Annotated in this window: 213 protein-coding genes, 6 tRNA genes, 3 rRNA genes, 1 other RNA gene and 5 pseudogenes; 149 read left to right on the plus strand and 79 right to left on the minus strand. The window is 58.1% G+C overall.

Features of this window, described 5'->3' with window-relative positions; all coding sequences use genetic code 11:
- Window positions 1-203 precede the first annotated feature (203 nt).
- From BLU11_RS00005 to BLU11_RS00015, 3 genes are all read left to right on the plus strand, one after another.
- On the plus strand, window positions 204-1,682 hold the full coding sequence (locus BLU11_RS00005; RefSeq protein ID WP_197674231.1) for an efflux RND transporter permease subunit: 1,479 nt from the start codon (window positions 204-206) through the stop codon (window positions 1,680-1,682).
- 14 nt (window positions 1,683-1,696) lie between these two features.
- A complete protein-coding gene (locus BLU11_RS00010; RefSeq protein WP_090271440.1) occupies window positions 1,697-2,038 on the plus strand; it encodes a P-II family nitrogen regulator in 342 nt (113 codons plus the stop codon).
- A 232-nt stretch (window positions 2,039-2,270) separates the two neighbouring features.
- Window positions 2,271-3,173, plus strand: coding sequence for a cation diffusion facilitator family transporter (locus tag BLU11_RS00015; RefSeq protein WP_197674232.1), 903 nt, complete (start codon window positions 2,271-2,273; stop codon window positions 3,171-3,173).
- Window positions 3,174-3,213: 40 nt separating this feature from the next.
- Here the strand turns inward: BLU11_RS00015 and BLU11_RS00020 are convergent, their stop codons facing one another.
- Window positions 3,214-4,542, minus strand: a complete 1,329-nt coding sequence (locus BLU11_RS00020) for an OprD family porin (RefSeq protein ID WP_090271446.1) — start codon at window positions 4,540-4,542, stop codon at window positions 3,214-3,216.
- A gap of 1,597 nt (window positions 4,543-6,139) precedes the next feature.
- On the opposite strand from BLU11_RS00020, the gene istA reads away from it, so the two are divergent.
- From istA to BLU11_RS00050, 4 genes and pseudogenes are all read left to right on the plus strand, one after another.
- A complete protein-coding gene (gene istA, locus BLU11_RS00035; protein WP_090271454.1) occupies window positions 6,140-7,660 on the plus strand; it encodes an IS21 family transposase in 1,521 nt (506 codons plus the stop codon).
- The gene (gene istB / locus BLU11_RS00040; protein ID WP_090271457.1) at window positions 7,657-8,397 is read left to right on the plus strand and encodes an IS21-like element helper ATPase IstB; all 741 of its coding nucleotides are present in this window, start codon (window positions 7,657-7,659) and stop codon (window positions 8,395-8,397) included. Before istA ends, istB begins: the two co-directional genes overlap by 4 nt.
- 306 nt (window positions 8,398-8,703) lie before the next feature.
- Window positions 8,704-10,464 carry a hypothetical protein gene (locus BLU11_RS00045; RefSeq protein WP_157718469.1) on the plus strand — a complete coding sequence of 587 codons (1,761 nt, stop codon included), beginning with the start codon at window positions 8,704-8,706 and terminating at the stop codon, window positions 10,462-10,464.
- A gap of 307 nt (window positions 10,465-10,771) precedes the next feature.
- Window positions 10,772-11,748 (plus strand): annotated as a pseudogene (locus tag BLU11_RS00050) (IS3 family transposase); the annotation flags it as partial.
- Window positions 11,749-11,770: 22 nt separating this feature from the next.
- Here BLU11_RS00050 and BLU11_RS00055 read toward each other — a convergent pair.
- From BLU11_RS00055 to BLU11_RS00075, 5 genes and pseudogenes are all read right to left on the minus strand, one after another.
- Window positions 11,771-12,918: pseudogene (locus BLU11_RS00055) on the minus strand (IS3 family transposase); the annotation flags it as partial.
- Window positions 12,919-12,996: 78 nt separating this feature from the next.
- Complete coding sequence (locus tag BLU11_RS00060) at window positions 12,997-13,959, minus strand: SdiA-regulated domain-containing protein (RefSeq protein ID WP_090271461.1); 963 nt, start codon at window positions 13,957-13,959, stop codon at window positions 12,997-12,999.
- Between the two features lie 45 nt (window positions 13,960-14,004).
- Entirely contained in the window at window positions 14,005-14,364 is a 360-nt protein-coding gene (locus BLU11_RS00065; RefSeq protein ID WP_090271463.1) for a TraR/DksA family transcriptional regulator, read from the minus strand.
- A complete protein-coding gene (locus tag BLU11_RS00070; RefSeq protein WP_090271465.1) occupies window positions 14,364-15,215 on the minus strand; it encodes a universal stress protein in 852 nt (283 codons plus the stop codon). Before BLU11_RS00070 ends, BLU11_RS00065 begins: the two co-directional genes overlap by 1 nt.
- A 14-nt stretch (window positions 15,216-15,229) precedes the next feature.
- The gene (locus BLU11_RS00075; protein ID WP_090271468.1) at window positions 15,230-16,717 is read right to left on the minus strand and encodes a SulP family inorganic anion transporter; all 1,488 of its coding nucleotides are present in this window, start codon (window positions 16,715-16,717) and stop codon (window positions 15,230-15,232) included.
- A 446-nt stretch (window positions 16,718-17,163) separates the two neighbouring features.
- On the opposite strand from BLU11_RS00075, the pseudogene BLU11_RS00080 reads away from it, so the two are divergent.
- From BLU11_RS00080 to BLU11_RS00090, 3 genes and pseudogenes are all read left to right on the plus strand, one after another.
- Window positions 17,164-18,327: pseudogene (locus BLU11_RS00080) on the plus strand (Y-family DNA polymerase); the annotation flags it as partial.
- Between the two features lie 343 nt (window positions 18,328-18,670).
- Window positions 18,671-19,183 carry a hypothetical protein gene (locus tag BLU11_RS00085; RefSeq protein WP_157718471.1) on the plus strand — a complete coding sequence of 171 codons (513 nt, stop codon included), beginning with the start codon at window positions 18,671-18,673 and terminating at the stop codon, window positions 19,181-19,183.
- A gap of 7 nt (window positions 19,184-19,190) precedes the next feature.
- A complete protein-coding gene (locus BLU11_RS00090; protein WP_090271474.1) occupies window positions 19,191-20,057 on the plus strand; it encodes a Kiwa anti-phage protein KwaB-like domain-containing protein in 867 nt (288 codons plus the stop codon).
- A 342-nt stretch (window positions 20,058-20,399) separates the two neighbouring features.
- Here BLU11_RS00090 and BLU11_RS00095 read toward each other — a convergent pair whose 3' ends face one another.
- The 3 genes from BLU11_RS00095 to smpB form a co-directional block, all read right to left on the minus strand.
- Window positions 20,400-21,656, minus strand: coding sequence for an integrase domain-containing protein (locus BLU11_RS00095; protein WP_090271475.1), 1,257 nt, complete (start codon window positions 21,654-21,656; stop codon window positions 20,400-20,402).
- Between the two features lie 185 nt (window positions 21,657-21,841).
- Window positions 21,842-22,229, minus strand: a transfer-messenger RNA (tmRNA) gene (gene ssrA / locus BLU11_RS00100).
- Window positions 22,230-22,318: 89 nt separating this feature from the next.
- On the minus strand, window positions 22,319-22,801 hold the full coding sequence (gene smpB / locus BLU11_RS00105) for an SsrA-binding protein SmpB (RefSeq protein ID WP_090271476.1): 483 nt from the start codon (window positions 22,799-22,801) through the stop codon (window positions 22,319-22,321).
- 118 nt (window positions 22,802-22,919) lie between these two features.
- Between smpB and BLU11_RS00110 the strand changes: the two genes are divergently transcribed.
- From BLU11_RS00110 to BLU11_RS00120, 3 genes are read left to right on the plus strand one after another with little or no spacing between them, the layout of a single operon-like run.
- Window positions 22,920-24,323 (plus strand): sodium-dependent transporter, encoded by a 1,404-nt coding sequence (locus tag BLU11_RS00110; protein ID WP_090271477.1) that lies wholly within the window; start codon window positions 22,920-22,922, stop codon window positions 24,321-24,323.
- 7 nt (window positions 24,324-24,330) lie between these two features.
- The gene (locus BLU11_RS00115; RefSeq protein WP_090271478.1) at window positions 24,331-24,765 is read left to right on the plus strand and encodes a type II toxin-antitoxin system RatA family toxin; all 435 of its coding nucleotides are present in this window, start codon (window positions 24,331-24,333) and stop codon (window positions 24,763-24,765) included.
- Complete coding sequence (locus tag BLU11_RS00120) at window positions 24,755-25,069, plus strand: RnfH family protein (protein WP_090271479.1); 315 nt, start codon at window positions 24,755-24,757, stop codon at window positions 25,067-25,069. The genes BLU11_RS00115 and BLU11_RS00120 overlap by 11 nt, the downstream gene beginning before the upstream one ends.
- Before the next feature lie 70 nt (window positions 25,070-25,139).
- Here the strand turns inward: BLU11_RS00120 and BLU11_RS00125 are convergent.
- Window positions 25,140-25,544 (minus strand): annotated as a pseudogene (locus BLU11_RS00125) (outer membrane protein assembly factor BamE); the annotation flags it as partial.
- Window positions 25,545-25,638: 94 nt separating this feature from the next.
- On the opposite strand from BLU11_RS00125, the gene fur reads away from it, so the two are divergent.
- Entirely contained in the window at window positions 25,639-26,043 is a 405-nt protein-coding gene (gene fur, locus BLU11_RS00130; RefSeq protein WP_090276088.1) for a ferric iron uptake transcriptional regulator, read from the plus strand.
- Between the two features lie 61 nt (window positions 26,044-26,104).
- On the opposite strand, the gene recN is transcribed toward fur, so the two are convergent.
- Window positions 26,105-27,781 carry a DNA repair protein RecN gene (recN, locus tag BLU11_RS00135; RefSeq protein WP_090271481.1) on the minus strand — a complete coding sequence of 559 codons (1,677 nt, stop codon included), beginning with the start codon at window positions 27,779-27,781 and terminating at the stop codon, window positions 26,105-26,107.
- 186 nt (window positions 27,782-27,967) lie between these two features.
- Here recN and grpE point away from each other — a divergent pair, with 186 nt between their 5' ends.
- The 10 genes and pseudogenes from grpE (at window position 27,968) to BLU11_RS00185 (ending at window position 38,253) form a co-directional block, all read left to right on the plus strand.
- Complete coding sequence (gene grpE, locus BLU11_RS00140) at window positions 27,968-28,549, plus strand: nucleotide exchange factor GrpE (RefSeq protein WP_090271482.1); 582 nt, start codon at window positions 27,968-27,970, stop codon at window positions 28,547-28,549.
- An 89-nt stretch (window positions 28,550-28,638) separates the two neighbouring features.
- Entirely contained in the window at window positions 28,639-30,564 is a 1,926-nt protein-coding gene (dnaK, locus tag BLU11_RS00145) for a molecular chaperone DnaK (RefSeq protein WP_090271483.1), read from the plus strand.
- Between the two features lie 121 nt (window positions 30,565-30,685).
- A complete protein-coding gene (gene dnaJ, locus BLU11_RS00150) occupies window positions 30,686-31,825 on the plus strand; it encodes a molecular chaperone DnaJ (protein WP_090271484.1) in 1,140 nt (379 codons plus the stop codon).
- Window positions 31,826-31,836: 11 nt separating this feature from the next.
- Window positions 31,837-32,643: a 4-hydroxy-tetrahydrodipicolinate reductase gene (dapB, locus tag BLU11_RS00155; protein ID WP_090271485.1), complete on the plus strand. Its 807-nt coding sequence runs from the start codon at window positions 31,837-31,839 to the stop codon at window positions 32,641-32,643.
- 267 nt (window positions 32,644-32,910) lie between these two features.
- Complete coding sequence (locus BLU11_RS00160) at window positions 32,911-34,023, plus strand: NADH:flavin oxidoreductase (protein WP_090271486.1); 1,113 nt, start codon at window positions 32,911-32,913, stop codon at window positions 34,021-34,023.
- Window positions 33,945-34,343: pseudogene (locus BLU11_RS00165) on the plus strand (Zn-ribbon domain-containing OB-fold protein); the annotation flags it as partial. The gene BLU11_RS00160 and the pseudogene BLU11_RS00165, both read left to right, overlap by 79 nt.
- A gap of 13 nt (window positions 34,344-34,356) precedes the next feature.
- Window positions 34,357-35,493 (plus strand): acyl-CoA dehydrogenase family protein, encoded by a 1,137-nt coding sequence (locus BLU11_RS00170; protein WP_090271487.1) that lies wholly within the window; start codon window positions 34,357-34,359, stop codon window positions 35,491-35,493.
- On the plus strand, window positions 35,462-35,884 hold the full coding sequence (locus BLU11_RS00175; protein ID WP_090271488.1) for a MaoC family dehydratase: 423 nt from the start codon (window positions 35,462-35,464) through the stop codon (window positions 35,882-35,884). The genes BLU11_RS00170 and BLU11_RS00175 overlap by 32 nt, the downstream gene beginning before the upstream one ends.
- A gap of 13 nt (window positions 35,885-35,897) precedes the next feature.
- Window positions 35,898-37,076 carry a lipid-transfer protein gene (locus BLU11_RS00180; RefSeq protein WP_090271489.1) on the plus strand — a complete coding sequence of 393 codons (1,179 nt, stop codon included), beginning with the start codon at window positions 35,898-35,900 and terminating at the stop codon, window positions 37,074-37,076.
- 10 nt (window positions 37,077-37,086) lie between these two features.
- Entirely contained in the window at window positions 37,087-38,253 is a 1,167-nt protein-coding gene (locus BLU11_RS00185) for an acyl-CoA dehydrogenase family protein (RefSeq protein WP_090271490.1), read from the plus strand.
- 62 nt (window positions 38,254-38,315) lie between these two features.
- On the opposite strand, the gene BLU11_RS00190 is transcribed toward BLU11_RS00185, so the two are convergent.
- Window positions 38,316-39,086, minus strand: a complete 771-nt coding sequence (locus BLU11_RS00190) for a hypothetical protein (RefSeq protein WP_090271491.1) — start codon at window positions 39,084-39,086, stop codon at window positions 38,316-38,318.
- Window positions 39,087-39,423: 337 nt separating this feature from the next.
- Between BLU11_RS00190 and carA the strand changes: the two genes are divergently transcribed.
- From carA to BLU11_RS00210, 4 genes are read left to right on the plus strand one after another with little or no spacing between them, the layout of a single operon-like run.
- A complete protein-coding gene (gene carA / locus BLU11_RS00195) occupies window positions 39,424-40,560 on the plus strand; it encodes a glutamine-hydrolyzing carbamoyl-phosphate synthase small subunit (RefSeq protein WP_090271492.1) in 1,137 nt (378 codons plus the stop codon).
- A gap of 31 nt (window positions 40,561-40,591) precedes the next feature.
- On the plus strand, window positions 40,592-43,807 hold the full coding sequence (gene carB / locus BLU11_RS00200) for a carbamoyl-phosphate synthase large subunit (RefSeq protein ID WP_090271493.1): 3,216 nt from the start codon (window positions 40,592-40,594) through the stop codon (window positions 43,805-43,807).
- 1 nt (window position 43,808) lies between these two features.
- Complete coding sequence (gene greA, locus BLU11_RS00205) at window positions 43,809-44,282, plus strand: transcription elongation factor GreA (protein ID WP_090271494.1); 474 nt, start codon at window positions 43,809-43,811, stop codon at window positions 44,280-44,282.
- 23 nt (window positions 44,283-44,305) lie between these two features.
- The gene (locus BLU11_RS00210) at window positions 44,306-44,704 is read left to right on the plus strand and encodes a DUF4149 domain-containing protein (RefSeq protein ID WP_090271495.1); all 399 of its coding nucleotides are present in this window, start codon (window positions 44,306-44,308) and stop codon (window positions 44,702-44,704) included.
- Window positions 44,705-44,788: 84 nt separating this feature from the next.
- On the opposite strand, the gene yhbY is transcribed toward BLU11_RS00210, so the two are convergent.
- A complete protein-coding gene (yhbY, locus tag BLU11_RS00215) occupies window positions 44,789-45,103 on the minus strand; it encodes a ribosome assembly RNA-binding protein YhbY (protein WP_090271496.1) in 315 nt (104 codons plus the stop codon).
- A gap of 93 nt (window positions 45,104-45,196) precedes the next feature.
- On the opposite strand from yhbY, the gene rlmE reads away from it, so the two are divergent.
- From rlmE to pnp, 15 genes are all read left to right on the plus strand, one after another.
- Window positions 45,197-45,823 carry a 23S rRNA (uridine(2552)-2'-O)-methyltransferase RlmE gene (gene rlmE / locus BLU11_RS00220; protein WP_090271497.1) on the plus strand — a complete coding sequence of 209 codons (627 nt, stop codon included), beginning with the start codon at window positions 45,197-45,199 and terminating at the stop codon, window positions 45,821-45,823.
- A gap of 148 nt (window positions 45,824-45,971) precedes the next feature.
- A complete protein-coding gene (gene ftsH / locus BLU11_RS00225; RefSeq protein ID WP_090276090.1) occupies window positions 45,972-47,909 on the plus strand; it encodes an ATP-dependent zinc metalloprotease FtsH in 1,938 nt (645 codons plus the stop codon).
- Window positions 47,910-47,917: 8 nt separating this feature from the next.
- Entirely contained in the window at window positions 47,918-48,781 is an 864-nt protein-coding gene (gene folP / locus BLU11_RS00230; protein ID WP_090271498.1) for a dihydropteroate synthase, read from the plus strand.
- A gap of 18 nt (window positions 48,782-48,799) precedes the next feature.
- Window positions 48,800-50,146: a phosphoglucosamine mutase gene (glmM, locus tag BLU11_RS00235; RefSeq protein WP_090271499.1), complete on the plus strand. Its 1,347-nt coding sequence runs from the start codon at window positions 48,800-48,802 to the stop codon at window positions 50,144-50,146.
- A 66-nt stretch (window positions 50,147-50,212) separates the two neighbouring features.
- Window positions 50,213-50,974 (plus strand): triose-phosphate isomerase, encoded by a 762-nt coding sequence (gene tpiA, locus BLU11_RS00240; protein WP_090271500.1) that lies wholly within the window; start codon window positions 50,213-50,215, stop codon window positions 50,972-50,974.
- Complete coding sequence (gene secG / locus BLU11_RS00245; protein WP_090271501.1) at window positions 50,971-51,345, plus strand: preprotein translocase subunit SecG; 375 nt, start codon at window positions 50,971-50,973, stop codon at window positions 51,343-51,345. Before tpiA ends, secG begins: the two co-directional genes overlap by 4 nt.
- A 12-nt stretch (window positions 51,346-51,357) precedes the next feature.
- Window positions 51,358-51,442 (plus strand) — tRNA-Leu (locus tag BLU11_RS00250).
- A gap of 102 nt (window positions 51,443-51,544) precedes the next feature.
- A tRNA-Met gene (locus BLU11_RS00255) sits at window positions 51,545-51,621 on the plus strand.
- Window positions 51,622-51,736: 115 nt separating this feature from the next.
- Window positions 51,737-52,192: a ribosome maturation factor RimP gene (gene rimP, locus BLU11_RS00260; RefSeq protein ID WP_090276092.1), complete on the plus strand. Its 456-nt coding sequence runs from the start codon at window positions 51,737-51,739 to the stop codon at window positions 52,190-52,192.
- Between the two features lie 52 nt (window positions 52,193-52,244).
- Window positions 52,245-53,726 (plus strand): transcription termination factor NusA, encoded by a 1,482-nt coding sequence (gene nusA, locus BLU11_RS00265; protein WP_090271502.1) that lies wholly within the window; start codon window positions 52,245-52,247, stop codon window positions 53,724-53,726.
- Between the two features lie 61 nt (window positions 53,727-53,787).
- Window positions 53,788-56,316: a translation initiation factor IF-2 gene (infB, locus tag BLU11_RS00270; RefSeq protein WP_090271503.1), complete on the plus strand. Its 2,529-nt coding sequence runs from the start codon at window positions 53,788-53,790 to the stop codon at window positions 56,314-56,316.
- Between the two features lie 95 nt (window positions 56,317-56,411).
- On the plus strand, window positions 56,412-56,798 hold the full coding sequence (gene rbfA, locus BLU11_RS00275) for a 30S ribosome-binding factor RbfA (protein WP_090271504.1): 387 nt from the start codon (window positions 56,412-56,414) through the stop codon (window positions 56,796-56,798).
- A gap of 2 nt (window positions 56,799-56,800) precedes the next feature.
- Window positions 56,801-57,721, plus strand: coding sequence for a tRNA pseudouridine(55) synthase TruB (gene truB, locus BLU11_RS00280; RefSeq protein WP_090271505.1), 921 nt, complete (start codon window positions 56,801-56,803; stop codon window positions 57,719-57,721).
- 123 nt (window positions 57,722-57,844) lie between these two features.
- Window positions 57,845-58,114 carry a 30S ribosomal protein S15 gene (gene rpsO / locus BLU11_RS00285; protein WP_090271506.1) on the plus strand — a complete coding sequence of 90 codons (270 nt, stop codon included), beginning with the start codon at window positions 57,845-57,847 and terminating at the stop codon, window positions 58,112-58,114.
- 86 nt (window positions 58,115-58,200) lie between these two features.
- Complete coding sequence (gene pnp / locus BLU11_RS00290) at window positions 58,201-60,306, plus strand: polyribonucleotide nucleotidyltransferase (RefSeq protein ID WP_090271507.1); 2,106 nt, start codon at window positions 58,201-58,203, stop codon at window positions 60,304-60,306.
- 81 nt (window positions 60,307-60,387) lie between these two features.
- Here the strand turns inward: pnp and BLU11_RS00295 are convergent, their stop codons facing one another.
- Window positions 60,388-60,864 (minus strand): serine kinase/phosphatase, encoded by a 477-nt coding sequence (locus tag BLU11_RS00295; RefSeq protein WP_172828650.1) that lies wholly within the window; start codon window positions 60,862-60,864, stop codon window positions 60,388-60,390.
- A gap of 164 nt (window positions 60,865-61,028) precedes the next feature.
- Here BLU11_RS00295 and BLU11_RS00300 point away from each other — a divergent pair, with 164 nt between their 5' ends.
- Complete coding sequence (locus tag BLU11_RS00300; protein WP_090271509.1) at window positions 61,029-61,406, plus strand: SpoIIAA family protein; 378 nt, start codon at window positions 61,029-61,031, stop codon at window positions 61,404-61,406.
- Window position 61,407: 1 nt separating this feature from the next.
- On the opposite strand, the gene BLU11_RS00305 is transcribed toward BLU11_RS00300, so the two are convergent.
- On the minus strand, window positions 61,408-61,980 hold the full coding sequence (locus BLU11_RS00305; protein ID WP_090271510.1) for a hypothetical protein: 573 nt from the start codon (window positions 61,978-61,980) through the stop codon (window positions 61,408-61,410).
- 78 nt (window positions 61,981-62,058) lie between these two features.
- Window positions 62,059-62,748, minus strand: coding sequence for a pseudouridine synthase (locus tag BLU11_RS00310; protein ID WP_090271511.1), 690 nt, complete (start codon window positions 62,746-62,748; stop codon window positions 62,059-62,061).
- A gap of 70 nt (window positions 62,749-62,818) precedes the next feature.
- On the opposite strand from BLU11_RS00310, the gene thpR reads away from it, so the two are divergent.
- Window positions 62,819-63,361 (plus strand): RNA 2',3'-cyclic phosphodiesterase, encoded by a 543-nt coding sequence (thpR, locus tag BLU11_RS00315; protein ID WP_157718473.1) that lies wholly within the window; start codon window positions 62,819-62,821, stop codon window positions 63,359-63,361.
- Window positions 63,362-63,370: 9 nt separating this feature from the next.
- Here thpR and acs read toward each other — a convergent pair whose 3' ends face one another.
- From acs to dksA, 10 genes are all read right to left on the minus strand, one after another.
- The gene (gene acs, locus BLU11_RS00320) at window positions 63,371-65,314 is read right to left on the minus strand and encodes an acetate--CoA ligase (protein WP_090271513.1); all 1,944 of its coding nucleotides are present in this window, start codon (window positions 65,312-65,314) and stop codon (window positions 63,371-63,373) included.
- A gap of 167 nt (window positions 65,315-65,481) precedes the next feature.
- A complete protein-coding gene (panC, locus tag BLU11_RS00325) occupies window positions 65,482-66,333 on the minus strand; it encodes a pantoate--beta-alanine ligase (RefSeq protein WP_090271514.1) in 852 nt (283 codons plus the stop codon).
- A gap of 4 nt (window positions 66,334-66,337) precedes the next feature.
- Window positions 66,338-67,132 carry a 3-methyl-2-oxobutanoate hydroxymethyltransferase gene (panB, locus tag BLU11_RS00330; protein ID WP_090271515.1) on the minus strand — a complete coding sequence of 265 codons (795 nt, stop codon included), beginning with the start codon at window positions 67,130-67,132 and terminating at the stop codon, window positions 66,338-66,340.
- A gap of 151 nt (window positions 67,133-67,283) precedes the next feature.
- Complete coding sequence (gene folK, locus BLU11_RS00335) at window positions 67,284-67,781, minus strand: 2-amino-4-hydroxy-6-hydroxymethyldihydropteridine diphosphokinase (RefSeq protein ID WP_172828651.1); 498 nt, start codon at window positions 67,779-67,781, stop codon at window positions 67,284-67,286.
- Window positions 67,781-69,154 carry a polynucleotide adenylyltransferase PcnB gene (locus tag BLU11_RS00340; RefSeq protein WP_090271517.1) on the minus strand — a complete coding sequence of 458 codons (1,374 nt, stop codon included), beginning with the start codon at window positions 69,152-69,154 and terminating at the stop codon, window positions 67,781-67,783. Before BLU11_RS00340 ends, folK begins: the two co-directional genes overlap by 1 nt.
- Before the next feature lie 837 nt (window positions 69,155-69,991).
- On the minus strand, window positions 69,992-71,401 hold the full coding sequence (locus tag BLU11_RS00350) for a sigma-54-dependent transcriptional regulator (RefSeq protein WP_090271519.1): 1,410 nt from the start codon (window positions 71,399-71,401) through the stop codon (window positions 69,992-69,994).
- 31 nt (window positions 71,402-71,432) lie between these two features.
- Window positions 71,433-74,372, minus strand: a complete 2,940-nt coding sequence (locus BLU11_RS00355) for a sensor histidine kinase (RefSeq protein ID WP_090271520.1) — start codon at window positions 74,370-74,372, stop codon at window positions 71,433-71,435.
- Window positions 74,362-74,538: a hypothetical protein gene (locus BLU11_RS00360; protein WP_090271521.1), complete on the minus strand. Its 177-nt coding sequence runs from the start codon at window positions 74,536-74,538 to the stop codon at window positions 74,362-74,364. Before BLU11_RS00360 ends, BLU11_RS00355 begins: the two co-directional genes overlap by 11 nt.
- A 51-nt stretch (window positions 74,539-74,589) precedes the next feature.
- On the minus strand, window positions 74,590-75,489 hold the full coding sequence (gene gluQRS / locus BLU11_RS00365; RefSeq protein WP_090271522.1) for a tRNA glutamyl-Q(34) synthetase GluQRS: 900 nt from the start codon (window positions 75,487-75,489) through the stop codon (window positions 74,590-74,592).
- An 80-nt stretch (window positions 75,490-75,569) separates the two neighbouring features.
- Window positions 75,570-76,013, minus strand: coding sequence for an RNA polymerase-binding protein DksA (gene dksA / locus BLU11_RS00370; protein WP_090271523.1), 444 nt, complete (start codon window positions 76,011-76,013; stop codon window positions 75,570-75,572).
- Here dksA and BLU11_RS19460 point away from each other — a divergent pair.
- The 3 genes from BLU11_RS19460 (at window position 75,909) to sfsA (ending at window position 78,201) form a co-directional block, all read left to right on the plus strand.
- On the plus strand, window positions 75,909-76,193 hold the full coding sequence (locus tag BLU11_RS19460; protein WP_231702353.1) for a hypothetical protein: 285 nt from the start codon (window positions 75,909-75,911) through the stop codon (window positions 76,191-76,193). The genes dksA and BLU11_RS19460 overlap by 105 nt on opposite strands.
- 125 nt (window positions 76,194-76,318) lie before the next feature.
- Window positions 76,319-77,497, plus strand: coding sequence for a pyridoxal phosphate-dependent aminotransferase (locus BLU11_RS00375; protein ID WP_407920220.1), 1,179 nt, complete (start codon window positions 76,319-76,321; stop codon window positions 77,495-77,497).
- Window positions 77,497-78,201, plus strand: a complete 705-nt coding sequence (sfsA, locus tag BLU11_RS00380; protein ID WP_407920236.1) for a DNA/RNA nuclease SfsA — start codon at window positions 77,497-77,499, stop codon at window positions 78,199-78,201. The genes BLU11_RS00375 and sfsA overlap by 1 nt, the downstream gene beginning before the upstream one ends.
- Before the next feature lie 3 nt (window positions 78,202-78,204).
- On the opposite strand, the gene BLU11_RS00385 is transcribed toward sfsA, so the two are convergent.
- Together BLU11_RS00385 and BLU11_RS00390 are read right to left on the minus strand one after the other, a co-directional pair.
- Window positions 78,205-78,543: a Rieske (2Fe-2S) protein gene (locus BLU11_RS00385; protein ID WP_090276096.1), complete on the minus strand. Its 339-nt coding sequence runs from the start codon at window positions 78,541-78,543 to the stop codon at window positions 78,205-78,207.
- Window positions 78,544-78,585: 42 nt separating this feature from the next.
- Window positions 78,586-79,221, minus strand: coding sequence for a TetR family transcriptional regulator (locus BLU11_RS00390; protein ID WP_090271525.1), 636 nt, complete (start codon window positions 79,219-79,221; stop codon window positions 78,586-78,588).
- Between the two features lie 201 nt (window positions 79,222-79,422).
- Here BLU11_RS00390 and BLU11_RS00395 point away from each other — a divergent pair, with 201 nt between their 5' ends.
- The 3 genes from BLU11_RS00395 to BLU11_RS00405 are packed head-to-tail and all read left to right on the plus strand — an operon-like array spanning window position 79,423 to window position 85,133.
- Window positions 79,423-80,565 (plus strand): efflux RND transporter periplasmic adaptor subunit, encoded by a 1,143-nt coding sequence (locus BLU11_RS00395; protein ID WP_090271526.1) that lies wholly within the window; start codon window positions 79,423-79,425, stop codon window positions 80,563-80,565.
- 6 nt (window positions 80,566-80,571) lie between these two features.
- Window positions 80,572-83,703, plus strand: coding sequence for an efflux RND transporter permease subunit (locus tag BLU11_RS00400; RefSeq protein WP_090271527.1), 3,132 nt, complete (start codon window positions 80,572-80,574; stop codon window positions 83,701-83,703).
- A complete protein-coding gene (locus BLU11_RS00405) occupies window positions 83,700-85,133 on the plus strand; it encodes an efflux transporter outer membrane subunit (RefSeq protein WP_090271528.1) in 1,434 nt (477 codons plus the stop codon). Before BLU11_RS00400 ends, BLU11_RS00405 begins: the two co-directional genes overlap by 4 nt.
- 226 nt (window positions 85,134-85,359) lie before the next feature.
- On the opposite strand, the gene BLU11_RS00410 is transcribed toward BLU11_RS00405, so the two are convergent.
- The 3 genes from BLU11_RS00410 to BLU11_RS00420 form a co-directional block, all read right to left on the minus strand.
- Window positions 85,360-86,157, minus strand: a complete 798-nt coding sequence (locus BLU11_RS00410; RefSeq protein WP_090276098.1) for a Crp/Fnr family transcriptional regulator — start codon at window positions 86,155-86,157, stop codon at window positions 85,360-85,362.
- A gap of 108 nt (window positions 86,158-86,265) precedes the next feature.
- Window positions 86,266-86,532 carry a TfoX/Sxy family protein gene (locus BLU11_RS00415; protein WP_090271529.1) on the minus strand — a complete coding sequence of 89 codons (267 nt, stop codon included), beginning with the start codon at window positions 86,530-86,532 and terminating at the stop codon, window positions 86,266-86,268.
- 172 nt (window positions 86,533-86,704) lie between these two features.
- Window positions 86,705-88,240 carry a bifunctional aminoglycoside phosphotransferase/ATP-binding protein gene (locus tag BLU11_RS00420; protein WP_090271530.1) on the minus strand — a complete coding sequence of 512 codons (1,536 nt, stop codon included), beginning with the start codon at window positions 88,238-88,240 and terminating at the stop codon, window positions 86,705-86,707.
- Window positions 88,241-88,362: 122 nt separating this feature from the next.
- Here BLU11_RS00420 and mrcB point away from each other — a divergent pair, with 122 nt between their 5' ends.
- Genes mrcB through BLU11_RS00435 form a run of 3 tightly spaced genes read left to right on the plus strand, consistent with a single transcriptional unit; the run spans window position 88,363 to window position 91,699 of the window.
- Window positions 88,363-90,687 carry a penicillin-binding protein 1B gene (gene mrcB, locus BLU11_RS00425; RefSeq protein WP_090276100.1) on the plus strand — a complete coding sequence of 775 codons (2,325 nt, stop codon included), beginning with the start codon at window positions 88,363-88,365 and terminating at the stop codon, window positions 90,685-90,687.
- A gap of 56 nt (window positions 90,688-90,743) precedes the next feature.
- Complete coding sequence (locus BLU11_RS00430) at window positions 90,744-91,364, plus strand: tetratricopeptide repeat protein (protein WP_090276102.1); 621 nt, start codon at window positions 90,744-90,746, stop codon at window positions 91,362-91,364.
- Entirely contained in the window at window positions 91,364-91,699 is a 336-nt protein-coding gene (locus BLU11_RS00435) for a YqcC family protein (protein ID WP_090271531.1), read from the plus strand. The genes BLU11_RS00430 and BLU11_RS00435 overlap by 1 nt, the downstream gene beginning before the upstream one ends.
- Here BLU11_RS00435 and BLU11_RS00440 read toward each other — a convergent pair.
- Entirely contained in the window at window positions 91,690-92,136 is a 447-nt protein-coding gene (locus BLU11_RS00440) for a DUF4124 domain-containing protein (protein WP_157718475.1), read from the minus strand. The genes BLU11_RS00435 and BLU11_RS00440 overlap by 10 nt on opposite strands.
- A 436-nt stretch (window positions 92,137-92,572) precedes the next feature.
- Between BLU11_RS00440 and BLU11_RS00445 the strand changes: the two genes are divergently transcribed.
- From BLU11_RS00445 to BLU11_RS19750, 16 genes are all read left to right on the plus strand, one after another.
- Window positions 92,573-94,297 (plus strand): acetolactate synthase 3 large subunit, encoded by a 1,725-nt coding sequence (locus tag BLU11_RS00445; protein WP_090271533.1) that lies wholly within the window; start codon window positions 92,573-92,575, stop codon window positions 94,295-94,297.
- A gap of 1 nt (window position 94,298) precedes the next feature.
- Window positions 94,299-94,790 carry an acetolactate synthase small subunit gene (gene ilvN, locus BLU11_RS00450; RefSeq protein WP_044501313.1) on the plus strand — a complete coding sequence of 164 codons (492 nt, stop codon included), beginning with the start codon at window positions 94,299-94,301 and terminating at the stop codon, window positions 94,788-94,790.
- Window positions 94,791-94,838: 48 nt separating this feature from the next.
- Window positions 94,839-95,849 (plus strand): ketol-acid reductoisomerase, encoded by a 1,011-nt coding sequence (ilvC, locus tag BLU11_RS00455; protein WP_090271534.1) that lies wholly within the window; start codon window positions 94,839-94,841, stop codon window positions 95,847-95,849.
- Between the two features lie 123 nt (window positions 95,850-95,972).
- On the plus strand, window positions 95,973-96,815 hold the full coding sequence (gene pssA / locus BLU11_RS00460; RefSeq protein WP_090271535.1) for a CDP-diacylglycerol--serine O-phosphatidyltransferase: 843 nt from the start codon (window positions 95,973-95,975) through the stop codon (window positions 96,813-96,815).
- A gap of 539 nt (window positions 96,816-97,354) precedes the next feature.
- Window positions 97,355-98,891: ribosomal RNA gene (locus tag BLU11_RS00465) — 16S ribosomal RNA — on the plus strand.
- A gap of 109 nt (window positions 98,892-99,000) precedes the next feature.
- Window positions 99,001-99,077 (plus strand) — tRNA-Ile (locus BLU11_RS00470).
- A gap of 33 nt (window positions 99,078-99,110) precedes the next feature.
- Window positions 99,111-99,186, plus strand: a tRNA-Ala gene (locus BLU11_RS00475).
- Between the two features lie 292 nt (window positions 99,187-99,478).
- Window positions 99,479-102,370, plus strand: a 23S ribosomal RNA gene (locus BLU11_RS00480).
- Between the two features lie 154 nt (window positions 102,371-102,524).
- A 5S ribosomal RNA gene (gene rrf, locus BLU11_RS00485) occupies window positions 102,525-102,640 on the plus strand.
- Together the 16S, 23S and 5S rRNA genes with 2 tRNA genes alongside form the textbook arrangement of a ribosomal RNA operon.
- A gap of 184 nt (window positions 102,641-102,824) precedes the next feature.
- Window positions 102,825-103,184 (plus strand): IS66 family insertion sequence element accessory protein TnpB, encoded by a 360-nt coding sequence (gene tnpB / locus BLU11_RS00490; protein WP_226944610.1) that lies wholly within the window; start codon window positions 102,825-102,827, stop codon window positions 103,182-103,184.
- Window positions 103,185-103,203: 19 nt separating this feature from the next.
- On the plus strand, window positions 103,204-104,721 hold the full coding sequence (gene tnpC / locus BLU11_RS00495) for an IS66 family transposase (RefSeq protein ID WP_090271536.1): 1,518 nt from the start codon (window positions 103,204-103,206) through the stop codon (window positions 104,719-104,721).
- A 100-nt stretch (window positions 104,722-104,821) separates the two neighbouring features.
- On the plus strand, window positions 104,822-106,366 hold the full coding sequence (locus BLU11_RS00500) for a 2-isopropylmalate synthase (RefSeq protein WP_090271537.1): 1,545 nt from the start codon (window positions 104,822-104,824) through the stop codon (window positions 106,364-106,366).
- Window positions 106,366-107,148 (plus strand): hypothetical protein, encoded by a 783-nt coding sequence (locus BLU11_RS00505; RefSeq protein ID WP_090271538.1) that lies wholly within the window; start codon window positions 106,366-106,368, stop codon window positions 107,146-107,148. Before BLU11_RS00500 ends, BLU11_RS00505 begins: the two co-directional genes overlap by 1 nt.
- On the plus strand, window positions 107,145-107,597 hold the full coding sequence (rimI, locus tag BLU11_RS00510; protein ID WP_090271539.1) for a ribosomal protein S18-alanine N-acetyltransferase: 453 nt from the start codon (window positions 107,145-107,147) through the stop codon (window positions 107,595-107,597). Before BLU11_RS00505 ends, rimI begins: the two co-directional genes overlap by 4 nt.
- 31 nt (window positions 107,598-107,628) lie before the next feature.
- Entirely contained in the window at window positions 107,629-107,859 is a 231-nt protein-coding gene (locus tag BLU11_RS19745; protein WP_331456688.1) for an EamA family transporter, read from the plus strand.
- Window positions 107,860-107,969: 110 nt separating this feature from the next.
- On the plus strand, window positions 107,970-108,449 hold the full coding sequence (locus BLU11_RS19750; protein ID WP_331456689.1) for a DMT family transporter: 480 nt from the start codon (window positions 107,970-107,972) through the stop codon (window positions 108,447-108,449).
- Between the two features lie 63 nt (window positions 108,450-108,512).
- Here BLU11_RS19750 and BLU11_RS19105 read toward each other — a convergent pair whose 3' ends face one another.
- From BLU11_RS19105 to BLU11_RS00520, 3 genes are all read right to left on the minus strand, one after another.
- On the minus strand, window positions 108,513-109,190 hold the full coding sequence (locus tag BLU11_RS19105; protein WP_157718477.1) for a hypothetical protein: 678 nt from the start codon (window positions 109,188-109,190) through the stop codon (window positions 108,513-108,515).
- Between the two features lie 292 nt (window positions 109,191-109,482).
- Entirely contained in the window at window positions 109,483-110,124 is a 642-nt protein-coding gene (locus tag BLU11_RS19110) for a hypothetical protein (protein ID WP_157718479.1), read from the minus strand.
- Window positions 110,125-110,182: 58 nt separating this feature from the next.
- Window positions 110,183-110,452, minus strand: coding sequence for a DNA-binding protein (locus BLU11_RS00520; RefSeq protein ID WP_090271540.1), 270 nt, complete (start codon window positions 110,450-110,452; stop codon window positions 110,183-110,185).
- 149 nt (window positions 110,453-110,601) lie between these two features.
- On the opposite strand from BLU11_RS00520, the gene BLU11_RS00525 reads away from it, so the two are divergent.
- The 12 genes from BLU11_RS00525 to BLU11_RS00590 all read left to right on the plus strand — a co-directional run bounded on the left by BLU11_RS00525 (window position 110,602) and on the right by BLU11_RS00590 (window position 118,488).
- Window positions 110,602-110,853, plus strand: coding sequence for a DNA-binding protein (locus BLU11_RS00525; protein ID WP_231702302.1), 252 nt, complete (start codon window positions 110,602-110,604; stop codon window positions 110,851-110,853).
- Window positions 110,846-111,067, plus strand: coding sequence for a hypothetical protein (locus tag BLU11_RS00530; protein ID WP_090271542.1), 222 nt, complete (start codon window positions 110,846-110,848; stop codon window positions 111,065-111,067). Before BLU11_RS00525 ends, BLU11_RS00530 begins: the two co-directional genes overlap by 8 nt.
- 645 nt (window positions 111,068-111,712) lie before the next feature.
- Complete coding sequence (locus BLU11_RS19115; RefSeq protein WP_157718481.1) at window positions 111,713-111,976, plus strand: hypothetical protein; 264 nt, start codon at window positions 111,713-111,715, stop codon at window positions 111,974-111,976.
- A 214-nt stretch (window positions 111,977-112,190) separates the two neighbouring features.
- Window positions 112,191-112,550: a hypothetical protein gene (locus BLU11_RS00550; RefSeq protein ID WP_090271546.1), complete on the plus strand. Its 360-nt coding sequence runs from the start codon at window positions 112,191-112,193 to the stop codon at window positions 112,548-112,550.
- A gap of 2 nt (window positions 112,551-112,552) precedes the next feature.
- Entirely contained in the window at window positions 112,553-112,690 is a 138-nt protein-coding gene (locus BLU11_RS19120; protein WP_157718483.1) for a hypothetical protein, read from the plus strand.
- Window positions 112,691-112,697: 7 nt separating this feature from the next.
- Window positions 112,698-112,907 (plus strand): hypothetical protein, encoded by a 210-nt coding sequence (locus BLU11_RS19125; RefSeq protein ID WP_157718485.1) that lies wholly within the window; start codon window positions 112,698-112,700, stop codon window positions 112,905-112,907.
- Between the two features lie 10 nt (window positions 112,908-112,917).
- Window positions 112,918-113,112 carry a major capsid protein gene (locus tag BLU11_RS00555; RefSeq protein ID WP_090271547.1) on the plus strand — a complete coding sequence of 65 codons (195 nt, stop codon included), beginning with the start codon at window positions 112,918-112,920 and terminating at the stop codon, window positions 113,110-113,112.
- Between the two features lie 131 nt (window positions 113,113-113,243).
- A complete protein-coding gene (locus tag BLU11_RS19430; RefSeq protein WP_157718487.1) occupies window positions 113,244-114,578 on the plus strand; it encodes a virulence factor TspB C-terminal domain-related protein in 1,335 nt (444 codons plus the stop codon).
- A complete protein-coding gene (locus tag BLU11_RS00575; protein WP_090271551.1) occupies window positions 114,578-114,877 on the plus strand; it encodes a DUF2523 domain-containing protein in 300 nt (99 codons plus the stop codon). Before BLU11_RS19430 ends, BLU11_RS00575 begins: the two co-directional genes overlap by 1 nt.
- A 10-nt stretch (window positions 114,878-114,887) precedes the next feature.
- Entirely contained in the window at window positions 114,888-116,099 is a 1,212-nt protein-coding gene (locus BLU11_RS00580; RefSeq protein ID WP_090271552.1) for a zonular occludens toxin domain-containing protein, read from the plus strand.
- Window positions 116,100-116,230: 131 nt separating this feature from the next.
- Window positions 116,231-117,517, plus strand: coding sequence for a hypothetical protein (locus BLU11_RS00585; protein WP_090271553.1), 1,287 nt, complete (start codon window positions 116,231-116,233; stop codon window positions 117,515-117,517).
- Entirely contained in the window at window positions 117,514-118,488 is a 975-nt protein-coding gene (locus BLU11_RS00590) for a phage integrase (RefSeq protein ID WP_090276105.1), read from the plus strand. Before BLU11_RS00585 ends, BLU11_RS00590 begins: the two co-directional genes overlap by 4 nt.
- 77 nt (window positions 118,489-118,565) lie before the next feature.
- Here the strand turns inward: BLU11_RS00590 and BLU11_RS00595 are convergent.
- The 11 genes from BLU11_RS00595 to BLU11_RS00645 all read right to left on the minus strand — a co-directional run bounded on the left by BLU11_RS00595 (window position 118,566) and on the right by BLU11_RS00645 (window position 128,291).
- Window positions 118,566-118,642: transfer RNA gene (locus BLU11_RS00595), tRNA-Met, on the minus strand.
- A 141-nt stretch (window positions 118,643-118,783) separates the two neighbouring features.
- Window positions 118,784-119,458 (minus strand): DUF748 domain-containing protein, encoded by a 675-nt coding sequence (locus BLU11_RS00600; RefSeq protein ID WP_090271554.1) that lies wholly within the window; start codon window positions 119,456-119,458, stop codon window positions 118,784-118,786.
- A 285-nt stretch (window positions 119,459-119,743) separates the two neighbouring features.
- Entirely contained in the window at window positions 119,744-121,306 is a 1,563-nt protein-coding gene (locus tag BLU11_RS00605) for a phospholipase D family protein (protein ID WP_090271555.1), read from the minus strand.
- A 121-nt stretch (window positions 121,307-121,427) separates the two neighbouring features.
- Entirely contained in the window at window positions 121,428-122,528 is a 1,101-nt protein-coding gene (gene ychF / locus BLU11_RS00610; protein ID WP_090271556.1) for a redox-regulated ATPase YchF, read from the minus strand.
- Between the two features lie 36 nt (window positions 122,529-122,564).
- Window positions 122,565-123,140: an aminoacyl-tRNA hydrolase gene (pth, locus tag BLU11_RS00615; RefSeq protein ID WP_407920237.1), complete on the minus strand. Its 576-nt coding sequence runs from the start codon at window positions 123,138-123,140 to the stop codon at window positions 122,565-122,567.
- 43 nt (window positions 123,141-123,183) lie between these two features.
- On the minus strand, window positions 123,184-123,813 hold the full coding sequence (locus tag BLU11_RS00620; RefSeq protein WP_090271558.1) for a 50S ribosomal protein L25/general stress protein Ctc: 630 nt from the start codon (window positions 123,811-123,813) through the stop codon (window positions 123,184-123,186).
- Between the two features lie 100 nt (window positions 123,814-123,913).
- Window positions 123,914-124,855, minus strand: coding sequence for a ribose-phosphate pyrophosphokinase (locus tag BLU11_RS00625; RefSeq protein WP_090271559.1), 942 nt, complete (start codon window positions 124,853-124,855; stop codon window positions 123,914-123,916).
- 124 nt (window positions 124,856-124,979) lie between these two features.
- Window positions 124,980-125,054 (minus strand) — tRNA-Gln (locus BLU11_RS00630).
- A gap of 32 nt (window positions 125,055-125,086) precedes the next feature.
- Window positions 125,087-125,938: a 4-(cytidine 5'-diphospho)-2-C-methyl-D-erythritol kinase gene (gene ispE / locus BLU11_RS00635; RefSeq protein WP_090271560.1), complete on the minus strand. Its 852-nt coding sequence runs from the start codon at window positions 125,936-125,938 to the stop codon at window positions 125,087-125,089.
- Window positions 125,935-126,552, minus strand: coding sequence for a lipoprotein insertase outer membrane protein LolB (gene lolB, locus BLU11_RS00640; RefSeq protein ID WP_090271561.1), 618 nt, complete (start codon window positions 126,550-126,552; stop codon window positions 125,935-125,937). Before lolB ends, ispE begins: the two co-directional genes overlap by 4 nt.
- A 2-nt stretch (window positions 126,553-126,554) precedes the next feature.
- Window positions 126,555-128,291 carry a tetratricopeptide repeat protein gene (locus BLU11_RS00645; protein WP_172828653.1) on the minus strand — a complete coding sequence of 579 codons (1,737 nt, stop codon included), beginning with the start codon at window positions 128,289-128,291 and terminating at the stop codon, window positions 126,555-126,557.
- A gap of 228 nt (window positions 128,292-128,519) precedes the next feature.
- Here BLU11_RS00645 and hemA point away from each other — a divergent pair, with 228 nt between their 5' ends.
- From hemA to BLU11_RS00675, 6 genes are read left to right on the plus strand one after another with little or no spacing between them, the layout of a single operon-like run.
- Entirely contained in the window at window positions 128,520-129,800 is a 1,281-nt protein-coding gene (gene hemA / locus BLU11_RS00650; RefSeq protein WP_090271563.1) for a glutamyl-tRNA reductase, read from the plus strand.
- A complete protein-coding gene (gene prfA / locus BLU11_RS00655) occupies window positions 129,797-130,882 on the plus strand; it encodes a peptide chain release factor 1 (RefSeq protein ID WP_090271564.1) in 1,086 nt (361 codons plus the stop codon). Before hemA ends, prfA begins: the two co-directional genes overlap by 4 nt.
- The gene (gene prmC / locus BLU11_RS00660) at window positions 130,879-131,712 is read left to right on the plus strand and encodes a peptide chain release factor N(5)-glutamine methyltransferase (RefSeq protein ID WP_090271565.1); all 834 of its coding nucleotides are present in this window, start codon (window positions 130,879-130,881) and stop codon (window positions 131,710-131,712) included. Before prfA ends, prmC begins: the two co-directional genes overlap by 4 nt.
- A complete protein-coding gene (locus tag BLU11_RS00665; protein ID WP_090276108.1) occupies window positions 131,705-132,463 on the plus strand; it encodes a HesA/MoeB/ThiF family protein in 759 nt (252 codons plus the stop codon). Before prmC ends, BLU11_RS00665 begins: the two co-directional genes overlap by 8 nt.
- Window positions 132,456-133,244, plus strand: coding sequence for a glutamate racemase (gene murI / locus BLU11_RS00670; RefSeq protein WP_090271566.1), 789 nt, complete (start codon window positions 132,456-132,458; stop codon window positions 133,242-133,244). Before BLU11_RS00665 ends, murI begins: the two co-directional genes overlap by 8 nt.
- Window positions 133,245-133,290: 46 nt before the next feature.
- Window positions 133,291-133,815, plus strand: coding sequence for an acyloxyacyl hydrolase (locus BLU11_RS00675; protein ID WP_090271567.1), 525 nt, complete (start codon window positions 133,291-133,293; stop codon window positions 133,813-133,815).
- A gap of 42 nt (window positions 133,816-133,857) precedes the next feature.
- Here BLU11_RS00675 and BLU11_RS00680 read toward each other — a convergent pair whose 3' ends face one another.
- A complete protein-coding gene (locus BLU11_RS00680; protein WP_090271568.1) occupies window positions 133,858-134,367 on the minus strand; it encodes a DUF2878 domain-containing protein in 510 nt (169 codons plus the stop codon).
- 201 nt (window positions 134,368-134,568) lie between these two features.
- On the opposite strand from BLU11_RS00680, the gene hemH reads away from it, so the two are divergent.
- Entirely contained in the window at window positions 134,569-135,588 is a 1,020-nt protein-coding gene (gene hemH, locus BLU11_RS00685; RefSeq protein WP_090276110.1) for a ferrochelatase, read from the plus strand.
- 21 nt (window positions 135,589-135,609) lie between these two features.
- On the opposite strand, the gene BLU11_RS00690 is transcribed toward hemH, so the two are convergent.
- Complete coding sequence (locus BLU11_RS00690) at window positions 135,610-136,248, minus strand: LysE family translocator (protein WP_090271569.1); 639 nt, start codon at window positions 136,246-136,248, stop codon at window positions 135,610-135,612.
- A 62-nt stretch (window positions 136,249-136,310) separates the two neighbouring features.
- Between BLU11_RS00690 and BLU11_RS00695 the strand changes: the two genes are divergently transcribed.
- The 6 genes from BLU11_RS00695 to BLU11_RS19650 all read left to right on the plus strand — a co-directional run bounded on the left by BLU11_RS00695 (window position 136,311) and on the right by BLU11_RS19650 (window position 142,497).
- The gene (locus BLU11_RS00695) at window positions 136,311-137,267 is read left to right on the plus strand and encodes a 2-hydroxyacid dehydrogenase (protein ID WP_090271570.1); all 957 of its coding nucleotides are present in this window, start codon (window positions 136,311-136,313) and stop codon (window positions 137,265-137,267) included.
- A gap of 154 nt (window positions 137,268-137,421) precedes the next feature.
- Window positions 137,422-137,913 (plus strand): type IV pilus modification protein PilV, encoded by a 492-nt coding sequence (gene pilV, locus BLU11_RS00700; protein WP_090271571.1) that lies wholly within the window; start codon window positions 137,422-137,424, stop codon window positions 137,911-137,913.
- The gene (locus tag BLU11_RS00705) at window positions 137,910-138,695 is read left to right on the plus strand and encodes a PilW family protein (RefSeq protein ID WP_090271572.1); all 786 of its coding nucleotides are present in this window, start codon (window positions 137,910-137,912) and stop codon (window positions 138,693-138,695) included. The genes pilV and BLU11_RS00705 overlap by 4 nt, the downstream gene beginning before the upstream one ends.
- 13 nt (window positions 138,696-138,708) lie before the next feature.
- Window positions 138,709-139,209, plus strand: a complete 501-nt coding sequence (locus tag BLU11_RS00710; RefSeq protein WP_090276112.1) for a pilus assembly PilX family protein — start codon at window positions 138,709-138,711, stop codon at window positions 139,207-139,209.
- Entirely contained in the window at window positions 139,190-142,081 is a 2,892-nt protein-coding gene (locus BLU11_RS00715) for a PilC/PilY family type IV pilus protein (protein WP_157718491.1), read from the plus strand. Before BLU11_RS00710 ends, BLU11_RS00715 begins: the two co-directional genes overlap by 20 nt.
- Window positions 142,082-142,092: 11 nt before the next feature.
- Window positions 142,093-142,497 (plus strand): type IV pilin protein, encoded by a 405-nt coding sequence (locus BLU11_RS19650; protein WP_090271574.1) that lies wholly within the window; start codon window positions 142,093-142,095, stop codon window positions 142,495-142,497.
- Between the two features lie 7 nt (window positions 142,498-142,504).
- Here the strand turns inward: BLU11_RS19650 and BLU11_RS00725 are convergent, their stop codons facing one another.
- Window positions 142,505-143,758: a uracil-xanthine permease family protein gene (locus BLU11_RS00725; RefSeq protein WP_090271575.1), complete on the minus strand. Its 1,254-nt coding sequence runs from the start codon at window positions 143,756-143,758 to the stop codon at window positions 142,505-142,507.
- Window positions 143,758-144,399, minus strand: a complete 642-nt coding sequence (gene upp / locus BLU11_RS00730; RefSeq protein WP_090271576.1) for a uracil phosphoribosyltransferase — start codon at window positions 144,397-144,399, stop codon at window positions 143,758-143,760. Before upp ends, BLU11_RS00725 begins: the two co-directional genes overlap by 1 nt.
- 202 nt (window positions 144,400-144,601) lie before the next feature.
- On the opposite strand from upp, the gene BLU11_RS00735 reads away from it, so the two are divergent.
- Window positions 144,602-145,159: a hypoxanthine-guanine phosphoribosyltransferase gene (locus BLU11_RS00735; protein ID WP_090271577.1), complete on the plus strand. Its 558-nt coding sequence runs from the start codon at window positions 144,602-144,604 to the stop codon at window positions 145,157-145,159.
- Here the strand turns inward: BLU11_RS00735 and dauA are convergent, their stop codons facing one another.
- Complete coding sequence (gene dauA, locus BLU11_RS00740; protein ID WP_090271578.1) at window positions 145,160-146,893, minus strand: C4-dicarboxylic acid transporter DauA; 1,734 nt, start codon at window positions 146,891-146,893, stop codon at window positions 145,160-145,162.
- A 245-nt stretch (window positions 146,894-147,138) separates the two neighbouring features.
- Here dauA and BLU11_RS00745 point away from each other — a divergent pair, with 245 nt between their 5' ends.
- Window positions 147,139-147,444, plus strand: coding sequence for a PA4642 family protein (locus BLU11_RS00745; RefSeq protein ID WP_197674233.1), 306 nt, complete (start codon window positions 147,139-147,141; stop codon window positions 147,442-147,444).
- 57 nt (window positions 147,445-147,501) lie between these two features.
- A complete protein-coding gene (locus BLU11_RS00750) occupies window positions 147,502-148,086 on the plus strand; it encodes a YajG family lipoprotein (RefSeq protein ID WP_090271579.1) in 585 nt (194 codons plus the stop codon).
- 45 nt (window positions 148,087-148,131) lie between these two features.
- On the opposite strand, the gene BLU11_RS00755 is transcribed toward BLU11_RS00750, so the two are convergent.
- The 5 genes from BLU11_RS00755 to gatC all read right to left on the minus strand — a co-directional run bounded on the left by BLU11_RS00755 (window position 148,132) and on the right by gatC (window position 153,980).
- Window positions 148,132-150,189, minus strand: a complete 2,058-nt coding sequence (locus BLU11_RS00755; RefSeq protein WP_090271580.1) for a BCCT family transporter — start codon at window positions 150,187-150,189, stop codon at window positions 148,132-148,134.
- Window positions 150,190-150,283: 94 nt separating this feature from the next.
- Window positions 150,284-150,679 carry a septal ring lytic transglycosylase RlpA family protein gene (locus BLU11_RS00760; RefSeq protein WP_407920238.1) on the minus strand — a complete coding sequence of 132 codons (396 nt, stop codon included), beginning with the start codon at window positions 150,677-150,679 and terminating at the stop codon, window positions 150,284-150,286.
- Window positions 150,680-150,740: 61 nt separating this feature from the next.
- Window positions 150,741-152,186 carry an Asp-tRNA(Asn)/Glu-tRNA(Gln) amidotransferase subunit GatB gene (gatB, locus tag BLU11_RS00765; protein ID WP_090271581.1) on the minus strand — a complete coding sequence of 482 codons (1,446 nt, stop codon included), beginning with the start codon at window positions 152,184-152,186 and terminating at the stop codon, window positions 150,741-150,743.
- A 12-nt stretch (window positions 152,187-152,198) separates the two neighbouring features.
- Entirely contained in the window at window positions 152,199-153,650 is a 1,452-nt protein-coding gene (gene gatA, locus BLU11_RS00770) for an Asp-tRNA(Asn)/Glu-tRNA(Gln) amidotransferase subunit GatA (RefSeq protein WP_090271582.1), read from the minus strand.
- A gap of 42 nt (window positions 153,651-153,692) precedes the next feature.
- A complete protein-coding gene (gatC, locus tag BLU11_RS00775; protein WP_090271583.1) occupies window positions 153,693-153,980 on the minus strand; it encodes an Asp-tRNA(Asn)/Glu-tRNA(Gln) amidotransferase subunit GatC in 288 nt (95 codons plus the stop codon).
- 257 nt (window positions 153,981-154,237) lie between these two features.
- On the opposite strand from gatC, the gene mreB reads away from it, so the two are divergent.
- The 8 genes from mreB (at window position 154,238) to tldD (ending at window position 165,098) form a co-directional block, all read left to right on the plus strand.
- Window positions 154,238-155,275, plus strand: a complete 1,038-nt coding sequence (gene mreB, locus BLU11_RS00780) for a rod shape-determining protein MreB (RefSeq protein ID WP_090271584.1) — start codon at window positions 154,238-154,240, stop codon at window positions 155,273-155,275.
- Window positions 155,276-155,387: 112 nt separating this feature from the next.
- Window positions 155,388-156,344: a rod shape-determining protein MreC gene (mreC, locus tag BLU11_RS00785; protein WP_407920239.1), complete on the plus strand. Its 957-nt coding sequence runs from the start codon at window positions 155,388-155,390 to the stop codon at window positions 156,342-156,344.
- Window positions 156,334-156,807, plus strand: a complete 474-nt coding sequence (mreD, locus tag BLU11_RS00790) for a rod shape-determining protein MreD (protein ID WP_090271586.1) — start codon at window positions 156,334-156,336, stop codon at window positions 156,805-156,807. The genes mreC and mreD overlap by 11 nt, the downstream gene beginning before the upstream one ends.
- Window positions 156,797-157,393, plus strand: a complete 597-nt coding sequence (locus BLU11_RS00795) for a Maf family protein (RefSeq protein ID WP_090271587.1) — start codon at window positions 156,797-156,799, stop codon at window positions 157,391-157,393. Before mreD ends, BLU11_RS00795 begins: the two co-directional genes overlap by 11 nt.
- Before the next feature lie 54 nt (window positions 157,394-157,447).
- Complete coding sequence (gene rng, locus BLU11_RS00800; RefSeq protein WP_090271588.1) at window positions 157,448-158,905, plus strand: ribonuclease G; 1,458 nt, start codon at window positions 157,448-157,450, stop codon at window positions 158,903-158,905.
- A gap of 29 nt (window positions 158,906-158,934) precedes the next feature.
- On the plus strand, window positions 158,935-162,801 hold the full coding sequence (locus tag BLU11_RS00805) for a YhdP family protein (RefSeq protein WP_090271589.1): 3,867 nt from the start codon (window positions 158,935-158,937) through the stop codon (window positions 162,799-162,801).
- Between the two features lies 1 nt (window position 162,802).
- Window positions 162,803-163,648, plus strand: coding sequence for a carbon-nitrogen hydrolase family protein (locus BLU11_RS00810; protein WP_090271590.1), 846 nt, complete (start codon window positions 162,803-162,805; stop codon window positions 163,646-163,648).
- 4 nt (window positions 163,649-163,652) lie between these two features.
- Window positions 163,653-165,098: a metalloprotease TldD gene (tldD, locus tag BLU11_RS00815; protein WP_090271591.1), complete on the plus strand. Its 1,446-nt coding sequence runs from the start codon at window positions 163,653-163,655 to the stop codon at window positions 165,096-165,098.
- A 327-nt stretch (window positions 165,099-165,425) separates the two neighbouring features.
- Here the strand turns inward: tldD and BLU11_RS00820 are convergent, their stop codons facing one another.
- Window positions 165,426-165,908 carry an asparaginase domain-containing protein gene (locus BLU11_RS00820; RefSeq protein WP_090271592.1) on the minus strand — a complete coding sequence of 161 codons (483 nt, stop codon included), beginning with the start codon at window positions 165,906-165,908 and terminating at the stop codon, window positions 165,426-165,428.
- A gap of 29 nt (window positions 165,909-165,937) precedes the next feature.
- Here BLU11_RS00820 and BLU11_RS00825 point away from each other — a divergent pair, with 29 nt between their 5' ends.
- From BLU11_RS00825 to BLU11_RS00845, 5 genes are all read left to right on the plus strand, one after another.
- The gene (locus tag BLU11_RS00825; RefSeq protein ID WP_090271593.1) at window positions 165,938-166,255 is read left to right on the plus strand and encodes a GIY-YIG nuclease family protein; all 318 of its coding nucleotides are present in this window, start codon (window positions 165,938-165,940) and stop codon (window positions 166,253-166,255) included.
- A gap of 84 nt (window positions 166,256-166,339) precedes the next feature.
- The gene (locus BLU11_RS00830) at window positions 166,340-167,275 is read left to right on the plus strand and encodes a glutathione S-transferase family protein (RefSeq protein WP_090271594.1); all 936 of its coding nucleotides are present in this window, start codon (window positions 166,340-166,342) and stop codon (window positions 167,273-167,275) included.
- Window positions 167,275-168,228, plus strand: coding sequence for an ABC transporter ATP-binding protein (locus tag BLU11_RS00835; protein ID WP_090271595.1), 954 nt, complete (start codon window positions 167,275-167,277; stop codon window positions 168,226-168,228). Before BLU11_RS00830 ends, BLU11_RS00835 begins: the two co-directional genes overlap by 1 nt.
- Complete coding sequence (locus BLU11_RS00840; RefSeq protein ID WP_090271596.1) at window positions 168,225-168,986, plus strand: ABC transporter permease; 762 nt, start codon at window positions 168,225-168,227, stop codon at window positions 168,984-168,986. The genes BLU11_RS00835 and BLU11_RS00840 overlap by 4 nt, the downstream gene beginning before the upstream one ends.
- An 85-nt stretch (window positions 168,987-169,071) precedes the next feature.
- Window positions 169,072-170,424: an erythromycin esterase family protein gene (locus BLU11_RS00845; RefSeq protein WP_090271597.1), complete on the plus strand. Its 1,353-nt coding sequence runs from the start codon at window positions 169,072-169,074 to the stop codon at window positions 170,422-170,424.
- Window positions 170,425-170,427: 3 nt separating this feature from the next.
- On the opposite strand, the gene BLU11_RS00850 is transcribed toward BLU11_RS00845, so the two are convergent.
- The 8 genes from BLU11_RS00850 to BLU11_RS00885 form a co-directional block, all read right to left on the minus strand.
- The gene (locus BLU11_RS00850) at window positions 170,428-172,311 is read right to left on the minus strand and encodes a glycoside hydrolase family 15 protein (protein WP_269433241.1); all 1,884 of its coding nucleotides are present in this window, start codon (window positions 172,309-172,311) and stop codon (window positions 170,428-170,430) included.
- Complete coding sequence (locus BLU11_RS00855; RefSeq protein ID WP_090271599.1) at window positions 172,256-173,254, minus strand: SDR family oxidoreductase; 999 nt, start codon at window positions 173,252-173,254, stop codon at window positions 172,256-172,258. The genes BLU11_RS00850 and BLU11_RS00855 overlap by 56 nt, the downstream gene beginning before the upstream one ends.
- 130 nt (window positions 173,255-173,384) lie before the next feature.
- Window positions 173,385-174,395: a nucleoid-associated protein YejK gene (gene yejK / locus BLU11_RS00860; protein ID WP_090271600.1), complete on the minus strand. Its 1,011-nt coding sequence runs from the start codon at window positions 174,393-174,395 to the stop codon at window positions 173,385-173,387.
- A gap of 107 nt (window positions 174,396-174,502) precedes the next feature.
- Window positions 174,503-176,329, minus strand: coding sequence for an SLC13 family permease (locus tag BLU11_RS00865; RefSeq protein ID WP_090271601.1), 1,827 nt, complete (start codon window positions 176,327-176,329; stop codon window positions 174,503-174,505).
- Window positions 176,330-176,519: 190 nt separating this feature from the next.
- Window positions 176,520-177,725, minus strand: coding sequence for a pyridoxal phosphate-dependent aminotransferase (locus tag BLU11_RS00870; RefSeq protein WP_090271602.1), 1,206 nt, complete (start codon window positions 177,723-177,725; stop codon window positions 176,520-176,522).
- Between the two features lie 4 nt (window positions 177,726-177,729).
- Window positions 177,730-179,154 carry an amidase gene (locus tag BLU11_RS00875; RefSeq protein ID WP_090271603.1) on the minus strand — a complete coding sequence of 475 codons (1,425 nt, stop codon included), beginning with the start codon at window positions 179,152-179,154 and terminating at the stop codon, window positions 177,730-177,732.
- 98 nt (window positions 179,155-179,252) lie between these two features.
- The gene (locus BLU11_RS00880) at window positions 179,253-180,197 is read right to left on the minus strand and encodes a D-2-hydroxyacid dehydrogenase (protein ID WP_090271604.1); all 945 of its coding nucleotides are present in this window, start codon (window positions 180,195-180,197) and stop codon (window positions 179,253-179,255) included.
- Window positions 180,194-181,447: an aspartate aminotransferase family protein gene (locus tag BLU11_RS00885; RefSeq protein WP_090271605.1), complete on the minus strand. Its 1,254-nt coding sequence runs from the start codon at window positions 181,445-181,447 to the stop codon at window positions 180,194-180,196. The genes BLU11_RS00880 and BLU11_RS00885 overlap by 4 nt, the downstream gene beginning before the upstream one ends.
- A 392-nt stretch (window positions 181,448-181,839) precedes the next feature.
- Here BLU11_RS00885 and BLU11_RS00890 point away from each other — a divergent pair, with 392 nt between their 5' ends.
- The 16 genes from BLU11_RS00890 to BLU11_RS00965 all read left to right on the plus strand — a co-directional run bounded on the left by BLU11_RS00890 (window position 181,840) and on the right by BLU11_RS00965 (window position 199,616).
- The gene (locus BLU11_RS00890) at window positions 181,840-184,041 is read left to right on the plus strand and encodes an OsmC domain/YcaO domain-containing protein (RefSeq protein ID WP_090271606.1); all 2,202 of its coding nucleotides are present in this window, start codon (window positions 181,840-181,842) and stop codon (window positions 184,039-184,041) included.
- Between the two features lie 96 nt (window positions 184,042-184,137).
- On the plus strand, window positions 184,138-185,616 hold the full coding sequence (locus tag BLU11_RS00895) for a cytochrome c (RefSeq protein ID WP_090271607.1): 1,479 nt from the start codon (window positions 184,138-184,140) through the stop codon (window positions 185,614-185,616).
- 9 nt (window positions 185,617-185,625) lie between these two features.
- Window positions 185,626-187,227 (plus strand): flavin monoamine oxidase family protein, encoded by a 1,602-nt coding sequence (locus tag BLU11_RS00900; protein ID WP_090271608.1) that lies wholly within the window; start codon window positions 185,626-185,628, stop codon window positions 187,225-187,227.
- Window positions 187,228-187,234: 7 nt separating this feature from the next.
- Window positions 187,235-187,795 carry a c-type cytochrome gene (locus BLU11_RS00905; protein WP_090271609.1) on the plus strand — a complete coding sequence of 187 codons (561 nt, stop codon included), beginning with the start codon at window positions 187,235-187,237 and terminating at the stop codon, window positions 187,793-187,795.
- 35 nt (window positions 187,796-187,830) lie between these two features.
- Window positions 187,831-188,490, plus strand: coding sequence for a cytochrome c3 family protein (locus BLU11_RS00910; RefSeq protein ID WP_090271610.1), 660 nt, complete (start codon window positions 187,831-187,833; stop codon window positions 188,488-188,490).
- Window positions 188,478-191,447, plus strand: a complete 2,970-nt coding sequence (locus BLU11_RS00915; protein WP_090271611.1) for a TAT-variant-translocated molybdopterin oxidoreductase — start codon at window positions 188,478-188,480, stop codon at window positions 191,445-191,447. Before BLU11_RS00910 ends, BLU11_RS00915 begins: the two co-directional genes overlap by 13 nt.
- Window position 191,448: 1 nt before the next feature.
- Complete coding sequence (gene nrfD / locus BLU11_RS00920) at window positions 191,449-192,789, plus strand: NrfD/PsrC family molybdoenzyme membrane anchor subunit (RefSeq protein ID WP_197674234.1); 1,341 nt, start codon at window positions 191,449-191,451, stop codon at window positions 192,787-192,789.
- Window positions 192,786-193,328: a DUF3341 domain-containing protein gene (locus BLU11_RS00925; protein WP_090271613.1), complete on the plus strand. Its 543-nt coding sequence runs from the start codon at window positions 192,786-192,788 to the stop codon at window positions 193,326-193,328. Before nrfD ends, BLU11_RS00925 begins: the two co-directional genes overlap by 4 nt.
- Window positions 193,280-193,894, plus strand: a complete 615-nt coding sequence (locus BLU11_RS00930; RefSeq protein ID WP_231702240.1) for a c-type cytochrome — start codon at window positions 193,280-193,282, stop codon at window positions 193,892-193,894. Before BLU11_RS00925 ends, BLU11_RS00930 begins: the two co-directional genes overlap by 49 nt.
- Window positions 193,891-194,985, plus strand: coding sequence for a hypothetical protein (locus BLU11_RS00935; protein WP_090271615.1), 1,095 nt, complete (start codon window positions 193,891-193,893; stop codon window positions 194,983-194,985). The genes BLU11_RS00930 and BLU11_RS00935 overlap by 4 nt, the downstream gene beginning before the upstream one ends.
- Entirely contained in the window at window positions 194,978-195,328 is a 351-nt protein-coding gene (locus tag BLU11_RS00940) for a hypothetical protein (RefSeq protein WP_090271616.1), read from the plus strand. Before BLU11_RS00935 ends, BLU11_RS00940 begins: the two co-directional genes overlap by 8 nt.
- Window positions 195,325-196,104 (plus strand): SCO family protein, encoded by a 780-nt coding sequence (locus BLU11_RS00945; RefSeq protein ID WP_090271617.1) that lies wholly within the window; start codon window positions 195,325-195,327, stop codon window positions 196,102-196,104. Before BLU11_RS00940 ends, BLU11_RS00945 begins: the two co-directional genes overlap by 4 nt.
- Window positions 196,091-197,095 (plus strand): cytochrome c oxidase subunit II, encoded by a 1,005-nt coding sequence (coxB, locus tag BLU11_RS00950; RefSeq protein WP_090271618.1) that lies wholly within the window; start codon window positions 196,091-196,093, stop codon window positions 197,093-197,095. Before BLU11_RS00945 ends, coxB begins: the two co-directional genes overlap by 14 nt.
- Entirely contained in the window at window positions 197,092-198,711 is a 1,620-nt protein-coding gene (locus tag BLU11_RS00955) for a cytochrome c oxidase subunit I (RefSeq protein ID WP_090271619.1), read from the plus strand. The genes coxB and BLU11_RS00955 overlap by 4 nt, the downstream gene beginning before the upstream one ends.
- Window positions 198,698-199,345 (plus strand): cytochrome c oxidase subunit 3, encoded by a 648-nt coding sequence (locus tag BLU11_RS00960; RefSeq protein WP_090271620.1) that lies wholly within the window; start codon window positions 198,698-198,700, stop codon window positions 199,343-199,345. Before BLU11_RS00955 ends, BLU11_RS00960 begins: the two co-directional genes overlap by 14 nt.
- 1 nt (window position 199,346) lies before the next feature.
- Window positions 199,347-199,616, plus strand: a complete 270-nt coding sequence (locus BLU11_RS00965) for a hypothetical protein (protein WP_090271621.1) — start codon at window positions 199,347-199,349, stop codon at window positions 199,614-199,616.
- Between the two features lie 68 nt (window positions 199,617-199,684).
- Here BLU11_RS00965 and nhaD read toward each other — a convergent pair whose 3' ends face one another.
- Complete coding sequence (gene nhaD, locus BLU11_RS00970) at window positions 199,685-201,058, minus strand: sodium:proton antiporter NhaD (protein ID WP_090271622.1); 1,374 nt, start codon at window positions 201,056-201,058, stop codon at window positions 199,685-199,687.
- A gap of 283 nt (window positions 201,059-201,341) precedes the next feature.
- Here nhaD and BLU11_RS00975 point away from each other — a divergent pair, with 283 nt between their 5' ends.
- On the plus strand, window positions 201,342-201,596 hold the full coding sequence (locus BLU11_RS00975) for a Rho-binding antiterminator (protein ID WP_090271623.1): 255 nt from the start codon (window positions 201,342-201,344) through the stop codon (window positions 201,594-201,596).
- 81 nt (window positions 201,597-201,677) lie between these two features.
- Here the strand turns inward: BLU11_RS00975 and BLU11_RS00980 are convergent, their stop codons facing one another.
- The 4 genes from BLU11_RS00980 to BLU11_RS00995 form a co-directional block, all read right to left on the minus strand.
- A complete protein-coding gene (locus tag BLU11_RS00980; RefSeq protein WP_090271624.1) occupies window positions 201,678-202,472 on the minus strand; it encodes an ABC transporter ATP-binding protein in 795 nt (264 codons plus the stop codon).
- On the minus strand, window positions 202,472-203,362 hold the full coding sequence (locus tag BLU11_RS00985) for an ABC transporter permease (RefSeq protein ID WP_090271625.1): 891 nt from the start codon (window positions 203,360-203,362) through the stop codon (window positions 202,472-202,474). Before BLU11_RS00985 ends, BLU11_RS00980 begins: the two co-directional genes overlap by 1 nt.
- A 59-nt stretch (window positions 203,363-203,421) precedes the next feature.
- Window positions 203,422-204,393, minus strand: coding sequence for an ABC transporter substrate-binding protein (locus BLU11_RS00990; protein ID WP_090271626.1), 972 nt, complete (start codon window positions 204,391-204,393; stop codon window positions 203,422-203,424).
- Window positions 204,394-204,479: 86 nt separating this feature from the next.
- Complete coding sequence (locus tag BLU11_RS00995; RefSeq protein ID WP_090271627.1) at window positions 204,480-207,329, minus strand: valine--tRNA ligase; 2,850 nt, start codon at window positions 207,327-207,329, stop codon at window positions 204,480-204,482.
- A 655-nt stretch (window positions 207,330-207,984) separates the two neighbouring features.
- On the opposite strand from BLU11_RS00995, the gene BLU11_RS01000 reads away from it, so the two are divergent.
- The 7 genes from BLU11_RS01000 to BLU11_RS01030 all read left to right on the plus strand — a co-directional run bounded on the left by BLU11_RS01000 (window position 207,985) and on the right by BLU11_RS01030 (window position 213,745).
- Window positions 207,985-208,704 carry a DUF4339 domain-containing protein gene (locus BLU11_RS01000; RefSeq protein ID WP_090271628.1) on the plus strand — a complete coding sequence of 240 codons (720 nt, stop codon included), beginning with the start codon at window positions 207,985-207,987 and terminating at the stop codon, window positions 208,702-208,704.
- A 565-nt stretch (window positions 208,705-209,269) separates the two neighbouring features.
- Window positions 209,270-209,851 (plus strand): hypothetical protein, encoded by a 582-nt coding sequence (locus BLU11_RS01005; protein ID WP_090271629.1) that lies wholly within the window; start codon window positions 209,270-209,272, stop codon window positions 209,849-209,851.
- A gap of 39 nt (window positions 209,852-209,890) precedes the next feature.
- Complete coding sequence (locus BLU11_RS01010; RefSeq protein WP_157718493.1) at window positions 209,891-210,931, plus strand: hypothetical protein; 1,041 nt, start codon at window positions 209,891-209,893, stop codon at window positions 210,929-210,931.
- Between the two features lie 26 nt (window positions 210,932-210,957).
- Window positions 210,958-211,626: a hypothetical protein gene (locus BLU11_RS01015; protein WP_090271631.1), complete on the plus strand. Its 669-nt coding sequence runs from the start codon at window positions 210,958-210,960 to the stop codon at window positions 211,624-211,626.
- Between the two features lie 164 nt (window positions 211,627-211,790).
- Window positions 211,791-212,390: a hypothetical protein gene (locus BLU11_RS01020; RefSeq protein WP_090271632.1), complete on the plus strand. Its 600-nt coding sequence runs from the start codon at window positions 211,791-211,793 to the stop codon at window positions 212,388-212,390.
- Between the two features lie 99 nt (window positions 212,391-212,489).
- Window positions 212,490-212,810 carry an HNH endonuclease gene (locus BLU11_RS01025; protein ID WP_090271633.1) on the plus strand — a complete coding sequence of 107 codons (321 nt, stop codon included), beginning with the start codon at window positions 212,490-212,492 and terminating at the stop codon, window positions 212,808-212,810.
- 296 nt (window positions 212,811-213,106) lie between these two features.
- A complete protein-coding gene (locus BLU11_RS01030) occupies window positions 213,107-213,745 on the plus strand; it encodes a DUF2959 domain-containing protein (protein WP_407920240.1) in 639 nt (212 codons plus the stop codon).
- 83 nt (window positions 213,746-213,828) lie between these two features.
- Here the strand turns inward: BLU11_RS01030 and BLU11_RS01035 are convergent, their stop codons facing one another.
- Entirely contained in the window at window positions 213,829-214,176 is a 348-nt protein-coding gene (locus BLU11_RS01035) for an MDR/zinc-dependent alcohol dehydrogenase-like family protein (protein ID WP_231702241.1), read from the minus strand.
- 87 nt (window positions 214,177-214,263) lie between these two features.
- Here BLU11_RS01035 and tnpA point away from each other — a divergent pair, with 87 nt between their 5' ends.
- The 3 genes from tnpA to tnpC (BLU11_RS01050) all read left to right on the plus strand — a co-directional run bounded on the left by tnpA (window position 214,264) and on the right by tnpC (BLU11_RS01050) (window position 216,584).
- A complete protein-coding gene (gene tnpA, locus BLU11_RS01040) occupies window positions 214,264-214,638 on the plus strand; it encodes an IS66-like element accessory protein TnpA (protein WP_090271635.1) in 375 nt (124 codons plus the stop codon).
- Window positions 214,635-214,970, plus strand: a complete 336-nt coding sequence (tnpB, locus tag BLU11_RS01045) for an IS66 family insertion sequence element accessory protein TnpB (RefSeq protein WP_157718495.1) — start codon at window positions 214,635-214,637, stop codon at window positions 214,968-214,970. Before tnpA ends, tnpB (BLU11_RS01045) begins: the two co-directional genes overlap by 4 nt.
- 75 nt (window positions 214,971-215,045) lie before the next feature.
- Entirely contained in the window at window positions 215,046-216,584 is a 1,539-nt protein-coding gene (gene tnpC / locus BLU11_RS01050) for an IS66 family transposase (RefSeq protein ID WP_090271637.1), read from the plus strand.
- On the opposite strand, the gene BLU11_RS01055 is transcribed toward tnpC (BLU11_RS01050), so the two are convergent.
- Window positions 216,546-217,382 carry an alcohol dehydrogenase catalytic domain-containing protein gene (locus BLU11_RS01055; RefSeq protein ID WP_231702242.1) on the minus strand — a complete coding sequence of 279 codons (837 nt, stop codon included), beginning with the start codon at window positions 217,380-217,382 and terminating at the stop codon, window positions 216,546-216,548. The genes tnpC (BLU11_RS01050) and BLU11_RS01055 overlap by 39 nt on opposite strands.
- Window positions 217,383-217,834: 452 nt before the next feature.
- On the opposite strand from BLU11_RS01055, the gene BLU11_RS01060 reads away from it, so the two are divergent.
- The 7 genes from BLU11_RS01060 (at window position 217,835) to BLU11_RS19475 (ending at window position 220,537) form a co-directional block, all read left to right on the plus strand.
- Window positions 217,835-218,305, plus strand: coding sequence for a DUF305 domain-containing protein (locus BLU11_RS01060; RefSeq protein ID WP_090271638.1), 471 nt, complete (start codon window positions 217,835-217,837; stop codon window positions 218,303-218,305).
- A 140-nt stretch (window positions 218,306-218,445) separates the two neighbouring features.
- Window positions 218,446-218,673 (plus strand): aspartate/glutamate racemase family protein, encoded by a 228-nt coding sequence (locus tag BLU11_RS01065; protein ID WP_231702305.1) that lies wholly within the window; start codon window positions 218,446-218,448, stop codon window positions 218,671-218,673.
- Window positions 218,627-219,253, plus strand: coding sequence for a class I SAM-dependent methyltransferase (locus tag BLU11_RS01070; protein WP_231702243.1), 627 nt, complete (start codon window positions 218,627-218,629; stop codon window positions 219,251-219,253). The genes BLU11_RS01065 and BLU11_RS01070 overlap by 47 nt, the downstream gene beginning before the upstream one ends.
- Before the next feature lie 28 nt (window positions 219,254-219,281).
- On the plus strand, window positions 219,282-219,719 hold the full coding sequence (locus tag BLU11_RS01075; protein WP_090271641.1) for a DUF1810 domain-containing protein: 438 nt from the start codon (window positions 219,282-219,284) through the stop codon (window positions 219,717-219,719).
- Between the two features lie 132 nt (window positions 219,720-219,851).
- Window positions 219,852-220,061, plus strand: coding sequence for a DUF4177 domain-containing protein (locus BLU11_RS01080; protein WP_197674235.1), 210 nt, complete (start codon window positions 219,852-219,854; stop codon window positions 220,059-220,061).
- A gap of 56 nt (window positions 220,062-220,117) precedes the next feature.
- Window positions 220,118-220,270, plus strand: a complete 153-nt coding sequence (locus BLU11_RS01085) for a hypothetical protein (RefSeq protein WP_197674236.1) — start codon at window positions 220,118-220,120, stop codon at window positions 220,268-220,270.
- A gap of 102 nt (window positions 220,271-220,372) precedes the next feature.
- Window positions 220,373-220,537, plus strand: coding sequence for a VOC family protein (locus BLU11_RS19475; protein ID WP_231702244.1), 165 nt, complete (start codon window positions 220,373-220,375; stop codon window positions 220,535-220,537).
- 60 nt (window positions 220,538-220,597) lie between these two features.
- On the opposite strand, the gene BLU11_RS01095 is transcribed toward BLU11_RS19475, so the two are convergent.
- The 3 genes from BLU11_RS01095 to BLU11_RS01105 form a co-directional block, all read right to left on the minus strand.
- Window positions 220,598-220,870, minus strand: a complete 273-nt coding sequence (locus tag BLU11_RS01095) for a Txe/YoeB family addiction module toxin (RefSeq protein ID WP_090271643.1) — start codon at window positions 220,868-220,870, stop codon at window positions 220,598-220,600.
- Entirely contained in the window at window positions 220,851-221,123 is a 273-nt protein-coding gene (locus BLU11_RS01100; protein WP_090271644.1) for a type II toxin-antitoxin system Phd/YefM family antitoxin, read from the minus strand. The genes BLU11_RS01095 and BLU11_RS01100 overlap by 20 nt, the downstream gene beginning before the upstream one ends.
- 216 nt (window positions 221,124-221,339) lie before the next feature.
- Window positions 221,340-221,711, minus strand: coding sequence for a hypothetical protein (locus BLU11_RS01105; protein ID WP_090271645.1), 372 nt, complete (start codon window positions 221,709-221,711; stop codon window positions 221,340-221,342).
- Between the two features lie 128 nt (window positions 221,712-221,839).
- Between BLU11_RS01105 and BLU11_RS19770 the strand changes: the two genes are divergently transcribed.
- The 3 genes from BLU11_RS19770 (at window position 221,840) to BLU11_RS01120 (ending at window position 222,980) form a co-directional block, all read left to right on the plus strand.
- Complete coding sequence (locus BLU11_RS19770) at window positions 221,840-222,121, plus strand: DUF503 domain-containing protein (RefSeq protein WP_090271646.1); 282 nt, start codon at window positions 221,840-221,842, stop codon at window positions 222,119-222,121.
- A gap of 69 nt (window positions 222,122-222,190) precedes the next feature.
- A complete protein-coding gene (locus tag BLU11_RS01115) occupies window positions 222,191-222,586 on the plus strand; it encodes a ribonuclease domain-containing protein (protein WP_197674237.1) in 396 nt (131 codons plus the stop codon).
- 1 nt (window position 222,587) lies between these two features.
- Window positions 222,588-222,980, plus strand: coding sequence for a barstar family protein (locus BLU11_RS01120; RefSeq protein WP_090271647.1), 393 nt, complete (start codon window positions 222,588-222,590; stop codon window positions 222,978-222,980).
- A 55-nt stretch (window positions 222,981-223,035) separates the two neighbouring features.
- Here the strand turns inward: BLU11_RS01120 and BLU11_RS01125 are convergent, their stop codons facing one another.
- Together BLU11_RS01125 and BLU11_RS19435 are read right to left on the minus strand one after the other, a co-directional pair.
- Window positions 223,036-223,365, minus strand: coding sequence for a YegP family protein (locus tag BLU11_RS01125; protein WP_090271648.1), 330 nt, complete (start codon window positions 223,363-223,365; stop codon window positions 223,036-223,038).
- A gap of 134 nt (window positions 223,366-223,499) precedes the next feature.
- Entirely contained in the window at window positions 223,500-223,679 is a 180-nt protein-coding gene (locus BLU11_RS19435) for a hypothetical protein (protein WP_090271649.1), read from the minus strand.
- A 67-nt stretch (window positions 223,680-223,746) separates the two neighbouring features.
- Here BLU11_RS19435 and BLU11_RS01135 point away from each other — a divergent pair, with 67 nt between their 5' ends.
- Window positions 223,747-224,406, plus strand: a complete 660-nt coding sequence (locus BLU11_RS01135) for a 5'-methylthioadenosine/S-adenosylhomocysteine nucleosidase (RefSeq protein WP_197674238.1) — start codon at window positions 223,747-223,749, stop codon at window positions 224,404-224,406.
- Between the two features lie 28 nt (window positions 224,407-224,434).
- On the opposite strand, the gene BLU11_RS01140 is transcribed toward BLU11_RS01135, so the two are convergent.
- Together BLU11_RS01140 and BLU11_RS01145 are read right to left on the minus strand one after the other, a co-directional pair.
- Entirely contained in the window at window positions 224,435-225,841 is a 1,407-nt protein-coding gene (locus BLU11_RS01140) for an efflux transporter outer membrane subunit (protein ID WP_090271650.1), read from the minus strand.
- Window positions 225,834-229,022 (minus strand): efflux RND transporter permease subunit, encoded by a 3,189-nt coding sequence (locus BLU11_RS01145; protein ID WP_090271651.1) that lies wholly within the window; start codon window positions 229,020-229,022, stop codon window positions 225,834-225,836. The genes BLU11_RS01140 and BLU11_RS01145 overlap by 8 nt, the downstream gene beginning before the upstream one ends.
- Window positions 229,023-229,094: the final 72 nt, after the last annotated feature.

The following is a 229,094-nucleotide window of genomic DNA, read 5'->3' on the forward strand; positions in this document are numbered from 1 at the left end:
GGCGGTGGCGATGTTTGGATCGCTGATCTTCGCGCTAGTGATCGCTCCAGTAGCCGCTTCGCTCCTGATGAGGAGTCCCAAGGTTCGTGAGGACAAGCCACGCAAGGACATCATCAGCTTTCTGCTCAAGGTTATAAACCACTGGTAGAGGCAATGGTTGCTCGCCGCTGGATCGCGTTGGCGCTGGCGGTCGTCGTTCTGGCGTGGGCGCTGCAGTAGCGCCGCGTCTGGGCTCGGAATTTGTGCCGCGTCTGAATGAGGGTGACCTGTTGATTCGCGCTACCATGGCGCCTTCTATCTCGCTGGAGAAAGCCAAAACCACTATCACTGTTTTTGAACGGCAATTGATGGAGGATTTTCCGGAGGTAACGCAGGTAGTCTCGCGTATTGGCCGGGGTGAAGTTGGCGCTCACGCCGATCCGGTAAACAACGCCGAGATATTCGTTGCTCTCAAGCCACAGGAGGAGTGGGTAAGCGCGGATACATTGGACGGTCTTTACGCCGCAATGAGCAAGAGATTTGAAGATTTCCCCGGTGCCAAGTTCAACTTCACACAACCTATCGCCGCAGCTGTGGATGAGTTGCTGACGGGGACCAAGGCCGAACTTGCAGCCAAGCTCTTTGGTGATGACCTTGATGTGCTTGTTGAAAAAGCACGAGAGATCGAACAGGTGATGGGCACAGTGCGTGGAGCTCAGGATGTTCAACGCGATCAGATCGGTGGCACACCGCAACTGCGCATTACGTTGGACCGGGCTGCGATCGCCCGCTACGGGCTCAATGTGAGTGATATTCACGATACGTTGAGCGTGGCGGTCGGTGGTAGCGAAGCGGGACAGGTGTTCGAGGGTATTCGTCGTTTCGATATATATGTGCGTCTGAAAAAGGAGGCGCGAAACGAGATGGAAGTCATTCGGCAGTTGATTCTCGAAAACGCCTCCGGCCAGCGGATCCCCCTGGAGGAGCTGGCAAGTATCGAAGAAGTTGTCGGGCCACGGCAAATCACCCGAGAAAACAATCAGCGTTTCATCACCATTCAAACCAACGTGCGTGATCGGGACATCGGCTCCTTTGTTGCCGAAGCCGATGCCGCTATTGCGGAACAGGTCGACTTGCCGCCGGGGTATTTTCTCAAGTGGGGTGGTCAGTTCGAGCTTCAGCAACAGGCCAACAAGCGCCTGATGATCGTGGTGCCGATTACTCTGGCGCTGGTGTTCATAATGCTTTACGCAAACTTTGGTTCGCTGCGTAACGCTTTACTGATCATGCTCAACATCCCGTTGGCTCTGGTGGGCGGTATCGTTGGCTTGTGGTTGACGGGGCAGAGCTTGTCAGTACCTGCGTCAATTGGTTTCATCGCGCTTTTTGGTATCGCATTGGAAAACGGTCTGGTGCTTGTCAGCTATCTCAATGAGTTGGTCAGAGATGGCGTTTCCGTTGCTGAAGCCAGTGTCCGGGCGGCGTGTGCACGTCTGCGAGCGGTGATCATGACTGCTGTGACAACGGCGCTTGGGCTGTTTCCGCTCTTGTTCGCCAGCGGCGCCGGCAGCGAAGTGCAACGGCCTCTGGCCACCGTCGTGGTCGGCGGACTGGTCACAGCTACGATTCTTACCCTGTTGGTTATTCCCGCTCTTTATCAATGGTTCGCTGATAAACCAGCTGATATCGGCGAAACCCGTTGAAAGGAGATAACTCCATGCAAGAGATCAAAGCCTATATCAAGAACCACAAGCTCGAAGCAGTGACCCTGGCGTTGCACCGGGTGAGCGGTATCAGCGGTATGAGTGTCTCCGAGGTGCGTGGTTTTGGGCGGAGCAAGGCCCATACCAGCGCGGCCAACCCGATTGACGGCACGGCGGATTTCGTCAAGCACGTAAAAATCGAGGTGGTGTGTCATAACCAGTACGTGGACGAGGTGGTTCAGGTACTGAAAGACGTGGCCCATACCGGGCTACGGGGTGATGGGCGCATTTTCGTCAGCGATGTCAGACGGGCAATTCGGATCGAGGATGGTGTCGAGGATAGCACTGTCGTCTGATAAACGAGCCGCGTTGATGAAGTTCGTGGCTTTTGGAGTAGCGCTCCCGGCTTCGTCGGGAGGCGCTTCTAACGTTGTTCGTTTTGCCCATGTTGTGTTCACTACTCAATCGAAACGATCGCAAGCACAAGGCAGTCGAAGGGGCTACGACATAACGTCGGGATCGCCACGGCAAAATGGCAGGGTGCATCACCCGATACAAACTGTGATTTCACTAGCGACAGGAGGCAACGTGGGACATCAACATCTACATAACGAACAGGCTGGTGATAAACGCGTTTGGTGGGCCGTAGCCGTCAATCTTATCCTAACCGTGGTGCAGATAGCGGGGGGAATATTGTCAGGGAGCCTCTCACTGGTTGCCGATGCGATACACAACCTGAGCGACGCGATCTCGATGGCTATCGCCTATATCGCCAGAAGGATAGCTCGGCGTCCAGCCAACGAAGAGTGGACGTTCGGATATGTTCGAGCAGAGTTGATTGCAGCGCTTATAAACTACACCACCTTGATCGTGATCGGCCTGTACCTGGTTTACGAAGCGATCTTTCGCTTTATCGAACCGCAGCCTGTTCAGGGGTGGACTGTTGTCATTGTCGCAGCTGTCGCTTTAATGGTTGACACGATAACGGCCATGCTGACCTATTCATTATCAAAGTCCAGTATTAATATTCGGGCGGCGTTTTTACACAACGTGTCAGATGCATTGGGGTCCGTTGGAGTCATCATCGCAGGTACTTTGATTATTCTGTACGACTGGGTATTTATAGATCCTCTGATAACGCTAATGATAGCTGGGTATATATTGTGGCAAGCATTTACAGAAATAGGCGGCGCCATACGCATACTCATGTCTGCCACACCAAAAGATATAGATCCCCAGGAGGTTATATCAAGGTCGTTGGCCGTTTCAGGGGTGTGTGGCGTTCATCACCTGCACATCTGGCTCATAGATGAACACCGGACATCACTCGAGGCCCACGTTGTGATTGAGGACCAGCTGATGAGCCGAAGTGAGGACATCAAGAATGATCTCAAGAAAATGCTCAAAGATACCTTTTCCATTCATCATGTTACGTTAGATGTGGAATCTTCATCGGGAGAATGTGGCGACGCGAAAACGATTGGCCATTGAAATGAAATGCGCCCCTTGGGCGCCCATATCAAGTTTCAGATCAGATAATATCAAGCGGGTATTCTATAATAATCCTGACTTCATCTAGATCCGATTCAAAAGCGGTTGCACGTGCAGTAGCCTGGCGCACCCTAAAAGACAGGCCATGGAGTTTTCCGGACTGCACTATGTACTTGGCTTCGATGTCTCTCTCCCAACGCTTCTGGTCAGTAAGCGGGTCCCCGCCCGCATCCCGTCTCATATAGACCGCGTTAGCATTTGAATAGTCGGCCTCGCTTCCTTTGGCATAACGGGTCATGAATGAAAGTCCCGGCACGCCATACTCAGTCATGTCCAGATCATAACGAAACATCCACGACTGCTCTTTTGGTGCGTTGAAATCATTATACTGAGATGCGTTATCGAGAAAGATTGCATCGGATTGCCGCAGATAATCGAAATCGTCATCTCCATGGTTGCGCTGGTGGGACACCGCGATGCTGTGGGCATCGGTCGCAATTCCGACTCTAGCACTCCATATCTGGTTGCTAAACTCTCCGAGTAGCTTCTTGCCCTCGTCGCGGGCATCGTAATAATTTATGCCACCAAACAGCGAAATTCGTTCGGACATTGGCAGCTCACCGGAAATACCAACATACGTTTGATCCCAGGCGTCTTTAAGGCGGCTTGTATATAGGCTGAACCCTAATTCGGGATTGAGGATATAATCCCCTCCGAAATAAGCCACCCATGGAGAGTCGACCGCGCCTGCATAAAATGTTGCGAAATCATCATGCATACTGCTGCTGGTTGGCTGGCTCATGCCAGTGAGTCGACCGCCTTGTACGGTCAATCCTTCAACATGTGTATTGGCCAGTGTAACGCCCCTGAAACTTTCAGGAAGTAGCCGTGAATCTCCGTAGTGGACAACAGGGTTAGCCGGAAAAACGTCACCTATCTTGATTACTGTGTCAAAGGCGCGCAGCTTAGCTACCGCCCCGATCTTTGTGTATTCGTCTTCGGCTTTGCCCTGGGAGTCGACAGGAAGTACGTCAAAGGTGCTGCGTCCGCCGTTTCGTCCGTCGCCAGTATCGAGTTTCAAACCCAACATCGCGAAAGCATCCAAACCAAAACCAACTGTCCCTTCGGTATAACCTGACTCGAAGTTAACCGTGATGCCGTGTGCCCATGCTTCAGAATATCCTGTCCCTTTCGGACTGAACTGACCATGACGGTCGTCTCGATTAAAATAGAAATTTCGGTTCAGTACCGATAGGTTGCTTCCATCTACGAAGCCAGATGCAATATGTTCTTGTGCTGATACAGCTCCGGAGTGAGCGGCAAACAGTATTGACGAGGCAATCAACGTGCGACTGATGTTTTTATTCATATGATTTTCTTCTTTTAGGAGGCTTTTTGGAACGAACGTTTTATCGTATTCCTCTCAAAATTGCGGGTAGATTGCACCAGCATTACAATTTTGTAATATGACGAGGCGTGGTAGGACTCTTTAACCTGACTGTGAGTTATGGATGCGCGGAGTGGCCGATGTTGATTCGCGTTTGAGCAGACAAAAGCTGATGATCAGTCGCTACGCCCGCCGAGCCAACGGATGGAGTCTTGTCTGGATGAAGAGGTGTTTTCATTCACTCCGCTTTCGCTAGGATTCTTCACAACCCTGCCGTACCGCTCCAGCGTCTGCCGTGGTCCGAGAATATCACGCCGGATTTCCTGATTTTCGCCTTCTTGTTATATAACGGCCTCTGCATTTCTATCGCAGCGGATGATCTCACCCCGTTCACGGTTTTATTACTGTCGCCCATGATTGCAGCGCTAGCGATGAGCTCGAGTTCGGCCCCGATCGCGTTCAAATGCGCTGCGCCTGCAGTGTGTACGGATTGACTGACGCGCGATGATGACAAGGGGTCGTTGGCTGGGTTTATTCGGTGTCCGAGCGAGCACAGCTGAAACTAGTCCAGGTGGGCGAATAAAACGGCTCGCTTCGCCTGGCTGTTAGTGATCTTCATTTTTTATCGGCGTGATGATGGATGTCGGAAATGGCCGGCGGATGTCCGCAGCGAAGTACTTCGTTGGTGGGTGTGATTGCGTACTGCGTTGGCACCAGAGCACGACTGTGACCGCCTACAACCTAACCATCGTGAGCTGGCAGCACTCACCGTTACCGCTGCTCTTCTCACAGTCGCTGCCGTCAAATAAGCGCTATCCGAGACTCATGAAAGTGGTGAGGACACGAAAATCCCGATCGTAGTTTTGCAGGAGAATTGGTCCTGTTCATTATGGTGTCAACGGGTCCGGAGGCTATTGCCGAAGAGCTGAGACTTCGTGCGGTTGACGCTGTATAAACGTACAGCTGTCTGCTAGGATTCTGCTATAGGGCAAGGCTGAGTGGCCAATTCACCCTTGCAATGGCCAACGGGTTGTGACATCCCAAGTCGGACGGTCGCCCCAGAATCACGCTGAGTGAGATCTTTTGATGAGTCAGGTTCCCCCAAGCAGCTTCCCTCAAGGAATCATCGGTAAGGGCCACAAAGAAAAGGATTTCAAGTTCCTGATTCTGTCGGGTAGCGCTCTGGCTCTGATTCAGTCTCAATTTGTCAGCTTGCCCCCGTCCCAACGGCGAAGCGCAAATCGGGCGTTATTTTACTTCGAATGCTTCTTGTGGCTAACCAATCACCCCCCTATCGCAAGCGCTCTGGATCTCCGTACCAACGCATTCCTGATCATTCAGCGCCTTTTTTATGGGGCTCTGCACTCTAAATGTTTCCTGGCCGCTGACATAAAGCACTCAGGCAGACGGAGGCTTGTCCTGTATTTCTTCAAACTTCTTGCAGAGTGTTAATGGCCAATTAAACTGACCCACCTCTGGCCAACAATTTTGACCCACCCATGGTGGCACTGGCCACCGATCCATGTAGCGTCACCCGCCTTATGCACAGGCCGGGGACAGATCATTGAAGGAGTGGGTTGTGATTCACAAGATCAAGGGGTTGTACGACCAGGGCCGGGGTTTGTCGGTCCGTGCCATCAGCCGTGAGCTGGGGATTTCCCGGAATACCGTACGCAAGTATCTTCACCTGGATGAAACGCAGATCAGCGTCGCCATTGCTGACCCTTCGCGGACCAAGCTGCTCGACGGGCACCGTGATTATCTGATCAATCAGCTGATCCAGTTTCCAGCACTCAGTGCGGTCAAGTTGGCCCGACGTCTGAGAGAGCGCAGCGTTGATCTGGCGGTATCTGACCGGAGCATCCGCCGGTATGTACAAACGCTCAAGCAGCAGGTTGCCTGCGGCCAGTTCCGCTATTACGAACCGGTCGTTGAGTCGGTGCCGGGCGTTCAGTGCCAGGTCGATCCCGGTGAGTTGCGTGGCGTCATGATCGGCGGCGTGGAGCGCGTGGTGCATTTTGTGGTTTTTGTGTTGTCCTGTTCCCGGCTAATGTATGTCGGCCTGAGCTTCCGTCCGTTGGATACCGAGCGTTTTATCCAGATGCATGACGAGGCATTCCGTTACTTCGGCGGCGTCACTGAGGAGTGCATTTACGACCAGACCAAGATGGTGGTGATCAGCGAGCAATATCGAGAGCTGACGCTCAACCAGCGCTTCCACCAGTATGCAACCACGGCTGGCTATCGTATCCATGCCTGTGAGGGCTATGACCCGGAGAGCAAGGGCAAGGTGGAGGCCGGCGTCAAGTACGTCAAGCGTGACTGTTTCTATGGCGAGCAATTTGCGGACGAGAACGCCGTTCACCAGCATCTGCATGACTGGCTTGAGACCGTAGCCAATGCGCGTGTGCACGGCACGACCGGACAGCATCCTCGGGAGCATTTCGAGGCGCTGGAGCGCAGCCAGCTCAAGCCCTATCTGGTCCCGCAGAGCCTGCTGCACTTGATGCCTGCAAGAGAAACGCGCAAGGTCGACAAGACCGGGCTGATCTCCTGGCAGGCTAACAAGTATTCGGTACCCATGGCTTGGCAGCAAGCCCGTGTCGGTGTCAGCGCACAGGACAACCAGCTGCTGATCCATGACCTGGAGAGCGGCGAGCTCATCGCCACCCATGACCTGTGCAAGGCCAAGGGCCGGATGATCAAGAACAACAACCACTACCGAGACCAGACCCAGCGCATTACCGATCTGGAACACAGCATTGATGCGATCCTCTCCGATGATCTGGGCTCTGCCCTGTGCCAATTGCTTAAGCGGACCTCACCGCGTATCTACAAGGACCAACTGGTCGCCGTGCGTGATCTGCTCATGGCCCACGCGCCGGTTGATACCAAGCTGTTGGGTGAGTTGTGCGAGCGCAGCGAGCTGACCGCCACCGGACTCAGGCGCTACCTCGAAGCCTGGCAGCAAGCCAGGGCGCGAGGACGCGCCATCAGTGACCGCGAGTATGCGCCGGAGGCGGGTAGCCGCGTCGGCCATGCCGATCTGAATGCTTACGCCCACGTTGGCCAGTCGACTGGCCACGGAGTGACCCCATGAGCCTACTCGATAGCACCGTAGCGCAGTACCGCAGCCTTCGCCTCAGCGCGACCGCCGGTGAACTGACCGCCCTGCTGGCCAGGGCTGAAGCCAATGAGATGTCTTACCTGAATTTCGCCCAGTCGTTGGTTGAGCATGAGATCAACGCCCGTTCGAGTAGTCGTGTGAGCCGCAACCTCAAACAGGCCCAGTTCCCCTCGGAGAAGCACCTGGAGGCCTTTGATTACCGGCATCAGACCACGATCACCAAGCGACAGGTCAGTGCCTTGCTGGACTTCAGCTTTATCGATAACCGCGACAACCTGGTGTTCATTGGGCCACCGGGGGTGGGCAAGACCCACCTGGCCATTGGGATTGGCCACAAGGCCGTCCAGGCTGGCTACAAGGTGCTGTTCCGCACTGCACTGGCACTGGTCGAGGACCTGGAGTTGGCGGAGATGAAGGGCGAGCTGAAGAAGCGACTGAACCAGCTGAGCAAGTACGATGTGCTGATCATCGATGAGCTGGGCTACCTGCCGATGACCCGTCAGGCCCGGTATAACCTGTTCCAGTTGATCAACAACTTGTACGAGTACCGCTCGGTGATCCTGACCACCAACAAGGACTTCACCAGCTGGGGCGAGTTCTTCCATAACGACAACGTGGCAGTGCCCATCATTGACCGTGTAATCCACCATTCACACATTTTTATGCTGGGAGGGGAGAGCTACCGCTTGAAGCAGAAAACCGCCGGTTAGCGGTGAGCAAGTGGGTCAATTCTATTGGCCAAAAGTGGGTCAAAATTAATGGCCATTGACACAGAGGTGTCTAAATCGACTCATGTCAACATTTTTGTACCCTCAGACCTTACAGATAGCCAGGTCAAGGAGTGCATTGTTCAATTTGAATCTATTCGAGTTGACTCCGTTCGTGTAGCCAAGCTCACGGGATGGCATGTGGCAAACCGAAACGCAGGCTCATTTCGATTGAAAATGGGGGCTGTTTTTGACGTTCTGGGCCCCGCTTTTACTAGGGGCCTACACGAAGAAAGCCAGAGACACGCCTTGACCCATAGTCACTATGGTAACTACGCAAATGTGGTCTCTCGATTCGATGATTTCGTGCGCTGGTATGACGGCGATCCGTTAGAAAAACAACCTTTAAGCCGTAAAGTGCTCCAGGACCCACTGTTTGTTTACCAGTTCTTTTGGACCTTCCAGCGCTGGCATTTTGAAGGTTACTCCGTGCGGAGCCAGACCCAACCGATGGAACGGGTGTTGGCAAACCTTCAGCGCCAATGGATTAGAATCATCTGTTGGGCAAAGTTTGTTCTGGTCAGAAGCGGGCTTATGTGTTTACCGCTCGGTGAGGTGTGGCCCGAAGGAAGCAAGAAACTCACTCGATCCCTCCGCGAAGTAGGCCACCATCGGTATGCTGATGGTGAAGCCCTTGTGTCCCAAAAGCTCTTGACCCAGGTCCCGCTGTCAGTCACTGACAAAGAGGCGACAGAGCTTCTATTCAAGCGGATTGAAGATGACTTTAACAAAGTCGTTCTATGGGCTCGACGACAGATTGATCGCACAGCCCACCGCCTGAATGCTATCGATCGAGCCTGCGAGAAGGGGGATTTGATAACGCTGGGCTCTCGAATATCTTCTCGGGCATACGGGCAGCCTGCGATGGCGATGAGCAGCCTTGTTAGGACCGTAAAAGAGACCCATAACGGGTTCACAATTATCGACCAAACCATGCGCGGCCGGTTGGTAAGCGCAACGGGAACCTCTTTCTCAACAGCGGACTTAGCCGAGAACCTGGTATTACCGTCGAAATATGCGATTGCTCCTATCGCTATTTGGCTGGTGGCGCAGCATCCCGTTCTGACCGACGCATCTCTGTTGGGATGCGAGCTATTCGACCGAAACGGTAAGCGAACCGGGTTTGTCCATACCGACTCAGGGTCTGTGCTTGTAGTAAAGAAGAATCGGAAGGGGAGCCAGCAGGAGGTTATACTGAGCGAGGAAGCGGCCTCGGTGATAGAACTGCTTATCCAGATCACAACGCCTGTCAGGAGCTATCTCAAGGAGAAAGGCGATGATGGTTGGCGACGACTGTTCATTGTCGCGGGCGGCCAAGGTTTTCAGGAACCTTACGTCTTTACAAGCCAGACTAGTTTTGCCAAGAGCCTTCGGCAAAAAACATTTGTACATGCTCACAGCGCTGAGCTAGGGGACCTAATCCACGCGTTGTCACTAGCCAGGATAAGGGCTACTGCAGGCGTACTCGTCTATCTCGACTCGCTGAGCATTGAGAAGATGGCAGAGTCGCTTGGTAACTCGAAACGGGTTGCCATGAATCATTATCTGCCGCCCACCATCATGCAGTTTTTCCAAGAACGGTGGGTCCGAATCTTCCAAAATGCTGTGATTATTCACGCCATGAAAGATTCTCGTTTCCTGCTCGATGCGACCGACTTTAACAGCATGAGTGAGTTGGATCGGTTTCTTGAAGCGCACGCCCTTCGGGCTCTTCCTGAAGAATCTGGCCCGCTGACTAGTTCCGCTGAGCAAGCGTTCGAAGCGACAGGATCAGAAATCGTCATCTCTCTTGATGAGGGGATTCTTGGCGTGCTCCTCTCTCTAAAACTGGCCGTTGAGAACGCTGGCCCACGTGCGGCGGGAACTGCTGTGTACTGGAGTGAGTTCGCAGCGAAGGTTGAGTCTCATATCGAATCTGATGATTTTCTAGACCCATACATCCGCAGCTGTCTAGTTAAGGCCAGGGGGATAGCGAGTCCTCAACAATTTGAGGGTCTAGTCTGTGGCTGATAGCAATGAACTACCTCATGAACTGGACTTTATAACGCGCCCTCTCGACGCTGGCTCAGGCTTATTCCGCAGCGCCGAGTGGCTCAACTCGAAGTTTGATGACCCAATGTGGTGCGCTCGCATTGCCCAAAATGGTAAGAGAGATACTGTCATTGATTTCAGGGTTAGGCTGGATGATGGGCTGCGGCTCACCCACCCAAGACATCAGGATCTTCTGAGGAGCATCAAGGCATATCGGTAATCCCCCCTAAAAACCACGGTGCTCATAAGTAGAATTTTCCGTAAGCTGCACGCAGGGAGATTCTGCATGAGAAAATCACGTTTTACCGACAGTCAGATACTGGCCGTCCTGAAGCAGGCCGAGAACGGGGTTCCGGTGCCGGAGCTGTGCCGTGAGCACGGCATCAGCAGTGCGACCTTTTACAAATGGCGGTCCAAGTTTGGCGGCATGGATGCATCCATGATGACCCGGCTCAAGGAGCTTGAGGACGAGAACCGGCGCCTGAAGAAGATGTATGCCGAGGAGCGGCTCAAGGCCGAGATACTCAAGGAAGCCATTGAAAAAAAGTGGTGAAGCCGTCTCGCCGCCGTGAGATGGCGCAAAAGGCCGTCACAGAAAAAGCGATCAGTATCCGGCTGGCTTGTTGTCTGTTCGGAATCAGTGAGACCTGCTACCGGTACCAGGCCAAGCTGAGCGGCGAGAATGCCTTCATCGCCGACTGGCTGCTGCGTCTGACCGAGAATCAACGAAACTGGGGCTTTGGGCTGTGCTTCCTGTATTTGCGTAATGTGAAGCGCTTTGGCTGGAACCACAAACGCGTCTACCGCATTTACCGGGAGCTTGAGTTGAATCTACGGATCAAGCCCAGGAAACGGCTTATGCGCGAGAAGCCTGTGCCTCTGGCTGTGCCCACCATGGTCAATGAGTGCTGGTCAATGGACTTCATGCATGATCAGCTTGGCGATGGGCGCAGTTACCGCCTGTTCAATGTGCTGGATGACTTCAACCGCGAAGGACTTGGTATCGAAGTGGATCTGTCGCTGCCCGCAGATCGGGTCATCAGGTCACTGGATCAGATCATTGAGTGGCGGGGCAAGCCGACCACCATTCGCTGTGACAACGGCCCTGAATATATCAGCGGCAAGTTGGCTACCTGGGCTGAAAGGCGAGGCATCCGTCTGAGTTTTATCCAGCCGGGCAAGCCTCAACAGAATGCCTACATCGAACGCTACAACCGTACCGTGCGTTATGACTGGCTATCGCATTATCTGTTTGATTCGATTGTGAATCGCCCCGGACTCCGTAGACACTTTCCAATCTCAGTAAATGTCGCTTCTCAAACTCTACTGGTGACAGCTGGTTGTTGAAACCATGCCGGCGTTTTGGGTTGTAGAACATCTCGATGTAATCGAACACATCAGCGCGAGCATCCTGCCTGGTGCTGTAGATCTTTCGCCTGATCCGCTCCCGCTTCAGCAGCTGGAAAAAGCTTTCCGCTACCGCGTTGTCATGGCAGTTGCCACGTCGACTCATGCTGCCAAGCAAGTTGTTGGCTTTCAGGAAACTCTGCCAGTCGCCGCTGCTGAACTGGCTGCCCTGGTCTGAGTGAATCATCACTTCCTGCTTTGGCTTGCGTCGCCAAACCGCCATCAGCAAGGCATCAATAGCGAGGTCGCTGGTCATCTGCGGTTTCATTGACCAACCGATTACCTGCCGCGAAAACAGGTCTAGTACCACCGCCAAATACAACCAGCCCTCATAAGTGCGGATGTAGGTGATGTCCGTGACCCAGACCCTGTTGGGTTCGGTGACATTGAATCGGCGCTCCAGATGATTCGGTGAGGCCACTGGAGGCTTGCCACCATAACGGCCCGGTCGACGCTGGTATCCTGTCTGCGAGCGCAGTCCTTCCAGACGCATCAGTCGAGCAACACGATGCTTGCCGCACGCCTCTCCAAGCTCACGCAGGTCGTCATGAATTTTGCGGTAGCCGTACACACCGCCGCTCTCTAGCCATGAGTGCTTGATCAGACCAAGCAGACGTTGATCATCCTTGGCCCGCGCCGACTTCGGTTCAGCCAGCCAGGCGTAGTAACCGCTGGCATGTACTTTCAGAGTCAGGCACAGACGGCGAACCGAATAGTCTGCGGATAGCTGATTGATGAAGGCGTACTTCAGCCGCACTCCTTGGCAAAGTACGCGGCGGCCTTTTTTAGGATGTCTCGCTCTTCGGTCACGCGCTTGAGTTCAGCACGCAGACGACGTAGCTCTGCTTGCTGGTCGTCCTCTTGGGCTCGCTGCTCCTGGGGCTTGCTGTAGCGTTTTACCCAGACATACAGGCTGTGTGTCGACATGCCCAGACGAGCAGCTACCTCAGCAACCGGAAGACCTCGCTCGGTCACCTGCTTGACTGCTTCGATTTTGAATTCTTCGGGATAACGCGGGTTGCTCATGGCACCTCCTAATGGGCCGTATTATGAGGCACGGAGGTGTCTACGAAACCCGGGGCGATTCAGTAGTTTATTGATCGGTTAATCTGACTCCCGAGTAAAGCGATAGAACAGGTTCGGCTCGCTGACCACGTACAAATACCCTTCATCGTCGATGGTTACGCCTTCGGCCTGGGGTATGCCTTTGAGCAAACCAGCAAAACCTCTCGCCAGGGAGCGGAAACTCACCACCTTGCCTTCATCAGTCATTTCAATCAGCAGTTTCGACTCGTCGCTGAGCAGAATCAGATGGCCGCTCTGTTGATCGAAGACGACCGAAGATAAGTCAGTCGCGAACACCTTGTCTTTTACCAGGCTGGACAGGTCGCGGACGTGCAGAGAAAAGCCTCCAGCCAGGCTGGCACGAAGGCCGCTTACTTCCAGCAATTGGCGAGGGTCACGCTCCTTGGTCACAAACAAGCGATCGCCTTTCAGGTCGTAGGCGAGACCTTCAAGCCCTTTGTTGTCCTCCTTGCCAAGCGCCAGGGTGAGAGCTGGATACTGGTCTCGGCTCAATGAACGATCAGGAGAAAGCTTACCGTCTTCGGCGATGGGGACATCCACGATAACCAGGCTTTGCCGGCGCTCCTCGGCGATTACCAGCTGGCCGTTGCCGGCATAGGACACCGCTTCCACATCGTGGAAGCCATCCAGGTTGTAACGCCTTTCCACATCACCGTCACGACGGAGAGCCAGCAGTTCGTTGGGGCCGTTGGTAACTGCCCACAACAGGTTCAGATCAGGGTCGAAGGTCAGGCCCGACAGGTTGTTGTCCACACCAGGAACCGGCTTAGCGTCCAGCTCAACCCGATAGTCAGGCAGCCAAACAGAACGCTCCTGCCAATCGTCGGTGTGCCAGTGAGTCTTGATCCAGAAGTACAGGCGATCATCGAGATGATGGGTGCGGACTTGGAGTACGGCGAGCAGGGCAAGGCACAACAGCACCCACATCCAAACACTTGCTTTCCGTGTTCGGCCCAGCCAGTTTTTAACCATCGAATACATCAGAGACCTCTTTAATTGGGAGATGCAGCGTGCCGCACGCTGGTTTCAACTCGACTCGGTGCGGCTGGCACAGGTGATGCACAGCAGCGTTGCTGGATCGAATTCCAGGCGGCCCGGGGCGATCAACTCGCCGCATTGGTTACACCAGCCATACTCACCCTCGTGCCAACGCTTGAGGGCCAGTTGGAGGCGGACGCGTTCATGCTGCGCCCGACTGCGAGTTGCATCGTTCATTGCTTGCTGCTGGAGTGCATCCATCCTCGACAGACGCCCCACCTTGCTTTGATCCAGCTCTATCGATTGCGAGCGAGACTCAGCGTCTTCCAGCAATCGATCCAGCTCGGCAGATCGCTGCTCCAGCAGGGTCTTGAAATGAGCAAGATCGAGGGCGTCGTCTATGGCCATTAGCGCAGCAGTAATAGCGGACTGGTGGTGGTGCGGAGCATGCTGGTCGTGGTGCTACCGACCAGGAACTGCCGGATACGTGAATGGCCATAGGCCCCCATCACCAGCAGATCGATGCCATGCTCTTTCTGATAGGCGTGCAGGGTAGGCTCTATCTCGCCGCTCCGGGTCTCGGCACGAACAGTGAATCCGGCGTTGAACAGCATTTTCTGCGCCCAGTCCAGCTGCGCGGACGATTCGTCGCTCACTGGCCCAACCATGACCAGGTGGATCGGCAACCCCTTCAGCAAGGGGCTGGCCGCCAACATCTCCACACCCTTGCGGGTAGTAGCGCCGCCATCGAATGCCAGCATCGCGCTCTTGGGCTTTTGGAAGCTGGCCGGGGTGACCAGGATCGGTCGGTGCATGATACGGATCACGCTTTCCAGCTGGCTTCCGACATGCTGACTCAGACCGCCACTAGACTCGCCCTGGCGACCGATGATCAGTAGGCGCATTTCGCTTTCCAGCTCTTGCAGGCTTTCCAGCAGATCACCATGACGCTGCTTGGACTCAGGTGCGGCGACACCATCCTTTATGGCCCGCTCTTTTGCGGCCGCAAGCACGATCCGCCCTTGTTCAAGGGCTAACTTGCCGCGCTGTTCATCCAGGGAAGCAAGCTCATCGAGTAGATGCTCGCGGCTGCCAAGGCCGATATTGCCACTCAGATCGGTTGCAACCGGGTACTGGCGCTGATCCAGCACATGCAGAAAGGTCAGCGGTGCTTCCAGGCTTAGACTCGCCCAGGCTGCGTAGTCGCACACGGTTGGGGCCGAGGCGGAACCGTCGATACAGGCAATTACGTGGGTCATTGTTGTTCTCCTTCTCAGTGGCCCATGAGTTGATCAATGGCGTCGGGTTTATCGTGAACACCGAAGCGATCCACGATAGTGGCGCTCGCTTCGTTGAGGCCCAGCACTTCAACTTCGGTGCCTTCGCGGCGGAACTTGATAACCACCTTGTCCAGGGCAGCAACGGCGGTGATATCCCAGAAGTGGGCGCGATTCAGGTCGATGGTTACCTTGTTCAGGGCTTCCTTGAAGTCAAAGGCAGCGACGAACTTGTCTGCCGAGCTGAAGAACACCTGGCCTGTGACGTTATAGCTACGATGCTCGCCGGCTTCGTCCAGCGAAGAACTGATAGCCATGTAATGGCCAACCTTGTTGGCGAAGAACATCGCGGCCAGCAGCACGCCGGCCAGCACGCCGAAGGCCAGGTTGTGGGTGGCCACCACGACCACCACGGTGACGACCATGACAATGTTGGTCGACAGCGGGTGCTTCTTCAGGTTGCGCAGCGAATCCCAACTGAAGGTGCCGATGGATACCATGATCATTACGGCTACCAGGGCAGCCATTGGGATCTGCTTCAGCCAATCGCCGAGGAATACCACCATCAGCAGCAGGAATACGCCTGCGGCCAGGGACGACAGTCGAGAGCGACCGCCGGATTTCACGTTGATGATCGATTGACCAATCATCGCGCAGCCGGCCATGCCGCCGATCAGGCCCGAAGCAATGTTGGCCACACCTTGGCCCTTGCACTCACGGTTCTTGTCGCTGGGGGTGTCGGTCAGGTCGTCAACAATGGTCGCGGTCATCATCGACTCCAGCAGACCAACCACGGCCAGTGCAGCGGAGTACGGGAAGATGATGGCCAGGGTTTCAAAAGTCAGCGGCACGTCCGGCCAGAGGAAGACCGGCAGGGTATCCGGCAACTGGCCCATGTCACCTACGGTGCGGATTTCCAGCCCGAGGTAGATGGCCACTGCGGTCAACACCAGGATGCAGACCAACGGCGAGGGGATCACCTTGCCGATCTTGGGCACGTAGGGGAACAGGTAGATGATGCCGAGGCCTGCGGCTGTCATAGCGTAGACGTGCCAGGTGACATTGGTCAGCTCGGGCAGTTGCGCCATGAAGATCAGGATCGCCAGCGCATTGACGAAGCCGGTCACCACCGAGCGCGAGACGAAGCGCATCAGCAAGCCGAGCTTCAGGTAGCCAGCACCAATTTGCAACACGCCACATAGCAGCGTGGCAGCCAGCAGATATTCAAGACCATGGTTCTTGACCAGTGTCACCATCAGCAGTGCCATGGCCCCTGTCGCGGCTGAAATCATGCCTGGGCGGCCACCGACAAAGGCGATCACCACGGCGATACAGAATGAGGCGTAGAGACCAACTTTGGGGTCGACGCCCGCAATGATAGAGAAAGCGATGGCTTCAGGGATCAGCGCAAGTGCGACGACGATCCCCGCGAGCACGTCGCCACGGACGTTGTAAAACCACGTTTGTTTGAGTGTTTGTAGCATCAGAATATCCAAAGCAATGCACCGCACACACGCCAGACGAAGGGCGAGCGCGTCGATACGAATTCAAATTGTGAGGATTATTGTGCTGTGTGCTTTGGGTGTAAGAACCGGGCATACAGCAGTACGCAGCCGCGAGCGAAACTAGCGGAAGCGAGGTGTTGCGAGGGGGCGTAGCGCTAAGGCGGCGTAGGCTGCCAGTAGATCGTTTGGAGTACAGTCATGCTGGTGTTCCTGTAGCTCAAGGAGTATGCGGAGCCGGAAGTATACAGTGAAGCTATCGTCGATTGCGACCCGCCGCCTTGCTTTGCGAAACCACGTCTGAAATTGGCTTAGTCGAGGAGTATCACCATCAGGAACGAAGGAAATAAATCAAAAAATGTTAGAAGATTATTTTCGTTAAAAATCAATACCCTATGATCTACTAACTGTTAGAGTCATTCAGATACAACGACGGCTGCGTTATTGCCAGATCGGCGGACTCAAAGCCGTTCGTGAAGATGGGCGAGCCGTACCACAAGATCAAGGACGTTCTGCGGCGTCATGGCATCGTGGCGTTCAGCAGCAACTACGCTCTCTATGGCGACATGAGCCAGCGGGTGATGACGGTTATTGAGAGTTTGGTACCGACGCTGGAGGTGTATTCGATTGACGAGGCCTTTGCCGACTTGACAGGCATCGCCTCGCCAGAGCAGCTCGCGAGACAGATACGGGCGCAGGTGTTGAAACAGACCGGCATCCCCACCGGCATAGGGATCGGACCAACCAAGACCCTGGCGAAGTTGGCCAATGCCGGAGCCAAGCGGTGGCAGGCTCACACGGGTGGCGTCGTATATCTCGACAGCGATCACAAGCGCGACTGGCTGCTCAAGCACATGCCGGTGGATGAGGTATGGGGCGTTGGCCGACGGATGAAAGAGCACCTGGCCTTGGCTGGTATCCAAACGGCGTGGGACCTGGCGCAGGCTGATGCTTGGACCTTAAGGAAAAGGCACAGCGTCGTGATCGAAAAGACTGCCCGCGAACTACGCGGCGTTCCCTGTCTGGAACTGGATGATGACCCAGCCCCCAAACAGGAGATCTGCAGCAGTCGTGCATTCGGCCAGCGCCTGTATGAGAAAGAGCCTATACGTGAGGCGGTGGCCACTTACGCTGCCCGCGCTTGCGAGAAGCTGCGCGCCCAGGGTTCGCTGTGCAAGAAGGTGCGGGTCAGTATCCGCACCGGTATGTTCAATCCGGATGAGGCCAAGTTCGCAAAGGGCGTGATCTGTGAACTGCCGTTTCCCACTGATGACACAAGGTTGATCATCAAAGCAGCCAGCAAGGGCCTGGAGGCGATCTACCGCACTGGTTATGCCTACGCTAAGGCTGAAATCCTGCTGATGGATCTGGGGCAGCGTAGCGAGTTTTCTGGCGACCTGTTTGCTCAGGAGCAGCCCGAATCAACAGGGAGAGTGATGAGTGTGTTGGATCAGATCAACACTCGGTGGGGTAGAGGTACGTTACGGCCGGCCAGGGTGCCTGCTACACCGGGGTGGGGCATGAGACGTGAATTATTGAGCCCGCGGTATACGACTGATTGGGAGGGGGTATGGAAGATGCCCTGTCGGTAGCGGATCCCTACGAGGCTTGCTATCAGCGGAAATCGGAGATTTAGGTTAGGGAAAAATAATTCTGACTCTTTTGCTGTACAGTGAAGGATTGCGCCTGCAGCAAAGCGGAAATTACGCTCGTCAGCTTATGCGGACGCGGTGACAATTCGCAGATTCGCCGCCCATGAGCAGCGGGGACTAATGGGTGTTATGGACAATATAAATGCGCGCAGGGGAAGACTTTGCGGCCTCGTAGGGGGGCGGCATGTTCCCGCTTGGGCATGAGACAAGAGCTGACGTGGCAAGCGTTAACGAGGGAAAACGATTTATGGATATTGCGGTATAGATGACGGGGAGAGGCAAAATGCTCAACAGTTTTTTAAAATTACTACTAGCCTTGACCGCTGTTTCTCCTGTTTCACTTACGTGGGCGATAGCAGACTTTAGTCGTAATGGATTTACACCCCTACAGGGCTACGCTGTGATAGGTGGGATTGTTCTTGTTGTGCTGTGTTACGCAATTATCCGCTTGGCGAAAGCTAAGACCACATTGATTAGCTTTGAGGCCTCAAGTGTAAAAACCATGGACAATGAGGTGGTGGCGTATGTGGTTACCTATCTCTTTCCATTAGTTACACCTGTAGGGGAAGTTAGCGTGACTGCACAGTTGTTTGTATTGCTGATGATTGTATTTCTTCTATCAACCGCTCATGCCTTTACGTTCAATCCAGTTTTGTCTATGCTTGGCTATCACTTCTATGAGGTGGAGTCAAAGACTGGAGTTAGCTACATCCTGTTATCTAGTAACACGATTACCGACGTGAAGGATGTTAAATCAATAGGCCGGCTTTCCAATTTTCTTCTGATACAGACTTGAGGCAGATATGGATTTCTTTGCTATAGCGAGAGGTGCAAGCGTTTATCGTCTGGACCTCGAACAAACGTTGCAGCGGGATCTTTCAGCAGCGTTCACTCAATATGCAGGTGAGCTTCTCGACCCGAATTTAGTGGTTGTGCCATTTGAGCGAGAGAATTTCAAGCCTGACGAAACAGAAATATTGGAGATAGCTCCGTTTGACGTGCCAGCGTACCTTTATGATCCCGTTCACAATGCAGTCGGTTGCCCGGTCCTACCCCATAACAGCGGGGTGGTAGAGACGGTTAATTGCATATATGGATACGATGCCGCGAGCCAAACGTATGTTTTTCAGGTAATTCCTTGGTCGCAACGCATTGCGGGCAGCCGGCTAAATATTTTTCAGGGTCTGAGTAGCGATACCTTTACCAAGAGTACAGAGTCAGGTCTGATGATTGGTGAGGGTTGCCATGCTGTCGTGACGGGCGCCTCCCTTAAGTTTAGGAGTATGTGGTGGCTGAAGCAGATCATAGATATCTCTCAACATTACAGAGCTGCCACCGAGGCAGACATAGACGCGTTGGCACAGCTACCTACAGTGAGCGTAGAGAGCCTTACTGACCTTAAGCATGGCTCTGGGCAATGGGTTAGGACTCGGGTCGCGTATATTCTGGATTCCGGAATTCTAACAAATTATACACCGACGCAACTTTTGCAGCTGGCACAAGGGCATAATGTGCCACTCAAAATAAATAATGATACTGGTATCGACAGGATCGTTATACCCAAAGATAGTCAAGAACTGCGTTCCGTATTGAAATTTTTGGAAGAGGAATACTACGCTGGTCCAATTACCGGCCTGTCCTATGAAACATCTAATAAGCGGCGTAGATAGAGTGGTTTCCGCCGAAACCGGTTTGCTCATTTAAGTCGTAACTAACAGTGAGTGTATGTTCCTGCGCCACTATTGTAGCATTCGGCCCGCACGCAACGGGGGCCGAATGCTATATATGCCAGACCTCTTCGTCTCCTAACGTCGATGACGATGCGCTGAAAAAATGACTGTAAGGCTATCTTGGTCTAGGCCTCGTTAATTTTCAGCACGCTGTTTAAAACAGCAGGGTGCCCGGTAGCCGCGCTCCTGCCTGTTCTGTCTCCCTTATTTTCTATCTGAATTTGGCAGATTTGCAAAACGAGAGTATTGTCTTCTTGATTGTCCGTTATGGGCAGAAAGCGATTATCTAATCGAAACCACCTTTCTGCCTTGTGCTTCGCTAAAAGCTGCTACGGAAAGGCTGCCAGTTGCTGCTTGCTGGATATGCCTGCTCCACCATTCCATCATAGGGCGCCTGCGTTCAATGTAGTCAGCGCGGTTGTAGGCGCTGCGGACCTCGTCTTTGTCGACGTGGGCAAGTGCAACCTCTATCAGCTCAGGGTCAAAGCCTTGTTCGTTTAGGGTGGTGCTGGCTAACGAACGCATTCCGTGGCTAACCAAACGACCGCCAAACCCCATGCGTTTCAGGGCCATATTGGCGGTTTGGCTGTTGCAATGGTCGCGTGGGTTGCGGTCGGCGGGGAATACATATTCGCGGTGCCCGCTGTATGGCTTGAGTGCCTCAAGGATGGCCAGAGCCTGTCGTGATAAAGGGATGGTGTGCGGGCGACGTTTTTTCATCCGTTCTGCAGGAATGGTCCAAATCTTCTTTTCCAGATCAATATCTGACCAACGTGTTGTGGCAGCTTCTACTGGTCGAGTCATGGTGTGCAGTTGCCATTCGATCAGAGCGCGAGTGGTTCGCTTGATGCTGGCATTTGCCAAGGCGACCATCAATTCAGGAAGCTCATCTGGGCGCAAGCTCGCCATATTCTGCTTTTTCGGCTTCTTGAAGACAGCACGAATACCGCTGAGAGGGTTGGCATGAATCAAGCCAGAGTTGACTGCATAGGTCATGATCTCATTCAGCCGCTGGGATACGCGCTTGACCGTCTCCAGGCTGCCCTTGGTTTCCAGGGGGCGTAACAGGTCGATTACCTTGGGCGCTGTGATCTTAGAGATTGGGGTTTGGCCAATATCTGGAAGTACATGCAAGGCTAGGGAGCGCCAGATGTCCTCGGCGTAGGCTGCGGTGACGTTTTCTTTCTTGAGGTTGAACCAAGCTTCAGCTACTTTTTCGAGGGTGTGCTCAGTGGCTGCTCTCTGCTCCTGGCGAACCTGATCACGGTGTTCCTTTGGATCTACCCCTATTGCAATCAGCTCTCTGGCTTCGACCGTCATCCTTCTGGCTTGAGAAAGCGAGATCTCGGGATAAGCACCCAAGCCCATGTTGAGGCGTTTCTTGGTTAAGGGATGGTAGTAGTTAAAATTCCATAACTTGGAGCCATTGATTCGTATCCGCATTTGAAGGCCGTCGCCATCGCCCATCACATAGTCCTTCTCTTGGGCTTTGGCATTTTTGATCTTGGCTTCTGTCAGGCGAATCGCTTGGGCACGCATTTGGTATTCCACAGCTGGTCTTGGTATTCCAAAAAATACCAGATCAACCCTTGGAATACCATCTGGTATACCAAAGGGCGTGGCTGCGGGTGGACACCTATGGACGCCAATAGACCTGTAAGCCCGGTATTTACTGAATTTCAGGCACAAAAAAGGACGTCCGTGGACGCCCTTAGATGTGTATTTGGTGGAGCCGGGGGGATTTGAACCCCCGTCCGCCAGTCCGCCACTATCGGTTCTACATGCGTAGTCATCTCTATTGAGTTAACTCCTCACCGCCCGAGTGACAGGGTGTTTGGAGCGAGCTGTATAAGTTTTAGCCGTTACGTCTACAGCGAACTTGGCGGCGATTCTGTTCTATATGACAATCATTTCGAGTTTACAGACATCCTCTGATGATTGCTGGAGCCGAAGCTACCAGAAGTGCTACTTGGCTGCTTACGCAGCTAGTTGTGCACCATAATTGTCGTCATTGGCAATTATATAGGTTTGCAACAGTGTATTTACGAGTTCTGTTACCAACTCGGCATGCCCCTCAAGCTTTGTAACCGTCGTCGAATCCTGATCGGCCCCAAAACCATGGTGCTGGTAATACAGTGGTGATTCTACGCCAAAGACGCATTGGCGTACAGCCGGGAAATTTTTGGTAACAGAGCGGTGGTTCAGCGGTTATTCTCGCGGACCAGACGCTGTTTTTCACGATCCCAGTCGCGGTTCTTCTCGGTTTCGCGCTTGTCATAATCCTTCTTGCCCTTGACCAGCGCTATCTCGCATTTGACCAGATGCTTTTTCCAGTACAGCGCCATCGGCACGCAGCTGTATCCCTTCTGCTCGACACCGGCGATGATCTTGTCCAGTTCCCTGCTGTTGAGCAGCAGTTTTCGCGTGCGGATAGGATCGGCGATAACGTGTGTGCTGGCGGTTTGCAGGGGAGTGAAATGTGCGCCGAACAGGTAGGCCTCGCCGTTTTTCAGCAAGACATAGCTATCCACAAGCTGCGCTTTACCGGCGCGCAGGCTTTTTACTTCCCAGCCGGCAAGGGCGATGCCTGCTTCGAAGCGTTGCTCGACGAAATATTCGTGTTTGGCCCGTTTGTTCAGCGCAATGGTGCCGCCGTTGGCCTGGGGTTTGTTTTGCTTGCTCATAGGCGGCGTATTATAGGGGCTGACGTCGGCTTCGGCTATCTTTGATCGCGAGCTGCCCTTGTCGGCATTGGTCAGAATCCGGACAATGCCCCTCTTTTTTCAAACCGGGTATGTCCTGATGGCGAATAATGATGTGTCGGTGCACGGTATCTGGGCGAGCCGCTGGATTTTCATTCTGGCCGCCACCGGCTCGGCAGTGGGGCTGGGCAATATCTGGAAATTCCCTTACATGGTGGGCGTGTACGGCGGCGGTGCCTTCGTGCTGGTCTACCTGTTGTGTATTGTGCTGATCGGTTTGCCAATCATGCTGGCGGAAACGCTGCTCGGGCGACGCGGGCGTCAGAGCCCTGTAAATACCCTGAAGAGTCTGGCTGCGCAATCCGGTGGGTCTTCGAAATGGTCCTGGGCTGCCATGGTAGGCATGGTCGGGGCGCTGTTTATTCTGTCGTTCTACAGTGTGGTCGCTGGCTGGGCGTTCGAATACATAGTGGCGATGGGGAATGCCGAGTTCGGTGGCATTTCTGCGGGGGCAGCGGAGCAGCGGTTTGCTGCGCTGACCGGCGACCCATTGCGACTGACCCTGTGGCATACGGTGTTCATGATTTTTACTGCGTGGACCATTGCCCGCGGCGTGAATGCCGGGCTGGAGCGCAGCCTGCGGGTGATGATGCCGTTGTTGTTCCTGCTTCTTCTGGTATTGCTGGGCTTCAGTATGACCAGTGGGCACTTCAAGGAAGGCTTGGTATTCCTGTTCCACTTCGATCTTTCCAAAGTGCCGGACGGTATTCTGGCAGCGATGGGACATGCTTTCTTCACGCTCAGTGTCGGCGTGGGTTCAATCATGGCGTTCGGTTCCTATATGCCGAAAAAGACCTCCATCGGCAAGGCGGTGCTGACCGTCGGCCTGATTGATGCCCTGGTTGCCCTGACCGCCGGCATGGCGCTGTTTCCTATCGTGTTTGCCGCCGGTCTGGAGCCCAGCGCTGGACCGGGCCTGATGTTCATCACGCTGCCCTACGCCTTCGGACAGGTGGGCATGGGCCAGTTGTTCGGCTTCATCTTCTTCCTGCTGGTGGGCGTGGCCGCCTGGAGCTCATCCATCTCCATGCTGGAGCCTGCGGTGGCCTATTTGGTTGAACGCACCAAGCGAAGTCGTGCTCTGGTGACTACTATTATTGCTATAGGCTGCTGGGTGGTCGGACTGGGCACGGTGATGTCGTTCAATATACTTGCCGACGCACGGTTTTTTGTTGCTGATGAGGCGGGCTGGCATTTCTTTGCCTGGACTGAGACGGGAGGCAAGACATTCTTCGACAGTATCGACTACCTGACCAGCCGTATCATGCTCCCATTGGGCGGGCTGTGCTTTGTATTGTTTGCCGGCTGGGTGCTGGACAGGGATGTGGTGAGAGCTGAGTTGGCGATGGAGAAGTCGCGCCTGTTCCCAGTGGTCTATACGCTGGTACGCTATGTTGCGCCCGTGGGGGTGATGATCATTTTCCTAACCGAACTGTTCAAGTGAATAACCTATGACGCATATCAAGCGTTCGGCTCTGCTGCCTTTTCCGGCGGAGCGTCTGTTCGACCTGGTCAACCGGGTCGAGCATTATCCCGAATTCCTGCCCTGGTGCACCAAGGCGGAGATCATCAGTGAAAGTGACGAAGCCATGCAGGCACGTCTGACGGTGGGCAAGGCCGGGTTGCATCAGACCTTCACCACCCGTAATGAATTGGTGCCTGGCGAGCGCATCGAGATGCATCTCGAAGAAGGGCCTTTCAGCGAGCTGAATGGTGTCTGGACCTTCCAGGCGCTGAACGAGCAGGCGTGCAAGATCACGCTGGACCTGCAGTTCAGCTATTCCGGTGCGTTGGTTCGCGCAACCCTGGGGCCGCTGTTCAACCATGCAGCCAATACCATGGTGGAGGCTTTTTCCAAGCGGGCCCATGAACTGTATGGTGAGTGAGCCGGCGATAACCGTGGAGGTTGCTTACGCCTTGCCGGATAAACAACGCATCATCCGTCTTGCCGTGCCCATCGGGACCACTGCACTTGAGGCTGCGCGCCTGTCAGGTATCGCCGAGCATTTTCCGGGGCTGGATGTGGATGGCAGTGATATGGGCGTGTTCGGCAAGACAGTGGTCAAGCCCGCAGAGCGGGTACTGACCGAGGGTGAGCGGGTCGAACTCTACCGGCCCTTGATTGCCGATCCCAAGGAAGCACGCAAACAGCGGGCTGCCCGAGCCAGGGGCGAGGTCCAGAAAGACTGAGTATTGCGAGGCCGGGCGGAAGCGTCCGCCCGATTGCTTACTCGCCGGTACCGAGCGGGGCGCCGAGATCGACCGGGTAGCTGCTGGCTGCCGGTTCGGAGTCGCTGCTGCCGCTCATGATGGCTTCGTCACGGCTGGTGCCCGGGACGAAATCACCAGCCAGGCCAACCAGCTGATCATCTTCAAACATCAGGCTGACGCGTTCCTGCTCGCGGGGGTTGTGTCCGGCCTGCATGCTGTACAGGTAATCCCAGCGATTGGGCTCGAAGGTGTCCTGAAGCAGCGGAGTGCCCATGATGAAGCGCACCTGGCGAGTGGTCATGCCGGGACGCAGTTGGTCAATCATCTCCTGGGTGACGACGTTGCCCTGCTGCACGTCGATCTTGTACACGCCCGGGAAGCCGCAGCCGGTGAGGGCTCCGCCGGCGGCGCATAATACTAGGATACAAAGGATACGGTTCAGACTATTTGGCATCGCGTGGTAACATCCACTATCGAGAGTTGGCTGAATGGCCCTGAATCATACCCGACTGATCCCGCGGTGCGAAGCGTTGAGAGAGAAACTGACCATGGTTGAAAATCACGAACTACGTAAAGTAGGGCTCAAGGTAACCCTGCCGCGCGTCAAGATCCTGCAGATGCTGGACAATACCGAAGACCGTCACATGAGTGCCGAGGATGTTTACAAGGCGCTGATGGAGGCGGGTGAAGATGTCGGGTTGGCTACCGTTTATCGGGTTCTCACCCAGTTCGAAACGGCCGGTCTGGTGGTGCGCCACAACTTCGACGGCGGACATGCCGTATTCGAATTGGCCGACGGCGAACATCACGACCACATGGTGTGTGTGGATACCGGTGAGGTGATCGAATTCTTCGATGCCGAGATCGAGCGTCGACAGAAAGAAATCGTCGAGGAGCACGGTTACGAGATGGTGGACCACAATCTCGTCCTGTACGTGAAAAAGAAAGGCTGAAATGACGGCAGGCCGGGCATCCGCCTGGCCTGTTTAAGCTGACGGGGAACCCGTCAGCTGATCATGGCTTATTGCCCGTCAGCTGTTTGCGGGCATGGGCCAGAGACTCCTCGGTAAGATCAACTCCTCCCAACATCCGTGCTACCTCATGTACTCGGCCCTCTTGATCCAGGCGATCAATACAGGTGCGGGTAGAGTCGCGTTTCTGATCCTTGCGCACGAACAGGTGCTGGTGCCCTTGTGCCGCCACCTGCGGCAGGTGAGTCACGGTCAATACCTGGCCGCGTTCGCCCAGCTGACGCAGCAATTTGCCGACGATCTCCGCGGTCGGTCCGCCAATCCCTACATCCACTTCGTCAAATACCAGGGTCGGCACCCGTGAGGTCTGCGCGGTGATGACCTGAATGCCGAGGCTGATACGCGACAGCTCGCCGCCGGATGCGACCTTGGCCAGGGGTTTGGCCGGCTGTCCGGGGTTGGCGCTGACCAGGAACTCCACATTTTCCAGACCTTGCACGGCGTACTGGTCCAATTTGAGCGGATGCAGTTCGACCTTTATCTGCCCGCCCGGCATGCCCAGCTGCTGGATCTCTCCGGTAACTGCCTTGGCCAGACGTGTTGCCGCCTTGCTGCGGGTGGCGGACAATTTACCCGCCAACGTCTGAAAGTGTTCGCGGTAGGACTGGAGTTCTTCTGCCAGGCGCTCCTTGTCAGCGCCGTGCTGTTGAATGTTCTCCAGCTCGTCGATCAGCTGTTGTTGCAGCATGGGCAGCTGATCGGCATTTATTCGGTGTTTGCGTGCCAGATCATGAATCACGCCGAGCCGTTCCTCGACCTGTTGCTGGCGCTGGGGATCGGCTTCGAAGTGGTCGAGATAACGGGTCAGTTCGCCGACTGCTTCTTCCACCTGAATCTGCGCGCCGGCCAGCAGGTTATGCGCTTCGTCCAGGCTGCGGCCATGTTCTTTCAGGCCGCCCAGACGGCTGAGACTGGAGGTCAGCGCCTGCAGCACGCTGCCGCTGTCATTTTCACTGCAGATATTGATGATCTGCTGGCATGACTGCATGATCAGCTCGGCGTTGGCCAGCTGGCGCTGCTCACTTTCCAGCTGATTCAGTTCGCCGTCCTGCAGACTCAGGTTGTCGAGTTCTTCCAGCTGATAGCTGAGTAGTTGAACGCGGGCATTCTGTTCGTCACTGGTTTCGCTGGCCTGTTTCAGTGCCTGTTCGGTCTGTCGGCAGCGTTGGGCGGCCAGTTGCACCTGGCGGGCGAGATCGCCGGCCCCCGCGTACTCGTCCAGTAGTCGGCGGTGGGTGTCGGTTTTCAGCAGCGACTGGTGTTCGTGCTGGCTGTGGATATCGATCAGCATCTCGCCCAGTGCCTTGAGGTCCTTCTGGGGGCAGGGGCTGCCGTTGATATAGCCCCGCGAGCGACCCTCGGCAGTGACCACGCGGCGCAGGATCACCTGTGCTTCATCGTTGGCCAGATCACGCTGGCTCAGCCATTGCGCGGCTTCGGGAATGTCGCTGATATCGAAGGTAGCGAGAATGTCCGCCTTGTCGGCGCCCGGCCGCACCGCACCACTGTCGGCGCGATCGCCCAGGGTCAATGCCAGGGCGTCGAGCATGATGGATTTGCCGGCCCCGGTTTCGCCGGTGATAACCGACATGCCCCGGTCCAGTTCCAGCTCGAGATGATCGACAATCGCGTAATTGTTAACCGCCAGGTGCACCAGCATGGCGTCGTTCTCCGCAGTTTGTTGTTCTGGTTATTTATACAGTAGTGGTGTGTTGTTCTACAACCCCCCTTTATAGCCGCCGAAAAAATGCCCTTGAACCTGGAAAGTGAAGCCCCATATAGGGACCAGTGAAGATCAATCCGGCCTCTGGGCCGTGTCGCCTTTTTTGTCAGACAGGAGATATACATGGTGGACGAACCGAGACAGGAGCTGCAGGACGAGGAGTCCGCAGCCGATCAGGCGCAGGGGACGGTCGCCGTTGAAGAAGATCTGGTGGCGCGGATTGCCAGCCTGGAAGAGCAGCTGGCTACCGCGCAGGATCAGGCGTTGCGTGCTGCTGCTGATGTGCAGAATGCCCGCCGCCGCGCCGAGCAGGAAGTGGAGAAGGCGCACAAGTTCGCTCTGGAACGTTTTGCCAATGATCTGCTGGCCGTGGTCGATAGTCTGGAGCGCGGCCTCGAATTGTCCAATGGCGAAGACCCAGCGATCAAGCCGATGCGTGATGGCATGGAGCTGACGCTGAAGTTGTTCGGCGACACCCTGGCACGCTATCAGGTGGTAGCGGTGGATCCGCATGGCGAGCCCTTCAACCCGGAATTGCACCAGGCAATGACCATGGAAGAGCGCGACAACGTCGAGCCCAACACCGTGATCAAGGTGTTCCAGAAAGGCTACACCATCAGCGGTCGCCTGCTGCGTCCGGCGATGGTGGTGGTGAGCAAGGCGGGCGTTGGCAGTGCCGCCGGGTCGATTGACGAAAAGGCTTGAAATCAGCTTTTTTCGACCCCATCTAGAGTCCAGACAGATTAAACAGTGCCGCTGACGAGTTCGCGGCCAGCATATTCGGAGAATGACACATGGGTAAAATTATCGGTATCGACCTGGGGACTACCAACTCCTGCGTCGCGGTTATGGAAAATGGCGTAGCCAAGGTTATCGAGAACGCTGAAGGCGGTCGCACCACGCCGTCCATCGTTGCCTACACCAATGATGGCGAAACGCTGGTCGGTATGTCCGCCAAGCGTCAGTCGGTTACCAACCCGCAGAACACCCTGAACGCCGTTAAGCGTCTGATCGGTCGCCGCTTCGACGAAGACGTCGTGCAGAAGGACATCAAGCTGGTGCCCTACAAGATCATCAAGGCTGACAATGGTGATGCCTGGGTAGAAGCCAAGGGCGAAAAAATGGCGCCGCCGCAGGTGTCTGCGGAAGTCCTGAAGAAAATGAAGAAAACCGCTGAAGATTACCTGGGCGAGGCGGTCACTGAAGCGGTGATCACCGTGCCTGCGTACTTCAACGACAGTCAGCGTCAGGCTACCAAGGATGCCGGTCGCATCGCCGGTCTGGACGTCAAGCGGATCATCAACGAGCCGACTGCAGCTGCGCTGGCCTATGGCATGGACAAGGCCCGTGGCGACTCCACTGTGGTCGTATATGACCTGGGTGGTGGTACGTTCGACGTATCGGTGATCGAGATTGCCGAAGTTGATGGTGAGCACCAGTTCGAAGTACTGGCCACCAACGGTGACACCTTCCTCGGTGGTGAAGACTTCGACATGCGCCTGATCGACTATCTGGCGGATGAATTCAAGAAGGAAAACGGCGTTGACCTGCACAACGATCCGCTGGCCCTGCAGCGCCTGAAGGAAGCGGCCGAGAAAGCCAAGATCGAGTTGTCTTCGGCCCAGCAGACCGACGTCAACCTGCCGTACATCACGGCTGATGCCACTGGTCCCAAGCACCTGCAGGTCAAGGTGACCCGCTCCAAGCTGGAGTCGCTGGTTGAAGAGCTGGTCAAGCGCAGCATCGAGCCGTGCCGTGTGGCCATGAAGGATGCTGGTCTGGATGTGTCCGAGATCAATGAAGTGATCCTGGTCGGTGGTCAGACCCGCATGCCGCTGGTCCAGAAGACTGTTGCCGAATTTTTCGGCAAGGAACCGCGCAAGGACGTTAACCCGGATGAAGCTGTTGCCGTGGGCGCAGCAATCCAGGGTGCGGTACTGGCTGGTGACGTGAAGGACGTGCTGCTGCTGGACGTTTCCCCGCTGTCGCTGGGTATCGAAACCATGGGTGGCGTGATGACTGCGCTGATCGAGAAGAACACCACCATCCCGACCAAAAAGTCGCAGGTGTTCTCGACCGCTGACGACAACCAGACTGCCGTGACCATTCACGTGCTGCAGGGTGAGCGCAAGCAGGCGTCGCAGAACAAGTCGCTGGGCCGTTTCGACCTGGCCGACATTCCGCCGGCGCAGCGCGGGGTACCGCAGATCGAAGTCAGCTTCGACATCGACGCCAACGGTATCCTCAACGTGTCCGCCAAAGACAAGGCTACTGGCAAGCAGCAGTCGATCATCATCAAGGCCTCTTCCGGTCTGAGCGATGAAGAGATCGAACAGATGGTGCGCGATGCCGAGGCCAATGCCGAGGAAGATCGCAAGTTCGAGGAGCTGGTGAACATCCGCAACCAGGGTGATCAGCTGGTTCACGCGACACGCAAGACCTTGACCGAGGCGGGTGACAAGGCTACCGAGGAAGAGAAATCCGCCATCGAGACGGCACTGGCAGATCTGGAGCAGGCCATCAAGGGTGATGACAAGGCTGACATCGAAGCCAAGATCAATGCGCTGTCCGAGGCTTCCGGTCCCATGGTGCAGAAGATGTACGCCGAGCAGGCTCAGGCGGAGCAGGGCGGCGCACAGGAAGACGCCAGCAATACCGGCGCCGATAGCGACGACGTTGTGGATGCCGAGTTCGAAGAGGTCAAGGACAACAACAAGTAGTCCTTGCGTGATCGGGCGTCGGGCCTTGCCTGAGGCCCGATACACTACGTGGCAAGGCAACGCGGGAGCTATTCCCGCGTTGCTGTTTGTGCCGTAAGGCTTTCTAAAGGAAACAGGATTTATGGCCAAGCGTGATTATTATGAAGTGCTGGGCGTGGAGCGCGGCGCCAGTGAAGCCGAGCTGAAAAAGGCCTATCGCCGGCTGGCAATGAAGTTTCACCCGGACCGTAATCCAGATGACGCGGAGGCGGAAGAGAAATTCAAGGAGGCCAACGAGGCCTATGAGGTTCTTACCGACGCCAACAAGCGTGCGGCTTACGATCAGTATGGCCACGCCGGTGTGGACCCGAACATGGGCGCCGGTGCCGGGGGCTTCGGTGGCGGTGGAAACTTCTCCGACATCTTCGGTGACGTGTTCGGTGACATTTTCGGTGGCGGCGGTGGTGGGCGTGGCCGCTCGAGTGTGCAGCGCGGCAGTGACCTGCGTTATACCCTGGAGCTGGACCTCGAAGAGGCCGTTCGCGGCACCTCGGTCACCATTCGTGTCCCGACACTGGTCGGTTGCAAGACCTGTGATGGCAGTGGCGCCAAGAAGGGCACCAGCCCGGTAACCTGCACCACCTGTGGTGGCCACGGTCAGGTGCGTATGCAGCAGGGCTTCTTCTCGGTGCAACAGACCTGTCCGCGCTGTCATGGCACAGGGCAGATGATCAGCGATCCGTGCAAGGATTGTCATGGTCAGGGCCGGGTTGAAGAACACAAGACTCTGTCGGTCAAGGTGCCGGCCGGAGTGGATACTGGTGATCGCATTCGTTTGTCCGGCGAAGGTGAGGCTGGCGTCAATGGTGGGCCGTCCGGTGATCTGTATGTAGTGGTCTCGGTGCGTGAGCACAAGCTGTTCCAGCGCGACGGCAAGAATCTGTATTGCGAAGTACCGATCAACTTTGCTGACGCTGCGCTGGGTGGTGATCTGGAAGTACCGACGCTCGATGGTCGGGTCAAGCTGAAAATCCCCGAGGGCACTCAGACCGGCAAGTTGTTCCGCTTGCGGGGCAAAGGCGTGGTGCCGGTGCGTGGTGGCTCTGCCGGTGATCTGCTGTGCCGCGTTTCTGTGGAAACGCCAGTCAACCTGACCAAGCGTCAGCGCGAGCTGCTGGGCGAGCTGCGTGATACGCTGCAGGCCGAAGGCAGTAATCAGTCGCCGCGGGCCAAAAGCTGGTTCGAAGGTGTTAAAAATTTCTTTGAAGACATGAAGTTCTGACCGGGGCAAGCATGAAAAGAGTAGCGGTGATCGGCGCAGCCGGGCGGATGGGTAAGACGTTGATCGAGGCCATCCAGCAAGCAGAAGGAGCCAGCCTGACGGCGGCAATCGAGCGTCCGGAAAGCAGCTTGATCGGTGCTGACGCCGGTGAGCTGGCGGGCCTGGGCAAGCTGGGCGTCACTATCGTCGGTGATCTGCACGAGGTGCTGGGTGACTTTGATGTGCTGATCGACTTCACTCATCCCACCAGTACCCTGGCCAACCTTGAGGCCTGCCGCGCGGCGGGCAAGGCACTGGTAATCGGTACTACCGGCTTCTCTGAAGAGGAGAAGCAGTTGATTGCCAAGGCTGCCGAGCAGGTGCCCGTGGTGTTTGCGCCTAACTTCAGTGTGGGCGTCAACCTGACCCTCAAGCTGCTGGATATGGCTGCTCGGGTCATGGGTGATGAGGCGGATATCGAGATCATTGAAGCCCACCACCGACACAAGGTCGATGCACCGTCCGGTACTGCGCTGCGCATGGGTGAAGTGGTTGCCGATGCGCTGGGTCGTGATCTGCAGAAGGTTGCGGTGTACGGTCGCGAGGGCCAGACCGGCGCACGTGATCGCGAAACAATAGGTTTTGCCACCGTGCGTGCCGGCGATGTGGTGGGCGATCACACCGTGCTGTTTGCCACCGAAGGCGAGCGCGTCGAGATAACCCACAAAGCCTCCAGCCGCATGACCTTTGCCAAGGGCGCGGTACGTTCGGCGATCTGGCTGGGCGAGCGCAAAAGCGGTTTGTTTGATATGCAGGATGTGCTGTCACTGCGAGACTGATTGACTGATTGTGTGACGCAAAGAGAAACCCCGGGCAGGTCACTGCGCCGGGGTTTTTTTGCTCATTTTGGTTGATGATAGCCCGCTCTGTTGCTGATCATGGCTCGGTAAGCCCGGGTCAAAAGTTTCCCTACTCGTCTGATCAGACGATGTCAGCTCACAGGGGACTTTCCAGAATCGTGCCATTGACGCCGGGCAGTTCAAGTCGAGCCGTTGCTACTGGACAGGTGCGATGCGGTTGCCGGTCCATTCGCCTCGGAGATCACTATGGCAGGCATCGAACAACAATTACCCCAGGCCTTTAGCCCTTTCACCATCGGTCCATTGACGCTGCGTAACCGCTTCATCAAAGCCGCCACCAACGAGGGCATGTCGCCTGATGGGGTGCCGTCCCGGCAACTGGTGCGGTTTCATGCCGGGATGGCTGCCGGAGGCGTGGGGCTGACGACGGTAGCCTACTGCGCTGTCAGCTCTGACGGCTGTACTCTTCCCAATCAGATTCTTCTGGATAGTGCCACATTGCCCCATCTGCGTGCCCTGACGGACGCCGTGCACGCAGAAGGTGGTGCGGTATCGGCGCAGATTACCCATGGCGGTTGTTTCACGTTTACCAAGAGACCGGAAGGGCGGCCGCTGTCGGCCAGTGGCGGCTTCAACAAGATCGGTCTGATGAGTGGGCAATATCTCAAGCGCGAGATGAGCCTGGCGGACATGCGACGGGTGGCAGCGGATTTTGCGGCGGGTGCCAGGCTGGCCAGGGAGGCAGGTTTCGACGCGGTCGAGATCCATATGGGCCATGGTTATCTGCTCAGTCAGTTCATCTCACCGTTGTACAACAAGCGTCGGGACGAGTATGGCGGCAGCCTTGCCAACCGTATGCGCTTTCCTCGTCAGGTACTGCGTCAGGTACTTGAGGCGGTGGGTGAGGAACTGGCGGTGATCTGCAAGTACAGTATTACCGATGGTGTGCGCGGCGGTAACAGCATTGAGGATGGCGTGGCGATTGCCCGTGAGTTGGAGGCCGAGGGCGCACATCTGCTGGTGCTGAGTGCCGGTATGAATGCTGAATCCATCACCACTATGTTCGGTTCCTCGTTCCCTCCGGAGAACCGCTCGGTGGTGACCAATCCGGTCATGAAGGCGGCGATGTTCGTGCAGTCACTGGTGGAGAAGCCGATTCTTTTCCGCGAACTATATCTGCTGGAGCATGCCCGCAAGGTGCGCGCTGCGGTAGATATACCTTCAAGCCTGCTCAACGCGCGGAGGCGGCCAAACCTGCGGAAGAGAAGGCTGAGGCGCCAAAAGCCATGCGCCCCTTGCCGGGCAGAAGTGACGATACCCGGTTCTTCTGGGAAGGCTGTGAGGCGGGCAAACTGCTGATTCAGCGCTGCACCGACTGCCAGACGTTGCGTCACCCACCCGCGCCGGTGTGCATCAAGTGTCACAGCTTCGACTGGAACACGCTGGAGGCCAGCGGCAAGGCCAGTCTGTATTCCTTTGTGGTAATGCACTATCCAGAGGTACCACCGTTCGATTACCCCAATCCGATCGGGCTGATAGAGCTGGACGAAGGCGTTCGCCTGATCGCTGGGCTGGTGGGTGTTGCGCCGGATCAACTGGAGATAGGTCAGCGCCTGCAGGTGGAATTCCAGCGTTTCGATGATCGGCAGACCCTGCCGCAATTTCGCCCGGTGGGCTGACAGGAGGCGTGTCATGGACTTTTCATTGAGCGACGATCAGCGCGCCATTGCAGAGATGGCCGAAAGCGTATTTCGCGATTATGGTACGGACGAGCGCATGCGCGACTTCGATCTGGATGATCAGCCATTCATGGTGCCACTGTGGCAGACCTGTATCGAAACGGGACTGCATGCTCTGGCAATTCCGGAAGCCTTTGGTGGCAGCGGAATGGGTATCACCGATCTATTTTGCGTACTCAAGGCTCAGGGTGCCGGCTTGGGGCAGGTGCCGCTGTGGCAGCACCAGTTGGCAGCCGCCTGTCTCGCCGAGCATATGGCTGACAGCCAGCATGAGCTGATTGAGCGGGCCGCCGCGGGCAGTGTGTTATTGAGCCTGTCGCTGCACAGCCTGGCCTCCAGTCAGGGCGTGAAACTGCAGGTGGTTGAGCACGATGGTCGCTTGCAGTTGCAGGGGCAGGCCAGCGCGGTGGATGTCGCCGCCCAGGCCGATTATTTATTGTTGGTGGCAGACAGTGCGCAGGGGCCACGACTGGTGTTGCTGGATCCACGCAGTGAAGGTGTCGAGCTGCTGCCCGGCATTGCCAATCACGGTCTGGCGCTAGCGGATCTGCGCTGCGCCAACGTCGTGATCGATGCGGCGCAGCTATTGCCGGTTGAGGCCTTGTCCTGGCTGGAGCAGCGTGCCATCGCGGCGGTGGCGGCGGTACAGCTGGGGGTCAGTGAAGAGCAGGTGCGACGCACCATCGAATACGTCAATCAGCGTGAGCGGTTCGGTCGGGCGATCGGTACTTTCCAGGCGGTGCAGATGAGTATGGCGGACTGCCATATTGCCATCGAGAGCCTGCGCACCTCTCTGTATCAGCTGTGCTACCGACTGGACAGCGGCCTGCCCAGCGACGCCGAGGCGTTCGCCACGCGTTACCTGTGCACCGAGGCGGCACATCTGATCGGCCATAAGACCCAGCATGTGCATGGTGGCATCGGCGTCGATCTGACTTATCCGATCCACCGTTTTCTCTATTGGAGCCGCTACCTGAGCCTGGTGCTGGGCGGTTCCTCTGCCACTCTCGAGCGTCTCGGTGACTGGCTGGCCAACAATGACAAGCTTGGATGGAAATATGACCTCGATGAAAACCAGAACATTTGCTGAAACCAGCCTCGGCGAGCAACTGCCCGAGCTGTCGATACCCATTACTGTGACCCTGATCAACGGCGGTGCCATTGCCACCCGCGACTACTTCCCGGGCCATCATGACGCCGAGGCGGCCAGAGAGCTTGGTTCGCCGCATATCTTCATGAATATCCTCACCACTACCGCATTGGTACAGCGGTTCATCGAGGGCTGGGCCGGACCGCTGGTGAGTTTCGGAGATATTCGCATCAAGTTGGGTGTTCCCAACTATCCCGGTGACACCATGAACTTCACCGGTGAGATAAGCGAGCGGGATGAGGCCAGTCGGTCGGTAGTGATTACCCTCAAGGGCAAGAATTCCATGGGCAACCACGCGGCCGGTACGGTCAGCCTGGTTCTACCCGCATAACGGAGACGCAGAGATGAATGATGCATTGCTTTCCGGCAAGGCAGCGATTGCCGGCCTGGGTGCCACCGAGTTTTCCAAGAACTCCGGTCGTACTGAATTGCGTCTGGCGATGGAGGCGACCCTGGCGGCGCTGGCCGATGCCGGTATCGATCCCAAGGATGTCGATGGCTTCAGCTCCTACTCCGTGGACAAGGTGCCGGAGTACGAGATCGCCCGCCTGCTCGGTTGCGATCAGGTCAAGTTTTTTTCCCAGGTGCCGCATGGCGGTGGCGCTGCCTGTGGCCCGGTAATGCACGCGGCGATGGCAGTGGCCACCGGCGTGGCCAAGACCGTGGTGGTATACCGCGCGATGAACGAGCGCTCCTGGTACCGCTTCGGCACTGGCAGCTATGGCTTCGCCGATACCCCACTGTTCGACAACGTCAACTACGGCTGGTACATGCCCCATGGCTTCCACACGCCGGCTGCCTGGGTGGGCATGTTCGCCCGGCGCTACATGCACACCTACGGTGCTACCACCGAGGACCTGGGCCGTATCGCGGTGGCCGTGCGCGACTTTGCCGCGACCAACCCCGCGGCCTTCTTCTACGGCAAGCCTATTACCCTGGAAGACCATCAGAATTCGCGCTGGATCTGCGATCCGCTGCGTCTGCTCGACTGTTGTCAGGAGTCTGACGGTGCGGTGGCGATGGTCATCACTTCGGTAGAGCGAGCTCGTGGTCTGCCGCATAAGCCGGTAATCATCAAGGGCGCCTCCCAGGGTATCGCCGACGGTCAGCAGAGCATGACGTCCTTCTATCGTGATGACATCACCGGCCTGCCGGAAATGGGTGTGGTCGCCAAAGAGGTCTACCGGCAATCGGGTCTGGGTCCGGATGCGATCCAGACAGCGGTGATCTATGACCACTTTACGCCCTTCGTGCTGCCGCAGCTGGAGGAGTTCGGCTTCTGTGATCGTGGCGGTGCCAAGGACTTTATCCGCGCCGGACACCACGCCCGTGGTGGACGCCTGCCGATCAACACCCATGGAGGTCAGCTGGGTGAGGCCTATATCCATGGGATGAACGGCATCGCCGAGGGTGTACGCCAGGTGCGCGGCAGCTCGGTGAATCAGGTAGACAATGTGGAAAACGTACTGGTTACCGCCGGCACCGGCGTGCCGACCAGCGGCCTGATTCTGGGCGTAGCCTGAGGAGCGCAGCATGTTTATCGATCTGACCCCCGAACAGAAAAAGCTGCGCCTGGAGGTGCGGGATTATTTCAACAACCTGATGACTGACGAGCTGCGCTGCGAGCTGCGCGGTGCGGAGGGCTCCGACTCCGCCAACCGGCTGGTGCGGCAGATGGGTAGCGATGGCTGGTTGGCCGTCGGCTGGCCGAAGGAATATGGCGGTCAGGGCTATGGCCCCACCGAACAGTTGATCTTCTTCGAGGAGGCCAACATTGCCGGCGCACCGCTGCCATTTGTCACCATCAGCACTGTTGGACCGGCATTGATGGCTCATGGTACGCCCGAGCAGAAGGAGAGCTTTCTGCCGGGCATCGCGGCTGGGGAAGTCCATTTTGCCATCGGCTATTCCGAGCCGGGCGCCGGATCGGACCTGGCGACCCTGAAAACCACGGCACGGGTTGAAGAGGATGGCTTTGTCGTCAATGGCAACAAACTGTGGACCTCAGGTGCTCATTCCGCCGATTACATCTGGCTGGCGGCGCGGACCAACCCGGACGAGCCGCGGCATAAAGGTATTTCGATCCTGATTGTCGACACCAAGGCAGAGGGCTTCTCCAATACGCTGATCCCGACCTGTAGCAATCCTACTGCCGCCACCTATTACGACAATGTATTCGTGCCGGGCAATCGGCTGGTTGGTGAGTTGAACAAGGGTTGGCAGCTGGTGACCGCCCAGCTCAACCATGAGCGCTTGGGGCTGGGTTCCTGGTCGGATCGGGTAGTGGGTATCTTCCGTAAGGTCTACCTGTGGGCGCGGTCGGAAGATGAGCAGGGTCGACGGGCCATGGATCATGCCTGGGTGCGTGGCCTGTTTGCCGAGTGCTACGCCAGGATTGAGGCCATGCGCCTGATCAACTTCCGTATTGCCGCCGATCTGGACCGGGGACAGATGGATGTGGCACTGGCCTCGACGACCAAAGTGTTCGGTTCCGAGGCAGTGGTTGATATTCTGAGCAAGCTCAGCGAGGTGGTAGGGGCAAACGGCCTGGTGCGCGAGGGCAGTGCAGCGGCCTTCCTGCTCGGTGAGCTGGAATATGACGTGCGGGCCTGCGTGACGTTGACTTTCGGTGGCGGTACCAACGAAATCCAGCGCGAACTGATTGCTCAGTTTGGCTTGGGCATGCCGCGCTCCCGCTGACGCAGAGTGCTGAATGCAAAAAGGCTGACCCGCAAAGGTCAGCCTTTTTTATACTGGGCAGATCAGCTGGTCTTGTTTTGACGCACCTGTTCGCGCGCCAGATCATTGAGTGTCTCGGTATTGCGCAGCAGATAAAAGGCGGCGATGGTCGGCACCCAGTCGGAGCGGTGGTTGAGCAGGCGGGGCTGGACGAAGCTGTATTGCTTGTCCAGGTCATCAAGTGTTCCGGACAGTTCGGGCAGCAGCGATTTGAGGGCTTCAGAGCGTCTGACGATGCTGGCATCCATGTTCTGGAACACCGTTTCGCCGGGCTCGATGAAATAGATGCCGATCGAGCTGAACATGCTGTTCTGGTACAACAACAGAATCTGGCTGGTTTCCAGGCTCTGCTGGTGTAGCGTATGGAGGTTTTCGCTGATGGCGCCGGCCAGAGCGGAATACTGCGCGGCGGCAGCCTTGTCCAGTTTGCCGTGGGCCATCATGATGCGGTTGACGGTCGCCAGATGGTAATGAGCCTCTTCCTGGGTCTGATTTTCCAGCTCTCGAATCAAGCTGATGAACTCATTGAAAGAGCTGCGCAGTTCCGAGGGGTTGTCCATCAACCGCAACAGCTTTTCCATGTTGCTCAGTGCGTCATTGTAGGTTTCCCGGTTGCCCGGCTCGCGCACGCGTTCGAACAGGTTGTTGTCAATCAATAGGTAGGTGGCGGCGCGATAGCTCTCGCTGCGAAATTCGTGGAGGTTCTGCGCCAGTTGCGCATCGGCATTTGCCTGCGCTTGGACGGCGAAGCCGAGCAGCAATAGAGTCAAGAGGTATTTCAGCTGTGTTTTCATTCCCTGGAGTCCCTTTTCTTGTTGTAAATCCTGATCCGGCAGAGATGCTTGGGTGCCGGCAGAATATCTCCTGACTCTGTGGTCGGAGATCTGATCCAGCTGCAGTTTTAGCATGTTCGCCACGATTATGAAATACACCACGAAGGGAATATCGGTTCACCGCACTGCACAGACAGTATGGATATTTTCTGATCAAACCGTTAAGCTATCGCGCTAATCTGTCTATTCAGCGCGTATCTGACAATGCCTTTGCAGTGGGATGAAGTGATAAACACATCATTCCCGCTTTTGTGCAGCCCGCGTTTGGCAAAAACGTGTCAGTCTTTCGGAGGTTTTCTTGTCCAAGCCCGCCATCCTAGCCCTCGCCGACGGCAGCATTTTTCATGGGGAATCCATCGGCGCCGACGGTCACAGTGTCGGTGAGGTCGTATTCAATACGGCGATGACCGGCTATCAGGAGATTCTCACCGATCCGTCCTATGCCCGCCAGATCGTCACGCTGACCTATCCTCACATCGGTAACACCGGTACTACACCGGAAGATGCAGAGTCCTGGAAGGTCTGGGCTGCGGGCCTGGTGATTCGTGATCTGCCGCTGGTGGCCAGTAACTGGCGCAGCAAGCAGACGCTGCCGGACTACCTGGAGGAAAATGGTACCGTCGCCATCGCTGGTATCGATACCCGTCGCCTGACGCGCATCCTGCGTGAGAAAGGTGCTCAGAACGGTTGCGTCATGGCGGGTGAAGATGCCACCGAAGCCAAGGCTCTTGAGCTGGCGCGTGGCTTTGCCGGCCTGAAAGGTATGGATCTGGCGAAAGAGGTCAGCGTCAAGGAAGCTTACGAATGGCGTTCGGGCGCCTGGGACCTGGCGACCGACAGCCACGCGGAAATCGACGCCGCCGATCTGCCTTATCATGTGGTGGTGTTTGATTTCGGCGTCAAGTACAACATCCTGCGCATGCTGGTTGCACGCGGTTGCCGATTGACCGTGGTGCCTGCCCAGACCACGGCGGCGGAGGTGCTGGCGCTGAATCCCGATGGCGTGCTGCTGGCCAATGGTCCCGGCGATCCGGAGCCTTGTGATTATGCGATCAAGGCCATTCAGGAGCTGCTGGAAACCGATACGCCGATTCTCGGCATCTGCCTGGGACATCAGCTGCTGGCGCTGGCGTCCGGTGCGCGCACCGTGAAGATGCCCAGCGGCCACCATGGTGCCAACCATCCGGTGCAGGACCTGCGCACCGGTGCGGTCATGATCACCAGTCAGAACCATGGTTTTGCCGTAGACGAAGCCACTCTGCCGGCCAACGTCCGGGCCACCTACAAGTCTCTGTTTGATGGCACGCTGCAAGGTATCGAACGCACCGACAAGGCCGCCTTCAGCTTCCAGGGTCACCCCGAAGCCAGCCCGGGACCGGGTGATGTGGCGCCGTTGTTCGAGCGGTTCATCGCCGCCATGGGTAAAAATTGCTGAGCCGGTAAACTCCAAGGATTAATGAAACGCTATGCCAAAACGTACTGATATCAAAAGTATTCTGATCCTCGGCGCCGGTCCCATCGTGATCGGCCAGGCCTGTGAGTTTGACTATTCCGGTGCCCAGGCCTGCAAGGCGCTGAGAGAAGAGGGGTTCCGGGTGATTTTGGTGAACTCCAACCCGGCGACCATCATGACCGACCCGGCGATGGCTGACGCTACCTATATCGAACCGATCAAGTGGCAGACAGTGGCGCAGATCATCGAGAAGGAGCGCCCTGATGCATTGTTGCCGACCATGGGTGGTCAGACCGCGCTGAACTGCGCGCTGGACCTGGAGAAGCACGGCGTGCTGGAAAAGTTCGGTGTGGAAATGATCGGCGCCAATGCCGACACCATCGACAAGGCCGAGGACCGCTCGCGATTCGACAAGGCCATGCGCGACATCGGGCTGGAATGCCCGCGTTCGGGTATCGCTCATGACATGGCCGAGGCCTACGGCGTACTCGATCAGGTAGGTTTCCCCTGCATCATCCGTCCGTCCTTCACCATGGGCGGCACCGGTGGCGGCATCGCCTACAATCGTGAAGAGTTCGAGGAAATCTGCACTCGAGGGCTGGACCTGTCGCCGACCAAAGAATTGCTGATCGATGAATCACTGATCGGTTGGAAGGAATACGAGATGGAGGTGGTCCGCGACAAGAAGGACAACTGCATCATCGTCTGCTCGATCGAGAACTTCGACCCCATGGGTGTGCACACTGGTGACTCCATCACCGTAGCGCCGGCCCAGACCCTGACCGACAAGGAATACCAGATCATGCGCAACGCCTCGCTGGCGGTGCTGCGTGAGATTGGTGTGGAAACCGGCGGCTCCAACGTCCAGTTCGGGATCGACCCGAAGGACGGCCGCATGGTGGTCATCGAGATGAACCCGCGGGTATCGCGCTCCTCTGCGCTGGCGTCCAAGGCCACCGGTTTCCCGATCGCCAAAATCGCCGCCAAACTGGCAGTGGGTTACAGTCTTGATGAGCTGCAGAATGACATTACTGGCGGTCGTACTCCGGCGTCCTTCGAGCCGTCTATCGACTACGTTGTCACCAAGATTCCGCGTTTTGCCTTCGAGAAATTCCCCAATGCCGACGCTCGTCTGACCACCCAGATGAAATCTGTGGGTGAAGTCATGGCCATTGGTCGTACTTTCCAGGAATCCCTGCAGAAAGCGCTGCGCGGTCTGGAAGTGGGCTCCTGTGGCTTCGATCCGCAACTGGATCTGAATGCCGCCGATACCACCACCAATCTGACCCGCGAACTGACTGTGCCTGGTGCCGAGCGTATCTGGTACATCGGCGACGCCTTCCGTGCTGGCATGAGCGTCGAGCGGATTTTCGAGTTGACCAATATCGACCCCTGGTACCTGGTACAGATCGAAGATCTGATCAAGGACGAGGAGCGCGTCAAGAAGCTGGGTCTGGCCGATCTGGACAAGAATCTGATGTTCCGCCTCAAGCGCAAGGGGTTCTCTGATACCCGTCTGGCGCAACTGCTGGGTGTGAGCGAGAAGAATCTGCGCTCGCAGCGCCATAAGCTGGGCGTATTCCCGGTGTACAAGCGCGTGGACACCTGTGCTGCCGAGTTCGCCACTGATACTGCGTACATGTACTCCACCTATGAGGAAGAGTGCGAGGCCAATCCGTCGACACGCGACAAGATCATGGTATTGGGTGGCGGGCCGAACCGTATCGGTCAAGGCATCGAGTTCGACTATTGCTGCGTACATGCGGCCTTGGCCATGCGTGAAGATGGTTACGAAACCATCATGGTCAACTGCAACCCGGAAACCGTATCCACTGACTACGACACCTCCGATCGCCTGTATTTCGAGCCGGTGACCCTGGAAGATGTGTTGGAAATCGTACGCGTCGAGCAGCCAAAAGGTGTGATCGTGCAGTACGGCGGGCAGACCCCGTTGAAGCTGGCTCGTGCCCTGGAAGAAGCCGGCGTGCCGATCATCGGTACCAGTCCGGAAGCCATCGACCGTGCCGAAGACCGCGAGCGCTTCCAGCAGATGGTCGAGCGCCTGAACCTGCGTCAGCCGCCGAATGCTACCGTGCGCAGCGAAGATGAAGCCATTACGGCGGCGAACAAGATCGGCTACCCGCTGGTCGTGCGTCCCTCCTATGTGCTGGGTGGTCGCGCCATGGAGATCGTCTATCAGGAAGACGAGCTCAAGCGTTATCTGCGCGACGCGGTGAAAGTCTCCAACGACAGCCCGGTGCTGCTGGACCACTTCCTCAACTGCGCCATCGAGATTGACGTGGACGCGGTTTCCGACGGTACCGACGTGGTGATCGGCGCGATCATGCAGCATATCGAACAGGCGGGCGTGCACTCCGGTGACTCGGCCTGCTCGCTGCCGCCGTACTCGCTGTCTGCCGAGGTTCAGGACCAGATGCGCGATCAGGTCAAGCGTATGGCGCTGGAGCTGGGCGTGGTCGGTCTGATGAACGTGCAGTTGGCGTTGCAGGGCGACACCATTTACATCATCGAAGTGAACCCGCGTGCCTCGCGTACCGTTCCTTTCGTATCCAAGTGCATCGGTCGCTCGCTGGCACAGATCGCTGCTCGCGTCATGGCGGGCAAGACGCTGAAGGAGCTGGGCTTCACTGAAGAGGTGATTCCGCCGTTCTTTGCTGTGAAGGAAGCGGTATTCCCGTTCGCCAAATTCCCTGGCGTCGACCCCATTCTTGGGCCGGAAATGAAATCCACCGGGGAGGTCATGGGGGTTGGCGATAGCTTCGCCGAGGCTTTCGCCAAGTCCCAGCTGGGTGCCAGTGAAGTGCTGCCGACCTCCGGAACCGTGTTCATCAGTGTGCGCGAAGACGACAAGCCGTTTGTCGCCGATGTTGCACGCGACCTGACCGAGCTGGGTTTTGAGGTGGTAGCGACCGCAGGTACTGCCAAGATCATCGAGGCAGCCGGATTGCCGGTGCGTCGGGTGAACAAGGTTACCGAAGGGCGGCCGCACATCGTCGACATGATCAAGAATGATGAGATCCGCCTGGTGATCAACACCACGGAAGGTCGGCAATCCATTGCCGACTCCTACTCCATTCGTCGCAATGCGCTGCAGCACAAGGTGTACTCCACCACCACCCTGGCTGGTGGTCAGGCAGTCTGCATGGCATTGAAATTCGGTCCTGAGCGCGCAGTGCGTCGCCTTCAGGATTTGCACGAGGGGATCTGATATGAAATATCCGATGACCAAAAAAGGCGCCGAAGCGCTGGAAGAAGAGCTCAAGCATCTGAAATCCGTGATGCGTCCGCAGATCACCCAGGCCATCGCCGAGGCGCGTGAGCTGGGTGACCTGAAGGAAAACGCCGAATACCATGCCGCACGCGAACAGCAAGGCATGGTCGAGGCGCGGGTGCGGGATATCGAAGGTCGGCTGTCCAATGCCCAGGTGATCGACGTCACCGCCATCGCGCCCACCGGCAAGGTGATCTTCGGTACCACGGTGACCATCGCCAATGTGGACACCGGCGAGGAAGTGCAGTACCAGATCGTCGGTGAGGACGAGGCGGAGATCAAGCAGCGCAAGATTTCTGTCACGTCACCCATTGCCCGGGCGCTGATTGCCAAGGAAGAGGGCGATATCGTGGCGGTGAGAACCCCCAGCGGCGTCGTCGAGTATGAAATTGTTGAGGTAAAGCACCTTTGAGACCGGGTGCTGCTCTGCCGGCAATGCGTAGCGGCAGGGTGGCCTGGCAGTTGGCTCAGACGTTATGGGTCGGGGGCGTATGGATGCTGCATTTCGTCATGTTGCCGGCGTTGGAGCGGTTTGGTCTGGCGCCTCTGCTGATCGATGAGATAGGCGGTTTCATGCGTCCGCTGCTGATTGGTTTTGCAGCGGTGTGTGCTTTGTTGCAAGCTGTGGTGGCCTGCTCGGTGTTGGGGTTGGCTATCTGGCGGGATCTGCGCGGGCAGTTGCTGCTGTTGGTCATGCTGGCCGCCGTCGCATTCTTCGTTGTCGGCGGATTGACGAACGGAACGTACTGGCAGTTTTTCAGTTACCTGGTGGTAGCATTTGCCGGGCTGGTGCTGATACTGCAGCCGCGACCGGATGAGCTTGCCGAACGCTGATGTAGGAGCGGCCTTGGCCGCGAAGGTTTTCTGCCAGGCTGCTCGCGGCCATGGCCGCTCCTGCACAGACTGGCAGAGACCAGATCACAGACCCTTGAGGCGTGCCAGGTTCGACAGTTTGGGATTGGCTTTCTTGTTGGGCCGCAGCAGAATGGCCATCTTGCCGATGACCTGAACCAGTTCTGCGCCACTGGCTTTGCAGAGCTCATCGATCAACGTCTGCTTGGTGTCGCGATCGCCGACGGTGACGCGAATCTTGATCAGTTCATGATCGTTCAGGGCGCGGTCAAGCTCGGCCAGCACGCCTTCGCTGGCGCCTTGCTCGCTGACTATCACCACCGGCTTGAGATGGTGCCCAATGCGTTTGTAGGCTTTCTTCTGTTCAGAGCTGAGCGCCATAATAATCCGTTTGAATTCCTGTGCGATGTTCGATGAAGGTCGTTTAAGGGATCTAGTATAACCGGCGGAGCAGTCCGCTGCATGAGGTATTCCGTGGCAAGATCAAAGACCAGCAAGGGTTGGCTGAAAGAACATTTCGATGATCCTTATGTAAAGAAGGCGCAGAAGGACGGCTACCGCTCCCGTGCCAGCTACAAGCTGCTGGAAATTCAGGAAAAGGATCGCCTGCTGCGCCCCGGCATCACTGTGCTGGATCTCGGCTCGGCGCCGGGCGGCTGGTCGCAGGTAGCCAGCCGGGTGATCGGTGAGAAGGGGCGCATCATTGCCTCCGACATCCTGCCGATGGACAGTATTCCGGATGTCACCTTCATTGAGGGCGACTTTACCGAAGACGCTGTGTTCGAAGCGATTCTCGCCGCCATCGGCGATAGCGGGGTGGATCTTGTAATTTCGGATATGGCCCCCAATATGAGTGGAACGCCCGAAGTTGATCAGCCGCGTGCAATCTACTTGTGTGAGTTGGCGCTGGATATGGCATGCCGGGTGCTGCATCCGGGCGGTGATTTCCTGATCAAGGTGTTTCACGGCGAAGGATTCGACGATTATTTCAAGGAGATGCGTGGCCGTTTCGACAAGATGGTTACGCGCAAGCCGGGCGCCTCCCGGGATCGATCCAGAGAGACCTACCTCCTGGGTAAGGGCTTCAAGGGTGAAGCCTGAGTGGTGGGTTGAGGACACAGCGCGTTACACAGGTGCGACTGCCGCAGTGGCAGAATCTGGTGTAAGGTAGATGGCCGGATAAACAGACGAATACAGCCAGGCTTCGACCATTCAGATGGCGGGGCAAGAGGATAGCAATTTGAACGATATGGCGAAAAACCTCATTCTGTGGTTGATCATCGCTGCAGTGCTGGTGACTGTGATGAACAATTTCAGCAGTCCGACCGAACCGCGAGCACTGAATTACACCGAATTTCTCGAGCTGGTGAGTGATCGCCAGGTCGAACGCGTTACCGTGGATGGGTTCATCATTACCGGCAAGCGCCGTGATGGCGAAGTCTTCAAGACAGTGCGTCCAGCCATTCAGGACAACGGCCTGATCGGTGACCTGCTGGAAAACGACGTGGTCGTCGAAGGCAAGCAGCCGGAGCGTCAGAGCATCTGGACTCAGTTGCTGATCGCCAGCTTCCCGATTCTGATCATTATCGCCATTTTCATGTTCTTCATGCGGCAGATGCAGGGCGGCGGCGGTGGTCGTGGCGGCCCGATGAGCTTTGGCAAGAGCAAGGCGCGGATGCTGTCCGAAGATCAGGTCAAGACCACCTTTGCCGATGTCGCCGGTTGTGATGAGGCCAAGGAAGAAGTCGGTGAGCTGGTTGAGTTTCTGCGTGATCCGGGCAAGTTCCAGCGTCTGGGTGGGCATATTCCACGGGGCGTACTGATGGTCGGTCAGCCGGGTACCGGTAAGACGCTGCTGGCCAAGGCGGTCGCTGGCGAGGCCAAGGTGCCCTTCTTCACCATTTCCGGTTCCGACTTCGTGGAAATGTTCGTCGGCGTCGGCGCCAGCCGTGTGCGTGACATGTTTGAACAGGCCAAGAAGCATGCGCCTTGCATCATCTTCATCGATGAGATCGACGCGGTCGGTCGTCATCGGGGTGCTGGTATGGGTGGCGGTCATGATGAGCGTGAGCAGACCCTGAACCAGCTGTTGGTAGAGATGGATGGTTTCGAGGCCAATGACGGGGTCATCGTGGTCGCTGCAACCAACCGTCCCGACGTGCTTGACCCAGCACTGCTGCGTCCTGGCCGTTTCGACCGCCAGGTGGTGGTGGGGCTGCCGGATATCCGCGGCCGTGAACAGATTCTCAAAGTGCATATGCGCAAGGTACCGCTGGGTGACGATGTCGTAGCGTCGGGGATCGCCCGTGGCACGCCCGGCTTCTCCGGTGCCGATCTGGCCAACCTGGTCAACGAGGCGTCGCTGTTCGCCGCTCGTGCCGGCAAGCGTCTGGTCGAAATGAACGAATTTGAAATGGCCAAGGACAAGATCATGATGGGCGCCGAGCGCAAGTCCATGGTCATGTCCGACAAGGAAAAGCTCAATACCGCTTACCACGAGTCCGGCCATGCCATCGTCGGTCGGCTGGTGCCCGAGCATGATCCGGTCTACAAGGTGTCCATCATTCCACGCGGCCGTGCGTTGGGTGTGACCATGTTCCTTCCTGAGGAAGACCGTTACAGCCTGTCCAAGCGGGCACTGATCAGCCAGATCTGCTCGCTGTTCGGTGGTCGGATTGCCGAGGAAATGACGCTGGGTTTTGATGGCGTGACGACGGGTGCATCCAACGACATCATGCGTGCCACCCAGTTGGCGCGGAACATGGTGACCAAATGGGGCCTGTCGGAAAAGCTGGGTCCGTTGATGTATGCCGAGGAAGAAGGCGAAGTGTTTCTCGGGCGCAGTGCCGGTAGCCAGCAAGCCGGTGTGTCCGCCGAAACGGCGCGGATGATCGATGAGGAAGTGCGCAGCATTATCGATGGTTGCTACGCCACGGCCAAGCGCCTGTTGGAAGAGAACCGTGACAAGCTGGATATGATGGCCGAGGCGCTGATGAAGTATGAAACCATCGACGTTGAGCAGATCAATGACATCATGAGCGGCAAGCCGGCGCGTGAGCCCAAGGGTTGGTCTGACGATGATCGTCGCGGCCCCGGCGCAGTGACCCCGGTGGCGGATACGCCCCAGGCGCCTCAGGACTCCCCGCGAGATGACGGTATCATCGGCGGTCCGGCAGGCGAGCACTGAGAGCAGGCATGACAGAAACACGCAATAACGCCCGGTTGCCATGTGGCGACCGGGAGCTGGATCTTTCCCGTACCCATGTCATGGGTATCCTTAATATCACCCCTGATTCGTTTTCCGATGGCGGCCGCTACAACAACCGTGATGCGGCTCTTGCCCGCGTCGAGCAGATGCTCGATGCCGGTGCCACGCTGATCGATATTGGTGGTGAGTCGACGCGTCCTGGCGCGGCCTTGGTCGGCGTACAGGAGGAGGTCGACCGGGTTGTGCCCATGGTTGAGGCGATCAAGGCGCGCTTTGACGTGGTGGTGTCAATCGATACCAGCACGCCGCAAGTCATCAGTGACTCGGCAGCGGTGGGTGCGGGATTGATCAACGATATCCGCGCGCTGTGCCGCCCCGGCGCCATGCAGGCGGCGGTCGAGTCGAAGCTGGCCGTATGTCTGATGCATATGCAGGGCGAGCCGCAGAGCATGCAGCAGGCACCGGTCTACGATTCAGTGCTGGGCCAGGTGAACTCTTTCCTGGAGAAGCGGGTCCAAGCCTGCCTGGAAGCCGGGATCGATCGCAGCAAGCTGGTGCTCGACCCTGGTTTCGGATTTGGTAAAACCCTGCAGCATAACCTTGCATTGTTCGCCCATATGGAAGCCCTGCGTCCGCTCGATCTGCCGATTCTGGTGGGAGTGTCGCGCAAGAGCATGATAGGGCAGGCGTTGGATCGACCGGTCGATGAGCGGCTGAGTGGTGGCTTGGCGCTGGCGGCATTGGCGGTCGCCAAGGGTGCGCGCATCATCCGTGTGCATGATGTGGCGGAAACCGCCGACGCGGTACGCATGGTCGATGCGGTCGTTGCTGCAGGCTCTCAAGAGATTTAATTTCAGGATACTCCCAAAATGGAAAAGCGCTACTTCGGCACTGATGGCATCCGTGGTCTTGTTGGTACCCACCCGATTACTCCCGAGTTCATGCTCAGGTTGGGATGGGCCACCGGTATGGCATTCAAGCACCACGGCCAGTGCCGTGTGGTCATCGGCAAGGACACGCGTATCTCCGGCTACATGTTCGAATCGGCACTGGAGGCGGGACTGTCCGCCGCTGGTGCGCAGGTGCAGTTGCTTGGTCCGATGCCGACCCCGGCCATTGCCTACCTGACGCGCACCTTCAAGGCAGATGCCGGCATCGTCATCAGTGCATCGCATAATCCGCATTATGACAATGGCATCAAGTTCTTCTCGGCTCAGGGCACCAAGCTGCCGGATACCCTGGAGCACGAAATCGAGCGGTTGGTCGATACCCCCATGCAGGTGGTTGAATCCGGCGAGCTGGGCAAGGTGGCGCGAATTGAGGATGCGTCGGGCCGCTATATCGAATTCTGTAAGAGCAGTGTGCCGACCAGTACCAGCTTCAAGGGTATGAAAATCGTGCTGGATTGCGCCAATGGCGCCACCTACAAGGTCGCGCCCAGCGTGTTCAGTGAGCTGGGTGCTGAAGTCAGCGTGATAGGTGCCAGTCCGGATGGTCTGAACATCAATGCGGGAGTCGGCTCGACCCACCTGGCGGCACTGAGCAAGGCGGTGGTCGAGCGGCAGGCGGATCTGGGTATCGCCTTCGATGGTGATGGCGATAGGGTGATGATGGTTGATCATCTGGGCAATGAGGTGGACGGTGATGAGCTGCTCTATATCATGGCTCTGGATCTGTACGAGCGCGGCCTGCTCGAAGGGGGTGTGGCTGGCACGCTGATGACCAATCTCGGCCTTGAGCTGGCGCTGCGCGAGCGGGATATTCCCTTTGTCCGCGCCAAGGTCGGTGACCGTTATGTCATGGCCGAGCTGCATCAGCGCGGTTGGCAGTTGGGTGGTGAGTCCTCGGGGCATCTGGTATGTCTGCGCCACACCACTACGGGCGATGGGATTATCGCCGCGTTGCAGGTTGTGCGTGCGCTGCGCATGTCGGGCAAGAGTCTGGCGCATGCCTGCAAGGGCATGAGCAAATGCCCGCAGAAGCTGATCAATGTGCGTTACCAGAGCAGCGGAGCATCGCCGCTGGAGGCGCCCGAGTTGCAGGCAGCGGTGGCTGCGGCCGAAGCCCGGTTAGGTGACTCGGGCCGGGTTTTATTGCGCCTGTCGGGTACTGAACCCCTGATCCGAGTGATGGTGGAAGGTCAGAATCCGAAGCAGGTGACAAGCGAGGCCGAGGCCTTGGCCGAGCAAGTGCAAAAAATGTTTGGCGAGCGCTGAAAAGGCGGTTGTGTCGGGTTGGCAACTTGGTTAACATTGGCGCCCGCTTGAGCTGAGAGGTTAGGCATGCGTCGTCCGCTGGTCGCCGGAAACTGGAAAATGTACGGTACTCGGCAGTCCGTTGATGAGTTGCTCTCCGGATTGAACGAGCAGCAGTGGCCGGAAGAGGTCGATCTGCTGGTTGCGCCTCCGGCACTGTATATTCAGCAGTGTCACCAGATGCTGGAAGGGTCGCCGCTGCGGCTGGCTGGCCAGAGCTGTGCATTCCAGGCCGAGCCCGGTGCGTTGACCGGTGAGATATCTCCGGCGCAGCTGCGTGATGCGGGTTGTGAATTTGTACTGGTTGGTCATTCCGAGCGGCGTAGCCTGTTGGGAGAGACTGACGAGGTGATTTGCCGCAAGTTTGCTGCGGCACTGGCCAGTGGTCTTCGTCCTATTCTCTGTGTTGGCGAGACGCGTGAGCAGTATGATTCAGGTGAAACTGCGGACGTGGTCGGGCGACAGTTGCAGGCAGTGCTGGATACCTTTGGTGTCGGCGGTCTGTCCCAGGGCGTGGTCGCATATGAGCCTGTCTGGGCGATTGGTACGGGCCTGACGGCCACGCCGGAGCAGGCTCAGGACGTGCATGCCATGATTCGTGCGCGGCTGGCCGTGCTGGATGATGAGCAGGCCAGGTGTGTACAGATAGTCTACGGTGGCAGCGTCAAGGCGGATAATGCTCAGGCACTGTTTGACATGCCGGATATCGATGGGGGGCTGGTAGGTGGAGCCTCTCTCAATGCAGATGAATTTGGTGCGATAGCTCGCGCCGCGGGACAAGCTAAATGATTCAAACCGTAATTGTGGTTGTACATCTTCTGGTCGCCATTGGCCTGGTTGGGTTGATTCTGATCCAGCAGGGTAAGGGTGCGGAGACAGGTGCGTCCTTTGGTTCCGGGGCGTCCGGTACGGTTTTTGGCAGCCAGGGTGCGGCTACTTTTCTAAGTCGCTTGACAGCGGTGCTGGCCACTGTATTCTTTGTCACCTCTTTGGGGTTGGCCTTCTATGCCAGCCACAAGGCGAGCGAAGTTCGTGATGCGGGCCTGCCGGTTCCGATGATGCAGAGCGAGCCGCGCGCCCCGGTTAGTGAAGATGTTCCTGTTCTCGAAGAGCAGGCTCCTCAGGCCCCTGCGACTGACGATGTTCCGGTCGTAGAGTAAGCCGACAGTTTTGCGGAAGTGGTGGAATTGGTAGACACGCTATCTTGAGGGGGTAGTGCCTTCGGGTGTATGGGTTCGAGTCCCATTTTCCGCACCAATTTAAAGGGCCTGCAGCATGCAGGCCCTTGTTTTTTCCGGGCAGAATATGTCAGGTTGTCTTGTTTGGCTGCCGAGCGTATAATTCATGCCCTAGATTCGACGCGGGGTGGAGCAGTCTGGTAGCTCGTCGGGCTCATAACCCGAAGGTCGTAGGTTCAAATCCTGCCCCCGCAACCAGTCAAAGGCCCCTTTTCAGGGGCTTTTTGTTAACTCCGGACTTCATTCGATGAAGTGGCCGGAACCAGGATGGGCTTCAGGCCCATTTTTTATTCATTCAAGAAAGGCGGTGAAATTGTCCGGCAAAGTTACCGAATTGGAGAACCTGTTGGTCCCGATTGTCGAAGCTCTGGGCTATCGTTGTTGGGGGATCGAGTTTCTTTCGCAGGGGCGTCACAGTCTGCTGCGAGTATATATCGAACACCCTGACGGCGTGAGCGTGGAAGCGTGCGCGACGATCAGCAGGCAGGCCAGTGCGGTGCTGGATGTGGAAGACCCCATCAGTGGCGATTACACTCTGGAAGTGTCTTCTCCGGGAATGGACAGGCCTTTGTTCACTCTCGAGCAGTTCGCCGCCTATGTCGGCGAGCAGGCCAAAATCAGATTGCGCGTGCCCTATGAAGGCCGGCGGAATTTTCAAGGTGTCATCCGCGGGGTGGAAGGCGATGAGGTAGTGTTGCAGGTGGAAGAACACGAGTACCTGCTGCCCATCGATACCATCGATAAAAGTAATATCATTCCGCGGTTTTGAGCATTTTTCGGGCTCCAGTGGCCCCAATGGACGGCGTTAGGCGAGGCATACGATGAGCAAAGAAGTGCTGCTGGTTGTGGAATCCGTATCCAATGAGAAGGGCGTGCCGCCCGGAGTCATTTTCGAGGCGCTGGAACTGGCCTTGGCAACGGCCACCAAAAAGCGCTATGAAGACGAAGTCGACGTGCGGGTGGCGATCAATCGCCAGACCGGCGACTACGACAGCTTCCGTCGCTGGACCGTGGTGGTGGATGATGACTTCGAAGAGCCAGATATGCAGTTGGCATTGGACCAGGCCCACGCCCGCGACCCGTCGCTGAACGTCGGTGACGTGGTTGAAGAGAAGATCGAGTCAGTCGAGTTCGGTCGTATCGCCGCGCAGATCGCCAAACAGGTTATCGTCCAGAAGGTTCGTGAAGCAGAGCGCGCCCAGGTGGTTGACGCCTACCGTGATCGGTTGGGTGAAATCATCAGCGGCACGGTAAAGAAGGTCACTCGCGACAGTGTCATCGTGGATCTGGGCAATAATGCCGAGGCCGTGTTGCCGCGTGAGGAAATGATCCCGCGCGAGACCTTCCGCACCGGTACCCGCATTCGTGCGCTGCTCAAGGATATCCGTACAGAGAACCGCGGTCCGCAGCTGGTGCTGTCGCGCAGTTGTCCGGAAATGATAATCGAGCTGTTCCGTATCGAAGTGCCGGAGATCTCCGAAGAGCTGATCGAGGTCATGGGCGCAGCCCGTGATCCGGGCTCCCGGGCCAAGATTGCGGTGCGTTCGAAAGACAAGCGTATAGATCCGCAAGGTGCCTGTATCGGCATGCGCGGCTCGCGCGTGCAGGCGGTGTCCGGTGAGCTGGGCGGTGAGCGGGTGGATATCGTGCTTTGGGACGACAACCTCGCGCAGTTCGTGATCAATGCCATGGCACCTGCCGAAGTGGCTTCGATCATCCTGGATGAAGATACCCATGCCATAGATATCGCCGTGGCCGAGGATAACCTCGCCCAGGCAATTGGCCGTAGTGGCCAGAACGTCCGGTTGGCCAGCCAATTGACCGGCTGGACACTCAATGTCATGACCGAAGACGACATCCGTGCAAAACAGGAAGCCGAGACGGGCGATGTATTGCGCAACTTCCTCGATGAGCTGGATGTGGATGAAGAGCTGGCTCAGATTCTGGTCGACGAAGGCTTTACCTCGCTGGAGGAAATTGCCTACGTACCCATGGAGGAAATGCTGGAAATCGATGGTTTTGATGAAGATATCGTCAATGAGCTGCGGTCGCGAGCCAAGGACCGCCTGCTGACGAAGGCGATTGCCAACGAGGAAAAACTGGAAGAGGTCCAGCCTGCGGACGATCTGCTGAATATGGAGGGCATGGATCGCGCCCTGGCATTCCAGCTGGCAGCCCAAGGCATTCTCTGCATGGAAGATCTCGCGGAACAATCCGTGGATGATCTGCTGAATATTGATGGAATCGACGAAGCCCGTGCCGGCGCCCTGATCATGGCAGCCCGGGCTCCCTGGTTTGAATAAACCGGTCGGCTGGCAGCATCGCTGGGCGGCAACGCCCGGCCCCCGACTGAGGAGAAAGTGAATGGCGGAAGTGACGGTCAAAGAATTGGCTGAAGTGACAGGTACGCCGGTAGAGCGCCTGTTGCAACAGATGCAGGAAGCTGGGTTGACGCACACTGGTGCGGAACAGCCCGTTTCGGACGATGAAAAACAGCGATTGCTGACGTTTCTGAAGAGCAATCACGGCGATTCGGCTACAGAGCCGCGCAAGATTACCCTGACGCGAAAAACCGTAAGCACCTTGAAAGTAGCGGGCAGCAAAACCGTCAACGTGGAAGTGCGCAAGAAGCGAACCTACGTCAAGCGTGACGAAGTGGATGTCGAAGCCGAGCGTCAGCGGGAGCTGGAAGAGCTGCGCGCGGCCGAGGAAGCACGTCAGGCTGCCGCTGCAGCGGAAGCCCAGCGCAAGGCCGAAGAAGACCAGGCGCGTCAGGCTGAAGAAGCTGCGCGTCAGGCTGCCGAAGCACAGGCCGCCCAGGCTCCATCGCAGCCTGAAACCCCGGCGCCCAAGGCACAGCCGGCGGCTGCGCCGCAACCTGCTCCCGTAGCTGATGAGGCAATTGTGGAAGCAGCGCCGTCACCGGCAGCGGCGGCGAAGAAGAAGGACGAACAGCGTCGCAAGGCGCGGGCTGAGGAAGACGAGCGCAGCCGCAAGCGCGCCGGAGGCCCCGGCAAGGGGCGCGGCACCGCGCGTGCAGGTGATGATGACAATGCGCGTCGTCGCGGGGGCGCCGGCAAGCTCAAGGCGCAGAAGAAACGTAGTAATCAGCACGGCTTCGAGAAGCCGACAGGACCTGTAGTGCGAGAAGTGGTAATCGGTGAAACCATCACCGTGGCCGAACTGGCCCAGAAGATGTCGGTGAAGGCAGCCGAAGTCATCAAGTACATGTTCAAGAACGGCAACATGGTGACCATCAACCAGGTGCTGGATCAGGACACTGCGACCATCGTCGCCGAAGACCTGGGTCACCAGGTCAAGCATGTCAGTGAAAGTGAGCTGGAAGATCGCCTGGCTGAAGCCATGCACTTCGAAGGTGAAGAAATCAGCCGCGCCCCGGTAGTGACCGTCATGGGTCACGTAGACCACGGCAAGACCTCGCTGCTTGACTATATTCGCCGGGCCAAGGTGGCTTCGGGCGAGGCTGGCGGCATTACTCAGCACATCGGTGCCTACCATGTGCAGACTGATCGCGGCATGGTCACCTTCCTCGACACCCCCGGTCACGCGGCGTTTACCGCAATGCGTGCCCGTGGTGCCCAGTCCACTGATATCGTGATTCTGGTGGTGGCCGCTGATGACGGCGTGATGCCGCAGACCGAAGAGGCGGTGCAGCACGCCAAGGCAGCGGGTGTGCCCCTGGTTGTGGCCGTGAACAAGATCGACAAGGAACAAGCTGACCCTGATCGCATCAAGCATGATCTGGCAGCACGCGGTGTGGTCCCCGAGGAATGGGGTGGCGATACCATGTTCATGCACGTTTCGGCCAAGGTCGGTACCGGCATCGACGAGTTGCTCGAAGCGGTTCTGCTGCAGGCTGAAGTACTCGAGCTCAAGGCCCAGCCGACAGCGCCGGCGCGCGGTGTCGTAGTCGAGTCGCGTCTGGACAAGGGCCGTGGTCCGATTGCCACGGTGCTGGTACAGAACGGCACGCTGCGTCAGGGTGATGTGGTGCTGGCCGGCCTCAATTATGGCCGCGTGCGCGCCATGCTTGATGAGAACGGCAATAGCGTCAAGGAGGCCGGTCCGTCCATCCCTGTAGCCATTCTGGGTCTTGACGGTACACCGGGAGCCGGTGACGAAATGACCGTGGTTCCTGATGAAAGGAAGGCGCGCGAAGTAGCACTGTTCCGTCAGGGCAAGTTCCGCGAGATCAAGCTGGCTCGCCAGCAGTCTGCGAAGCTGGAAAACATGTTCGAGAACATGGGTCAGGGCGAGAAGAAGACACTCAACATTGTCATCAAGGCTGACGTGCGTGGCTCGCTCGAGGCGCTGCAGGGTTCGCTCGCCGAACTGGGCAACGACGAAGTTCAAGTCAAGATCGTGTCGGGCGGCGTGGGTGGTATCAACGAAACCGACGCCAACCTGGCGCTGGCTTCCAACGCCGTGATTTTCGGCTTCAACGTGCGGGCCGATGCCTCGGCGCGCAAGGTTATCGAGGCTGAAGGTCTGGATCTGCGCTATTACAGCGTCATCTACGAAATCATCGAAGACGTCAAGAAGGCCCTGACCGGCATGCTCGGCAGCGATGTTCGTGAGCAGATTCTGGGCGTCGCCGAAGTTCGTGACGTATTCCGTTCGCCTAAGTTCGGCGCGGTAGCCGGCTGTATGGTTATCGAAGGTACCGTACACCGCAACCGTCCGATCCGTGTGCTGCGCGAAGACGTGGTCATCTACGAAGGCGAGCTGGAATCCCTGCGTCGCTTCAAGGATGACGTTGCCGAGGTGCGCAATGGCATGGAATGCGGTATCGGTGTGAAGAACTACAACGACGTGCGTGCCGGTGACCGTATCGAAGTATTCGAGCGGGTTCAGGTAGCGCGGACGCTGTAACACCAGCCAGAGTTGCTGGCTGCAAGCTGGAAGTCGCCTTGGCGCGGCTTCCGGCTTTGGTGTTTTCAGTCTCACCGTTTTTTGAGTGTAACGTTATGGCCAAAGAATACAGTCGTACCCAGCGGGTAGCTGATCAGATGCAGCGTGAGCTGGCCTCGCTGATCCAGCGCGAAGTTCGCGACCCGCGTGTCGGCATGATTACTGTCACCGCTGCGGAAGTCAGCCGCGATCTGGCGCATGCCAAGATTTTCATTACCCTGATGGGCGAGGCGACCGACGAAGACATCGCGCTTAACCTGGCGGCCCTGAAGGATGCTGCCGGTTTTCTGCGAGTACAGCTCGGGCGCGTGATGAAGTTGCGCAGCATTCCGCAATTGCATTTCCACTACGATGAGAGCGTGCGCCGCGGCGTACATCTGTCTTCCCTTATCGAACGTGCTGTTGCGCAGGATCGTCAGCACTCCGGGGATGTTGAGGAGTAGACGTGTCCGCACCACGTAGCAAACGCCGTGATATCGACGGCGTACTGATTTTCGACAAGCCGCTGGGCATGACCTCCAATGCCGCCTTGCAGAAGGTGCGCTGGTTGTTCAATGCCAGCAAGGGTGGGCATACCGGTAGCCTTGATCCACTGGCCAGCGGTGTACTGCCTCTGTGTCTGGGCGAGGCGACCAAGTTTTCCCAGTACCTGCTGGATGCGGACAAGGCCTATGTCACCGAAGCCCGGTTGGGGATGACCACGACGACCGGTGATGCCGAAGGCGATGTGCTGGAAAGAAAGCCGTGCCATGTCACTATGGCAGAGGTCGAGGCGCTACTGCCGCGCTTTCGCGGCGATATCCAGCAGATACCGCCCATGTATTCGGCGCTCAAGCATGAAGGTCAGCCGTTGTACAAGCTGGCTCGCGCCGGGGAAACAGTGGAGCGCAAGCCGCGATCTGTTACCATAAGCCAGCTGGAGTTGCTGGAGCTGGAGGGCGATCGTCTGCGCTTGGAAGTGCACTGCAGCAAGGGCACTTATATTCGCACCCTGGTCGAAGATCTGGGCGCCGCTCTGGGTTGTGGAGCGCACGTTTCCGAGCTGCGCCGGATCCAGGCCGGCCCGTTCGATCTGACCCAGGCGGTAACCCTGGAAACGCTCGAGGCCTTGCACGCCGAAGGTGGCGCCACCGCGCTGGATCACCTGCTGCTGCCGAACGACAGCGGGCTGGAAGACTGGCCGGTGGTGGATCTTACCGAGCAGACCGCCTTTTACCTCAATCATGGACAGGCGGTACGGGTGCCGGGTAGTCCGGCGTTCGGTATGGTCCGCCTGCGTGATCACGAAGGGCGTTTCATCGGTATCGGTGAAATGACCGATGACGCACGGGTGGCGCCCAAACGTCTGATGCGTTTCAATGGCTGAATGATTTCATGGAAGTTGACCCATAAGGGTCGCAACGAGGGTGGCTGTCAACAGGCATGGTCATTCCTCGATTTAAAACACGGGACAGACGTCCCGGCCTGTTACCTCAGAGGAATAGCTGTCATGGCACTGAGCGTTGAAGAAAAAGCTGCAATCGTATCCGAGTATGCACGTGGCGAAGGTGATACCGGTTCTCCTGAAGTCCAGGTGGCTCTGTTGACTGTCAACATCAACAAGCTGCAGGGTCACTTCAAGGACAACAAGAAGGATCACCATTCCCGTCGCGGTCTGATCCGTATGGTCAACCAGCGTCGTAAGCTGCTGGATTACCTGAAGTCCAAGGATCTGAGCCGCTACAGCAGCTTGATCAGCAGTCTGGGTCTGCGTCGCTAAGACCAGCTCCGTTTGGACATGGCCGGGTCCGAAACCCGACCATGCCCAGAGTTTCCCCAAAGGCAAATACAGAGAGAGAAGACACCGTGAAACCGGTTATCAAACAATTCAAGTTGGGCAACAACACCATTACCCTGGAAACCGGCCGCATCGCGCGCCAGGCTTCCGGCGCGGTTCTGGTCAGCATTGATGATGCAGTCAGCGTTCTGGTTACCGTGGTGGGCGCAAAGAATGCCGACGCCGGTCGCGACTTCTTCCCTCTGTCTGTGCACTACATCGAAAAAACCTATGCGGCAGGCCGCATTCCGGGTGGTTTCTTCAAGCGTGAAGGCCGTCCTACCGAGAAGGAAACCCTCACCTCGCGTCTGATCGACCGTCCGATCCGCCCGCTGTTCGCCGATGGCTTCATGAATGAAGTCCAGGTGGTCTGCACCGTGGTTTCCACTGACAAGACGACTGATCCGGATATCGCCGCACTGCTCGGCACCTCGGCTGCGCTGGCCATTTCCGGTATTCCCTTCGACGGCCCTATCGGTGGTGCCCGCGTTGGTTTTGACGACGTTGATGGCTACGTTCTGAACCCGACCTACGAGCAACTGAAGACCTCGCGTCTGGACATGATCGTCGCGGGTACCGAAGACGCCGTGCTGATGGTTGAATCCGAAGCGCAGGAACTGTCCGAAGACCAGATGCTGGGTGCAGTACTCTTCGCCCACATGGAATTCCAGCCGGCCATCGAAGCGATCAAGGAACTGGTTGCCGAAGCCGGCAAGCCTGCGTGGGACTGGCAGCCCGCTCCGGAAAACACCGTGCTGCTGGATGCCATCAAGTCCGAGTTCGGCGCGGGTATCAGCGAAGCCTACACCATCACCCACAAGCAGTCGCGTTACACCCGTCTGGGCGAGCTGCGTGATGCTGCTATCGCTGCGCTGGCCGGTGAAGAAGCCAAGTTCGCCGCTGGTGAAGTCAAGGACGCATTCGGTGAGATTGAATACCGCACCGTGCGTGAAAGCATCGTCAATGGCAATCCGCGCATCGATGGCCGTGACACCAAAACCGTACGTCCGCTGAACATCGAAGTCGGTGTACTGGATCGCACTCACGGTTCCTCCCTGTTCACCCGTGGTGAAACTCAGGCGCTGGTGGTAACCACTCTGGGTACTGCCCGTGATTCACAGCTGCTGGATACCCTGGAAGGCGAGAAGAAAGACCCCTTCATGTTCCACTACAACTTCCCTCCCTACTCGGTGGGTGAGTGTGGGCGCATGGGTGGTACCGGTCGCCGCGAAATCGGCCATGGTCGTCTGGCCCGTCGTGGTATCGAGGCAGTGATGCCCGATATGGAGCAGTTCCCCTACACCATCCGTGTGGTCTCGGAAATCACCGAATCCAACGGTTCCAGCTCCATGGCCTCGGTCTGCGGTGCATCTCTGGCGCTGATGGACGCCGGTGTGCCACTGAAGGCGCCGGTGGCCGGTATCGCCATGGGTCTGGTCAAGGAAGGCGATAAGTTCGCGATCCTGACCGACATCCTCGGTGACGAGGATCACCTGGGCGACATGGACTTCAAGGTAGCCGGTACCGAGAAAGGTGTTACTGCGCTGCAGATGGATATCAAGATCCAGGGCATCACCGAAGAAATCATGGAACTGGCGCTGCATCAGGCGCTCGACGCACGTCTGAATATCCTGGGTCAGATGAACCAGGTGCTGCCGGCTTCGCGCAAGGAGCTGTCCGCCAACGCACCGACCATGATCAGCATGAAGATCGATTCCGACAAGATCCGTGATGTGATCGGCAAGGGTGGTGCAACCATCCGCGGTATCTGCGAAGAGACCGGTGCTTCGATCGACATTACCGATGACGGCACCGTGAAGATCTTCGCTGCCAGCAAAGATGCCGCCAACGCTGCCAAGGCGCGGGTTGATGGTATTACCGCTGAAGCGGAAATCGGCAAGGTCTACACCGGCAAGGTCGAGCGTATCGTTGATTTCGGCGCCTTCGTCAGCATCCTGCCCGGCAAGGACGGTCTGGTACACATCTCGCAGATCGCCAACCAGCGTATCGAGAAGGTCACCGACGTACTTCAGGAAGGTCAGGAAGTGAAGGTGCTGGTACTGGACGTGGATAACCGCGGCCGTATCAAGCTGTCCATGAAGGATGTGGAAGCAGCTGAAAACAGCGGCGTCTGATCCCGCTGCCAGCCTTCGGGCGGTGCATAAAAAACCCTGGCCTTCATGCCGGGGTTTTTTTATGCCTGTTGAAAGCCGTCGTCAGGAATTATCTGGCTCGCTGCTGCGGCGCGCTGTCAGGTTGTCATCGGCTGCGGTTTCCGGAACCAGCGGCTCATCGGGATCACCATCCCAGGGTTTGCCATCCAGCGGCTTGGCACGCCCCAGTTCCGCTTCGTCCAGCCCATAGCGCCCTCCAGCGCCGGCCTCTCCGACATCACTGAGTTCAGTGTCCGCCGCCTTGCCGGCGATATCAGCCTCCTCAGCCGAGCGTGAACCATCATCGGGGTTCAGCGTTTCTGGTGTGGCGTCGTCGGCGGTAGGACCTTGTCCAGGCATGGAGGCTTCAGTCAACCCCGCTTCATCGGCACGCCTAGCCGACTCAGCTCTGGACGGTACATTGCCAACCGGGCCCATGGGCCGATCATCGGGTGCCTCACGATTATCTGCTTCAACCTGCCGTCTGGCGGCTTCGGTGAGGGCCTGTTCGTCGGGCTCGTGCTGATCGTTACTCATCATTCACCTCCGCATCTATGTATTTCAGTTGACGCCTCTTGCGGGTAAAAGATTCCATGTTTCGGCCGGTCAATCCTGGGCACAGATAAACCTCAACCACCCCTTCATCAGCTGCGACTCTCGGTTGTCTATACTGTCCGCAGGTTGTACAGATATCGGAGAACAACATGTTTCAGGTAATGCGTATTGGTAACGAACGACTGGAATTGGATATCGCCGGGAAGCTGGACCGGGAGGGCATGCGCGAAGGGCTGAGCGCGCTGTTTACCCAGGCGCAGGGTATGCAGCACGGTCAGCTGTTGATGCGCGTCGGCGACCTGGAGATGCCGACCGCGGGTGCCGTAGGAGTAGAGCTGTCGCATCTGCCGCAACTGTTTCGGCTCATACGCCAGTTCGATCGATGCGCGGTGCTCAGTGCCAGAGAATGGATCAGAACGATGAGCGAAATCGAAGGCGCCATGATCCCCGGCCTGGAGGTAAAGTCATTCAGTCCCGAGCAGGACGCCGAAGCGCTGGCTTGGCTGAGTGGCGTTCATGCGCGCTGAATTATAATATGCACTGAACCACCGCACGTGGATCAAAATCCTTCCATTGGCCGTCACGCAGCTCTCCTTCTGCCTGCTCGACGTCCATGGCCCCGACGGCTCTGAGAGTGTCGATGGCAGACTGCCTGGATTGATCATCAACCCGGACAGCCACCAGCACGCCTGGGGCGCGTTCAGTCACGGCTGGCTGGACCTCGGAAGGCTGCCCGGTCTGCTCGTCCACATCTGACTTCTCATCGGTGCTGCTGACTGCGCCCACCAGCGAGCCGGTATAGGCGCCGATCCCAGCGCCGATGGCGACGCCGACAGGGCCGATGATCGGCGTTGTCGCCAACCCTGCAGCTGCCCCGATGGCCGCGCCCACGCCACCGCCTTTAGCTGCGCCAAGACCTGACTTACGAGCGCCGGGAGAGCTTTCGTCGTCCCCGCCAATGGGATAGATATCATGTTGGCCGTTGGGATTGAGGTAGAAGGCAGCCAGGGCTTCCAGAGGAAAGCCTGTCTGGCGCAGCGCTGCCAGGGCTGCATCTGCCTGATCCTGCAGTTCGAATCGTCCCGCAATGATGGTATGCATGAGCGTCGCCTTCGGATTGCGTCTGGTCCCCAAAGGGTAGCAAGCCCAGCGCGATTAAACCAAGCGGCTGCCATCCGCTCAGACGCTGGCAATCTCCGTGCTGGTCAGCGGCCGGTATTGTCCGGGGGCCAATGTGGGGTCCAGTTCAATATCGCCCATACGCTCGCGGTGCAGTGAAATCACTCGGTTGCCGACAGCATGAAACATCCGCTTGACCTGATGATGGCGGCCTTCGTAAATGGTCAGGCGTGCGAGGTCAGGCGCGAGCAGTTGCAGTTGTGCAGGGGAGGTATCAACATCTTCCCGGGTCAGATGGATGCCCTGTTCGAAGCGCTCGGCGGCGCAAGCGGCCACAGGTTCTGCAGTACCCACCAGATATACCTTGGGAATGCGCTGGCCGGGTTCGGTCAGCCGCCGGGACCAGAGACCGTCGTTGGTGAGGATCAACAGCCCAGAGGTGCTGCGATCCAATCGTCCGCCGATATGCAGGTGCGGACGCAATGGCTCGGCGAACAGCTCGAGCACGGTGGGATGAGCCGGGTCGCTGGTAGCACTCAGATAACCGCGCGGTTTGTGCAGCATGAAGTGCAGGGGCGTGTGCTGTTGCAGGAGCCTGTCGTCCAGCTGTACGGTGACGAAGCGGTCGACGGCCTGTTGGGGGGCGCGGATGACCTGCCCATTCACCTGCACCCGGCCCGCTGTGATCAGAAGACGTGCGGTCTGTTGGCTTTGTTCGGTATGTCTGGCGATGAATCGATCGAGGCGCATGGAGGTTATTGTACCGCTGCGGATTCTTTAGCATAAGATCCACGAATGTATCCGGAACGGAGTCATGTTCATGCTGCGACTGTTTGTTGGGATCGAATTGCCGGAGCCGGTCAGACAGGTGCTGGCAGGCATGCGCGAAGACTATCCTGGGACCCGCTGGCATGAGCCGGAGCAGTTGCATCTGACGCTCAACTTCATTGGCAGTGTGGATGAGCAATGTGCCCGGCGCATGGCAACGGCACTGGTTGACGTTCCCTGTCCATCTTTTGATCTGGCGATACAGGGCGTGGGGTATTTCGGCACGTTGCAGCGGCCATCCGTGCTATGGGCCGGGCTGGCCCCCAGCGTGCCGCTGGATCACTTGCAACGAACGCTGGAGCAGCGCTTGCTGCCGCTGGGGCTGATGGTCGAGGACCGGTCCTATACGCCGCATATCACCCTGGCGCGGGTGAAGCCTTGCGCACCACTGCAAGTCTTCCTGCAACGGCACGCACAGCTGGCGATACCGGCGTTCCATGTAGAACACATCTGCCTGTTCCTCAGCAGCCGTGGTGAGAAGGGCGGCGTGTGTTACCGGGCGATCGAGCGCTTCAAGCTCAGATCACCCGGTTGAGCATCCCGATCAGCGACCACGATTCAGTCGATGTTCGATCAGCTCATCGACCACGGTTGGATCGGATAGCGTCGAGGTATCACCCAGGGTATCCAGCTCGTCACAGGCAATCTTGCGCAGGATGCGCCGCATGATCTTACCCGAACGGGTCTTCGGCAGGCCAGGAGCCCATTGGATGAAGTCCGGCTTGGCAAAGGCGCCGACCTGTTCGCTGACGTAGACCTTGAGATCGGCCAGCAGCTCATCGGAAGGTGTGGCGTTATGCATGGGCATGACATACGCATAGATCGCCTGCCCCTTGATGTCATGCGGGCAGCCCACCACGGCGGCTTCGGCCACAGCGTCATGCAGTACCAGCGCGCTTTCCACTTCAGCGGTGCCGATGCGGTGACCGGAAATATTCAGCACATCATCCACTCGCCCGGTGATCCAGTAATAGCCATCCTCGTCGCGGCGTGCACCGTCACCGGTGAAGTAGACCCCCTTGTAGGTGCTGAAGTAGGTGTCGATAAACCGCTGATTGTCACCGTACACAGTACGAATCTGGCTGGGCCAGGAGCGCTTGATCACCAGGTTGCCGTCGGCCACCCCATGCAGTTCGTTGCCATCGTTATCGTAGAGCGCTGGCTCCACGCCGAAGAAGGGACGGGTGGCGGAGCCGGGTTTGAGATCGGTTGCGCCAGGCAAGGGGGCGATCAGGATCGAGCCGGTTTCGGTCTGCCACCAGGTATCCACTACCGGGCAGCGGCTGTCGCCAACCACGTGGTAGTACCATTCCCAGGCTTCCGGGTTGATCGGCTCGCCGACGCTGCCGAGCAGGCGCAGGCTGGCACGGGAGGTCGATTTGACCGGCTCGTCACCCAGCGCCATCAGAGCACGGATGGCGGTTGGCGCGGTATAGAAGATATTGACCTTGTGCTTGTCGACGATATCCCAGCAGCGGGACGCGTTCGGGTAGGTCGGCACGCCTTCGAACATCAGCGTGGTGGCGCCGTTGCACAGCGGGCCATAGACGATATAGGAGTGCCCGGTGACCCAGCCGACATCAGCAGTACACCAGTAGACTTCGCCTTCGTGGTAATCGAATACATAGTGATGGGTGAGGGCGGTGCTGAGCAGGTAACCACCTGTGGTATGCAGCACGCCCTTGGGCTTACCGGTAGAGCCGGAGGTATAGAGGATAAACAGGGGATCTTCACTGTCCATGGGCTCCGGCTCACAGACATCGCTGACCGCGGCACAGGCTTCGTGACACCAGACATCGCGATGTTCATGCCAGGGGATATCGGCTCCGGTACGTTTGACGGTGACCACGGTATGCACATCGGGACAGTCAGCCAGCGCCTTGTCGACGTTCTGCTTCAACGGAATGCTCTTGCCTCCGCGCACGCCCTCGTCGGCGGTAATCACCACGCGGCACTCGGCATTCTGGATGCGATCACGCAAGGCGTCGGGGGAGAAACCACCGAATACCACCGAGTGCACCGCACCGATACGCGTGCAGGCAAGCATGGCAAAGGCCGCTTCGGGGATCATCGGCATGTACAGGCAGACGCGGTCACCCTTTTTTACGCCGCGCGCCTTCAACACGTTGGCCAGGCGGCAGACCTGCTGGTGCAGCTCGCGATAGCTGATGTGACGGTCTTCGCTCGGGTCGTCGCCTTCCCAGATGATCGCCGTCTGGTCGGCGCGTTTGGCCAGGTGGCGGTCGATGCAGTTGGCACTGACGTTCAATTTGCCGTCAATGAACCAGGCTGCCTCACCTTTATCCATGTTGCTTTCATGGATTTTGCTCCATGGCTGCATCCAGTCCACGAAACGGGTGGCCTGTTCGGCCCAGAAGGTATCAGGCTGTTCTATCGATTGGCGATAGAGTCGTTCGTAACCATCGGCGTCAAGGTGGGTATCGCGACGCGCGGCTTCGGAAACCTTGTGCTGCTCGATCTCGTACATGGCATGGTCCTCTGTTGTTATTGTTGACCGCAGATGGCCCGCAGTGACGGTAGCCTCTGCTTCAGATTGTTTGCATCAAGGGTTGACCAGAATCGAGGGCAATTCAACCCTTCTTTGGTCTATATGCTGGAGTTGGAGCAGCCGGGCAGATGTCCGGCTGTAGATGCTCAGGCGAGGTTGAGGCGGAGGTTGTCGATCAGACGGGTGGTGCCGAGATAGACGGCAGCAAGAATGACGATATCCTGCGTTTCACCGGTGGCCGGTTGCAGGGTTTCGGCGTCGCGCAGGTCCAGATAGTCAGGCCTGAAGCCGGCTTCGACCAGAGCGACGCGAGCCTCATCGATGACTGCGGCAAAGTCCCGGCGCCCCGAGCCGAGCTGCTGTTCAATGTGTAGCAAGGTCTGATACAGATAGGGTGCGCTGCGGCGTTGCTCTTCGTTCAGATAGCCATTGCGTGATGACAGTGCCAGGCCATCGTCGGCGCGTACTATGGGCTCACCCATGATCTGTACCGGCAGGCACAGGTCCTGGCTCATCTTGCGGATCACTGCCAGCTGCTGAAAATCCTTCTCGCCGAATATCGCCAGATCCGGCTGCACAATGTTCAGCAGCTTGCTGACTACCGTGGATACCCCATCAAAATGACCGGGGCGGCTGGCGCCACACAGTCCTTCGGACACCACCGGCACACTGATCAGGGTGTGGCCGTTCATCCCCTCGGGATACATTTCACTGACATTGGGCGCGAAGACCAAATCGGCGCCGGCATCCAGCAACCTGCGCTGGTCTTCGGCCAGGGTGCGCGGATAACTGTCGAGATCTTCATTGGCGCCGAACTGAAGCGGGTTAACGAAGATGCTGACCACTACATAGTCGGTACGTTGCCGGGCCTTCTCCACCAGGGCGATATGCCCGTCGTGCAGGTTGCCCATGGTCGGCACCAGACTGATGCGTTTGTTTTCCTGGCGCGCGCGGGCCAGCGCAGCACGTAGCTGGGCAATCGAATGCAATGTATTCATGGAGTCAGAACTCGTGCTCAGCTGTCGGGAACTCAATCGCTTTCACGGCTGCCACATAGGCTCGCAGTGCAGACTGGATATCCGGCTGGCCCGTCATGAAGTTCTTCACGAACTTGGCCATGCGACCGTTGAACGATAGACCGAGCATGTCATGCACAACCAGCATCTGGCCGTCGGTATCCGGGCCGGCGCCGATACCGATGACCGGGACATTCACCGAGCGGGTGATTTCCGCCGCCAGTGCGCTGGGCACGCATTCCAGCAGCAACAGGGCTGCGCCGGCTTCAGCCAATGCGATGGCGTCGGCCAACAGCTCTCTGGCCTTGTCGTCCTCACGGCCTTGCACCTTATAGCCACCGGTGACGTTGACAGTCTGCGGCGTCAGGCCCAGGTGTGCGCACACCGGGATGCCATTGCGTGTCAGCACACCTATGGTGTCGGCCAGCCAGCCGGCGCCCTCCAGCTTGACCACGTGCGCACCTGCCTGCATCAGTCGGGTGCTGGCATCCAGCGCGCGGTCCAGCGTGGCGCAGCTCATGAATGGTAGATCGGACATGATCAGCGCGCCCTGATTACCGCGTTTGACCGCGCGGGTGTGGTACTCCATATCCTCGACGGTAACCGGCAAGGTGCTGTCGTGACCTTGCAGCACCATCCCCAGCGAGTCGCCAATCAATAGCAACTCGACGCCCGCCGAGCTTTCCAGGTGGGCGAAAAGCGCATCATAAGCGGTCAGACAGGCAAACTTTTCGCCGGACTGCTTGAGCTTGTTGAGCGTGGTGAGGGTAATGTCAGGCATGGCAAGTTCCAGTAATTCGGCCTCTCAGAGGCAACATGGCTGTGATCGGCAGGCAGGCGAACTGTCTGTCGCTCCGACTGCTCAGGGTGATGACAGCCTCAGCAGTATAGTCTTCCTGACTTGAACGATGGTGCTCCAGAAAATACATCTTTCAACCTAAAGCGGCGCCGAGCAGGCGCTCCAGATCCGTTGGCGGGCAGGCATCCAGCAATTGTTGCAGGGGTGTGCCATCCGGCATGGTCAGATCCGCTGCCAATTCTGCCAGTGGATAGAGCACAAAGGAACGGGCGTGCATATGATAATGCGGAATCTGCAGGCGTGGCGTATCAATGAGACTGTCACCATACAGCAGCAGATCCAGATCCAGTATGCGCGGCCCCCAGCGTTCCGCCTTGCGCACTCGGCCGCTGCGTTTTTCGATATCCTGCAGGGCGTCCAGTAATGCCTCGGGCTGCAGGGCGGTGTCGAGCATGGCCACGGCATTGATGAAGGCCGGTTGGTCCTGGGGGCCGAGTGGCATGCTGCGATACAGCGCAGAGCGTGCCAGCAGGTGGGACTGCGGCAGCTTTTGCAGTTCGGCGAAAGCACCGGTTACCTGCGCAGCGGGGTCGGCCTGATTGCTGCCCAGAGCGATGAAGCAGCGTTGCATCAATTATCTGGCCTGCCAGATGGTTTACGCTTGCGGCGATTGCGCGAGCGCTTGGCCGCTGGCTCACCACTCAATTGCTGGATCATGCGGCGGCGTTCATCGGCGCTGACGTCCTGATAACGCGTCCACCACTGGCCCAGGCCGCCGGTTTCTTCGCCGGCCTCTTCGCGCAGCAGCAGAAAGTCGTAGGCGGCACGGAAGCGCGGATGTTCCAGCAATTGGTCGGCGCGGCGGCCATTGCGTCGCTCCAGGCGTGGCTGCATGTCCCAGATCTCCCGCAGGGGAAAGCTGAAGCGCTTGGGAATGGCAGTGTGCCGGCATTGCTCGGCAAGCAGCTCCTGGGCGGCTTGCTGCTGTGCAGGAATCAGCGGGATGCCCTGGGCTTCAAGTTCGCGGGTACGTTGGGGCAGAGCTGGCCAGAGCAGTGCGGCAAACAGAAAGGCCGGTGTTACCGGGCGCCCTTGGTGAATACGATCGTCGGTGTTGCGCAGCGCCTGGCGAATCAGCTTCAGGGTATAACCGGGATTATCCTCGATGGCTTCATCGGTATCGGGGAATAGCGGGGCGAACAGGTCATAGTCCAACAGCAGATCAAAGGTGCGTTCGCCTTGGCCGCTGAGCAACAGCTTGAGGATCTCGTCGAACAGTCGCGCAGCAGGAATATCGTACAGCAGCTCGGCCAGCTCGGGGATCGGCGCCGCGCTATGCGGTTCGATCTCGAAATCCAGCTTGGCGGCAAAGCGTACTGCGCGCAACATGCGTACCGGGTCTTCCTGGTAGCGTTGTACCGGATCGCCAATCAGACGCACCCGAGCATTGCGAATATCCTGCAGGCCGTTGGCGTAATCATGGATATTGCCGGTGCACGGGTCGTAGTAGAGAGCATTGATGGTGAAGTCGCGGCGTTGGGCGTCCTGTTCCAGGGTGCCGTAGACGTTGTCTCGCAACAGTCGTCCGGATTCGCTCTGCAACGACTGTTCCCGACCCAGGTCGCTGTCATCCTCATCGGCGTGGCCGGCACGGAATGTCGCGACCTCGATGATCTCGCGCCCGAAATGCACATGGGCGAGCTTGAAACGGCGGCCAATCAGGCGGCAGTTGCGGAAAGTGGCACGAACCTGTTCCGGCGTGGCGCTGGTAGCCACGTCATAATCCTTGGGGTCCATATCCAGCAGCAGATCGCGAACGCAGCCGCCGACGGCAAAGGCCTGATAGCCTGCCTGCTGCAGACGCTCAACCACATTCACCGCGTTACGGCTGATCTGTCGGCGTTGCAGCGCATGCTGGCTGGGCGGAATTATGGCAGGCGTGGTGCGCCTATGGGCGGGTCGCCCGAAAGGAGAAGGAATCTTTTTCAGTAGCTTGCGAATCATATGAGCGGGGAGTCCACCGGCGTATCCAACCCTGACCTCGAATCCTGTGAAAAACGGTGGCGCCGGATGTCCCTGGCTGCTTGCATTTTACAGAGGCTTCAAAAAGCCGAAGTTAACATGAATGTCATGGGCAAAGCACTGGATAGACGGAAGTTCGGGTTCGAATACAGTGTTGCCTGTATCAACAGGCAGCCATTCTAGCTCGAATGACGGGGAATTTGTAGCGGAGGTGAGATTGCAGATAATTTGAGGAGGAAAAGCTCAAGGGGAGTGTTCACTCCCCCTAATGGTTTTTTATTGTTGTTTTCTGAGCTGTTTCTTGTTCTTTTGGGCTGGGTGACAGTGTCACCCCGTTAAACCCGTCCCGGGTTGCCTAAAGCAAGCGGATTGCTTTGGACGCTTGGGAAGCAGCTGTGGCCAGTATCGGCATCGGGACCGGTAGGTTGCTCGGGCAACTTTTATTCTTCTCGGTTTCCAATCGAACGTCCTGTTCGCCTGCTGTGGTTCCCACTCTCCAAAAAAATCAGTTTGCTGCACTCGCACGTCTTGTTGTTGTTAGGTGTGGAGCTGAGTCTTGTTTTTATTATCGGGTGTTTCCGGTTTTTATTTTTGTTCTGTCAGTAATAAAGCATTTGCCGTGCCAGCTTTTCAATGTCTTTATAAAACAAGGGGTTAGTGTTATCTGGCTGAGTGAGAGAAAGAATCGGGGAGGGGTTCGTTACCGTATACCCCGTTAAAGTGTTACCCCTTGCGGGGCAGGGGTAACAGTTCGGGAAGGTAACAGGTAACACTTCTTGCTTGGTCGGCATCCTCCGTTTGGAGATCAAGCTGCACTATTCAGGAATTGGCGGTCTTCTTGCGCGGAATACCCAGGCGCTGGCGCCGCTCCCACAGGCATTTACGACTGATGCCCAGCTTGTACGCCAGCTCGGTTTCGGTCATGTGTTCCTGATGCTCGAGTACGAAGTGCTGGAAATAATCTTCCAGCGACAGGTCCTCTGCGGGCTCGGTATTGCTGGTGCTGGGGGAGCGCATGGACTCCAGCGCCGTGGTGGCCTGTGAAGTGCGCTCCTGTTCGATATCCGGTTCGATGCCCAGCAGATCGGTGGATATCTCATCTTCATCACACAGGATCGCCGCGCGCTCGATGGCATTCTCCAGTTCGCGCACGTTGCCGGGCCACTGGTAATGGCGGATCGAGTCGATCGCTTCCTTGTTGAAATGCAAGGTGGGGGTGGCCATGTTGCGGCCGATACGGGCCAGCAGTGCCTCGGCGATGAGCATCACGTCGTCCCCGCGTTCGCGCAGGGGCGGCAAGCGCAGCTCGATCACGTTGAGACGATAGTACAGATCCTCACGGAACAGACCCTGGCGTGCCAGAGTCTTGAGGTCGCGGTGGGTGGCTGCCACCAGTCGCACATCCACCTTCTGCGACTGAACGGAACCGACCCGGCGGATCTCGCTTTCCTGCAGCACGCGCAACAGGCGAGCCTGGGCTTCCAGCGGCAGCTCACCGATTTCATCAAGAAACAGGGTGCCGCCATTTGCGGCCTCGACCAGGCCGGTGCGGCCGGCCACGGCACCGGTGAAGGCGCCTTTTTCATGCCCGAACAGTTCGGACTCGATCAGGGTTTCGGGGATGGCCGCGCAGTTGACGGAGATCATCGGGGCGCGGGCCCGCGGCGAGTTTTCGTGCAGCGCCCGGGCCACCAGTTCCTTGCCGGTACCGGATTCGCCCTGAATCAGTACGGTAGACATGGTTGGCGCCACTTTGCGGATACGCTTGAACAGCGTCAGCATGGCCGGGCTGGCACCGATGATGCCCATTTCCTGAGTCTCGGCTTCGGCCGCAGGGATAGCTGCCGGCGCGGTTTCAGTGGTCGCAATGCGGGTTTGCTGACTGGCTTCTATGATGCGGGCCACAGTCTGCAGCATTTCCTCATGGTCGAAGGGCTTGGCGATATAATCCACCGCTCCGAGCTTCATCGAGTCCACGGCCGAGCGCAGGCTGGCATAGCTGGTCATGATCAGTACGGGGGTGTCAGGCGCACGACGAATCAGCTCGGTACCGGGCTCACCAGGCAGGCGCAGGTCACTGATGATCAGCGCAAACTCATCCAGATTGTAATTCTCGACAGCTTCGTGGACGGCGCCGGCTTCACTCACCTGATATTGGTGGCGCTCCAGCAATCGCCGTAAGGCGGTGCGAATGATGGGTTCGTCTTCAACAACCAGAATATGCGACATATCTACCTCTTGCGGTTACCACCTGTGACAATCAGGCGGTACCGGAACTAAAGACGCCATAGCGGGGAAGAGTGACGGTGAATCGGGTTCCCCGCTGTGTTGCTTCATCAATGGGGCTGTCTACCGTTATCTGACCATAATGCTCCTCGATAATCGAGTAGACCAGTGCCAGACCGAGACCGGTTCCCGCTCCCGGTTCCTTGGTCGTGAAGAAGGGTTCGAACAGGCGGTCCTTGAGTTCGCGTTCGATACCGCTGCCCTGATCATCCACCATCAACAGGATCTGATGTTCATCCTGCACCGTGCGGATCATCACGCTGTCACCGCTGCGGCTGGCATCGCGGGCGTTGTCCAGCAGGTTGATCAGGACCTGCACCAGGCGCTGGCTATCGCCGGCTACCCGGTGCGCGGTATCGCACAGGTTAACATAGTTGACCTCGGGTCCCTTGCGGTTCAATGACAGAAGGTGGATGGCTTCGTTGGTGCAAGCCTCCAGATCCACCTCATCATTGGTATTGTTGTGACGGCTGCCGACGTGGGCAAAATTGACCATGGACTGGACGATGCGCGATACCCGACGAGTCTGGTCAAGTATCTGTTCGGCTGCTTCCAGTGTTTCGGACTGGTCGGACTCTTCGCGCAGATTCTGTGCCAGACAGGCGATGCCGGTGATGGGGTTGCCAATCTCGTGCGCTACCCCGGCGGCTAACCGACCGATGGAGGCCAGGCGCTCGGAGTGAATCAGCTCGTCTTCGAGCATCTGGGTTTCGGTCTGATCCTCGATCAGCAGCACCAGGCCGCCACGGGCATTGCCCGGCTCGTCGATCGCAGCCTTGTGCAGGCTCAACCACTGGGTCTGCCCGTTGTTGAGCAGCTTCTGCTTGTGCAGATGCGCCGACTCATCGCTGACAAAGCGTTCCAGCAGATCATTCCACGGGGCTGGCAGATTTTCCAGCCGGGAGCCGATTACGCTGTCAGCGGCGATGCCGGTCAGCTCCTGCAAGGCGCGGTTCCACATCAGCACTTCCTTGTCCTCGGCCAGCGAACATATGCCCATCGGCAGATCCTGCAGGGTCTGACGATGATAGCGACGCAGTGCATCGAGTTCCGCAGCCAGACCGGTCAGTCGTGAGTGATAGTCTTCCAGGCGGTTCTCGATGAAGTGGATGTCTTCAGTGACGTATCCGTTACGGGCCAGCTTGAAGGGCAGAAAGGTTTCGATCATCTCCTGCGCCACCGCGGGCCCCATCAGTCCCGAAAGGTTGGCTTCCAGACGGTCGCGCAGACGCCGCAGGGCGTAGGGCCGACGCTCGTCAAAGCGCAGCTTGAGATCGCGCAGCGCCTGCTCGACTTCCTGCTGTGCGGCCTTGTTGCCCAGCGGCTTGGCCAGCTGCTGAGCGAACTCCTGAGGTGAGCCGGCGACCAGCTCCATACGTTGCGGACGTCTGACATTGTCCACCAGACAGGCTTCCGCTGCGCTGATCTCATCGGTTGGGCGCTGGGTAAACAGCGAGATCAGTGTGAAGACCACGATATTGGTGGTCAGCGAGGCGATGGCGGAAATGTGCCAGGACTCGGCATCCAGCGTGAGTTGCATTTCCGCTATGTGCAGAGTGTCGATGCCGGTAATCATCGGCAACAGCAGGGTCAGCGTCCATATGATCATGCCGGCGATCAGACCGCCGATGAAGCCGCGATGGTTGGCCTGCTGCCAATACAGTACTGACAGGGCGCCGGGCAGGAACTGCACGGTGGCGACGAAAGAGGTGATACCCAGGTTGGACAGGTGTTGGTCGGTACCCAGCAGCCGATAGAAGCCGTAACTGGCCATGATGATGGCGGCGATCAGGCCGCGTCGTGTCCATAACAGCCAGCGGTAGATGTTGTTGTCGGCACTCGGTTGATAGACCGGCAGCACCATATGGTTGAGTACCATGCCGGACAGCGCCAGCGTGACCACGATGATCAGCCCGCTGGCGGCGGAAATACCGCCGATGAAGGCCACCAGCGTCAGCCAGTCGGCACCCGCGGCTACGCCGAGCCCCAATGTGTAGTATTCGGCGTTGGTCGGCACATTGAGGTACAGCCCGGCCCAGAGAATTGGGGGTACCGCCAGGCTCATGAGCAGCAGGAACAAAGGTAGACCCCAACTGGCCGAGCTCAAGGCTCTGGGGTTCAGGTTTTCGGTGAATGCCATGTGGTACATGTGCGGCATGACGATCGCTGCGGCAAAGAACACCAGCAACAGGGTTCGCCATGGGCCTTCCTGCAGGGGGCTGTGCAGCGTTTTCAGGGCCTCCTGATTATGACTGAGCCACAGCTCCAGGCCGGCTGGGCCTTCAAACACCACGAACAGGGCGTACAGACCGACCGCCGACAGGCACACCAGCTTGACCACCGATTCGAAGGCAATGGCAAATACCAGTCCTTCGTGCTTTTCCCGGGCCGAGATATGGCGGGCGCCGAACAGAATGGCAAACAGAATGATCAGCAGGCAGAAGCCCAGCGCCACCGGTCGCTGGCGCGGGTCGTGGGTCAGTATCTGTACCGAGTCGGCCACCGCCTGAATCTGCAGCGCCAGCAGCGGCAACATGCTCAGCAGCATGAAGACGGTGGTCAGGGTGCCGGCCCAGGTGCTGCGGAAGCGAAACGCGAACAGATCCGCCAGGGATGAAAGCTGGTAGGTGCGGGTTATTCGCAAGATGGGATTGAGCAGCACTGGTGCCAGCAGAAAAGCGCCGCAGACGCCGAGATAATAGGTGAGAAACCCGTAACCATACTGATAGGCCAGGCCGACTGTGCCATAGAAAGCCCAGGCACTGGCATACACCCCGATCGACAAGGTATAGACCGCTGGGTGGCGCACCAGTGAGGCGGGCACCCATCCGCGCTCGGTGGCCCAGGCCACGCTGAACAGGATTATCAGATAGGCGACGCTGAGCAGTATCAGCAGACTCAGTTCAAAGCTCATCGGTGTCCTTGGGGCTTTGCAGCAGCATGCCGGCAATGATCAGGATCAGCCACAGCACGTAGGGGCGATACCAGGCGCCCATGGGCTCGATCCACCAGTCCATGATGGCCGGAGAGAACAGGTAGATGCCGATGACCAGCAACAATACCAGGCGGTAGATATACATGGAAAATACCCTTGAGCAGTGCAGCGATGGTAATCATGCGCGGCTGGGTTGTCACGCTGGGGGTATGGGGGCTGTTGGGTCGAGTATCTGCCGTTTTGCCGGCAGCCGGTCTGGTTGCCAATGTGTCACGGCCCAGTCGAGTTGTTCGCTGACGGGCGCGATACTCAGTTGCGCCGGCGGATTCTGCGCCAGTACGCTGAGTGCACGGTGCAGGGTGGCGGTGGCCTGTCGAGGCTCCAGCGGCGCCGATCCGAGGCGTTTGCTGAGTTTTTCGCCATCATGACACATCACCAGGGGCACATGCAGATAATGCGGTGCTGGCTGTTGAAGCAGCTGGTATAACCATAACTGTCGGGGCGTGGAGTCCAGCAGATCTGCGCCGCGCACGATATCGGTCACGCCCTGGGCAATATCATCGATCACTACCGCCAATTGATAGGCGATGATGCCGTCACGCCGACGAATGATGAAATCCCCCGAGGTGGCGGCGGGTTGTTGGCTGAACTCACCTTGCAGGCGATCCTGGAACACCATGGTCTGGTCGCTGACTCGCACACGTACCGCATGATTCGTGGCAGCCGGCAGGCCCCGCGCCCGGCAGGTGCCCGGATAGACTCCACCATGGGCGACGATGCTCTGGCGTGAGCAGTCGCAATGGTAAGCCTGACCGCTCTGCAGCCAGCAATCGATTACCTGCTGATAGAGATCAACACGATCGCTCTGGCACACGACCTCGCCATCCCAATGCAGGCCGTAGGCATCCAGGGTATGCAAGATATGGTCGATGGCGCCGGGAATGTTACGTGGCGTATCGAGGTCCTCGACGCGGACCAGCCATTGTCCTTGATGATGGCGTGCGTCCAGATAGCTGGCGACGGCGGCCAGCAGCGAACCGAAATGCAGATAACCACTGGGAGTGGGGGCGAAACGCCCGATGTAGGAGGAGAGCATGGCAGCGCGGTCTTGCGAATGGATCGATCTGCGGCAGACAGGCCGGTGCGGCTGCTGTCTGCCCTCAGGTCTGATGTGGATCAGCCGCCGATCTGCTTTTCCTTGATTTCAGCCAGCGTTTTGCAATCAATGCAAAGGGTGGCCGTGGGGCGAGCTTCGAGACGTCGAATGCCGATTTCAACGCCGCAGGAGTCACAGAAGCCGTAATCGTCATCCTCGATGCGCTGCAAGGTCTGATCGATCTTCTTGATCAGTTTGCGCTCACGATCGCGGGTACGCAGCTCAAGGCTGAATTCTTCTTCCTGACTGGCGCGGTCGGCCGGGTCGGGGAAGTTGGCAGCCTCGTCCTGCATGTAGGTCACGGTACGGTCAACTTCTTCCATCAACTCACGCTTCCAACCATTGAGGATGTTGGCGAAATGCTCGAGCTGGCGCTCGTTCATGTACTCCTCGCCTTTTTCTTCCGTGTACGGGACGAAACCGCGAATCAATACTGCATTTTTTTCTTTGGTATTGCTGGGCATGAGAACAGCCTCACTTTTAGCTCAATCATCCTGTGCCAGGTCGACACCACTACTGACCGGCGGGGGTGCGGCCTGTGGCCTGCAAGCGGGCAAAACTACCAGAACCCGATCTGCGAAGCTACTTTTTGCCGCGGTAAAATTATTTCCGAAACATCGAGCCGTCAGCATAGCGTGAAATGAGAGAATGCTGGGGACCTTTGGTTGCATTTCGTTTTCGATGTTCCGCGATGGCCTCTGCTTTGGCATGGGGCCGATGACGCGGGTATGATGGCGGTTTTTTGCCGGCGGGTGCGGCGGAGGTAGTCATGTTGAAGCAGCGCTGGGCAAGCCGTATTGCCGAGATCGAGCCCTTCCATGTCATGGCCGTGCTGGAGCGGGCCAAGGCACTTGAGGCCCAAGGCCGCGACGTCATCCACATGGAAATCGGCGAGCCGGATTTCGGTACGCCGGAGCCGATCATGCGCGCCGGCCAAGCCGCGCTGGCTGCCGGGCATACCGATTATACTCCGGCGTTGGGGCTGCCCGCGCTGCGTGAGGCGGTAGCTGGCTTCTATCGGCAGCGCTACGGGATCAACCTGGACCCGCGGCGGGTGGTGATCACCCCGGGCGGCTCTGGCGCATTACTGCTGATCAGCGCGCTATTGGTCGATCCCGGTGCCAAGGTATTGATGGCCGATCCGGCCTACCCGTGCAATCGGCATTTTCTGCGACTGGTCGAAGGACGGGCGACACTGATTCCGACCGACGCGCACAGTAGTTATCAGCTGACGCCAGAGATGGTTGAGCAACACTGGGACGCGGACAGTGCGGCGGTGCTGTGCGCCTCGCCGGCCAATCCGTCCGGCAGTGTGCTCAGTCGGGAACAGCTCAGATCGCTGGCGGACACGACGCGGCGACTGGGCGGACAGTTGATCGTGGATGAGATCTACCACGGCCTGACCTATGGTTGCGATGCCACGTCGGTGCTGGAGGTGGCGCCTGATGCCTGGGTACTGAACAGCTTCTCCAAATATTTCGGGATGACCGGCTGGCGGCTGGGCTGGTTGATTGCGCCCGAGGCAGCGGTGCCGGAGTTGGAGAAGCTGGCGCAGAACCTGTATATCTGCGCGCCCCACCTGTCACAGCGAGCCGCGCTGGCGGCCTTCAGTGAAGAAAGCCTGGCGATCTGTGAGACGCGTCGCGAGGCTTTCCATCGCCGTCGCGACTTTCTGCTGCCAGCGCTGCGGGAGTTGGGGTTCGGTATTCCGCAGACGCCCGATGGCGCTTTCTACCTGTATGCGGACGCCAGCGCCTTTGGCGCGGACAGTCAACGGCTGTGTCAGCATCTGATCGAAACCGAGCATGTAGCTGTCACGCCGGGGTTGGATTTTGGCCATCACCGCGCGACCGAGCATGTGCGGTTCGCCTATGCCAATTCCCTGGAACGGCTCGAACAGGCAGTAGAGCGCATCGCGCGCGGCCTGCAAAGCTGGCCGGGATGCTGATCCCTTACCAGCCGGAATTGATCGCCGGCACGCTGGTGCGGCGTTACAAGCGCTTTCTGGCGGATATCCGGCTGGATGATGGGCGCGAACTGACATTGCACTGCCCCAACACCGGATCGATGCAAAACTGCGGGGAGCCCGGCAGTCAGGTATGGGTCACTCTGCAGCAACGGCCAGGGCGCAAGCTGCCGGGCACCTGGGAACTGGTGGAAACTGCGCCGGAAGAGTTGGCCTGTATCCACAGCGCGCGGGCCAACAGTGTGATTGCAGCGGCGCTGGAGGCAGGACTGATTATCCCTTTGGCTGGCTATCCCGCTATCCGCCGTGAGGTAACCCTGACACCGGGCGGCAGTCGTTTTGATTTTCTGCTCACCGGCGAATCGGGCAGCTGCGTGGTGGAAGTCAAGAGCGTGACCCTGGCACTGGGAGAAGGTGAAGGGGCATTTCCGGACGCGGTCAGTCTGCGTGGACAGAAACACCTGCGTGAGCTGACGCTGCTGGCGCAGTCGGGGCAGCAAGCCTGTCTGCTGTTCTGTGTCATGCACAGTGGCATCCGCAGCATGCGGCCGGCGGATCATATCGACCCGGTGTACGGTCAACTATTGCGCGAGGCTGCAGCAGCGGGTGTGCGGGTGCTGGCGTGGTCGATCAAACCGACACCGCTGGGGCTGGAAGTGGCAGGGCAGTTGCCGGTAAAGCTCTGACAGTCAGGCCAGCCAGATCTGGTCATCTGCAATGCGGCAGACGATAGGTGTGAGACTTGCACCGCTGCACGGACCGGCCACACACTCGCCGGACTCAGGCAAGAACAGGGCGCCATGGCTGGCACATTGGATCAGCCGACCGGAGCTGTCGAGGAACTGGTCCGGCACCCACTCCAGCGGAATACCACGGTGCGGGCAGCGGTTGGCATAGACGAACACCTGTTGGCCCTGGCGCACCGCAAACAGTTGCCGCCCCTGCACGATAAGACCCTTGCTGCCTGGGTCGGGGATATCGTCCAGACGGCATAGGGCAACAGCTTGATTATCGGTTGGCTGGTTCATGACCATATTATTCCAGCCTGAGCTGATCGAGGCCAGTGCGGTTCAGGCTGAGCGCATCGCCGGACTGCCTCGCAGCATATCGATAACTGTCTGGGCGAGCTGGTCTGCTCGCTCGGCCAGGGAGAAATCCTCGGGGCGCAGCAGCCATATGTCGAGCATGCCGATAACAAAGGCATGCAAGCTATGAGCTGCCATGGAAACATCCAGTTGAGCGGGCAATTGGTCCTTGGAAATGGCATTACGCAAGGCGCTTTCCAGCTTGCTGTCTGACTGCAGGCGCAGCTGGCGCATATATTCACGCAGATCGCACATTTGATCGGTATATTCGCATTTATGGAAGACGATCTCGTTGATGCGCCGGGTGGCCGGGTCTTGTTCCGCTTGCCGGAATACTTCGGCTATCATGGCCTGCAGGCGACCGAGCGGATCGGGTTCATCACTGTTGCGGCTGGCTTCTTCCAGGTGTTGAATGGGTGTCTTGGCACGCACCAATAGTGCATCAAGTACTTCACCCTTGTTTTCGAAGTGCCAATAGATCGCTCCGCGGGTCACTCCGGCCGTTTTGGCTATCTCGGCCAGAGAGGTGTGCGAAACGCCTTTATTGAAAAAACACAGCTCTGCCGCATCAATGATCTGATTGCGGGTTTCCAGGGCTTCCTGCTTGGTGCGTCTGGCCATTGGTTTCTCTGATTGACTACGGGTGCTCTTGACAAACGGGGCCCGCTGATAGGCGAGATCGATAACGTAAAAGATGTTAGCCAATGTGAAAACAACTTACAAACATTCGTGGATGTAAGTATTATTATGTCCATCGAAATGAGTCGGTTTCCGTTATCGTCTCTCACTGACCCAATTTATTGTTCAAGAGGTGCCTCGCCCATGCCAGTCAAGTCAGTTCGCGCTGCCCTGATCCCTTTGTTCGTCGTAACGGCATTACTCAGCGCCTGCGGTGATTCAGAAGCGCCGCCCGACCAGGCAAATCAGGTACCGCAGGTGGGTGTGGTCACCGTCGCCAGCGAGAACTTCCTGATGACCTCCGAGTTGCCGGGACGCACCAAGGCCTATCGGGTGGCCGAAGTGCGACCGCAGGTGAACGGGATCATTCAGAAGCGCCTGTTCGACGAGGGCAGCGAGGTCAAGGCGGGTCAGCAGTTGTATCAGATTGATGCCGCAGTCTATGAAGCCGCACTGAAAAGTGCCGAGGCCACCCGGCTGTCGACTAATACGCTCGCTGAGCGTTATGAGGTGCTGGTAGAGGATCGGGCGGTCAGTCAGCAGGCCTACGACGAGGCGCGGGCAGCCAAGTTGCAGGCTGATGCCGCATTGGAGCGGGCGCGGATCGATGTGCGCTATACCCGTGTGTCAGCGCCGATCGCCGGGCGTATCGGTCGCTCTGCAGTGACCGAAGGGGCTTTGGTCAGCAACGGTCAGGTGCAGGCTCTGGCTACCATTCAGCAACTGGACCCGATCTATGTCGATGTGACCCAGCCGGCGCGTGACCTGCTGGCGCTGCGCCGGGATCTGGATGCCGGACGGCTGGAGCGGGCAGGCGACAATGCTGCCAAGGCGACTTTGCGACTCGAGGACGGGTCCGAATATGAACACGAAGGCGAGCTGGAGTTTTCCGAAGTGTCGGTTGACTCCGGCACTGGCTCGGTGACCCTGCGAGCCGTCTTCCCGAACCCTGATCGTATTCTGCTGCCGGGCATGTTCGTACATGCGCAGCTGGTTTCCGGTGAGCGCAGCGAGGCTATTCTGGCTCCGCAGCAGGGCGTTACGCGTAACCCGCGCGGGGAAGCGGTGGCAATGCTGGTGAATGCCGACAATCAGGTTGAGCGGCGCATCGTCCAGACCGAACGTACCGTCGGTAATCGCTGGTTGATCAGTGGCGGACTGAATGTCGGTGATCGCCTGATCACCGAGGGGCTGCATATGGTCCAGCCGGGAATGACGGTTGAGCCGGTTCCTGCTGCCAACGTCGATAATGCCGGTACGGTCAATACTGCCGAACAGGAAGGATAATTCCGCATGCCACGTTATTTCATCGACCGTCCGATCTTTGCCTGGGTGCTGGCCATCCTGGTCATGCTGATGGGCGGGTTGGCCGTTCTCGGTCTGCCGGTCAACCAGTATCCGAGCATCGCTCCGCCGGCCGTCAATATTGCGGTCAACTATCCCGGGGCCTCGGCGCAGACGGTGCAGGACACGGTCGCCCAGGTGATCGAGCAGCAGCTCAACGGTATTGATGGGTTGCGCTATATCAAGTCCGAAAGCGGCTCTGATGGCAGCATGCGCATCACTGTCACCTTCGACCAGGGCGTCGACCCGGATATTGCTCAGGTGCAGGTGCAGAACAAGCTGCAGTTAGCTACGCCGATGCTGCCGCAGGAAGTGCAGCAGCAGGGTATCCGCGTCACCAAGGCCTCATCCAACTTCCTCATGGTGGTCGGTCTGATTTCGGCCGATGGCAGCATGAATAACGAGGATCTGTCCGATTTCGTTATTTCCACGATTCAGGACCCGATTTCGCGGACCAGCGGGGTGGGTGACTTTCAGGTATTCGGCTCGGCGTATTCCATGCGCATCTGGCTGGATCCGGAAAAACTGAATCGCTTTCAGCTAACACCGGTCGATGTACGTAATGCCATTGCCGCGCAGAACGTTCAGGTGTCCGGTGGTCAGCTCGGGGGCGCGCCGGCCGTGCCCGGCCAGCAACTCAATGCCACCATCATCGGCAAGACCCGCTTCGAAACGCCGGAGCAGTTTCGTGACATCCTGATGAAGGTCAACAACGATGGCTCGCAGGTGCGCCTGGGTGACGTGGCCCGGGTTGAATTGGGCGCGCAGAATTCCAGCTTCCGAGCGTTGTACAACGGCCAGGCCGCCACGGGTATGGCGATCCAGTTGGCCACCGGCGCCAACGCGCTGGACACCACCAAGGCCGTGAAACAGACCATCGCCGACCTACAGCCCTACTTCCCGCAGGGCGTCGAGGTGGTCTATCCGTTCGAAACCGCTCCGGTGGTATCCGAATCCATCAGCGGCGTGGTGCACACGCTGATGGAAGCCATCGTGCTGGTATTCCTGGTGATGTATCTGTTCCTGCAGAACTTCCGTGCCACGCTGATTCCGACGTTGGCGGTGCCGGTGGTGCTGCTCGGCACCTTTGGCGTGCTGTCGCTGTTCGGATTCAGTATCAATATCCTGACCATGTTCGCCATGGTGCTGGCCATCGGTCTGCTGGTGGATGATGCGATCGTGGTGGTGGAGAACGTCGAGCGAGTCATGGCCGAGGAAGGCCTGTCGCCCGTTGAGGCGACACGCAAATCCATGGACCAGATTCAGGGGGCGCTGATCGGTATTGGTCTGGTATTGTCCGCCGTGTTCGTGCCCATGGCCTTCTTCGGTGGTTCCACCGGGGTGATCTATCGTCAGTTCGCCATCACCATTGCGTCGGCGATGACGCTATCAGTGCTGGTGGCGCTGATCTTCACGCCGGCATTGTGCGCGACCATCCTCAAACCGATTCCCAAGGACCAGAGTCATGAGAAGCGCAGCTTTTTCGGCTGGTTCAATCGTACCTTCGAGCGTGGTGTCACTCGTTACGAGAAAGGCGTGGCCGCAGTGCTCAAGCGCAAGGCGCCCTATCTGCTGCTCTATGTTGTGATCATCGGCGCCATGGTGATGCTGTTTGGCAAGTTGCCCAGCTCATTCCTGCCGGATGAAGATCAGGGCGTGATGTTTGTCCAGGTATTGGGGCCAGCAGGTTCGACCATGGAGCGCACGCAGAAGACCGTGGACGCCATGCGTGAAAAGCTGCTCACCGAGGAGAGCGATATTGTTCAGTCGGTCTTCACTGTAACCGGTTTCAGCTTCGCCGGTCGCGGGCAGAACGCCGCCATCGCCTTCGTCGGTCTCAAACCCTGGAGTGAGCGGACCGAAGAAGGCATGAGCGTATTCGGCCTGGTTGAACGGGCCGAGGAGCACTTTGCCGGCTTCCGCGATGCTGCGGTCATGGCCTTCGCGCCCCCGGCGGTCATGGCGTTGGGTAACGCCACCGGTTTCAACTTCTTCCTGCAGGACAATGCCGGGCTCGGTCACGATACGCTGATGCAGGCGCGGAACCAGTTGCTGGGGATGGCTGCGCAGAGTGATATCCTGACCGCAGTCAGGCCCAACGGTTTGAATGACGAGCCGCAGTACAAGCTGATCATTGATGATGAAAAGGCTCAGGTACTCGGGGTGTCACTCAGTGACGTCAATGCCACTCAGTCGATTGCCTGGGGGTCCAGCTACGTCAACGACTTCATTGATCGTGGCCGGGTGAAACGGGTGTACATGCAGGGTGAAGCGGAAGCGCGGATGAACCCTGAAGACATGGACAAGTGGTTCGTGCGCAATAACCAGGGCGAAATGGTACCTTTCAGTGCTTTTGCCACCGGCGAGTGGATATATGGCCCGCCCAAGCTGGCCCGCTACAACGGCGTGCTGGCCATGGAGATTCAGGGTGAAGCTACGCCGGGCTACAGTACCGGGGATGCCATGGCGGAAATCGAACGTCTGGCCCAGCAGCTTCCGGCCGGGGTTGGGGTGGACTGGACAGGCCTGTCCTATGAAGAACGCATGTCGGGAGACCAGGCGCCGGCCTTGTATGCGCTGTCGTTGCTGGTGGTGTTCCTGTGCCTGGCGGCGCTGTATGAAAGCTGGTCCATCCCATTCGCAGTCATGCTCGTGGTACCGCTGGGTGTGATTGGTGCGCTGCTGGCGACCATGGGTCGCGGACTGGATAACGATGTGTTCTTCCAGGTGGGCCTGCTGACGACCATCGGCTTGACCGCGAAGAACGCTATTCTGATCGTCGAGTTTGCCAAGGATCTGCATGAGCAGGGTATGTCGCTGTTCGATGCGGCGGTGGAAGCATGTCGCATGCGCCTGCGCCCCATCCTTATGACCTCGCTGGCCTTCACTCTGGGTGTTGTGCCGTTGGCCATTGCCAGTGGTGCAGGCGCTGGCAGTTCCCATGCGATCGGTACCGGTGTGGTCGGCGGTATGCTCACGGCAACGGTGCTGGTGATTTTCTGGGTGCCGCTGTTCTATGTAATGGTGTCTTCGCTGTTCTCTCGCAAGGTCAGCTACGATGACAAGGAGGAAGCACAGTGAAACGATCTTTGATGTGTCTGGCTGTGTTGGGGGTCTTGAGCGGCTGCTCGATGATCCCCGAATATGAACGACCTGCTTCGCCGGTAGCCGATGTCTGGCCGACGGACGAAGCCTACGCAACGCAAAACTCCGAAACGCAGGCGATGAACCTCGGTTGGCAGGATTTTTTCCTGGATCCGCAGTTGCAGCGTCTGATCGGTATTGCCTTGGCAAACAACAGGGATCTGCGTATTGCTGCACTGAATGTGGAGGCCTACCGCTCGCTGTACGGTATCCAGCGCGCCGCGCTGTTGCCGGATGTAACGGCTGACGGCAGTGGCACCCGCACGCGCACACCGGAGGGGCTCAGCCCCACCGGCGAGGCAACCACTGGCGGCCAGTATTCCGCAACCTTGGGTGTGGCCTGGGAGCTGGATCTGTTTGGTCGACTGAACAGTCTCAGCGCGCAGGCGCTGGAAGAATACCTGGCCAGCGAAGCGACCCAGCGCAGTGTGCAGATCAGCCTGATCGCCAGCGTCGCCAACAGCTATCTGACCTGGCAGGCCGATCGCGAGTTGCTCGCGGTCACAGCGCAGACTCTGGAAGCCTATGAGGACAGTCTGTCGCTGGTGCAGCGCAGCTACGATGTGGGTGTTGCCTCGACCCTGGAGCTGACCCAGGCGCGCACTGCGGTGGAAACCGCACGCTCAGCGCAGGCGCAATATCGCCGTCTGGTGGCTCAGGACCGCAACGCCCTGACCCAGTTGCTCGGCCAGAACGTGTCGCTGGATGACGTGGAAAGCGGTGGACTGGAGATGGGACTGCTGGCTGACCTGCCGGTCGGCTTGCCATCCGAGCTGCTGTTCAAGCGCCCGGATGTCGTTGCTGCCGAGCATCAGCTGCTGGCGGCGAATGCCAGTATCGGCGCGGCGCGGGCGGCGTTCTTCCCGAGCATCCGGTTGACGGGTGCTGCGGGTAGTGCCAGCAACGACCTGTCAGAGCTGTTCGACAGCGGCTCGGGTTACTGGAATTTCATGCCGAGTATCAGCATCCCGATTTTCAACGCCGGGCGGCTGCGGGCGAACCTGGATTACACGGAGATCTCCCGTGATATTCGAGTGGCCGAATATGAGCAGACGATCCAGGATGCGTTCCGGGATGTGGCAGACGGTCTGACGGCCCATGAAACCTATGCTGATCAGGTGCAGGCGCAGCGTAATCTGCTGGATGTCAGTGAGCGTTACTACACTGTGGCTGAACAACGTTACCGGACCGGCGTGGACAGTCACCTGACCTTGCTCGACGCACAGAGGCAGCTTCTCTCCGCGCAGCAGCAGCTGGTCAATGATCGGCGTAATCAGTTGATCAGCGAAGTGAACCTGTTCAAGGCGCTGGGTGGTGGCTGGCAGATTGAAGACGCGGCGGCGGCATCGGCAATTCCGGAGGCTTGATAATATGGACAGGATCGCGGCAGCTTGAGCTGGCGCGGTCAGTTCATTTGTTCTGGGCGGATTTCAGGTAAAAAAATGGCCCGCTCAAAGAGCGGGCCTAAATCCGTGATTAGCCTGATGAGGAGATAACCGTCTGTCTCGCGACATTCTGTTATCCAAGCCACCTTGCGGCGACTTGTTGTTAATAATAACCGTTATCATTCGCATGTCAAGCAAGATAGCAGAATTAATTTACTGTCAGTTGTTTGTAATGCGTCAATTCCTTGTTCATCAAGTCTATCCGCCGTGCCATGCTTTCAATCAGACTGTGGGCGATGCGCGGATTACTCTGCATCAGTGCCAGAAACTGCTCCTTGGGAATCATCATGACTGTGGTTGGTGCACTGGCAATGACGGTGGCTGATCGTTTCTCTCGAGTGAACAGAGCCATGGCGCCGAAGATCTCGTCCTTCTGTACATCGCCGACCTTGATGCCGCCGACAAAGGCTTCTGCATGTCCTTCGGTGATGATGAAAACATGACCGGCGTCATCACCCTCACGGATCAGTTCCGCGCCGGGTGCAAAATGCTGAAAGCCGGTAACCGGGCGCATATCCAGTGGTTTGCTGCGAGCCAGCGCATCGGACATCAATGCGGCTTGGCCGAGGATGTATTGAGTGAATAATTCCTGGCGCGTATTGCTGGCGTGGATATGACGAAACAGAGCTTCACGATCAAAAGGCATCAGCACCAGAGGTTCGTCGCTCATATAGACGCAGGGAGCGGTGTTGAGGCCCTGACGCAGCCCAATGAGATCGCCCTCCTGCACATAGAACAACGGCTTGCCATCGATCCACGCGTGCAACAGCCCGCTTTTCAGCAGGTACAGATTCCTGTTGCCCACCATGCTGTACAGGTCCTCTACCGATTCCAGTCTGATCGGCTCGGCGCAAGGTTCAAGTCCCTCGAGGAGCTGTGCAGGAATGCGCTGCAGGGTGTTGATCAGCTTTTCCGCGTAGGCCGGTTGGTCGCCGATGAGATACATGATTAATTCCTTTTTATCCGGATCCTGAACTGCCGTTACCATACTGCAATTCCTTCGGTTTCCGCTAATGGAAAAGCGTGCTGGCGTCGGCAAAACCGGCAATAGAAGCTATAACTCCTGCCGCTCCTCCAGCTGCTGCAACAGTTGTTGCTTGTAGCTTGGGTCGAGTTGATTCCAGTGCACGTCCTGAAGGGCGCCGGCGATGGCGAACAGCAAGGTTCGGGATGCCCCGAAGCCGCGTGAGCGGACCGCACAATAAGCGGCGACCGGGCCGCGCCGGCGGAGTTCTTCGGCGCTGTGTATACCGCTGGCGCGCAACCATTGCACCGAGGTCTTGCCGAGATTGCGCAGGGTGAGGAGTTCGTTGTCAGTCATGGCCACCTCGCAGGAATGGGCGAGCGGCTGGCATGATGCGAGATGCAGGGCGAGCGCCGGCTGAGACAGTCGGCTTTAATCTGATTTCTGGCATGGCTTCGGGCTTCTTTTTATTGGTTCCCGAAAACCAGTGTAGTGGCCACCAGCTGATCCGTACAGCTGGCGGGATTGTTCATACCCGAGCGCTGAGTTGTTTCGTGAGCTGATCGATACTGTCACGCTGATCGGTATCCACGATCAAGGTGATCTGCTGTTCATCCTCGTCCAGCGGCTCCAGCTGTTCCAGCTGGTGGCGAACAACATGAATATCGGCGTCGGAGGGGTCGCCGCCCTTGCGCTGACGTTCATTCAGCCAGATCTCGATGGTATCCAGGGAGGCCCGGCAATGCAGGATCAGGCAGGGTGCCCCCTGTTCTTCAATGGCCTGACGGACTTGCTGGCGCTGGGCCTGTTGCAGGTGAGTGGCATCGACCACGACGGGGTAGCCGGCAGCGAGGATCTGGGCGGTGAGCTGGGCCAGGCGGTTGTAGGTCTGCTGACTCAGGTCGGCGGAATACAGGCCGGCGGCCGGACGGCCACTGCCGAACAGGCGCTTGCGCTCGACGTCGGAGCGTATGCGGATGACCCCAAGGCGGTTGACCAACTGCTGGCTCAAGGTGCTTTTCCCGGAGCCGGACACACCATGGGTAAGCAGGCCGTAGCGGCGTGGAATCCCGGTGTAACCATCCGCCAGTGCGGTATAGCCCCGATAACGAGCCATGATCTCGGCGCGTCGCTGTTCGCTGATGTCCGGCGCAAGGCTCAGCAGCGCCACCTTGGCCCGTACCATGGCCCGGTGTGCCTTGTAATAGTTCAGCACGACAAGGCCGGCATAGTCACCGGTATGTTCCAGCCAGGCATTGACGAACTGCTGCGAAAGATCCGACAGGCCGCGGTCTTCCAGGTCCATGGCCATGAACGCTACGTCGCTCATGACATCGATCCAGCGGAAGGCGTCATTGAACTCTATGCAGTCGAAGATGGTCACTTGTCCGTCAATAAGGGTGACATTGTCCAGATAGATATCGCCGTGGCATTCACGAATGAGACCTTCGGCCTTACGTTGTGCCAGTTGGGGAATCAGTCGTTGGAAGGTAGTATGCGCCCATTGCTCGAGCTGTTCGAGCTGGGTCAGATCGGCCGGATCACTCAACAGCGGTCGGATCTGCTCGAAGTTCTGGGCCACGGGAGCATGGACCTGTTCAGGCTCGCCCCAGGTCGAATCCAGTGGCGCGTGTTCGATCTGCTGGTGGAAGCCGGCGAGCGTCGCAGCCAGGGAATCGATATGTGCGGCGGTCAGTTCGCCGGCGCGCTGCATATTGCCGAGCAGGTCCTGCTGTCGGAACTGTCGAGTCTTGACCATGTATTCGATGGCGGGACCGTCGCTCTGCAGGTTGGGCGCTGTTTCGCTGCCGTGGATGGCGATAACGTCCAGATAAAGATCGGGCGCCAGGCGGCGGTTCAGGCGTACCTCTTCAGCACAGAAGTGCGCTCGCTGTTCGAGCGTGGAATAATCGAGAAAGCCGAAATTCACCGGCTTCTTGATCTTGTAAACGAAGTCGCCGGTGAGAAGCACCCAGGAAATATGGGTTTCCATCAGCGTGAAACCGGTAACCGGATGGTCGTATAAGGCCGGGTCTTGCAGGGCGGTCAGCAGTGTCTGGCTCACGTTGGTTCCTGTAATGGCTTGGCAATGTGGGCATTATGAAGGTTGGTGGCAGCGAGGCCAACCATCGCCGCCGTTCGCAGGTGCGGGCGCGGCTTCCCGAGACGTGGAGTGATCAGGGAATTATGGGTAGAAAACGCAGTAAACGGACCACCCGCAAGGTCGGGTTCTGGAGGCGCTGGTCAGGTCTGCTTTGGAAGCTGGCGCTGGTAGGACTGGTGTTGTTTGCCGGCCTGGCAATCTATCTGGATGCCGTGGTTCAGGAAAAGTTTTCCGGTAAGCGTTGGGCCGTACCGGCCAAGGTGTTTGCCCGGCCGCTGGAGCTGTATGCCGGCCAGAAACTCAATCGCGACGACTTTGTCACCGAGCTCTCAGCGCTCGGATACCGCTCGGTTTCGGCAATCAATCAACCGGGGCAGATGTCCGTTGCTGGCGGTCGGGTGGATGTATACACCCGCGGCTTCCAATCGTTTGAAGGTTCCGAACCGGCGCAGCGGCTCAGCGTACGCTTTCAGGGGCAGCAGGTCACAGGATTGTCGGGCAGCGGCGAGGTGGTCATGGCCCGGCTCGAGCCATTGATGATTGGCGGCATCTATCCTGCGCACAATGAAGACCGGATTCTCATCCGCCTGGATCAGGCGCCTCCCTATCTGGTGGAAGCGCTGGTGGCGGTCGAAGACCGGGAATTCTTCCAGCATTTCGGTATCTCGCCCAAGGGCATTGCCCGGGCGGCCTATGTCAATATCGCCGCCGGCGGTGTAGTGCAAGGCGGTAGCACGCTGACCCAGCAACTGGTGAAGAACTTCTATCTGAACAGCGACCGCAGTCTGATCCGCAAGGGCACCGAGGCGATCATGGCGGTATTGCTGGAACTGCACTATTCCAAGGAAGCCATTCTCGAAGCCTACCTGAATGAAGTCTTCCTGGGTCAGGATGGGCAGCGTGCGGTACATGGTTTCGGCCTGGCCAGTCAGTATTATTTCGCCCAGCCGCTGCATGAGCTGGAGCTGCATCAGGTGGCGCTGCTGGTGGGTATGGTCAAGGGCCCCTCGCTGTTCAATCCGCGTCGCCAGCCTGAACGCGCCAAGAAGCGCCGCGATCTGGTGATCCAGATGCTGGAAGAGCAGGGCGTGATTACCGACGAGCAGGCGCGCCTGGCAATAGCCAGGCCGCTGGATGTGACCGTGCGCGGGACCATGGCCGATACCAGCTATCCGGCCTTCATGGATCTGATCAAGCGCCAGTTGCGCGAAGACTACCAGGACGAGGACCTGACCAGCGAAGGACTGCGGATTTTTACCAGTTTCGACCCGCTGCTGCAGCTCAAGGCCGAGAAGGCTGTCGAAACGGCCTTCAAGCGGCTGGGTGAGCGTGCGGGCAAGGAAATGGAAGCGGCCATGGTGGTCACAGGCGCCCAGACCGGCGAGGTTCTGGCGCTGGTCGGAGGCCGCAATCCGCGCTTCTCCGGTTTCAATCGGGCGCTGGATGCGGCGCGGCCAATTGGTTCGCTGATCAAGCCGGCAGTCTTTCTGACCGCGCTTGAGCAGCCGCAAACCTATTCGCTGATCACCCTGATCGACGACTCACCGATCACCTTGCCTGCGGAGCAGGGCAAAACCTGGTCGCCGCAGAACTACAGTCGAAAGAGTCATGGCCTGGTACCGCTGCACGAGGCGCTGGCCCGCTCCTATAACCAGGCGACCGTGCGTTTGGGGGTGGATGTCGGGGTCGACAAAGTGCTGGAAACCGTCGAGCGGATGGGCGTGCGCCACGGCTGGCCGGCCTACCCGGCGATGCTGCTGGGGTCTGGCGCGATGACGCCGATGCAGGTCACGGACATGTATCAGACCCTGGCCAGTGGCGGCTTCAATACTCCGCTGCGGGCGATTCGCAACGTCCTGACGGCAGAGGGTGAACAGCTCAGCCGCTATCCGTTCAAGGTTCAGCAACGCTTCGACTCGGCGACCATCTTCCTCATGCAGGAAGGTTTGGCTCGGGTCATGGCGGAAGGAACCGGACGCTCGGCCTATAATCAGGTACCGTCCAGTATCAGGCTGGCGGGCAAGACCGGGACTACCAATGATTTGCGTGACAGCTGGTTCGCCGGCTTCTCCGATGATCTGCTGGCAGTGAGCTGGCTGGGCCGGGATGATAATGGGCAGACGCGTCTGACCGGGGCCACCGGTGCGCTGCAGGTATGGAGCACGTTCATGGCCGAGGCGCATCCGACCAGTCTGTCCGAGGTGCCGCCCGGTGATATTGTGTACGCCTGGGTTGATCGACTGACGGGTGAAGGCAGTGATCAAAGCTGCCCGGATACGGTGCAGGTACCCTTCCGTGCCGGCTACGAGCCGTTGCCGGGCCCAGGCTGCAGGCCGCTGATCGACACCGCGCCAGTGAAGGAAGGCGCTGGTCGGGTAATGGATGTCATCCGCGGATGGCTGCAATGAACATGAGGAGCAAGGCGATGGATATTAAACGAATTGGCCTGCTGGCTGGCTGCATCATGGTATTGGCAGGTTGTGCTGGCTCGGGAGGCTCCATCCCTGTAACGGATTCGGGGCGTTCGGTATCCAACGAGGATATGCAGACGGGCGCCGGAATGTCTGCGCCCCCCTCGCAGCCCCCGCAAACGCAGCAACGGGACGAAGAGGGCGTGGTGGTATTGGTGCCTGACGAACAGGGCGGCTCCAGTGCAGTCGAATCCTACCCGCTGGACAGTGCGCCGGTCAGTAGTCAGCCATCGAGTGGCGCTTCCTCAAGCGGCGCTCCTTCAAGTGGCAATCTGCAGCAGGACGAGCAGCTTGATGGTCCAGTGCTGGCGCTATTGACCTCGGCTCGCCAGCATGAGGGCAGCGGCGACCTCAACAGCGCATCTGCCAGTCTGGAGCGGGCGCTGCGTATTGCTCCGCGCGAACCCCAGGTGCTCTACCGGCTGGCGCAGGTTCGCCTTGATCAGGGCGATGCGGCTCAAGCCGAGCAGCTGGCGCGCCGCGGGCTGTCCTACGCCGCCGGCCGACCTACGCTTCAAGCCGGTTTGTGGGGCTTGGTGGCGGATGCGCGCGAACGGCAGGGTGATGCTGACGGTGCGGCGCAGGCGCGTCAGCGCGCCAAGGTGGCGTTGTAGTGCAGCGGTGGCACGTGTTGGCCGATGCGCTGTTGGAGCTCGAACAGGAATTGCGCGCGTTAGGGCTGTGGTCGCCTCAGGCGCCGTCGAGCGCGGCGCTGTCCAGCCAGGAGCCTTTCTGTCTGGATACCCTGGATTTCGAGCAATGGTTGCAATGGGTGTTCATTCCACGCATGGCGGCCATCATTGAGGCGGACAGAAGGATGCCGCCTGGCTGCAATATTCAGCCGATGGCGGAAGAATCCTTTGCTCACCTGGGACGCCGCGGCCATGACCTGCGGTCAATACTGGGGCGTATCGACAGGTTGGCCGCGCTGCTGGCGGATCAGGACTGATTCTGACAGTTTTCCCGCAGACTTTCCTGTGCCTTGCTGATCATCAGCTGGCGCTCGTCTTCCCCAATTCGCTCGACTTCTCCGGTTGCGGTGGTGCGGCGCAAGCGCGGGTTGTTGAGCAAGGTGTCGAGATTGCTGCGAAGCTTTTCGCAGGCAGCGCTGCGCTGTTCGGCTTCGGCGCGTAGTTGCCGACGTTGTTCGGCGGCTGCATCTCGGGCGCTGGTGTCAGGCTTCAGCGGTAAGGGAGCGGGCGCGCGTAACTGGCCGCCGGGCGGCGGTGGCGGCTGAACGATGATCTGTCGATAATGGCTGCCTGTGGGCGGCAGCTGTCCGTATTGCGTCACGCCGCGTTCGTCAGTCCATTGATACATCTGTTGCGCCAGCGCCCCGGTGCTCAGCAAGCCCAGTGTCAGCACGGCGATCAGTGATTTCTGCATGATGTCTTCTTCCTTGTTTGATGCACCCAACCCTGTTGGTAGCGCGGTAACTATAGCCAATCGTCGGGTGGGCAGTACATGGCAAGCGTAAAGATGCGTACGCGGTTGGCTTTTGCTCAACTTGACTTGACTTGTCGGCGCTGAGTGTAAACAATTCGGGGTTCTCATAAGTGTGCTGTTGTTCGGGCCTACTCGGTATCCGGAACGGTAGACTTTGTTGCTCAATCCAGGAGGCGAGAACCCGCTTTCTCCTGGCCTGGCCCCGCACGCGCTACCTCGCGCTGGGTGAGACCTTTCCCGCTATCTGCAGGGATGAGTCTCCATTGCACGCAGTCAAGCTTTGCATGACAACCACCGTTGCCAATGCACTGCCGAGCAGTAAACAGGTATCCTGCCGCTCGCTTGGAGTGAACGGCATGCTAGAGGTGATTCAAAAGTGGAACTTTTATCCGGCGCTGAGATGGTCGTCCGCTCATTGCGTGACGAGGGTGTTAAATTTATATATGGGTACCCGGGTGGTGCCCTGTTGCACGTTTATGATGCGATCTTCCGTCAGGATGACGTAACGCACGTGCTGGTACGTCATGAGCAGGCTGCCGCGCACATGGCTGACGGCTATGCGCGTGCCACCGGCCAGCCCGGTGTGGTGCTGGTGACGTCCGGTCCCGGCGCGACCAATACCATCACCGGTATTGCCACCGCCTATATGGACTCCATTCCGATGGTGGTCATTTCCGGTCAGGTTGCCAGCCACATGGTCGGCACCGACGCGTTCCAGGAAACCGACATGGTCGGTATTTCCCGTCCGATCGTGAAGCACAGCTTCATCGTCAAGGACCCGCGTGATATTCCGGAGATCGTCAAGAAGGCCTTCTATCTGGCCCAGACCGGTCGCCCCGGCCCTGTTGTCATCGATATTCCCAAGGACATGACCAACCCTGCCGAGAAGTTCGAGTACAGCTACCCGAAAAAGGTCAAGCTGCGCTCCTACAATCCGGCAGTCCGCGGTCATTCCGGGCAGATCCGCAAGGCGCTTGAGATGCTGGTCGAAGCGCGTCGTCCGATCATCTATTCCGGCGGCGGCGTGATCATGGGCGGTGCTGCCAGGCAGCTGACCGATCTGGGCAAGGAACTGGGTGTTCCGGTTACCAATACCCTGATGGGTTTGGGTGGTTTCCCGGGCAGCGATCAACAGTTTCTCGGCATGCTCGGGATGCATGGCAGCTATGCTGCCAACGTCGCCATGCACCATGCCGATGTGGTGATGTGTGTCGGAGCACGCTTTGACGACCGGGTCATCAATGGCGCTACCAAATTCTGTCCGAACGCCAAGTTCATTCATATCGATATCGACCCGGCGTCCATCTCGAAAACCATCAAGGCGGACATTCCGATTGTCGGTCCGGTCGACAGCGTTCTGACCGAAATGCTGGCTATCTCGCGTGAGCACAAACTGCGGCCGAACGCCGATGTGCTGGGTGCATGGTGGAAGCAGATCGCCGAATGGCGTGGTGACGGCAAGCTGTTCCCCTACGATATGGGTGATGGCTCCATCATCAAGCCGCAGACGGTTATCGAAACCCTGTGGGATGTCACCAAGGGCGATGCCTATGTGACCTCGGATGTCGGTCAGCATCAGATGTTTGCTGCCCAGTACTATCCGTTCAACAAGCCCAATCGCTGGATCAATTCCGGCGGCCTGGGCACCATGGGCTTCGGCTTGCCGGCAGCCATGGGCGTGCAGCTGCATCATCCCGATGCGGCGGTGGCCTGTGTTACCGGCGAAGGCAGCATCCAGATGAACATTCAGGAACTGTCGACCTGCCTGCAATATGATCTGCCGGTCAAGATCATCACCCTGAACAACCAGGCGTTGGGTATGGTGCGTCAGTGGCAGGACATGCAATACAACAGCCGCTATTCGCATTCCTATATGGATTCGCTGCCGGATTTCATCAAGCTCGCCGAGTCCTATGGTCACATCGGTATGCGCGTCGAGAAGCCGGAAGATCTCAAGTCGGCGATGGAAGAGGCGTTCTCCCACACCAAGCGACTGGTGTTCATGGATATACGCGTGGACAACACCGAACACGTCTATCCGATGCAGATCGCGGGCGGTTCGATGCGTGATATGTGGCTGAGCAAGACGGAGCGTACCTGACATGAGACATATCATTTCCGTACTGCTGGAAAACGAGCCCGGTGCACTGTCTCGCGTGGTCGGGTTGTTCTCTCAGCGTAACTACAACATCGAAACCCTGACCGTAGCGGCTACGGAAGACCCGACGCTGTCGCGTCTGACGCTGACCACCATCGGTCAGGAAGATGTCATCGAGCAGATCACCAAGAACCTCAACAAGCTGATCGAGGTGGTGAAGCTGGTCAATCTGTCCGAAGGCGCGCACATCGAGCGTGAGCTGATGTTGGTCAAGATCAAGGCTACCGGCGCGCAGCGCGCCGAGGTCAAGCGGACCACTGATATCTTCCGCGGCCAGATTGTCGATGTGACCAGTAGTGTGTATACCGTTCAGCTTGCAGGTACATCTGATAAGCTGGACAGCTTTATCGAAGCGGTTGGCCCGGCGACAGTACTGGAAGTCGTGCGCACCGGAGTGTCCGGTATTGCGCGCGGTGAGAAGGTTCTGAGCATTTAAACAATATTAGTCTGTGGTCCGGCGGGACCCGCAAAGAAGGGGATTTACATGCAAGTTTATTACGACAAAGACTGTGACCTGAGCATCATCCAAGGCAAGAACGTTGCCATCATCGGTTACGGCTCCCAGGGCCACGCCCATGCGTGCAACCTGAAAGACTCCGGCGTTGATGTCACCGTTGGCCTGCGCCCGGGTTCTTCTTCGATTGCCAAGGCCGAAGCCCATGGTCTGAAAGTCTCTGACGTACCGGCTGCCGTTGCGGCTGCTGACGTCGTCATGATTCTGACTCCTGACGAGTTCCAGTCCCAGCTGTATCGTGACGAGATCGAGCCGAACCTGAAGCAGGGCGCTACCCTGGCCTTCGCCCATGGTTTCGCTGTCCACTACAACCAGGTCGTGCCACGCAAGGATCTGGACGTGATCATGATTGCTCCCAAGGCGCCGGGTCACACCGTGCGCTCCGAGTTCGTCAAGGGCGGTGGTATTCCCGACCTGATCGCGATCTTCCAGGACGCTTCCGGCAATGCCAAGAACGTTGCTCTGTCCTACGCCAGCGGTGTTGGCGGCGGCCGTACCGGTATCATCGAAACCACCTTCAAGGACGAAACTGAAACCGACCTGTTCGGTGAGCAGGCGGTTCTGTGTGGTGGTGCGGTTGAGCTGGTCAAGGCTGGCTTCGAGGTTCTGACCGAGGCGGGTTACGCTCCGGAAATGGCTTACTTCGAATGTCTGCACGAACTGAAGCTGATCGTTGACCTCATGTACGAAGGCGGTATCGCCAACATGAACTACTCGATCTCCAACAACGCCGAGTACGGTGAGTATGTCACTGGTCCGGAAGTGATCAACGACGAATCCCGTGCTGCCATGCGCAATGCTCTGAAGCGCATCCAGTCCGGTGAATATGCCAAGATGTTCATCGCTGAAGGCGCTCACAACTACCCGTCGATGACTGCTGCACGTCGTAACAACGCAGCGCATCCGATCGAGCAGGTTGGCGAGAAGCTGCGCGGCATGATGCCATGGATCGACAAGATCGTGGACAAGTCCAAGAACTGAGTTCAGTTCGGTAATGAAAACGCGGCTTCGGCCGCGTTTTTTGTTTGTGGTGGCTGTCGGGACTGGTCATTTGAAGGTCAAGTTGCCACACTGTGTAATCCGGCAAAGTGTCAAGGTAAGCATATGAAAGACGATCTGCAGCACGATTCAAGCTTCGATGGGGATGGCCCGCACACGCTGTTGCCAATCGACGAGCATATCGAAGAGATGCCGGGGCCAGACGGTAAGAAGGTCCGCCATCGCGGTATCTACCTGTTACCCAATCTGTTCACCACGGCAGCCCTGTTCTCAGGCTTCTACGCCATCGTCAGCGCCATGAACGGCAATTTCTCCCATGCCGCGATTGCCATTTTCGTGGCAATGGTGCTGGATGGACTGGATGGGCGAGTAGCGCGCCTCACCAACACTCAGAGTGCATTTGGTGCGGAATATGATTCATTGTCCGACATGGTGGCGTTCGGGGTGGCGCCCGCGTTGATCGCGTTCACCTGGGCGCTGGATGGTATGGGTAAGGTCGGCTGGGTCTTCGCTTTTATCTATGTGGCCGGGGCGGCATTGCGTCTTGCACGCTTCAATACTCACGTTGGCTCGGAAGACAAGCGCTACTTTACCGGTCTGGCCAGCCCATCGGCTGCCGGTCTCGTAGCAGGCATGGTCTGGGCGCTGAGTGATTTCGGCATTGATGGCGCCGATATTTCGGTTCTGGTGGGGGTTCTGACTGCGCTTGGCGGCTTGTTGATGGTCAGTAACGTGCGTTATTACAGTTTCAAGGATCTGGATGTGCGCGGCCGGGTGCCGTTCTTCGTCATCCTGTTGGTAGTGCTGGTATTCGCCGTTATCTCTACCGACCCTTCACGGATTCTGTGGTTTATCTTCATCGTCTACAGTCTCTCCGGGCCGGTCCAGGCGGTCTGGCGCTGGCGTCGCCGGAGCGACCCGGTAGCTGAGTCTGAAAAAGTTGAATAAACTCCTTGACGGAAAAGCTGAGGGGTCTATAATTCGCCCCTCGCAAGCCGCGGTGCTTTGAAAAAAGCCCAGGCCAATCAATAAGTTAGCGATAACTTGGGGTTGACAGGCAAGCGAAACGGCGTAGAATGCGCCGCTCACTGAAGGGGCCGGTTTGGTCGCTTCTTCAGGGTGAGAAAGGAATTTCAGGAAGGCGTTGACAAGGGGTTTTACTCCTGTAGAATGCGCCTCCCTGGCCCGGAACAGCAGCAGCGTTCCAGGCCGATGTGCCAAGCGGTGCAGCGCTGAAAAGCCTCACAAAAAACGCTTGACAGATCAGAAGGTTAGCGTAGAATGCGCGGCCTTGGTTAAGCGGAAACGCAGACCGAATCGCTCTTTAACAAATTGGAATCAAGTAATTCGTGTGGGTGCTTGCTCAATGGAGAGATGATCGCAAGATTATCAGCCTAAGCAAGTTACTCTGTGAATTCATCGAGTTTATAGAATTTTTTGTACGGCTGAGCCAAGTTTAGGGTTTTCTCAAAACCCAATCAGTATTTTAACTGAAGAGTTTGATCATGGCTCAGATTGAACGCTGGCGGTAGGCCTAACACATGCAAGTCGAGCGGATGACGGGAGCTTGCTCCCTGATTTAGCGGCGGACGGGTGAGTAATGCCTGGGAATCTGCCTGGTAGTGGGGGATAACGTTCGGAAACGAACGCTAATACCGCATACGTCCTACGGGAGAAAGCAGGGGATCTTCGGACCTTGCGCTATCAGATGAGCCCAGGTCGGATTAGCTTGTTGGTGGGGTAATGGCTCACCAAGGCGACGATCCGTAACTGGTCTGAGAGGATGATCAGTCACACTGGAACTGAGACACGGTCCAGACTCCTACGGGAGGCAGCAGTGGGGAATATTGGACAATGGGCGAAAGCCTGATCCAGCCATACCGCGTGTGTGAAGAAGGTCTTAGGATTGTAAAGCACTTTAAGTTGGGAGGAAGGGTTGTAGCCTAATACGCTGCAACTTTGACGTTACCGACAGAATAAGCACCGGCTAACTCTGTGCCAGCAGCCGCGGTAATACAGAGGGTGCAAGCGTTAATCGGAATTACTGGGCGTAAAGCGCGCGTAGGTGGTTCAGTAAGATGGGTGTGAAATCCCCGGGCTCAACCTGGGAACTGCTTTCATAACTGCTGAACTAGAGTACGGTAGAGGGTAGTGGAATTTCCTGTGTAGCGGTGAAATGCGTAGATATAGGAAGGAACACCAGTGGCGAAGGCGACTACCTGGACTGATACTGACACTGAGGTGCGAAAGCGTGGGGAGCAAACAGGATTAGATACCCTGGTAGTCCACGCCGTAAACGATGTCAACTAGCCGTTGGGAACCTTGAGTTCTTAGTGGCGCAGCTAACGCACTAAGTTGACCGCCTGGGGAGTACGGTCGCAAGATTAAAACTCAAATGAATTGACGGGGGCCCGCACAAGCGGTGGAGCATGTGGTTTAATTCGAAGCAACGCGAAGAACCTTACCTGGCCTTGACATGCTGAGAACTTTCCAGAGATGGATTGGTGCCTTCGGGAACTCAGACACAGGTGCTGCATGGCTGTCGTCAGCTCGTGTCGTGAGATGTTGGGTTAAGTCCCGTAACGAGCGCAACCCTTGTCCTTAGTTACCAGCACGTTATGGTGGGCACTCTAAGGAGACTGCCGGTGACAAACCGGAGGAAGGTGGGGATGACGTCAAGTCATCATGGCCCTTACGGCCAGGGCTACACACGTGCTACAATGGGGGATACAAAGGGTTGCCAAGCCGCGAGGTGGAGCTAATCCCATAAAGTCTCTCGTAGTCCGGATTGGAGTCTGCAACTCGACTCCATGAAGTCGGAATCGCTAGTAATCGTGGATCAGAATGCCACGGTGAATACGTTCCCGGGCCTTGTACACACCGCCCGTCACACCATGGGAGTGGGTTGCACCAGAAGTAGCTAGTCTAACCTTCGGGAGGACGGTTACCACGGTGTGATTCATGACTGGGGTGAAGTCGTAACAAGGTAGCCGTAGGGGAACCTGCGGCTGGATCACCTCCTTAATCGAAAGATCACCTCTGTTTTTCAAGCACTCACACGAATTACTTGATTCCGAAAGAAAGGCGATTGGGCCTGTACTCCAAGCAGCAACGGTGGCAGCCCGAGATAATTGGGTCTGTAGCTCAGTTGGTTAGAGCGCACCCCTGATAAGGGTGAGGTCGGCAGTTCGAATCTGCCCAGACCCACCAATTATCGAGGTGTCAGATTCGTCAGGTCTGAACGGGGCCATAGCTCAGCTGGGAGAGCGCCTGCCTTGCACGCAGGAGGTCAGCGGTTCGATCCCGCTTGGCTCCACCAGGTCAGCATGCAGGCTTGGAAGATTGACCAACATCGCCGGTACTCGATAAGAGTTCATACATGAATTATCCCGCAGGTTTATGATGGGATGATTGATGTCTGATCTTTGATCAGTCGCTCTTTAACAATGTGGAAAAGTGATAGAAGTAGACAAGACATAACGGGTGTTTCACTGCACACGTTATGGCTAAGGTAACTTGTGATCTCAAGTGCAAGTTCCGGATTGTCGTGAAATCATGTCAAGACGTATGGCAGCAAGCGATCAGCGCAAGCAGATTGTTTGGGGTTATATGGTCAAGTGAATAAGCGCATACGGTGGATGCCTTGGCAGTCAGAGGCGATGAAAGACGTGGTAGCCTGCGAAAAGCTTCGGGGAGGTGGCAAACGACCTTTGATCCGGAGATATCTGAATGGGGAAACCCACCCAGCATAAGCTGGGTATCACACACTGAATACATAGGTGTGTGAGGCGAACCCGGGGAACTGAAACATCTAAGTACCCGGAGGAAAAGAAATCAACCGAGATTCCCCAAGTAGTGGCGAGCGAACGGGGAGCAGCCCTTAAGCGGTATTGAGTCTAGTGGAACGCTGTGGGAAAGGCGGCCATAGTGGGTGATAGCCCCGTACACGAAAGACTCTTTGCCGTGAAATCGAGTAGGTCGGCGCACGTGAAACGTTGACTGAACATGGGGGGACCATCCTCCAAGGCTAAATACTCCTGACTGACCGATAGTGAACCAGTACCGTGAGGGAAAGGCGAAAAGAACCCCTGTGAGGGGAGTGAAATAGATCCTGAAACCGTATGCGTACAAGCAGTGGGAGCCGACTTGTTCGGTGACTGCGTACCTTTTGTATAATGGGTCAGCGACTTATATTCAGTAGCGAGCTTAACCGTCTAGGGGAGGCGTAGGGAAACCGAGTCTTAATAGGGCGTTTAGTTGCTGGGTATAGACCCGAAACCGGGCGATCTATCCATGGGCAGGTTGAAGGTGCCGTAACAGGCACTGGAGGACCGAACCGACTACCGTTGAAAAGTTAGCGGATGACTTGTGGATAGGAGTGAAAGGCTAATCAAGCTCGGAGATAGCTGGTTCTCCTCGAAAGCTATTTAGGTAGCGCCTCGTGTATCACCACTGGGGGTAGAGCACTGTTTGGGCTAGGGGGTCATCCCGACTTACCAACCCCATGCAAACTCCGAATACCAGTGAGTGCAGAGCACGGGAGACACACGGCGGGTGCTAACGTCCGTCGTGAAAAGGGAAACAACCCAGACCGTCAGCTAAGGTCCCAAAGTTATGGTTAAGTGGGAAACGATGTGGGAAGGCTTAGACAGCTAGGAGGTTGGCTTAGAAGCAGCCATCCTTTAAAGAAAGCGTAATAGCTCACTAGTCGAGTCGGCCTGCGCGGAAGATGTAACGGGGCTCAAACCATACACCGAAGCTACGGGTGCATCTTAGGATGTGCGGTAGAGGAGCGTTCTGTAAGCCTGTGAAGGTCAATTGAGAAGTTGGCTGGAGGTATCAGAAGTGCGAATGCTGACATGAGTAACGACAATGGGAGTGAAAAACTCCCACGCCGGAAGACCAAGGGTTCCTGCGCAACGTTAATCGACGCAGGGTGAGTCGACCCCTAAGGCGAGACCGAAAGGTGTAGTCGATGGGAAACGGGTTAATATTCCCGTACTTCTGGTTACTGCGATGGGGGGACGGAGAAGGCTAGGCCAGCACGGCGTTGGTTGTCCGTGTTTAAGGTGGTAGGCTGAGATCTCAGGTAAATCCGGGATCTCAAGGCCGAGAACTGATGACGATCCTTCTTTTTAGAAGGAGAAGTGGTTGATGCCATGCTTCCAGGAAAAGCCTCTAAGCTTCAGGTAACCAGAAATCGTACCCCAAACCGACACAGGTGGTCAGGTAGAGAATACCAAGGCGCTTGAGAGAACTCGGGTGAAGGAACTAGGCAAAATGGCACCGTAACTTCGGGAGAAGGTGCGCCGGCTAGGGTGAAGGACTTGCTCCGTAAGCTCTGGCTGGTCGAAGATACCAGGCCGCTGCAACTGTTTATTAAAAACATAGCACTCTGCAAACACGAAAGTGGACGTATAGGGTGTGACGCCTGCCCGGTGCCGGAAGGTTAATTGATGGGGTTAGCTTCGGCGAAGCTCTTGATCGAAGCCCCGGTAAACGGCGGCCGTAACTATAACGGTCCTAAGGTAGCGAAATTCCTTGTCGGGTAAGTTCCGACCTGCACGAATGGCGTAATGATGGCGGCGCTGTCTCCACCCGAGACTCAGTGAAATTGAAATCGCTGTGAAGATGCAGTGTATCCGCGGCTAGACGGAAAGACCCCGTGAACCTTTACTATAGCTTTGCACTGGACTTTGAATTTGCTTGTGTAGGATAGGTGGGAGGCTGTGAAACGTGGACGCCAGTTCGCGTGGAGCCAACCTTGAAATACCACCCTGGCAACTTTGAGGTTCTAACTCTGGTCCGTTATCCGGATCGAGGACAGTGTATGGTGGGTAGTTTGACTGGGGCGGTCTCCTCCTAAAGAGTAACGGAGGAGTACGAAGGTGCGCTCAGCACGGTCGGAAATCGTGCGTAGAGTATAAAGGCAAAAGCGCGCTTGACTGCGAGACCAACACGTCGAGCAGGTACGAAAGTAGGTCTTAGTGATCCGGTGGTTCTGTATGGAAGGGCCATCGCTCAACGGATAAAAGGTACTCCGGGGATAACAGGCTGATACCGCCCAAGAGTTCATATCGACGGCGGTGTTTGGCACCTCGATGTCGGCTCATCACATCCTGGGGCTGAAGCCGGTCCCAAGGGTATGGCTGTTCGCCATTTAAAGTGGTACGCGAGCTGGGTTTAGAACGTCGTGAGACAGTTCGGTCCCTATCTGCCGTGGACGTTTGAGATTTGAGAGGGGCTGCTCCTAGTACGAGAGGACCGGAGTGGACGAACCTCTGGTGTTCCGGTTGTCACGCCAGTGGCATTGCCGGGTAGCTACGTTCGGAAAAGATAACCGCTGAAAGCATCTAAGCGGGAAACTTGCCTCAAGATGAGATCTCACCGGGGACTTGATCCCCCTGAAGGGCCGTCGAAGACTACGACGTTGATAGGCTGGGTGTGTAAGCGCTGTGAGGCGTTGAGCTAACCAGTACTAATTGCCCGTGTGGCTTGACCATATAACACCCAAACAATTTGGGCCTATGGCTTGACGCATTGAACGACAGTCTGGAACTGCATGAGATTGCAACACCTTAACCTTGTCTAACCAACGACTATCACTTTTCCCACCCTTTACGCCGTGTGGACTAACAAACGCACAGCAACGAATTGCTTGACGACCATAGAGCATTGGAACCACCTGATCCCATTCCGAACTCAGCAGTGAAACGATGCATCGCCGATGGTAGTGTGGGGTTTCCCCATGTGAGAGTAGGTCATCGTCAAGCGCTATACCGAAACACCCCGATCTGGAAACAGGTCGGGGTGTTTCTCTTTGTGCACGGAAAATACCGCTCACGCTCCCTGCACCAACATCCCCACAAATGCGTAACCGCTCCATAAACCCCACCTACAACCAACGTTCTGTTCGCGCCATGCTGACCTCCCGTATTCCCTCTGGAGGTTTTTCTCATGATGCGCCCAGGTGCCAAGGTTAAAAAAGTCTACCTGTACCCGAAGCCGGTGGACTTCAGAAAGTCCATCGGCGGGCTGTCAGCCCTGGTCGAGCTGGATATAAAGGCGGCGGTGTTCGACCCGGTGCTGTTTGTGTTTCTCAACCGGGCGCGCAACAGGGTGAAGATCCTGTATTGGGAGCGCAACGGTTTCTGTCTCTGGCTCAAGCGTCTGGAGGCTGAACGGTTCAAGGCGCCACCGGATATCCGGGACGATGCTATCGAGCTGACCGCAGAGGAGTTGAACTGGATGCTCGATGGTTTTGACCTGTGGCGCAACCGGCCACACAAGGTGTTGAGACCGCGCTATGTAGCCTGACGCTGGTATAATCCACGGCATGATTTCGCTCCCCGACATCCTGCCGAACGACCCGGATCAGCTCAAGCATTTGCTGATGCAGATGCAATCTCGCGTATCGCAGTTGCAGGAAGAAAACACGCTGCTGCGTCAGCGTCTATTCGGGCGCAAATCAGAGCAAAGTGCTGATCCGAGTTCTCCGCAGCTGGGCATGTTCAACGAAGCCGAAAGCCTGGCCAATGAAACACCCGCTGAAGATGACGAAGAAACAGTTGCTCCCGTATCGGTGAAGAAGCGTGGCAAGCGTAAGCCGCTACCAGCAGAACTGCCGCGCATTGAAGTGATACATGAGCTGCCCGAGCATGAACTGACCTGTGACTGCGGTTGCCGTAAGCAGGCCATCGGTGAAGAAACCAGCGAGCAGCTGGAAATCATCCCGATGCAGATCCGGGTGATCAAACACATCCGCAAGGTCTACGCCTGCAAGGGTTGCGAAACGGCACCGGTCACGGCTGACAAGCCCGCCCAGTTAATTGAAAAGAGCATGGCCAGTCCCAGCGTCCTGGCCATGTTGCTGACCACCAAGTATGTCGACGGGTTGCCACTGCACCGCTTCGAGAAAGTGCTGAGTCGCCACGGCATCGAACTGTCCAGGCAAACACTGGCTCGCTGGGTCATCCAATGCGGCGAGCACCTGCAACCGCTGGTTAACCTGCTGCGTGACCGGTTACTGGAAGGCCCACTGATCCACTGTGATGAAACTCGCCTGCAAGTACTGAAAGAACCGGATCGTGATCCGACCAGTCAATCCTGGATGTGGGTGCAGACGGGCGGGCCGCCCGATCATCCGGTTGTGCTGTTTGATTACACATCCAACCGTGCCCAGGATGTACCCTTGCGCTTGCTTGAAGGTTATCGGGGTTACCTGATGACCGATGACTATGCGGGCTACAACGCGGTGGCTGAACAGGACGGTATTGAGCGCCTGGGCTGCTGGGCGCATGCCCGACGCAAGTTCATCGAAGCACAAAAAGCGCAGCCCAAAGGTAAGACCGGGCGCGCCGATATGGCGCTGAGCCTGATCAACAAGCTGTACGGCATCGAGCGTGAAGGCAAGGATGTAAACGCCGGGCAGCGCCTGCTGCTGCGCCAGCAGAAAGGTGAACCGGTACTGACTCAGCTCAAAGCCTGGCTGGACAAGACGCATGGCCAGGTAACGCCGCAAAGTGCACTGGGTAAAGCAGTCGGCTATCTGGCCAGCAACTGGAGCAAACTGATCCGCTACACCGAGGCTGGGCACCTACCGATCGACAATAACCCTGCCGAGCGCGCCATCCGCCCATTCGTCATCGGTCGTAAAAACTGGCTGTTCAGCGATACGCCGAAGGGTGCTCACGCCAGCGCCCTGATCTACAGTCTGGTCGAAACCGCCAAGGCCAATGGACAGGAGCCCTATGCTTGGCTGCGGTATGTGTTGGAACGGCTGCCGCTGGCCAGTAACGCCGAAGAACTGGAAGCGCTGCTGCCTTGGAACTGCGGGCAGGTCGCTATTTACTGATCCCGTTGCAAGGCGGGGTTTATGGAGCGCTTACACAAATGCGTGGCATCCATGCGGTATAATTCTCCTATTGCGACTTGCGCACCGAGGAGACAGTCAGATGAGTCAGGATCGCGTAATCATTTTTGATACTACCTTGCGTGATGGTGAGCAGAGCCCCGGTGCCTCGATGACCCGGGAAGAAAAACTGCGCATCGCCAAGGCCCTGGAAAAGCTGCGGGTGGATGTCATTGAGGCGGGCTTCGCTATCGCCAGTCCTGGCGACTTCGAGGCGGTGAGGAGCATTGCCGATACTATTCAAGACAGCACCATCTGCAGCCTGGCTCGGGCGGTCGATGCGGATATTAATCGCGCGGCCGAAGCACTGACCAAAGCCAATTCCGGACGCATCCACACTTTTATTGCAACCAGCCCGATCCATATGGAGCACAAGCTGCGTCTGCAGCCGGACCAGGTCATTGAACAGGCCGTTCGTGCCATCAAACGTGCGCGCAACCTCTGCGCGGATGTGGAGTTTTCCTGCGAGGATGGAGGGCGTTCCGAGATCGACTTTCTCTGTCGCATCATCGAGAAGGCAATTGATGCCGGGGCGCGCACCATCAATATACCCGACACCGTGGGCTACGCGATCCCACATCAGTTTGCCGAGACCATTCGTCAGGTCATCGAGCGCGTGCCCAACGCTGACAAAGCAATCTTCTCCGTACATTGCCACAACGATCTGGGGCTGGCCGTAGCCAACTCGCTGGCGGCAGTCACCGCCGGTGCGCGACAGGTGGAGTGCACCATCAATGGTCTGGGCGAGCGTGCCGGCAATGCGTCGCTGGAAGAGATCGTCATGGCGATTAAGACCCGCCAGGATGTATTGGGCGTCCAAACCGGTATCGTGACTGAGCACATTCTCAGCACCTCACGGCTGGTCTCCAGCATCACGGGCTTTCCAGTGCAGCCGAACAAGGCGATTGTCGGAGCTAATGCTTTTGCTCATGAGTCAGGTATTCATCAGGATGGTGTACTCAAACACCGTGAAACTTATGAAATCATGAGCGCGCAGTCAGTTGGCTGGCATGCCAACCGGCTGTCACTGGGTAAGTTGTCCGGACGCAATGCATTTCGTACCCGCTTGCAGGAGCTGGGTATCGAGCTGACCGATCAGGATGAGCTGAACGCTGCTTTTAGTCGCTTCAAGGAATTGGCGGACAAGAAGCACGAGATTTTTGATGAGGATCTGCAGGCGCTGGTTTCCGACACGGTAACCGATGTCGTGGAGCGCATGCGACTGATGTACCTGGATGTTACTTCACGCACGGGGGAAATCCCGGTGGCAAAGCTCGTCGTGGCAGTTGATGGGGTGGAGCAGCAGGCGAGCTCATCAGGCTCAGGGCCGGTTGATGCCGCCTTCCGTGCGTTGGAGCAAATAGCCAACTCTGGTGCGACGCTCCAGCTGTATTCGGTCAACGCCATCACGGAAGGTACAGACTCTCAGGGCGAAGTAACTGTCAGACTGGAGCATGGCGGGCGTATCGTCAATGGCAACGGTGCCGATACAGATATCGTCATCGCTTCGGCCAAGGCTTATATCAATGCCTTGAATCTGATGCACTCGGGCGCGCTCAAGGCGCATCCGCAGGTCGAGGGCATCTGATGCAGGAGTCGATACGCCTCGATTATCTGGCAGCGATGGGGGTGGTTGGCTGGGTGCCACGGTACGCACTACCGCATGCCGCCTTTCGCATTCCGCCGGCGTTACCAGAACTGCCAGACGCGGCGGTTGACGCTGCACAAGCCACGGAAAGCGCACCAAGCACGCTGGCTGAGTCCGTCGCCACGAGGAAAGCGGTGGCCTCCGCCAGAGCCAAGATCATTGTACGTCCCACCAAGCCAGAACCCGTGCCAGCAGCCGTTCTGACAGAACCTGTTGCTGAGCCGGTGGCGAAGCCGGCGCCGCTTGAGTCGTTCTACCTACAGTTATGGATGGCCGGTCCCTGCGCATTACTGATCGAGACACCGGAGCCAGGCCTCGAGAGTGCGTCGCCGGGATTGCGTCTGCTCAAAGACATTCTCCGTGCGGTGCGCCTGCCGCAAACGCCTCATCTGTATGCTGATTTTCACTGGCCGATGAACAGAAACCCACAATTTGATCGTAGTGCAGGCGCTGCCAGCCTGGCCCTGCAGGCTTTCATGCAAGGGCGTCTGGAAAGCGAGCCGGTGGTGTCCATTGGCTGTTTTGGTACTTATCCCCGTTTATTGCTGGGGCCGGAGCTGGATGAGCAGGACCTTCCTTATGGTCGTGAAGAGGCATTGGAGCATCTGCCACCGGCCTGGTTTTCTCCCACTCTGGAGATCTTGATGCAACGTAGCTCCAGCAAAGCGCAGTTATGGCAACAGCTCAAGCGCGTAATGTCCCGTTGGCAGGCAGCGCAATGAATGAACCGATATTTCGGCCCATGTTGGAGGCCGATCTGGAAGCGGTGCTCAATATCGAGTTTGCCGCTTTCAGTCATCCCTGGACTCGGGGCATCTTCCTGGACTGTGTCAACTCCGGCTACGAATGCTGGTTGATGCTGTTAGGCGACCAGCAGGTTGGACATGGAGTGCTGTCAGCAGCAGGGGACGAATCTCACTTGCTCAACTTGACGGTCAAGCCCGAGAGCCAATCCAACGGTCTGGGTGGCAAACTGCTTGCGCATCTGATGGAGCAGGGTAAGGTGCGGGGAGCGGAAACTGCCTTTCTTGAGGTCAGAGAATCCAATCATCCAGCCATCCACTTATATGAGCGCTTTGGCTTCAATGAGATTGGGCGGCGCCGCGACTATTATCCTGCCGTAGGCGGTCGAGAAGATGCATTGGTCATGGCCTATTCGCTAATCGACTGAGCGCCCGCTCAGTCCCTCACTTGAGTTGTCTATGTCTGTGCGCTACTGGGCTGTCATCGGCATGTTGATTACTGCTCTGGCCTGGGCTGGAAACGCACTGATCGCCCGCGCCAGCGCGGGTATGCTGCCGCCGATCAGCCTGTCATTCTGGCGTTGGACTCTGGCTTTGCTGCTGCTGTTGCCCTTTACCATCAAGGGGCTCTGGCGATATCGCCAACTGCTGTTGGATAACTGGCTGCGTGTCGCCGGCTGGCCGCCTTGAGTATTTCCTCCTACAACACCTTGTTGTATCAGGCGGCGCAAAGTACCAGTGCAATCAATCTCACCCTGGTGGGCACCGGGCTGCCGGTGGCCGCTTTCTTCTGATCCGTCGTGCTGTTGCGCCAATGGCCGGCTCGTGCAACGGTAGGCGGAGCCTTGCTGGGGCTCTGTGGGTTTCTGCTGATCCTGACTGGAGGTCAGTCAGCGCACCTGCTCGGGCTGCATTTCAATGATGGCGACCTGATCATGCTGGCGGCAGTTTTATCCTGGGGGTTGTATACGGTCTTGTTGCAGCGCTGGGTGATGCCGGTCCCGGGTCTGGTGCTGATGGCGGCCATGCTGCTTTGCGGTGTGCCGCTGTTGGTTCCCTTCTTCTTGTGGGAGCTGATACATCTCGGTTCGATGCCGGTTACCTGGCAGGCCGCAGGCGCGGTGGGTTATACCGCCGTATTTGCTTCTCTGGTGGCCTATGTCGCCTGGAATAACGGGGTCAAGGTATTGGGTCCGGCGACAGCATCGCTGTTCAGCTACCTGGTGCCGGCCTTCACCGCCTTGCTGGGAATAATACTGTTGGGTGAGCAGCTGTACTGATATCACCTGGCGGGCGGTGCATTGACCTTCATGGGGCTGCTGGTGCCGACACCTTGGCGTTAGTCAGTGCCGGAAACTGCCTTCAGCCAGGCAGTGCATTCTCCGATAAGCCTGGGCTGACTGGGCCCGGCATTGATCTTTCAAATAGGTCTTGGCTGCCTTTCGACAGGTTCGATATTCCATCGATCCCTTTCGATGTCGACCATTGGCACAGAAGTCCTCATTGATGATGAGGTTGTCTCTCCAGCGATAGTTTCCGGTCCACCAATACGAACTGCGTCGGGCATCTATCCACCGCAGCGTGACATTTCTGCTGCCGTTCAGGTTCTGCTGGCGCGCCTGTGGCTTTCTGGCTGCTGAGGCATGGCTGGCTGTGGACGATGGAATGGTATTTACGTCTGTTCTTGGTCGGTAATTTCCATCATTGAAACTGGTTTGCCGGCGGGCACTTTCCACGTATGCAGTCTGCCGCTTTTGCTCAATGTCATTCCGGAAAGCTTGTTCCGGCGTTGGCGTGCTGCGTTGAAGGGCGGCAGATGCAGGAGATACCGAGGCGGCGGTGGATTCGTTGGTGTTCGTGGATGGTGCTATCTGGCGGGAGAAGTAGGTTGACCATCCATTGCGATCCGCCATGAACAGGATGCCGATAACCAGCCCGACGGCTATCGCTACAGATAAGCTGAAATAGGATTTTCGCATAGCTCTGACGCGCCGGGGCGCATCATCCCAATCTGCTTTCAAGCTTCCCTCCCTCCCTGGCGACTGCTCAATACCGTCCTGGGTAGAGCGATTGTTGCTTCCTTTCAATAAGGCTTATATTGGCATACTTTGAGAGTCAGCAATAAAAAAAGGCCTAGCCGAAGCTAAGCCTTTGAAATCGTTGGTGGCTACACCTGGACTTGAACCAGGGACCCCAGCATTATGAATTATCTGCTTATGGTCCCGTTGCGCCTTGAGTCCGCATGAATAGGGGCTTTCAGCTTGTCCATAACCCCGCAAAAACCCACCTTTTCAGAAAAACAGGCCAAAATGGTCAGCGCAGATCGTAGCGGTTTGCTTGCCTGCATGCATGAGACTGGTCGCCTGCTCCCGTGTCGCATTTCCGCCGCCAGAGTTGATGGCTCTGGGCTTTGTATTTTCTGCATTCCGTTGAGCCTTCTTTGAAGGGCCAGCAACTCATTTTGGTTTCTTTTACAACAGTTACATAAGGCTGCTTTCGTTGTTGAGGCTGTACTGGCTGAGGTTGTGACCGTGGCATTCGTATTGTATTCACGGTGGCAGGCGGGATGTAGTTGCTATCGGTGAAAACGCTTTTTTGCTTTTCAGGTCGCTGTACTGGCTCTGGCTCAGACCATTGTATTTCAGCAGGTTCTGAAACGTAGTCTTCGGTTATGCCAAGCATCTTGTTCACTTGGTCAAGATAGGGATCTTCGGCTGCTTCCCCGATTGGACGGAATGGGTTGCTTTCCATTCGTTCTGAGGGGCGTTGCGTTTCTAGCTTGCTAGAAAAATCTTGTTTTGATTCCTTTGCTATTTGTACAGCTTTCGGTAAAAGCTCGGTGGCATACAGCCCCATAAATATCAGCCCTGTTGCACTCACCAGGGCAACCATGAAATGCCTGTTGCTGTTGCGACGGCGTATTCTTGAGGGCGTATCTTCCCAATCTGCTTTCATTCCTTTTCCCTTCCATGGCTTCGGGCATACCAGCGTCTAGCTACTTTCTCAGTGATCGCTATCCCGCGCTGTGATTGGTCAAGTTTTGATTTGCTTCGTGGTATTCGGGGCTTATCTGTCCGCTTTCTGGTGCAATTTTTCCAGATACCAACCACAAGGCATACTCTGGATAGAGATTCACGATTGAGTTGATATCGTCTTCATTTGCCCGTCTGCCGCCCTTTCTTAGCGCATACCATTTTTCACGATCAATCCCGCTCAGCTCTTCCAGCTTTTTTGCTGTGAGCTTTTGATATTCCCAGATTGAAACTATGCGCTCTCTTATCATTCCAAAATCTTCTAAGTAATTAGCATATATTGCTAGCTAATATACGCCAGGTACCTATAATTAGCATTAAGTGATTAGTAAATAGTGCCAATCACGTTTTGCTACCGATTTGTCAATTATAGGGTATTTCCATGGAACAAACAGGAGTAATGGGGTTGAACCTTGATGGCGACGGATCGCTGACCGTGATCCGCAATGCTCCGTTGTGTACTCAAGATGCGTTTTCTCAGCTGCTGGGTTCTGCTGACGTAACCCCTGATGTTGTCCGTGGCTGGGTCGAGACCTCAACCATTCCCACCGTGAAAATCGGTCGGCGTCGCCTGGTCAACCTTGCCCAGATCACCCGCGACCTTGAGCGTGGAAAAACCATATTCTGCAAAGGGGATTACGGCGATGAATAAGCAATTTGCACTTGCCCAGCTCAAGCGGCAATTTTCTGAGCTCCATCGCTTTGAGTCCAATCTTGACGATCAACAGGCGGCAATTCTCCTCTATGGCGGACTGACTGGATTCATCGCAGGTCTGGAATGCGGTGATGTCATCACTTTCTCAGAGGCAGGCTTTCTCCGGGTGCTGGCAAGCAATGCCTTCTTAAATTCAAGGCGTGCCGCATGATCCCTGTCCAGTACCGCCCCAGGCATAACCCCGGCTGCACCTGCGTCGTGTGCTGGACCAACGATTTCCACCGGGAAATGACCCTGCGCAATGAGTCGAGGGCCACCCGTTGCTGCCAGATCTTGGCGAATCCCGAGGCTGCACTGCCTGTTCAGTCCAATTTTTTCATGCAGTTAGATGAGGTATCCCAATGACTACGATTCCCCCACGACAGAAGGTTGTCGAGGACAAGGACCGCCGTTTCTACGTCCACGCACCGTCATCGGTCTATCTGTCATTGCAACAGGAAGCCGTACAGCGCGGAACCAACGTGTGGACCCTCGGCGGCCTGGTGCTTGCTCAATGGTTGAGTGCGGGTTGTCCTGATCTCGCTGCTTCCTCTGAATCCCCCTGCCCGTCACCGTCGCCAGTCGCGGGACCGTCTCGGAGTGCTGGGGAGTGAGCGTCAAGGGCCGAAGGGCGGAGCGGACCCTTGACGCTCAGTCCACAGCGCTCAGGTTCCATCAGCGACAGGCGGTGGTGTCGGGTTGGGGGATGAACCCCTGCCCAGAACCTGAGACCCGAGCGGTTTTGAATTTGGTTTTGAGTGAGCAGAGCTCGCAAAGGCCAGGGATCGTTACCCGGCAGGGCGGAGACAGTAACAAAGTGAATGACTCCGTGAGCGTAGCGAATAGAGCCCGTAAAGGCCCCCAGCAAGTACAGCAACTTATTTTGGATTTTGAAGAGCATTTATCAGCTGATTTGCCTTTTTGTTACAGAGGGCTTCGCTACGTGCTGGATATTTTAGCCAGAACGCATCTAGACCGTGACATCACGGACAAGGTTAGTGATCCCGCATGGCTGGAGACATTTCACCGTAATGTTGCTGGATACCTAAGTGAATGCGGCGGCATGGCCGGCCAATGGTGACCGCAGTGAACATCAAATATCGCATGTGGTTACGTACTCTGCGTTTTGTAGCAAGTAACTGGCTTGTTCCGTTCCTGCTGGGAATGGCAGCCGCAATGTTTATCCAAGCTGATCACGCCGTCGAGTTAGCCGAGGCGATAGTTCAAGTTTGTCAACAATCTTTTAACACGCCCACTGACGGGCAATAACCGTAAGTCGAAAAAAGGAAGAGAGCATGTTCCAGATTCCAACGCTGAAAAGTACCAAAACGCTGTTTGTCATCAACAAAGATTTTTACGTGAAAAAGGACACTGCCGAAATTCGTGCTTCGGTCGAAGTACTGGTTCCCGCTGGTGGCACTCGCCCCAACAAAGTGGGCTATTCGGTTGCCAGCTTTACCGCTGAGCAAGAGGTTTACGACGCGCTGAACCTCGCAAACGGCCCGATCATGGCAACCTTCGAAACTGAGCCGCGGGAAAGCCGTAACGGCTTCGGAAACACCACCAACACCGACCACCTGGTCAGAGTGATTGCGGACCAGAGCCAGAATAAACCAGCTCCGTCTACCAACCAGCCCCAGGCAAAGGCTAACTGATCATGATCAAGACGCCAGCCCATTATCAGCGCCGCGCTCGTCGCAAGTTGCTGCGGCTGGCGTTCTATACGGTATTTGGCAGCGTAGCCGGTGGCCTGCTTTATCTGGCAGCCGGTCTTTATCTGCCGATGTTTCTGTGAGGTTTAAATGAAATTTCTTGCTTGTGATGGAGCTTGGTCTGTTGGCTCGGGTGCTATTGCCTGTGACGGCACACTGATCACTATTACAAGCGAGGAAATAGCAGAGGAAATTAGTTCCCCTGCTTTAACACCAGAGGAGTCTCAACAGTTGATCGACGCATCACTGCTTATATTTGCGGCGGTCTTCGGCTTCCTGGTACTTAAAAAACTGTTGTGAGGGTTCAGATATGAAAGGCATTTTCAAGAAAGTTGGCGCTGGTGTTGGTCTGCTGGCCGCTGGTACTGGTGTTGCAATGGCGGACTCTACCGCCGCCATTGCATCTTTGACCGGTGTTTCTGGTGATGTTGAAACGATTGGTTGGGCTGTGCTCGGTGTTTTGATCGTGGCTGCTGGTTTCAAATACATGCGTCGCGCTATCTGATGTACCGCCCCTGGGCAACCAGGGGCATTCCTTCACAGGGAGGCCCGGAAAATGTCGATTGATCCCAACACTTATTATCTGATTGTCGTAACCGCAGCTTTTGCGGTTTTGTTTTTTGGGCGGGTGTGATTATGCGGCGAATATTGTTTCTTGTTTTGATGATGTCGAGTATTGGGGCTTGGGCTGAGGATTATTATTGGTTAACTAATAACACTCATGGTGTTGTCGGTCGCGGGAGTACGCCAACTGAGGCTTATAGTAACGGATACCATGGGCAACGCGGTTATTTGCCGGAGATTGTAGAGAAAAAAGAAACCAGATGGAAATTTGGCGCATTAGACCCGAACACTGGAGTGAGGATTGCATTTGTCGATGTTACTCGGCATGGCGACTCTTGCCCCAATCCTGATGATGTATACAACCCCGAAACCGGCTCTTGTGATGAGCCCGATGAACCTGAAAAGTGTGAATCCACCCAGGGCATGGGCGCTGGGCATATGTTTTTGGCTAATACTCGTACTAACCCTTATGACCCTTGGCCAACTGGCTCTCCTGAAGCGCCTTATTCTGTTTGCCGTGCTGGTTGCCGTTTTACTGCTGATTCCGGTGAGGGTAAAACGTCATGCGGTACGTTAGTTGGGGGTGACTCCCTACAGCAATTTTGTGTTCGCATGTATACCGGGCAGGGTACTGAATGTGAAGGCGGTGAAAACCCCATGTTTTCGGGTCCTGGGCTCGGTGGTGGCGGTGGTCCTGATGATGTAGCACCGCCGTCTGATGATCCTTTAGACTTTCCGCCTCTTAGTGATCCGGGTGATCCCACCGACCCCTCAAATAACTGTGGTCCGGGCTATGTCTGGACGGGCACCACCTGCTCCAAGATCTTTAACGAGAAAGATCCCACCACGCCCGGAAGCGGAGGCGGCGGTGATGGTGGTGGGGATGGCGGCGGTGATGGTGGTGATCCCGGTGATGGTGGCGGCGATGGTGGAGACCCCGGCGACGGTGGTACTGGTGGAACTCCTGGCGGCGGTGGCGGCGGTCGTGATGACAAGAACAATGTAAAGGGTGTTGCCTGTGAAGATGAACGCCCGGTTGAGTGTGCGGGTGATGCTTATGACTGCGCTATTTTCTGGCACACCCGCGAACAGAATTGCCGCATGGAAGAGCTGTTGAATTATGGTGATGAGCAAAAGCAGCAGATAACTGAGCTGCTTGAAGGTGATGAATATCACTTTACGGAAGATGATAATGAAACGGTTGAACTTGAAGGGTTTATCAATCAAGGCAGCCGCTTTCTGCCATCCAGCTGTCCGCCTCCTATCGCCATTGCCCTGAGTGGGCGTTCTTTCCAACTGGATACCGGGCCGTTCTGCAGCTTTGCGGATGCTCTGGGTTATCTGATTGTTGCCTTCGCAACTTTGGCCGGTGCCTTGTATGTCGGTCGCGCTTTTGGAGGTGAATAATGTTTTACCACCTTGCAATTCTATTCAGCGTCATAGTCGTTCCCATTGTTACCAAACTGCTCAAAGCTCTGGGGATCGGTGTTGTGTCTTATATCGGGATCAACCAGGTCATGGGGCAGGCGGCTGGTTACATCGAATCCCAATTGGGTGGAACTACCGCGATGATGCAGTCCATGTTGGGTGTGGCCAAGGTCGATATAGCGATCAATATCTATCTGGCTGCGATCACCACACGAATGGTTCTGTCTGGCATGAACAAGCTGACCGGCCGTAAAAAAGACTTTGTATTGAAGGCTTGAGGGATAGAGCATGCTTTACATTCGAACGGGTCTTATGGGCCATGGCAAAACCCTTAACACCATCAAGGAAGTTGATCAGAAAGCCCACAAGGAGGGGCGCCCGGTCTACTTCCATAATGTCACCGGTTTGGAGCCTGATAAGCTCCAGGCCGATTGGTTTGAATTCGAGGAGCCACATAAATGGTTTGACTTGCCTCAAGACTCCATTGTCGTTGTGGATGAGGCGCAACAATTCTTTGGTACTCGTGACCCTCGTAAGGATGTGCCTGAATACTGCTCCCGCTTCGAGATTATGCGTAAACAGGGTCATGAAGTTCACCTGATCACCCAGGACCCGCGTTTCCTTGATGTGCATGCCCGGCGACTGTGCAACAAGCATATTCATTATTCCCGTATCTTTGGTTCGTCCAAGCTGGTGCGCTATGAGACCGAACGCTGTTATGAGACGGTCGATAAGTTTCCAACCAATAAGCTGGCCGATAAAACCACCGTCAGTCTCGATAAAAAATACTTTGGGGTTTACAGCAGTGCGCAGGCTGGCCATCACTTCAAATTCAAGCCTTCAAAAAAAGCCATGTTCTTTGCTGTCGCTACTCTGGTAACGGCTTTTCTTGTGTTTCGGGCCTTAAATTTGTTTTATGGAAGTGATGATTCAAAATCCGGTCAGGCTGATTCTGTTGTTGCTCAGGTGCAAAATGCTGTTGGTTCAACAACTGGTTCTCTATTCGGCTCCGTTGGTGAAGGTGATAAGCCACTCACAGCAACGCAGTATCTAGCCCAGCTCGAACCAAGGGTGCCGAACATACCCGCGTCGGCCCCGGTATACGATGAGCTGACATCGCCCCAGACTCATCCACGGTTGTTTTGCGCTGCCAGTGATGATCCTGACCTGTTGGAGCGTACCTCACATCCTATCGGCGTTTATAACGGCGTCAGAACCTCCTGTGTTTGTTATACGCAGCAGGTTACACGGGTGGATGTGGGATTCCAGTTCTGTATGAATGCGGTTAAGCATGGCTATTTCGACAATACTCGGCCTGATCAGCAACAGCAGCTCGCTCAGGGCGGCTTCAATCAGAACGGGATGCAACCCAATCAGCTGCGGCCCTCGGTCCAGTCCCCGCCGTTGCGGTCTTCGTCGTTCCCAGCTTTCGGCCCTGAACCTCCCCAGGTAACCCGGGTAACGGTTGTTCCTTACGAGAAGGGCCAATTCGCATGGTAACGCGCCCGGTTTTGCTCACGCAGCGAGTCCCGAGCGCGTGCGCAAACCGGCGCGCTGACGTCCCTGTAGCACGTCATTGAATAGGTTGGCGATAGCCTCATTAAACCAGTTAGTTACATAAGGTACTGAATATGGCAGCTCCAATTGATCAGGTTCGAATCTCCAGCCTTGCTGGTACTGATGATTTTTCGAGGGTTTTTCTAGATCCTCATCAGTTGACACAAACTGACCTGTCCGGTGTTCGGCTGCTCGGTTGCCGGGTTGATACCGTGCGCCAGTTGTACCGGGGATCTGTCCCGGCTGAGCTGCTGGAACAGATCGGCGGTGCTGTCGGTCTGATCGCGGACTACTTCGGCATCAAGTGGCACGTTGGCCGGGTCGGCCGTGACTCCGGTTATCAGTTCAAATTGCAGAATAATGACCTTGGTCTGGTAGTCCTGCTGAAAAACCATAACGTGAAGGCCCACGACGTGGGGCCACACCTCAAGTTCGAAGCATCGCCCCACCTGATCGCCTCACACAGTCCCCAGGCGCTGCAGCAGCTTATGGATGGTTTGGCCGGTGAGATCCTGACTGACTGCCAACCTAATCAGTGCGCGGTTCACCTTGCGCTTGATTTTCAGGGCTGGAACCCACCGGCTGACCTTATGGCTCGCATGCATTGCCGCGCCCGTGCACAGCGTGAATTCACCGGTGTTGAGCGTATCGAGTTCGACGAACGGGCGGCAGTGTATGGTCGTGGTAAATCCTTCCTGTTCGGCTCTGCAGGTGGCGTACAACTGGCGCTGTACAACAAGACTGATCAGGCTCGGGCAATTGATAAACTCGACTATTGGCAGTCGGTCTGGCGTGGCCTGGACAACCCGCTAGATCCTGACTGTGAACAGAATTACGATCCGAAAGTACCGGTCTGGCGGCTGGAGCTTCGTTATCATCATTCTGTTGTCGACCAGTTCGCCCAGGGCTCGGTCAATATCCAGACCGGTGAGCTGATTGATACCCGCACCTATTCGGAAATCTCCGCCCACCTTGATGGCCTCTGGCGCTATGGTCTGACCGCGTTCAAGTTGCTTTCTCGTCCCGGCGTTTATGACGCGTTCTGGACCCTGTTACGTGAGGATGTAACCGTTATGGTGCCGGTTGAGTCGCTGTCTGATGAAGTCGAGTACAAGCGCTATTACAAGACCTCCAGCGGGTTCACTGGTAAAAACGTGGAGCTGTTCATGGGCAACTTCGTAAGCCTGTTGGCTCGGGAGCGTGTCGGCGCAAAAAAGGCGTTTGACCGGTTGCAGGAATGGGAGTGCTGGCCGGTCATCCGTGACCATTTTGCTGATAAGGGCATGACTGAGCGTGATGTCTACAAGTGGCTCAAGGACAAGCTGGCTGAACGAACTGTGCGATGGGGGCGTGCGGTGTGACAGCTCGAAAGGATGGCAAAGCCTGGACGGCTGACTTTTACGTTGATGGTCGGCGTATTCGTCGGCATGGTTTCGCTACCAAGTCGGCTGCATTGCGCTATCAGCAGGACTATCAGGAGCAAATGACTGTCACCGGCCGGCCTCTTGATGACCGTCTGAGTGACCTTATACAGGTCTGGTATGACTTGCATGGCCAGACTCTTAAGGACCATAAAACCCGGCTGACTCGTACTCTGTCCATTGCTGAACGCATGGGCAACCCGTTAGCGTCGGAATTCACAGCGTTGAGTTGGGCGCGTTACCGGGCTGCTCGTTTGTCTGAGGTGTCACCGGCTACGGTCAATCACGAACAGCGTTACCTTTCTGCTGTGTTCTCCGAGTTGATCCGGCTTGGCGCTTGGCATGGTGTTAACCCGCTGGATGGTGTACGACAGATCAAGGTAGATGATGTTGAACTGAGCTTTCTTGAACTGGATCAGGTGCAGCAACTGTTGGGCGAGTGTCTCCAGTCGCAGAATAATCATACCTACCCGGTCGCGCTGATCTGCCTTGCAACTGGAGCCAGGTGGGGAGAAGCCGAAACCCTGACGAGATCTCAATTTGCCCAGGGCAAGATCCACTTTCACCGAACCAAAAACGGCAAAAGCCGATCTGTCCCTGTTCCCCAGGCAGTGATTGATGCAGCGTTCAAAAATGCGTTACCAGGTACCCGGTTGTTCACCTCTTGCCGTGCTGCATTTCGAGGGGCATATGAGCGTTGCGGGTTTGATACACCTGGCCAACTGACGCATATTCTCCGGCACACCTTCGCCAGTCACTTCATGATGGGCGGTGGGGATATTCTGACGTTGCAGAGGATCTTGGGCCACGGTGATATTAAGATGACCATGCGCTACGCCCACCTGTCACCAGACCACCTCTCCCAGGCGGTGGAACTTTCGCCATTGGCACAGCTTGCAGCCGGTATCTAATGGTCTGCTCTTGGTCTGTCCTTGGTCATTGGACAGAAACAAAAAAGGGCTAGCCGAAGCTAACCCTTTGAATTTGTTGGTGGCTACACCTGGACTTGAACCAGGGACCCCAGCATTATGAATGCTGTGCTCTAACCAACTGAGCTATGTAGCCATCCGAGGCGCGCATTATTCCCAGAAGCAGGATTGTTGTCAAGAGGTGAACGCTTAATTGGTAAAATTTTCAACTGCTTAGCCTGGCTGGATCACTCCGGCCTGGCAACCGCGCCGCAGGTAGTAGCGATGCGGTTGGCAATCAGCGACTGCCGAGCTGCAGCGTGGTGTTGATCCGGTCGTTCTCGACAGCGGCGGCTTCGCTGACATCCAGCAAGTGAATGCGGTCGGCGTCCAAGCCGCCTTCATCCACCAGCAAGTCGCTGAAGTTGGTGCTCATGTCACGGTTGATGATGAAGCGCACATAGGGCTGTTGCAGACTGACCTTGCCGATGCTGAGGTTGTTATCCCGGTAGCTGATATTGTCCAGTTGCATGTTCTGCCATTTCAGCAGGTCGCGTTTGGCTGGGCCGTCCAGAATCTGCAGTTGTTGTACAGTGGCCTGGCCCGTCACTGCCAACTGCAGTGGTTCCAGTTGACTCAGCTGCACCCGGGTCTGGCTGGTGAGCTGACCGGATTTCAGCTCCAGGCGCACCAGCGGCTCGATATAGGTCTGGGTCAGCGTCAGATCGATATTCTGCGTCTCGACTTGCAGGTCGGCGCTGATCGGGTTGATGCCCACATCACCGGCGATGTTCCGGTGCCCATCGATGTTCAACGCGGTCTCAAGGCGCAGGTTGAAGGGTGTTTCGGTCTGACTGTCGAACCCGGTGAGATCCAGATTCAGCGGGCCGATATCCAGCTTTACCGGTGTGGCTGGTTGGTGGCCGGTCAGTTGCAGCCGGTAATCGCGCAGTTGCGCTTTGTTCAGCAGGATACGCCAAGGGGCGCCGCGTTTTCGTCGAGCTGCGTTGTCTGCTGGTCGACCGAGCGCTCAGGGGACTGTTCGGTAGCCGGTGCGGTCGCTGTCAGCAGTTGCTGCCAGTCGATCTGGCCGTTCTTCTGTCGAGCCGCCCAGGCCTCCAGCCCCTGGCTGGAGTACGGTGCTCAGCCGTACTTCTCGCTTCAGATAGGCCGAAGTATCGCATGCTGGTGCGTAGAACTGGACCCTTCAGGAAGGCTGTGAACAAGTCCTATCAGGCCCGAGCCAGATTGATCGAGCTCAGAGCAGCCATTCGATCGGCAGGATCGAGAGCAGCCATATACCGCTGCGTTTCAATAATCCGGTGTTAGGCTCGCGATCATGGCGCACTTGCTGCACGCCCAACTGCTCGATCCAGTACAGCCGATCATCATCACCCAATCGGACTTCATAGGCATTGGCCGGGATGCTGATGTCGAAGGCCTGATGCACCCGTTGCGCCAGTACCGGACTGTCAATAACGAAACCGAGCTCGGTATTAAGATGCATCGAGCGGGGATCGAAATTGAACGAGCCGACAAAAATCCGCTCGCCATCCACGGCAAAGGTCTTGGCATGCAGGCTGGAGCCGGAGCTGCCAAAGGGGCCGGCGCTCTCGTTGCGGTCCAGATGAGGGGAGAGCCGGCGCATCTCGAACAGCTGCACGCCACCCTCGAGCAGATCTCGGCGCCGCTTGGCATAGCCGGCATGAACGGCGGCGACATCGGTAGCATCCAGTGAATTGGTCAAGATGCGAACATCAATGCCCTGGTCGACCAGTGCGGTAAAAGCGTCCACACCCGCTGCGGTCGGTACAAAGTATGGCGAGACCAGCGCTACTGCGCTGCTTGGCTGGTCCAGGATCTGCCCCAACTGATGAGTCAACAGCCCCTGTGGTCCAGCCTTGCCCAGCCCCTTGGCTGGATCATCGGTTACCATGCGGGTAGTTGCCCATTCCAGCGGCAATTCACCAGCCAGCAAGCGGCGACTGAAGTCGGAGCGGGCTACCGCGGCGACGTACTCGGCAGCGCCGGCATCTCGCTCGACCAGGGCGGCGGTCTGGCTCAATCGATCCAGTTGCTGTGCGGAGACCCTCGGCAATATCTGTTCTACCGGATAGGCAGAGCCGCTGGCCCAGTAACGGTCGAAGTCCGTCGAGACCTGCTCGACAACCGGGCCGACAGCAAGTACATCCAGATCGGCAAACAGGATGCCTTCAGTGGCGCCGAAGTACTCATCCCCGACGTTACGCCCACCAACGATGGTGGCCTGGTTATCGGCGGTGAAGGACTTGTTGTGCATGCGCCGGTTGGCTCGGGCGAAGTCGGTTAGATATCCCAGCCATTTGGGCTTGCGGACGATGAAGGGGTTGAACAGTCTCACTTCGATCTGCGGGTGCAGCGTCAGGGCTGCTAATGCGCTATCCAGCCCCGCAGTACCGTTGTCATCCAGTAACAGTCGGACGCGCACGCCGCGGTCCGCCGCCTCGTGCAACTCTTCCAGCAATAAGGTGCCAGTCATATCGCCGTGCCAGATGTAGTACTGGGCATCCAGGGTGCGCTCCGCTGCCCGTGCCAGTAATACACGTGCAGCAAAGGCATCATGAGGGTCGGGTAGCGCATGGATGCCGCTCTTGTCCGGGTGCGCCGCCACGCCTGCAGCCAGTGCTTGGCCGAGGCGGGTGGCGCGGGCCGCTTCAGGGGGCAGGGCGAAGGAGTCGGTCAGGTTCTGCGCTGGCAGGCTGCAACCTGTAAGCAGACTGACGCCGAGCAGAAGAACAGCGAGCCAGCGGTACGCTGGTAGGGAGAAGTCGATGTGCAACATGCCTGGATATCATCCTCGGCTTATCAGCCTTAGGCTCATGGTGACGGCAGTATATCCGGCAGGGTCTGATGGAAAAAGAAAACCCCTTGAGGCTGGCGCCATCAAGGGGCTTTCTGTCGTGTCAGACGTTGAAGCGGAAATGCATCACATCCCCATCCTTGACGATGTACTCCTTGCCTTCCAGGCGCCATTTACCCGCTTCCTTGGCGCCGGCTTCGCCCTGGTACTGGATGAAGTCGTCATAAGCGATGACCTCGGCGCGGATGAAGCCTTTTTCAAAGTCGGTATGGATGGCTGCAGCAGACTGCGGAGCCGTGGCGCCCACCTTGACGGTCCAGGCGCGGACTTCCTTTACGCCGGCGGTGAAATAGGTCTGCAGGTTGAGCAACTCGTAACCGGCGCGGATCACGCGGTTCAGGCCGGGCTCGTCCATGCCGATGGCTTCAAGAAACATATCCTTCTCTTCACCATCATCCAGTTCGGCGATTTCCGCTTCGATCTTGTTGCATACTGGCACGACGACGGCACCTTCGGCATCAGCGATCTCGCGCACGATGTCGAGGTAGGGGTTATTCTCGAAGCCATCCTCGGCGACGTTGGCGATGTACATCACCGGCTTGCTGGTCAGCAGGTGAAAGCCCTTGATCAGCTTTTTCTCGTCATCTGCCAGGTCTTTCAGCAAGGTACGGGCGGGCTTGCCTTCGGTGAAGTGGGGAATGAGCTTTTCCAGCAGCGCTTTCTGCGCTACCGCTTCCTTGTCGCCGCCCTTGGCGTTGCGCGTGACGCGCTGCAGCTGCTTCTCGCAGCTATCCAGGTCTGCGAAGATCAGCTCCAGATCAATGATCTCGATATCGCGCTTGGGGTCGACGCTGTTGGAGACGTGGATGACGTTGTCATCATCAAAGCAGCGCACCACGTGGGCGATGGCTTCAGTTTCGCGGATATTAGCCAGAAACTTGTTGCCCAGGCCTTCACCTTTGGAGGCGCCTTCCACCAGTCCGGCGATATCGACGAACTCCATAGTGGTCGGTAGCACTCGTTCCGGTTTGACGATAGCGGCCAGTGCGTCCAGTCGTGGATCAGGCATGGGCACGATACCGCTGTTCGGCTCGATAGTGCAGAACGGGAAGTTCTCGGCGCTGATGCCAGCCTTGGTCAGTGCGTTGAACAGGGTGGATTTGCCGACGTTGGGCAGTCCGACGATACCGCAATTGAATCCCATACTGGTGTCCTCTGCCGTGGTGGCGGCGAAAATGAATCAGGCTTTGAAGCTGTGCAGTCGCTGCATGACTTTGGTCCAATCGCCGGCAAGCATGCCGGGCAATTCCTTCATTGTTTCATCAATGCAGGCATCCAGAGCCTGTTGTTCGGCTTTGGGGGCACGGCCCAGTACAAAGCCTGTCACCTGTGAGCTATGGCCGGGATGACCGATGCCCAGTCGCAGGCGATGAAAGTTATTCTGGTTGCCCAGACTGGCGATAATGTCGCGCAGTCCGTTATGCCCGCCGTGTCCGCCACCTTTCTTGCATTTCACCACGCCGGGAGGCAGGTCAAGCTCATCGTGAGCGACCAGGATCTCGTCGGGAGCAATGCGGTAGAAACCGGCAAGGGCGGAAACAGCCTGGCCACTGCGGTTCATGAAGGTGGTGGGGATCAACAGGCGAACATCCTGACCGTTTATAGTCAGGCGGCCGGTCAGGCCGAAAAATCGGTTTTCCTGGCGCAAGTCCAGGTTGTGCCCGGAGGCGAGGCGCTCAACAAAAAGGGCGCCCGCGTTATGCCGGGTCAGTTCATATTCCGGTCCCGGATTACCGAGACCGACGATCAACTTGATTCCCTGCGTCACGACGGGCGCCCTCTTGGGTTTCAGCGGGATATTATTCCGCTGATTCCTCACCTTCTGCTGCAGTGTCATCGGCTGCGGTGGTGCGCTGGGCCATGATGGTCACTACTGGCAGGTTGTGATCTTCACCCAGAGCCAGGCTCGGGATGGTCACGCCTTCCGGCAGTTTCAGGTCAGCCAGGTGCAGGCCTTGACCCAGCTTCAGATCAAGCAGGTCGACTTCGATGAAGTCGGGCAGATCTTTAGGCAGGCAGCTGACTTCAACTTCCGGCAGGTTGCGGAAAATCATGCCGCCTTCCTGTTTGACGCCAACGCAGGTGTCTTCGTTGGCGAAGTGCAGGGGAACCTGAACGGTGACTTTCTGACCGGCAACGATACGCTGGAAGTCAGCGTGCATGATGCGCGGCTTGGCCGGGTGACGCTGCAGTGCCTTGAGCAGCACTTCTTCTTTCTTGCCATCGATGGACAGGCCAATGATGGAAGAGTAGAAAGCTTCATTTTCCAGCGCCTTGTTCAGCTCGCGAGCGGCGACAGAAACGCTTTGCGGCTCCTTGTTGCCACCGTAAACGATAGCTGGAACTTGATCAGCGTTACGACGCAGGCGGCGGCTCGCACCTTTCCCCAGGTCATCACGCGCATTCGCATTCAAAGTGAAGTCGACCATGTGTAGTCTCCTTGCAGAGCGTCCGGGCACTTGCGACCAGCGCATCGGACGATTGATGAAGCCCGGCATTATTGCCGGGCTGTTGGAACAGTGCCTGTTTCTAGCGAAACATGGCGCTGATGGATTCTTCATTGCTGATGCGACGCATCGCTTCGGCAATGATCGGTGCCATGTCCAACTGACGTATGCGGTCGCAGCTTTCCGCGGCGGCAGACAGTGGAATGGTATTGGTTACCACGAGCTCGTCGAGCACGGAACCATTGATATTCTGGATCGCCTTGCCCGACAGAATCGGGTGGGTGCAATAGGCTGATACGCGAGTCGCGCCGAAGTCCTTGAGGGCGGTGGCAGCGGCGCACAGAGTACCGGCGGTGTCGACCATGTCGTCAACCAGGATGCAGTTACGGTTCTCCACATCACCGATGATGTGCATGACTTCCGCCTGATTGGCCTTGGGCCGACGTTTGTCGATGATCGCCAGATCAACGCCGAGAGACTTGGCCACGGCACGGGCACGAACCACGCCACCGATGTCCGGAGACACGATCAGGAGGTTGTCCATGCGCTGAGCCTGGATATCGTCGATCAGTACTGGCGAACCGTAGATGTTGTCCACCGGAATATCGAAGAAACCCTGGATCTGGTCAGCGTGCAGGTCGACCGTGAGGACGCGGTCAACACCGACCACGTCCAGCATGTCGGCGACGACCTTGGCGCTGATCGGCACTCGAGCGGAGCGCGGACGGCGGTCCTGGCGAGCGTAACCAAAGTAGGGGATGACTGCGGTAATGCGCGAAGCAGACGAGCGACGCAGGGCGTCAGCCATCACAACCATTTCCATCAGGTTGTCGTTCGTCGGCGCGCAGGTGGGCTGGATAATGAAGACATCCTTGCCACGTACATTTTCGTTGAGTTCAACGCTGACTTCGCCGTCGCTGAAACGACTAACCAGTGCGTCACCAAGGGGGATATGCAATTGACGCACGACGCGTCGTGCAAGGTCAGGGTTTGCATTCCCAGTAAAGACCATCATCTTGGACACGCTGCAATACCTATTTTGGGTAGTGGTCGATGCGATGAGTCAGTGAGAGAGCCGGGCGAACAAAAACACGCCTGGCCGGTCAAGCCGGACTCAAGATGTCATGAATTATTGCTGCCGGAGAAAATGGCAGGGGCGGCTGGATTCGAACCAACGCATGGCAGGATCAAAACCTGCTGCCTTACCGCTTGGCTACGCCCCTGTAACTGTCCGGATGCTAAGGTTGCATCCTTCTTACGTCGCTTTGTTGAGTAAAGCATGTAACGGTGAAACGTTACATCCCTTTGCAACAAAGGCTTGCAGAGTGGCTGGCAACCGGGCGCGAACTTTATCAGCTTCGCGTTCATTTGGGAAGGCCCCAAATAAGCAACTGCCAGTTCCGGTCATCTTAGCCTCACAAAAATTGTTTAGCAAGATCAACGTGTTACGTATTTCAGTGTAACGCGCTACTACTACCGGCAAGCAGTCGTTCCGACCACCGTGCTCTCGAAAGGCCGCTAATGTAATCGCCGGCGTGTCCCGAGTCAACCTCTCATCGGAAAAAATTTCTGCAGTGCTGACATGGCAGGGCGGTACGACCACCAGATACCAGGGTTCGTCCAGCTCAACCGGGGTCAGCTGTTCGCCAACACCTTCGGCCCACGCAGCACGGCCACGCACAAATACCGGGACGTCGGCGCCCAGTTGCAATCCCAGCTCGGCCAGTTGATCCAGCGTCAAGCCGGTTTGCCACAGGTGGTTCAACCCTACCAGGGTGGTAGCCGCATCCGAGCTGCCGCCGCCGATGCCGCCGCCCATGGGCAGATGCTTGTCCAGGCGGATGTCCGCGCCCTGGTCAGTGCCGCTGGCTCGTTGCAGCAGCCGCGCGGCGCGCATGATCAGGTTGTCCTCGGCGGCCACGCCGGGCAGGTCTGGTAGCAGCTGGAGTTCACCATCGTTGCGCGGGGTGAAATGTAGGGTGTCGCCGTGATCGAGAAACTGAAAGAGTGTCTGCAGCAGATGGTAGCCGTCGGGGCGGCGGCCAGTGATATGCAGAAACAGGTTGAGTTTGGCCGGGGCCGGCAGGCTCAGGGTCGTGGTTGTCATTCGGCGGTACGGGGCTCCCAGCGGGTGATGACCAACGTCAGCAACACATCGTACCCGGACAATTGCAGGCGCTGGGGAAGTGGTACGCCATCAACCTGTTGGTAGCGACTGTATTCCACTGTCCAGCCTGCCTGGGCGAGGCGCGCCAGCTGGCTGTCCGGGTTGAGCTGCAAGCGGCTTGGGCTGTCCGGTGCAGGGAGGCCGCGCACCCACCACAGCAGGTGCTCGACCGGCAGGCGCCAGCCGATCTGTTGTTCCAGCAGGGTGTCGGCCGAGTCGGCCGTTGCCGGTGGCTGCCCGGCGATCTCCAGCGTCACCCCTGCATCGCTGCCCTGAATACGGGTAGCGCCGCGGCCGAGTGGGCCGGACAGGCGGATATCATAGTAGTCCTGTTGCTGCAGCCAGGACAGTGTGCCGCTGCCGGACTCACCCGGCGCTCGCACACCCAGCTTGCCCTGCAGTGTCCAGTCCGTTATCGGTGCAACCAGGCTGCGGTGTGCCTGCCAGGCGGCGGGGTCACCACCGAACTCCAGGGTTTCACGTTGATGCAGGTTGCTGCAGGCGGTGAGTACCAGGGTGAAAGCCAGCAGGCTGAAGGTGCGGAGCGACAACATGTTCAGTCTGCCTCAAGTCGTTTACGGGTAGCGTCGATCATGGAGGTATCTTCGGCCTGATCCGCGGCCTGATCCCAGATGGCGCGCGCCTCGCGATGCTTGCCTCGTTGCCAGAGTACTTCACCGAGATGCGCGCCGACTTCCGCATCGGGGAAGGCCGCAAAGGCCTCACGCAGCAGCTGTTCTGCGCGCTCCAGATTGCCGAGGCGATAATGCACCCAGCCGAGGCTGTCCATGATCGCAGGGTCCTCGGGCATTAGGTCATGTGCCTTTTCCACCAGTTGCAGCGCCTCGTCGAGCTGTTCGTTGCGGTCGGCCAGCGTATAACCCAGGGCATTGAGTGCCATGGCGTTCTCTGGTTCGCGCTGAATGATCAAGCGCAGGTCAGTCTCCAGACCGGCGGGATTGCCGAGGCGATCGGCTAGCATGGCTCGGGTATAGAGCAGGCGGCTGTCGTATTGCAGTTGCTCCAGCGCCTGGTTGGCACGTTGCATGGCCAGCTGCGGGTCCACGTTGATCAATGCTTCGATTTCCAGCAGGAACAGCTCTGGCGCCAGTTGCGGATGGCGTGCGCGCTCGCTGTGCATCATGTTGGTGAGTTCGGCCATACGCTGGCGTTCGACCAGCAGGCGGATGATCCGCAGGCGGGAGGGCAGATATTCCTCACCAGCGCCGATGCTCTGCCAGGTGCTGATGGCGGCATCCCATTGCCCGGCCTGCTCATGGGCGGCGCCCAGATGATAGGCTGCCGCGCCGTGGGTGGGATCGGTTTCCAGCAGTCCCTGCAGTTCGCCAATTGCTGCCTCGGTATCACCGTCTTCCAGTTCCACCAGGGCCAGTGCCAGACGTACTTCGTCATCATCCGGGTTTTGTCGGGCCAGTTCACGGAAATGCGTGATCGCCGCCTGATGATCGCCGCTGTTGACCAGCATCCTGGCCAGCAGCAGGCGCATGCGGCTGTCATTCGGAAATTTGCGTACACCTGTTTGCAGCACTTCGATGGCTTTGTCGGGCGCACCCAGCTCCGCATGCAGACGACTCTGCAGCATGATGGATGCGGCGGTGCCATTGTCGCGGGTATGCTCATCGAGCAGAGCAATTGCTTCCTCGCTGCGCTGCTCTTCCTGGAGCAGCAGGGCGGCAGCGAAACTCAGTTGGGCATTGCCGGGGTAGCGTTGCAGCAGGCTCTGCAGATTCTCCAGCATGCTGGTGCGGGTAGTGCTGTCGGCCTGCAGGGCGGTCAGTGCCAGCAGGTCGAAATGGGTGTCGTCCTGCAGCAGCAACACCTGTTCCATCATGTGCATGGCGTCATCGTGCTGACCGGCGCGGGCCAGTTGCAGCGCCGCCGCACGCAAGGCCTCGGGGTTGTCAGGTTGCACTTCGGTCCAGAGCAGGGCCATGTCCATGGCATGTTGATGGGCACCGAGAAACTCGGAGATTTCCATGGCGCGCTCGATGATGCCGGCATCGCGGGTGCGCACGGCCTGTTCGAGATAATTGCGCAGGGCAATATCGAAGCGGTTGCGCTGGCCGGCAATTTCGGCAGTCAGCAGCGCGTACAGGGTGTCTGTCTGAAACTGCCCATACACCTTGGGTTCGTCCACCATGGTTTCATCGTTTGGTGCCGCAGCGACAGAAACCGGTGGCGCCGGTGCCGGCTCAGGTGCATTGATTGCACAGCCGGTGACCAGCAGGCTGATTGTCATGGCTAGAAGCGAGTGGTGAAATCTTGCCGTCATGGATACTCTCTTTGCTACGCGGCTCTGCCAGAATGAAGCCGGCAGCTGATAATACAGGATGAGTTGCAAACCCATAGCGTGCAAGTGCAAACGGGGCTTGATCACCCTCCGAGAGCCGACCAAAGAGCAGTTTTGTCCGGGTTTCCATCGAAGGAATTGATTGGCATCGCTTTAAATAGGACAATTACCTGTTTTTACGCCGTATTTTCGGGCATATATTGAGGCGCCATGGGCTTTCTCGCATTCGGGATCAATCACAAGACGGCGACAGTTGACGTGCGTGAGCGGGTCGCGTTCGCTCCGGACCAGTTGGCCGACGCCCTGCAGCAGCTACGTGATGAGACGTTGTCCCAGGAAGTTGCCATTCTTTCCACCTGCAACCGCACTGAAATCTACTGCACTCAGGATCACCCTGATGCAGCGCTGCTGGCTGCGTGGGTGGCGCGCTATCACGGCCTGGAGCCGGGCTCGATTACCGGTAGCAGCTATGTGCACAAGGACGCGGGAGCGGTAAGACACATGATGCGGGTCGCGGCCGGGCTGGATTCCATGGTGCTGGGCGAGCCGCAGATCCTCGGGCAGATGAAGGACGCCTGGCAATACGCGCGTACCGCCGGCACCCTGGGACCGTCTCTGGATCGACTTTTTCAGAGCACTTTCAATACCGCCAAACAGGTGCGCACGGATACTGCCATTGGCGCCAACCCGGTGTCTGTCGCCTTTGCCGCGGTCAGCCTGGCGCGGCAGATCTTCTCTGACCTGGGCCGCAGCACGGCGCTGCTGATCGGCGCTGGAGAGACCATCGAGCTGGTCGCCAGACATCTCAATGAGCAGGGCGTCAGCAACTTGATCATTGCCAATCGCACGCTGGAGCGTGCCGAGGCATTGAGCGCGCCGCTGGGCGGCAGGGCGATCACTCTCAACCAGATTCCCGACGTGCTGGCGGAATGTGAAATCATCATTGCCTCGACCGCCAGCCCGTTGCCGATTCTGGGCAAGGGTGCTGTGGAGCGAGCGCTCAAACAGCGCCGACACAAGCCCATGTTCATGGTCGACATTGCTGTGCCGCGTGACATCGAGCCGGAGGTGGGTGACCTGGCCGATGTGTACCTGTACAGCGTCGACGATCTGCAGGAAGTGATTCAGGAGAACATGCGCTCCCGCCAGGACGCAGCCGATGCGGCGGAGAAACTGATTGAACTCGGCACCGATGAGTTCATGCAGCGCCTGCGCTCCCGCGCTGCTGTCAACGTGCTCAGGCGTTATCGACAGCGGGCCGAGCATCAGCGTGACCAAGAGCTGGCAAAGGCCCTGGCGCGTCTGGAGCGGGGCAGCGATCCAGCTGCGGTGATGGCAGAAATGGCGCGGGCGTTGACCAACAAACTGCTACACGAGCCCAGCGTCCAACTCAAACGCATGAGCGCCGAAGGTCGCAGCGAATCGCTATCGCTGGCCATGGAGTTGTTCGCTCTGGACGATGAAACGAACACTGCACAGGGCAAACCATGAAAGCGTCACTACTTAACCGCCTGGACATGCTGCGTGAACGCTTCGAAGAGCTGTCTGCCTTGCTCAGCGACGCGGAAGTTATCCAGGACCAGAATCGGTTTCGAGCTTATTCGCGCGAATATGCCGAGCTGGAATCGACCGTCAAATGTTACGCCCAATGGCTCAAGGTCAGTGCGGACCTGGATGAGGCGCGCAGCCTGGTCAAGGATGCCGATCCGGACATCCGGGCCATGGCCGAGGATGATGCCGAGGCCTGCAGCGGCGCGCTGGCCGAGCTGGAAGTGCAGCTTAATCTGCTGCTGCTGCCCAAGGATCCCAATGACGAGCGCAACGTATTTCTGGAAATCCGCGCCGGCACAGGTGGCGATGAAGCCGCGATCTTCGCCGGCAACCTGTTTCGCATGTACTCGCGTTACGCCGAGCGGCAGGGCTGGCGCATCGAGATTCTGTCGGAAAATGGCGGCGAGCATGGCGGTTACCGCGAGGTTATTGCCCGGGTTGAAGGTCAGAGCGTCTACGCCAAGCTGAAATTCGAGTCGGGTGCGCATCGCGTGCAGCGGGTGCCCGAAACCGAATCCCAGGGCCGCATTCACACATCAGCCTGTACCGTGGCGGTGATGCCCGAGCCAGACGAGCAGGCCGTGGTGGAGATCAATACGGCGGACCTGCGCGTGGATACCTATCGCTCCTCCGGCGCTGGCGGTCAGCATGTCAACAAGACCGACTCGGCCATTCGTCTGACCCACCTGCCCACCGGCATCGTAGTGGAGTGTCAGGAGGAGCGCTCGCAGCACAAGAACCGCGCCAGGGCCATGGCCCTGCTGCAGGCGAGGCTGGCGAACCGGCAGCGCGAAGCGCATGAAAAGGAAATCTCCGACACCCGGCGTTCGCTGGTGGGCTCCGGAGACCGGTCCGAGCGTATCCGTACCTACAACTTTCCCCAGGGCCGAGTGACTGACCACCGTATCAATCTCACCTTGTATAGTCTGGATCAGGTGATTGAAGGCGATCTTGATGGCGTCATCGAACCCCTGCGGCGTGAATATCAGGCCGACCAGTTGGCTGCCCTGGACCAAGCATGAACCGTGATATTGCGGCCCTGCTGGCGCAGGCTGATCTGCCTGACTCGGATACCCCGATGCTGGATGCCGAGCTGCTGCTGGCTCACGTATTGCAGAAATCCCGCAGCTATCTGTTCACCTGGCCGGACAAGGAGCTGTCGGATGCGGATCTTGACCAGTTTCGGGCCCTGCTGGCGCGCCGCCGCCAGGGTGAGCCGGTTGCCTACCTGCTCGGCGAACAGGGTTTCTGGACGCTGGACCTGCAGGTCAGCCCGGATACGCTGATACCCCGCCCGGATACCGAGCGGCTGGTAGAGGTGGCCCTGGAACTAGGTCCTCAGCAGTCTGCTCGGGTGCTGGATCTGGGTACTGGCACTGGCGCCATCGCTCTGGCTTTAGCCAGCGAGCGTCGCCAGTGGCAGTTGACCGGCTGTGACCGCATGTTGGGTGCCGTGTCGTTGGCTGAGCAGAACCGTGTGCGGCTGGGGCTGAGCAATGCCCACTTCCTGCAGAGCGACTGGTTTACCGCGCTTGGTCACCATAGATATGACCTGATCGTTTCCAACCCTCCCTATATCGCCGCAGATGACCCTCATCTTGCGCAGGGCGATGTACGCTTCGAGCCCGCCAGCGCCCTGGTCAGTGGTGCGGATGGACTGGATGACATCCGTCACATCATTGCTGGCGCCCCGAGCTATCTGCAGGCCTCTGGCTGGCTGCTGCTGGAACATGGCTGGCAGCAGGCCGAGCAGGTGCGCCAGTTGCTGGAGCAACGAGGTTTTCAAACCGTACAATCATGGCAGGACCTCGGTGGGCATCAGCGCCTCAGTGGTGGGCAATGGCATGAATGATCAGCAACTGCTGCGTTATAGCCGACAGATTCTGTTGCCGCAGGTTGATGTCGACGGTCAGCAGCGCCTGCTCGACAGCCGGGTGCTGATCGTCGGCATGGGTGGGCTGGGTGGGCCTGCTGCGCTGTATCTGGCTGGCGCTGGTGTTGGCACGCTATTGCTGGCCGATGATGACCATGTCGACCTGACCAACCTGCAGCGCCAGATCATACACGGCTGTGCCGATCTCGATCGTCCCAAGACCGCATCGGCGAGTGACCGGCTCGGCGCGCTCAACCCCGATATCCGGCTGCAGCAGTTGGATCAGCGACTGGCCGGTGAGCAGTTGCTGCAGGCGGTGGCCGAGGTGGATCTGGTGCTCGACTGCACCGATAACTTCACCGCGCGTCAGGCAATCAATAGTGCCTGCGTTGAGCTGCGTCGGCCGCTGGTATCCGGAGCGGCCATCGGTCTGCAGGGGCAGGTCAGTGTGTTTGATTTCCGGCGCGCCGATAGTCCCTGTTACCAATGCCTATACGGCGATGGCGACGATGTGGCGCCCAGCTGCAGCGAGGCCGGTGTGCTTGGGCCACTGGTTGGTATGGTGGGCAGTCTGCAGGCGCTGGAGGCGCTCAAGCTGCTGGCCGGGTTTGGTGAGCCGCTGGTAGGGCGCCTGTTGTTGATCGACGCGCTACGCGCAGGCTTTCGAGAGTTGCGAATAAAGCGCGATCCGGGTTGCGCCTGTTGCGGTACCGAGGCCGGCCATGAATGAAGCGCCCGTAGGCGTATTTGATTCGGGCGTCGGCGGACTGTCGGTACTGCGCGAAATTCGTCAGCTGCTGCCCGCCGAATCCTTGTTGTACGTAGCCGACAGCGGCTTCGTGCCCTACGGTGAAAAACCGCCCGAGGTCATCTGCCAGCGCAGCCGCGCTATCGCCGAGTTTCTGCTGGCGCGCGGGGCCAAGGCGCTGGTGCTGGCCTGCAATACCGCAACCGCGGCGGCAGTGGCGGATCTGCGTGCCCGTTATGCCGTGCCGATCATCGGTATGGAGCCGGCAGTCAAGCCGGCGACCCTGGCTACCCGCAGTGGTGTGGTCGGTGTGCTGGCTACTACAGGTACGCTGCGCAGTGCCCGCTTCGCTGCACTGCTGGACCGTTTCGCCGGCTCGGTGACCGTGGTCACCCAGCCCTGCCCGGGGCTGGTCGAGAGTGTCGAGCGGGGTGAGTTGAGCGGACCGCAGGTGAGCGCGCTGCTTAGCCGCTATGCTCAACCGCTGCTGGAGGCTGGCTGCGACACGCTGATACTGGGTTGCACGCATTATCCCTTCCTGCGTCCTGCGTTGCAGCAGCTGCTGCCTGAGAATATCCATCTGGTGGATACCGGCGCGGCTGTGGCACGCCAGTTACGGGCAAAATTGACCGAGCATGACGCCCTTGCCCGCGGTCCGGCGGCCCCGGCGCGACTGTGGAGCAGCGGCGATTGCGCTGTACTGGAGCAGGTGCTGCCGCTGCTGTGGGGAGGGAACGCAACGGTACAGGCGTTGTCGGTTTAATTAAGGCTCGACTACGCTGAGATCAACCATAGCAAGGAAAAACGAAATGAAGAAAACGGCCTTGGCATTATCCTGTGCGCTGTCTGCTCTATGCAGCATTCCTGCCGCCCATGCATTGGACGGCCTTACTTTGCAGATCGGGGAATCATCGGAAAATACCACAACCTATCGGATCGGAGCACAGTTCGAATTTGGCCGCACATTGTGGCAGAGCCAGTCGGGCGGCGTGCAGCTGGATGGTTACTGGGACGCCGGCGTGACCCGCTGGAGCAGCTTGGACGCGACCAGTCTGACCTTCACCCCCATGTTTCGCCTGAGCTTCGGCGCCAGTGATGCTGGGGTAACGCCTTTTCTGGAAGGCGGCATAGGGGCTTCCTACTTTACCGAGACCGACCTCGGCGATCAGGATATGGGTGGCAAATTTCAGTTTGAAGATCGCCTCGGGGCGGGCCTGATGTTCGCTGGTGGTTCGGAAGTCGGGGTGCGTTACTACCATTACTCCAATGCCGGTATCAAACAGCCGAACGACGGCATCGATATGGCCGCTTTGTACTATCGCCTGGGATTCTGATCTGAAGGGGCATGGATGCCCATCAACCCCGCCTGACTCTCCTTATCTTCTCCTCTGAACCGGACCATATTGCTCCCGGTACAGATGGGCAAAGCCGTGCAGCAGAGGCAACATTATCGCCCACGCCAGCGCAATTACCGGCAGGCTAACGGTCAGCGTGACATCATCCCGCTGCGTGATAATGGTGTACAGCAAGGGTCCGGCCAAGGCGCCCAGAACACTGGCGCACCACCAGGGGTGTGCACTCCAGCGCAACGCGTGATTGAGAGTAGTGCCCAGCAATCCCCAGCTCAGTGCCGACCATAGTGGTGTCAGTACATCGTGCCCACGGATCTCCAGCCAGCCCATCTGTAACATCAGAGAATCCAGCACTGCTCCGGCCAGCAGACAGCTGACCACCAGCTTGCCTTCGGCTGCCCAGCTGCTGATAAACAGAAAGTGCGCAAGCAGCACCAGGAAGACGATCAGCAGCCAGGCGGAATTACCACCGAGAATACAGGCCAGCCAACCCACCACGAATAGCAGGGCATTGGCCAGGATATTTCCGGACATAAGCTTATCAGCTCTCCAGTAGAAGCATGGTTTTGGTGCGACGATCCTCGCTGAATCGTCAATCGCCTGCAAGTTGCCGTGTCGATGTGAATTGGTAATGGGGGTGATAGCTTGGTGGCTGCGGTAAAACCTCAGCAAGCAGGGTACAATCGGGGTTTTTCGCCCAACCTGCAGATAATGATGCCACAAGGGGAAAGCCTGATGTCTGACCGAGGGGTCCTGCTACTGAATCTGGGTTCGCCCGCCAGCACCGAGGTGGCCGATGTGCGTCGCTACCTCAATCAGTTTTTGATGGATCCTTGCGTTGTCGATCTGCCCTGGCCGGCGCGCCGCCTGCTGGTCAGCCTGATCCTGCTGCGTCGTCCGCGTGAGTCTGCGGCGGCCTACGCCTCGATCTGGTGGCAGGAAGGTTCACCCCTGGTGGTCATCAGCCGTCGTGTGCGCGACCAATTGCGCGCCCGCCTGGATATGCCGGTGGAGCTGGCCATGCGTTATGGAGAACCCTCCGTAGAGCAAGGGATACTGGCACTGGCGGAGCAGGGCGTGGGCGAGATTCTGCTGATGCACCAGTACCCACAGTTCGCCGATAGCACCATAACCACCTCCATCCGTGAAGCGCAGCGGGTAATCGCCAAGCATGGCCTGAAAATACGCGTGACGGTATTGCCGGCATTCCATGATCGTGCGGACTACCTGGATGCGCTGGTTGCCAGCGCGCAGCCGCATCTGCAGCATGGCTTTGATCATCTGCTATTCAGCTATCACGGCCTGCCCGAGCGCCATCTGCGCAAGGTCGATCCTACCGGCGGTCATTGCCTGGCGACCGCCGATTGTTGCGAACGACCCTCTCCGGCCCATGCTACCTGCTACCGTGCGCAATGCAGTGGCGTCAGCCGCGCGTTCGCCGAACGGGTCGGGTTGCAGCCGTCGCAGTGGAGTATGGCCTTTCAGTCGCGCCTGGGGCGTGACAAGTGGATCGAGCCTTACACCGAAGCGACGCTGGACGAGCTGGCCGCGCGTGGCGTCAAGAGGTTGCTGGTGATGTGTCCGGCCTTTACCGCCGACTGTATCGAAACACTGGAAGAGATCGGTGATCGCGGCCGGGAGCAGTTTCTTGCTGCCGGTGGTGAGGAGCTGGTATTGGTCCCCTGTCTGAATGACTACCCGCAATGGATGGACACTCTGGCCAACTGGGCGCGTAACGAGCCGGTCGGCGCCTGATGCGGGCGCTCGCGGAGCGGGTCAGGCGCGTCTGAACCACTCCGCCAGGGCCAGGTGCAGCCCGAGGCCGATCAGCACCACCCCCATCAGTCGATCAAACCAGTGGCCCATGCGGGCAAAGCCGCGACGTACCCTGGGTTGACTGAATAGCAAGGCAACCAGACAGAACCACAAGGTGGTGGCTATCGCCAGGTAAAGGCCATAGCCGGCCTGAATCAGGATGGGGGTCTGCGGACTGATGACCAGGGTGAATACTGACAGAAAGAACAGCGTCGCTTTGGGATTCAGGCCATTGGTGACAAAGCCGTTGATGAAGGCCTTGGTCGGCGGCATGCTGATCGGTGCGACGGCCACCTCGCCGTCAGTGATGGGCTGGGGCCGGGTACGCAACGCCTTGATACCGAGATATAGCAGATAGGCGCCAGCCAGCAGTTTCAGTATGTTGAACAGCCATACCGACTGGGACACAATGATGCCGATACCCAGCAGCGAATAGGCCACATGCAGAAAGATTCCAACGCCGATGCCAAGGGCTGTGATCAACCCGATCTGCCGCCCGGCGTTGACGCTGTTGCGAATCACCACGGCAAAGTCCGGACCGGGACTGGCTACTGCCAGCACATGGACCATCGCCACCAACAGAAACTCATTCAGATACAATGCATTGCTCCGGCCAAAACCGCCATTCTAAACTTCTTGCCTTAGTCTAAACAGGTTCCGAAATGAAAAAGATGTCAGTGGTATTTCTGGATCAAGCATCCCTGGACCAGGGCGATCTGGATATGCAGGCGCTGCATGATGCTGCGAAAAAATTGACCTTGTATCCAGTCACCACCCCGGACCAGGTCGCGGAGCGCGTGGCGGAGCATCAGGTGGTCATCACCAACAAGGTCGTCATCGACGAGAAGGTCATGCAAGCCTGTCCCGAGCTGCAGTTGATTCTGGTGGCAGCGACAGGTACCAATAATGTCGATCTGCAAGCGGCGCAGCGACGAGGCATCACCGTGTGTAATTGCCAGGCGTACGGCACGCCCTCGGTGGCCCAGCACACTTTGATGCTCATGCTGGTGCTGATCACCCGTTTCGAGTCCTACCGTCAGGCGGTGCGTGACGGTGCCTGGCAGCGCAGCAGCCAGTTCTGCCTGCTGGATTATCCGATCGGCGAGCTGTCCGGGCGCACGCTCGGAATCCTCGGCTACGGTGAGCTGGGTCAGGAAGTCGGGCGGCTGGCCAGTGCCTTCGGCATGCGCATTCTGGTCGGCGCATTGCCTGGCCGCGAGCACCCGGAGCGGCCGTCCCTGGCCGAGCTGCTGCCTCAGGTGGATGTGCTCAGTCTGCATTGCCCACTTACCGAGCGCACCCGCCATCTGATCGGTGCCGAACAGCTGGCGCTGATGAAGCCCGGCAGTTTGTTGATCAACGCCGGGCGTGGCGGGTTGGTGGACGAGCAGGCGCTGGCCGAAAGCCTGAGCAGCGGCCATCTCGGCGGCGCCGGGTTCGATGTGTTGACGACCGAGCCGCCGGTGGACGGTAACCCCCTGCTTGATAGTTCGTTGCCCAATCTGGTACTGACTCCGCATAGCGCCTGGGGTAGCCGCGAGGCGCGCCAGCGCATCGTCATGCAACTGGTGGGCAACCTGATCGATGATCAGCAGCGAGCAGATCGCCGCATTGTTTGATTGAACCTGTTCACAAATACGCTATGACGCGTTTCACAGATTGAAGTTGATCACCCGTTTGGGTGATGTGTGGGGCGCTGAGCCTCGATAGATTCCCAGCCTCGATCAGGAGCAGGCTTTCCCTGAGCAACTATCTGCTACAGAGGAAGCTGTCATGCGCAAGGATCGACCGGCGCGGGGTCTGGTGACCCGTCCATGGCGTTTTAGAGCCACCTTTCGCCAGCACGGCGTCAGCCTGCTGGAGGTGCTGGTCGCGGTGTTGGTGCTGGTGGTCGGGGTGCTTGGCGCCGTATCGCTGCAGACCAACGCGCTGCGTTACAACGCCAGCGCCGCACACAACACCCAAGCCAGTTTTCTCGCCTACGACATGCTTGATCGCATGCGTGCCAATACCGATAACCTCGCCAGCTACGCCATCAGCGTCAGTGCAGGTTGCACCGCAGCCGCCTCGGGCTCGTCCATTCTGGCAACCGATCGGCAGGATTTTGCCCACGCCGTCAGCTGCCTGCTGCCAGACGGCTACGGCAGTGTCGCCATCAATGGCAATCGTGCCACCGTCACTATCGGTTGGTCGGAAGACCGTATCGTGGCCTCCGCGGGCAATACCGAATTTGTCGTTTCGTCGATGATCCGAGGTGATCTGTGATCACGCACGGGCTAGGCCAGAGATGGCGGGGCTTTGGCCTGGTCGAATTGATGATCGCCATGACGCTCGGACTGATATTGGTGCTCGGGGTGTCGCAGATATTCCTCGCTGGCAAGCAGAGTTTCGTGGTGCAACAGCATACCGCCGCGCTGCAGGAAAACGCCCGCTTCGTACTCAGCCGTATCAGCCGCGACCTGCGCCAGGCCGGCATGTTTGGTTGTCTGGATCCGGCCCGGCTACCGGCGGCTACCCGTAGCCAGATGCCGGCGGGCTTTGACACGCCCGTCAGCTTTGCCAATGACGTACTCAAGCTGATTACCGCGGTGCCGGTTCATGATCGGGTGACCGTGACGGCTACACGTCGGGCCGCTGATTACGGGGCTCAGTGGTTAATAGCAACCAACTGCCTTGACGAGCTGCGCATTGCCGCGGGAAGCAACGGTCTGCAGGTGGAGCCTGGAGACTTTGTCATTCCGGTGCGTCAGGTCGAATATCGGCTGGACCAGCACCGGGTGCAGATCCGTATCAATGGCAATGGCAACTTTGAGGTGTTGATTGATGACGTCGCCGGGTTCGATATGCAATTTGGGCTGGCGGCCAGCGCAGCGGACCGAGTGGTCGATGGCAGGTATGTCGGCGCCGTGGCCGCGGCAGACAGCGAGCGGATTCGCAGTGTACGTCTTGCTCTCAGCCTGAGCGACAACCCCGCCAACCCCGCCGATGGCCAGATTCGGGTCCAGCAATACACCTTGGTGACGGCGTTGCGCAATCGGCTGAACTGAACAAGGAGTAACCATGGCATATCACGATCCACAACAAGCCCAGGCCGGCTCTGCACTGATCATCAGCATGGTATTCCTGCTGCTGATGACGGTCACCGCGCTGGCGGGCATCAGGACTTCTACCGGCCAGGAGCGCATGGCGTTCAACGTCAAACTGAAGAATGACAGCTTCCAGGCAGCGGAAAGCAGCATGCGGCATGTCGAGGAGCAGATCCGCAAGAGTGTTCTGGCACTGCCGGTGGTGGTATGCCATCAGGCTGCATGCGAGCTCCCGGATGCGGCCCTCGACCCGGATCATCGGTCTGCTCCTGGCTCGGCCTGGAACCCGGTGCCGGCTGCGGTGGCGGGCAATGACATGGCCGCCTGGTATCGCATTGTACGGCTGGGCGATAGCGCTATGCCGGTCAATCTTCTCGCTGAGGCTCCGAGCACTCTGTATCGGATTTCGGTGGTCAGCCACAAGGGTTCCACGCGAACGGTTCTGGAGAGCATCTATGCATTCACACGGATCTGAACCGCGCTGCCTGCGCAGTATGGTTGCGGGGCTGGCGCTCGGGCTGTGTATCGCGTTACCGGCGCAGGCCTTCACCCCGTTGAGCGGGCCAGTTTTATCGGCCTCGGCAGTGGCGCCCAACGTAGTGGTGTTGTTCGACAACTCATCGAGCATGGTACGCAATTCCATTGACGGCGAAACCCGTCTGAATATTGCCCGGGATGTCACCAAGGAGGTGATATCAGCCAATCGGGGTGTGCGTTTCGGGCTGTTCACTTTCCGCGAGACTCTCGGTCGTGACAATGCTCCGGGCGGCATGCTGCGGGTGGAGGCGGGTGATATCGACGCCGGCTCGACGGCCGGCAGCGCCCGCTTCAATCAAATCAACCAGGCGCTGGACGCGCTGAATCCGGGCCGCAACAGCAACCTGACCTGGACCCCATTGGCCGAGTCCTATTATGAAGTCACCCGTTACCTGCGTGGGATGCGGGCTTTCTATCCACAAGGCTGGTCCGAGACCCAGCGCGACTCCTTTCAAAGCCCGATTCAATACCGCTGCCAGAAGAACTTCGGCCTGGTGGTAACCGACGGCCTGCCCACCCATGACAGTGAATTTCCCACGACGCTGGAACACGAGCCGGACGGCAAAAACCGGCGCCTGAGCGGCAGTTTCAACCTGCCGGATTGGGATGGCGATGGAGCAGACGTCACCGCCTCGGAAGACACCGAGGGCGGAACCTTCTACCTGGACGACATTGCCCGCTTTGCCTATGAAACCGACCTGCGCACCACGGGAACGGATCAGGCGGGGCAGAGCTGGAACGATCCGCAGTTTCCATTGCAGAACCTGCAGACCTATACCGTGGGTTTTGCCTTGGATGATCACCGGCTCAGGCAGACCGCAACGGCAGGCAACGGCCGTTATTTTACTGCTACCGACCGTCAGCAATTGAAGGATGCTCTGAGCAGTGCGCTGCAGGAGATCATCGCGTCGGCGGGCTCGGGTGGAGGTGCCGTCACCGACAGTCAGCAGTTGAACGCTGGCGTCAGTCGCTACTACCAGACCCAGTTCGATCCGCTGGACTGGAGCGGCAGCCTGCACGCCTACAGCATGAACGACGAGGGCGAGCCGGATACGCTGTTGTGGAGTACCGACCGCACCTTTGTGCAAGGTACGCAGTCAGGGGATTTCCAAACCTGGCGCAATGCGCAGGGCAACACGCCTGCCGGTCCGGTCAGCCTGGGTGCCGGTACCTGGGCTGCGTTGTCCCCCGCACAGCAGATGGCACTGGATGCCGAGGCCGCAGCGGCTGGATTGACCGGCAGCAAGGCAGCCCAGCGTCTGCTCAATTGGGCGCGCGGCAGTCGTGATGCCGACCTGCGTCAACGTAGCCGGTTGCTGGGCGATATCATCAATTCGGCGCCGGTGATGATCGGTGCCGGCCATCATGCGGGGCCCAATAACACTGTCGATTACATCGCCTATCTGCAGGACAGGACCACCCGCATGCCCGAAGCCATGGTGCTCGGTGCCAATGACGGCTTTCTGCGGGTCTTCGATACTCATGGCACGCATCTGTATTCATTTCTGCCGGCGGCGTTGCACACCGGCCTGGGTACACGTGCGCGTACCGATTATGGCGCCGGTAACCATCACCGTTCCGGAGTAGATGGGCGGATCGTTGTTGTCGATGCCAAGCTCGGCGCGCATTGGAGCACGATTGCCGCCAGCGGGCTGGGCGCCGGCGGCAAAGGGCTCTTTGTGGTGCGGCTGTTCGACGCGGCTCAGGGCAGTAGTGCGCGCGGCGCGCTCTGGGAAACTAATGCCAACCACACAGCAGACATCGGGCATATCTATGGTCGGCCGGTCATAGCGCAGTTGCATGGCAGCAGCGTATTGATTACCGGCAACGGGTACGGCAGTGCAGGGGGAGCTGGAGCGCTGTTGATCTACGATCTGAGCACAGGCGCTTTGCTCAAGCAGCTCGATGTTGCAGGCCGTGCCGGTACCACGCAGAGCAATGGGCTGTCGTCGCCAGTGCCGCAATTCGATGCCAGTGGCGAAATTCGCGCGGTCTTCGCCGGCGACCTGCATGGGCAGCTGTGGAAATTCGATCTGAGTGACCCGAATACGGCCAACTGGCGCGTGGCGCACGGCGGAACGCCGTTGTTCAGTGCCGAGAGCGGGCAGCCGATCACTGTGCAACCACAGATTCACTCCAGTGTGGCTGCCGGTGAGGATCTGATCCTGTTCGGCACCGGCAAATTCATGGAGGTCAGCGATCTGACGGATACGGCCACCCAGGCCTTCTATGCTGTGCTGGACGCACCGGCGCCTCCGGCCGGCGGGTTGACCCCGGCTCAGCTGCAGCCACAGCAGATCGATACTGTCACCACCGACCCCACCAGTGGCCAGGCCGTGCGTACAGTGACGTCCCATTCGCTGGACTGGAGTACCCAGTACGGTTGGTACCTGCCGCTTATCCACAATGGCCAGGCTGAGGGTGAGCGGGTGACACGCGACTTCGTCATCAAAAATGCGCGGGTGCTGTTTGCCACCGGTTTCATCAAGACGGGCGTTACCGATCCCTGCATGACCCAGGCTGGGGGTTGGCTGATGGCGGTGACGCTGGGCACCGGTGGTATGTCGACCAGGCAGGTACTGGATACCAATGGTGACCGGGTAACTGATGACGATGATCTGCCGGCGGCAGGGTTGGCGTTGGATATTGGTCTGCCGGGTGACCTCAATGTTTTGAACCAGGGTGACACCGGTATGCAGCCTGGCTGCAGTGGTGAAGTCTATGTGGTACAGGGTTCAAGTGACGTAGCTGTGGTGACCGGTCAGCCGCACTGTCAGTTCAACCGTATCATGTGGCGGCAGCTGCAATAGGGAGAAGGGTCATGGGCAGCAGAGTGCAGCAGGGTTTTACCCTGATCGAGGTCATGATAGTGATGGTGATCATCGGAATACTGGCAGCTATAGCGCTGCCGTCGTATCAGGAACATGTTCGCCAGACCAGGCGCGCCGAGGTATCAGCGCTGTTACTGGAAAACGCTCAATTGCTGGAACGTCATTACACCCGCAACGGCGGTTACGACAGCGGCACGGTCAACGGGCTGATCAATCAGAGCCCCTCCAACGGAGCGGCGATCTTCACGATAATACCGACGCTGACTCCCGAAAGCTTCATTCTGACAGCAACAGCCGCATCTGGCAGCATCATGGCCGGAGATGTCTGCGCGACCTATACCCTGAATCAGGTGGGACAGCGCACGCCAGCGGATACCAAATGCTGGCGGCGCTGAACTGGCATCAGTCTTCGCTGGGAGTCATGGTGATGGGCGTTGCCGCCGGCAACAGCAGGTTCAGCAGTATGGCCACCACCCCGCACAGGCTGACGCCCTGGAGAGTGAACTCCTGATGACCGATGGCCATGCCGCCGATACCGAATACCAAAGTGACCGAGACAATGCACAGATTGCGCGCCTGGGTCAGATCCACCTGGTTGCGGATCAGTGTATTCATGCCGACCACCGCGATGGAGCCGAACAGCAGACAGAGAATCCCGCCCATCACGGGAACCGGCATGCTCAGCAGAACGGCGCCGAATTTTTCGATGAACGCCAGGCAGATAGCGAACAGCGCAGCCCAGATCATTACCGCAGGATTGAAATTGCGCGTGAGCATCACCGCACCGGTCACCTCGGAATAGGTGGTATTGGGTGGTCCGCCGAGGAAGGCAGCAGTGGATGTGGCCAGGCCGTCACCCAGCAGGGTGCGTTGCAGCCCGGGCTTGCGAATATAGTCCTTGCCGGTTACCGAGCCGATCGCCAACACGTCGCCGATATGCTCGATGGCTGGGGCAATCGCGACCGGGATCATGAACAGAATGGCAGCCAGATGGAATTCCGGAAACATGAAGCCCGGGGTAGCAAGCCAGTTGGCATCATCAACAACGGTGAAATCTACCACGCCGAGTATCCAGGAGAGGCTGTAGCCCACGGCCACACCCGCCATGATCGGCACCAGACGGAACACGCCTTTGGCATACACCGCCACGGCCAAGGTTGTCGCCAACGAGGCCATGGAGATGATCAGGGCGGTGGAATAGTCGATCAGCTGGACGCTGCCATCGCCGGACTTGCCGGTCGCCATGTTCACCGCTGTGGCGGCGAGGCCGAGGCCGATGACCATAATCACCGGTCCCACGACCACTGGCGGCAGCAGACGATGGATAAAGCCGGGCCCACGCAGATGGACCAGCAGGCTCAACAGCAGATAGACCATGCCGGCAGCCACCAGTCCGCCCAATGTGGCCGGCACGCCCCAGGTCTGGTTGCTATAGAGGATCGGAGCGATGAAAGCGAAGCTGGAGGCGAGAAAAACCGGTAATTGGCGGTGGGTTACAAACTGGAAGATCAGCGTACCGATACCTGCGGTGAACAGCGCGACGTTTGGGTTCATGCCGGTAATCAATGGCATCAGCACCAGGGCACCGAATGCCACGAACAACATCTGCGAACCGGCCAGCATGCTGCGCCAGCCGGTCGTGTTCATATTCTGCATCAATGCTCATCCTTCTGGCGCGTGCCGAAAATCTTGTCGCCGGCATCGCCCAGCCCGGGAATGATGTACCCCTGCTCATTCAACCGCTCATCTACGGAGGCAGTGAAGATGTCCACGTCCGGGTGCGCAGCATTGACCCGCTTTACACCTTCCGGAGCTGCAACCAATACCAATGCGCGGATCTCCTGGGCGCCGGCCCGCTTCAGCAGATCGATGGTGGCGATCATGGAGCTGCCGGTGGCCAGCATCGGATCAATGATGAGTGCGCGGCGCTGATTCAATTCGCTGACCAGCTTTTCCAGATAGGTATCAGCTTCCAGAGTCTGTTCGTTGCGTACCATGCCGATGACGCTGACCTTGGCGCTGGGGATCAGGCTGAGTACGCCGTCGAGCATGCCGAGGCCAGCGCGCAGAATGGGCACGACGGTGATTTTCTTGCCGGCGAGTTTCTCGACACTGACATCACCACACCAGCCGTCGATGGTGTGGTTCTCAACAGGCATATCCTTGGTCGCTTCATAAGTCAGGAGGGCGGCGACTTCCTGAGCCAGTTCGCGGAAGTTCTTCGTGCTGATGTCGTTGCGACGCATCAGACCAAGTTTATGGCGGATCAAAGGATGGCGGATTTCTTGAATCTTCATTGACGGGTTCCAGGGGCGGCTAAAATGCATTCGGGAGCTCCTGGAGACGTTGCAAGTGCAGCCGTGTCCAGAATTTCCGTAAGGTTAAACGAATGTTTTATGCTGGTCATCCGATTCTCTGTGCTCACTTGCCGCTTTACTTGCGCTGATGACATTGGTGCAGTATTTTCGCTCCCTTTTCATACCGCTCCGGAGGTTTTGCATGTCCACTGATCTTGACCACGTCAAGCAGGTCATGAACGAGGCAGATTGCCTGTATAGCCATCAGCAGGTCGAGGCCGCCATGGACAGCATGGCCTCCGAGATCACCCAGGCTCTGCAGGACAGCAACCCGATCGTCTACAGCGTGATGAATGGCGGACTGATCATCGCCGGCCAACTGCTGACCCGGCTGAATTTTCCTATGGAAGTCAGTTATCTGCACGCTACCCGCTACCGCAACAAGCTCTCCGGTGGCGAGCTGTTCTGGAAAGCACGTGCCGAGCACTCTCTGGTTGGTCGTACGGTACTGATCATTGATGACATCCTGGATGAGGGCCACACGCTGGCAGCCATCGTCGAATATTGCCGCGATGCCGGTGCTGCTCAGGTGCTGACGTGCGTGCTGCTGGACAAGCGTCATGACCGCAAGGCTTATGAAGGCATGCGTGCCGATTTCACCGGGCTGGATGTTGAAGACCGCTATCTGTTCGGTTTTGGCCTTGATTACAAGGGTTACTGGCGCAACGCCGCGGGTATCTATGCGCTGAAGGATCACTGATCAATTCTGCGCAGCACTCTGCATATTGGCTCTGATCATCTGCGCTGCGCGCTCCGGTGTGGCAGTGAAGATGCGTACATTACGACTGGCGTCGAGTCCGGCACGTTTGAGTTTGAGCCGAATCGGCGCCTTGACGCCTACCAGATACACGGTCATGCCGCGCTCGGCGAGTCCGCGCAGGGCTTTCTCGAACAGTACCAGCGCGCTCATGTCCATGCTCGGTACGCTGCGCATGTCGATGACCACATACCGGGTCTGATCATCAAAACGGCTGATGGCTTCGAGCGCTTTGTCGGCGGCAGCGAAGAACAACGGGCCGTGGATGTGATACAGCGCCACGCTGTCCGGCAGATCCGCCAGCGCCTGATCATGGCTGCGTGGTTGCGCGCCCCCCTCACTCAGGTCTGCCATGCGCTTGATGAACAGTGCGGCAGCCAGTAGCAGCCCCACGCCCACAGCCAGAACCATATCGAACAGCACCGTCAGCAACAGGCAGATAACCAGTACCACCACGTCCTGACGCGGGCCCACGCGCAGCATGTGCAGTACGTGGGGTGCTTCGCTCATGTTCCAGGCCACAATCAGCAGCATGGCCGCCAGCGATGCCATCGGCAACCAGGCGAACAGCTTGGCAAGCAGTACCACTGCCAGAAAAATGACCAGAGCGTGGACTATCGCCGCAATCGGCGAGAAGGCGCCGCTGCGTACGCTGGTGGCGGTGCGGGCAATCGCTGCAGTAGCGGTAATGCCACCGAAAAACGGCACAATCATGTTGCCCAGCCCCTGACCAACCAACTCGGCATTCGGATCGTGTCGGGTATTAGCCATGCCATCGGCAACCAATGCGCACAGCAACGATTCGATGGCGCCCAGCATAGCGACCGCCAGAGCGGAGGGCAGCAGCTGTTGCAGCAGCGCAAAGTTTACCGTCAACGGCTGGCCATCGGCGCCCGGCAGGTGCCAAGGTGGAGCCCACTGCGGGCCAAAGGGCGGAATGCCGGCATGTACCGCGCCATCAAGTTCATAGCTGAAGCGTGCTCCGAGCGTAGCCACGGAAACATCCAGGGCCAACAGCAGTGCGCCGAGCAGGCTGCCGGCGACCAGGACGATGAGATGGCCGGGAATGCGCCGGGTCAGACGGGGCCAGAGAATCAGAATCAGCAGAGTTGCCCCACCGACCAGAGTGTCGCCCAACTGGATCGAGGGCAGAGCATGGAAGAGCATCTGCCATTGTTCGAGGTAATGGCTGGGCTGTGCAGCCAGCTGCAAGCCAAAGAAATCCTTGAGCTGCAACGTGGCGATGACCACCCCGATACCTGCGGTGAAGCCCATGACCACCGGGTAAGGCACAAACTGGATCAGGCTGCCCATGCGTGCCAACCCCAGAACCAGCAGGATCAGTCCCGCCATCAGCGTTACCAGTAATAGCCCACCCAGCCCGTATTGCTGGGTAATCGGCAGCAGAATCACCACGAAGGCCGCGGTTGGTCCGGAAATGTTGAAGCGTGATCCGCCGCAGATGGCGATGATCAGTCCGCCGACCATCCCGGTATACAGGCCGTGCTGCGGCGCCACGCCCACGGCTATGGCCAGCGCCATGGCCAGAGGAATGGCGATGATGCCGACGGTAACTCCGGCGAGTACATCACCACGAAAGGCTGCAAGGGAATATCCCTGTCGGAAACTGTCGCGCAGGGCGACAAACAACGGCAGTGGGAAGGGGCGAACAGTCATAATCCATCCTGTACTGACAACACCAGGTATGGCTGCCACGGCAGATCTTTATGTCTGTTGGGGAAGCTACACCATGAAAACGCGCTGCAAGGCGCTTACCAGCATACTCCTCCTCGCCTCGGCAATGTAAGGTGGCACGCCGTGCATGGCAAAACGATGAAGCGGCGCGCCACCCGATGCTGGTGGCGGCGCCGCGGTCGGATGGTTACAATTTGGGTTTTCCGTATTCACATGAGGGGTTGTTCGTGCGCAAAGACAAGAAAAAGGTAGTTGGCGAGCCCATGAGTGATGAGCAGGTTGCCGTCTTCCTGAGCTTTCGTCCGCGTGACGCTGACGAGTCCGTTGACATGTACATGCTGACCCGCGCCTATCGCGGCTTGCGTGCCCATGATTTTGCTCGCTTTCTGGACATGTTCCAGGCCGCAGGTCATGACGTGAATGCCATCGGCGCTGATGGCAGAACCATGCTGCAGATCCTGCGGGAGCATGCTCAGGCAGAAGATTACGTCGCCGCGTTGGAAGCTGTCGGAGCTCGCTCCACTGACACCTGATGCGATAGATGTCGTGCGCGGGTCAGTTTACCTCTCTATTCCCGAAGGAGTGCAAGCATGTTGAAACGTCTGGGTTTTCTGGCGGTAGCGGGGTTGGTAGTCTCGTTGGCCGGTTGTGCTCACAGCCCGCAACAGTTGAATGTCACGCCCAACGTGACCGCTCCGTTGAGCCAGGTGGCTCGTCAACAGCCGGTTGCGGTCACGGTGAAGGACAGCCGGTCATCACCGGTTATGGGTACGCGGGGCGGTCTGTATCCTGATTCCAGCAATCTGACCATCAGCCCCCAGGCTGTGCCGCATATGCGCCAACAGGTGGAGCAGGCGCTCGGCAAGCTGGGCTTTCAGGTGGTGTCGGAAGGCACGCCCAATGCCAACAGTCTGGTGGTGAGTCTGACTGATCTGTCTTACGTGTCACCCAAGGAAGGTGTATATGTCACCCAGGCGGATATCGCTGCGGTATTTGCTGCCGAGGCTCGTTCGATGAATCACCGCTACAGCGGGCGCTACAGTGCTTCGGCGCAACACCGATTCGGCTATGCTCCGAATCAGGCCACCAATACCCGCCTGGTTACCGAGGTGATGAGCGACGCGTTGACGCGGATTTTCAAGGATCCGGAAATCATTCGCATCCTGCAGCAGTAATCCCTGAAGCGCAGCGGGCAGCCCCATCGCTGCCCGCTGCTGCCTTTACTCTTCCTTTGGTTCCTTCGGCGTCTGCAGCATCTCGTCATGCTCGGCCATATTCCATGGCAGCACACCCGGCGTCAGGTGCAGGAAATGCAGATACTTCTCGAAGTGATCGAGAATGTCGCCGATGATTTCCTGCTGGTCATAACCATAAATGTCATATGCCTGGCCGCCCCGCCGCAGGAAGACTTCCGCCCGATAATAGAAACTGTCGTCATCTGCGGTCTCCTCGACTTCCGGGTGGGCAAAGGCGGGACGCAGGTAGTCTCGCAGGCGGATCTCATACAGAAAGTCCAGCTGGTCGGGTGTGATGATTTCCAGATAGGCGCGCTTATGTTCTTCATCATAATGCACTTCAGCAGGCCAGGATTGCGCCTGTAAGCCCTTGGCTACGCGGATCATGGCGGTCAGTGCGGTGTCCTTGATGAACATCTCCACCTCATCCTTGGCCGGATAGTTGACGATGCCGGCCAGGCGTTTTTTCCATAGTGCCGCGCCGCGTCCTGTGGTGTGATTGCCAGGGCCCACGCTGACCTGCTGGTGGTGGCTTTCTATTGTCAACGCCCGCCACATGCCCACTGCCGAGATCAACATGATGACCGCAAAGGGCAGGGCGCTGGCCACCGCCATGCTCTGCAGCGCCTTGAGTCCGCCGGCGACCAGAAGTACCGAGGCCAGTACACCACTGAGAATGGCCCAGAAACCACGTTGCCAGGCCGGTGTGACCAGGGCGCCGCCAGAGGCCAGCGAATCGACCACCAGCGCGCCCGAGTCGGCAGAGGTGATGAAGAACAGGGTAATCAGTATCACCGTAATGGTGGAAATGATGGCGGTCATGGGCAGCTGTTCGAATAGCTTGAACAGAGCGATGGCATTATCCGCCTGTACCTGATCTATCAGCACCGAGTAGCCCTGATTGATGATCAGGTGCAGTGCCGTGTCACCGAATACCGAGAACCAGAAAAAGGTGAAGATGGTGGGCACCAGCATGACGCCGAAGACAAACTGGCGGATGGTCCGGCCCCGGCTGATCTTGGCGATGAACAGGCCGACAAAGGGCGCCCAGGCGATCGTCCAGCCGAAGATGAACAGGGTCCAGTTACCGATCCAGTCACTGCGGGAATAGGCCTGCAGGTTGAAGGTGCGTTCGACAATGTTGTTCAGGTAGCTACCGGTATTCTGCAGGAAGGCTTCAAGAATGAAGATGGTCGGGCCGGCGAAGAAAACGAACAGCATCAGGGAGGTCGCCACGATCATGTTCAGCATGGACAGGTTTTTGATGCCCTTGTCCATACCGGCAATTACCGAGCCCATCGTCAGGAAGGTGATGAAGGCGATGGTGCCGACCTGAACGCCAATACCGATGGGGATCGACGGCCACAGATAATTGAGACCGGCGTTGATCTGCGCGACGGACAGGCCGAGTGTGGTGGCAATGCCGAACATTGTGCCGAGAATGGCGAAGGTATCCACCGCGTGGCCGATCGGCCCGTAGATGCGGTCGCCGATCAAGGGATAGAGCGCTGAGCGGATGGACAACGGCAAACCATGGCGGAAGGAAAAGTAGGCCAGCACCAGCCCGGTCAGGCCGTAGATGGCCCAGATGTGAAAGCCCCAGTGGAAGAAGGCAATCTGCATGGCTTGCTTGGCTGCATCTACCGTCAGCCCTTCGGCGCCTTGCGGGGGCTCGGCATAGTGCAATACCGGTTCGGCAACACCAAAGAACAACAGAGCGATGCCGTAGCCTGCGGAGAACAGCATGGCGAACCAGGCCGGGAAACTGTACTGCGGCTCGGCATGATCAGGTCCGAGTTTGATGTGGCCCCATTTGCTCATAGCCACTATCACGATGAACACCAGGAAGATCGCCACCGACAGCATGTAGAACCAGCCGAAAGTCGTTGTGATGTAGCTCAATACCGAGGAAAACAGCTCGCCGGCCAGCTCCGGTTGAGTGGCTGTGCTTATGACCAGCAGCAGGATGAAGAAAAATGACGGAATAAATACCGGCAACAGTATGGTGGTGTTCCAGAGGCGGCGTCTGGTTGATTCCGGCATGCGGGAGCGCTCCTTGGGCCAGATGGGGGGCGCGTTAACGCGCGGGAGGTTGTGCGCAGAAGTATAGCAGCCAGGGTTTGACTCCGTGATGGAGTCAGCTTTCCAGCTCGCAGGTCTCGACCCTGACGCGAATGATGCCCGCGCGCAGCATGCCCAGTTCCCGGGCGGCAGCCATCGATACATCAACGATGCGGCCACCGACAAAGGGGCCTCGATCATTGACTCGGACCGTAGTGCTGCGCCCGTTGTTCAAGTTGGTGATGCATAGCTGGGCATCAAACGGCAGGCTGGGATGCGCGGCCGTCATGTTGGTTTCATCGTAGGGTTCGCCGCTGGCGGTAGGTTGACCGTGGAAGCGGGAGGAGTAATAGGAGGCTCGGCCTTCGGCGGTGTAGCTCAGGCCGCCCTCGTCGTGACTGTGGTCGTCACCAAGGGCAGCAAAACCGGACATGGAAAGCAGGGCGGCAAGTGCCACCTGCCCCAGCCACATCGGCTTGCTGCCGATGCGACCGAGGAAGGAGCGGATAACCGTTTGCTCAACAGCCATCCGGTCAGCTTTCCAATTTCTGTTTCAGCAACTGGTTGACCTGCTGCGGGTTGGCCTTGCCCTTCGAGGCTTTCATCGCCTGACCGACGAAGAAGCCGAACATCTTGCCGCGCTTGGCTTCGTCGCTGGCGCGATATTGCTCGACCTGTTCGGCGTTGGCTACCAGTACGTCATCAAGCATGGCTTCGATGGCGCCGCTGTCGGTGACCTGCTTGAGACCCTTGGCTTCGATGATCTGATCGGCATCGCCTTCACCTTCGGCCATGGCCTCGAACACCATCTTCGCGATCTTGCCGGAAATGGTGTTGTCCTTGATACGCAGAATCATGCCGCCCAGCTGGCTGGCGCTGACCGGAGACTGATCGATCTCGAGGTCCGCCTTGTTGAGCAGGCTGGACAGTTCGCCCATCACCCAGTTGGCGGCCAGCTTGGCATCGCCGCAGACGCGCTGCACTTCTTCGAAATAGTCCGCCAGTTCGCGGCTGGCAGCCAGTACGCTGGCGTCATAGGCCGACAGGCCGAATTCGCTCTGGAAACGCTCGCGTTTCTGCTGCGGCAGCTCCGGCAGTTCACTGCGCACTTCTTCAATGAAGGCCGGCTCGATGATGACGGGCAGCAGGTCCGGGTCAGGGAAGTAGCGGTAATCGTTGGCTTCTTCCTTGCTGCGCATGGAGCGCGTCTCGTCCTTGTTCGGATCGTACAGGCGGGTTTCCTGAATCACCTTGCCGCCGTCCTCGATCAGTTCGATCTGGCGCTGCACTTCGGTATTGATCGCCTTCTCGATGAAACGGAAGGAGTTGACGTTCTTGATCTCGCAGCGGGTACCGTATTCGACCTGGCCTTTGGGGCGTACCGAGACGTTGCAGTCGCAGCGCAGCGAGCCTTCGGCCATGTTGCCGTCGCAGATGCCCAGATAACGCACCAGCGAGTGCATGGTCTTGGCATAGGCTACGGCTTCCTTGGCGCTGCGCATGTCCGGCTCGGAGACGATTTCCAGCAGCGGCGTACCGGCGCGGTTCAGGTCGATGCCGCTCATGCCCTGGAAGTCTTCATGCAGACTCTTGCCGGCATCTTCTTCCAGGTGCGCACGGGTCACCCCAACGCGCTTGACCGTGCCGTCATCCAGGGTGATATCGAGAAAGCCCTTGCCGACAATGGGCAGATCCATCTGGCTGATCTGATAGCCCTTGGGCAGATCCGGGTAGAAGTAGTTCTTGCGCGCAAAGACGTTGCTCATGCCGATCTCGGCATCGATTGCCAGGCCGAATTTGACCGCATTGCGTACCGCTTGCGCATTGAGCACCGGCAGCGTGCCGGGCATGCCCAGGTCGATCAGGCTGGCCTGGGTGTTGGGTTCGGCGCCGAAGGTGGTGGCGCTGCCCGAGAAGATCTTCGAGGCGGTGGTGAGCTGGGCATGAATCTCCAGCCCGATAACGATTTCCCATTGCATGTTCAGTATTCCTCAAAATCCACCGGGAGTGCGAGTGTGCCAGTCGGTGTTCTGCTGGTACTGGTGCGCGATGTTCAACAGACGGGGCTCGCTGAAGTAGGGGCCCAGCAGTTGCATACCGATCGGCAGATCACCAGCAAAGCCAGCCGGCAGGGCAATGCCCGGTACGCCGGCAAGGTTGGCGGTGATGGTATAGATGTCGGTCAGGTACAGGCTCACCGGATCGTCGATCTTCTCGCCGATGCGGAAGGCGGGAGTCGGGGAGGTGGGACAGAGAATCACATCGACCTGCTCATAGGCGGCCATGAAATCGTTCTTGATCAGCCGGCGGACTTTCTGTGCCTGCAGATAGTAAGCATCGTAGTAGCCAGCTGAAAGGGCATAGGCGCCGACCATGATGCGGCGCTTGACCTCATCACCGAAGCCTTCGGCGCGCGTGCGCTTGTACAGATCGGTCAGGTCAGTCGGATTTTCACAGCGGTAGCCGAAGCGCACACCATCGAAACGCGACAGGTTGGAGGACGCTTCAGCCGGCGCGATGATGTAGTACGCCGGGATCGCCAGCTCGGCGTTGGGCAGGCTGATTTCCTTTATTTCCGCGCCCAGGCTCTGGAACTGCTTGACCGCCGCGGCAATGGCGTCGGCGGTGGCGGTATCCAGGCCGCTGGCGAAGTATTCCTTCGGCAGGCCGATACGCAGGCCGGTCAATGGCTGATTCAGTTGGGCGCTGTAATCCGGTACCGGCTCATCGACGCTGCTGGAATCACGCTCATCGAAGCCGGCCATAGCCTGCAGCAGCAGCGCGCAATCTTCGGCGGTGCGTGCCATGGGACCCGCCTGATCCAGGCTGGAGGCATAGGCAATCATGCCCCAGCGCGAGATGCGGCCATAGGTCGGCTTGAGGCCGGTCAGTGCGGTATAGCCTGCCGGCTGACGGATCGAGCCGCCGGTATCGGTGCCGGTGGCGGCAGCACATAGGCGTGCCGCCACGGCAGCGGCTGAACCGCCGGAAGAGCCGCCGGGTACGTGATCGCTGTTCCACGGGTTGCGCACGGCACCGTAGAAGCTGGACTCGTTGGATGAGCCCATGGCGAACTCGTCCATGTTGGTCTTGCCCAGCGTCACGGTGCCGGCATCCAGCAGCCTGGCGGTGACAGTGGACTCGTAGGGGGCGATGAAGTTGTCGAGCATCTTCGAGCCGCAGCTGGTGCGGATGCCCTGGGTACAGAACAGGTCCTTGTGCGCCAGCGGAATACCGGTCAGCGGCGTGGCGTTACCAGCGGCCAGCCGCGCGTCGGCGGCCCGGGCCTGTTCCAGCGCCAGCTCCGGCGTCACCGTGATGTAGCTGTTGAGTGCGCCATCGAACTGGTCGATGCGCTTGAGGTAATGTTCGGTCAGCTCGACGCTGGAGATCGCCTTGCTGTGCAAGGCCTGGGACAAGCCGGCCAGGGTTTTCTCATGCATGTAGTTTGTCTCGTTTCAAAGCGCAGCAGCGGTATTCAATGATCACTCGATAACCCGGGGGACCAGGTACAAGCCCTGTTCGGTGGCTGGCGCTATGGCCTGCAGCGCCTCGCGCTGACTGGTTTCGGTGACGATGTCGGCGCGCAGGCGCTGGGTGGTTTCCAGCGGATGGGCAAGCGGCTCGATACCGCTGGTGTCGACGGCCTGCAGTTGGTCGATCAAGCCCATGATGCCGGACAGTTTGGCAGTAATGGCGTCAGCATCATCGCCTTGGATGGCAATGCGCGCGAGGTGGGCAATCTGCTCCACGTCAGTGCGGTCTAGGGCCATGTGTATTCTCCATGAAGCCGGACGATCCGGTTTGATTGGTGTTTAATGCGGGCAAAGGAGTGAATTTACCACATCCGCGCCTTGCCCAAAAACCCCGCCATTGTTAGAGTTGCGACACTCCAGGAAGTACCGAGCAGTTACCTGTGTTCATGTCAATCCGCCACCTTCATTCATGATGGTCGGTGGTGCCCGCCAGGTGGCAGCATATCAGTGTTTCTTAACAATCAACCCACGTGCCCTCGGGGTATATTCAACGCATGTTCAAAAAAATTCGTGGCATGTTCTCCAGTGACTTGTCGATCGACCTGGGAACCGCCAATACTCTGATTTATGTCCGCGATCGGGGCATTGTACTGGATGAGCCGTCCGTCGTTGCCATTCGTACCCATGGCAATCAGAAAAGCGTGGTGGCGGTCGGTACAGAAGCCAAACGCATGCTCGGTCGTACCCCGGGCAATATCCAGGCAATCCGTCCGATGAAGGATGGCGTCATCGCCGATTTCAGCGTGTGCGAGAAGATGCTGCAGTACTTCATCAATAAAGTGCACGAGAACAGCTTCATTCAGCCCAGTCCGCGCGTGCTGATCTGCGTTCCGTGCAAATCCACCCAGGTCGAGCGTCGGGCCATCCGCGAGTCGGCGCTGGGCGCCGGTGCCCGCGAGGTCTACCTGATCGAGGAGCCCATGGCCGCCGCCATCGGCGCTGGTCTGCCGGTCGAGGAAGCGCACGGCTCCATGGTCGTGGATATCGGTGGCGGTACCACCGAGATTGCGCTGATCTCTCTCAACGGGGTGGTCTACGCCGAGTCGGTACGGGTCGGCGGCGACCGTTTTGACGAAGCCATCATCACCTACGTGCGCCGCAACTACGGCAGCCTGATCGGTGAATCCACCGCTGAGCGCATCAAGCAGGAAATCGGTGTGGCCTTCCCCGGTGGCGAAGTGCTGGAAGTCGACGTGCGCGGCCGCAATCTGGCCGAGGGTGTGCCGCGCGCCTTTACCCTGAACTCCAATGAAGTGCTGGAAGCGCTGCAGGAGTCTCTGGCGACAATAGTGCAGGCAGTCAAGAGCGCGCTGGAGCAGTCTCCTCCGGAGCTGGCATCGGACATCGCCGAACGTGGCCTGATTCTGACTGGCGGTGGCGCCCTGCTGCGTGATCTGGACAAGTTGTTAAGTCAGGAGACCGGTCTGCCGGTGATTGTGGCTGAAGAACCCCTTACCTGCGTTGCCCGTGGTGGCGGTCGCGCGCTGGAAATGATGGACCAGCATGCGATGGATCTGCTGTCCACCGAGTAATCGGTAGTGTTACGGCGGGCGGTTGCCCGTCGTAACAGCCTGATCCTGCAGCAGCAAGGAGCCCACCATAAAACCGCTTTTCATCAAGGGCCCATCACTCGGGGTCCGTTTTCTGGCGCTGACGGTGCTTTCAATCGCGCTGATGGTAGTCGACGCCCGCTTTGCCGCCCTCAAGCCCCTGCGCTCCCATCTGGGGATGCTGCTCACCCCGCTGTATTACGTCGCCGAATTGCCGGTGCGCGCATGGGATACGGTATATCTGCAGCTGACCAGTCGGGCAGATCTGATTGCCGAGAACGAAGGTCTGCGGGCCGAGGCGCTGCTGACCAAACGCAAATTGCAGAAGTTGGCGGCGCTGACCGAACAGAACGTGCGCCTGCGCGAGCTGCTCAATTCCTCCGAACTGCTCGACGAGCGGGTGCTGGTCTCCGAGCTGATCGGCGTCGACCCCAACGCGTTCACCCAGCGCATTCTTATCGACAAGGGCGAGCGCGACGGGGTCTTCCTCGGTCAGCCGGTACTCGATGCCACCGGGTTGATGGGCCAGGTGGTGGAAGTGTTGCCCTTCAGCGCCCGCGTGCTGCTCATCACGGATTCATCCCATAGTCTGCCGGTGCAGATCAACCGCAACGGCCTGCGCGCGGTCGCCAGTGGCACCGGTAACAGCGAGTGGCTGGAACTGCGTCACGTCGGTGATACTGCTGATATCCGGGTGAATGACATTGTCGTCAGTTCAGGCCTGGGACAGCGCTTCCCCGCCGGTTATCCGGTCGGGCGGGTGGTGGCGGTAAATCGGGATTCTTCCCAACCTTTCGCCGATGTGCGGGTTGAACCAACGGCGCAACTCAACCGCAGCCGCTACCTGTTGCTGGTATTCAGTCCGGAAAGTGGTTACGGCGCCGTTATACCTGCGCTGAGTCTTGACGGGAACGTCGTCGAAGAAGATGAGGCTGCTCAGGTGCCCGGCAATGCCGCGCGACAAGAGCCGGTAGCGGACGAGACGTTGGCGAGCCCACAAGATGAGAGCACGGCGCCGCCGAGCGAGGAGCAGCAGAACCATGCGCAATAGCGTGATCGTGGGGCTGACCTTTCTGGCGGCACTGATTCTCAGTGTCGTACCCATGCCCAGCCCGTTTGATGCTGGCCGGCCCATGTGGCTGGCCATGGTGGTGGCGTACTGGGTCATGGCGCTGCCCCATCGCGTCGGCTTGCTCACCGCCTGGGTGGCGGGACTGGCCACGGACGTGCTGTTCGGCGAGCTGTTCGGGCAGAACGCCCTGGTGCTGGTGTTGGTGGCCTGGCTGATTCTATTGTTGTACCAGCGCATCCGACGTTTTCCATTGTGGCAACAGAGTCTGGTCATGCTGCCGGTCCTGGGCATTGCGCAGATGGTTGCGCTTTGGCTGAACAGCCTGGCTGGCAATCGGCCGCCAACCCTGTTGTATCTACTGCCGGCGGTGATCAGCGCAGTGCTCTGGCCCTGGGTGTTTTCCGTGCTGCGCGGTGTGAGACGACGCTTCCATGTGCTCTGAGCGCGTCAGCGTAGTGCATCTTGCCTCGGCATCGCCGCGCCGCCGCGAGTTGCTCGAGCAGATCGGTGTGCCGGTGCAGCGAGTGCAGTGTTCGGTGGATGAACGGCCATGCCCTGATGAAGCTCCAGCGGATTATGTTCAGCGGGTAACCAGGGACAAGGTTCGCGCCGGTGTGGCCATCGCGCCGGCCGGTGCGGTGGTACTGGCCGCCGACACGGCTGTGGTGCTGAACGACGCGATTCTCGGCAAACCGGTGGACCAGCAGCACGCTCAGGCGATGCTGCGGTCATTATCCGGACGGCAGCATCAGGTACTGACCGCTGTGGCAGTCGCTTGCGGCAGCGATATCCGGTTGCAGCTGGTGGCGACCAAGGTTCGTTTCCGTCCGTTGAGCGATGCTGAAATCCTCGCCTATTGGCAGACCGGCGAACCGGCAGACAAGGCTGGAGCCTACGGGATTCCGGGGTTGGGTGCGGTTTTTGTCGAGCATATCGAGGGAAGCTACAGTGCCGTGGTCGGCCTGCCATTGGCCGAAACCGCGTTGCTCCTCGCAGAATTTGCTGTTCCTTGTTGGCAGTTGCGCTGACAGAGTGCTGGCGGGCCGGTATCCTGAGTGTCTGACACAGAGGAAGAGGGCTCCATGAGCGAAGAAATTCTGATCAACATCACGCCAATGGAGACTCGGGTCGCGCTGGTGGAGAATGGCGTTCTGCAGGAAGTCCATATCGAGCGTACCCTGCGTCGTGGCATCGTTGGCAATATCTACAAAGGCAAGGTAGTCCGGGTGCTACCCGGCATGCAGGCCGCCTTTGTCGATATTGGCCTGGAGCGCGCTGCCTTCATTCATGCCTCGGAGATTTCCCAGCGCGAAGGTGCGGCGGTCGAATCCATCAGTGCACTGGTGCACGACGGCAAGGCCCTAGTGGTGCAGGTCACCAAGGACCCGATAGGCACCAAAGGGGCCCGTCTGACCACGCATCTGTCAGTGCCATCCCGCTACCTGGTCTACATGCCGCGCACCGCCCATGTAGGTATCTCCCTGAAAATCGATGAAGAGGCCGAACGTGATCGGCTCAAGGATATCGTCGCCCGCTGTGTCGAGCAGGAGGGCGTGGAAGAGCAGGGCGGCTTTATCCTGCGTACGGCCGCCGAAGCCGCACGCGAAGAGGATATTCTGGTCGATATCCGTTATGTGCGCCGCCTGTGGCAGCAGATCCAGCAGCAGATGAATACTGCCCCGGCACCCTCGGTACTCTACGAAGATCTGCCGCTGGCGCTGCGCACCCTCCGCGACCTCGCCAACCCGCGCCTTGAGAAGATCCGTATCGATTCGCGGGAAACCTTCCAGAAAGTGGAGCAATTCGTCAGCGAGCTGATGCCCGGCGTGGAGGATCTGCTGGAGCATTACCCGGGCGAGCGTCCGATATTTGACCTGTATGGCGTCGAAGATGAGATCCAGAAGGCCATGGAGCGCAAGGTGATGCTCAAGTCCGGTGGCTATCTGGTGATCGACCAGACCGAGGCAATGACCACCATCGACGTCAATACCGGGGCTTTTGTCGGTCACCGCAACCTCGAAGAAACCATTTTCAAAACCAATCTGGAAGCGGCTACCTCGATCGCCCGCCAGCTGCGTCTGCGCAACCTCGGCGGCATCATCATCATCGATTTCATCGATATGGAAGACGAGGAACACAGGCGTCAGGTACTGCGCACGCTGGAACGTCAGCTGGAGCGCGACCACGCCAAGACCAATATCATCGGCATCACCGAGCTGGGTCTGGTGCAGATGACCCGCAAGCGCACCCGCGAGAGTCTGGAGCAGATTCTCTGCGAGCCTTGCCCCTGCTGTACCGGGCGCGGTATCCAGAAAACGCCGGAAAGCGTCTGTTACGAGATCTTCCGGGAGATTATGCGCGAGGCCAGGGCCTATCAGGCCGGAGGTTATATGGTGCTGGCCTCGCAGGCGGTGATCGATCGGCTGCTTGATGAAGAATCGGGTAATGTCGCCGATCTGGAGCTGTTCATTCAACGGCCCATCAAGTTCCAGGTAGAAACCATGTATACCCAGGAACAATACGATGTGGTGCTGACCTGATCCACACTGACCGGAGCAACTGACATCACATGACCTGGCAGCGCTGGTTGCGGCGTTTTCTCGACGGGCTGATCCTGCTGCTGGTGGGCTGGCTGCTGCTGGCTGCCGCCTATGTTAGTCTCGGGCGTCAATTCGTGCCGGCCGTGACGGATTATCAGGTCGAGCTGGTGCAGTGGGTCGAGCAGCAGACCGGACGCGCCATCCAGTTGCAAAGCCTCGAAGGCGAGATGCAGGGGGCACAACCGGTACTGACGCTGCGCGGATTGCGGGTGCACGAAACAGCGGACCTGGCCAGCCCGGTACTGCTGGATCTGGATCACGTCACGGCGCGGGTCGATGTCTTCGCCAGTCTGTGGCAACGCCAGCCGGTAATGGACGCGCTGCAGCTGGAGGGCTTGTCCCTGGAGGTCATCGAAAACGCTGAGGGTGACTGGCGCCTCATGGGACTGGGGCACAAGAATGCGGCGGGGGATGGGCTGGATCGCGCTCTGCAACAACTCTTCGAGCAACGTCGCATCACTCTGCTGGATACCCGCATTCGCATCAGCCCGTGGGATCAACCCGACTGGGTATTTGCCGATGGTGATCTGACGCTGTTGAACAATGGCGCGCGGCACCGTCTGGATGCCCGGATGCGACTGCCGGATGATCAGCTGGTTCGTCTGCAGCTCAGTGGCCGCATGCCCGGCCGCGACTGGCGGCGCGCGGACATGGATTTCTATGCCGAACTGCCGGCCAGTGACTGGAGCGGCTGGTTGCCCGAAGATCTGCTGCACGACGCGCGCATTGACCGGGTCGTTGCCGGAGGCGAGCTTTGGGGGCGCTGGCGCAATACGCGCATGCAGCAACTCAGCGGCTTGGTGCAGGCCCCGGCCATCGAGCTTGATCTGCAGCGCGCGGCTCCGTCTCTGCAAGATCTGTCGATGCACTTTAAATTGCAATTGGAAGATGATCGACAGCAGCTGAATATCGAGAACTTCAGTCTGCGTCTGGATGATCAGGTCTGGCCCGCGACCCGTCTGCAGCTGCAGCGTCAGTCCGATGGCGGGCAATGGCGGGCGCGCGCTGACCATCTGCCGCTGGATCTGCTGGGCCAGTGGGTAAGCGGCATGTTGCCGGATACCCACAGCGCCGAGATACTCGACACCCTCGCCCCGGAAGGTTCTCTGCAGGATGTGCTGTTGAGCGGCGACGATTGGTCTGAGTTTCTCGACTGGTCGCTACTGGCCCGACTGGACAATGTCGGCATTCAGGCCTGGGAAGGCGTGCCCGCTTTCGCCGGGGTCAGTGGCGTGGTATCGGGAACGCCGGCGGCTGGCGAGCTGCGTGTCGACAGTCATCGCTGGAGCATGCATCTGCCGAAGCTGTTTCCCAAGCGCTGGGAATACGACGCGCTGGTGGGTGCACTCAACTGGAGCTGGTCTGATCAGGATGGGCTGCATCTGGCAGTACCGGGCGCAGCAGTAAAAGGCAGTGAAGGTGCCGCCTCGGCCACGCTGGACTTGCGTGTGCCACGTCCCGACGGCACTCCGACCATGGATTTGCGCGTTGCCCTGCGTGACAGTCGCGCGGAATACCACAGCCGCTATCTGCCCAGCCTATCCTCAGCGATCAGCCCGGCGCTTACCCAGTGGCTGCAGGACTCGCAGCTCAGCGGGCCGGTGCCATTGGCGATATTCGCCTATGAAGGTTCGCTGCTCAAAGGGGCCAGTCCCGAAGAGCGGCAGATCAGCCTGTTCGGCCGACTGGAGCAGGGCAGCCTGATATTCCAGCCGGGCTGGCCGGCGCTGGAAGACGTCAGTGGTTCCTTGTATCTGCATAATGTCGACCTGGATATCAATCAGGCGCAAGGCCGGATATTGCAGACCCGGCTGGATAACATCAGGGTATCGTTGGATCGCAATTCCGCTGACCAGGAGCTTGAGCTGCACATCGCCGGCGCCGGTGCCGGACCGCTGAGCGATGGCCTGCAGCTGATGCAGGACACGCCCTTGGCCAGGCTGACCGGCGACCCGCTGCATGGTTGGAGCGGGACTGGTGAGCTGCAGGGTGACCTGCAACTGGGCATACCGCTGACGGATGGCAAGCAGCCGGACGTGCATCTGCAGCTGCAGGCGCGTGCGCAACAACTGAATATTCCGCAATTGCAGGCGCCCCTGCATGATCTGCTGGGCGATTTCAGTTATCAGCACGGTATTGGCCTGCTCAGCGACAAGGTCACTGTGCGCTTTCTCGACCAGCCGGTAACCGGACGCATCGATCTGCGTAAGCACGGTCAACGGACTGATCAACGCCTGCGACTGCAGGGCAGGCATCAGGTGAAGAACCTGCATGGCTGGCCATTGCTCGATGCCTTGCCTGAGAAGCTGGCGGAGGGCAGCTTCGCCTGGGACGCCGAGCTGCTGTTGGGCGATGATCTGCGCCGGCTGCAGGTGCGCAGCGATTTGAAAGGCGTCCGGCTTGACCTCCCTGATCCGCTGGCCAAGACAGCGGAAACCAGCTTGCCGAGCCGATTGCAATTGGACATGGGCCCATCGTCACGCTGGCAGTGGCAGGTCGGCGATGATCTTCGCGGCCTGCTGCTCGAGCGCAATGGCGCGCTCTCCGGGGATGTTCGCTACCGGCGAGGCGCGCCGCGAATGCCGACGGAAGCGGGGATCACGGTCAGCGCCCGCTTCGAAGCGTTTGACTGGAATCAATGGCAAGGCTGGTTCACTTCCGGCGTGCTGCCGCAGAGCGCTGTCACAGATACGCTTGGCTCGGACGGCCGGACGCCCGCTCAGCTGTTGAATGCAGTGCATGTCCAGGCCAGACATTTCACCGGGTTCGGTCTTGAGCTGGACGAGCTGAATGTTGCCGCCAGCCCCTTGGCAGCCGGCTGGCAGCTGGATGTCAGTCATCCCGATCTGCGCGGGCGTATTCAGTTGCCCGCTGCCAAGGATGGAATCATCGCTGTGGATCTGCAGCGGCTGGGCTTTCCCAAGACCACAGACCTGCCAAGCGAGGCCGATGGTTTCATCGAGCCGCTGGCCAGCGAAGATCCGCTGCGAAATATCAATCCGACCAATCTGCCCGCCATGGACATAGGTATCGATGAGTTGTACTGGGGCAAGGATCTGGTGGGCGCCACCTACTTCAGATTACGCCCTGCCGCCTCTGGGCTGGATATCAATGAGATCGATGTTGCTCTGCGCGGCGGCCTGCAACTCAACGGCGCGATGCACTGGAACCCACAGCACACCCGGTTTGATGGCAGTCTTGCCGCCGAGGACATTGGTCGCGTGCTGAGCGCATGGCGTTACGCGCCGACCCTGACCAGCAAGGCCTTCACCGCCAGTGTCGGCCTGGAATGGCCTGGCTCGCCGGCCTGGTTCGCCTTGAAACGCAGTACGGGTTCACTGGCGGTGCAGGCTCAGGATGGCATGCTGCAGAGCGGCGAAAGCTCCGCCGATGCATTGCGTGTATTCGGTTTGCTGAACTTCAATACCCTGGCCCGACGGCTGCGGCTGGATTTCTCCGACCTGTTCGGCAAGGGCACGGCCTATGATACCTTCAATGGCGAGGTCGCCCTGACCAACGGCCTGATACAAACCATGTCGCCGCTGATGATGGATGGCCCCAGCGCCAAATTGCAGCTGGACGGTACCGTGGATCTGCCGGCGGACCGAATCGATATGGGGCTGCTGGTGACCTTGCCGGTGACCAACAACCTGCCGCTGGCTGCAATCATTGCCGGCGCCCCGCACATCGGTGGTGTCCTGTTTCTGGCCGACAAGATCCTCGGCGATCGCGTCGCGCGCTTTGCCTCGGTGAAGTACCGGATCAGTGGCAAGTGGAGTCAGCCGTCGGTCGATTTTGACCGGGCGTTCGATAACAAGGCCGCCCTGGAGGATTGAAATGTCGCAAGTAGCCGCCATACAGATGATCAGTGGCGCGGACGTGCAGGCCAACCTGCGTACCGCCGCAAGCCTGATAGCCGAGGCCGCTGCCGCCGGCGCGCAGCTGGTATTGCTGCCGGAATGTTTCGCCGCCTTCGGTAACCGTGCCTTGGCTGATATAGCGGCCGCCGAGTACGAGGGCAGCGGTCCAATCCGGCCATTTCTTGCCGAGCAGGCCCGTCAGCATGGTATCTGGCTTGTCGCCGGCAGCATTCCGCTACCCACTGAGCCAGGCGGCAAGGCCATGGCCTGCTGCCTGGTGCTGGATGACCAAGGTCGGGAAGTGACACGCTACGACAAGCTGCATCTGTTCGATGTCGAGGTGAGCGACAGTCAGCGCAGCTATCGCGAGTCAAAGGACTATGGCTACGGAGACCGCTTTGTCTGTATCGATACTCCTGTAGGACGGCTCGGCCTGAGCATCTGTTACGATGTGCGCTTTGCCGAACTCTACGCAGCGCTGCGGCGTGCAGGGGCTGAACTGATAGTGGTGCCTTCGGCCTTTACTGCGGTAACCGGCGCCGCCCATTGGGACGTACTGCTGCGCGCCCGGGCAATCGAGACCCAGTGCTATATCCTTGCCGCCGATCAGGGCGGCAAGCATGCCAACGGTCGCGAGACCTTCGGCCACAGTTGTCTGATCGATCCGTGGGGCGAGATCACCGCCTGTTTGCCGCAAGGCGAGGGTGTAGTGGCCGGCGAGATCGATCTGCAGCATCTAAACACCATACGCGGACGCATGCCGGTAGCCGGGCATCGCCGCTTTGTGCCGCTGGACGATATCGTCCGGGCCTCCACGGAGTGAATTTATGAGTAATCTGCTGACCCAGGTTGAGAGCCGTCTGCTGCTGCCGTCCGAACTGAGCCCCGACAGCCTTGCCAGTGTACTGGGGCAATTGGTATCCGCGCCCGGTGTGGACGCAGCGGACCTGTATTTTCAGCACCAGGTCAGCGAATCCTGGGTATTGGAAGACGGTATCGTCAAGGACGGCAGCTTCAACGTCGACCAGGGTGTCGGCGTGCGCGCTCAATCCGGCGAGAAAACCGGCTTTGCCTACAGTAACGATCTGCGTCTGGCTGCACTGACCCAGGCCGCTGGCGCGGCGCGGTCTATCGCTCGCAGCGGTCAGAGCGGTGCCGTCCAGGCCTGGCAGCGCAGTGATAACCGCGCTCTCTACGCCGTGGAAAACCCACTGGATGTCATGCCGCAGGCTGACAAGGTGACCTTGTTGCAACGTCTGGATGCCTATACCCGCAGTCTGGACCCGCGCATCACCCAGGTTTCCGTCAGCCTGGGCGGCGTGCACGATACGGTATTGGTGGCGGCCAGCGATGGTACCTGGGCAGGCGATATCCGTCCGCTGGTGCGTCTGAATATCAGTGTCATCATTGAACATAACGGCCGCCGTGAAAGGGGCAGTTTCGGTGGCGGTGGACGCACCGACTACCGCTTCTTCGAGGCCGAAGAGCGCGGTATGGCGTATGCCCGCGAAGCGGTGCGTCAGGCTACGGTGAACCTGGATGCCATCGCGGCTCCCGCTGGCAGCATGCCGGTGGTCATGGGCCCGGGTTGGTCGGGTGTGCTGTTGCACGAGGCGGTGGGCCACGGTCTGGAAGGTGACTTCAACCGCAAGGGCAGTTCGGCTTACAGTGGCCGGGTTGGCGAGAAGGTCGCTTCCAGTCTGTGTACTATCGTGGATGACGGCACCTTGCCGGGGCGTCGAGGTTCCTTGAATGTCGATGACGAGGGTAACCGCACCAATTGCACCACGCTGATCGAGAACGGCATTCTCAAGGGCTATATTCAGGACAAGCTGAATGCCCGTTTGATGGGGGTTGCGCCTACCGGTAACGGGCGCCGCGAGTCCTACGCCCACCTGCCCATGCCGCGCATGACCAATACCTATATGCTGGCCGGTGAGAGCGACCCGGAAGAGATCATCCGGTCGGTGAAGAAGGGTATCTATTGCGCCAGTCTCGGTGGTGGTCAGGTGGATATCACCAGTGGCAAGTTCGTGTTTTCGACCAGCGAAGCCTATCTCATTGAAGACGGCAAGATCACGGCCCCGGTGAAAGGCGCAACGTTGATAGGAAACGGCCCGGAGGTGATGAACCTCGTCTCCATGGTCGGCCACGATCTCGAGCTGGACAGCGGTGTAGGTACCTGCGGCAAGGACGGTCAGTCAGTCCCGGTAGGTGTGGGTCAGCCGACGCTGAAAATCGATCAGATCACGGTCGGTGGCACAGGCGCTTAACGGCCCCTTCCAGTCACATACAAGGTCAACGATGGTGCAAGCCAGCCGGCCCAGCCCGACCGTTTGATGACAGGGATGTCATCAACGAGCCTACAGGGATGTATTTACGGCGTGTCGGGATGGGCCGGCTGGCTTGCGCCATATACGCAGGACATGCAGCGGCGATCCGTGCAGGGCCGCACAGTCCGACAGGGCTTCGCCGACACGCCGTAAATACATCCCTGTAGGCTCGCGGTCGCCATCCTTGGCGACCGACGGTCGGCTCAGCCGTGTCGGACTGCGCCGCCTGAGAGTTCGATATTTTCGGATAGTATTTGAAGGCGAAGATCAAACCCCTTCAAATCGCCCAGCCAACCGATTCTTGGTTACCTGATCCGCCGGAAACACCTTGCCGCTCATCGCAATATAAATTCCCGGCTGGCACAGGTTCAGAGCGCCGACTGCCAACCCCAGATTGAACAGGGCATCCGAATCACGGAAGCGGGCTGGCTGCATCGCCCCGGTCAGCACGATCACCTTGTCCTGAATGTCGGCCAGAGCCGCGGCGGTGACTGTCATGGTGTCGGTGCCATGGGTGATGAGGATATGGTGGGCGGGGCAGGCAGCGACCCTGGCGTGGATCAGCTCACGGTCGGCGTCATTCAGTTCCAGACTGTCCTTTTTTATCAGTGACTCGATGGCATAATTGAAACCTACTCGAGCCTGGTCCAGCAATTCGCCGGCCATGGACTCGCCGATCTGATACTCGCTCAATGCATCGAAATACAGTTTGTCGATGGTACCGCCGGTGCTGAAGATCTGTACGAACATGACTTTCTCCCAGGATGATTGCCGCAAGTATGCCGTCTGACACCGCCGAACACAGCCCCGTTACCGCCAAGCCGGAAAAAACCTGGTGGGTGTACATGGTACGAGCCGAGAACGGTCATCTGTATACCGGTATCAGCCTCGACCCTGAGCGCCGGTTGCAGGAACATATCAGCGGTAAGCGCGGGGCGCGGTTCTTCAATCGTAGCCCGGCCAACGCCTTGGTGTGGCGCGAACGCTGCGCGGACAAGTCGGCCGCTCTGCGCCGCGAGCTGGCGGTGAAGGCGCTGCGCAAGGCGGCCAAGGAACGGTTGATTCTCCTGCAGCCGGCGCCAGCGCATGACGAGTGAGTTGCATTGGTGAAGAGTCGATTGACGAGGCAGGAGTGGCTGGCACAGGCTAAGCTGACTCTCAATTGTTGATCGGAGATTGTCATGAGCGAACTGATTCTGCACCACTATCCCCAATCGCCTTTTGCCGAGAAAACCCGGCTGATGTTCGGGCTCAAAGGGCTTTCCTGGCATTCGGTGTTGATTCCGCCGGTCATGCCCAAACCCGATCTGACGGCGCTCACAGGTGGTTATCGGCGCACGCCGGTATTGCAGGTTGGTGCGGATATCTATTGTGACACTGCGCTGATTGCCCGCCGTCTGGAGCGTGAGAAAGCCGTGCCGGCATTGTTCCCCGAAGGTCGCGAGGCGGTAGCCGCGGCGCTGGCGCAATATGGTGATCAGGTGTTGTTCCACAGTTCCATCGCGATCAATTTCCAGCCCGAGGCGGTGGCCGCGCGGTTTGCTGATCTGCCCGAGGAGACGATGAAGAGCTTTGTGCGGGACCGGCGGGCGCTATTTGAAAACGGCAACGTCAAGCGACCGTCGACAGATGAGGCGCTGGCGCAATGGCCGGTATTGATGAGCCGTCTGGAAACGCAGCTGGAGCGTGATGGTGAATTTCTGCTCGGCGAAGAGCCGAGTATTGCCGATCTGGCCTGGTATCACCCGTTATGGTTCATGGCATCCAATGCGGTGGTGGCAGTAATGCTGGAAGACTACCCCATGATCCGCGCCTGGATGGCCCGCATCGCCGACATGGGGCAGGGCGCTTCGGTGAAGATGGAGGCGGCAGAAGCTATCCGTATCGCCCATGACGCAACGCCGGAAACGCTGCCAGAGCATGGCTTCGTCAGCAGTCAGGGATTGACATTGGATCAGTCAGTGACCGTCAGTGCGGTGGATTACGGCTGTGACCCTGTTGCCGGTACCTTGGTGCATGAGGAGTTGGAGGAAATCGTCATCGCCCGTGAAGATGAGCGCGTCGGATTGGTACATGTGCATTTCCCGCGCGTCGGCTTTCGGGTCGATGCTGCCTGATGTCCACCAGCGAAACCATCATTGCCGTCAGCGGGCTGAGCAAGACATATGAGTCGGGATTTCAGGCATTGAAGACAGTTGATCTGGAGATTCGGCGGGGCGAGATTCTCGCTCTGCTGGGCCCCAACGGTGCGGGTAAGACCACGCTGATCAGTATCATCTGCGGCATCGTCAATCCCAGTGGCGGCAAGGTCACGGTGGATGGCTACGATATCGTCGGTGATTATCGGCAGGCGCGCAGCCTGATCGGGCTGGTGCCCCAGGAGCTGACCAATAATTTGTTTGATACCGTCTGGGCGACCGTTAACCTCAGCCGCGGGCTGTTCGGCAAGGCGCCGAATCGGGCCTACCTGGAACAGGTGCTGCGCGATCTGTCGCTGTGGGATAAACGCAACGAGAAGATGATGGCCCTGTCCGGCGGCATGAAGCGCCGGGTGTTGATTGCCAAGGCGCTGGCCCATGAACCGCAGATCCTGTTTCTGGACGAGCCCACCGCCGGGGTCGATGTGGAGTTGCGTCGGGATATGTGGGAAATGGTGCGCACCCTGCGCGACAAGGGTGTCACCATCATCCTGACCACTCACTACATTGAAGAGGCCGAGGAGATGGCCGATCGCATCGGTATCATCAACCGCGGCGAGCTGATGCTGGTGAAAGAAAAGGTGGTGTTGATGCGCCAGCTCGGCAAGCGGCAGTTGATCATCCAGTTGCAGCAGCCGCTGACAGCGCTGCCGGAAGCGGTACAGGGCCGGGCGGTGGAGTTGGCCGACGACGGCTGCATGCTGACGTACACCTTCGATGCGCAGGGTGAACAGACCGGCGTCGGCGACATACTGCGTGCGCTGGCACGTGAGGGTGTCGAGTTCAAGGATGTGAATTCCAGCCAGAGCTCATTGGAAGAGATTTTTGTCGGTCTGGTACATGACAGCAATCGCGACAGGGCGCAAGCATGAATCTGCATGGCATGTGGGCGATCTATTACTCGGAACTGTCACGCATGTGGCGCACCTTGTTCCAGAGCATCGCCTCGCCGGTGATTTCCACTTCGCTGTATTTCATCGTATTCGGCGCGGCGATCGGTGCGCGGATGGAAGAGATCGACGGGGTGAGCTACGGCGCCTTCATCATTCCCGGGCTGATCATGCTGATGTTGCTCAACGAGAGCATTTCCAATGCTTCCTTCGGTATCTACATGCCCAAGTTCACCGGGACCTTGTACGAGGTGCTGTCCGCGCCCGTTTCCCCGCTGGAAATTGTGGTCGGCTACGTGGGCGCTGCGGCCACCAAATCGGTGTTGCTGGGGCTGCTGATCCTGCTTACGGCGCGGTTGTTCGTGGAATACGAGATCGCCCATCCGCTATGGATGCTGTCCTTCCTGATCCTCACGGCTGTCACCTTCAGCCTGTTCGGCTTCATCATCGGCGTGTGGGCCGATGGCTTCGAGAAGTTGCAGATCATACCGATGATGATTGTCATGCCTCTGGCCTTTCTGGGTGGCAGCTTCTACTCGATCAGCATGCTGCCGCCGGTATGGCAGACCGTCACCCTGTTCAATCCCGTGGTCTACCTGATCAGTGGCTTTCGCTGGAGCTTTTACGGTGTGGCTGATGTACATATCGCCACCAGTCTGGCCATGACTTTCGTCTTTCTGGCGGTGTGCCTGGCGCTGGTGTGGTGGATTTTCCGTACCGGTTACAAACTCAAGCCCTGAGCCAGCCCTGGGAAAAGGGTTGAACAGTCTCTGCCCCTGTCGGTCCTTCTAATAAGGGCAACGAGACGCGATGGGGACTTGATTCATGACCGAAGCTGACAGCATTCTGATTCGCACCATAGAGAAAGAGGCAACGCCGCTCACCGGCCAAACGGGTGATTTCGACGCGATTATCGAGGCGGCGCGGGGCAAGTCAGTGGTGATGCTGGGCGAAGCCAGCCACGGCACTCATGAGTTCTACCAGGCGCGGGCGCAGATCACGCGTCGGCTGGTGGAGGAATTGGGGTTCGCCAGCGTGGCAGTGGAAGCAGATTGGCCCGACGCCTATGCGCTCAATCGCTATGTCTGGAACCTGGATCCGGGCAAGCAGGCCGAAGAGGTATTTCACGCTTTCGAGCGTTTTCCGACCTGGATGTGGGCCAACACCGAGGTGTTGGCGTTTATTCGTTGGCTGGCCGAATTCAACGCCGCGCCTCCGCGAGCCGAAGCTGGCTTGCGCCCGGTCGGCTTCTACGGCTTGGATCTGTACAGCATGAGCAGTTCTGCCCATGCGGTAATTGCCTACCTGGATAAACATGATCCGCCCGCGGCAGTACGGGCTCGCGAACGTTACGCTTGTCTGGACCAATATCTCGACGAGCCGCATCTCTACGGTCAGTCCGTGGAATTCGGGCTCAGTGCCTCATGCGAGAGTGCGATTACCGAACAACTGCAGGAAATGCAGACGCGCGCCTTTCGGCGGCTCGAAGGGCTGGGTCTGGTATCTGATGAACAGCGCTTTTGCGCTGAACAGAATGCCCGACTGGTGCGTAATGCCGAGGAATACTACCGGGCGATGTTCCGTGGCCGTCCGAACTCCTGGAACATCCGCGACGGCCATATGTTCGAAACGCTGGAGGCGTTGCGCAGCCATTTGAGTCATCAGCTCGGCGAGCCGGCGGGCGTCGTCGTATGGGCGCACAATTCTCACGTGGGCAACGCTGCTGCCACCGAGATGGGTGCCAGAGGCGAACTCAATATGGGTCAACTGGCCCGGGAAAGATATGGCGACGACGCGTTGCTGGTCGGCTTTTCCACTGCCACCGGCGATGTCACTGCTGCATCGGACTGGGACGTTCCGGGCGAGCGCAAACAGATTCGCCAGCCGCTGGCGGGCAGTTACGAGGCGCTGTTTCACACTGTGGCGCATGAGCGCTTCCTGCTCGATCTGCGTGGCCCCGGCAGTCTGGCCACACAGCTGGCCGAAGCCCGACTGCAGCGGGCAATCGGCGTTATCTACCGGCCGGAGACCGAACGTCACAGCCATTATTACTACAGCCGGCTGGCTGAGCAGTTCGACTTCATGCTGCATTATGACCACACCCGGGCGTTGCAGCCCTTGGCAATGCCCGAGGTTCAGAGTGCGGATATCGCCGAGACCTGGCCCAGCGGGCTGTAGAGTCTATGGCATGGGTTTGTAGGAGTGGCGCTCGGGTGCACCGCCATGGTGCACCTGCTCGCAGGCTTGCAGCAGGTAGGCGCTTTTGACCAGCGCCAGATGCGATAAAGCCTGAGGGAAGTTACCTATCAGCCCGTATTGGGGATCGTATTCCTCTGACAGCAATCCTACATCATTGCGCAGGGCCAGCAGGCGGGCGAACATGACCTCCGCCTCTTCCTCTCGTTTGCTCATCACCAGGTTGTCGGCATACCAGAAGGAGCAGGCGAGAAAGGCGCCTTCGTCTCCGCTGAAACTGTCTTGCGGAAGAAAGCGCTGTATCAGGCCGTCGCGCAGTAAATCCTGTTCAATCCAGGTGATGGTGGCCTGCACGCGAGGGTCCTCAACAGGCAGAAACCCAAGCAGGGGAATCATCAGCAGACTGGCATCCGGCTTGGCCTGTTCATAGCTCTGTTTAAAGGCGCCGCGTCGCTCATCTATGCCCTTACGGCAGATGTCTGCATGGATGCGGTCGCGCACGGCGCGCCATTGATCCAGCGGCGCGTGCAGCTGCCATTTCTCTGCATCACGAATACTGCGGTCGAGCGCCACCCAGGCATATACCTTGGAATGGACATAGTTGCGGCGCTGGTCGCGTAACTCCCATATACCTTCATCCGGCTGCTGCCAGCACTTGATGACTTCGTCCACCAATCGGCATTGATCATGCCAGTCCTGCTGGCTCAGTTGCATGCCGTTGCGCCGGGCTGCGTGGAGCAGATCAACCAGCTGGCCGTAGACGTCCAACTGATGTTGATCATGGGCGGCGTTGCCGACGCGCACCGGTCTGGAGTTCAGGTAACCGGGCAGCCAGTCCAGTTTCTCTTCGCCATGCTCTGCCTGCCCATCCAGGCTGTACAGCACGTGCATATCTCCTGCGGTGCGCTCAATCACGCGCTGTAACCAGTGGACCCAGGCGTGTACTTCGCTCATATAGTTCGAGTCGATCAATATATCCAGCGCCCACACCGCATCGCGGATCCAGCAGAACCGGTAATCCCAGTTGGCAGCGCGCCCCGGCGCCTCCGGAAGTGAGGTGGTCGGCGCTGCGACCATGCTGCCGCTGGGTTCGTAGGTGAGCGCCTTGAGGGTGATCAGGGAACGTATCACCGCGTCCCGCCAGCGCCCCTGATAAGAGCATTGGCGGACCCAGTCTTGCCACCATTGCACGCAATCCGCGAGGAGCTGGGGTGGCTCCCGATCAGGGCTGGGTATCTGCTCTGGCGTCAGGTGGCTCAAGGTGAAATACCGCACCTCACCCGCGTTCAAGGCGAAACTGGCGAGCACATTCCCTCCCTCTATCCGCAGTGGCACCTCACTGTGCAGAACCAGTCGCTGACCGTCGGAATCCCGCAGGCTGATACCGTCAACAAGCTCTTCGATACGCGGCTGACGCGCGCCATAACCAAAGCGAGGTGACAGCTGCATATTCATCTGCAGCCGACCTTCCAGTACCTCGACCCGGCGGACGATCACGGCGTCATTCTGCAGGGGCATGAAGTCGCAGATCTGAACACGGCCGGTATCACCGCAATGAAACTCGGTGCACAGCACCAGGGTGTCTTGCTGGTAATGGCGTTCGATTTTCAGGGATGTCTGTTCTGGAGCCAGTTGCCAGAAACCATGTTCTTCGGTACCGAGCAGCCGGGTGAAGCAGGCGGGAGAATCAAAACGGGGAGGGCAGAACCAGTCGATGCTGCCATTGCGGCCAACCAGCGCTGCGCAGCGCAGATTGCCAATCAATGCATAATCCTTGATGGGCTGAGACATAGGCGGCTCCTTCCAGGTCGTTTCAGGGTTTTTTTCGGAACAGCACCAGGGCCAGCGGCAGCAATGACAGCAGCGCAGCTGTTGTCACTGCGCCACGATGCATGGTCATCCAGAGTTGTCGGCTGTGGTCCCGCGCGTCGCTGTCGAAGCGGCCATGACTGCCCATGTCACGGTCAACCGGTTCGAACAGGTTGTCGGGTCGGCCGGGTGACAGAGGCTCGTCATCCTTCTGGCCCTGGTAACCGTCTTTCTTCAGCTTGTAATCAGCAAGGACGGGGAAGAACTTGTTGCCCCAGATCGCCTTCACCGCAGGAAAGCCCACGCACACCTCACGCCGCCGCTGCCCTGACGCCCAGACGATGCCGCGGGCGGCTACTTCCGGTTGAAATATGGGCGGCATCGGTTGGGGCTTCTTGTCCAGCCGGACACGGGCCCAGTCGAACTGCGGGGTATTGAAGGCCGCCAGATGTACGGTTGTGACATGAATGGCGCTCTGCTCGTGCTGCAATTCCACTCGCAGGGAGTCGGTAAAGCCGCGGCAGGCAAACTTGGCGGCGCAATAGGCCGATTGCAGCGGAATGGCGCGGTAGGCGAGGGCGGAGCCGACCTGCACGATAACGCCACGGTTGCGCGGTCGCATGTGCCGGAGTGCGGCGCAGGTGCCGTGAACGGTACCCAGATAGGTCACCTCGGTGACCCGCCGGTATTCATCGGCCGTCATCTTGCTGACCGGCGACAGCACCGTGACCATCGCATTGTTGACCCAGACATCTATTGGACCCAACTCGGCTTCGATCTGCGCGGCGGCATAGTCCACCTGCTGCGCATCAGCAACATCTACTGTGTGCACCCAGGCGGTGCCGCCGACCGCTTCGACTTCTGCCCTGGCACCGGCAAGGCCTTTCTCGCCCCGGGCCAGCAGGGCGACAGTCGCCCCGCTACGGGCGAACTCGACCGCGGTGGCTCGGCCGACGCCGGCTGAGGCGCCGCAGATCACGACAATCTTGTTTGAGGGGGTCATCAGCTCAGCTCCGGAATGCATCTTGTAGAACAGATGACCTCCCGCATCGCTGTGCCGTTCAGGTTAAACGCCGGACGAAATCGCGCAAAATGTGTCCGGCATTCACCTGGAAGAGCAGGCAGTAAAGCGTCTAGCTCTTTCTCTTGTTACGCAATTGCTGGATCAAGCCTTTCGGCGGATGCTTGATCACCAGCGAATCATCGCTTTCGTCATATTCCACGCGGTCACCGAGCAGGTGTGCCTCAAAGCTGATCGACAGACCGTCTGCCTTGCCATAGAACTTCAGAAAGTTGTTCAGGGTGCGCTTGTCCGGCGGGATTTCCGGGTTCAGGCCGTAATCCTTGTTGCGGATATAGTCATAGAAGGCCCGCGGCTGCTCTTCATCCATCAGCCCCGAGAGTTCCTCCAGCGCCACTTGCTCGCCCTGGCGGGCCTGGCCGCTGACGTAACCGCTCATGGCCTTGGTCTTGCCCTTGAGTTCCTCGGATGGCATATCCGCCTCGCCGACGTAATCCTGAAACGCCTGGAGCAGAGTAGAGGTTTCCTGCTCGGGGTTGGCGCCCTCGATGCAGCCGATGAAATCACGGAAATAGTCCGACACGCGCTTGCCGCTGCGCCCGCGGATAAAGGAAATGTACTGCTTGGAACTGGCGTTCTGTTTCCACTCGGTCAGGTTGATGCGCGCTGCCATGTTCAGGCTGGACAGGTCCAGATGCCGCGCCGCTGCCACGTTGAGATCATCAGTCACCGTCACGCCTTCGGTGTGGTGCAGCAGTGCAATGACCAGGAACGCGGTCATGCCCTGGCGGTAGCGGATAAACAGCACGTGCCCGCCCAGCGCAAGGTTTGAGCCTTCCATCAGGGTTTTCAGGTGCTCGGCGGACTTCTTGGAAAATCCGACAAAATCCTGCTCCTCATCCAGCAGCTGCTGCAGCCAGCCACTGAACGGATAGGCGCCGCTCTCTTCGTGGAAGTAGCCCCAGGCCTTGTTCGGCTTGCTGTTATAGGCTTCGATCAGACCGGCCAGCAGCTGTTCCAGCGCCTCGGAGCTGGCCAGCTCGGCATCACGCAAGGTCAGGCTGGCGGGTTGGCCGTCGGGCTTTTTGTGGATCTGATGAACAATACTGTTGTCGATGGGCATGCTGGTATCCGGAACGCTGAAACGGGTGACAGAAACGATGAATCAATGTGTTGAGCTGCAGCAAGTTACTCCAGTTGCCGGTTTGCAGCAAACCGGCAACAGAACGGTTACAACGGGAAAACCATCGGCACCAATATCACACTGATCAACAGGACCAGAATGGTGAAGGGAACGCCGATCTTCAGAAAGTCGCTGAAACGGTAACCGCCGGGGTCGAGCACCAGGGTGTTGACCGGTGAGGATACCGGCGTCATGAAGGCGGCCGACGCGGCCAGCGCCACTATCATCACGAAGGGGTAGGGCGACATGCCCAGTGCCTGCGCGGTAGCCAGCGCCACCGGCGCCATCAATACGGCCGTTGCGGTGTTGGAAATGAACAGCCCGATCACTGCCGTGGCAATGAACAAGGTCGCCAGCAGCGCGCGCGGCCCGGCATCGCCGAACAGACTCATCAGCCCACCCACGGCCAGATCGATACCTCCGGTCTTCTGCAGCGCCAGGGCGAACGGCAGCATGCCGATGATCAGAAGCAGGCTCGGCCAGTGGATCGCCTTGTAGGCCGAATCCATGGTGATGCATTTGAACGCGCCCATCAGCAGACAACCGATCAGCGCGGCCATCAGATTCGATACCACCCCCGATACCATCAACGCCACCATCACCCCCAGACTGAGCAGGGCGTAGGGCGCCTTGCGCGCCGCGGGTACCACTTCCTTGATCTCGGTCGGCAGACTGAGCAGCACAAAGTCCCGGGTCAATATATGCAGCCGATCGATATCCTTCCAACTTCCGGCCACCAGCAAAGTGTCGCCGGCCTTGAGTTTCTCATCCACCAGCAACCCCGCCAACGCCTCGCCGTTGCGCCGCAGCCCCACCACGTTCAGCCGGTGACGACTGCGAAACGCCAGTTCCTGGATGGTCTTGCCGGGCAGGCGCGACTCCGGCGGCAGCGCCACCTCGGCCAATCCCAACTGATGGGAATGCGTGCTGTAATAGGAGGTTTCCAGCTCCAGCGGCGTTACGCCGATCTCCTGATAGGCGCCCAATAGCGCGATGGCCGGGCTGGCCAAGTCCACCAGCAGGATATCGCCTGGCTGCGGCACGGTATTGCCGGTGGCCACCTGTAACAGATTACGGAAACGCCGCTGGCGCTCGATCGCAATCACATTGATGCCGTATTCGCTGCGCAGTTCCAGTTCATTCAAAGGGCGGCCTATCAGTGGCGAGTCAGCATTCAATCTGAGCCGCCGTTCGCGCTCCGGCAGTCGATATAGCTCCGCCAGATCATGCATGGTCTGGCGTTCCGGCTCATCTTTACCCGTCCCCGAACTGCCCAGCCAGCGGCGCACAAACAGCATGTAACCGATACCAAAGAACAGCACCACCAGGCCGATAGGTGTGAAACTGAAAAACGAAAAACTCTCGAAGCCGTTTCGCACCAGCTCACTGCTGACCACCAGATTGGGCGGTGTAGCAACCAGTGTCAGCATGCCGCTGATCAGGCCAGCGAAGCTCAATGGCATCATCAAGCGCGACGCCGGAATACCCATGCGCACACTGACACTCATCACCACCGGAATGAATATCGCCACTATCCCGGTGGAGCTCATCACCGAACCCATCGCCGCCACCGTCAGCATCAACAGCGTAATCAGCCGAGCCTCACTGCTGTCCGCCTGTTGGGCAAGCCAGTCGCCCAGTTTGTAGGCAATTCCGGTACGCACCAACCCATCGCCGATCACGAACAGTGCCGCAATCAACAGCACGCTGGGATTACTGAAACCGGCAACCGCTTCCTGGATACTGAGCACACCGGTCAACGGCAGCGCCACAATCACCATGAGCGCGATCACATCCATGCGCGGTCTGTTGCGGATGAACAGCACCATGCTGCCGAGGAGCAGGGCGAGGACGATGGTCAGCTCGGTGTTCATGGGGGCCTTTCCGGGAAGTGGGATAAAAGCATCTCAAGGATACCTGAATGGACAACGGACAGCTGTCCCAAAGGTTCCCGGCGAGCAAGGTGCACATTAGAGACCGGTCGCGCCTGTATCACTCTCTCTTCCCCGGTCTTATGGCGCGATGCCAGATTGCTTCATCTCGATTTGCCGACGGCGGCTACCTTCAATCAAAATCCTGCTTTTCCATCCACGGAATGATGCGCTCGAAGGCTTTCTCAAGGTTGTCCAGGGAAGTGGAATAGCTGAGTCGCAGGGCGTTGTTACTGTGGTTGCCGAAGGTCTCGCCGGGGATGGTGCATACGCCGGTTTCCTTGAGCAGCCGCAGCGCCACATGGGTACCGTTGACGCCCTCGGGCAGGGAGGGAAACATGTAAAAGGCCCCCTCCGGCTTGTAGCCAGTGAGGTGGGGTGTGCCAGCCACCAGCTCTACCAGCCGATCCCGACGCCGGGTGTATTCCATCCGCATATTGTCGATAAAGTCATTGTCACCATGCAGGGCGGCTACCCCGGCCCACTGGAACGGGGTGTTGGCTACCGTGGTGGTGAACATGTGATAGCGCCGCAACATCTTGATGGCCGCCTGGCTGGCGAATATCCAACCGATGCGCATGCCCGCCATGCTGTAGGTTTTGGAAAAGCTGCTGATCACCATGACGTTATCGAGGTCGCTGCAGTTTTCCAGCACTGAAGGGTATTCGATACCGTCGTAAATCAGGTGGTCATAGACTTCGTCGCTGATCACCTGAATGTTGCGATAGGCCGCCTCCTGGAGAATGGCATCGAGGGTTTCCCGAGGGTAGATGGCGCCGGTCGGGTTGTTGGGGGAATTGAGTACGATGCCATAGGTGTGGGGTTCGATGGCATCGATCACCGCCCGGGGATCAAGCTGGTGGTTGTTTTCTGCATGGGTAGGTACTGCGGTGACCTCGCCGCCGTTCATGCGGATCAGCGGCGCATAGAGAATGAAGGACGGGTCGGGCACGATAAAGTGGCGGCCTGGGGCCGACACCGCGGTGAGTGCCAGGTAGATGGCCTCGGTGGCGCCGGTGGTAATCAGTACATTCTCCGGGGTCAGCGGTTTCTGATAGCGCTCACCGTAGTAGGCGGCGAGGCTTTCGAGTAATTGGGGCAGGCCGGCGTCCAGGGTGTAGCCGGTCTGCCCGGCGCGAAGGGCCTCGACGGCGGCGGTGACGACATTCTCCGGGGCCGGCAGATCCGGTTGACCAATGGACAGATGGATCACATCCGACATCGACGCTGCCATGTTGACCATCTTGCGGATGCCCGGCATGGGCATGGCGCGCACCGACGGATGCCACAGCGGATCTTCGGATTCGTACATCTCGATATCGACATTACTCAAAGACATGGCCTTACTCCGTCTCGACCGGGAAATCGAACAGTGCGGGTCGGTGATCAGTGAGGGGGGCTGCCTGCTGGTAGGCATGACCGGCGCGCAGCACCAGTGCGTCGTTGAACCGGGCGCCGACCAATTGCAGGCCAATGGGCAGGCCGTCATTGTCAAAACCGCAGGGTACTGACAATCCTGGCTGGCCGGTCATATTGAAAGGGTAGGTGAAGGGAGTCCAGGTGGGCCAGCGGGTCTGGGACCAGTCTACCGGTACTTCTCGTCCGGTCTTGAAGGCGGTGATCGGCAAAGCCGGGGTCAGCAGGAGATCATATTTCTGATGGAAGTGAGCCATGCGCTCGCGCAGGGCCATGGATTCATTGACCGCCCCCAGATAGTCGAGCATGGACAATTGCGCCGCCTTATCCGCGACCGTGACCAGTTCCGGGTCCATCAGGGCGCGTTTCTTTGCCGAGAGGTCGCGAATGGCGTTGGCAGCCCCGCCATAGAACAGGTGACCGAAGGCACCCAACGGATCGCCAAACCCCGGATCTACCCGCGACACCTCTGCGCCCAGCGCGGTAAACACCGCTACCGCCTCGTTCAGTGCGGCTTCCACTGCGGGATCGACATCGACGAAGCCGAGGTTGGGGCTGTAGGCGATCTTCAGTCCCTGCACGCCACCTTGCAGCGCCGCCAGATAATCGATGGAGCGGCGGGGCACAGCGTTGCTGTCGCGATGATCGGCTTCGGTGAGCACGTTCATCATCAATGCGCAATCTTCTACTGTCCACGCCATGGGCCCGGCGTGGGCCAGGGTGCCGAAGGGGCTGGCAGGCCAGTGGGGTACTTCGCCAAAAGAGGGCTTGAGACCGACGATGCCGCAGAAGGCGGCGGGAATGCGAATGGAGCCGCCTGCATCGGTGCCCAATGCCAGGGGGGCCATCCCCAAGGCCACCGCCACGGCGCTGCCGCCGCTGGAGCCACCGGCGGTTCTGGCTGGGTTCCAGGGGTTGTTGGTCACGCCGTCAATGGGATTGTCGGTAACGCCTTTCCAGCCCAGCTCCGGCGTGGTGGTTTTACCGATAGGCACAAAGCCATGGCGTGCCAGGGCCGCTACTGAAGGGGCTGCCTTATTCAGTGTGGTGTCGGGGTCGACGGTAAGCGAGCCGCGCCGCGTCGGCCACCAAGGAGTGAGGAAGACATCCTTGACGCCCACCGGAACACCGTCCAACAGACCTTGGGGTTCGCCGCGCTGATAGCGCGTCTCGGACTCTCGGGCAAATTCGAGACTGGTCTCGCGGTCGACCAGACAGAAGCCATTGGTATGGCTGTCGAGGCGCTCAATCTGATCGAGCATGGCCTCGGAGACTTCGACAGGGGATAGTTTGCCAGTCTGATAGCTGCCGAGCAGGTCGGTGGCGGTCATGGTCAGAATATCGTTGCGCATATCGCTCCTCCAGTCATAGCCTGTGGGTCGCGTTCACGTAACACACCCAGTGTAGTGCAGGAGGGGTGTGCAGATCGGAGAAGGGCGCTTGGGTCGATCTAGGTTTTGCGCACCTCGTTAAGTAAAGGATCGCCGGCCTGCCAGCGTCGGAAATTGTCCACAAACTGCTCGCCCAGCGCCTGGCGCCAGCCGATGAAATCCCCAGCCATATGAGCCGAGATCATCACATTGGACATGTCCCATAGCGGGTGCTCGGAGGGCAGCGGCTCCTCCTCGAATACATCCAGTGCAGCGCCGGCGATGGTGCCGCTATTCAGTGCCTCGACCAAGTCATCGGTGATTACGATAGGGCCGCGACCGACATTGATCAGGCGCGCGGTAGGCTTCATGGCCGCAAAGGTGTGGCGGTTGAACAAACCGCGGGTATCCTCAGTGAGCGGGGCGGTGATGATGACAAAGTCGGCGTCCGGCAGCAGGTCGAGCAGGCGGTCATTGGCCAGTACCCGGTCAAACCGGGAGTCATCGCGGCTGCTGCGGGCCAGACCGGTAACCTGCATCCCCACCGCCCGCAGCAGTTGCGAGACTTCGCCGCCGATGGAGCCGGCGCCTATTACCAATACCTGGCGGCCATCGATACGCTCGGTATCCCGGTGGCGCCATTGATGCTGTTGCTGGTAGCGCAGGTTGCCGGCAAAATCCTTGGCAAACAGCAGTATCGATCCCAACACGTACTCGGCAATACCCCGGTCGAATAGCCCCCGGGCATTGGTCACGGGAATATCGCTTTCCCACAGGGCCGGGAACCTCAGCGCATCGACACCGGCGCTGGTGGCGTGTACCCACCGAATGTTGTGCTGGTCGGGCCAGCAGCGCTCCAGCACGCCAGTACGAAAATCCGTCACTACCAGAACGTCTGCGTTTGGTAGCGCATCCCTGAGCTCTTGTTCATCACTGAGGATGCGAAGATGAGCGCTTTCAGCGAGCGGCTGCAACCCGGGCAACTCACCGTCTTCCGGTGCTACCAGTACAAGGATATTAATCATGTGATCACTCGGGCAAGGACACGGGTGAAGCGCTGCACAGCGTCGTCCACTTCCGCCTCGCTGACCACCAAGGGGGGCAGCCAGCGGATGATCTGGCTATCGGTACCGCAGCGCAGTAACAGCAAGCCTTCCTCTTCGCTGGCGGTGGTCAGGCTGGCTGCCAGATCGGCCAGCGGCTTGTCGGGGGATTGGGCAATCTCAAGGCCGAGCATCAATCCCTTGCCGCGCAGGTCTGCCAGCTGGGGATACTGTTGGCGCAGGATCTGTAAGTGATCCCAGAGTTGCTGGCCCCGGGCCGCAGCGTTGGCCACCAGATTTTCGTTATCCATCACTCGCAGGGTGGCCAGAGCGGCGGCGCAGGACACCGCATTGGCGCCATAGGTGCCGCCCTGAGAGCCGGCCAGACCTTTGGCCATCAAGGTTTGCGAAGCGGCCATGGCGGAAAGCGGGAAGCCGCTGGCCAGCCCCTTGGCAGTGATCACGATATCCGGGGTAATACCGAAGTGCTGATGACTCCAGAACTTGCCGCTGCGACCGAAGCCTGCCTGGATTTCATCGCACACCAGCAGAATGCCATGTTGTTTACAGCGCTCGGCAAGCCCCTGCATGAACGCGCTGTTGCCCGGGTAATAACCGAATTCGCCCTGCACCGGCTCGATCACCATGGCTGCGGTGTCTTCTGGCGCTGTCTGGGTCTTGAGAATATGGTCCAGTTCAGCGAGGCAGAAACGGGTGGCTTCCTCCTCGCTCCAACCATAGCGCCAGCTATGGGGAAAGGGCGCTACTACTACCCCGGCCATCATTGGGTGATAGGCATTGCGAACCTTGGTGCCGGAGGTGGTCATTGATGCCGCACCCATGGTGCGGCCATGAAAGCCACCATTGAAAACGATGACATTGGCGCGGCGGGTGGCGTGGCGGGCCAGACGCAGGGCCATCTCTACCGCTTCCGAGCCGGCATTGCTGAATGCCACCGAGTCGATACCATCGGGCATTTTGCCCACCAGACGCTCTGCCAGATCGAGCATGGGTTGGTGGGTGACGGTGGTGTACTGGGCATGAATCAACTTGCCCACCTGTTCGCGGGCGGCGGCGACCACAGTCGGGTGGCAATGGCCGGTGGAAGTAACGCCAATGCCGGCGGTGAAATCCAGATAGCTTTTGCCATCGTTGGCAATCAACCAACAGCCTTCGCCGCGCTCGGCGCAGACTTTGCTCGACTGTTTCAATAGAGGTGACAGGTGGCTCATGACAAAGCTCCTATCTCTTTTGCTGGGGGATGCCCCCGATGTTTGATACCACTGGTGAAAACCACGACGGGTCTGCGCACAGTGCTGTGTGACTGGCAGTGTAGGAAGGGGAATGCGGGCATGCAAATGTTGGCTGGCGTGTCGTGGCGGAGTTAAGCTCAAAGCAGCTCTTATATTTCTCTGACCCCAATTGGCCCCGCCGTCCTTTTCAGTCAGCGATCAATACGAACCGGGCTGTACTCAACCGGCACCCAGCTATAGCCGCTTCTTCGCTGCGCAAATGAGCCAGTCCGATGAACTGCTGTCATTAAGTGCCGATTCACAACATTCCCTGCGTAAAACCCGGATAATAGCGCCCCATCCTTTTCTGCCCGCTATTCTGGTAATCCCGCATGGAAATCAAGGTCAATTTTCTCGACAACCTCCGACTTGAGGCCAAGTTCGACGACTTCACGGTGGTGGCTGATCAGCCTATCCGCTACAAGGGCGATGGTTCGGCGCCCGGTCCGTTCGATTACTTTCTGGCCTCGTCGGCGCTCTGTGCGGCTTACTTCGTCAAGCTGTATTGCCAGACCCGCGGTATCCCAACGGAAAACATCCGCCTGTCGCAGAACAACATTGTCGACCCGGAGAACCGTTACAACCAGATCTTCAAGATTCAGGTCGAGTTGCCGGAAGATATCTCAGACAAGGATCGCCAGGGCATTCTGCGCTCCATCGACCGGTGCACGGTCAAGAAAGTGGTGCAGACCGGCCCGGAATTCGTGATCGAGGTGGTCGACAATCTGGACGCCGATGCGCAGGGCTTGCTGATGGCGCCGCCGGTTGATGGTGCGCTTACCCGCATACCGGGCAAGGACCTCCCGCTGGAACAGACCATCGCCACCATGTCCGGCATTCTCGCCGACCTGGGGATGAAGATCGAGATCGCCTCCTGGCGCAATATCGTGCCCAACGTCTGGTCTCTGCACCTGCGTGATGCCCATTCGCAGATGTGTTTTACCAATGGCAAGGGCTCGACCAAGGAAAGTGCTCTGGCCTCGGCCCTGGGCGAATTCATCGAGCGGCTGAACTGCAACTTCTTCTACAACGACCAATTCTGGGGTGAAGAGCTGGCCAATGCCGAGTTCGTGCATTATCCCGAGGAGCGCTGGTTCCAGCCTGGTCCCAATGATGAGCTGCCGGAAGAGATTCTCGATGAGCATTGTCTGGATATCTACAACCCCCAGGGCGAACTGCTTGGCTCGCACCTGTACGATACCAACTCCGGCAATGTAGAACGCGGCATCTGTTCGCTGCCCTACGTGCGCCAGTCAGACGGCGAGGTGGTGTACTTCCCCTCCAACCTGATCGAGAACCTGTTTCTCAGCAACGGCATGAGCGCTGGCAATACCTTGGCCGAAGCCCAGGTGCAGTGCCTGTCGGAAATCTTTGAGCGAGCGGTCAAACGCGAGATTCTGGAAGGGGAAATGGCATTGCCGGATGTACCGCAGGCCGTGCTGGCCAGATACCCCGGTATTCTGGCGGGGATTCAGGGTCTGGAAGAGCAGGGCTTTCCGCTGCTGGTCAAGGACGCCTCGCTGGGCGGCCAGTTCCCGGTGATGTGCGTCACCCTGATGAACCCGCGCACCGGCGGGGTATTTGCCTCCTTTGGCGCGCACCCGAGCTTTGAGGTGGCACTGGAACGCAGTCTCACCGAGCTGTTGCAGGGCCGCAGTTTCGAGGGCCTGAACGATGTCGCGCGGCCTACCTTTGAAAGTCAGGCGGTAACCGAGCCGAACAACTCGGTGGATCACTTCATCGATTCCAGCGGAGTGGTGTCATGGCGCTTTTTCAGTGCCAGTTCCGACTACGACTTTGTCGAATGGGATTTCACCAATGGCGGCAGTAACAGCAACGCAGAGGAAGCCGACATGCTGTTCGGCATTCTCGAAGACATGGGCAAGGACGCCTATATGGCGGTGTATGAGCATCTGGGTGCAACGGCCTGCCGGATTCTGGTGCCGGGTTATTCGGAAATCTATCCGGTGGATGATCTGATCTGGGACAACACCAACAAGGCGTTGTACTTCCGCGAAGACATTCTCAACCTGCATCGTCTCAGCGACGATGAGCTGGTCGCCTTGGCGGAGCGTCTGGAAGAAAGCGAACTGGATAACTACACCGACATCACCACCCTTATCGGCGTGGAGTTCGATGACAACACCGCCTGGGGCCAGCTGACCATTCAGGAGCTCAAGCTGCTGATCTATCTGGCCTTGAGCCGTCTGGACGAAGCACTGGAGTTGGTCGAAGAGTTCCTGCAATACAACGACAACACGGTAGATCGCGAGCTCTTCTATCAGGCTATGGGCGCGATACTGGAAGTCACCCTGGATGACGAGCTGGAGCTGGACGACTTCGAAGCCAACTTCCGCCGCATGTTCGGTGATGAGCGCATGGATGCGGTGATAGGTTCAGTGGCAGGCAAGGTACGCTTCCACGGCCTGGCACCGACCAGCATGCGACTGGAAGGGCTGGATAAGCACCAGCGGATGATTGACAGCCTGAAAAAACTGCATGCGGCTCGGGCTCGGGCGGCCCAGCGTTTCTGACCGCGGCGCCCGCATGTTTTTGTTTTGACTTGAAATGATTCGAGAACGCTTCTACTTTGAATCCATAGTGTTCTCTCGGATTGACAGGATAATCTCATGCGGCATCAACTGCTTATGGCGGCTGGCCTGTTTTTGGTTGGCAGCATGTATGGCGCGACAGCCATGGCCGCCGAAACGCCTGACAACCAGGCTCAGCTGATTGAGCGGGGCAAGTATATTGCCCGTGCTGCGGACTGCATGGCCTGTCATATCGGTCCCGACGGCACCCCCTTTGCCGGTGGAAAACCAACACCAACTCCCTTGGGCGATATTGTTGCTACCAATATTTCGTCATCAAAGGAATTTGGTATTGGCGAGTACTCCGTTGAAGATCTCACCGGCGTTCTGCATGACGGTAAGACGCCAACCGGCAAGCATCTCTATCCAGCCATGCCGTATCCGGACTATCGAGGCATGACCGCTGATGATATCGAAGCCTTGCAGGCTTACCTGCAGACCGTTCCGGCGGTCGAGCATGCGCCTGAGGCCGAAACCAATCTCGACTTTCCATTCAACATGCGCTTTCTAATGATTGGCTGGAATGTGATCAACCTGGATGAAGAGGTTACCGCGACTGACATGGATCGCGGACGCTATCTCGTTGAGCATCTTGCCCATTGCGGTACCTGCCATACACCGCGCGATGACCTGATGGGTAGCGACGAAGGCCGGTATTTAGCTGGTGCCCAGCTGGAGAGGTGGCATGCGCCCAATATAACCAGCGACGAGACTGCGGGTATTGGCAGTTGGAGCAATCGGCAGCTTGCTGACTATTTCAAACATGGCCAGACCGGTTACCTGGCCCAGGCTGCAGGTCCGATGGGTGAAGCAGTGCATCACAGTTTGCAGTACCTCACCGACAGTGACCGGATGGCAATAGCGGCTTACCTGAAAACAGTGCCCCAGATCGCAGACGATCAACAAAAGCATCCAGTATTCGACCCCCAAATCAATAGACAACTGATCGGACGGGACCCTGTCGTGATCAAGGCTACGCGTTTCAAGCCGGAAGAACTCCAAAGTCACGGTTTGAAAACCGAGGATATCGAAGACCCGGACTCGGCTGCAGGTCTTTACCTGCAGCATTGCGCTGGCTGCCACATGGAGGACGGTTCCGGCCAGCCGGTATCCTTTTATGCCAGTTTGCAGGGCAACACTGCGCTGCGCAGCGCCAATCCCAGGAATCTGGTAGCGGTTATCCTGGATGGCGTGGCGTATAACGGTGCAACACCCCGACCGCTGATGCCCGGGTTCGAAGGCAAGCTGGATAATCAGCAGATCGCGAAGGTGGCCAATTATGTGCGGGTGGAGTTCGGTGGCCACACCAGCAGCAATATCGATGCGAACCAGGTGGATCATATCGCCTCGGGTGAGCAGCCCGTGTCAGGACTGATCCGCTACGCGCCTATATTGGCCTGGCTGGGTGTACTCGTGGCCGTGCTGCTGATTATCGGTCTCGTCTGGTTTTTCTGGGCTCGTCGGCGGCGTCAATATGCTCCACGCGCATCCCGACACACTGCACACTCCAAAGAATAAGGTCCGTCCATGAACAAAAGCTCCTTTCTGACCCGACGTGATCTACTGTCCATGATCGGCAAGACAGCTGGTGCCGGTGCGCTTTATTCTGCGATGACCACCATGGGCTTTGCCAAGCCGTCGACCTTCACCGGCGAACTCAATCTGTCCGAAGCGCCTACCGGCGACAGCGTGCTCATCCTGGGCGCCGGGCTGGGCGGCATGACCGCTGCCTACGAGCTGCGCAAAGCTGGGTACGATGTGACCATACTCGAATATACCGACCGCCCTGGAGGCCGCTGCTTCACTATCCATAGTGGCGATACCTTCACTGACATCGCTGGCGAAACCCAGCACTGCAACTTCGCCAAAGGCAACTACATCAATCCAGGTCCCTGGCGCATTCCCTATCATCACTATGGTCTGCTGCATTACTGCAAAAAGTTCGGTGTCAAACTGGAGCCCTTCATGCAGCTCAACTTCAACGCCTACGTGCATGCGCAAGACGCCTTTGGCGGGAAGCCTCAGCGGGTGCGTGAAGTCCTGACAGATGTGCATGGTTATACTGCGGAATTGCTCGCGAAAGCGGCTGATCAGCACGCACTCGATGACGTGCTCACCAGAGAGGATTGCGAGGCACTGCTGGAACAGCTCGATGAGTGGGGCAGGCTCTCGGGTGACCACAAGTATCAGCAGAGTCTCAAGGCCAGCGAATTTCGCGGCTACAAGGACTGGCCCGCTGGCGGTTTGATGCCCAAGCCCTCACCCAGTGAGCCGCTTGATTTCAAGGAGCTGCTGCACTCCGGTTTGTGGAAGCTGTTGCTGGATTATTTCGAGACTTCCTATCAACACACGATGTTCGAGCCGGTCGGCGGCATGGAGCAGATTGCCCGTGGTTTTGCTGGCGAGGTCGGTGACCTGATCGAATATCGCCGGCAGGTCGTACGGATCGAGCAATCCGACAGTGAAGTCACGGTGCACTATATCGATCCGGATCATCCGGAACAGGTGATGACCCGCACCGCCGACTGGTGCGTGTGCAATATTCCGCTGTCTATTCTCAGCCAGATCCCGGTGGATGTCTCACCCAAAAAGCGTCAGGCGATAGCAGCCATACCTTATGGCAGCTCGGTGAAAACGGGCCTGGAGTTCAAACGGCGCTTCTGGGAGCAGGATGAAAATATCTTTGGCGGAGTGACCTATACGGATCTGCCCATCAATATCATTTCCTACCCTGCCTACGATTATTTCAGCGATGGACCAGGCGTATTGCTGGGGGCCTATGCCATTGATAATCCAGCCAGTTTTACCACGTCGGCGCTGGATGCACGTGAGCGAATCGCGTTGGCGGTAGCCTACGGCAAACAGATACATCCCCAATACGAAAAAGAATTCCTGTCGGGAGTTTCCTGGGTCTGGCATCGCTGCCCCTGGAGCCTGGGCTGCTATGGTCTATGGACTGATGAGCTGCGTGCCGCGCACTACGACACGCTTTGCGAGATCGATAATCGTCTGGTTTTGGCGGGCGAACACTGTTCCTATATTCCTGCTTGGCAGGAAGGGGCAGTCTTGTCCGGTATGGATGCCAGCCAACGGCTGCATGAAAAAGCCACAGCCATGACAAGCGCATGAGGTGATCATGAAAAGCATCACATTCACGCTTTTACTTCTTGCCAGCCTGGGTATGGCAGCCATCGTGCAAGCTGACGATCCGCCGAAGTCCGGATCGGTCGAAGATGCCGGTGAGCGGCGCACTCCGCCGTGGACCAACGACAGCGCCAATATCCGCCTGCAGCAGCCGCGCACGTCGCCGGAGACCAGGCAGAACGAGCCCTATTCCGCGGATGATTTTACTGTCACCGACGAGTGGGAGAAATTGTTCGCTGAGGAGAAACATTTTTCCACAACCAGCGGCGAGGAGCTGTACAAGACCATGTGCCAGGCATGTCATATGGCTGATGGGCAGGGCGCGCGTGGCGCCGGGGACTATCCTTCGTTTGTCGGTGACGAGCGGCTGCGCACGCCTTACTACCCCATCGATGTGATTCTCAACGGATTGCGCGGCATGCCTGCTTTCGATGACATGCTGTCAAACAAACAGATCGCCGACGTGGTGAATTATCTGCGAACCAGTTTCGGCAACCAGCTGCAAGCGGACACCACAGCAAACGATGTGGCTCGGGTTCGCCACCAGGAATAGGAGGCTGCGGCCATTGCCGCAGTCAGGAGGCTGACGTGCCGCAGCTTTTTACGCCCCGCAGTAATGGCATCGCGCGATTACTCATCGCTGCTGCGCTGGTGCTGATCATTGGAGGTACCGCTGCGGTTCTCATGCTGAACACATCCCCTTACAACACCGGCCAGCACGCCGTGGTAGCTCAGCCGGTGCCATTCAGTCACCGCCATCATGTCGGCGAGCTGGGCATCCGGTGCGGTTATTGCCATACCAGTTTTGAGCGTTCGGCCTTTGCCGGATTACCCGATACCGCTACCTGTATGACCTGCCACTCCCAGTTATGGACCAACGCCGACGTGCTGGCGCCCGTGCGTGAAAGCCTGGCGCAAAACAAGCCGCTGCGTTGGTCGCGCGTCCACGATCTCCCGGACTATGTCTATTTCAGTCATCAGGCGCACGTCAACAATGGCGTGGGCTGCGAGTCCTGTCATGGCCGGGTGGATCAGATGCCGCTGACGCGCCAGGCCAAACCCTTGACCATGCGCTGGTGCCTGGAATGTCATCGTGACCCCGGACCGCATCTACGTGCTGAACAGCAAATTACGACCATGGGCTACCCACACAGCAAAGCCGCCTCACAAGCCTCGGCCGTTCAACTGCTGAAAGAGTACAACATTCGCACCGAGCGGATGACCGAGTGTGTGACATGTCACCGATAAAGCCGATCCCGGTTGACAGCTTCGCCAGTGGCTACTGGCGAAGCCTGGATGAGCTGGCGCAGACGCCAGCCTACACCGCCCTGCAGCAAGGAGAGTTTGTCGATGCTGCGCAGCAGGGGCTGGGGCAGGGGGCAATCAGTCGCCGCAGTATCCTCAAGCTACTCGGCGCCAGCATGGCGTTGGCGGGGTTCACCGGCTGTACCCGGCAGCCGGAAGAACACATCATTCCTTATGTCGAGATGCCCGAGCAGGTCATTCCCGGCCGTCCTCAGTACTATGCGACGGCAGTGGCGATTGGCGGCTACGCCCATGGTGTCCTGGCAGAAAGTCATGAGGGCCGACCGACCAGACTTGAAGGTAATCCGGATCATCCCGCCACCCAGGGCGCCTGCGATCCGGTGGCGCAGGCCTCGATATTATCGCTGTACGATCCCGACCGGTCTGCGGCGGTCCGCCATAAGGGCGTGATCAGCAGTTTTGGCAGTTGCCTGATGGCGCTCAAGGAGCAGCAGACCGAGTGGAATAGATCGGGCGGTGCAGGACTGTGCTTCCTGACCGAAAACATCAACTCGCCAAGCGCCCGGCAGTATATGACTGCGCTGCAACAGCGATGGCCACAGGCGCGCTGGTTTGTGCATGAGCCGATTGATCGCAGCGCCGTGTTTGCCGGCAGTCAGCTGCTGTTCGGTGAGTCGCTGGAGCCGCGCTATCGACTGGATCACGCGGCGGTGATCGTTTCGCTGGATGCCGACTTCCTGCAAGCGCAGCCGGGGTTTCTGCGCTACGCACATGACTTTCGGGGCGCGCGTCAGCCGAGCTTTTCGGAGCAGCCACCGTCCCGGCTGTATGCGCTGGAGTCCAGTCTTACGGTTACCGGCGCAGCCGCCGAGCATCGTTACGCCTTGGCCTGGCCGGATGTCGAGTCAGCGGCCCGCCAGCTGGCGTTGGCGCTGGGGCTGCAGGTGGCCGCGCCACAACGTCAGGTATTGCCCGAACGCTGGGTACGGGCAATCGCCGAAGATCTGCAGCAGCACCGAGGCACGGCACTGATAGTTCCTGGGGAGCAGCAATCGCCCGCCGTGCATGCCATCGCTCATGCGATCAACGAAAAACTGGGCGGGTTTGGTTCCACCCTGGAATGGATGCAGCCGGTGAGGAATCCCGCTGGTGCCGAGGATCTCACTGCATTGGGCCGCGCGATTCAGGCGCACGAGGTCGATAGTCTGATCATGCTGGATACCAACCCGGTATATTCGGCGCCAGCTGATCTGGACTTCGCGCACTTGGTGCAGAAAGTCCCCTGGCGGCTGCACTGGGGTGAATACGAGGATGAAACAGCGCAGCTCTGCCACTGGCATATACCGGCCGCGCACTATCTGGAAGGCTGGGGCGATATATGCGCTTATGACGGCACGGTCAGTCTGGTGCAGCCGCTGATTCTGCCACTGCATGACGGCCAGACGTTGCTGCAGATGCTAGCGGCAATCGACCAAGGGGTGGCGCAAGACCCGCGCGAGCTGTTGCTGGCGTATTGGCGAGGACGTTATTGGGGTGCGGATTTTTCGACCTTCTGGAAACAGAGCCTGCATGACGGGGTGGTAGCGGATACGCGTGCACCGGTAGCCTCGGCCAGCGTGCGGCCTGACTGGGCGGCGCATCTGCCAGCAGCGCAGGCTTGGGCGGAAGACAGTCTGGTATTGCAGTTTCGACCGGATTCGGCTCTGTGGGATGGACGCTACGCCAACAATGGCTGGCTGCAGGAATTGCCTCGACCATTGACCACGCTCACCTGGCACAACGCCGCGCTGATCAGTCCGGCGCTGGCTCAACGCTACGGATTGGAGAATGGCCAGAAAATCGCACTCAGCAGCATCGGGCACACGCTGGAAGTGCCGGTGTTCGTTTTGCCCGGCCACCCGGATGCGGCTATCACCCTGGCGCTGGGGCATGGACGTACAGCAGGGGGGCGGGTAGCCCAGGATGTCGGCAGCAATGCCTATCGGCTCAGAACCAGTGCGCTGCCTTGGGCCGCCCCGGTTACGCTCCAGGTCACCGACGGCGTTCAGCCGCTTGCGGCTATCCAGACGCACAACAATATTGAGGGGCGTGATCTGATACGCCGTGCCAGCTGGGAGCAATACCAAGGCAACCCGCGTTTCGCCCAGGATTCGCCGCCTGAGTTGTCACTTTATGAAGAGCCCTGGCCGGCGGAGCGCACAGCCGAACAGGCGTGGGGCATGAGTATCGATCTGTCGGCGTGCATCGGCTGTAATGGCTGCGTGACCGCTTGTCAGGCGGAAAACAATATTCCGGTGGTGGGTCCCGAGGAGGTTGCGCGCGGGCACAACATGCACTGGCTGCGGGTGGACCGCTATTTCTCTGGCGATCCCGCCGCACCCGGCATCAGCTTCCAGCCGGTCCCCTGCATGCATTGTGAAAACGCGCCCTGCGAATACGTCTGCCCGGTCGGTGCCACTCAACACTCGGTCGATGGGCTGAACCAGATGATCTATCAGCGCTGCGTGGGCACCCGCTACTGTTCACAGAACTGCCCTTACAAGGTGCGGCGCTTCAATTGGTTCGACTATACCTCCGCTGCGGCAACCCATCCGGCCCAGCCCGCGCAGCAAAACCCCGACGTTACGGTGCGAACCCGCGGGGTGATGGAAAAATGCACCTACTGTGTGCAACGCATCAGCAGCGTGCGCCAGGACGCTGAATTGGAAGGGCGCGCAATCAGAGATGGCGAGTTGCAAACGGCCTGTCAGCAGGCCTGTCCCACCCAGGCCATCGTCTTCGGCGATCTGGCTGATCCAGACAGCCGAGTCAGCCAGCTAAAGGCGCATCCGCTCAACTATGCGATGCTGGCGCATCTCAACACCCGGCCGCGTACCACCTATCTGGCGGCAGTGACCAACCCCAACCCGGCTTTGCTCGATGACGGCGAGAGCGCCTGAGATGGCCGAGCAACCGCTGATTCCAGAGTCGTTGAGCCACGCAGGCATATCCGAGCGGGTTGCCGGGATCGTCCTGACTCGGCGCGCGCCGCGGGCATGGAAGATCGCGCTGGTAATATCAGCTTTGCTGACGCTGTTATTGCTCGGATCCCTGACGATCGTTTTCACCACTGGGGTTGGCCTGTTCGGGGTGAACATTCCCGTGGCCTGGGGTTTTCCGATTGTGAACACCATCTGGTGGATTGGCATTGCTCACGCCGGCACGCTGATCTCAGCCGTGCTGTTGCTCACCCGGCAGCGCTGGCGCGCGTCGATCAACCGGCTGGCGGAGGCCATGGCGATGTTTGCCGTGATCTGTGCGGGAATCTATCCGCTGGTCCATCTGGGACGCCCATGGTTGGCGTATTACCTGCTGCCTTACCCCGATAGCATGGATCTCTGGCCGCAATGGCGCAGTCCCCTGGTGTGGGATTTTTTTGCCATCGCCACCTATCTGATCTTCACCCTGTGCTTTCTGTATCTGAGCCTGTTACCGGACCTTGCCACCCTGCGCGACCGTGCTCGCAGCCGCATCGTGCAGCTCTGCTATGGGTTTCTGGCCCTTGGCTGGCGCAATTCAGCGCTGCACTGGGCCCGTTATGAACAGGCCAATATGGTCCTGGCCGTGATTGCTGCACCCCTGGTGGTGTCGGTGACCGGGATTATTTCCCTGGATCTGGCGGTTTCCATCGTCCCCGGCTACCACTTCACCATCTTCCCGCCGTATTTTGTCGCCGGTGCCTTGTTCTCCGGGTTTGCCACCGTCGCCATGCTGGCCATTACCATGCGCTCGCTTTTTACGCTGAAAGACCTGATTACCAGGCAGCATCTCGATTATCTGGGGCGCATGATGCTGATCTTCGCTCTGGTAGTGAGTTACGCCTACATTCAGGAGATGTTCACCGCCTGGTACTCCGGTGATGAGTTCTATCGGATGGTGTATATCGATCGCTGGACCGGCCCCTACGCTCCGGTCTGGTGGAGCATGATTTTCTGCAACGTCGTATTGACACAGCTGCTCTGGTTTCGACGTGTGCGCCGCTCGCCGTTGGTGTTGTTCGGTCTCGCCGTCACCAGCAACATCGGTATGTGGCTGGAACGTTTTCAGATCGTTTTTACCAGTACGCATGCGGACTTCACGCCGGCAGCCTGGGGTACAAGCTGGCCAACCAGCTGGGACTGGATGGTGTACGCTGGCTCGTTGGGTTTGTTCACTTTTCTGATATTGCTCTTCGTCCGCCTGGTACCTTTGATCTCGATGCACGATACGCGCTCGAAAATTCACCGGGAGGACACAGGATGACCAGAACCGGTATCTACGGTGTTATCGCCCGGTTTGACAGCGCCGACCAGCTAGTCACGGTGACCCATGCTGCCCGTCAGGCTGGCTATCGTGGGCTGGATGCCTTTGCTCCCTTTCCTGTACCGGGACTGCCGGCGGCGCTGGGTTTTCACCAGCGCCGCATCGCGCCTCTGGCGCTGCTGGCTGGGCTGTGTGCGGCAGCGGCGGCCTTTGCATTGCAGTGGTATTCAGCGGTAATCGATTATCCGATCGTCGTCGGCGGCAAGCCGCTGAACAGTTGGCCAGCCTTTTTGCCGGTGAGCTTTGAACTGGGCATTCTCGCCACGGCATTGACGGCAATCTTGATGATGCTGTGGGGCAATGGCTTGCCGCGCCCCTACCATGCGGTATTCAATGATCCCGAGTTTGACCGGGCCTCCTGCGACGGTTTCTTTCTACTGATCCGTGGGGGAGACGACGCCTCTGCCGCGACAGCGCCAACGGTTCGCGCATGGCTGACCAGTCAGGGAGCAACCAGCATCCGGGAGCTCAGGGCATGATGGGCGGCATCATTTTGTTACTCACGGCGTGCATTGGACTATTGGCCGGCTGCAGCCAAGCGATGGAAGATCAGCCGAAATATACACCCTACGAGCAGACTGATGCGGCGCAGTCCGGCCTTTGGCCCCACCAGCAGTCGGCACGCCTGCCGGTTGCCGGCACGGTGGCGCGGGGTGAATCGTTGGAACCCCCTGCTGAGCAGTTGCCGGTGCCGCTGACCATGGTGCTGCTGAAGCGGGGCCAGCAGCAATACGACACCTTCTGCGTGCCATGCCATGGGCTGAATGGTGCAGGTGATGGCGTGGTGGTGCAGCGCGGTTTTCCTGCACCACCGTCTTATCACATAGCGCGTTTACGTCAGGCGCCGCTGAAGCACTTTTATGATGTCATCGCCGACGGATATGGTGTGATGTACAGCTACGGCGCACGAGTACCGCCGGCGGAGCGTTGGGCCATTGCGGTGTACATCCGCGCTTTGCAGCTGTCGCAACATGCCCACGTCAGTGACCTGACGCCGACGCAGCGTGCAACTCTGGTGCCGCCCATGCCGGAGGGCCGACCATGAAGCACAAACCCGTCTGGTTGCCGGGCGTGCTCACACTCGGTTTATTGCTGCTGGGTTTATGGCAGGACAGCCGTGCCTTGTGGTCCAGCTGGATCACGGTCGTGATGATCTGGGGCATGCTGCCGCTGGGTGCACTGGCGGTGTTATTTACCCATAACCTGACTGGTGGGCGCTGGGGTGAAGTCAGCCGTCCGGTCTGGCTGGCATTGGCAGGCAGCCTGCCATTGTTCGCTATTTCACTGTTGCCTTTGCTACTGGTGATGGACGTATTGTTTGCCTGGCTGCAACCGGTAGCGTCGCTGCCCGAAACCGTACAGAACAAGCTGCTTTATCTGAACAAACCGTTCTTCATCATCCGCACCTTCTGCTATCTGGTGCTTTGGCTGGGCATGAGCTGGTTGCTCGGCTCCTGGTCGCACCGCCGTACGAGCCGTAGTCCCGGGCTTGCGGCTGCCGGTCTGATCCTCTGGTTTATCACGCTGACCTTCTTCGGTGTTGACTGGTTCATATCGCTGGAACCCCGTTTCTATTCGGATGTATTTGGTCTGATGCTCTGCATGTCCGCGGCAAGCGCGGCTTTGGCAGCCGGGATAATGCTGTATTCGGCGACCGAGAGGCGCCCTGCAGCGTCGGGCCCGCGCCGCGATATTGCCAACCTGTGGCTCACGCTTCTGCTGGGCTGGGTGTTCATGGCGTTTTCGCAATACATCATCATCTGGTCGGGGAACCTGCCGGATGAGATCGGCTGGTACCTGCAACGTAATGCGGGAATCTGGCGCGCTGTCAGCGTGTGGTCGTTCGCGCTGTTCTTCCTGGTGCCATTCGCCGTATTGCTATCGACCAAAGCTAAAAACAATCGCGCCTGGCTCTGCAGCGCCGCCGGCGTTTGCTTGTCGGGGCACGCGTTGCAAATGCTCTGGCTGATCGCCCCCTCCCTGGCGCCGGCGACGGCAACACAGGGAGTACTGACTCTGCTGCTGACGGTGAGCCTGGGCGCGACCTATGTTGGATTCATTCGTCACCTGTGGCGGCGCCAATCGTTGCCGCCGGCCGTTTCCGAACTTTCCGTTCCGGGAGAGCAGTATGTCTGAACGTTCTCCCCACGCAACCGATACCGTTTCAGCCCGCGCCCTCTGGGCCGCCATGCTGGGGACACTGGCGCTGGTGCTCTGCAGCAGTGGCGCTATCTGGCTGGTGCTGCAACATGAAAAAAAAGCCTTGCCGGAAGCAGTGTTTGACACCCCGGTAAGATCCGGACCGCCGTTGCTACAGGCACACCCAAAAACCGAGCTGGTTAAACATACCCAGGCGGCCACGGCGCAGCTGCATTCGGCAGGCTGGGTTGATAAGCAAGAACACATTGTCCACCTGCCGATTGAGCAAGCCATGCAATTGCTGGTAGAGCGAGGGTTGCCAGAGGAGGAAACGCCATGAGCCGGTGGCTATTGGCATGTCTGCTGGTGCTGATGACCGGCCTGGCCGGAGCGACCACGCCCTCTTCGGAGCAGACCCTGAGAGCGGTTGCCTTTGAACAGAAGGTCGGTGACCCGTTGCCGCCAGGGCTGTCTTTCACCAATCAGCGCGGTGAGCGCGTCGAGCTTGATTCACTGGCCAGCGACAAGCCCATGCTGCTGGTGCTGGCCTGGTTGGAGTGTCCAAATCTCTGCTCCATGATACTGGATAACCTGGCGCTGGCCGTAGGTAAGCTGCCGTTTGGCAGCGGCACTTTTGATGTGGTAACCGTCAGTATTGACCCGCGGGAAGCACCCACCAATTCACGCAAGGCGATCCATCGGCTGGGGCAAAAATATGGCTCTGGCGTGGAAAACTGGACCTTCCTCACGGGAGAGGAACAATCCATCAAGTTGCTGGCTGATGCTGTTGGTTATCGCTATGCCTACGATCCCGAGCGCGACAGCTTTGCGCATCCGGCCGGCTATGTGGTGGTAGCACCGGGCGGCATGATCAATCGCTACATCTTCAACACGGAGCCGAGCGCCCCGGACCTGAAGTTGGCGCTGCTGGAGGCGGCCAATGGCAAGCTGGGCAGTCCGGTGGATCAGATAGTACTGCGCTGCTACCGGTTCGATGCCGATAGCGGACGCTACAATCTGGCGGTCATGCGTATCATCCAGGTGGTCTCGCTGATCTTCATTCTGGGTCTGGTGGCGCTGGTATGGCGGATGCGGAGGCGCAATGGCGGAGACTGAATCTGCGGTTGTCGATGCGGATATCGGCTTCCAGTTGATCCCCGAGCAGGCATCCGATTATGCGGCGCACATCGACTATCTATACTTCGCACTGCTGGGGCTGTCCGGCCTGCTGATCACCATTCTGGTTGGCCTGATCTGCGTGTTTGCCTGGCGTTACCACCACGACCGGCCCGAGCGCCGAGGCGCGCCCGTATCGGAACGGACCAGCAACCGTATCGAGATCGCCTTTGCCTGTGCGCTGGCAGTGTTGTTCGCTGGCACCTTCTATTGGGCCAGCAATCTGTATCTGACACTGTACGGCCAGACCCACGCCGATCTGACCATCAATATCGTCGGCAAACAGTGGATGTGGCATGTGCAGCACCCGGACGGCACCCGGGAGATCAATACTCTGCACGCACCTATTGGTGAAACCATCGAGCTGCGGCTGACATCTCAAGACGTGATCCACAGTTTTTCCGTACCGGCGCTGCGTTTCAAGCGTGACGCGGTGCCGGGCATGTATACCACGGCCTATTTCAAGGCGAGTAAAACCGGGAAGTTCAGGTTGTTTTGCGCGGAATACTGTGGCCAATCGCACTCGCGCATGCGCGGTCGCGTGGTGCTCATGGAGCCCGATGCCTATCAGCAGTGGCTGGCCCGCAATGGCGCTGGCGAGAACCCTGCGGTAGCGGGCAAGGCGCTGTTTTCGAGTTATGGCTGCAGCGGTTGTCACCTGGGCAAATCTTCGGTTCGCGCGCCTGCGCTGGACGGGCTGTATGGGCGCACGGTGCCGCTGGCCAATGGCAGCACCATAGTTGCAGATGAGGCTTATATCCGTGACTCCATTGTCGAGCCGCAAAAGGATGTGGTGGCTGGCTATCAGCCGATCATGCCCAGTTTTGCCGGGCAGATTTCTGAAAGCGACATTTTCGACATCATCGCTTACATCAAGTCACTGCAACCCGGTGACTGGGAGCAGGGTGATCCAACAGGAGCAGGGCCATGACGAAGGATATTCCGCTTGATCGCCGGCCCGACGAAGGGCAGCCACCGGATAGCTATCTGCAGGGCGGCTGGGGGCTGCGTGGCTGGCTGCTATCGGTGGACCATAAGCGTATCGCCTGGCTGTATGCGCTATCGATAACCGGATTTTTCTTTCTCGGTGGCATCGCTGCCTTGCTGATTCGGCTGGAGCTGCTCACACCCGCCGGAGACCTGTTCAGCGCCGAGGCGTACAATCGATTCTTCTCGCTCCACGGCATCATCATGGTGTGGTTCTTCCTGATTCCCTCGATTCCCGCGACCCTGGGCAACTTTCTACTGCCGATGATGATCGGTGCCAGGGAAATGGCCTTTCCCAAACTTAATCTGCTGTCCTGGTATATCTACACCCTGGGCGGCCTGTTCACCATTGCTACAGTAATTGCCGGGGGTGTGGATACCGGCTGGACCTTTTACACGCCGTATTCAAGCCTGTTCTCGAACTCGGCGGTAATCGCTGCCGCAGCCGGCGTGTTCGTGGTGGGCTTCTCTTCGATTCTCACCGGTCTCAACTTCATCGTCACCACCCACACCATGCGCGTGCGCGGCATGAGCTGGTTTCGATTGCCGCTATTTGTCTGGGCCAACTATGCCACGGGCCTGGTCATGGTATTGGCGACGCCGATCCTGACCGTGACCCTGCTGTTGCTGGCAGTGGAACGTACGCTCGGACTGGGTATCTTTGATCCGTCCATGGGTGGCGATCCGTTGTTGTTCCAACACTTGTTCTGGTTCTACTCACACCCAGCGGTCTACATCATGATCTTGCCGGCCATGGGCGTGGTCTCGGAAATCATTGCCTGTTTTTCGCGCAACCCGATATTCGGTTACTTCGGTATGGTCGTGTCGATCATGGCCATCTCGCTGTTCGGCTTTCTGGTCTGGGGGCATCACATGTTCGTTTCGGGCCAGAGTCTGTATGCGGGTATCCTGTTTTCCTTCTTCAGCTTTCTGGTGGCCATTCCCTCGGCGATCAAGACGCTCAACTGGACCGCCACGCTGTTTCGCGGGCGCATCCGCTTTACCGCGCCGATGATCTACGCCTTGTCTTTTCTGGGTCTGTTTACCATCGGCGGCTTGACCGGTATCTTTCTCGCCGCGCTGGCGCTGGATGTGCACCTGCACGATACCTATTTCGTCACTGCACACTTTCACTACATCATGGTAGGCGGGGCGGTGACCGCCTATCTCGGCGGGCTTCATTTCTGGTGGCCGAAACTGACCGGCAGGATGTACTCGGAAGTCTGGTCCAAGGTCGCGGCTCTGGCATTGTTCATCGGTTTCAACCTGACCTTCTATCCGCAGTTTCTGCTCGGCTACGGCGGTATGCCGCGGCGCTATCATGAATATCCGGACGCTTTCCAGCTGCTGAACATACTCTCCACAACCGGCAGCGGCATCCTGGCGATCGGTTATCTGCTGCCGCTGATCTACCTTGCCGGCTCGCTATGGCGTGGTCAGCGTGCCGGCCCCAACCCCTGGGCAGCCAAAGGACTGGAATGGCAAACCTCATCGCCACCGCCCGTGCATAACTTCCAACGCCCGCCAGAGGTCGAGGACAAGCCCTATGCCTACCGGTAAGCCATTGCCCGATGAGCAGTTCGATGACCTGCCGCAACAGGTGCGGGCTGGTCTGTTAGGGATGTGGGTGTTCCTGATGACGGAACTGCTGCTGTTTGGCGGTGCTTTCGCCGCTTTCGTCTTGTATCGCATGCAACATGCGGCGGTTTTTGCCGAGGCCGCGGGTCATCTGGATCTGCAATTGGGTAGCCTGAACACCTTGCTGTTGCTGACCAGTGGGTTGCTGATGGCGCTGGCAGAACAAGCAATGCGCCTGCAGCGCCGCCCGCTGACCTTAGGGCTGTTGATTGCTACGCTGGTGCTGGGACTGGCGTTTCTGAGCATCAAGGGCCTGGAATGGTACAAGGAATATGCCGAGCAACTGATGCCCATGCTCTGGCTGGAATTCCACTATCCGGGTAAGCAACCGGAGATCGCCCGGCTGTTTTTCAACTTCTACTTCACGCTCACCGGCTTGCATGCACTGCATATGCTTATCGGGGTGAGCTTTATTGCGTTGATGACTATCAGAATCAGCCGTTGGCGTGAGCCGCACCGGTTGAGCAGACAGCTGCGAATCGTCGGAATGTACTGGGCATTCGTCGACGTGCTGTGGATCTTCATGTTCACGCTTTTGTACTTGCTGCGGAGTTGAGATGAATTACCGCCATGCACTGCTGACCTGGCTAGGTACCGCGCTGTTGTTGGGCTTGAGCGTGCTGACTGCGGTTCTGCTGCCCGGGCGAACTCAGTATCTCATCAGTCTGGCGTCTGCCATGGGGATTGCCGCACTGATCATGCTGGTCTATATGCAGTTGCGCAGCGCGGACAGCATTCTGAGGACCTTTGCCTTGGCAGGGCTGGTGTGGTGGTCGTTTCTGCTGCTGATTACCGTGCTGGAAGTTCTCACTCGCCAGCAACTGTAACGCGAACCGGAAGGGCTCAACTGTTCTTCTGAGGCTACCGGAGCGCAGTGCGCCCCGGTAGCCAATTGTCACATGTACATCAGGAAATAGACCGCAGCCCCAGCGGTATACCCCAGGAACGCCAGCAGGCTGACGTGCTTGATGTACCAGAAGAAACCTATCTTCTCCATACCCATCGCCGCCACGCCCGCTGCGGAGCCGATGATCAGGCTGCTGCCGCCGGTGCCGGCGCAGAATGCCAGCAGTTGCCAGAACCTGCCGTCGGTGACGAACTGGCTGAGCCATTCGGATTCGGAGGCAGCGGCAGAGGCGAGCATGCCGTCGCTGACCAGGGGATACATTTTCATTGCCCCGGCGACCAGCGGTACGTTATCCACCACGGCCGATAGCAGGCCGACGGCGTAGTTGATGGCAAAGATGTTGCCCAGGCCGTCGCGCAGACCCATGGCTATCTGCCCCAGATGACCGGCTGTGGCGAGGCTGGATACTGCCAGCAGGATACCGAGGAAGAACAGAATGCTCGGCGTATCGACCCGGTGCAACACGCCGATCACAGACAACGGATGCTTGAGTTCAGCTTTCTTGTTGCGGTGCATTATCTCGGTAGCAACCCACAACACGCCCAGCCCGAACAGGATGCCCATATAAGGCGGCAGGCCGGTAACGGTCTTGAACACAGGCACAAACAGCAGCGCACCTATGCCCATCGCCAATACTATGTTGCGCTCCCGGTCAGTGGTGGCGTGACCGCCGTCGGCAACGTGGGCACGCAGACGGGGACGGGGCGCATCGCCTTTCAGGCGTACGCTGAGAATCGCCAGCGGCACCAGCAAACAGACGAGACTGGGAAGGAACAGCTCAAAGACAACCTGCTGGGCGGTAATCTGGCCCCCGATCCATAGCATGGTGGTGGTAACGTCACCAATCGGTGACCAGGCGCCGCCGGCGTTGGCGGAGATAACCACTACGCCGACATACAGCCAGCGCTCCGGCCGACCCCGCACCAGCTTGCGCAGCAGTGAAACCATGACGATGGTGGTGGTCAGGTTGTCCAGCACGGCGGAGAGAAAGAAGGTCAGTACACCGATAATCCACAGCAGCGAAACGCGCTTGCGGGTGGTAATACGGTCGGTGATCACCTTGAAGCCGCCATGGGCGTCGATCAGCTCGACGATGGTCATGGCGCCAAGCAGGAAGAAAAGAATCTCGGCAATTTCCCCGAGATGATGCCGCAGAGCCTCCACGACAATACCGGAGGAGTCGGCCGGGTCGTTACTGCCCAGCGTCAGGGTTGGCAGAATCTGATCTGCGCCCAGCACCAGCACCGCCCAGGTCATCCCGGCCGTAAGCAGCGCCGAGGCCGCCTTGTCGAGCTTGAGCGGATGCTCCAGCGCGATACAGAGATAACCCACTACAAAAATGACCGCCATCAGCACATACATCAGTCCGACTCCTTACCCTCTTCAAAGAACACAGGAATACCGAGCCCAGCCCCAAACCCAAATCCGGCGGGCTATTATCCGCGCCTGATGATGGCCCGGCCTTTACCCAGGTCAATTCTGCTCAGCGGGACACATCCTGTTACAGGAGGCGGACTTTACCTGATGCCGGGAATGATCGGTAGTACGGCGGTTATCGTATCGCCGGTCACGCAGGGTAGATTGGAGCTACACTCTTTGCTGCTCGCTCGATATAGCGACCACCACGGCCTTGGCGGAGCGTCCCATGATTACCTGCGACCAGTCCGATTATCTGGAAATTGCCTGCCTGTACCGCATCCCCATTGCCCTGGGCTGGGTGGATGGCCGCCGGGTCGAAGGCACACCGCTGGACACCGGCTATAACGAAAAACGCGAGGAATGTCTGCTGATGGATGTTGGCGGGAATCAGCAATGGGTAGTGCTGGCGAACTTTGAAGCAATGACAGCACTGGTCGAGAATAAGCACTTCACGGAGGTGCGCTTTGGCGCTCAGCGCTGACGCTGGAATGATATGAGCACTGCCGATCAGGGCGAGCGCGCCTTGGGGGCGTAGTGCAGGCGCGCTACACCCCGAAAGGCCTCAGCTCAGCAGCAGGGCATCATCCGAGAGCTTCTCACCGCGCACGGTTTCGAACATGCGCAATAGGTCGGGTACATCAAGCCCCTCGCGCTCATCCCCGGCCACATCCAGCACCACCTGCCCCTGATGCAGCATCACCGTACGATCGCCTACGTCCAGTGCCTGGCGCATGCTGTGGGTGACCATCATAGTGGTGAGCTGCTTTTCGGTGACGATGCGCGCCGTGAGCTGCAACACGAAGTCGGCCGTACGCGGGTCGAGAGCGGCGGTGTGTTCGTCCAGCAGCAGAATGCGTGACGGCTGCAGCGCGGCCATGAGCAGACTGACGGCCTGGCGCTGACCGCCGGAGAGCAGACCGATGCGGTCGGTAAGGCGGCTTTCCAGACCCAGGCCGAGGGTGGCCAGGCGCTCGCGGAATTCGTCGCGCATGGAGGTCTGGACCGCTTTTGCCAGGCCGCGGCGCTGCCCGCGTTGTTGGGCCAGTGCGAGGTTTTCCTCAATGGTCAGGTCTTCGCAGGTGCCAGCCATAGGGTCCTGGAATACCCGTGCCACGCGACCGGCACGGCTCCAGACGGGCAGCCGGGTGACGTCATCGCCGTCGATCAGGATCTTGCCGCTGTCTACCGGCAGGTCACCGGACACGGCGTTGAGGAAGGTCGATTTACCTGCCCCATTGGTCCCGATCACGGTAACGAACTGCCCGGTGGGAATGTCCAAGGACAGCCCTTGCAACGCGCGGGTTTCGATCGGCGTGCCGTGATTAAAGGTGATCTTGAGATTCTGTGCACTGAGCATCAGACGTGCCTCCTGCGAGTCAGGCGCTGTTTGACCAGTGGGATGACCAATGCGATGACCACCAGCACGGCGGTGACCAGATTCAGGTCCTGGGCCTGCAGACCGATGAAGTCGCTGTTCAAGGCCAGAGCAATGAAGAAGCGGTAGACGATGGCGCCGAGAATCACCGCCAGGGTCAGGTAGAAGATACGGCGGGCCGGGAGGATACTCTCGCCGACGATGACCGCAGCCAGACCAATGACGATGGTGCCGATGCCCATGGAAATATCCGCACCACCCTGGGTCTGGACGAACATGGCGCCCGCCAGGCCGACCAGTGCGTTGGAAATGGCCATGCCAAGAATGACCATGGCGCCGGTATTCACGCCCTGAGAGCGCGCCATGCGCGGGTTGGACCCGGTGGCGCGAATGGCCAGGCCCTGACGGGTGGCGAAGTACATGTCCAGCAGTACCTTGGCGACGATCACCACCACCAGCAGGATCAGTGGTCGGGCGATGTAGTCAGACAGCCATTGTGGCTGCAGGATGCTGAACATGGTCGGTTCCATGATCAGCGGAATATTCGGCCGGCCCATGATGCGCAGGTTGATCGAATACAGCGCAATCATCATCAGGATACTGGCCAGCAGATCCATGATTTTCAGGTGCACGTTGAGTACGGCGGTAACCATCCCGGCCAGCGCGCCGGCGGCCGTGGCGATGATGGTGGCCAGAAAAGGATCCATGCCATTGGAGATCAGCACAGCACAGACAGCGCCGCCCAGCGGGAAACTGCCATCGACCGTCAGATCGGGGAAGCGCAGCAGGCGGAAGGAAATGAATACGCCAAGCGCGACCAGGCCAAAAATCAAGCCAACTTCGAGGGCGCCAAACAGGGAAAACAGTGACATGGGTGTTAAGCCTTTGGTGAGCGGCTGTGCCGGCGCGGGGTGCGCCGGCACAGGTCAGATCATTCGATGACTTCGGCGGCTGAGTCGATCAGCTCCTGGGACAGGGTGACACCTTGGGCTGCAGCGGCGGAGCGGTTGATGTACAGGCTCAACTCGCCGGTCTTCTGCGGCGCAATGCTGCCGGGCTCTTCACCCTGCAGTATCCGCACCACCACTTTGCCGGCCTGCACGCCATGCTGGTAGTAGTCGATGCCCAGAGCGGCAATGGCGCCGCGCTTCACGCTATCGGTATCGGAGGCAATCAGCGGAATCTTGGTGTCGGTTCCCACCTTGACCAGCGACTCATAGGCCGACACCACGTTGTTGTCGGTGTTGGTGTAGATCACATCCACTTTGCCGACCAGGCTGCGGGCAGCGGAGCTTACGTCCACGGTGCGTGGCGCGGCAGCTTCAACCAGGGTCATGCCCATTTCCGGCAGTAGCTCGCGCAGGCGCTCGACCACGACCACGGAGTTGGCTTCGCCGGGGTTGTAGACCATGCCCACGCGAGTGGCGTCTGGCACCACACGTTTGACCAGCTCCATCTGGCGACCCAGCTCCAGCTCGTCGGAGACGCCGGTAACGTTGCTGCCGGATGGCTCCCAGTCGCGTACCAGCTGAGCCGCTATCGGATCAGTCACCGCGGCGAAGACCATCGGCACTGACTTGGTGCTGGCTACCACGGACTGGGCCGAAGGGGTGGCGATGGCAACGATCACATCCGGACGATCACCGACGAACTTGCGGGCGATCTGCCCGGCGGTAGCGGTATTGCCCTGGGCAGTTTGATATTGCCATTTGAGCTTGTCGCCGGTGTAGCCGGCTTCTTCCAGCGCTGCACGAACGCCGTCACGCACCGAATCCAGCGCGGGATGTTCAACAATGGCGGTAGCCGCCACTGACTTGGTATCGGCAACAACGCTGGAAAACGGGGCCGCCAACGCCATAGTCAGCGCGCCGAGGGATAACCACTTATTAATAGGTGACTTCATGTTATTTCCTTGTGGGCCGGCAGAAGGCCCTGTTCTGATTATTGTTTCCGTGTCACGGGTCAAACAGACGCATTATTCCCTGTCTGTCACAGATTGGCGATATGCTCCCGCTGTTCGCTCAACTGGCCCAGCGCCTTCTCTGCTTCGTCCAGCTTCGCGCGTTCCTTGTCGATCACCGCCGGCGGTGCCTTGGCAACGAAACCTTCATTGCCCAGCTTGCCACCGATGCGCTTGACCTCACCCTGCAGACGGCTGATCTCCTTGTCCAGACGCGCCAGTTCGGCACTCTTGTCAATCAGCCCAGCCATGGGCACCAGCACCTCCAGTTCACCCACCAGCGCGGTAGCGGACAGCGGCGCTTCTTCACCTGCAGCAAGAACGGTGATGGAAGCCAGCTTGGCCAGCTTGCGCAGGAAAGCGTCGTTCTCGTTCAAGCGGCGCTGGTCTTCGCTGCCAACCTTGCGCAGCAGCAGTTCCAGTTCCTTGCTCGGAGCGACGTTCATTTCGCCACGGATATTACGCACGCCGAGAATCAGATTCTTGAGCCATTCAATATCACCTTCGGCGGCGGCATCAATGCTGTCATCCGCCGCCACCGGCCAGGGCTGCAGCATGATGGTGTCGCCATCCTTGCCGGCCATTGGCGCGATGCGCTGCCAGATCTCTTCGGTAATAAAAGGCATGAACGGATGGGCCAGACGCAGGGCGGTTTCCAGAACGCGCACCAGGGTGCGGCGGGTACCACGCTGGCGCTCGGCCGGGGCGTTCTCGTCCCACAGTACCGGCTTGGACAGCTCCAGATACCAGTCGCAGTACTGGTTCCAGATGAACTCGTACAGGGCGGTGGCGGCCATATCGAAACGGAACTGATCCAGATGGCGGGTTACTTCCGCTTCGGTGCGCTGCAGCTGGGAGATGATCCAGCGGTCGGCCAGGGTCAGTTCAACGGGCTCGCCATTCACGCCAACATCCTTGTCCTCGCACTGCATCATCACGTAGCGCGCGGCGTTCCAGATCTTGTTGCAGAAGTTGCGGTAACCCTCGACCCGGCCCATGTCGAACTTGATATCACGGCCGGTGGAGGCCAGCGACAGGTTGGTGAAGCGCAGCGCGTCGGTACCGTAGGCGGCAATGCCATCCGGGAATTCGGCACGGGTCTGCTTCTCGATCGCGGCGGCCAGCTTGGGCTGCATCATGCCGCTGGTGCGCTTGGTGACCAGCGACTCCAGATCGATACCGTCGATGATATCCAGCGGGTCCAGCACGTTGCCCTTGGACTTGGACATCTTCTGGCCCTGACCATCACGCACCAGACCGTGCACATAAACGGTCTTGAACGGAATCTGCGCGCTGCCGTCCTCATGCTTCATCAGGTGCATGGTCATCATGATCATGCGCGCCACCCAGAAGAAAATGATGTCGAAACCGGTTACCAGCACATCGGTAGGGTGGAAGGTCTTCAGCGCCTCGGTCTGCTCCGGCCAACCCAGGGTGGAGAAAGTCCACAGGCCCGAGCTGAACCAGGTATCCAGCACGTCTTCATCCTGACGCAGCGCGATGTCGCCCAGATTGTGCTTGGCGCGCACTTCCGCCTCGTCGCGGCCGACATAGACGTTACCCGCCTCGTCGTACCAGGCCGGAATGCGGTGGCCCCACCACAGCTGGCGGGAAATACACCAATCCTGAATGTCGCGCATCCAGGAGAAATACATGTTCTCGTACTGCTTGGGTACAAACTGGATACGGCCATCTTCTACCGCCGCAATCGCCGGCTCGGCCAGCGGCTTGGTGGACACGTACCACTGATCAGTCAACCACGGCTCGATGGCTACGCCAGAGCGGTCGCCCTTGGGCGTCTTCAGGCTGTGCGGCTCGATCTTCTCCAGCAGGCCGGCGGCGTCGAAGTCTTCAACAATCTGCTTGCGTGCGACAAACCGATCCATGCCTGCGTAGGCGGCGGGCAGGGTAGCGTCCACTTCATCATTGACGCTGCCATCAATATTGAACACCTGGCCACGGGGCAGAACCGCCGCGTTCTTGTCCAACACGTTGATCAGCGCCAGGTTGTGGCGCTTGCCGACTTCATAGTCGTTGAAGTCATGGGCCGGGGTGATTTTCACGCAGCCGGTACCAAACTCGGGGTCGCAGTAATCATCACCCACAATCGGAATACGCCGGCCGACCAGCGGCAGCTCGACGAACTTGCCGATCAGCGCCTGGTAGCGCTCGTCTTCCGGATTCACCGCCACAGCGGTATCACCGAGCACGGTCTCCGGGCGGGTAGTGGCAACGATCAGGTAATTCTTGCCATCAGCAGTGGTCGCACCGTCAGCCAGCGGATAACGCAGATGCCACAGCGAACCGGTTTCGTCGTGGTTCTCCACCTCCAGATCGGAAATGGCCGTATGCAGCTTCGGGTCCCAGTTCACCAGACGCTTGCCACGGTAGATCAGCCCGTCCTCATGCAAGCGCACAAAGGCTTCCTGCACCGCCGCAGACATACCCTCATCCATGGTGAAGCGCTCACGGCTCCAATCCACCGAACTACCCAGACGACGAATCTGTCGGGTAATGTTGCCGCCGGACTCTTCCTTCCACTCCCAGACCTTCTCCAGAAACTTGTCCCGGCCCAGATCATGACGGCTCACACCCTGCGCACCCAGCTGACGCTCCACCACCATCTGCGTGGCAATACCCGCATGGTCCGTACCCGGCTGCCACAGGGTATTGCGACCCTGCATACGGCGGAAGCGGATCAGTGCATCCATGATCGAGTTATTGAAGCCATGGCCCATGTGCAGGCTACCGGTCACGTTCGGCGGCGGCAGGGCAATGGTGTACGACTCGCCAGAACCCTGCGGAGCAAAATAATTGTTCTGCTCCCAGGTCTGGTACCAGGAAGATTCAATAGCGTGGGGCTGGTAGGTTTTATCCATGGGTGTTTTGGCTGTCCGGTATATGGCTGGCGACGGTAAAGGGTGCTCCGGCAGTTTACAGGAGTCCGGCCCGGCCCGCCGATCGGTGGGGCTATAAGAGGCAGGATGCTCTGCGCGCCGTGAGACAGAGTCGCAAAACGGCCATTATAGCGAGGAGGGAGGGTGGTCGCATCCTTGTTTGCATGGCGTGCAGGGTGCATTGAGCGCCGGTCGAACGCCGCCCCGACGTCTGCATTCACCCTCTATGACTTTCCGACTATGGCCAAGCGCCATTCTTTGGGCTATGTTGACCTCAATGCATGGATCGCAGCCGTTCCCGCCCAAGGGCCAAGGACAGCCTACCTTCCATACCCGAATTGAGAGCGTACCGGCTTGCCTGCCTGTAGAGGGTGGGGCGGTAGCGTGCTGGCGAGGTGGGTTTCTATCCAGTAGTAATGGATTCATGAAAAGACGCAGTCAAGCGAATACGGGGTGGGCTGCGGTGCGATCTGTAAGTTATTGTTTTTAAATATATTTATGGCGGCGTGATTTCGGTGAAGCGGAGTTATACCGCAGTCACTGTTATGTATTAGTGCCGCATGCGGTCTAATCACTGTTAGACGGTTTAGCCCTACGTCTAGCATCTTACTAATCAAAAGGGCATGGAAATCTAAAAATGACAACATGGCACTATGTTGAAAGTGGGGCTCAAGTGGGCCCGCTAACCATAGATGAGATGAAGGCTGCTGTTGGTGATGGGAAAATCACTCCTTCAACTAAAGTTTGGCCTGGCGAAGGTGACTGGATTCATGCAAGTGAAACTTTGCTGTCCGAGTTTTTTGGAGTGCACGAAGCTACTACGCCACCTCCTTTAGCAGGAGAGGATATTGATAATAAGTTTATGTGGGTATTGGTAACAGTCCCCATTATTGGCGTTATCATTGATTTAATTGCGGGAACTGTTTTGTTTCTGCCCTCAATAATAGCAAACATCGCGCTATGTATGCTTGACGAGAAAAAATTGAAAGCAGCAGGCCACGCTGCGCCAGAACACTGGTCGGTATTTATCGTGCCCGTATACATATGGAAGAGGGCAGCATTGCTGAAACATAAAAAGCATTACTTTGGTGCTTGGGTTGCCGCATTTGTTTTATCAATATTGATCGATATTGGAGGCGCTCAAGCAGCTATTGAAGAAGCGGCCTGCCCGATCGTTACAGATATTATCAAAGAGCAACTTTATGGTTCAGCTAAATGCATGGGGGTGGCGATTGATAAAGAAGTCACGACGGGGTTCTATAAAGCAACCGCAACCTTGGATAACGGCAACGAACTGTTGATCACCATTGAAGAGCGGGATGATGGAATGATCTACGTTCAGATACCAAATCAGTAAATCGCCTAACAATCACATGCACCCGGACAGCAAAAAGCGGCGCGGCTTCCGCTACGCTCTAGCCACACCGCTTTTTGCTGCCGGTGATGTGAGGCGTTAAATCTCAACCGAGGATCATCATGGGGAGCAGGTATCGCAGCAAAAATAGTCTCGGATCAGTGGTAACCGATGTCGTTCGAGTTTGTTCCCGCCTTCCTTGGTGGGGCGCTCTGCTTGTTGGTCTTTGTGCGTACTTGCTAATTTACGTCGGTTTAGGCGGCTATCTTGAAGGTCAACTTGCTGCGCAAGAGGGCAGCAAGTTCTATCCTATTCTGGAGGCACGATATAGCCGATTTATCCGTTTAACGGCTTGGATTGGAAATGCCTGCCTGGTCGCGGGAGTATTTTTTGCTATTCGCAATCACTTCTTTGGGGCCAATGCTCAACGCACAGAAAAAGGTATTGTTGGCATAGTCGCCAGAATCTTGGGGCGAAGCATTGACTAAAAGATTTAACAATCGCGTCAAATGCGACGCTCGTACCTCGCGCGCTTTACGCGGGCGTTAGGCGCCTTGAGGAGGCTGCGGTGGACTGGATAGAAGTGATTGATAGCGCGGTGAAGATAGGTCTGGGCGCGGCCATCTCGGGTATTGGCGCCTTTCTCCTGACGCGGGACGCATATTCAAGGGAGATACAAAAAATAGCGCATGTCAGACGGCTCGACTCTTTAGAACAAGTCTCCGAAAAAGCAGAGGAATGCTTCTCAGCCTGGCGACGTCTGGCCAGTAAGTTGGGTGGCGTCTACGCTGGACGAAATCCTCCGGATCCTGACTTCTCAGAGCGACAGTGGAAGCAGATACTCGTTCGTGACCGAGAGTTCCTCGAAACAAGGCAGTCGCTTGAGCATGCCGTGGCGCGGCTTCGTCTACTTTCAGCGCGAGAAGCAGCGACTCGCTTGGCGAAATTCAACAGCATGGTCGGTGAGTTCCGCGAAAGTCTCATTCTCCAGCGTGCAACTCCATCGAGAGAAGGGTTTGCGCGCACTAGAGCAGAGGTGGAGGAGTGCATTCGGGAGTTTCACGAAGCTCTCAGCGCCATTTACTTAAGCGCAGATGAGCCGGCGCCTGACAAATCATTCAAGCCGACGCCGAGGCGCGGCGCGGCTTAATTTTGGCGTTAGGCGCCTATAGTTCTGAGAGAGCATGAAATGAATGGAGACCTACCACCAGAAGTAGTGGAAGCAATAAAGCACTTTCAAGAGCGAGCTGAAAAAGCGATTGCTTTAGAGGATTTTCTTAAAAATACCGAGTTTCCTCAAATAATTGATTTTAACGATCTTCCTTCTCTTGAGGAACGCGCCAAGATTTACATAAAGATCGCACAGGCTAGATACGCAGCTGGTGATATTTCTGAGCACGAGCTTGCATTTCATAGATGCTATGCAATCGAGGTTCAGATTCACGAAGCAAGGTGGTCAAACGGGCAATACGAAAACATACTTGGGCCAATATCAAAGAGGATGCGGGTCGTTGAAAAATCTCATGGACTTTCTGATGACGAGTATTGGCCGATATTAGAGGCGCCGGATGAATATAAAGAGCTTTCAAAAGAATACGATTTGGCCATGGAGCAGAAACTGCTAGAAGCATTTAGCGAGTTTGGTGCTGACGATTTAAAAGATTTGTATCTTAATGATCCTGACGAGTTCTATAAATTACACGACGCGGGCAGGGTCGCAGTTTTCCAAAAAGACGAACAGGCAAAGCTAAAATCAATCGCAATTTACTATGAGAATGAAGCTGGGGCTTGCGAGGAAGCTGGTTCTTTCTTGGCTGCGGCAGTTATGCTTGGCTCGGCTATTGAGACCAGGTTGATTTTGACCTGCCTCGAAAACGAGGTTCATGTAAGGAAGACTCTAGAGATTCTAGGGTTAACGAATCGACTTCTGAAGTCGAAGAATCCATTAACATGGACTCTGGATACTCTTATAAAGGTTTGCTCTGCTGCTGGTTGGATACCCAACTACGATACTGGGGAATACACATTTAGCGGGCAAGCCATGATGGAATTCTTGAAAGCTTCGAGAAATCAGGTCCATCCTAAGATAAAGGTAAAAAACAAAGGGTTGGTGGTGGGAGAAGAACAGTTCAAAGACATAAAATTTGCGCACCAACTTCTTTCTTCAACGTTAAACTGGCCTAACAAACCAAGGCAGAAGGACGCCGATAAAGCCGGCGCCTCTGCTTGAGGCGTTACAAGTCATCGAGGTTCTGAGTGAGTAATGAAATTCGGACGATAATTCAGAAGGCTGAAGAAACGCTCCAAACTGCTCGGTTTGGCTACGAGGATCTCACCTCCGGAAACCGGTACCGGAGGTATTCGGGCATCCGGAACTTGGTCGTTTTTGGCCGGTCGGTGACTTTCGTAATTCAGAACCTTAAAACGCCTGTTGGTTCTGATCGGTTTGATGCTTGGTATCAACCAATACAGGAAAAAATGAAGTCTGATGTTCTGATGAAGTATTTTGTCACGCTGAGAAACGAAATACTCAAGCAGGGAAAGCTCCCGGTCAGCACATCCGCCTCGGTTAACTTTTCATCTTCTGACATGGCAAAGTTGGGAACACCTCCCCCAGGAGCCATTGGATTTTTCATTGGAGATCAAACTGGTGGCAGTGGGTGGGAAATCGAATTGCCGGATGGGACAAATGAAAAGTATTACGTTGAACTTCCCGAGAGTATGGCTAAGGTTCAGCAGCACTTCAGTGAATTGCCGGTTCCAGATGATGACGATTTGAAGAAGAAGTCTATCGAGGAGCTTTGCGAATACTACCTGAAAGAACTGGAGGGGGTCGTAGATGAGGCTCGGAAAGCCTTCTTGGGTGAGGATACTCAAAGGGCCGGAGGGAAGAGGCTTCCTCCTTATTTGAGAGTAGTTAAATGACTTATAACCAGTGCAGGCAAGGGACGCTCCTGACGTCGCGCCCCTGCTGCAAGCGTTAGCGGTTAAGGAGTAATCGTTGAAGAGCTACAAAATTCTTGAGGGCAGCGAAGCGATAGCTCCCGCGTGTATTGCCAAGATAATTTCAGGGGGGCTTCTGCCAAAAGGTGGCGGCGCTGTCTGTGCCGGTGCTGGCTGAGTCGTTCATCAATTTGCTTATCTTCGTGCTTTGCCGGCCCGACATAAAAAGCAACTCACGCCTTTACGACAACTTTGTCCGTTCAAATATCGATGTGAAGATTCAATCCCTTCACATCAACTGCATAGGGTTTATCTCGGAAGTCAGCTGGTCTTCGCCAGAGTGTGCCAAATACAACTCGATTGTTAATGAACGAAACGATTTACTTCACGGCAATTTCGTGGTGGGAAAGTTGAAGTTCAATGAAGTCTTCTTCAACGATAAGGTACCTGTTTTCAAGGAGTATCGTTCAATGTGGGCGCAGTCTGTGGGGGTATCCATTGAATACTCCGGCGTTCATAAAGTGTCCCAGGACATTTCAGTTGTAGAGGATTTCATTGAGTATGTATTGTCTTGCCTTGAGCCGAAGATCCGAGAGCAAGTAGAGATCTTCATGGCGAAACGCGATTTGGGCAGGAACAAGGCTAACAATCGCCTCGGAGTTCTTTTTCCTGACACAGTGGTTGATTTTGGGGTGTCTGTAGTGCCCGAAGATAAAGTCGCGAGTGATGATATCCCAGAAGAATAAGTGGACCACCGCTAACAAGCAGCTGCAGCGGAGCAAACTACGCTGCGCTCCATTTGCCCGCTGAGCTGGACGTTAAGCGGTAAAAGGTAAGCATGAACAATGGCAAATAAGTGGAATATTCCGGATTGGCTCGAAAAAGAGATTCGGGCACGCGATACGGCATGCGTCTATTGCGGCAATGAGTTTACCTCCGTCGCAGTATCGAGAAAATCTGTGGCTAGCTGGGAGCACATTATCAACGATGCCAGAATCATCACGCGGGAAAATATTGCCCTTTGCTGCTGCGGTTGCAATGCTAGCAAGGGTCAAAAGCCTCTAGCTGTCTGGCTGCAAACCAAATATTGCAAAGATCGTGGCATCACGCCGGAAACTGTGGCTCCGGTGGTAAGACAGGCCCTGGAATATGGATTAGTGGTGTAGCGCTTAACAAGGCGCTCAAGTTCGTTCCCAGCCTAGCGGCCGTCCACCGGACATCCCTGACGGGTCGCCGCTTAGCTTTGTGTTAAGAACACGAATTCGAGCACACCATGTCGGTGGGCACTGGCGATGCATTTACAAGTTACGGTTATTCGAGAAGCAGTGAAACGATGCCGGTCGACCGGAGGCGTTCGTTTTGTCGATGCAACTTAAGGGTACCACCTTCCAGCCTCCAGAAAGGCTATCATCTGTCCCATTCAAGCTCGCAAGAACCCAGCTGAGGGGAAGGGCATATGTCGATAAGTCGTTGTTTTTTATTTGCTTTATTGGTAGCGGCGCTGGCGGGTTGTCAGTCGGCGTATTACGGCGCTATGGAGAAAGTGGGTGTTCACAAGCGCGACATCATGGTCAATCGCGTGGAGTCGGTCCAGGAGGCGCAGACTGATGCCAAGCAACAGTTCGAATCCGCCCTGGCGCAATTTCGATCCATTATCCAGATTAAAGACCAGGACTTGGCAGCACGCTACGACAGGTTGAACGACGAATACGAAGACAGCAAAGCTGCCGCTCAGTCAGTGACCAAGCGCATCGATGCGGTCGAAGACGTGTCCGAGGCCTTGTTCGATGAGTGGGAGGAAGAAATCGAGCTGTACAGCAATGCCAACCTCAAGCGCCAGAGTGCAGCGAAGTTAAGTCAGACTCGGCGGCAATATCAGGGGCTCATCAAGGCGATGCGTAGCGCAGAGAGCCGCATGGAGCCCGTATTACAGGCATTCCAGGATCAGGTACTGTTTCTGAAGCATAATCTGAATGCGAGAGCCATTGACTCGTTACAAGGTGAGCTGGGGACGATAGAAACAGATGTCGCTCAGTTGATCAGGGAAATGGAAAAGTCCATTGCTGAATCAGAGGCCTTTATCAGGAGCCTCCAGGATTAAAAGCAGGATCACCTTTCATGCAGGCGCTGGAGCCAACCTCACTCCAGCGCCCTTGGGCTGGCCTTAAGGCCACACGCTAAACGTTAGCTCTGAGGTTTGATCAGGAACTTCTCCCCGGTAGCCTGTTTGCCGTACACCGAGAGCGCATCCAGCTGTAACGCACCGGCCAGGGATACTTCGTGGGTGTAGTGGCTGGCAAAGGTGGTCTTGATTTCGGCGGCTATGCGCTTGCGCATGGCGGCGGCGGTGTCCTTACCCAGTTTCCCCAACGCATTGAACAGCAGGAAGCCGTTTACGCCCCAGGCAAAACCAAAGGTGCGGTTGAGCGTGATGGGGCCACGGTCCAGGCCGCCATAGATATACACCTGCTTGTAGATATCAGATCCGTACACGCTGTATTCAGTCATGTTGCGCGAGACGGCGGCTTCCATGCAGGGTAAGCGTCTGGTGATCCCATCTTGAGCGTCCTGCTATAGGCATCAGGATAGTGTCCACTTATTTTCTAGTGGACACTATCGATGGACTCATTAAGCGTAACCACCCCTAAACGTACACGCCGCCGTTTTTCTCCCGAATTCAAAGCCAGCATCGTTGCTCAGTGCCGTCAGCCGGACGTCTCCGTGGCCCGTATTGCCCTGGACAATGAGCTCAATGCCAACCTGGTCAGACGCTGGGTCAGTCAGGCACGAGAAGGCGGAGCACCGCTGGCAACCCCCGGGTTCATGCCAATCAACTTGCCCGCCGTCGCACCGTCTCCGGGCGGCCGGCCGGTCTCGAATGCTGGCAATACCATCCGTATCGAGATACACCGGGCCGGTGGTGCGGTTGTGGTGGAATGGCCCACAGAACAGGCCCAGCAGTGTGCCGTCCTGTTGCGGGATCTGCTGGGATGATCCGCATTGATGAGATCTGGCTGGCGACCGAACCGCTGGATATGCGCGCCGGTGCCGATACGGCACTGGCGCGGGTGGTTCAGGTGTTTGGCTCGGCCAGACCTCACTGCGCCTACCTATTTGCCAACAAACGGGGCAACCGGATGAAGGTGCTGATCCATGACGGCCTGGGTATCTGGCTGTGTGCCCGCCGACTGAACCGGGGCAAGTTCCACTGGGGCGAAGCCTGGCGCGGCGAGCGTCTGCGGCTGACCGATGAGCAAGTCATGGCGCTGGTCCAGGGGCTGCCCTGGCAGCGCCTTGGTGAGGCAGGCGTCATCTCGGTGCTGTAACCACAACCTGGCCAGCAGAGCCATCACCAAATAAGGGAATCGCGACGAGGCCTGGGGATTGGCATACTGCCAGCCATGACTCAGCGACCCGACCTCAATCAACTCTCTACCGACCAGCTCCGCGCCCTCGCGATGGAGCTGCTTGATCGCGTGGAGAGCAAAGATCGGGAGTTGCATTACACCAAGGCCGTGAACGAAAAGCTCACCCATGAGCTGGCCATACTTAAACGCCACAAGTTCGCCCGTCGCAGCGAACAGCTGGATGGGCATCAAGGGCTGCTGCTGGAAGAGCTGGTGGATAGCGACATCGCAGCCATCGAGGCCGAGCTGGCCGAGCTCACAGAGGCCCTGCCTCCTGACACCAAACCCAAGCAGCAGCCCAAACGTGCGCCGCTGCCGCCAGAACTGCCCCGGACACTGATCCATCACGAGCCTGAGTCCACGCAGTGCCGCTGTGGATGTCAGCTCAAGCGTATCGGCGAAGACGTCAGCGAAAAGCTGGATTATGTGCCGGGTGTGTTTACCGTTGAACGCCATGTCCGCGGCAAGTGGGCCTGCAACCAATGCAGCACCCTGACCCAGGCGCCGGTTCCGGCACAGGTCATCGACAAGGGCATTCCGACCTCCGGTCTGCTGGCCCAGGTACTGGTAGCCAAATACGCTGATCATCTACCGCTGTATCGCCAGGAACGCATCTTTGGCCGCGCTGGTCTCACCATTCCTCGCTCCACCCTGGCCGAATGGGTAGGCGCTTGCGGCGTCCAGCTGCAACCGCTGGCCGATGCCCTGAGAATGGCCCTGCTGGAACACGGCGTTCTGCACGCTGATGAAACGCCGGTCAGCATGTTGGCTCCCGGCAAGAAGAAAACCCACAAAGCCTACGTCTGGGCCTACAGCACCACCCCGTTCGCTGATCTGAAAGCGGCCGTTTACGACTTCGCCCCAAGCCGGGCGGGTGAGCATGCCCGCACCTTCCTGGGTGACTGGCAAGGCAAGCTGGTGTGTGACGATTACGCTGGTTATAAGGCCGGGTTCGGCAATGGCATCATCGAGATCGGCTGCATGGCCCATGCCCGGCGCAAGTTCTACGACCTGCACGTCGCTAATCAGAGTGTGCTGGCCGAGCAGGCACTGGAGTACATCAAACTGTTATACCAGGTCGAGCGGGAAGCCAAAGACCTGGCACCGGAACAGCGCCAGGTCATGAGGGCCACACAAGCCAAACCTATTGCCGAGGCGCTGCATAAATGGATGCTGGCCCAGCGGGAAAAGGTGCCGGACGGGACAGGGACAGCCAGAGCTCTGGATTACAGCCTGAAGCGCTGGGCAGCACTGACACGTTACCTGGATGACGGGGCTGTACCGATCGATAACAACTGGGTTGAAAACCAGATCCGGCCTTGGGCACTGGGCCGCTCCAACTGGCTGTTCGCCGGATCGCTACGCAGTGGTCAGCGTGCCGCGGCCATCATGACCCTGATCCAGTCCGCCAAACTGAATGGGTATGATCCCTATGCCTATCTGAAGGATGTGCTGACCCGACTGCCGACGCAGAAGAACAGCGCTATCAATGAATTACTGCCGCACAACTGGAAGCCGGCTATCAACCTGTGATTGCCGGACGCTTACCATGCAGGTGAGGATGTTGCTGGTCAAGCGTCCGCCACCGATAGGGTCGAAAGCGATGGTCGCGCCGGTGTCGATAAGTGCCTGGGTCAGGTCTGCCATAAAGCTGTCGCTGCTGGAGTTGACCACGTATTTGGCACCCAGGTCGCGCAACAATGCTTCCTGTTCCGGCTTGCGGACGATATTGACCAGGTCGATGCCGTCGGCGATGCAGATGCGGTTGAGCATTTGTCCGAGGTTGGAGGCGGCGGCCGCGTGGACGATGGCCTTGTGACCTTCGGCGCGCATGGTTTCTACCATAGCCAGTGCAGTAAGCGGATTAACAAAGCTGGAGGCGGCTTCGACTGCCGTGGTACCCGGCTCCAGTTCCAGACAGCTTTGAACATTGGCACACAGATATTTGCGGTAGCTACCACCGCCAATGAAGGCAACGGTTTTGCCCATCAGGCTTTGCGCAGCAGCTGATGAGCCAGCCGCGACGACGGTACCGGCGCCTTCGTTGCCCACGGGAATGGATTTGCCCACCCGCTTTTTAACGGCACCCATGAACTTCGCCGGGACATCGGCACTTATGACGGGGCGGTCGGCGCTACCGGATTGCCGGGCAGTTGTCATGTCGGCTACGCTGAACATCACTCCCAGGTCAGACGGGTTGATGGGCGCGGCTTCGACGCGGATGACCACTTGGTTTTCGCCTGGCTGCGGGATCTCGATCTCGCGCAGGGCAAGCTCCAGTTTGTTGTTTTCGCTAATGGTCGAAGTCAGTTCGATATTGGTATCTGACACTTTATTCTCCTGAAACGTTAAGTGGTCTGGTGCTTCGCTACCGTTGTTACCGCACAAGATGCGGGGCAAACCCTTGGCGCCTGCTTGATCCGCGTGGCTGGACTGTCTGATCGTAGAGATCAATGGGTAGAGTAGCTGACTTATGCGGTCAGTTTCCGTAAGAACTGCAGGCCACCATGACACGATTCACGCTTGGGCCACGTCCAACGCAATACCATTTGCGGATGCGTGGGGATGTAATCGAAGGGACGATCGCGCTCTGAGCATAAAAGAACATTTTACGCATGGGCGAGCCGGCGAATGGTGCCCGGTCTGCTGTGACTCAGGCTATGTTTCAAGACTGGCCGGGCGCGAGTCAAGGCCAAGGGGTGGGTTGCAGGCGCAGAATTTAGTGCAAATGCGCATAACAATGTCTACTGTTGTTCGTAAAACTGACGTCATGGGAGAGATCGATGCATTCATACAGAAATTTCATCCTGATGATAGTGTGTTCTTCCACACTGATGTTCTGTTTGATGTACCTAAATACTTATCAATTTAGCCACGTTTGGTTTAGTCAAACTCGCATGTTCATGACATTCATCATGGCAGGCTGCATGGCGCTAGTAATGCTCTTCTTCATGCGCCACATGTACAAAAACCGGAAGGCCAACTTCGCTATTGTAATAGGCAGCGTTGCCCTGATGGGCCTTGGCTTGTGGCTCGTTCGCAGTCAAGGAACTGTTGATGATGTCGCCTGGATGAAAGCTATGATTCCGCACCATTCAATAGCAATCCTGACAAGCGAGCGGGCCAATATCACCGACCCGCGTGCTAGGAAACTCGCTGATGATATCATCGAGACGCAGCGCCGGGAGATTGCCGAGATGGAGTTTCTGATCCAGGACATAAGCAGCCAATCCGAAAACGGATTACGCGAGTGACGTCTATTCATGCCGAAGCTGTTGGCAGAATAGCATTGCAACTTTTGTGGTGGGAGCCTAGTTAGAAACGGCTGACACCACAGGCTAATGGCATCCAGGTCGTCGTTCCAGATGAGCTTCAGCGGGAGCGGATTCATTTGGTGATTTATAAGGAGTTGTGCCTAGGTGTGGTCAAGCCTGAATCAAAAGCTGATTATCTGGGGGTAATCGCTTCTCTGGCCGAGCGTGGCGCCCAAGGGGTAATCCTTGGCTGTACGGAGATTGGATTGTTGATTCAGGACGCTGATACTGACGTTCGGCTCTATGACACGACGCAAATACATGCAGAGCAAGCAGTGCAATATGCCTTCCATGCCAGACAAAAATAACCAGGGCTGGGAAGCCTTCTATGCTGCCAATCAAGATCGTGCGGCCTCGCCATTGCTCCGTCGCGCTCTGGGCCCCGACTGTCGGCCGCGCGGCAATGCCCATGCCGTCGACCTCGGCTGCGGCGCCGGCCTGGAGACAGCCATGCTGTTGAACACAGGATGGGATGTTCTGGCTGTTGATAAGGAGCCTGGGGCTATCGCCCGCTTGGAAGCGCTGAAGACTGCCCACCTCGGTTCTCGGCTGACGACGCTTGAGGCTCGATTTGAAGAGCTGCGAAGCTTGCCATCTTCCGCTCTCGTTCACGCAGGGCTTAGCCTGCCTTTCTGCGCGCCGCTGGACTTTGCCCAGCTGTGGGCATTGATCCAATCATCGCTGGAGCCCGGCGGCGTATTCGTTGGCCATCTCTTCGGCGATAGGCATGAATGGTCCACGCATTCCAAGATGAGCTTTCACACGAGACGCGAAGTCGAAGATTTGTGCAGCGGTTGGACGATCGAACTTCTACGCGAATCCGAGGGTGATGGTGGGCTTGTACCGCACCATTGGCATCGGTTCGACCTTATCGTCCGGAAACCCTAGTCTGAGAACAACATCCACCGGAGGACCCATGACCAACGATTTTGACCTGAGCCGATTCACCGACGCCCAGCAATCCTCATACGCCACGGCCCTGGCGGAGCTGCGCGCTGGCCACAAGCGCACACACTGGATCTGGTATGTGTTCCCCCAGCTACGGGGGCTGGGGCGCAGTTCTACTGCTGAGCGTTATGGCCTGACCGGGCTGGCGGAGGCCCGCGCCTACCTTGCGCACCCGGTGCTGGGGGAGCGGCTTCGTGAAGCGACAGAGGCGGTATTGGTGCATGAGGCCAAGGGCGCGAACTCGGTGTTGGGCGAGCTGGATGCAATGAAGTTCCGGTCCTGCCTGACGCTGTTCTCGCTCGCTGATCCGTCGGAGCCGCTTTTTCGCCGTGCGCTAGAGGTTTTCTTTGGCGGGCAGTTGGATGAGCAGACGCTCAAGTTGCTGCAAGCGCAGTGTGGCAGCTGACAGCTTGGCCACGAGTCCCCGGCATGACTTTGGCTGCAGCTAATTGTCCTGCTGCGGGCTTTGGCATATTGTATGGCGACGGCACGAGTGGAAGGTGCTGTTAGTAAGTTGTTCAATCAAAGGGAGTTGGTAATGGAATACAAAGTGGTTATTTATCAGGAAGGTATGCTTGGGTCGCTGTTGTTGGGTGGGTCGAAGGTCAACCCGCTCAAGTTTTCTGACTTCTTGAACAAGAACAGCTCCGAGGGCTGGCGAGTCCAGACCATGGAGAAGGACATCCGCCGGATGCTGCTGTTCTGGAAGCGCGAAGCCTATGTGGTCATCCTCGGTAGGGACAAATGAAGTACGGGTCGATCATTTGCACCGGCCTGTTCGTATTAGGGGTGGCGCTATCTCTCGTGCAGTTATGGTTTGCACCGCTTGATCCGGCGTTGTTTTTCAAGCTGATCATAACGATTACTGCACTGTTCGTTGTCGCTCTGGGCATTACCCTGGTGTTCAAGGAATACCTGTCGGAAAAGGAGATGAAGAAAAAGGGATTTATCGACTGACTGATGTTTATGGTCCGGCGGGTATGCGACTGCGTATTCGCTCGGTCTGATCTCGATATCAATCTACATTCTTTGTCTCAAGGCCCACCGGGGAGGCGCGCCATGAAACCTCGAATCAGTGTAATCACCCTGGGCGTGGATGACCTCGATCGCGCGCTGGTGTTCTACCGGGACGGGCTTGGCTTCAATACCGACGGCATCATTGGTCACGTAATAAAGGGGTCAGGTACATATACGCATGTGTATCACTTCGCCACAAACGTCTAACCATTCCATTGAGCGGATGTCCGACCGGATGCACCGGCCGGCCACCGCTCATGTCAAACGTTAGGGCTGGTCGTAGTGCCCGCCGATGGCGAATATGTAAATGGACTTCTCGTCAAATCGATATATAAGCCGATCTTTCTGCGAAATCCGTTTTGACCATAGGCCAGCAAGATTGTGCTTGAGTGGCTCGGGCTTACCCAGCCCCGATGACGGATCCTCAGACCGGAGTATGTCTTTGAGTAGTTTACATAGGGCCTTGTGTAGCCGCTTGTCCTTTTCGCGCATGGCCTCATACGCTTCCCAGGTATTACCCTCAAATACCAGTGATCTCATTCATCTGCTCGTCAGTCGGTTTGTATCCTTGTCCCTGGGCATGGGTTTCAAGGGAGTCGGCTATCTGCTGCATTAGACTCTTGCTTTGAAAGACGTGAAGGGTTTCCTGCTCGCGCTCCCAGTCTTCGGCGCTTATAACCACAAAGGCCTCACCTGCTCGTCGAGTCACCTTGAGAGGCTCATGCCGGCTAACTGCTTGCTCTACAAGGGCTTTCAGGTTGTCCCTGAATTTGTTTACGCTGACTGTATCCATGATCGCTCTCTTGTGTACGGAAACTCCGTACGATTGTACAGCAAAGGCCCAAACAAGGCCAAGCCCACAGCGACAGCTTCTCCGCAGCGGCTTCGCCTACACTACAGAGCTGCGAATAAAGGGGTCAGGTACATATACGGGTACATATACGGGCAGCGGTGTGTGCAGAATCATCTAGCGTTGTGCTGATTCTAGGGCCCGTATCAGGGGCCGCCGCTATAGCCCCAAATACTCTGCTATCAAAAACGCTTCACCCTTGCCTTCATACTTGCCGAAATAACTGACCGGTTCGCGGACATCGTCTTCGATATAACCCACCTCGCAATCAATGTCATATTGCTCGGCCAGCCTGTTGAACAGGTCCACGGGGAAATTAAGGTGAATGTTCTTCGTCACGGGCTGACTTATTCCCAGCTGCCAGTCTTCGCAATCGTCGCTCTCGCACTCGTTGATCAGCGTGACATTGTTGGCTGCATTGGCATCAACATACGCCTGCAAAGCCGCTTGCAGTTCCGGCAGGTTCTGCCTCAGTTTTTTCTCTCGTTTTTCTTCGAGGCGGTCGCAGGCGATCAGCAGGTATATAAGCATTTGAACTGTCCGGGTTGGATTTTGGCTACTTTACCATAGGGCTTGGGTTTCCATGGCTGGCAAACCTTGGGCTCCTGTGGGGCCTTTTCCCAGGAGGGGTACCGTCAACTGGCTGTGGAGACTGCGTCATGCAAATCGTTGTGTTAACCCTGACATTTTCACTCCCAGGCTGTCGCTCGCTGAAAGAGAAGCGCCAGCGAATAGGTGGGATTCACGAGCGCTATGGGCGTAACCCTGCGGTGGCCGTTTGTGAAAGTGGTGATCGCGAACGACTGGATGCAAGTGAATGGACTTTCGTTGTGGTTGGCAACTCGTCACAAGAGCTGGACTCGCTGTGTAGCGAGATCGAAGACCGGATACAGCGTACAGTCGAGGCCAGGGTGACGGATGTGGTTCGTGAACGGTTGTAGTGGTCAGCAGTTATTGAGGGTAGAGTTTCCCCATCCATTGCCCTGCTAAAAAGGACTTAAGTACATACCGTGAAGAAAATTCTGATTGTTCTGGCCTTCGCTTTTGGCCTGTTCCAGCTTCAGCAGGGCGGGCATCTCGATGCCTTTATCGATGGCGCCGGCTTTACTCAGTCTGGCTCTGCCAGCCACTCGCAGCTGTCGGCGCAGGACCAGCAGCTGTACAAGACGTTGGAGCGGATCAGTCGGAAGGGGCCATTTCCCTACCAGCGTGATGGCATCACCTTTGAAAACCGGGAGCGGCTGTTGCCGATCAAGCCGAGGGGGTACTACCGGGAATACACGGTGGACACGCCGGGATTATCACACCGTGGCCCACGACGAGTGGTGACAGGCGGTAATCCGCCTGTGGAGTTCTATTACACGGAGGATCATTACCGGTCCTTCACCCGCATCAAGGGGCATTGAGATGAGCGCAGCAGCCAGTCAGCCAGCGGCAATCACCTGGCAGCCCAGGGGCCAGCTTGATCAACCGGCCATCGCGCTGGATGCAGATAACAGATTGAACAAGTCGACCCTGCTGCGAGCGCTCAGCGAGTCTTTCCGTTTTCCGGATTATTTCGGTGAGAACTGGGATGCAGCCTATGACCTATTGCTTGATGAGGTGGATCAGTTAACAGAACCTGCGCTCTGGCGTTTTTCAATTGATCGCGCGGCTGAGATGGATAAGACTGATCTGGCGGACTGGATTCAGTTGATGACGGACCTCTGTGCTTATGCCGAGTCCCGAGGACATGGATTGTGGGTGGAGATATACAGTGATGCAGAGGTTAACTACGACACATTTGATCGGCCCGTGTAAGTAGGGTCAGTTCAGAATGTCCCCCTTCTCCTGACCTGGGAGAGGGGGAAAGTCATCAAACCTCTACTACTGTGGCCTCGGGTGCGTGCTTCTTGACGGACTCGATGCCATTGTCGCGGGAGGCAACGGCTTCATAAAGCTGGCTGGTACCAATGACCTGATGGTTTGCCGCTTTCAGATTGAACATGAATTTGCCGGAGTTGGACTGCTTGCGCTCGTAGCGACTGTCATCCGGAGCATTGCTTTTGACCGATTCGACTCCGTTCATGCAGCTGGCTTTGGTCTTGTACCCTTCACTGGCAAGGATGCTCTGCCCATTGGACGCATTGAGTCGGAAGCGGTATTCCCCAGCCTTGTCCTGATAGACCTCAAATTTACCTGCCATATTGCTCTCCTGGAATAATGAGCCGCAGCATATGCGGGCTCGCTGTGCTCAATCATTAAAGCTCAGGATTTGCCGCTGCGCTAATCCGAGGAGAAAAAGCATTGGTATCGTCGTTATACCCCTCGCTCGTTATTTCATATCAACACATGCAGCTGCGGCAGTATCCGCGGCCGATACCAGCGGTCGGCGGTAACCCGCTCCACCAGCCAGCGTAACTGGGTGTTCAGCGCCTCCACGTCGGCCTCGCGTTCCGGCTGCTCGGGGGTAGCCGGTGCGGTGTTGCAGGGGCGTTTCCGTTTGCGTGGCAGAGTCAACCATCAGGCCGTTGCCTGAAAAGGGTACACTGCAGTGCAATACCCATCGGCAATGCAAGCGATACTGATGATGAGCTCTTGTACCCCCGTCCTGACCACCCTGGCAGGCCGTAACATTCTCTTTGTGATGGCAGATAAGGCCGAGTACGGCCCACACCTCCAGCAACGCTTTACTCCGCTGATGACCGGTATAGGCCCGGTTGAGGCGGCGGTACAGCTCACAGCGGCGCTGGCTGCTCTGGCCCAGCAGGGACATCTGCCCGATCTGGTGGTGTCGTTGGGCTCGGCCGGAAGCCGGGTGCTGGAACAGACCGAGGTCTATCAGGCGACGTCGGTTGCCTACCGCGACATGGACGCCAGCGCTCTGGGCTTTGACAAGGGAGTCACGCCCTTTCTCGCGCTGTCGGCGACTGTGCCGTTGCCACTGCGGATTCCTGGCCTGCCGGAAGCGACGCTTTCCACCGGTGCCAACATTGTGTCGGGTTCAGCTTATGACGCCATCTCTGCCCAGATGGTGGACATGGAGAGCTACGCTTGCCTGCGCGCCTGCATGCGTTTTGATGTGCCGCTTATCGCATTGCGCGGCATTTCGGATGGCAAGGCGGAACTGCATCACGTCGATGACTGGACGGAGTATCTTCATATCATCGATGAAAAGCTGGCTGCGGCTGTCGATCTGCTGGGCGCGGCGCTTACCGGTGGTGAGTTCAGTTTTGCGCCTGAGTAGCGAGCAATCCGCACTTTTAGATGCTTACTCATACGCTTGGCGCCCCCGCCAGCGCCCGATACACATTCACCATCGCCAACCCCATCGCTGTCTGGCTCCGCACCAGCCTGTCCCGCATGGCGGTCAGTTCCTGTTCCGCCGCCAGCAATTCAAAATAGCCGATAAACCCTTGATCGTAACGGTCACGTGCCTGCTCTACGGCCTGGGTGGCGGCGTCGGTGGCGCTTTGCAGCAAGGCCGTGCGTTTGTGCGATTGCTGGTAGCGCAGTAGCCAGGTTTCTGTTTCTTCCAGTGCCAGCAGGACCGTTTGCCGATAGTCCGCGAGCAATTCGGCGTATCGGGCGTCGGCTGCATCGATTCGTGCCTGCACCATGGTGCGGTCGAGGAAGGACCAGTCGATGCCCAGAGCTACGCGCCCGGTTTGGGCGCCAGCAGTAAAGAGGTCCGAGCCGGTACCGGCGAGCGAGCCGAGCAGGGCACCGAGGGTGAAGCGCGGGAACAGGTCGGCAGTGGCGATGCCGATGCGGGCGCTGGCTGCTGCCAGGCGCCGTTCGGCGGCCTGGATATCGGGGCGCCGGCGCAATACGTCACCGGGGCTGCCCGCGGCAATGGATGGACGACTGTTCGGTAGATCCGCAGGTACTTCAAGTTGCGGAACCAATGCGGTGGGTGTCTGGCCGGTGAGTACGCCGATGCGGTGCATGGCGGCGCCTATCTCGGCTTTGAGTTGGGGGATCTCTGCCCGGGTTGCATCCAGTTGGGCGCGGGCCCGCACCTGATCGAACAGGGTGCCGCGGCCGGCTTCCAGTCGTGCACCGACGATATCCAGCGACGCCTGCTGCAGACTGGCGTTTTCCTCGGCGACCCGCAGTTGCTGTTGCAAACCGCGCAGCTGGAAGTAACTGCTGGCCATCTGGCCGGCCAGCGCGACCTGCAGTGTCTGCCGGTCCGCGCCGGCGGCCTGCAGTTCTGCTGCGCTGGCCTCGGTGGCGCGGCGCAGTCGGCCGAACAGGTCCAGCTCCCAGCTGAGCGCCACACCGGCCTGGTATGACTCCACTCGCTCCTTGTCGGGCCGGGTGCGCTCGACTTCCGCCAGCCGTTGGCCGGCAACGCCGGCACCGGCGGTGACGCTGGGCAACTGATCGCGGCGTGAGCCACGCAGCAGCGCTTCAGCTTCCTGATAGCGGGCCAGTGCCGCTTGCAGGTTTTGGTTGTCGGCCATGGTTTGCTTGATCAGATTGGCCAGCAGGGGGTCGGCAAAGCCTTGCCAGAACCGCTGCTCGTTGCTTTCCAGCGACGATCCGGCTGCCTCGTCGGGCGCTTGGTCATGAGCAAACTGCTCCAGTTGGATCGGCTTCGGTGGTTGATAATCCGGGCCCACAGCGCAGGCACTGAGCAGCGCTGCCATCGAAATGATACCTGCCAGCTTACTCATGAGACGCTCCTCCCAGTTCTGCTTTTAAATCGCCGTCTGGCTTTGCTGTCTGGTTCTCAAAACGCTTGGCCAACGTCCGCAAGGCGACATAAAACACCGGTGTCAGCAGCAGGCCGAACAGGGTCACGCCGATCATGCCGGTGAATACGGTGATGCCCATGGCGTTACGCACTTCGGCACCCGCCCCAGTGGCCAGTACCAGCGGCACTACGCCGGCGATAAAGGCGACTGAGGTCATGATGATCGGGCGCAGCCGCAGGCGGCTGGCTTCCAGCGCGGCGCTGATGGTGTCGCGGCCCTGCAGTTCGAGCTCACGGGCGAATTCGACGATCAGGATGGCGTTCTTGCACGCCAGGCCCATCAGCACTACCAGGCCGACCTGCACGAAAATATTGTTGTCGCCGCCCATCAGCCACACCCCAAACAGTGCAGCGAGCAGGCACATGGGGACGATCAGGATCACCGCCAGCGGCATTACCCAGCTTTCATACAGCGCGGCGAGCACCAGGAACACCAGCAGCAGGGCGACCGGGAAGACCACCATGGCGGCATTGCCCTGGGTTACCTGTTGGAAGCTCAGGTCGGTCCATTCCAGTGTCATGCCGGCTGGCAATACCTCATCCGCCACGCCCATAACCGCGGCCAGGGTCTGAGCCGAAGACAGCAGGGCAGGGTCGGATTGGCCGATCAGATCTGCCGCCGGGTAGCCGTTGTAACGGATCACCGGGTCCGGCCCGAAGCTCTCGCGCAGCGTGACCATGGTATTGAGCGGCACCATCTGGTTGTTGGCGTTGCGGGTATACAGATGGTCGATGTCGTTGGGGTTGTCGCGGAACGGTGCATCCGCCTGGGCCATGACCCGGTAGGTGCGGCCAAACAGGTTGAAGTCGTTGATGTACTGCGAGCCAAAGTACAGCTGCAGGCTGCCGAACAGGTCATCCAGCCGCACGCCTTGGGCCTTGGCCTGGATGCGATCCACGTCCGCATCCAGCTGCGGCACGTTGGCCTGGTAGGAGCTGAACGGGTAGAACATGCCCGGTGTTTCACTCAGCGCCAGGGCCAGCTCATTGGTGGCTGTTTGCAGCTCGCCATAACCAGCGCCGCGCCGGTCCTGTACGTAGAGTGAATAACCCGAGCCCGCGCCCAATCCGAACACCGGCGGCGGCATGAAGGTAATGGCGAAGCCTTCGTTGATGTCGGCCAGCTTGGCGTTGATCTCATCGGATATCTCCTGGGCGGTGCGGTCGCGGTCGGCAAAGTCGTCGAATACCATGAACACCGTGCCGACATTCGGTGTGTTAGTGCCCTGCAACGCATTGAAGCCGACGAAGGCCAGCGCGTCGGCGACGCCATCGGTATCCATCGCCAGCTCACTGACCCGCCGCGCAACGGCTTCGGTACGATCCAGCGAGGCGCCTTCCGGCAGGCGAATACTGCCGATCAGGTAGGTCTTGTCCTGGGTGGGAATAAAACCGCCGGGCACCTGGGTGAACATCATGGCGGTGCCCGCCAGCAATAATAGGTATATCCCGAACACCCAGCCGCGACGGCTCAGGCTGCGACCGACCAGGGACTCATAGCGCTGGGCGTTGCGCAGAAAGAAGCGGTTGAAGGGGCGGAAAATCCAGCCAAACAGGCGGTCGATGACCCGCGCCGGCAGATCTGGCGGCGCACCGTGCGGTTTCAGCAGGGCTGCTGCCAGAGCGGGCGACAGGGTAAGGGAGTTGATCGCTGAGATCACCGTGGCGATAGCAATGGTCATGGCAAACTGGCGGTAGAACTGGCCGGTGATGCCGTCGAGAAAGGCCATCGGCACGAAGACCGCGCAGAGCACCAGACTGATCGCCACAATCGGCCCGCTGACTTCGCGCATCGCCTGGTGTGCAGCGGCCAGCGGCGCCAGGCCTTCTTCGATATTACGTTCGACGTTTTCCACCACCACGATGGCGTCATCCACCACGATGCCAATCGCCAGGACCATGGCGAACAGGGTCAGGGTGTTGATGGAAAAGCCCATCAACAGCAGGACCGCAAAGGTGCCGACAATGGATACCGGTACTGCGAGCAGGGGAATCAGCGAGGCGCGCCAGGTCTGCAGGAACAGGATCACCACCAGCACTACCAGCCCAACGGCTTCCAGCAGGGTCATGATCACGGCTTTGATGGATGTGCTGACGAACACGGTCGGATCGTACGCCACCTCCCAGCTCAAGCCCTCGGGGAAGTCACTTTCCAGCTCGGCCATCTTGGCCCGTACGGCGGCCGATACGTCCAGGGAGTTGGAACCGGGCGCCTGAAAAATGGGGATAGCAACGGCCTGGCGGTTGTTGAGCAGCGCCCGCAGTGAGTCCTGAGAGGCAGCCAGTTCGACCCGGGCTACATCCTTGAGCAGGGTTACTTCGCCCTGCCCACCAGTTTTCAGCACGATGTCCTCGAACTCTTCAACCGTTTCCAGCCGGCCCTGGGCGTTGATCGAGATCAGCAGCTCGGAGCCATTGGGCATGGGCGGCGCGCCGATCTGACCGGCCGACACCTGGATATTCTGCTCACGCACGGCGGCGGTGATATCGCCGGCAGTCACCCCCAATGCTGCGGCGCGCTGTGGATCGACCCACAGGCGCATCGCGTAATCGCCCGAGCCGAAAAGTTGGGCCTGACCCACGCCGGGTATGCGCGCCAGCTCGTCACGGATGTGCAATACCCCATAGTTGCGTATGTAGGTGGCGTCCAGGCTGTTGTCCGGTGAGGTCAGATGTACCGCCATCATCAGGTTGGGCGATTGTTTCTGGGTGGTCACACCGAGCTGGCGCACGTCCTCAGGCAGTCGTGGCAACGCCTGGGATACCCGGTTCTGCACCTGTACCTGGGCCTGGTCCGGATCGGTGCCCAAGGCAAAGGTCACGGTCAGTGCCAGGCTGCCGTCGCTGCCGGCCACCGATTTCATGTAGATCATGTTCTCGACACCATTGATGGCTTCTTCCAGCGGGGTGGCCACGGTCTCGGAGATGGTCCGCGGGTTGGCGCCGGGGTAGCTGGCGCTGACCAGCACGCTGGGTGGCACCACCTCGGGGTATTCGCTGACTGGCAGCAGCGGAATGCTGATCAGCCCGACCACGAAGATGATGATCGACAACACCGATGCGAAGATCGGTCTGTCTACGAAGAAGCGCGAGAAATTCACGGCAACAGCCTCCCGGAACGCGTCCGCAGACGCGCCCGTATCAGTCAGAAAAAGAAAAAAGCTTGAAGGAGC

Origin of the sequence: Halopseudomonas litoralis (assembly GCF_900105005.1) — a bacterium.
GTDB classification, from domain to species: Bacteria; Pseudomonadota; Gammaproteobacteria; order Pseudomonadales; family Pseudomonadaceae; genus Halopseudomonas; species Halopseudomonas litoralis.

Coding starts and splice junctions, on each gene's coding strand:
- BLU11_RS00010 (WP_090271440.1), top strand. CDS start 1,697: ATGCAAGAGATCAAAGCCTATATCAAGAACCACAAGCTCGAAGCAGTG.
- BLU11_RS00020 (WP_090271446.1), bottom strand. CDS start 4,542: ATGAATAAAAACATCAGTCGCACGTTGATTGCCTCGTCAATACTGTTT.
- istB (WP_090271457.1), top strand. CDS start 7,657: ATGAGCCTACTCGATAGCACCGTAGCGCAGTACCGCAGCCTTCGCCTC.
- BLU11_RS00060 (WP_090271461.1), bottom strand. CDS start 13,959: ATGTATTCGATGGTTAAAAACTGGCTGGGCCGAACACGGAAAGCAAGT.
- BLU11_RS00065 (WP_090271463.1), bottom strand. CDS start 14,364: ATGGCCATAGACGACGCCCTCGATCTTGCTCATTTCAAGACCCTGCTG.
- BLU11_RS00070 (WP_090271465.1), bottom strand. CDS start 15,215: ATGACCCACGTAATTGCCTGTATCGACGGTTCCGCCTCGGCCCCAACC.
- BLU11_RS00075 (WP_090271468.1), bottom strand. CDS start 16,717: ATGCTACAAACACTCAAACAAACGTGGTTTTACAACGTCCGTGGCGAC.
- BLU11_RS00085 (WP_157718471.1), top strand. CDS start 18,671: ATGCTCAACAGTTTTTTAAAATTACTACTAGCCTTGACCGCTGTTTCT.
- BLU11_RS00090 (WP_090271474.1), top strand. CDS start 19,191: ATGGATTTCTTTGCTATAGCGAGAGGTGCAAGCGTTTATCGTCTGGAC.
- BLU11_RS00095 (WP_090271475.1), bottom strand. CDS start 21,656: ATGCGTGCCCAAGCGATTCGCCTGACAGAAGCCAAGATCAAAAATGCC.
- smpB (WP_090271476.1), bottom strand. CDS start 22,801: ATGAGCAAGCAAAACAAACCCCAGGCCAACGGCGGCACCATTGCGCTG.
- BLU11_RS00110 (WP_090271477.1), top strand. CDS start 22,920: ATGGCGAATAATGATGTGTCGGTGCACGGTATCTGGGCGAGCCGCTGG.
- BLU11_RS00115 (WP_090271478.1), top strand. CDS start 24,331: ATGACGCATATCAAGCGTTCGGCTCTGCTGCCTTTTCCGGCGGAGCGT.
- BLU11_RS00120 (WP_090271479.1), top strand. CDS start 24,755: ATGGTGAGTGAGCCGGCGATAACCGTGGAGGTTGCTTACGCCTTGCCG.
- fur (WP_090276088.1), top strand. CDS start 25,639: ATGGTTGAAAATCACGAACTACGTAAAGTAGGGCTCAAGGTAACCCTG.
- recN (WP_090271481.1), bottom strand. CDS start 27,781: ATGCTGGTGCACCTGGCGGTTAACAATTACGCGATTGTCGATCATCTC.
- grpE (WP_090271482.1), top strand. CDS start 27,968: ATGGTGGACGAACCGAGACAGGAGCTGCAGGACGAGGAGTCCGCAGCC.
- dnaK (WP_090271483.1), top strand. CDS start 28,639: ATGGGTAAAATTATCGGTATCGACCTGGGGACTACCAACTCCTGCGTC.
- dnaJ (WP_090271484.1), top strand. CDS start 30,686: ATGGCCAAGCGTGATTATTATGAAGTGCTGGGCGTGGAGCGCGGCGCC.
- dapB (WP_090271485.1), top strand. CDS start 31,837: ATGAAAAGAGTAGCGGTGATCGGCGCAGCCGGGCGGATGGGTAAGACG.
- BLU11_RS00160 (WP_090271486.1), top strand. CDS start 32,911: ATGGCAGGCATCGAACAACAATTACCCCAGGCCTTTAGCCCTTTCACC.
- BLU11_RS00170 (WP_090271487.1), top strand. CDS start 34,357: ATGGACTTTTCATTGAGCGACGATCAGCGCGCCATTGCAGAGATGGCC.
- BLU11_RS00175 (WP_090271488.1), top strand. CDS start 35,462: ATGACCTCGATGAAAACCAGAACATTTGCTGAAACCAGCCTCGGCGAG.
- BLU11_RS00180 (WP_090271489.1), top strand. CDS start 35,898: ATGAATGATGCATTGCTTTCCGGCAAGGCAGCGATTGCCGGCCTGGGT.
- BLU11_RS00185 (WP_090271490.1), top strand. CDS start 37,087: ATGTTTATCGATCTGACCCCCGAACAGAAAAAGCTGCGCCTGGAGGTG.
- BLU11_RS00190 (WP_090271491.1), bottom strand. CDS start 39,086: ATGAAAACACAGCTGAAATACCTCTTGACTCTATTGCTGCTCGGCTTC.
- carB (WP_090271493.1), top strand. CDS start 40,592: ATGCCAAAACGTACTGATATCAAAAGTATTCTGATCCTCGGCGCCGGT.
- greA (WP_090271494.1), top strand. CDS start 43,809: ATGAAATATCCGATGACCAAAAAAGGCGCCGAAGCGCTGGAAGAAGAG.
- BLU11_RS00210 (WP_090271495.1), top strand. CDS start 44,306: ATGCGTAGCGGCAGGGTGGCCTGGCAGTTGGCTCAGACGTTATGGGTC.
- yhbY (WP_090271496.1), bottom strand. CDS start 45,103: ATGGCGCTCAGCTCTGAACAGAAGAAAGCCTACAAACGCATTGGGCAC.
- ftsH (WP_090276090.1), top strand. CDS start 45,972: ATGGCGAAAAACCTCATTCTGTGGTTGATCATCGCTGCAGTGCTGGTG.
- folP (WP_090271498.1), top strand. CDS start 47,918: ATGACAGAAACACGCAATAACGCCCGGTTGCCATGTGGCGACCGGGAG.
- glmM (WP_090271499.1), top strand. CDS start 48,800: ATGGAAAAGCGCTACTTCGGCACTGATGGCATCCGTGGTCTTGTTGGT.
- tpiA (WP_090271500.1), top strand. CDS start 50,213: ATGCGTCGTCCGCTGGTCGCCGGAAACTGGAAAATGTACGGTACTCGG.
- secG (WP_090271501.1), top strand. CDS start 50,971: ATGATTCAAACCGTAATTGTGGTTGTACATCTTCTGGTCGCCATTGGC.
- nusA (WP_090271502.1), top strand. CDS start 52,245: ATGAGCAAAGAAGTGCTGCTGGTTGTGGAATCCGTATCCAATGAGAAG.
- infB (WP_090271503.1), top strand. CDS start 53,788: ATGGCGGAAGTGACGGTCAAAGAATTGGCTGAAGTGACAGGTACGCCG.
- rbfA (WP_090271504.1), top strand. CDS start 56,412: ATGGCCAAAGAATACAGTCGTACCCAGCGGGTAGCTGATCAGATGCAG.
- rpsO (WP_090271506.1), top strand. CDS start 57,845: ATGGCACTGAGCGTTGAAGAAAAAGCTGCAATCGTATCCGAGTATGCA.
- BLU11_RS00295 (WP_172828650.1), bottom strand. CDS start 60,864: ATGATGAGTAACGATCAGCACGAGCCCGACGAACAGGCCCTCACCGAA.
- BLU11_RS00300 (WP_090271509.1), top strand. CDS start 61,029: ATGTTTCAGGTAATGCGTATTGGTAACGAACGACTGGAATTGGATATC.
- BLU11_RS00305 (WP_090271510.1), bottom strand. CDS start 61,980: ATGCATACCATCATTGCGGGACGATTCGAACTGCAGGATCAGGCAGAT.
- BLU11_RS00310 (WP_090271511.1), bottom strand. CDS start 62,748: ATGCGCCTCGATCGATTCATCGCCAGACATACCGAACAAAGCCAACAG.
- thpR (WP_157718473.1), top strand. CDS start 62,819: ATGCTGCGACTGTTTGTTGGGATCGAATTGCCGGAGCCGGTCAGACAG.
- acs (WP_090271513.1), bottom strand. CDS start 65,314: ATGTACGAGATCGAGCAGCACAAGGTTTCCGAAGCCGCGCGTCGCGAT.
- panC (WP_090271514.1), bottom strand. CDS start 66,333: ATGAATACATTGCATTCGATTGCCCAGCTACGTGCTGCGCTGGCCCGC.
- panB (WP_090271515.1), bottom strand. CDS start 67,132: ATGCCTGACATTACCCTCACCACGCTCAACAAGCTCAAGCAGTCCGGC.
- folK (WP_172828651.1), bottom strand. CDS start 67,781: ATGCAACGCTGCTTCATCGCTCTGGGCAGCAATCAGGCCGACCCCGCT.
- BLU11_RS00340 (WP_090271517.1), bottom strand. CDS start 69,154: ATGATTCGCAAGCTACTGAAAAAGATTCCTTCTCCTTTCGGGCGACCC.
- BLU11_RS00350 (WP_090271519.1), bottom strand. CDS start 71,401: ATGTCGCATATTCTGGTTGTTGAAGACGAACCCATCATTCGCACCGCC.
- BLU11_RS00355 (WP_090271520.1), bottom strand. CDS start 74,372: ATGAGCTTTGAACTGAGTCTGCTGATACTGCTCAGCGTCGCCTATCTG.
- BLU11_RS00360 (WP_090271521.1), bottom strand. CDS start 74,538: ATGTATATCTACCGCCTGGTATTGTTGCTGGTCATCGGCATCTACCTG.
- gluQRS (WP_090271522.1), bottom strand. CDS start 75,489: ATGCTCTCCTCCTACATCGGGCGTTTCGCCCCCACTCCCAGTGGTTAT.
- BLU11_RS19460 (WP_231702353.1), top strand. CDS start 75,909: ATGCTCGAGCTGGCGCTCGTTCATGTACTCCTCGCCTTTTTCTTCCGT.
- dksA (WP_090271523.1), bottom strand. CDS start 76,013: ATGCCCAGCAATACCAAAGAAAAAAATGCAGTATTGATTCGCGGTTTC.
- BLU11_RS00375 (WP_407920220.1), top strand. CDS start 76,319: ATGTTGAAGCAGCGCTGGGCAAGCCGTATTGCCGAGATCGAGCCCTTC.
- BLU11_RS00385 (WP_090276096.1), bottom strand. CDS start 78,543: ATGAACCAGCCAACCGATAATCAAGCTGTTGCCCTATGCCGTCTGGAC.
- BLU11_RS00390 (WP_090271525.1), bottom strand. CDS start 79,221: ATGGCCAGACGCACCAAGCAGGAAGCCCTGGAAACCCGCAATCAGATC.
- BLU11_RS00395 (WP_090271526.1), top strand. CDS start 79,423: ATGCCAGTCAAGTCAGTTCGCGCTGCCCTGATCCCTTTGTTCGTCGTA.
- BLU11_RS00400 (WP_090271527.1), top strand. CDS start 80,572: ATGCCACGTTATTTCATCGACCGTCCGATCTTTGCCTGGGTGCTGGCC.
- BLU11_RS00410 (WP_090276098.1), bottom strand. CDS start 86,157: ATGTATCTCATCGGCGACCAACCGGCCTACGCGGAAAAGCTGATCAAC.
- BLU11_RS00415 (WP_090271529.1), bottom strand. CDS start 86,532: ATGACTGACAACGAACTCCTCACCCTGCGCAATCTCGGCAAGACCTCG.
- mrcB (WP_090276100.1), top strand. CDS start 88,363: ATGGGTAGAAAACGCAGTAAACGGACCACCCGCAAGGTCGGGTTCTGG.
- BLU11_RS00430 (WP_090276102.1), top strand. CDS start 90,744: ATGGTATTGGCAGGTTGTGCTGGCTCGGGAGGCTCCATCCCTGTAACG.
- BLU11_RS00440 (WP_157718475.1), bottom strand. CDS start 92,136: ATGCAGAAATCACTGATCGCCGTGCTGACACTGGGCTTGCTGAGCACC.
- ilvN (WP_044501313.1), top strand. CDS start 94,299: ATGAGACATATCATTTCCGTACTGCTGGAAAACGAGCCCGGTGCACTG.
- ilvC (WP_090271534.1), top strand. CDS start 94,839: ATGCAAGTTTATTACGACAAAGACTGTGACCTGAGCATCATCCAAGGC.
- pssA (WP_090271535.1), top strand. CDS start 95,973: ATGAAAGACGATCTGCAGCACGATTCAAGCTTCGATGGGGATGGCCCG.
- tnpB (WP_226944610.1), top strand. CDS start 102,825: ATGATGCGCCCAGGTGCCAAGGTTAAAAAAGTCTACCTGTACCCGAAG.
- tnpC (WP_090271536.1), top strand. CDS start 103,204: ATGATTTCGCTCCCCGACATCCTGCCGAACGACCCGGATCAGCTCAAG.
- BLU11_RS00500 (WP_090271537.1), top strand. CDS start 104,822: ATGAGTCAGGATCGCGTAATCATTTTTGATACTACCTTGCGTGATGGT.
- BLU11_RS00505 (WP_090271538.1), top strand. CDS start 106,366: ATGCAGGAGTCGATACGCCTCGATTATCTGGCAGCGATGGGGGTGGTT.
- rimI (WP_090271539.1), top strand. CDS start 107,145: ATGAATGAACCGATATTTCGGCCCATGTTGGAGGCCGATCTGGAAGCG.
- BLU11_RS19745 (WP_331456688.1), top strand. CDS start 107,629: ATGTCTGTGCGCTACTGGGCTGTCATCGGCATGTTGATTACTGCTCTG.
- BLU11_RS19110 (WP_157718479.1), bottom strand. CDS start 110,124: ATGAAAGCAGATTGGGAAGATACGCCCTCAAGAATACGCCGTCGCAAC.
- BLU11_RS00520 (WP_090271540.1), bottom strand. CDS start 110,452: ATGATAAGAGAGCGCATAGTTTCAATCTGGGAATATCAAAAGCTCACA.
- BLU11_RS00525 (WP_231702302.1), top strand. CDS start 110,602: ATGGGGTTGAACCTTGATGGCGACGGATCGCTGACCGTGATCCGCAAT.
- BLU11_RS00530 (WP_090271542.1), top strand. CDS start 110,846: ATGAATAAGCAATTTGCACTTGCCCAGCTCAAGCGGCAATTTTCTGAG.
- BLU11_RS00550 (WP_090271546.1), top strand. CDS start 112,191: ATGTTCCAGATTCCAACGCTGAAAAGTACCAAAACGCTGTTTGTCATC.
- BLU11_RS19120 (WP_157718483.1), top strand. CDS start 112,553: ATGATCAAGACGCCAGCCCATTATCAGCGCCGCGCTCGTCGCAAGTTG.
- BLU11_RS19125 (WP_157718485.1), top strand. CDS start 112,698: ATGAAATTTCTTGCTTGTGATGGAGCTTGGTCTGTTGGCTCGGGTGCT.
- BLU11_RS00555 (WP_090271547.1), top strand. CDS start 112,918: ATGAAAGGCATTTTCAAGAAAGTTGGCGCTGGTGTTGGTCTGCTGGCC.
- BLU11_RS19430 (WP_157718487.1), top strand. CDS start 113,244: ATGCGGCGAATATTGTTTCTTGTTTTGATGATGTCGAGTATTGGGGCT.
- BLU11_RS00575 (WP_090271551.1), top strand. CDS start 114,578: ATGTTTTACCACCTTGCAATTCTATTCAGCGTCATAGTCGTTCCCATT.
- BLU11_RS00580 (WP_090271552.1), top strand. CDS start 114,888: ATGCTTTACATTCGAACGGGTCTTATGGGCCATGGCAAAACCCTTAAC.
- BLU11_RS00585 (WP_090271553.1), top strand. CDS start 116,231: ATGGCAGCTCCAATTGATCAGGTTCGAATCTCCAGCCTTGCTGGTACT.
- BLU11_RS00605 (WP_090271555.1), bottom strand. CDS start 121,306: ATGTTGCACATCGACTTCTCCCTACCAGCGTACCGCTGGCTCGCTGTT.
- ychF (WP_090271556.1), bottom strand. CDS start 122,528: ATGGGATTCAATTGCGGTATCGTCGGACTGCCCAACGTCGGCAAATCC.
- BLU11_RS00620 (WP_090271558.1), bottom strand. CDS start 123,813: ATGGTCGACTTCACTTTGAATGCGAATGCGCGTGATGACCTGGGGAAA.
- ispE (WP_090271560.1), bottom strand. CDS start 125,938: ATGACAACCACGACCCTGAGCCTGCCGGCCCCGGCCAAACTCAACCTG.
- lolB (WP_090271561.1), bottom strand. CDS start 126,552: ATGTTGTCGCTCCGCACCTTCAGCCTGCTGGCTTTCACCCTGGTACTC.
- BLU11_RS00645 (WP_172828653.1), bottom strand. CDS start 128,291: ATGACGGCAAGATTTCACCACTCGCTTCTAGCCATGACAATCAGCCTG.
- hemA (WP_090271563.1), top strand. CDS start 128,520: ATGGGCTTTCTCGCATTCGGGATCAATCACAAGACGGCGACAGTTGAC.
- prfA (WP_090271564.1), top strand. CDS start 129,797: ATGAAAGCGTCACTACTTAACCGCCTGGACATGCTGCGTGAACGCTTC.
- prmC (WP_090271565.1), top strand. CDS start 130,879: ATGAACCGTGATATTGCGGCCCTGCTGGCGCAGGCTGATCTGCCTGAC.
- BLU11_RS00665 (WP_090276108.1), top strand. CDS start 131,705: ATGAATGATCAGCAACTGCTGCGTTATAGCCGACAGATTCTGTTGCCG.
- murI (WP_090271566.1), top strand. CDS start 132,456: ATGAATGAAGCGCCCGTAGGCGTATTTGATTCGGGCGTCGGCGGACTG.
- BLU11_RS00675 (WP_090271567.1), top strand. CDS start 133,291: ATGAAGAAAACGGCCTTGGCATTATCCTGTGCGCTGTCTGCTCTATGC.
- BLU11_RS00680 (WP_090271568.1), bottom strand. CDS start 134,367: ATGTCCGGAAATATCCTGGCCAATGCCCTGCTATTCGTGGTGGGTTGG.
- hemH (WP_090276110.1), top strand. CDS start 134,569: ATGTCTGACCGAGGGGTCCTGCTACTGAATCTGGGTTCGCCCGCCAGC.
- BLU11_RS00695 (WP_090271570.1), top strand. CDS start 136,311: ATGAAAAAGATGTCAGTGGTATTTCTGGATCAAGCATCCCTGGACCAG.
- pilV (WP_090271571.1), top strand. CDS start 137,422: ATGCGCAAGGATCGACCGGCGCGGGGTCTGGTGACCCGTCCATGGCGT.
- BLU11_RS00710 (WP_090276112.1), top strand. CDS start 138,709: ATGGCATATCACGATCCACAACAAGCCCAGGCCGGCTCTGCACTGATC.
- BLU11_RS00715 (WP_157718491.1), top strand. CDS start 139,190: ATGCATTCACACGGATCTGAACCGCGCTGCCTGCGCAGTATGGTTGCG.
- BLU11_RS19650 (WP_090271574.1), top strand. CDS start 142,093: ATGGGCAGCAGAGTGCAGCAGGGTTTTACCCTGATCGAGGTCATGATA.
- BLU11_RS00725 (WP_090271575.1), bottom strand. CDS start 143,758: ATGCAGAATATGAACACGACCGGCTGGCGCAGCATGCTGGCCGGTTCG.
- upp (WP_090271576.1), bottom strand. CDS start 144,399: ATGAAGATTCAAGAAATCCGCCATCCTTTGATCCGCCATAAACTTGGT.
- BLU11_RS00735 (WP_090271577.1), top strand. CDS start 144,602: ATGTCCACTGATCTTGACCACGTCAAGCAGGTCATGAACGAGGCAGAT.
- dauA (WP_090271578.1), bottom strand. CDS start 146,893: ATGACTGTTCGCCCCTTCCCACTGCCGTTGTTTGTCGCCCTGCGCGAC.
- BLU11_RS00750 (WP_090271579.1), top strand. CDS start 147,502: ATGTTGAAACGTCTGGGTTTTCTGGCGGTAGCGGGGTTGGTAGTCTCG.
- BLU11_RS00755 (WP_090271580.1), bottom strand. CDS start 150,189: ATGCCGGAATCAACCAGACGCCGCCTCTGGAACACCACCATACTGTTG.
- BLU11_RS00760 (WP_407920238.1), bottom strand. CDS start 150,679: ATGTGGCTGGGGCAGGTGGCACTTGCCGCCCTGCTTTCCATGTCCGGT.
- gatB (WP_090271581.1), bottom strand. CDS start 152,186: ATGCAATGGGAAATCGTTATCGGGCTGGAGATTCATGCCCAGCTCACC.
- gatA (WP_090271582.1), bottom strand. CDS start 153,650: ATGCATGAGAAAACCCTGGCCGGCTTGTCCCAGGCCTTGCACAGCAAG.
- gatC (WP_090271583.1), bottom strand. CDS start 153,980: ATGGCCCTAGACCGCACTGACGTGGAGCAGATTGCCCACCTCGCGCGC.
- mreB (WP_090271584.1), top strand. CDS start 154,238: ATGTTCAAAAAAATTCGTGGCATGTTCTCCAGTGACTTGTCGATCGAC.
- mreD (WP_090271586.1), top strand. CDS start 156,334: ATGCGCAATAGCGTGATCGTGGGGCTGACCTTTCTGGCGGCACTGATT.
- BLU11_RS00795 (WP_090271587.1), top strand. CDS start 156,797: ATGTGCTCTGAGCGCGTCAGCGTAGTGCATCTTGCCTCGGCATCGCCG.
- rng (WP_090271588.1), top strand. CDS start 157,448: ATGAGCGAAGAAATTCTGATCAACATCACGCCAATGGAGACTCGGGTC.
- BLU11_RS00805 (WP_090271589.1), top strand. CDS start 158,935: ATGACCTGGCAGCGCTGGTTGCGGCGTTTTCTCGACGGGCTGATCCTG.
- BLU11_RS00810 (WP_090271590.1), top strand. CDS start 162,803: ATGTCGCAAGTAGCCGCCATACAGATGATCAGTGGCGCGGACGTGCAG.
- tldD (WP_090271591.1), top strand. CDS start 163,653: ATGAGTAATCTGCTGACCCAGGTTGAGAGCCGTCTGCTGCTGCCGTCC.
- BLU11_RS00820 (WP_090271592.1), bottom strand. CDS start 165,908: ATGTTCGTACAGATCTTCAGCACCGGCGGTACCATCGACAAACTGTAT.
- BLU11_RS00825 (WP_090271593.1), top strand. CDS start 165,938: ATGCCGTCTGACACCGCCGAACACAGCCCCGTTACCGCCAAGCCGGAA.
- BLU11_RS00830 (WP_090271594.1), top strand. CDS start 166,340: ATGAGCGAACTGATTCTGCACCACTATCCCCAATCGCCTTTTGCCGAG.
- BLU11_RS00835 (WP_090271595.1), top strand. CDS start 167,275: ATGTCCACCAGCGAAACCATCATTGCCGTCAGCGGGCTGAGCAAGACA.
- BLU11_RS00840 (WP_090271596.1), top strand. CDS start 168,225: ATGAATCTGCATGGCATGTGGGCGATCTATTACTCGGAACTGTCACGC.
- BLU11_RS00845 (WP_090271597.1), top strand. CDS start 169,072: ATGACCGAAGCTGACAGCATTCTGATTCGCACCATAGAGAAAGAGGCA.
- BLU11_RS00855 (WP_090271599.1), bottom strand. CDS start 173,254: ATGACCCCCTCAAACAAGATTGTCGTGATCTGCGGCGCCTCAGCCGGC.
- yejK (WP_090271600.1), bottom strand. CDS start 174,395: ATGCCCATCGACAACAGTATTGTTCATCAGATCCACAAAAAGCCCGAC.
- BLU11_RS00865 (WP_090271601.1), bottom strand. CDS start 176,329: ATGAACACCGAGCTGACCATCGTCCTCGCCCTGCTCCTCGGCAGCATG.
- BLU11_RS00870 (WP_090271602.1), bottom strand. CDS start 177,725: ATGTCTTTGAGTAATGTCGATATCGAGATGTACGAATCCGAAGATCCG.
- BLU11_RS00875 (WP_090271603.1), bottom strand. CDS start 179,154: ATGCGCAACGATATTCTGACCATGACCGCCACCGACCTGCTCGGCAGC.
- BLU11_RS00880 (WP_090271604.1), bottom strand. CDS start 180,197: ATGATTAATATCCTTGTACTGGTAGCACCGGAAGACGGTGAGTTGCCC.
- BLU11_RS00885 (WP_090271605.1), bottom strand. CDS start 181,447: ATGAGCCACCTGTCACCTCTATTGAAACAGTCGAGCAAAGTCTGCGCC.
- BLU11_RS00890 (WP_090271606.1), top strand. CDS start 181,840: ATGGAAATCAAGGTCAATTTTCTCGACAACCTCCGACTTGAGGCCAAG.
- BLU11_RS00895 (WP_090271607.1), top strand. CDS start 184,138: ATGCGGCATCAACTGCTTATGGCGGCTGGCCTGTTTTTGGTTGGCAGC.
- BLU11_RS00900 (WP_090271608.1), top strand. CDS start 185,626: ATGAACAAAAGCTCCTTTCTGACCCGACGTGATCTACTGTCCATGATC.
- BLU11_RS00905 (WP_090271609.1), top strand. CDS start 187,235: ATGAAAAGCATCACATTCACGCTTTTACTTCTTGCCAGCCTGGGTATG.
- BLU11_RS00915 (WP_090271611.1), top strand. CDS start 188,478: ATGTCACCGATAAAGCCGATCCCGGTTGACAGCTTCGCCAGTGGCTAC.
- nrfD (WP_197674234.1), top strand. CDS start 191,449: ATGGCCGAGCAACCGCTGATTCCAGAGTCGTTGAGCCACGCAGGCATA.
- BLU11_RS00925 (WP_090271613.1), top strand. CDS start 192,786: ATGACCAGAACCGGTATCTACGGTGTTATCGCCCGGTTTGACAGCGCC.
- BLU11_RS00930 (WP_231702240.1), top strand. CDS start 193,280: ATGGCTGACCAGTCAGGGAGCAACCAGCATCCGGGAGCTCAGGGCATG.
- BLU11_RS00935 (WP_090271615.1), top strand. CDS start 193,891: ATGAAGCACAAACCCGTCTGGTTGCCGGGCGTGCTCACACTCGGTTTA.
- BLU11_RS00940 (WP_090271616.1), top strand. CDS start 194,978: ATGTCTGAACGTTCTCCCCACGCAACCGATACCGTTTCAGCCCGCGCC.
- BLU11_RS00945 (WP_090271617.1), top strand. CDS start 195,325: ATGAGCCGGTGGCTATTGGCATGTCTGCTGGTGCTGATGACCGGCCTG.
- coxB (WP_090271618.1), top strand. CDS start 196,091: ATGGCGGAGACTGAATCTGCGGTTGTCGATGCGGATATCGGCTTCCAG.
- BLU11_RS00955 (WP_090271619.1), top strand. CDS start 197,092: ATGACGAAGGATATTCCGCTTGATCGCCGGCCCGACGAAGGGCAGCCA.
- BLU11_RS00960 (WP_090271620.1), top strand. CDS start 198,698: ATGCCTACCGGTAAGCCATTGCCCGATGAGCAGTTCGATGACCTGCCG.
- BLU11_RS00965 (WP_090271621.1), top strand. CDS start 199,347: ATGAATTACCGCCATGCACTGCTGACCTGGCTAGGTACCGCGCTGTTG.
- nhaD (WP_090271622.1), bottom strand. CDS start 201,058: ATGTATGTGCTGATGGCGGTCATTTTTGTAGTGGGTTATCTCTGTATC.
- BLU11_RS00975 (WP_090271623.1), top strand. CDS start 201,342: ATGATTACCTGCGACCAGTCCGATTATCTGGAAATTGCCTGCCTGTAC.
- BLU11_RS00980 (WP_090271624.1), bottom strand. CDS start 202,472: ATGCTCAGTGCACAGAATCTCAAGATCACCTTTAATCACGGCACGCCG.
- BLU11_RS00985 (WP_090271625.1), bottom strand. CDS start 203,362: ATGTCACTGTTTTCCCTGTTTGGCGCCCTCGAAGTTGGCTTGATTTTT.
- BLU11_RS00990 (WP_090271626.1), bottom strand. CDS start 204,393: ATGAAGTCACCTATTAATAAGTGGTTATCCCTCGGCGCGCTGACTATG.
- BLU11_RS00995 (WP_090271627.1), bottom strand. CDS start 207,329: ATGGATAAAACCTACCAGCCCCACGCTATTGAATCTTCCTGGTACCAG.
- BLU11_RS01000 (WP_090271628.1), top strand. CDS start 207,985: ATGACAACATGGCACTATGTTGAAAGTGGGGCTCAAGTGGGCCCGCTA.
- BLU11_RS01010 (WP_157718493.1), top strand. CDS start 209,891: ATGAATGGAGACCTACCACCAGAAGTAGTGGAAGCAATAAAGCACTTT.
- BLU11_RS01025 (WP_090271633.1), top strand. CDS start 212,490: ATGGCAAATAAGTGGAATATTCCGGATTGGCTCGAAAAAGAGATTCGG.
- BLU11_RS01035 (WP_231702241.1), bottom strand. CDS start 214,176: ATGGAAGCCGCCGTCTCGCGCAACATGACTGAATACAGCGTGTACGGA.
- tnpA (WP_090271635.1), top strand. CDS start 214,264: ATGGACTCATTAAGCGTAACCACCCCTAAACGTACACGCCGCCGTTTT.
- tnpB (WP_157718495.1), top strand. CDS start 214,635: ATGATCCGCATTGATGAGATCTGGCTGGCGACCGAACCGCTGGATATG.
- tnpC (WP_090271637.1), top strand. CDS start 215,046: ATGACTCAGCGACCCGACCTCAATCAACTCTCTACCGACCAGCTCCGC.
- BLU11_RS01060 (WP_090271638.1), top strand. CDS start 217,835: ATGCATTCATACAGAAATTTCATCCTGATGATAGTGTGTTCTTCCACA.
- BLU11_RS01070 (WP_231702243.1), top strand. CDS start 218,627: ATGCAGAGCAAGCAGTGCAATATGCCTTCCATGCCAGACAAAAATAAC.
- BLU11_RS01075 (WP_090271641.1), top strand. CDS start 219,282: ATGACCAACGATTTTGACCTGAGCCGATTCACCGACGCCCAGCAATCC.
- BLU11_RS01080 (WP_197674235.1), top strand. CDS start 219,852: ATGGAATACAAAGTGGTTATTTATCAGGAAGGTATGCTTGGGTCGCTG.
- BLU11_RS19475 (WP_231702244.1), top strand. CDS start 220,373: ATGAAACCTCGAATCAGTGTAATCACCCTGGGCGTGGATGACCTCGAT.
- BLU11_RS01095 (WP_090271643.1), bottom strand. CDS start 220,870: ATGAGATCACTGGTATTTGAGGGTAATACCTGGGAAGCGTATGAGGCC.
- BLU11_RS01100 (WP_090271644.1), bottom strand. CDS start 221,123: ATGGATACAGTCAGCGTAAACAAATTCAGGGACAACCTGAAAGCCCTT.
- BLU11_RS01105 (WP_090271645.1), bottom strand. CDS start 221,711: ATGCTTATATACCTGCTGATCGCCTGCGACCGCCTCGAAGAAAAACGA.
- BLU11_RS19770 (WP_090271646.1), top strand. CDS start 221,840: ATGCAAATCGTTGTGTTAACCCTGACATTTTCACTCCCAGGCTGTCGC.
- BLU11_RS01120 (WP_090271647.1), top strand. CDS start 222,588: ATGAGCGCAGCAGCCAGTCAGCCAGCGGCAATCACCTGGCAGCCCAGG.
- BLU11_RS01125 (WP_090271648.1), bottom strand. CDS start 223,365: ATGGCAGGTAAATTTGAGGTCTATCAGGACAAGGCTGGGGAATACCGC.
- BLU11_RS01135 (WP_197674238.1), top strand. CDS start 223,747: ATGATGAGCTCTTGTACCCCCGTCCTGACCACCCTGGCAGGCCGTAAC.
- BLU11_RS01140 (WP_090271650.1), bottom strand. CDS start 225,841: ATGAGTAAGCTGGCAGGTATCATTTCGATGGCAGCGCTGCTCAGTGCC.